At 70.9% G+C, this 230,686-nt stretch carries 180 protein-coding genes, 1 tRNA gene, 3 rRNA genes, 1 pseudogene and 1 riboswitch (2 of these 186 running past the window's edge); of the genes and pseudogenes, 55 read left to right on the forward strand and 130 right to left on the reverse strand.

Annotated features, from left to right (window positions below):
- Positions 1-595, reverse strand: the 5' portion of a protein-coding gene (locus LIV37_RS14735; RefSeq protein ID WP_121826036.1) for an AAA family ATPase. 563 nt of this gene lie to the left of the window's left edge; only the first 595 of its 1,158 coding nucleotides appear in the window; it begins with the start codon at positions 593-595; the stop codon falls past the left edge of the window.
- 146 nt (positions 596-741) lie between these two features.
- On the opposite strand from LIV37_RS14735, the gene LIV37_RS14740 reads away from it, so the two are divergent.
- The 3 genes from LIV37_RS14740 (at position 742) to LIV37_RS14750 (ending at position 4,904) form a co-directional block, all read left to right on the forward strand.
- Complete coding sequence (locus LIV37_RS14740; protein ID WP_020867926.1) at positions 742-1,266, forward strand: hypothetical protein; 525 nt, start codon at positions 742-744, stop codon at positions 1,264-1,266.
- A 367-nt stretch (positions 1,267-1,633) separates the two neighbouring features.
- Positions 1,634-3,799 carry an MMPL family transporter gene (locus tag LIV37_RS14745; RefSeq protein WP_020867927.1) on the forward strand — a complete coding sequence of 722 codons (2,166 nt, stop codon included), beginning with the start codon at positions 1,634-1,636 and terminating at the stop codon, positions 3,797-3,799.
- Between the two features lie 157 nt (positions 3,800-3,956).
- Positions 3,957-4,904: a hypothetical protein gene (locus tag LIV37_RS14750; RefSeq protein WP_020867928.1), complete on the forward strand. Its 948-nt coding sequence runs from the start codon at positions 3,957-3,959 to the stop codon at positions 4,902-4,904.
- 41 nt (positions 4,905-4,945) lie between these two features.
- Here the strand turns inward: LIV37_RS14750 and LIV37_RS14755 are convergent, their stop codons facing one another.
- From LIV37_RS14755 to LIV37_RS14790, 8 genes are all read right to left on the reverse strand, one after another.
- Positions 4,946-6,289: a class I SAM-dependent RNA methyltransferase gene (locus LIV37_RS14755; protein WP_020867929.1), complete on the reverse strand. Its 1,344-nt coding sequence runs from the start codon at positions 6,287-6,289 to the stop codon at positions 4,946-4,948.
- 137 nt (positions 6,290-6,426) lie between these two features.
- Positions 6,427-8,523, reverse strand: coding sequence for an APC family permease (locus tag LIV37_RS14760; RefSeq protein WP_020867930.1), 2,097 nt, complete (start codon positions 8,521-8,523; stop codon positions 6,427-6,429).
- 88 nt (positions 8,524-8,611) lie between these two features.
- A complete protein-coding gene (locus tag LIV37_RS14765) occupies positions 8,612-9,730 on the reverse strand; it encodes a cytochrome P450 family protein (RefSeq protein ID WP_020867931.1) in 1,119 nt (372 codons plus the stop codon).
- The gene (locus LIV37_RS14770) at positions 9,712-11,184 is read right to left on the reverse strand and encodes a cytochrome P450 (RefSeq protein WP_020867932.1); all 1,473 of its coding nucleotides are present in this window, start codon (positions 11,182-11,184) and stop codon (positions 9,712-9,714) included. The genes LIV37_RS14765 and LIV37_RS14770 overlap by 19 nt, the downstream gene beginning before the upstream one ends.
- A complete protein-coding gene (locus LIV37_RS14775; protein ID WP_020867933.1) occupies positions 11,181-11,792 on the reverse strand; it encodes a GTP-binding protein in 612 nt (203 codons plus the stop codon). The genes LIV37_RS14770 and LIV37_RS14775 overlap by 4 nt, the downstream gene beginning before the upstream one ends.
- Positions 11,770-12,126, reverse strand: a complete 357-nt coding sequence (locus LIV37_RS14780) for a DUF742 domain-containing protein (protein WP_037962352.1) — start codon at positions 12,124-12,126, stop codon at positions 11,770-11,772. The genes LIV37_RS14775 and LIV37_RS14780 overlap by 23 nt, the downstream gene beginning before the upstream one ends.
- Positions 12,123-12,551: a roadblock/LC7 domain-containing protein gene (locus tag LIV37_RS14785; RefSeq protein WP_020867935.1), complete on the reverse strand. Its 429-nt coding sequence runs from the start codon at positions 12,549-12,551 to the stop codon at positions 12,123-12,125. The genes LIV37_RS14780 and LIV37_RS14785 overlap by 4 nt, the downstream gene beginning before the upstream one ends.
- Positions 12,548-14,074: an ATP-binding protein gene (locus tag LIV37_RS14790; protein WP_020867936.1), complete on the reverse strand. Its 1,527-nt coding sequence runs from the start codon at positions 14,072-14,074 to the stop codon at positions 12,548-12,550. The genes LIV37_RS14785 and LIV37_RS14790 overlap by 4 nt, the downstream gene beginning before the upstream one ends.
- A gap of 612 nt (positions 14,075-14,686) precedes the next feature.
- On the opposite strand from LIV37_RS14790, the gene LIV37_RS14795 reads away from it, so the two are divergent.
- Positions 14,687-15,355, forward strand: a complete 669-nt coding sequence (locus LIV37_RS14795; protein ID WP_020867937.1) for a potassium channel family protein — start codon at positions 14,687-14,689, stop codon at positions 15,353-15,355.
- Positions 15,352-16,029 carry a potassium channel family protein gene (locus LIV37_RS14800; RefSeq protein WP_030834322.1) on the forward strand — a complete coding sequence of 226 codons (678 nt, stop codon included), beginning with the start codon at positions 15,352-15,354 and terminating at the stop codon, positions 16,027-16,029. Before LIV37_RS14795 ends, LIV37_RS14800 begins: the two co-directional genes overlap by 4 nt.
- Positions 16,030-16,099: 70 nt before the next feature.
- Here the strand turns inward: LIV37_RS14800 and LIV37_RS14805 are convergent, their stop codons facing one another.
- The 8 genes from LIV37_RS14805 to LIV37_RS14840 form a co-directional block, all read right to left on the reverse strand.
- On the reverse strand, positions 16,100-16,921 hold the full coding sequence (locus LIV37_RS14805; RefSeq protein ID WP_020867939.1) for a DUF3159 domain-containing protein: 822 nt from the start codon (positions 16,919-16,921) through the stop codon (positions 16,100-16,102).
- A 3-nt stretch (positions 16,922-16,924) separates the two neighbouring features.
- Positions 16,925-17,275 carry an OB-fold nucleic acid binding domain-containing protein gene (locus LIV37_RS14810; protein ID WP_037962343.1) on the reverse strand — a complete coding sequence of 117 codons (351 nt, stop codon included), beginning with the start codon at positions 17,273-17,275 and terminating at the stop codon, positions 16,925-16,927.
- A 124-nt stretch (positions 17,276-17,399) separates the two neighbouring features.
- A complete protein-coding gene (locus LIV37_RS14815) occupies positions 17,400-18,083 on the reverse strand; it encodes a response regulator (RefSeq protein ID WP_044569286.1) in 684 nt (227 codons plus the stop codon).
- The gene (locus LIV37_RS14820) at positions 18,080-20,692 is read right to left on the reverse strand and encodes a sensor histidine kinase (RefSeq protein WP_020867942.1); all 2,613 of its coding nucleotides are present in this window, start codon (positions 20,690-20,692) and stop codon (positions 18,080-18,082) included. Before LIV37_RS14820 ends, LIV37_RS14815 begins: the two co-directional genes overlap by 4 nt.
- 286 nt (positions 20,693-20,978) lie before the next feature.
- Complete coding sequence (locus tag LIV37_RS14825) at positions 20,979-21,857, reverse strand: hypothetical protein (protein WP_020867943.1); 879 nt, start codon at positions 21,855-21,857, stop codon at positions 20,979-20,981.
- A 294-nt stretch (positions 21,858-22,151) separates the two neighbouring features.
- Positions 22,152-22,937 carry a DUF3710 domain-containing protein gene (locus LIV37_RS14830; RefSeq protein ID WP_020867944.1) on the reverse strand — a complete coding sequence of 262 codons (786 nt, stop codon included), beginning with the start codon at positions 22,935-22,937 and terminating at the stop codon, positions 22,152-22,154.
- Between the two features lies 1 nt (position 22,938).
- The gene (gene dut / locus LIV37_RS14835; RefSeq protein ID WP_020867945.1) at positions 22,939-23,454 is read right to left on the reverse strand and encodes a dUTP diphosphatase; all 516 of its coding nucleotides are present in this window, start codon (positions 23,452-23,454) and stop codon (positions 22,939-22,941) included.
- Positions 23,451-24,032, reverse strand: coding sequence for a PaaI family thioesterase (locus tag LIV37_RS14840; protein ID WP_121825464.1), 582 nt, complete (start codon positions 24,030-24,032; stop codon positions 23,451-23,453). The genes dut and LIV37_RS14840 overlap by 4 nt, the downstream gene beginning before the upstream one ends.
- Positions 24,033-24,091: 59 nt before the next feature.
- Here LIV37_RS14840 and LIV37_RS14845 point away from each other — a divergent pair, with 59 nt between their 5' ends.
- Complete coding sequence (locus LIV37_RS14845; protein WP_020867947.1) at positions 24,092-24,538, forward strand: DUF3093 domain-containing protein; 447 nt, start codon at positions 24,092-24,094, stop codon at positions 24,536-24,538.
- Between the two features lie 18 nt (positions 24,539-24,556).
- Here LIV37_RS14845 and LIV37_RS14850 read toward each other — a convergent pair whose 3' ends face one another.
- From LIV37_RS14850 to LIV37_RS14865, 4 genes are all read right to left on the reverse strand, one after another.
- Positions 24,557-25,354, reverse strand: a complete 798-nt coding sequence (locus LIV37_RS14850; RefSeq protein WP_243146446.1) for a hypothetical protein — start codon at positions 25,352-25,354, stop codon at positions 24,557-24,559.
- Positions 25,273-25,575 (reverse strand): DUF4193 domain-containing protein, encoded by a 303-nt coding sequence (locus tag LIV37_RS14855; RefSeq protein ID WP_009714537.1) that lies wholly within the window; start codon positions 25,573-25,575, stop codon positions 25,273-25,275. The genes LIV37_RS14850 and LIV37_RS14855 overlap by 82 nt, the downstream gene beginning before the upstream one ends.
- Positions 25,576-25,981: 406 nt before the next feature.
- Positions 25,982-27,229 carry a sensor histidine kinase gene (locus tag LIV37_RS14860; RefSeq protein WP_020867949.1) on the reverse strand — a complete coding sequence of 416 codons (1,248 nt, stop codon included), beginning with the start codon at positions 27,227-27,229 and terminating at the stop codon, positions 25,982-25,984.
- A gap of 6 nt (positions 27,230-27,235) precedes the next feature.
- The gene (locus LIV37_RS14865) at positions 27,236-27,889 is read right to left on the reverse strand and encodes a response regulator transcription factor (RefSeq protein WP_020867950.1); all 654 of its coding nucleotides are present in this window, start codon (positions 27,887-27,889) and stop codon (positions 27,236-27,238) included.
- Between the two features lie 362 nt (positions 27,890-28,251).
- Between LIV37_RS14865 and LIV37_RS14870 the strand changes: the two genes are divergently transcribed.
- A complete protein-coding gene (locus LIV37_RS14870; RefSeq protein ID WP_020867951.1) occupies positions 28,252-28,425 on the forward strand; it encodes a hypothetical protein in 174 nt (57 codons plus the stop codon).
- A 173-nt stretch (positions 28,426-28,598) separates the two neighbouring features.
- Here the strand turns inward: LIV37_RS14870 and LIV37_RS14875 are convergent, their stop codons facing one another.
- Positions 28,599-29,399, reverse strand: a complete 801-nt coding sequence (locus LIV37_RS14875; protein WP_121825463.1) for an inositol monophosphatase family protein — start codon at positions 29,397-29,399, stop codon at positions 28,599-28,601.
- Between the two features lie 98 nt (positions 29,400-29,497).
- The gene (locus tag LIV37_RS14880) at positions 29,498-30,649 is read right to left on the reverse strand and encodes a ferrochelatase (RefSeq protein WP_121825462.1); all 1,152 of its coding nucleotides are present in this window, start codon (positions 30,647-30,649) and stop codon (positions 29,498-29,500) included.
- 119 nt (positions 30,650-30,768) lie between these two features.
- Between LIV37_RS14880 and LIV37_RS14885 the strand changes: the two genes are divergently transcribed.
- Together LIV37_RS14885 and LIV37_RS14890 are read left to right on the forward strand one after the other, a co-directional pair.
- Entirely contained in the window at positions 30,769-32,025 is a 1,257-nt protein-coding gene (locus tag LIV37_RS14885; RefSeq protein WP_020867953.1) for an MFS transporter, read from the forward strand.
- Positions 31,979-33,304 carry a D-arabinono-1,4-lactone oxidase gene (locus LIV37_RS14890; protein WP_121825461.1) on the forward strand — a complete coding sequence of 442 codons (1,326 nt, stop codon included), beginning with the start codon at positions 31,979-31,981 and terminating at the stop codon, positions 33,302-33,304. Before LIV37_RS14885 ends, LIV37_RS14890 begins: the two co-directional genes overlap by 47 nt.
- Positions 33,305-33,360: 56 nt before the next feature.
- On the opposite strand, the gene LIV37_RS14895 is transcribed toward LIV37_RS14890, so the two are convergent.
- Positions 33,361-34,239: a hypothetical protein gene (locus LIV37_RS14895; protein WP_121825460.1), complete on the reverse strand. Its 879-nt coding sequence runs from the start codon at positions 34,237-34,239 to the stop codon at positions 33,361-33,363.
- Between the two features lie 389 nt (positions 34,240-34,628).
- Between LIV37_RS14895 and sepH the strand changes: the two genes are divergently transcribed.
- Positions 34,629-35,690, forward strand: coding sequence for a septation protein SepH (gene sepH / locus LIV37_RS14900; protein ID WP_020867956.1), 1,062 nt, complete (start codon positions 34,629-34,631; stop codon positions 35,688-35,690).
- A gap of 63 nt (positions 35,691-35,753) precedes the next feature.
- Here the strand turns inward: sepH and LIV37_RS14905 are convergent, their stop codons facing one another.
- On the reverse strand, positions 35,754-36,590 hold the full coding sequence (locus LIV37_RS14905) for a sulfurtransferase (protein WP_020867957.1): 837 nt from the start codon (positions 36,588-36,590) through the stop codon (positions 35,754-35,756).
- 288 nt (positions 36,591-36,878) lie between these two features.
- On the opposite strand from LIV37_RS14905, the gene LIV37_RS14910 reads away from it, so the two are divergent.
- Positions 36,879-37,652, forward strand: a complete 774-nt coding sequence (locus LIV37_RS14910) for a VOC family protein (RefSeq protein WP_121825459.1) — start codon at positions 36,879-36,881, stop codon at positions 37,650-37,652.
- A gap of 67 nt (positions 37,653-37,719) precedes the next feature.
- On the opposite strand, the gene LIV37_RS14915 is transcribed toward LIV37_RS14910, so the two are convergent.
- The 4 genes from LIV37_RS14915 to LIV37_RS14930 all read right to left on the reverse strand — a co-directional run bounded on the left by LIV37_RS14915 (position 37,720) and on the right by LIV37_RS14930 (position 43,258).
- The gene (locus LIV37_RS14915; RefSeq protein WP_020867959.1) at positions 37,720-38,364 is read right to left on the reverse strand and encodes a thymidine kinase; all 645 of its coding nucleotides are present in this window, start codon (positions 38,362-38,364) and stop codon (positions 37,720-37,722) included.
- A 72-nt stretch (positions 38,365-38,436) separates the two neighbouring features.
- Positions 38,437-39,678 carry an alkaline phosphatase family protein gene (locus LIV37_RS14920; protein ID WP_020867960.1) on the reverse strand — a complete coding sequence of 414 codons (1,242 nt, stop codon included), beginning with the start codon at positions 39,676-39,678 and terminating at the stop codon, positions 38,437-38,439.
- The gene (locus LIV37_RS14925; RefSeq protein WP_020867961.1) at positions 39,678-40,274 is read right to left on the reverse strand and encodes a DUF5998 family protein; all 597 of its coding nucleotides are present in this window, start codon (positions 40,272-40,274) and stop codon (positions 39,678-39,680) included. Before LIV37_RS14925 ends, LIV37_RS14920 begins: the two co-directional genes overlap by 1 nt.
- A gap of 116 nt (positions 40,275-40,390) precedes the next feature.
- Positions 40,391-43,258 (reverse strand): bifunctional acetate--CoA ligase family protein/GNAT family N-acetyltransferase, encoded by a 2,868-nt coding sequence (locus LIV37_RS14930; RefSeq protein WP_121826034.1) that lies wholly within the window; start codon positions 43,256-43,258, stop codon positions 40,391-40,393.
- 189 nt (positions 43,259-43,447) lie between these two features.
- Here LIV37_RS14930 and LIV37_RS14935 point away from each other — a divergent pair, with 189 nt between their 5' ends.
- On the forward strand, positions 43,448-43,729 hold the full coding sequence (locus tag LIV37_RS14935) for an HPr family phosphocarrier protein (protein ID WP_020867963.1): 282 nt from the start codon (positions 43,448-43,450) through the stop codon (positions 43,727-43,729).
- A 165-nt stretch (positions 43,730-43,894) separates the two neighbouring features.
- Here the strand turns inward: LIV37_RS14935 and LIV37_RS14940 are convergent, their stop codons facing one another.
- From LIV37_RS14940 to LIV37_RS14955, 4 genes are all read right to left on the reverse strand, one after another.
- On the reverse strand, positions 43,895-44,650 hold the full coding sequence (locus tag LIV37_RS14940; protein ID WP_121825458.1) for a GntR family transcriptional regulator: 756 nt from the start codon (positions 44,648-44,650) through the stop codon (positions 43,895-43,897).
- 255 nt (positions 44,651-44,905) lie between these two features.
- On the reverse strand, positions 44,906-45,700 hold the full coding sequence (locus LIV37_RS14945; protein WP_020867965.1) for a M23 family metallopeptidase: 795 nt from the start codon (positions 45,698-45,700) through the stop codon (positions 44,906-44,908).
- A gap of 14 nt (positions 45,701-45,714) precedes the next feature.
- Positions 45,715-45,879: riboswitch (cyclic di-AMP (ydaO/yuaA leader) on the reverse strand.
- A 290-nt stretch (positions 45,880-46,169) separates the two neighbouring features.
- Entirely contained in the window at positions 46,170-47,552 is a 1,383-nt protein-coding gene (locus tag LIV37_RS14950) for a M16 family metallopeptidase (protein WP_121826033.1), read from the reverse strand.
- A gap of 20 nt (positions 47,553-47,572) precedes the next feature.
- A complete protein-coding gene (locus LIV37_RS14955; protein WP_121825457.1) occupies positions 47,573-48,943 on the reverse strand; it encodes a M16 family metallopeptidase in 1,371 nt (456 codons plus the stop codon).
- A 315-nt stretch (positions 48,944-49,258) separates the two neighbouring features.
- Here LIV37_RS14955 and LIV37_RS14960 point away from each other — a divergent pair, with 315 nt between their 5' ends.
- Positions 49,259-51,709 carry a DNA gyrase/topoisomerase IV subunit A gene (locus tag LIV37_RS14960; protein ID WP_020867968.1) on the forward strand — a complete coding sequence of 817 codons (2,451 nt, stop codon included), beginning with the start codon at positions 49,259-49,261 and terminating at the stop codon, positions 51,707-51,709.
- Between the two features lie 626 nt (positions 51,710-52,335).
- Here LIV37_RS14960 and LIV37_RS14965 read toward each other — a convergent pair.
- Positions 52,336-52,662: a tetratricopeptide repeat protein gene (locus tag LIV37_RS14965; protein ID WP_020867969.1), complete on the reverse strand. Its 327-nt coding sequence runs from the start codon at positions 52,660-52,662 to the stop codon at positions 52,336-52,338.
- 287 nt (positions 52,663-52,949) lie between these two features.
- Between LIV37_RS14965 and LIV37_RS14970 the strand changes: the two genes are divergently transcribed.
- From LIV37_RS14970 to LIV37_RS14980, 3 genes are all read left to right on the forward strand, one after another.
- Positions 52,950-53,942 (forward strand): sucrase ferredoxin, encoded by a 993-nt coding sequence (locus LIV37_RS14970; protein ID WP_020867970.1) that lies wholly within the window; start codon positions 52,950-52,952, stop codon positions 53,940-53,942.
- A gap of 131 nt (positions 53,943-54,073) precedes the next feature.
- Positions 54,074-55,744: an ATP-binding protein gene (locus tag LIV37_RS14975; RefSeq protein WP_121825455.1), complete on the forward strand. Its 1,671-nt coding sequence runs from the start codon at positions 54,074-54,076 to the stop codon at positions 55,742-55,744.
- On the forward strand, positions 55,741-56,460 hold the full coding sequence (locus LIV37_RS14980; RefSeq protein WP_020867972.1) for a response regulator: 720 nt from the start codon (positions 55,741-55,743) through the stop codon (positions 56,458-56,460). Before LIV37_RS14975 ends, LIV37_RS14980 begins: the two co-directional genes overlap by 4 nt.
- A 12-nt stretch (positions 56,461-56,472) precedes the next feature.
- Here LIV37_RS14980 and LIV37_RS14985 read toward each other — a convergent pair whose 3' ends face one another.
- From LIV37_RS14985 to LIV37_RS14995, 3 genes are all read right to left on the reverse strand, one after another.
- A complete protein-coding gene (locus LIV37_RS14985; RefSeq protein WP_020867973.1) occupies positions 56,473-58,080 on the reverse strand; it encodes a solute symporter family protein in 1,608 nt (535 codons plus the stop codon).
- Positions 58,077-58,523 carry a DUF485 domain-containing protein gene (locus LIV37_RS14990; protein WP_121826032.1) on the reverse strand — a complete coding sequence of 149 codons (447 nt, stop codon included), beginning with the start codon at positions 58,521-58,523 and terminating at the stop codon, positions 58,077-58,079. The genes LIV37_RS14985 and LIV37_RS14990 overlap by 4 nt, the downstream gene beginning before the upstream one ends.
- 226 nt (positions 58,524-58,749) lie before the next feature.
- A complete protein-coding gene (locus LIV37_RS14995) occupies positions 58,750-60,873 on the reverse strand; it encodes a DNA gyrase/topoisomerase IV subunit B (protein ID WP_020867975.1) in 2,124 nt (707 codons plus the stop codon).
- A gap of 441 nt (positions 60,874-61,314) precedes the next feature.
- Between LIV37_RS14995 and LIV37_RS15000 the strand changes: the two genes are divergently transcribed.
- Positions 61,315-61,545, forward strand: coding sequence for a DUF7455 domain-containing protein (locus LIV37_RS15000; RefSeq protein ID WP_121825454.1), 231 nt, complete (start codon positions 61,315-61,317; stop codon positions 61,543-61,545).
- 237 nt (positions 61,546-61,782) lie between these two features.
- On the opposite strand, the gene LIV37_RS15005 is transcribed toward LIV37_RS15000, so the two are convergent.
- The 6 genes from LIV37_RS15005 to LIV37_RS15030 form a co-directional block, all read right to left on the reverse strand.
- Positions 61,783-62,613, reverse strand: a complete 831-nt coding sequence (locus LIV37_RS15005) for a S1 family peptidase (RefSeq protein ID WP_020867977.1) — start codon at positions 62,611-62,613, stop codon at positions 61,783-61,785.
- A 221-nt stretch (positions 62,614-62,834) separates the two neighbouring features.
- Complete coding sequence (locus tag LIV37_RS15010) at positions 62,835-64,400, reverse strand: RNA polymerase sigma factor (RefSeq protein WP_274596682.1); 1,566 nt, start codon at positions 64,398-64,400, stop codon at positions 62,835-62,837.
- Positions 64,401-64,868: 468 nt separating this feature from the next.
- Positions 64,869-65,822 carry a FadR/GntR family transcriptional regulator gene (locus LIV37_RS15015; protein ID WP_121825453.1) on the reverse strand — a complete coding sequence of 318 codons (954 nt, stop codon included), beginning with the start codon at positions 65,820-65,822 and terminating at the stop codon, positions 64,869-64,871.
- Between the two features lie 316 nt (positions 65,823-66,138).
- Complete coding sequence (locus LIV37_RS15020) at positions 66,139-68,406, reverse strand: ATP-binding cassette domain-containing protein (protein WP_020867980.1); 2,268 nt, start codon at positions 68,404-68,406, stop codon at positions 66,139-66,141.
- A 130-nt stretch (positions 68,407-68,536) separates the two neighbouring features.
- Entirely contained in the window at positions 68,537-69,298 is a 762-nt protein-coding gene (locus LIV37_RS15025; RefSeq protein WP_020867981.1) for an NUDIX hydrolase, read from the reverse strand.
- Positions 69,299-69,799: 501 nt separating this feature from the next.
- Complete coding sequence (locus LIV37_RS15030; RefSeq protein ID WP_020867982.1) at positions 69,800-71,320, reverse strand: DUF4192 domain-containing protein; 1,521 nt, start codon at positions 71,318-71,320, stop codon at positions 69,800-69,802.
- 110 nt (positions 71,321-71,430) lie between these two features.
- Between LIV37_RS15030 and LIV37_RS15035 the strand changes: the two genes are divergently transcribed.
- Both LIV37_RS15035 and LIV37_RS15040 read left to right on the forward strand, forming a co-directional pair.
- The gene (locus tag LIV37_RS15035) at positions 71,431-73,596 is read left to right on the forward strand and encodes a RecQ family ATP-dependent DNA helicase (RefSeq protein WP_020867983.1); all 2,166 of its coding nucleotides are present in this window, start codon (positions 71,431-71,433) and stop codon (positions 73,594-73,596) included.
- A gap of 229 nt (positions 73,597-73,825) precedes the next feature.
- A complete protein-coding gene (locus LIV37_RS15040) occupies positions 73,826-74,449 on the forward strand; it encodes a hypothetical protein (RefSeq protein ID WP_121825452.1) in 624 nt (207 codons plus the stop codon).
- Between the two features lie 99 nt (positions 74,450-74,548).
- Here the strand turns inward: LIV37_RS15040 and LIV37_RS15045 are convergent, their stop codons facing one another.
- The 5 genes from LIV37_RS15045 to abc-f all read right to left on the reverse strand — a co-directional run bounded on the left by LIV37_RS15045 (position 74,549) and on the right by abc-f (position 79,390).
- Positions 74,549-75,208 carry a hypothetical protein gene (locus LIV37_RS15045; protein WP_121825451.1) on the reverse strand — a complete coding sequence of 220 codons (660 nt, stop codon included), beginning with the start codon at positions 75,206-75,208 and terminating at the stop codon, positions 74,549-74,551.
- Positions 75,209-75,276: 68 nt separating this feature from the next.
- A complete protein-coding gene (locus tag LIV37_RS15050) occupies positions 75,277-75,978 on the reverse strand; it encodes a ribonuclease HII (protein ID WP_020867986.1) in 702 nt (233 codons plus the stop codon).
- Positions 75,979-76,169: 191 nt separating this feature from the next.
- A complete protein-coding gene (locus tag LIV37_RS15055) occupies positions 76,170-77,063 on the reverse strand; it encodes an ADP-ribosylglycohydrolase family protein (RefSeq protein ID WP_020867987.1) in 894 nt (297 codons plus the stop codon).
- An 11-nt stretch (positions 77,064-77,074) separates the two neighbouring features.
- The gene (locus tag LIV37_RS15060) at positions 77,075-77,734 is read right to left on the reverse strand and encodes a histidine phosphatase family protein (protein ID WP_121825450.1); all 660 of its coding nucleotides are present in this window, start codon (positions 77,732-77,734) and stop codon (positions 77,075-77,077) included.
- 9 nt (positions 77,735-77,743) lie between these two features.
- Complete coding sequence (abc-f, locus tag LIV37_RS15065) at positions 77,744-79,390, reverse strand: ribosomal protection-like ABC-F family protein (protein ID WP_020867989.1); 1,647 nt, start codon at positions 79,388-79,390, stop codon at positions 77,744-77,746.
- Positions 79,391-79,504: 114 nt separating this feature from the next.
- On the opposite strand from abc-f, the gene LIV37_RS15070 reads away from it, so the two are divergent.
- Positions 79,505-80,131 (forward strand): TetR/AcrR family transcriptional regulator, encoded by a 627-nt coding sequence (locus tag LIV37_RS15070; RefSeq protein ID WP_020867990.1) that lies wholly within the window; start codon positions 79,505-79,507, stop codon positions 80,129-80,131.
- Positions 80,132-80,167: 36 nt separating this feature from the next.
- Here the strand turns inward: LIV37_RS15070 and LIV37_RS15075 are convergent, their stop codons facing one another.
- The 3 genes from LIV37_RS15075 to nrdR all read right to left on the reverse strand — a co-directional run bounded on the left by LIV37_RS15075 (position 80,168) and on the right by nrdR (position 84,450).
- Entirely contained in the window at positions 80,168-80,773 is a 606-nt protein-coding gene (locus tag LIV37_RS15075; protein ID WP_121825449.1) for a YdbC family protein, read from the reverse strand.
- A gap of 171 nt (positions 80,774-80,944) precedes the next feature.
- Positions 80,945-83,812, reverse strand: coding sequence for a vitamin B12-dependent ribonucleotide reductase (locus LIV37_RS15080; RefSeq protein ID WP_020867992.1), 2,868 nt, complete (start codon positions 83,810-83,812; stop codon positions 80,945-80,947).
- Between the two features lie 116 nt (positions 83,813-83,928).
- Positions 83,929-84,450, reverse strand: a complete 522-nt coding sequence (gene nrdR, locus LIV37_RS15085) for a transcriptional regulator NrdR (RefSeq protein WP_020867993.1) — start codon at positions 84,448-84,450, stop codon at positions 83,929-83,931.
- Positions 84,451-84,901: 451 nt separating this feature from the next.
- Here nrdR and lexA point away from each other — a divergent pair, with 451 nt between their 5' ends.
- Positions 84,902-85,705: a transcriptional repressor LexA gene (gene lexA / locus LIV37_RS15090; RefSeq protein ID WP_037958216.1), complete on the forward strand. Its 804-nt coding sequence runs from the start codon at positions 84,902-84,904 to the stop codon at positions 85,703-85,705.
- Between the two features lie 146 nt (positions 85,706-85,851).
- On the opposite strand, the gene LIV37_RS15095 is transcribed toward lexA, so the two are convergent.
- The 4 genes from LIV37_RS15095 to LIV37_RS15110 all read right to left on the reverse strand — a co-directional run bounded on the left by LIV37_RS15095 (position 85,852) and on the right by LIV37_RS15110 (position 93,006).
- Positions 85,852-87,852 carry an ATP-dependent DNA helicase gene (locus LIV37_RS15095; RefSeq protein WP_020867995.1) on the reverse strand — a complete coding sequence of 667 codons (2,001 nt, stop codon included), beginning with the start codon at positions 87,850-87,852 and terminating at the stop codon, positions 85,852-85,854.
- A gap of 216 nt (positions 87,853-88,068) precedes the next feature.
- Positions 88,069-88,767: a GNAT family N-acetyltransferase gene (locus LIV37_RS15100; protein WP_020867996.1), complete on the reverse strand. Its 699-nt coding sequence runs from the start codon at positions 88,765-88,767 to the stop codon at positions 88,069-88,071.
- A gap of 78 nt (positions 88,768-88,845) precedes the next feature.
- Positions 88,846-90,822 (reverse strand): IucA/IucC family protein, encoded by a 1,977-nt coding sequence (locus LIV37_RS15105; RefSeq protein ID WP_185058062.1) that lies wholly within the window; start codon positions 90,820-90,822, stop codon positions 88,846-88,848.
- 483 nt (positions 90,823-91,305) lie between these two features.
- Complete coding sequence (locus LIV37_RS15110) at positions 91,306-93,006, reverse strand: diaminobutyrate--2-oxoglutarate transaminase family protein (protein ID WP_121826029.1); 1,701 nt, start codon at positions 93,004-93,006, stop codon at positions 91,306-91,308.
- Positions 93,007-93,266: 260 nt separating this feature from the next.
- Here LIV37_RS15110 and LIV37_RS15115 point away from each other — a divergent pair, with 260 nt between their 5' ends.
- Complete coding sequence (locus LIV37_RS15115; protein ID WP_020867999.1) at positions 93,267-94,442, forward strand: trypsin-like serine peptidase; 1,176 nt, start codon at positions 93,267-93,269, stop codon at positions 94,440-94,442.
- Positions 94,443-94,570: 128 nt separating this feature from the next.
- Here the strand turns inward: LIV37_RS15115 and hflX are convergent, their stop codons facing one another.
- From hflX to miaA, 6 genes are all read right to left on the reverse strand, one after another.
- Positions 94,571-96,073 (reverse strand): GTPase HflX, encoded by a 1,503-nt coding sequence (hflX, locus tag LIV37_RS15120; protein ID WP_020868000.1) that lies wholly within the window; start codon positions 96,071-96,073, stop codon positions 94,571-94,573.
- Between the two features lie 123 nt (positions 96,074-96,196).
- Positions 96,197-97,777, reverse strand: coding sequence for a M1 family metallopeptidase (locus tag LIV37_RS15125; RefSeq protein ID WP_373920621.1), 1,581 nt, complete (start codon positions 97,775-97,777; stop codon positions 96,197-96,199).
- A gap of 118 nt (positions 97,778-97,895) precedes the next feature.
- Positions 97,896-100,169: a RelA/SpoT family protein gene (locus LIV37_RS15130; RefSeq protein ID WP_020868002.1), complete on the reverse strand. Its 2,274-nt coding sequence runs from the start codon at positions 100,167-100,169 to the stop codon at positions 97,896-97,898.
- Positions 100,170-100,305: 136 nt separating this feature from the next.
- A complete protein-coding gene (gene dapF / locus LIV37_RS15135; RefSeq protein WP_020868003.1) occupies positions 100,306-101,238 on the reverse strand; it encodes a diaminopimelate epimerase in 933 nt (310 codons plus the stop codon).
- 75 nt (positions 101,239-101,313) lie between these two features.
- Positions 101,314-101,811: a hypothetical protein gene (locus LIV37_RS15140; protein WP_020868004.1), complete on the reverse strand. Its 498-nt coding sequence runs from the start codon at positions 101,809-101,811 to the stop codon at positions 101,314-101,316.
- 108 nt (positions 101,812-101,919) lie between these two features.
- On the reverse strand, positions 101,920-102,858 hold the full coding sequence (gene miaA, locus LIV37_RS15145) for a tRNA (adenosine(37)-N6)-dimethylallyltransferase MiaA (RefSeq protein WP_020868005.1): 939 nt from the start codon (positions 102,856-102,858) through the stop codon (positions 101,920-101,922).
- A gap of 283 nt (positions 102,859-103,141) precedes the next feature.
- On the opposite strand from miaA, the gene LIV37_RS15150 reads away from it, so the two are divergent.
- Both LIV37_RS15150 and LIV37_RS15155 read left to right on the forward strand, forming a co-directional pair.
- Complete coding sequence (locus LIV37_RS15150; protein ID WP_243146336.1) at positions 103,142-103,324, forward strand: gliding motility protein; 183 nt, start codon at positions 103,142-103,144, stop codon at positions 103,322-103,324.
- 24 nt (positions 103,325-103,348) lie between these two features.
- Positions 103,349-103,591 carry an antitoxin gene (locus tag LIV37_RS15155; RefSeq protein WP_020868007.1) on the forward strand — a complete coding sequence of 81 codons (243 nt, stop codon included), beginning with the start codon at positions 103,349-103,351 and terminating at the stop codon, positions 103,589-103,591.
- A 112-nt stretch (positions 103,592-103,703) separates the two neighbouring features.
- Here LIV37_RS15155 and LIV37_RS15160 read toward each other — a convergent pair whose 3' ends face one another.
- Together LIV37_RS15160 and miaB are read right to left on the reverse strand one after the other, a co-directional pair.
- On the reverse strand, positions 103,704-104,480 hold the full coding sequence (locus LIV37_RS15160) for a class III extradiol dioxygenase subunit B-like domain-containing protein (RefSeq protein ID WP_020868008.1): 777 nt from the start codon (positions 104,478-104,480) through the stop codon (positions 103,704-103,706).
- A gap of 22 nt (positions 104,481-104,502) precedes the next feature.
- Positions 104,503-106,035 carry a tRNA (N6-isopentenyl adenosine(37)-C2)-methylthiotransferase MiaB gene (miaB, locus tag LIV37_RS15165; RefSeq protein WP_121825447.1) on the reverse strand — a complete coding sequence of 511 codons (1,533 nt, stop codon included), beginning with the start codon at positions 106,033-106,035 and terminating at the stop codon, positions 104,503-104,505.
- Between the two features lie 135 nt (positions 106,036-106,170).
- On the opposite strand from miaB, the gene LIV37_RS15170 reads away from it, so the two are divergent.
- The 3 genes from LIV37_RS15170 (at position 106,171) to LIV37_RS15180 (ending at position 108,663) form a co-directional block, all read left to right on the forward strand.
- Complete coding sequence (locus tag LIV37_RS15170) at positions 106,171-106,893, forward strand: IclR family transcriptional regulator (protein WP_121825446.1); 723 nt, start codon at positions 106,171-106,173, stop codon at positions 106,891-106,893.
- 115 nt (positions 106,894-107,008) lie between these two features.
- Positions 107,009-107,998, forward strand: coding sequence for a TAXI family TRAP transporter solute-binding subunit (locus LIV37_RS15175; RefSeq protein ID WP_020868011.1), 990 nt, complete (start codon positions 107,009-107,011; stop codon positions 107,996-107,998).
- Positions 107,999-108,060: 62 nt separating this feature from the next.
- Positions 108,061-108,663, forward strand: coding sequence for a class I SAM-dependent methyltransferase (locus tag LIV37_RS15180; protein ID WP_020868012.1), 603 nt, complete (start codon positions 108,061-108,063; stop codon positions 108,661-108,663).
- Between the two features lie 67 nt (positions 108,664-108,730).
- Here the strand turns inward: LIV37_RS15180 and LIV37_RS15185 are convergent, their stop codons facing one another.
- Entirely contained in the window at positions 108,731-110,167 is a 1,437-nt protein-coding gene (locus tag LIV37_RS15185; protein WP_020868013.1) for a sensor histidine kinase, read from the reverse strand.
- Between the two features lie 18 nt (positions 110,168-110,185).
- Positions 110,186-110,896 (reverse strand): response regulator transcription factor, encoded by a 711-nt coding sequence (locus LIV37_RS15190; protein WP_121826027.1) that lies wholly within the window; start codon positions 110,894-110,896, stop codon positions 110,186-110,188.
- Positions 110,897-111,202: 306 nt separating this feature from the next.
- Here LIV37_RS15190 and LIV37_RS15195 point away from each other — a divergent pair, with 306 nt between their 5' ends.
- From LIV37_RS15195 to LIV37_RS15225, 8 genes are all read left to right on the forward strand, one after another.
- Positions 111,203-111,979, forward strand: a complete 777-nt coding sequence (locus tag LIV37_RS15195; protein ID WP_020868015.1) for an amino acid ABC transporter ATP-binding protein — start codon at positions 111,203-111,205, stop codon at positions 111,977-111,979.
- A gap of 99 nt (positions 111,980-112,078) precedes the next feature.
- Positions 112,079-112,990 (forward strand): glutamate ABC transporter substrate-binding protein, encoded by a 912-nt coding sequence (locus LIV37_RS15200; protein WP_121826026.1) that lies wholly within the window; start codon positions 112,079-112,081, stop codon positions 112,988-112,990.
- Between the two features lie 97 nt (positions 112,991-113,087).
- On the forward strand, positions 113,088-113,735 hold the full coding sequence (locus LIV37_RS15205) for an amino acid ABC transporter permease (protein WP_020868017.1): 648 nt from the start codon (positions 113,088-113,090) through the stop codon (positions 113,733-113,735).
- The gene (locus LIV37_RS15210) at positions 113,732-114,676 is read left to right on the forward strand and encodes an amino acid ABC transporter permease (protein WP_020868018.1); all 945 of its coding nucleotides are present in this window, start codon (positions 113,732-113,734) and stop codon (positions 114,674-114,676) included. Before LIV37_RS15205 ends, LIV37_RS15210 begins: the two co-directional genes overlap by 4 nt.
- A 233-nt stretch (positions 114,677-114,909) precedes the next feature.
- On the forward strand, positions 114,910-116,649 hold the full coding sequence (locus tag LIV37_RS15215) for an FAD-dependent monooxygenase (protein ID WP_121825445.1): 1,740 nt from the start codon (positions 114,910-114,912) through the stop codon (positions 116,647-116,649).
- Between the two features lie 206 nt (positions 116,650-116,855).
- Positions 116,856-116,945, forward strand: coding sequence for a putative leader peptide (locus LIV37_RS52060; protein WP_309471148.1), 90 nt, complete (start codon positions 116,856-116,858; stop codon positions 116,943-116,945).
- Positions 116,946-117,006: 61 nt separating this feature from the next.
- Complete coding sequence (locus LIV37_RS15220; RefSeq protein WP_373920622.1) at positions 117,007-117,582, forward strand: cupin domain-containing protein; 576 nt, start codon at positions 117,007-117,009, stop codon at positions 117,580-117,582.
- A 5-nt stretch (positions 117,583-117,587) separates the two neighbouring features.
- The gene (locus LIV37_RS15225; RefSeq protein ID WP_121826025.1) at positions 117,588-117,983 is read left to right on the forward strand and encodes a rhodanese-like domain-containing protein; all 396 of its coding nucleotides are present in this window, start codon (positions 117,588-117,590) and stop codon (positions 117,981-117,983) included.
- 58 nt (positions 117,984-118,041) lie between these two features.
- On the opposite strand, the gene recX is transcribed toward LIV37_RS15225, so the two are convergent.
- The 4 genes from recX to LIV37_RS15245 form a co-directional block, all read right to left on the reverse strand.
- On the reverse strand, positions 118,042-118,653 hold the full coding sequence (gene recX, locus LIV37_RS15230) for a recombination regulator RecX (protein WP_121825444.1): 612 nt from the start codon (positions 118,651-118,653) through the stop codon (positions 118,042-118,044).
- Positions 118,654-118,656: 3 nt separating this feature from the next.
- Complete coding sequence (gene recA / locus LIV37_RS15235) at positions 118,657-119,796, reverse strand: recombinase RecA (protein WP_020868023.1); 1,140 nt, start codon at positions 119,794-119,796, stop codon at positions 118,657-118,659.
- Positions 119,797-119,932: 136 nt separating this feature from the next.
- Positions 119,933-121,138 carry an AI-2E family transporter gene (locus LIV37_RS15240; protein ID WP_020868024.1) on the reverse strand — a complete coding sequence of 402 codons (1,206 nt, stop codon included), beginning with the start codon at positions 121,136-121,138 and terminating at the stop codon, positions 119,933-119,935.
- Between the two features lie 78 nt (positions 121,139-121,216).
- Complete coding sequence (locus LIV37_RS15245) at positions 121,217-121,411, reverse strand: DUF3046 domain-containing protein (RefSeq protein ID WP_020868025.1); 195 nt, start codon at positions 121,409-121,411, stop codon at positions 121,217-121,219.
- A gap of 78 nt (positions 121,412-121,489) precedes the next feature.
- Here LIV37_RS15245 and LIV37_RS15250 point away from each other — a divergent pair, with 78 nt between their 5' ends.
- Positions 121,490-122,485 carry a hypothetical protein gene (locus tag LIV37_RS15250; protein ID WP_121825443.1) on the forward strand — a complete coding sequence of 332 codons (996 nt, stop codon included), beginning with the start codon at positions 121,490-121,492 and terminating at the stop codon, positions 122,483-122,485.
- Between the two features lie 19 nt (positions 122,486-122,504).
- Here LIV37_RS15250 and LIV37_RS15255 read toward each other — a convergent pair whose 3' ends face one another.
- The 3 genes from LIV37_RS15255 to LIV37_RS15265 are packed head-to-tail and all read right to left on the reverse strand — an operon-like array spanning position 122,505 to position 124,397.
- Complete coding sequence (locus tag LIV37_RS15255) at positions 122,505-122,807, reverse strand: AzlD domain-containing protein (RefSeq protein WP_020868027.1); 303 nt, start codon at positions 122,805-122,807, stop codon at positions 122,505-122,507.
- Positions 122,804-123,544, reverse strand: coding sequence for an AzlC family ABC transporter permease (locus LIV37_RS15260; RefSeq protein WP_121825442.1), 741 nt, complete (start codon positions 123,542-123,544; stop codon positions 122,804-122,806). Before LIV37_RS15260 ends, LIV37_RS15255 begins: the two co-directional genes overlap by 4 nt.
- Before the next feature lies 1 nt (position 123,545).
- Complete coding sequence (locus LIV37_RS15265) at positions 123,546-124,397, reverse strand: AraC family transcriptional regulator (protein WP_020868029.1); 852 nt, start codon at positions 124,395-124,397, stop codon at positions 123,546-123,548.
- 81 nt (positions 124,398-124,478) lie between these two features.
- On the opposite strand from LIV37_RS15265, the gene LIV37_RS15270 reads away from it, so the two are divergent.
- A complete protein-coding gene (locus tag LIV37_RS15270) occupies positions 124,479-129,143 on the forward strand; it encodes an ATP-dependent helicase (protein WP_020868030.1) in 4,665 nt (1,554 codons plus the stop codon).
- Between the two features lie 145 nt (positions 129,144-129,288).
- Positions 129,289-130,095 carry an Fpg/Nei family DNA glycosylase gene (locus LIV37_RS15275; protein ID WP_121826024.1) on the forward strand — a complete coding sequence of 269 codons (807 nt, stop codon included), beginning with the start codon at positions 129,289-129,291 and terminating at the stop codon, positions 130,093-130,095.
- Here LIV37_RS15275 and LIV37_RS15280 read toward each other — a convergent pair.
- The 10 genes from LIV37_RS15280 to LIV37_RS15325 all read right to left on the reverse strand — a co-directional run bounded on the left by LIV37_RS15280 (position 130,029) and on the right by LIV37_RS15325 (position 145,104).
- The gene (locus LIV37_RS15280) at positions 130,029-130,331 is read right to left on the reverse strand and encodes a hypothetical protein (RefSeq protein ID WP_121825441.1); all 303 of its coding nucleotides are present in this window, start codon (positions 130,329-130,331) and stop codon (positions 130,029-130,031) included. The two genes, LIV37_RS15275 and LIV37_RS15280, sit on opposite strands and share 67 nt — an antisense overlap.
- A 400-nt stretch (positions 130,332-130,731) precedes the next feature.
- Positions 130,732-131,214, reverse strand: coding sequence for a Dps family protein (locus tag LIV37_RS15285; RefSeq protein WP_020868032.1), 483 nt, complete (start codon positions 131,212-131,214; stop codon positions 130,732-130,734).
- A gap of 144 nt (positions 131,215-131,358) precedes the next feature.
- A complete protein-coding gene (locus tag LIV37_RS15290; protein WP_020868033.1) occupies positions 131,359-131,745 on the reverse strand; it encodes a helix-turn-helix domain-containing protein in 387 nt (128 codons plus the stop codon).
- Positions 131,746-131,854: 109 nt separating this feature from the next.
- On the reverse strand, positions 131,855-132,373 hold the full coding sequence (locus tag LIV37_RS15295) for a CinA family protein (protein WP_020868034.1): 519 nt from the start codon (positions 132,371-132,373) through the stop codon (positions 131,855-131,857).
- A complete protein-coding gene (pgsA, locus tag LIV37_RS15300; RefSeq protein ID WP_020868035.1) occupies positions 132,370-133,005 on the reverse strand; it encodes a CDP-diacylglycerol--glycerol-3-phosphate 3-phosphatidyltransferase in 636 nt (211 codons plus the stop codon). Before pgsA ends, LIV37_RS15295 begins: the two co-directional genes overlap by 4 nt.
- Complete coding sequence (rimO, locus tag LIV37_RS15305; RefSeq protein WP_121825440.1) at positions 133,002-134,498, reverse strand: 30S ribosomal protein S12 methylthiotransferase RimO; 1,497 nt, start codon at positions 134,496-134,498, stop codon at positions 133,002-133,004. The genes pgsA and rimO overlap by 4 nt, the downstream gene beginning before the upstream one ends.
- A 63-nt stretch (positions 134,499-134,561) precedes the next feature.
- The gene (locus LIV37_RS15310) at positions 134,562-135,392 is read right to left on the reverse strand and encodes a helix-turn-helix domain-containing protein (protein ID WP_020868037.1); all 831 of its coding nucleotides are present in this window, start codon (positions 135,390-135,392) and stop codon (positions 134,562-134,564) included.
- Positions 135,393-135,581: 189 nt separating this feature from the next.
- Positions 135,582-138,416: a DNA translocase FtsK gene (locus LIV37_RS15315; RefSeq protein WP_121826023.1), complete on the reverse strand. Its 2,835-nt coding sequence runs from the start codon at positions 138,414-138,416 to the stop codon at positions 135,582-135,584.
- A gap of 177 nt (positions 138,417-138,593) precedes the next feature.
- On the reverse strand, positions 138,594-139,271 hold the full coding sequence (locus LIV37_RS15320; RefSeq protein WP_020868040.1) for a response regulator: 678 nt from the start codon (positions 139,269-139,271) through the stop codon (positions 138,594-138,596).
- Positions 139,272-139,545: 274 nt separating this feature from the next.
- Positions 139,546-145,104 carry a HAMP domain-containing protein gene (locus LIV37_RS15325; protein ID WP_254807104.1) on the reverse strand — a complete coding sequence of 1,853 codons (5,559 nt, stop codon included), beginning with the start codon at positions 145,102-145,104 and terminating at the stop codon, positions 139,546-139,548.
- A 250-nt stretch (positions 145,105-145,354) separates the two neighbouring features.
- On the opposite strand from LIV37_RS15325, the gene LIV37_RS15330 reads away from it, so the two are divergent.
- Positions 145,355-147,988, forward strand: coding sequence for a SpoIIE family protein phosphatase (locus tag LIV37_RS15330; protein WP_020868042.1), 2,634 nt, complete (start codon positions 145,355-145,357; stop codon positions 147,986-147,988).
- 80 nt (positions 147,989-148,068) lie between these two features.
- Here the strand turns inward: LIV37_RS15330 and LIV37_RS15335 are convergent.
- The 8 genes from LIV37_RS15335 to thyX form a co-directional block, all read right to left on the reverse strand.
- Positions 148,069-148,141 (reverse strand) — tRNA-Thr (locus LIV37_RS15335).
- 60 nt (positions 148,142-148,201) lie between these two features.
- Positions 148,202-148,900, reverse strand: a complete 699-nt coding sequence (locus LIV37_RS15340) for a DegT/DnrJ/EryC1/StrS family aminotransferase (RefSeq protein ID WP_121825438.1) — start codon at positions 148,898-148,900, stop codon at positions 148,202-148,204.
- Positions 148,901-149,007: 107 nt separating this feature from the next.
- A 5S ribosomal RNA gene (rrf, locus tag LIV37_RS15345) occupies positions 149,008-149,124 on the reverse strand.
- A gap of 104 nt (positions 149,125-149,228) precedes the next feature.
- A 23S ribosomal RNA gene (locus LIV37_RS15350) occupies positions 149,229-152,349 on the reverse strand.
- Positions 152,350-152,638: 289 nt separating this feature from the next.
- Positions 152,639-154,165 (reverse strand): 16S ribosomal RNA (locus tag LIV37_RS15355).
- The 16S, 23S and 5S rRNA genes sit together here, the layout of an rRNA operon.
- 507 nt (positions 154,166-154,672) lie before the next feature.
- Positions 154,673-156,358: a ribonuclease J gene (locus tag LIV37_RS15360; RefSeq protein ID WP_020868044.1), complete on the reverse strand. Its 1,686-nt coding sequence runs from the start codon at positions 156,356-156,358 to the stop codon at positions 154,673-154,675.
- Between the two features lie 124 nt (positions 156,359-156,482).
- Positions 156,483-157,382, reverse strand: coding sequence for a 4-hydroxy-tetrahydrodipicolinate synthase (gene dapA / locus LIV37_RS15365; protein ID WP_020868045.1), 900 nt, complete (start codon positions 157,380-157,382; stop codon positions 156,483-156,485).
- A 207-nt stretch (positions 157,383-157,589) separates the two neighbouring features.
- Positions 157,590-158,330: an FAD-dependent thymidylate synthase gene (gene thyX / locus LIV37_RS15370; protein ID WP_020868046.1), complete on the reverse strand. Its 741-nt coding sequence runs from the start codon at positions 158,328-158,330 to the stop codon at positions 157,590-157,592.
- Between the two features lie 178 nt (positions 158,331-158,508).
- Between thyX and LIV37_RS15375 the strand changes: the two genes are divergently transcribed.
- Entirely contained in the window at positions 158,509-158,751 is a 243-nt protein-coding gene (locus tag LIV37_RS15375) for a hypothetical protein (RefSeq protein WP_020868047.1), read from the forward strand.
- A gap of 65 nt (positions 158,752-158,816) precedes the next feature.
- Positions 158,817-159,368, forward strand: coding sequence for a hypothetical protein (locus LIV37_RS15380; protein WP_020868048.1), 552 nt, complete (start codon positions 158,817-158,819; stop codon positions 159,366-159,368).
- An 80-nt stretch (positions 159,369-159,448) separates the two neighbouring features.
- Here the strand turns inward: LIV37_RS15380 and LIV37_RS15385 are convergent, their stop codons facing one another.
- From LIV37_RS15385 to LIV37_RS15425, 9 genes are all read right to left on the reverse strand, one after another.
- Positions 159,449-159,910, reverse strand: a complete 462-nt coding sequence (locus LIV37_RS15385; RefSeq protein WP_020868049.1) for a tetratricopeptide repeat protein — start codon at positions 159,908-159,910, stop codon at positions 159,449-159,451.
- 10 nt (positions 159,911-159,920) lie between these two features.
- Positions 159,921-160,673 (reverse strand): 4-hydroxy-tetrahydrodipicolinate reductase, encoded by a 753-nt coding sequence (gene dapB, locus LIV37_RS15390; RefSeq protein ID WP_020868050.1) that lies wholly within the window; start codon positions 160,671-160,673, stop codon positions 159,921-159,923.
- Between the two features lie 90 nt (positions 160,674-160,763).
- Entirely contained in the window at positions 160,764-162,143 is a 1,380-nt protein-coding gene (locus LIV37_RS15395; RefSeq protein ID WP_020868051.1) for a M16 family metallopeptidase, read from the reverse strand.
- Positions 162,140-164,389, reverse strand: coding sequence for a polyribonucleotide nucleotidyltransferase (locus LIV37_RS15400; RefSeq protein WP_020868052.1), 2,250 nt, complete (start codon positions 164,387-164,389; stop codon positions 162,140-162,142). Before LIV37_RS15400 ends, LIV37_RS15395 begins: the two co-directional genes overlap by 4 nt.
- 404 nt (positions 164,390-164,793) lie before the next feature.
- Entirely contained in the window at positions 164,794-165,081 is a 288-nt protein-coding gene (rpsO, locus tag LIV37_RS15405) for a 30S ribosomal protein S15 (protein ID WP_020868053.1), read from the reverse strand.
- A 231-nt stretch (positions 165,082-165,312) separates the two neighbouring features.
- Positions 165,313-167,370 (reverse strand): serine/threonine-protein kinase, encoded by a 2,058-nt coding sequence (locus LIV37_RS15410; RefSeq protein ID WP_020868054.1) that lies wholly within the window; start codon positions 167,368-167,370, stop codon positions 165,313-165,315.
- 53 nt (positions 167,371-167,423) lie between these two features.
- Positions 167,424-169,604, reverse strand: coding sequence for a protein kinase domain-containing protein (locus tag LIV37_RS15415; protein WP_020868055.1), 2,181 nt, complete (start codon positions 169,602-169,604; stop codon positions 167,424-167,426).
- Between the two features lie 5 nt (positions 169,605-169,609).
- Complete coding sequence (locus LIV37_RS15420; protein WP_020868056.1) at positions 169,610-171,802, reverse strand: outer membrane protein assembly factor BamB family protein; 2,193 nt, start codon at positions 171,800-171,802, stop codon at positions 169,610-169,612.
- 9 nt (positions 171,803-171,811) lie between these two features.
- On the reverse strand, positions 171,812-174,292 hold the full coding sequence (locus LIV37_RS15425) for an outer membrane protein assembly factor BamB family protein (protein WP_020868057.1): 2,481 nt from the start codon (positions 174,290-174,292) through the stop codon (positions 171,812-171,814).
- 335 nt (positions 174,293-174,627) lie between these two features.
- Between LIV37_RS15425 and LIV37_RS15430 the strand changes: the two genes are divergently transcribed.
- Positions 174,628-174,858, forward strand: coding sequence for a DUF397 domain-containing protein (locus tag LIV37_RS15430; RefSeq protein ID WP_020868058.1), 231 nt, complete (start codon positions 174,628-174,630; stop codon positions 174,856-174,858).
- A gap of 143 nt (positions 174,859-175,001) precedes the next feature.
- Here LIV37_RS15430 and LIV37_RS15435 read toward each other — a convergent pair whose 3' ends face one another.
- Positions 175,002-176,579 (reverse strand): hypothetical protein, encoded by a 1,578-nt coding sequence (locus LIV37_RS15435; RefSeq protein ID WP_243146229.1) that lies wholly within the window; start codon positions 176,577-176,579, stop codon positions 175,002-175,004.
- 582 nt (positions 176,580-177,161) lie between these two features.
- Here LIV37_RS15435 and eccCa (LIV37_RS15445) point away from each other — a divergent pair.
- From eccCa (LIV37_RS15445) to LIV37_RS15460, 4 genes are all read left to right on the forward strand, one after another.
- Complete coding sequence (eccCa, locus tag LIV37_RS15445) at positions 177,162-181,331, forward strand: type VII secretion protein EccCa (protein WP_020868060.1); 4,170 nt, start codon at positions 177,162-177,164, stop codon at positions 181,329-181,331.
- Between the two features lie 94 nt (positions 181,332-181,425).
- A complete protein-coding gene (locus LIV37_RS15450; RefSeq protein WP_020868061.1) occupies positions 181,426-181,854 on the forward strand; it encodes a hypothetical protein in 429 nt (142 codons plus the stop codon).
- Between the two features lie 59 nt (positions 181,855-181,913).
- On the forward strand, positions 181,914-184,226 hold the full coding sequence (locus LIV37_RS15455) for a hypothetical protein (RefSeq protein WP_020868062.1): 2,313 nt from the start codon (positions 181,914-181,916) through the stop codon (positions 184,224-184,226).
- Positions 184,227-184,247: 21 nt separating this feature from the next.
- Positions 184,248-184,943 carry a hypothetical protein gene (locus LIV37_RS15460; protein WP_148717841.1) on the forward strand — a complete coding sequence of 232 codons (696 nt, stop codon included), beginning with the start codon at positions 184,248-184,250 and terminating at the stop codon, positions 184,941-184,943.
- 85 nt (positions 184,944-185,028) lie between these two features.
- Here the strand turns inward: LIV37_RS15460 and LIV37_RS15465 are convergent, their stop codons facing one another.
- The 3 genes from LIV37_RS15465 to eccD all read right to left on the reverse strand — a co-directional run bounded on the left by LIV37_RS15465 (position 185,029) and on the right by eccD (position 190,119).
- A complete protein-coding gene (locus tag LIV37_RS15465; RefSeq protein ID WP_243146228.1) occupies positions 185,029-186,123 on the reverse strand; it encodes a S8 family serine peptidase in 1,095 nt (364 codons plus the stop codon).
- A gap of 1,721 nt (positions 186,124-187,844) precedes the next feature.
- Entirely contained in the window at positions 187,845-188,342 is a 498-nt protein-coding gene (locus LIV37_RS15470; protein WP_020868065.1) for a hypothetical protein, read from the reverse strand.
- Positions 188,343-188,628: 286 nt separating this feature from the next.
- Positions 188,629-190,119 carry a type VII secretion integral membrane protein EccD gene (gene eccD / locus LIV37_RS15475; RefSeq protein ID WP_121824913.1) on the reverse strand — a complete coding sequence of 497 codons (1,491 nt, stop codon included), beginning with the start codon at positions 190,117-190,119 and terminating at the stop codon, positions 188,629-188,631.
- A 219-nt stretch (positions 190,120-190,338) separates the two neighbouring features.
- Here eccD and eccCa (LIV37_RS15480) point away from each other — a divergent pair, with 219 nt between their 5' ends.
- Entirely contained in the window at positions 190,339-194,304 is a 3,966-nt protein-coding gene (gene eccCa / locus LIV37_RS15480) for a type VII secretion protein EccCa (RefSeq protein ID WP_121824912.1), read from the forward strand.
- Positions 194,305-194,430: 126 nt separating this feature from the next.
- Here the strand turns inward: eccCa (LIV37_RS15480) and LIV37_RS15485 are convergent, their stop codons facing one another.
- The 11 genes from LIV37_RS15485 to eccB form a co-directional block, all read right to left on the reverse strand.
- The gene (locus LIV37_RS15485) at positions 194,431-194,796 is read right to left on the reverse strand and encodes a hypothetical protein (protein WP_020868068.1); all 366 of its coding nucleotides are present in this window, start codon (positions 194,794-194,796) and stop codon (positions 194,431-194,433) included.
- 31 nt (positions 194,797-194,827) lie between these two features.
- Positions 194,828-195,565, reverse strand: coding sequence for a hypothetical protein (locus LIV37_RS15490; protein ID WP_020868069.1), 738 nt, complete (start codon positions 195,563-195,565; stop codon positions 194,828-194,830).
- Positions 195,566-195,602: 37 nt separating this feature from the next.
- Positions 195,603-195,902 (reverse strand): hypothetical protein, encoded by a 300-nt coding sequence (locus LIV37_RS15495; protein WP_020868070.1) that lies wholly within the window; start codon positions 195,900-195,902, stop codon positions 195,603-195,605.
- Positions 195,903-195,923: 21 nt separating this feature from the next.
- A complete protein-coding gene (locus tag LIV37_RS15500) occupies positions 195,924-196,679 on the reverse strand; it encodes a hypothetical protein (RefSeq protein WP_020868071.1) in 756 nt (251 codons plus the stop codon).
- Positions 196,680-196,905: 226 nt separating this feature from the next.
- Positions 196,906-198,102 (reverse strand): type VII secretion-associated serine protease mycosin, encoded by a 1,197-nt coding sequence (gene mycP / locus LIV37_RS15505; protein WP_020868072.1) that lies wholly within the window; start codon positions 198,100-198,102, stop codon positions 196,906-196,908.
- Positions 198,103-198,193: 91 nt separating this feature from the next.
- The gene (locus tag LIV37_RS15510; protein WP_020868073.1) at positions 198,194-199,729 is read right to left on the reverse strand and encodes a WXG100 family type VII secretion target; all 1,536 of its coding nucleotides are present in this window, start codon (positions 199,727-199,729) and stop codon (positions 198,194-198,196) included.
- A 22-nt stretch (positions 199,730-199,751) separates the two neighbouring features.
- The gene (locus LIV37_RS15515; protein WP_020868074.1) at positions 199,752-200,234 is read right to left on the reverse strand and encodes a hypothetical protein; all 483 of its coding nucleotides are present in this window, start codon (positions 200,232-200,234) and stop codon (positions 199,752-199,754) included.
- Positions 200,235-200,350: 116 nt separating this feature from the next.
- Positions 200,351-200,632: a WXG100 family type VII secretion target gene (locus tag LIV37_RS15520; RefSeq protein ID WP_020868075.1), complete on the reverse strand. Its 282-nt coding sequence runs from the start codon at positions 200,630-200,632 to the stop codon at positions 200,351-200,353.
- 41 nt (positions 200,633-200,673) lie between these two features.
- Positions 200,674-201,012 carry a WXG100 family type VII secretion target gene (locus LIV37_RS15525; protein WP_020868076.1) on the reverse strand — a complete coding sequence of 113 codons (339 nt, stop codon included), beginning with the start codon at positions 201,010-201,012 and terminating at the stop codon, positions 200,674-200,676.
- A gap of 199 nt (positions 201,013-201,211) precedes the next feature.
- Entirely contained in the window at positions 201,212-202,459 is a 1,248-nt protein-coding gene (gene mycP / locus LIV37_RS15530) for a type VII secretion-associated serine protease mycosin (protein ID WP_121824911.1), read from the reverse strand.
- 17 nt (positions 202,460-202,476) lie between these two features.
- Positions 202,477-204,048 carry a type VII secretion protein EccB gene (gene eccB / locus LIV37_RS15535; RefSeq protein WP_020868078.1) on the reverse strand — a complete coding sequence of 524 codons (1,572 nt, stop codon included), beginning with the start codon at positions 204,046-204,048 and terminating at the stop codon, positions 202,477-202,479.
- A 172-nt stretch (positions 204,049-204,220) separates the two neighbouring features.
- Between eccB and eccE the strand changes: the two genes are divergently transcribed.
- From eccE to LIV37_RS52065, 3 genes and pseudogenes are all read left to right on the forward strand, one after another.
- Positions 204,221-205,468: a type VII secretion protein EccE gene (gene eccE / locus LIV37_RS15540; RefSeq protein ID WP_121824910.1), complete on the forward strand. Its 1,248-nt coding sequence runs from the start codon at positions 204,221-204,223 to the stop codon at positions 205,466-205,468.
- A complete protein-coding gene (locus LIV37_RS15545) occupies positions 205,468-206,316 on the forward strand; it encodes a hypothetical protein (RefSeq protein WP_121824909.1) in 849 nt (282 codons plus the stop codon). The genes eccE and LIV37_RS15545 overlap by 1 nt, the downstream gene beginning before the upstream one ends.
- A gap of 268 nt (positions 206,317-206,584) precedes the next feature.
- A pseudogene (locus LIV37_RS52065) lies at positions 206,585-206,662 on the forward strand (SCO5717 family growth-regulating ATPase); the annotation flags it as partial.
- Between the two features lie 20 nt (positions 206,663-206,682).
- Here LIV37_RS52065 and LIV37_RS52070 read toward each other — a convergent pair.
- The gene (locus LIV37_RS52070) at positions 206,683-207,027 is read right to left on the reverse strand and encodes a hypothetical protein (protein ID WP_309471212.1); all 345 of its coding nucleotides are present in this window, start codon (positions 207,025-207,027) and stop codon (positions 206,683-206,685) included.
- 526 nt (positions 207,028-207,553) lie between these two features.
- On the opposite strand from LIV37_RS52070, the gene LIV37_RS15550 reads away from it, so the two are divergent.
- On the forward strand, positions 207,554-209,926 hold the full coding sequence (locus LIV37_RS15550) for a MinD/ParA family ATP-binding protein (RefSeq protein WP_020868081.1): 2,373 nt from the start codon (positions 207,554-207,556) through the stop codon (positions 209,924-209,926).
- A 175-nt stretch (positions 209,927-210,101) separates the two neighbouring features.
- Here the strand turns inward: LIV37_RS15550 and LIV37_RS15555 are convergent, their stop codons facing one another.
- From LIV37_RS15555 to rimP, 8 genes are all read right to left on the reverse strand, one after another.
- Positions 210,102-211,055: a bifunctional riboflavin kinase/FAD synthetase gene (locus tag LIV37_RS15555; protein ID WP_020868082.1), complete on the reverse strand. Its 954-nt coding sequence runs from the start codon at positions 211,053-211,055 to the stop codon at positions 210,102-210,104.
- Positions 211,056-211,317: 262 nt separating this feature from the next.
- Complete coding sequence (gene truB / locus LIV37_RS15560) at positions 211,318-212,241, reverse strand: tRNA pseudouridine(55) synthase TruB (protein WP_020868083.1); 924 nt, start codon at positions 212,239-212,241, stop codon at positions 211,318-211,320.
- Complete coding sequence (rbfA, locus tag LIV37_RS15565; RefSeq protein ID WP_020868084.1) at positions 212,238-212,708, reverse strand: 30S ribosome-binding factor RbfA; 471 nt, start codon at positions 212,706-212,708, stop codon at positions 212,238-212,240. Before rbfA ends, truB begins: the two co-directional genes overlap by 4 nt.
- Before the next feature lie 72 nt (positions 212,709-212,780).
- Positions 212,781-213,077 carry a DUF503 domain-containing protein gene (locus LIV37_RS15570; RefSeq protein WP_044569488.1) on the reverse strand — a complete coding sequence of 99 codons (297 nt, stop codon included), beginning with the start codon at positions 213,075-213,077 and terminating at the stop codon, positions 212,781-212,783.
- Between the two features lie 122 nt (positions 213,078-213,199).
- Positions 213,200-216,307, reverse strand: a complete 3,108-nt coding sequence (infB, locus tag LIV37_RS15575; protein ID WP_121824907.1) for a translation initiation factor IF-2 — start codon at positions 216,305-216,307, stop codon at positions 213,200-213,202.
- A 152-nt stretch (positions 216,308-216,459) separates the two neighbouring features.
- The gene (locus tag LIV37_RS15580; protein WP_121824906.1) at positions 216,460-216,747 is read right to left on the reverse strand and encodes a YlxR family protein; all 288 of its coding nucleotides are present in this window, start codon (positions 216,745-216,747) and stop codon (positions 216,460-216,462) included.
- A gap of 96 nt (positions 216,748-216,843) precedes the next feature.
- A complete protein-coding gene (nusA, locus tag LIV37_RS15585; RefSeq protein WP_020868087.1) occupies positions 216,844-217,836 on the reverse strand; it encodes a transcription termination factor NusA in 993 nt (330 codons plus the stop codon).
- Positions 217,837-217,838: 2 nt separating this feature from the next.
- Positions 217,839-218,363: a ribosome maturation factor RimP gene (gene rimP, locus LIV37_RS15590; RefSeq protein ID WP_020868088.1), complete on the reverse strand. Its 525-nt coding sequence runs from the start codon at positions 218,361-218,363 to the stop codon at positions 217,839-217,841.
- A gap of 137 nt (positions 218,364-218,500) precedes the next feature.
- On the opposite strand from rimP, the gene LIV37_RS15595 reads away from it, so the two are divergent.
- The 3 genes from LIV37_RS15595 to LIV37_RS15605 are packed head-to-tail and all read left to right on the forward strand — an operon-like array spanning position 218,501 to position 220,736.
- Entirely contained in the window at positions 218,501-219,223 is a 723-nt protein-coding gene (locus LIV37_RS15595) for a hypothetical protein (protein ID WP_309471149.1), read from the forward strand.
- A gap of 33 nt (positions 219,224-219,256) precedes the next feature.
- Positions 219,257-219,760, forward strand: a complete 504-nt coding sequence (locus tag LIV37_RS15600) for a ferritin-like domain-containing protein (protein ID WP_020868090.1) — start codon at positions 219,257-219,259, stop codon at positions 219,758-219,760.
- A 31-nt stretch (positions 219,761-219,791) separates the two neighbouring features.
- Complete coding sequence (locus LIV37_RS15605; protein WP_121824905.1) at positions 219,792-220,736, forward strand: aminoglycoside phosphotransferase family protein; 945 nt, start codon at positions 219,792-219,794, stop codon at positions 220,734-220,736.
- Positions 220,737-220,855: 119 nt separating this feature from the next.
- Here the strand turns inward: LIV37_RS15605 and LIV37_RS15610 are convergent, their stop codons facing one another.
- The 7 genes from LIV37_RS15610 to LIV37_RS15640 form a co-directional block, all read right to left on the reverse strand.
- A complete protein-coding gene (locus LIV37_RS15610) occupies positions 220,856-222,571 on the reverse strand; it encodes a proline--tRNA ligase (protein ID WP_020868092.1) in 1,716 nt (571 codons plus the stop codon).
- Between the two features lie 186 nt (positions 222,572-222,757).
- Positions 222,758-223,327, reverse strand: a complete 570-nt coding sequence (locus tag LIV37_RS15615) for a GNAT family N-acetyltransferase (protein ID WP_020868093.1) — start codon at positions 223,325-223,327, stop codon at positions 222,758-222,760.
- Positions 223,328-223,352: 25 nt separating this feature from the next.
- On the reverse strand, positions 223,353-224,198 hold the full coding sequence (locus tag LIV37_RS15620) for a GNAT family N-acetyltransferase (RefSeq protein ID WP_020868094.1): 846 nt from the start codon (positions 224,196-224,198) through the stop codon (positions 223,353-223,355).
- Positions 224,199-224,326: 128 nt separating this feature from the next.
- The gene (gene ispG / locus LIV37_RS15625; RefSeq protein ID WP_121824904.1) at positions 224,327-225,484 is read right to left on the reverse strand and encodes a flavodoxin-dependent (E)-4-hydroxy-3-methylbut-2-enyl-diphosphate synthase; all 1,158 of its coding nucleotides are present in this window, start codon (positions 225,482-225,484) and stop codon (positions 224,327-224,329) included.
- 138 nt (positions 225,485-225,622) lie between these two features.
- Positions 225,623-226,924: a M50 family metallopeptidase gene (locus tag LIV37_RS15630; protein WP_020868095.1), complete on the reverse strand. Its 1,302-nt coding sequence runs from the start codon at positions 226,922-226,924 to the stop codon at positions 225,623-225,625.
- Complete coding sequence (dxr, locus tag LIV37_RS15635; RefSeq protein WP_020868096.1) at positions 226,921-228,183, reverse strand: 1-deoxy-D-xylulose-5-phosphate reductoisomerase; 1,263 nt, start codon at positions 228,181-228,183, stop codon at positions 226,921-226,923. The genes LIV37_RS15630 and dxr overlap by 4 nt, the downstream gene beginning before the upstream one ends.
- 110 nt (positions 228,184-228,293) lie before the next feature.
- Positions 228,294-230,228, reverse strand: coding sequence for an acyl-CoA dehydrogenase family protein (locus tag LIV37_RS15640; protein WP_020868097.1), 1,935 nt, complete (start codon positions 230,226-230,228; stop codon positions 228,294-228,296).
- A gap of 301 nt (positions 230,229-230,529) precedes the next feature.
- Here LIV37_RS15640 and LIV37_RS15645 point away from each other — a divergent pair, with 301 nt between their 5' ends.
- On the forward strand, positions 230,530-230,686 hold the 5' portion of the coding sequence (locus tag LIV37_RS15645) for a LacI family DNA-binding transcriptional regulator (RefSeq protein WP_020868098.1). Its footprint extends 860 nt past the window's final position; the window shows 157 of its 1,017 coding nt (coding positions 1-157); the start codon lies at positions 230,530-230,532; its stop codon lies off the right edge, out of view.

The raw sequence follows: 230,686 nt of genomic DNA on the forward strand, positions 1-230,686 counted from the left end.
AGCGCAGCGCGATGACCACCTGCTCGGCGGCGGCGAGCGCGAGCCGCTGCCCCTCCGTCGTGCCCGCGACCCGCAGCGGCAGCAGCGAGGTCGCCAGCCGGTCGTCGGGCAGCGGGGCGCGGGTCACCGCGACCGCGCCCGCCGTGTGCCAGGCGGCCTGGACACAGCGCCGTCCCGGGTCGCGCAGCGCCGTCTCCAGCAGGGTCTCCCCCGCCCCCGTCATCCGCTCGCCCACGATGCGCAGTTCGGGCTCGGCCTGTACGGCGACATCGACCCGTACGGGCCCGACCGGACCGTCCACGGTGCAGCCGATCCGGAAGCCGCGCCGCCCCTGCCGGTCCGGCCGCGCCCGGCGCGGGATGTACGCGGCCGGATCGCGGAACACCTCCGCGAGCCGGGCGCCGCCCGCGAGGCGTGCGAGCGCCGCGTACGCCTCCAGCACCCCGGACTTGCCGCTGCCGCTCGGGCCGGAGATCAAGGTCAGTGGTCCCAGCCGAAACGCGGCACGGCGGTGGCTCTTGAAGGCCGACAGCCTCAACTCGGAGACGATGGGCCGCAGTTCGGTCCTTGCGGGCAGCAGCCCGGATGCGCTCATGCTCCGGAACATATCTGTGGCACATACCGCCGAACCGTTACTCCTTCCGTATCTTCCTACCATCGGGGGATAGCCGCCGTGGCCGATGATGACCAAGGGACAGCGGATGTTCGGCGCTCGAGGGATTGAGGACGGTACGGGGGCCCATGGCTGACAACACGTTCTGGATCGCGGCCCTCACCGGCGGCACCGCCGTCCTGGCCAGCTGGGTCACCAGCCGCGGCAACACCCGGGCCGCCCGGATCCAGGCGGACACCGCGGCCCTCGCCCAGCGCGCGGAACGGCTGCGCGACAGCAGGCGCACCGCGTATCTCGATCTGATCGAACAGAGCCACAGCATCGGCGAGTTGTACTGGGCGGTCGCCGCCGTCGAGCGCACCGGCACGGCGGAACGCCGCCCCGCCCTCCTGGACGAACTGGCCGAGCGCGAACGCGACGAGTACGGCAAGATGCGCCGCTGTGTGCGCGTGGTCGAGCTGGAGGGCCCGGCCGCCGCGGCCACCGCCGCGAACGCGCTGCAGAAGGCCACCGGCCCGTTCCACCGCGCGCTGGGCGCGATGCGCTCCGGCGAGCCGGAGGCGGGGCAGCGCTTTCACGCCGCGTTCAGCCCGTTCTGGCAGGCCCTCACGGACTTCGTGGACGCGGCGAAGACGGCCCTCCAGGAGGTCTAGCGGGGAGTCCGACGAGGCACGGCGGGGCGTCCTGACGAGGCGTACGGGTGTGCTGTCAGGAAGCGGACGGGCGGGACGGGGACGTGCCCGCGAGAAGCCGCCGGGCGCGGCAATTTTGTCAACTACATGTCAGTCCGGCCCACTTCACGGCCCGCCCGCACCACGGCCCCCGAAACTCGGACGGTGGCCGTCGGCCCGGGCCCGAGTGGCACCATCAGCACGGATGCTGAGACACGGACCGCCTCCCTAAACCCTTTGGCGGAGCCGCCCTCACCCCCCAGGCCGATTTCCACGAGGACACGTGGTGCGGCCCGAACAGCTGCCCTAGCGTGCCCCTTACTGGAACCTTAACTCCCTAAGGAGCGTCATGTTCGGGCGAATAGGACGGTTCGCCGTCAACCGTCCATGGCTGATCGTCGCGATGTGGGTCATCGCGGCGATCGGCCTGGCCATCCTTGCCCCACCGCTGAAGTCCAGCGCCGACCAAGCTGACTTCCTGCCCTCGCACTACGAATCGGTGCGGGTGACCAAGCTCCAGGACCACGCGTTCCCGCAGCAGGAGAGCGCGGCCGCCATCCTGGTCTACCAGCGGCCGGACGGCGGAAAGCTCTCCGAGGCCGACAAGGCCGCCGTCATCAAGGCGACCAAGGGGTTCCAGGACAAGAAGTACAAGACCTTCAAGTCCGTGCTGACCACGCCCGAGGCCGTCTCCAAGGACGGCAAGATGGCGCTGGCCAACATCTACTCGACCAAGAAGAACGTCTACGACGAGGACACCCAGCAGTCGATCAAGGATCTGCGCGCGGACCGCGACAAGCTGCTGAAGGGCACCTCGCTGAAGGTCGATGTGGCCGGTCCCGCGGCCTCGGGGCTCGACTCCGCCGAGTCCGAGGGTGACACCGACGCCATGATCATGATGGCCACCCTGGTCCTGATCATCGTGCTGCTCGGCGCCATCTTCCGCAGTCCGCTCATCGCGCTGATGCCCGTGCTGATGATCCTGGTGATGTTCATCATGGCCCAGGGCCTGATCGGCACCGCCAGCGACCTGTTCGGACTCGAGGCCGACAGCAGCGTCTCCGCGATCCTGATCGTGGTGCTGTTCGGCGTCGGCACGGACTACATGCTGTTCCTGCTGTTCCGCTACCGCGAAAACCTCCGCCAGGGCCAGGAGCCCAAGGAGGCCTTGATCCAGGCGGTCACCCGGGTCGGCGAGACCATCGCCTCGGCGGCCGGCGCGGTCATCGTGGCGTTCCTCGCCCTGACGCTGTCGACGATGGGCAGCATGCGCGCCATGGGGCCCTCGCTGGCGATCTCCGTCGCGGTGACCCTGGTGGCGGCCCTCACCCTGGTGCCCGCGGTGTTCTCGCTGCTGGGAACGAAGGCGTTCTGGCCGTCCAAGGCGTGGAAGCAGGCGCCCCGCAACCGGCTCGCCAACGGCACCGGTTCCCTGGTCTCGCGCCGTCCCGGCCTGATCGCCACGGTGTCCGCCTGTGTGCTGGCGGCCCTCGCGGTGGGCGCGTTCGGCTTCAAGGCCGAGTTCGACACCGACAGCTCGCTGCCGAAGGACCTGGAGTCCGTCCAGGCCATGGCGCAGTTGCAGAAGAGCTTCTCGGCCGGTGAGTCCGACCCGAGCCTGGTGTACGTCCAGTCCAAGGACGGCGCCAAGCTGGACGCCGCGGCGCTCAGCGGGTTCCGCAAGAAGCTGGAGGGGGTCGAGGGTGTCGGCGAGGTCTCCGCCGCCGTGCCCAACCCCAAGGGCGACGTGGCCCAGTTCAGCGTCGTGCTGAAGTACCGGCCCGCCTCCGAGAAGGCCATCGAGCTGGTGGCCGGGGACCTGCGGGACACCGCGCACGCCTCCGCGCCCCAGGGCAGCGAGGCCCTGGTGGGCGGGACGACCGCGGTGCTGGGCGACATCGAGGACGCCGTCAACCACGACTACCGGCTGGTGTTCCCGGTCGCGGGCGTGGCCATCATGCTGATCCTCGGCCTGCTGCTGCGCAGCGTGGTGGCGCCGCTGTACCTGATGCTCGCCGTGGGCCTCGGCTTCGCCGCGACCCTGGGCTCGACGGTCTGGCTGTTCCAGGACATCAAGGGCGAGAACGGCCTGCTCTTCATGCTGCCGATCGTGGTCTATCTGTTCGTGGTGGCGATCGGCACGGACTACAACATCCTGATGGTGGCCCGATTGCGGGAGGAGGTCGGGAAGGGCAAGTCCCCGGCCGAGGCGGCCCGGCTCGCGGTGGCCCAGTCGGCGCCGACGATCGGTTCGGCCGCCATCATCCTGGCGGGCACCTTCGGTGTGCTGATGCTGGCCAGCAACACCATGCTCCAGCAGATGGGCTTCGCCGTAGCCTTCGGCATCCTGCTCACCGCGTTCATCATGGCGCTGCTGCTGGTGCCGACGGTGACCGCGATGCTCGGCTCCAAGGCGTGGTGGCCCAACCACCGCTTCGACTCCCCCCAGGCGTCCGGTACTTCCGGCCCGGGGCGGGCCGAGGAGCCCGACACCGCGGAGACCGTACGGGTGTGATCCGCGGCCCGCGCGGCCGCCGAAACGCCGCGGTGGCCCTTCGCGACATCGTCGCGGAGGGCCACCGGTGGTGGTGGGACGGTGGAGTGCCGTGAGCGGTAACACTCCATCGCCTCGTACTCGGCGGACCAGGATGCCTCCCCGGAAGGCGAGCTCGATGGACCGCTGGGACCGGATGGGGCGGCTCGCCTCGTACGGGGGCGCCGCCGCCATGGCCCCCTATGCCGTGATCAAAGTGTCGTGGGTGGTGGGCTCACTTCTCGGACTGGCGCCCGTCGGGGCCGGGTTCGGGCTCGCCGAATGGGTGGTGCTCAACACCGTCACGGTCGCCATGGCGGTCATCGGGATCGCTCTCGTACTGGCGCCGGCCCGGCCGTGGGGGATGCGGCTGCCCGGGGTGCCGCTGGTCTTCTGCGCCTGGGTCGGCGCGGGGTTCCTGGTGTCGATGCTGCCGTACGCGGTGGCCGACTCGCTGCTGTCGGAGCCGGACACCTCCGGGTCCGGGAGCGACAGCGACCCGCGAATGCCCGGCTGGGAGGCCGCCCTGATCCAGTTCGGCTTCATCGGCATGGGCCTGGGCCTCATCCTCGCGCTCCCCGCCTATCTGCGCAGGCGCTGGCCGGAAGCGTTCACCGGCCGGACCGGCGGCCCCTCACCGCTCGGCCGGGCGGCCGTGGCGCTCGGCGCCGCCGTCGGCCTGATGTGGCTGTACTGGGCGGCGGGCGGCACCGCGGGCCTCGCCCACCCCGACGAGGGCCGCACCACCTGGCGCCTGCTGTGCGGGATCTGCGGCACCTGGGCGCTGGTCGCCGCGTTCGGCGTGGCCCGCCCGGGCCGCGAGGGCCCCGGCCGGCTCCCCCGCTGGCTGCCGTCGGTCCTCGGCTGGCTCGGCTCGGGCTCGCTCTTCGCGTGGAGCGGCTGGAAGCTGCCCTTCACCCTGTACGTCGCGATCGCCTCGCCCTCCGACACCGTCCTCCCGGAGCGGCTGGGCCTGGCGATCACCCTCCACGTGTGCGCCGTTGTGGCGGGCGGCGCCATGATGTGGACCCTCACCCGCGCCCCGGCCCGAACCGGCCCGGGCGTGGCCACGGCCCGGCCTGTCTGACGCCGCCCGACGCCAACGGCCGCTCGGGGCCGGAACTCGCCTCAGCGCTCCTCGCGCACCGGCTCCAGCACCGCCACGCACTCCACGTGGTGGGTGACCGGGAAGAGGTCGAACGCACGGGTGCGGCGCGGGGCGTAGCCCGCCTCGCGGAAGTACTTGAGGTCGCGGGCGAGGGCCGCCGGGTCGCAGGCGACGTAGGCGATGCGGCGGGCGCCCAGGGCCGCGACGTGGGCGACCGTCTCCTTGCCCGCGCCCGCGCGGGGCGGGTCCAGGACGATCAGGTCGGCCTCGGTGATCCCGGTGCGGGGCAGCACCTGCTCGACCTTGCCGTGCTCGATGCGGACGCGCTCCAGGTCCTGGAGGTTGTGCCGGGCGTCCTCGACCGCGCGCTTGCTCGACTCGATGCCCAGCACCGCGCCGCGCTCCCCCACCCGCTCCCCGATCGCGCCCGCGAAGAGGCCGACGCCGCAGTACAGATCGAGGGCCATCTCGCCCTTACGGGGCATCAGGCCCTGCATCACGGCCTCGACGAGGACGTCCGCCGCCTTCGAGTGGACCTGCCAGAAGCCGCCCTCACCGACCCGCCAGGTGCGGCCCGCCGCGCGCTCGCGGACGAAGGGGCGGCCATGGACGCGGTGCACCAGACGGGCCCGCTCCCGGCCGCGGGACTCGCTGACCCGCAGCACCGAGACCGGCCGGTCCAGCTCCACGATCGGCAGCCGGCCGCCGGGGCGCGGGGTGAGGACCACCTGCCGGTCGGAGGAGCCGGTGGCGGCGATGGCCTCCACGGTGGCGATCTGGGGCCATTCGCGCTTCTCGACGCCGAGTTCGGTGACGCCGGGGGCGGCGATCAGACAGTGGTCGATCGGCTCGACCTCGTGCGAGCGGTGGCGGCGCAGCCCGGGACGGCCCTGCTCGTCCACCGCGTACTGCACCCGGGTGCGCCAGGCCGGGACCTCGCCGCGGGCCACCTTGTCGCCGGGGGCGGGCTCGACCGTGCCGTCCCAGCCCGCCTCTTCGGGGGTGAGCCCGGCCAGCCGGGCCAGCTGCTCGGTGATCACGTCGGCCTTGAGCCTGCGCTGGGCGCCGGGGGCGGCGTGCTGCCAGTCGCAGCCGCCGCACCTGCCGGGGCCCGCGAACGGGCAGGGCGCCTCGACCCGGTCCTTGGAGGCGTCCAGCACCCGCACCGCGTCGGCGCGCAGGAAGCGCGCGCCCTCCTCGCCCTCGGTCACCCGGGCGACGACCCGCTCGCCGGGCAGCGCGTGCCGGACGAACAGCACCTGGCCCTCGGCGGTCCGGGCGATGCAGTGGCCGCCGTGCGCCACCGGGCCGACCTCGACCTCGTACTCCTCGCCGACCAGCGATGCCTTGGGTTCACTTTGCATGGCGGGCTCAGGCTCCAGAAGGGGTGAGGGGGCGCGGTGGGACAACAGCCCACCAGTCTACGTCCCGCCGGACCGCACCCCGTCAACGCCCGGACGTCCCGTAGACCCGCGGCCTACGGGGTGTCCGGCGGACACCCTTAGCCTCCCGGCACCTGCGAGGTGACGCCCGGCTTCTCGCCCTTCGCCCCCTTCTCGCCCTTCTCCCGCTTGGGCGGGATCACCGGGCCGCGCCGCACCGCACCCGGCGCGCTCCACTCGGCCCGCTTGCGGGCCCGCTTCCGGGCCAGCTCGGAGGAGTCCAGCTGCCACGGCACGGAGGTCACCATGACGCCCGGGGTGAACAGCAGCCGCCCCTTGAGCCGCAGCGCGCTCTGGTTGTGCAGCAGGTGCTCGTACCAGCGGCCGACCACGTACTCGGGGATGAAGACGGAGACCACATCGCGCGGGCTCTCCCGGCGCAGGCTCTTGACGTAGTCGATGACCGGCCGGGTGATCTCGCGGTAGGGCGAGTCGAGGATCTTGAGCGGCACGTCTATGCCGCGCTCGTGCCACACCGTCTGGAGCGCCTTGGTCTCGGCGGGGTCCACGTTGATGCTCAGCGCCTCCAGCCGGTGGGAGCGCATCAGCTTGGCGTAGGCCAGGGCTCGCAGCGTCGGCTTGTGGACCTTGGAGACCAGGACGATGGAGTGCACCCGGGAGGGGCGCACCTCCTCCTCGTCGAGCTGTTCGGTGGCCGCCGCCAGCTCCTCGGAGACGCCGTCGTAGTGGCGCCTGATGGCCGTCATGGTGACGTAGAAGATGACCATGCCGAGCAGGGCGACCCAGGCGCCGTGGGTGAACTTCGTCAGCAGCACCACGACCAGTACCAGGCCGGTGAAGAAGGCCCCGAAGGTGTTGATCGCGCGGGCGCGGATCATGCGGCGGCGGGTGTTGGGGTCCCGCTCGGTGGCCAGGTGGCGGTTCCAGTGCCGCACCATGCCGGTCTGGCTGAGGGTGAACGAGACGAAGACACCGACGATGTAGAGCTGGATCAGCCGGGTGGAGTCGGCCCCGTAGAGGTAGACCAGGACCGCGGCGGCCGAGGCGAGCAGCACGATGCCGTTGGAGAAGGCGAGCCGGTCGCCGCGGGTGTGCAGCTGGCGGGGCAGATAGCGGTCCTGGGCCAGGATCGAGCCGAGCAGCGGGAAGCCGTTGTACGCGGTGTTGGCGGCGAGGAACAGCACCAGCGCGGTGGCCCCGGCCAGCACCACGAAGAAGAACGAGCCGTCGCCGAAGACCGCGGCCGCCACCTGCGAGATCACCGGGTTCTGGGTGTAGTCGGCGCCGAGCGGTGCCCCGTTCTTCAGCAGGTCGTGCGCGGGGTTCTCGGCCATCTTGACGTTGGTGGCCAGGGCGAGGGTGATGATGCCGACGAACATGGCCACGGCGAGGCCGCCCATCAGCGCCAGCGTCGTGGCCGCGTTACGGCTCTTGGGCTTGCGGAAGGCGGGCACGCCGTTGCTGATCGCCTCGACGCCGGTCAGGGCGGCGCAGCCGTCGGAGAACGCGCGCAGCAGCAGGAAGATCAGCGCGAAGCCGGCCAGCCCGGTCTGCTCGGCGTGCACCTCGAAGCCCGCGGTGGGGGCCTTCATGTCGTCGCCCAGGACCAGCCCGCGGTAGGCGCCCCAGAGGATCATCGCGAAGACGCCGCCGACGAAGACATAGGTGGGGATCGCGAAGAGCTTGCCCGACTCCCGAACGCCCCGCAGGTTCATCAGCGTCAGCAGCAGGATGATGCCGACCGCGCAGAGCGTCTTGTTCTCGACGAAGAAGGGGACGGCCGAGCCGAGGTTCTCCACACCCGAGGAGATCGACACCGCCACCGTGAGGACGTAGTCGACCAGCAGGGCGCTGGCGACGGTGAGTCCGGCCTTCGGGCCGAGGTTGGTGGTGGCGACCTCGTAGTCACCGCCTCCGCTGGGGTACGCGTGGACGTTCTGGCGGTACGAGGCGACCACCGTGAACATCAGCACGACGATGGCGATCGTGATCCACGGGCTGTAGTGGTAGGCCGACGCACCCGCCACGGACAGAACGATCATCACCTGCCCCGGCGCGTACGCGACGGAGGACAGGGGGTCGGAGGCGAAGACGGGGAGCGCGATGCGCTTCGGGAGGAGGGTCTCCCCGAGCTTGTCGCTGCGCAGCGCCCGCCCGATCAGGATCCGTTTCGGGAGGTCGGTCAGTTTGGACACGCTGAGGATCGTAAGGGGTAGCCCGGGCCCCCGCCCACCCGCCCACCCCTGGGAAAAGGGGCGGGCGGGGGCGCGGGCCCCCGGGCGGTCAGGCCAGCCGCGCGGGCAGGGTGCGGTGGCCGTTGGAAATGAAGGACTCCACCGGTTCCAGCGGGTCCCGCCCGGACGCGAGCGTGAGCCCGGGGAAGCGGTCGAAGAGCGCCGGGAGCGCGATCGCGGCCTCCAGCCGCCCCAGCGGGGCGCCGACGCACAGGTGGACGCCGTGGCCGAACGCCAGATGGCTCTTGAGCTGCCGGGTCACGTCGAAGGCGGCCGCGTCCTCGCCGTGCACCTCCGGGTCGCGTCCGGCGGCCGCGTAGGCGGCCAGGATCGCGTCGCCCTTGCGCAGCACCACGCCGCCGTCCAGCTCGATGTCCTCCACCGCGTAGCGCAGCGGCAGGTTGGCGACCGGGGCGGAGTGCCGCAGTGTCTCCTCGATCACATCGTCCCAGGTGGCCCGGCCCGCCCGGACGTGCTCGAGCTGCTCGGGCCGGGTGAGCAGCGCGTGGATGGCGTTGTCCAGGAGGTTGACCGTGGTCTCGTGACCGGCCGAGAGGAACAGGGCGAGGGTGTCGGTGAGCTCCTTCTCGCTGAGCCTGGAGTCGCTCTCCTCCTCCCGCACCGCGATCAGCCCGCTGGTCAGGTCGTCGCCGGGCTTCTCGCGCTTGGTGGCCACCAGCTCGCCGAGGACTGCGTACATCTCGCCGTAGGTGGCGGTGACCTCCTCCGCGGAGGCGGAGGTGTGGAAGATGCTGTCCACCACCCGGCGCATCCGCTCGCGCAGGTTCTCGTCCTCGAGCCCGAACAGCTCGGAGATCACCTGGATGGGCAGCGGGTACGCGTACGCCTCGCGCAGGTCGACCACCTCGCCCGGCCCGGCGGCGGCCAGGTCGTCCAGGAGCCTGGCACAGATCTCCTCGATGCGCGGCCGCAGGGCGGCGGTGCGCCGGGCGGTGAACGCCTTGGAGACCAGGGTACGCAGCCGACGGTGCTCACCGCCGTAGGCCGTGAACATGTTCTCCACGGCGACCCAGGTGATCAGCGGCCACTCGGGCGAGATCTCACCGTTGTTCCACGCGGGCCAGTGCTGCCGGGGGTCCTTGGAGACCCGGGGGTCGGTCAGCAGCTGTTTGAGCGTGCGCTGGCGGGTTATTGCCCACGCCACCACGCCGTCAGGAAGCTCAACAAGCGTCGCCTCGCCGCCTGCTGCGACTCGGGCTGCCTCTCCGACGATGTCGCGGCCGGCGGGGTCGAGGACGATGGGACGGGGTTCCACTGGCTGCCTCCAGGGCTCTCGTCGAATGGTGCCGACTTGGACACGGACGCCGCGAACGGCTGGGCCTGAGCCGCCGCCTGGGCGGGGAAGCGCACCGGCAGGGCGGCCAGGGCGCGGTGGAAGGGTCCGGTCCGCCAGGTCAGCCGCTCGGCGGGGACCGCCAGTTCCATGTCCGGGAGACGGTCCAGGAGCCGCTCGATGGCCACGGAGGCGATCACCCGGGCGGGCCGCTCGGCGGGGCAGCGGTGGGCGCCCGCGCTCCAGGCCAGATGGGCCCGGTTGCCGGAGCGGCGGTCGGAGGCCAGGGCGGCCTCGTGGTTGGCCGCCGCGTAGCTGATGAGCACCGGGTCGCCCTTGCGCAGCCGTACGCCCGCCACCTCGCAGTCGTACCGGGGGAAGCGGGTGCCGTAGTTGGCCATCGGCGGATCGTTCCAGAGGACCTCGTCCAGGGCGTCCTGGACGGGCATGCTGCCGCCGGACAGCTCACCGGCGAAGCGGTCGTCCGACAGCAGCAGCCGCAGCGCGTTGGCGATCAGGTTCTGCTCGGGGTCGGTACCGGCCGCCATCAGCAGGATGATCTGCTGCATCAGCTCGTCGTCGGAGAGCTGGGAGGGGTGCGCGATCAGCCAGGAGGTGACGTCGGCGGCGAGCTGCTCGCGCTTCTCCGCCACCAGGCCGGAGATCCACCGCAGCAGCTCGTCGTTGGCCGCCGCCGCGTCCTCGCCGCTGTCGAAGAGCTTCATCATCGTCTCGACCAGCTTCGGCCCGTCCGCCGGGCGGGCGCCGAAGAGCTGGTTGAAGACCAGCAGCGGGAGCACCGACGCGTACTCGGTGATCAGATCGGCCCGGCCCCGGGAGGCGAAGGCGTCGATCAGCGTCTCCGCGCTGCGCTCGACGTACTCGCTGAGGGCGTGCGGATCCACCCGGTCCAGGCTGTCGGTGATCGCCCCGCGCAGCCGGGCGTGTGCCTCCCCGTCGCTGAACAGCGCGTTCGGCCGGTACATCATCATCGGCGCGACCGGGTTGTCCAGCCCCACGGTGCCGTCCCGCATCGCCCGCCAGCTGCGCGGGTCCTTGGCGAACCGCTCGGTGTCGCGCAGGATCTCCAGGCCGAGCTGATAGCTGGTGACCAGCGAGGCGTACACCCCCGGTGACAGCTCGACCGGTGCGATCGGCCCGAAGGTGGCGCGCATCCGCGCATAGGTGCCGTGCGGGTCGTCGGCGAATTCCTGACCGTACATCGGTACGGCCGCGCGGGACCCGGTGGCGCCCCCGGCCTCGGCGGGGGCGGCGTGCGCGGGGCAGCCGGGCGGCGGAACGGGTCCGGCGGCTGGACTGTTGGTCACACGATCTCCTGAGAACTACGGGTCTGGCGGGCCTGTAGGTACTGGACGAGGGCGATCAGCGCGTGGGTGGAGGAGACCCGGTCCCGGGCGTCGCAGGTCACCAGGGGCGTCTCCGGAAGCAGATCGAGGGCCTCCCGCACCTCCGGCTCGGCGAAGCGGGGAGCGCCCTCGAAGTGGTTGACGGCGACGGCGTACGGCAGTCCGTGCTCCTCCAGAACGGCCATCACCGGGAAGGACTGCTCCAGCCGCCGGGTGTCGGCCAGCACCAGCGCGCCCAGCGCCCCGAGCGTCATGTCCCGCCACAGCCGGGTGAAGCGCTGCTGCCCCGGCGTGCCGAACAGATAGAGCACCAGGGACTCGCTGAGGGTGAGCCGGCCGAAGTCCATGGCGACCGTGGTGGTCGTCTTGTCCTCGGTGCCCCGCAGATCGTCGGTGAGCGCACCGGCCTCGGTCATCGTCTCCTCGGTGCGCAGCGGCCGGATCTCCGACAGCGAGCTCACATACGTCGTCTTGCCGACGGCGAAGTGCCCGACGACCAGGATCTTCGCCGCCACCCGCACCGTGGCCGGGAGATAGGCCGCCTGGTCAGAGACGAGCGCGGAGTCCATCGAGCACCTCCTGGAGCAGCTGGACCTCGGGGAGTTCGGCGGGCGGGATGGGGGCCCGCGCACTGATGTGGCCGCTGTCCACGAGGTCGCCGAGCAGGACCTTGGTGACGCTGACGGGCAGCTCCAGATACCCGGCGACCTCGGCCACCGAGAGCGCCCCGCCCAGACACAGCTCCATGACCCGCCGCTTCTCCGGGCTGAGCCCGGTGAGCGGCCGGTCGGGGTGGGCCATGACCAGGGTCACCAGGTCGAAGGTGTTACGAGTCGGGTAGGCACGGCCGTCGGTCACGACATACGGCCGTACCAATCCTCGTTCGCGCCTCCCTGGGCTCATGTGTGGCTGCCGATCCCCTGCCGCGGGAGGCCCTGCCTCGGCGGGCTGGTGAGCTCCTTGCCGAGCCGGTCGACGAGCTTCTGCATCCGGTAGCTGACCGCCTCCATGTCCACGGACTCGGTGGCCGAGACCGCCAGATACGCACCGGGCCCGGCGGCGATCAGGAAGACGTACCCGCCGACGAACTCGACGAGCGTCTGCTGCCAGGGCGTCTCGTGCGGATCACAGAACTCGGAGGTGGAGCGGCTGATCGACTGCAACCCGGAGAGTGCGGCGGCCTGGCGCTCGGCCTCGTCGCGCGCGATGCCCTGGGAGTGAGCCCGGAGCATCCCGTCCGCGGAGAGCAGGATCGCGTGCCGCGCCTCCGGCATCTTGACGACCTCGTCGAGCATCCAGCCGAGCTCGTTGTTGAGATGGTCGTTCATGCCTGGCGATTCCCTTCGTCATGGTGAGGGGCGGAGTCCTGGGTGGCGGAACGGCCGGAGCGGGTGCCGCGGGCGAACGCGCCCATCCGCGAAGCGGTTTCCTTCGCCGACCGCACACGGAACGCGCCCGTGTCGGGGTCGGCGGCGCCGGTCTGCCCGGCGCCCGTGGTCCAGTCGCCGGGCGGCGGGGTGGCGGCGGCCTCCCGGCGGCGGCGCTTGGGCAGACCGCCCGCCGTGGTGCCGTACACGCGGGTGCCCTCGCTGTCGGGGGACGGCTGGGGCGCCGGGGCGGGGGCCGGTTCCGGGGCGGATGCCGCCGGGGCCGGGGCCGGGGCCGGAGGCTGGGCCTGGTGCGGTATCGGTGCCGGGGCCTGGTGCGGGATCGGGGACGGCTCCTGCGCCTGGGCCGGGACGGTCGGTGCCTGCGGCGCTCTCCTGGGGGGACGGGTCCGGCGGGAGGGCAGGGTGTGCAGCGGCTCGGCGCCCTCGGGGTCCTGCCCGGCGGTGCCCGGCCGCCCGTCGGGGTCGATATGGGTGAGCAGCTCGGTCGGCAGGAACAGCACGGCGCGCACACCGCCGTACGGGGACCGGGTGTCCACCGAGACGCTGAAGCCGTACCGCGCGGCCAGCAGGCCCACCACGGCGAAGCCGAACTGCGGCGGGTCGCCCAGCCGGGAGACGTCCACGGCACGCTGGCCGGAGAGCAGGTTGGCGGCCCGCTGGACCTCCAGGCCGTCCATGCCCACACCGGCGTCGTCGATCACGATGCAGGCCCCGTTGTGCACCGGCTGGAGGCTGACCTCCACCGAGGTGTTGGGCTGCGAGTGGCGGGCGGCGTTGTCGAGCAGTTCGGCGACCGCGAGCACGGCGGGCTCCACGGCCCGGCTCACCACGGCGACGTCGATCAGGGCGTGCACCTGAACCCGCTGGTAGTCGCGGATGCGCGACTTGGCGCCGCGGACCACATCGGTCAGCGAGGAGGCCAGCCGCTGGCGGCCGGGCCAGGAGCCGCAGAGCACCGCGATGGCCTGGGCGCGCCGGCCGAACTGGGCGTTGGCGTGGTCGATCTCCAGCAGGTCCCGCAGCACATCGGGGTTGTCGTGCCGCTCCTGCATCTCGGAGATGGAGACCTGCTGTTCGTTGGCGAGTCCCTGGACGGCGCGCATGGACGCCTTGAGCGCCGCCTTGGCGGAGGCGTCGGCGCGCGACTGCGCCTTGTCCACCGCCCGGGTGAACTGCTCCATGACGGAGTGCAGGCTCTGTGCGAAGGCCGTACCGGCCAGCTTCTCGTCGCGCAGGCCCGGCAGCGGGCCGGGCTGGCTCAGCGCGTCGGCGATCGAGGGGAGGCGTACGTCGACGAGGTGGCGCACCTCCTCGTCACGGGTGCGCAGGCTGTCCTCGAGCGTGGCGTTGCGCCTGCGGACTCCGGCGGTGATCTGCCGCTGGCGGATCAGAAGCACCAGGACGACGAGCAGCGCGGCGGCCAGACACCAGCTCACCGCCTCCGATATGTGATCAGTCATCAGGAACCTCGTGCAGGGGAAGCGCGGGCGCGGAAGGAACGTTCAGAGCCCTGATGTCCCGTCCAGAAACGGAATACGACGATCATCTTAGCCATGTCGTGACCTAGCGTCCGACACCCGTGACAAAGTTCGAACCAGCGGGAATCGCCGGGCATTTGTCATGTGGTTTCGGTGAAGATCCGGGATTTCAGACGAAGATGAAGGGTCGCGACCACCCGAGGAGCGCCGTAACCCGGGCCCACCGTAGTGGTCACGACTGATCACCGACAGCCTTTTCACCCTCCATCCGCAACCGGAAATGATCGTTACCTCTTTACTCCTGACGTGTCCGCGATCACCTCCGGCCACCTCGCCTCATCACCGATCACCGTGGGAACTTTCGCGCTATGTCGTACGTCACCACCTTCATCTCCGGACCGTCGCGCGCGGACGGGGGAGCGGGCCTCCGGTGCGGATACGGTGGGGACAGGTGCTGCGGCGGCCGACTCCCGTCGTCCCCGGGCACCGGCATCGGGGTCCCGCCCCGCTGTCGCCCCGTAAGTCCTGGAAGGAAGATGTGAGCAGGGTGTTTGCGCAGGTCGGCACGGTCATCAGGAGTGCGGGGTAGGACGCATGCATATCGTGATCATGGGCTGTGGCCGGGTGGGCGCGGCCCTCGCCCAGACCCTGGAGCAACAGGGGCACACGGTCGCGGTCGTCGACCAGGACCCCACCGCCTTCCGCCGCCTCGGCGCGGGCTTCGGCGGGCGCCGGGTGACCGGCGTCGGCTTCGACCAGGACACCCTGCGCGAGGCGGGCATCGAGGAGGCCGGGGCCTTCGCCGCGGTCAGCAGCGGTGACAACTCCAACATCATCGCGGCCCGGGTGGCCCGCGAGATGTTCGGCGTGGAGAACGTGGCGGCCCGGATCTACGACCCCCGCCGCGCCGAGGTCTACCAGCGCCTCGGCATCCCGACCGTGGCCACGGTGCGCTGGACCGCCGACCAGATGCTGCGGCGGCTGCTGCCGTCCGGCGCCGAGCCGCTGTGGCGGGACCCCAGTGGCGGGGTCCAGCTGGCCGAGGTGCACATCTCCCCCTCCTGGGTGGGCCACAAGGTCAGCACCCTCCAGGAGGAGACCGGTGTGCGGGTCGCGTTCCTCACCAGGCTCGGCGAGGCGATGCTGCCGACCTCCGGGACGGTGCTCCAGGAGGGCGACCTGGTGCATGTGATGATGCGCACCGACGAGGTCGAGAAGGTCGAGGCGGCCTTCGAAAAGGGTCCCGAGGAGGCAGGCCGATGAGGGTTGCCATTGCCGGTGCGGGCGCCGTGGGGCGTTCCATCGCGAGTGAGCTGCTGGAGAACGGGCACGAGGTGCTCCTCATCGACAAGGCGCCGACCGCCATCTCGGTGGAGCGGGTGCCGCAGGCCGAGTGGCTGCTGGCCGACGCGTGCGAGATCACCTCGCTGGACGAGGCCGCGCTGCAGCGCTGCAACGTGGTCATCGCGGCCACCGGTGACGACAAGGTCAACCTCGTCGTCTCGCTGCTCGCCAAGACCGAGTACGGGGTGCCCCGGGTGGTCGCCCGGGTCAACAACCCCAAGAACGAGTGGCTGTTCAACGAGGCGTGGGGCGTCGATGTGGCCGTCTCCACCCCGCGTCTGATGTCGGCGCTGGTCGAGGAGGCGGTGAGCGTCGGCGATCTGGTGCGGCTGCTCCGCTTCAGCCACGGCGACGCCAACCTGGTGGAGCTGACGCTGCCGCCGGAGGCGGCGCTGGTGGGCACCCGGGTCGGCGATGTGGAGTGGCCCGAGGACACCACGCTGGTCACCATCATCCGCGGCACCCGCGTGCTGACCCCGAACAAGGACGATGTGCTGGAGGCCGGGGACGAGCTGCTGTTCGTCGCGGCGCAGGCGCGCGAGGAGCAGCTGGAGCAGCTGCTGTCCGTCCAGCGCCAGGACGCCGCGGGCTGACGAGCCCGACCCAGGGCTGTGCCCGCCGCCCGGGAGACCGGGCGGCGGGCACAGCGCCTCAGTGAACGCCTCAGTGCCGGGGCGGCTGCCGGTCGGCGGATTCGGTACGGGCCTCGGACACGATCTGGCCGGTCCACTCCGAGAGCAGCGGATCGGCGATCTTGTCGGCCTCGGCCTTCGCCCGCTCCCGGTCCCGCTCGGCCTTCTCCTCCGCCTCCATCTCCGCGATGACGTCGATCGGCGGCGGAGCCTTGGCCAGGAAGATCCAGGTCAGATAGACGCAGAGCAGGAACGGCGGAATGCCGAGCGCGACCTTGACCCAGCCGAGCTGGGTGGCGTCCCCCCACCAGTAGAGCGGGAACAGCACGGCCGACTTGGCCAGCAGGATCAGCCCCCACGCCCAGGTGGAGCGGGTGTAGGCGCGGAACCGGCCCGGGTTGCGCGTGCGCCAGGAGAGGTTCTCCTTCAGCATCGGCCCGAGCAGCACCCCGATCAGCGGGAAGCGGAAGATCGCCGAGAGGATGTAGGCGATCGCCAGGCCCAGGGTGTAGAGCATGCCCGGCAGGTAGAAGTTCTTCGCGTCGCCGGACATCATCGCGAAGATCGCGCCGAACGCGACCCCGAAGACCCCGCTGAAGGCGTGCTTCAGCGTCTCCTTGCGCACCAGCCGGGCGAGCCCGAGCAGCACGCTGAGGCCGAGCGCGGCGATCGCGGCGAGGTGGATGTCCCGCTTGATCGTGTACATCAGGACGAAGACCAGACCGGGGACGGTGGTGTCCACCATGCCCCGCACCCCGCCGAACGCCTCCAGGAGCGCGGTGTCCGCCGCCGCCCTGCTGTCGGCGGCGGTGCGTCGGTGCCCGGTCGGGGGCGTCTTGTCGTCTGGCGTCACCGGCTACTCCTGTCCGAGCGGTCGGAGTTCGTACTTCGGATTGAACAGCACCCGGCGCCCATGGCTCATGGAGATCCGGCCGGAGGCGATCAGCTTGCGCCCCGGTTCTATCCCGATGATGGAGCGACGGCCCAGCCACACCACGTCCAGCGCGGCGGTGCCGTCGAAGAGCTCCGCCTCCAGCGCGGGAACTCCGGCCCGCGGTCTGAGGGTCACCGTGCGCAGCGTGCCCGTCACCTTGACGATCTGACGGTCACCGCAGTCGCCGATCTTGGTGCAGCCCGCGGCCTCCGCGTCCTGCTGCAACTCGGCGGAGTGCAGTTCCTCCTGGGAGCTCGACAGCCGGTCCAGCATCCGCCGGAACCGGCCGGCCGGTTTGTCGGACCTGTCTCCCCTGTCGGCCCCGTCGGAGGGGTGGCGTACGGAACTCATACGGCCAGCGTACCGGTGCGCCATCGCCGAAACGGCGTCCCCGCGCTCATCGCTCGAACCGGTAGCCCATGCCCGGCTCGGTGACGAAGTGGCGCGGATGGGAGGGGTCGGCCTCCAGCTTGCGGCGCAGCTGCGCCATGTACACCCGCAGGTAGTTGCTCTCGGTGCCGTACGAGGGGCCCCAGACCTCCTGGAGCAGCTGCTTCTGGCTGACCAGGCGGCCGGCGTTGCGCACCAGGACCTCCAGCAGATGCCATTCGGTGGGGGTCAGCCGCACATCGCGGCCGTCGCGATGGGCCTTCTTGGCGGCCAGGTCGACGGTGAACACGTCGGTCTCCACCACCACCGAGTCCTCCGGCCGCCCGACCGGCTCGGCGCGGCGGACGGCCGCGCGCAGCCGGGCGAGCAGCTCGTCCATGCCGAACGGCTTGGTGACGTAGTCGTCCGCCCCGGCGTCGAGCGCCTCGACCTTCTCGTCCGAGGTCTGACGGGCGGAGAGCACCAGGATCGGCACCCGGGTCCAGCCCCGGAGCCCCCTGATCACCTCCACCCCGTCCATATCGGGCAGGCCGAGGTCGAGCACGATCACATCGGGATGGCGGGCGGCGGCGAGCCGGAGTGCGGTGGCGCCGTCCGAGGCCGCGTCCACCTCGTACTTGCGGGCCTTCAGGTTGATCACGAGGGCGCGCACGATCTGCGGCTCGTCGTCCACCACGAGCACCCGGTTCATCTGGCGGGCCTGCCTTTCTGTGCTGTTGTGCCTGACGTGGAGCCGACCTGGACCGGGAGGCCGGGGTCGGCCGGCGGACGGTCGCGGGCGACGCGCAGCGTGAGCACCATGGTCATCCCGCCGCCGGGGGTGTCCTCGGCGGTCAGCCGCCCGCCCACGGCCTCGGCGAAGCCGCGGGCGACGGCGAGCCCGAGGCCGACCCCGGCGCCGCGCGGGGCGTCCCCGTACCGCTGGAAGGGCTCGAAGATACGGTCCTTCTCGCTGTCCGGCACGCCCGGCCCGCCGTCGGCCACCCGCAGCTCGACCCGGTCGCCGAGGGCGCTCGCGGAGACCAGCACGGGGCGGTCCGGCGGGCTGTACTTCACCGCGTTCTCCACGATGTTGGCCACGGCGCGCTCCAGCAGCCCGGGGTCGACCGCGACCATCGGCAGCTCCTCGGGGATGTCGAGGGCCACATCGGCCTCGGGGACGCCGACGAGCGCCATCGGCACCACCTCGTCCAGGTCGATCTCCCGGATGAGCGGGGTGACGGTGCCGGTCTGCAGCCGGGATATGTCCAGGAGGTTGCCCACCAGGTGGTCCAGCCGGTCGGCGCCGCTCTCGATGCCCTCCAGCAGCTCGGCCTCGTCCTCCGCCGACCAGGCCACGTCATCGGAGCGCAGGGAGCTCACGGCCGCCTTGATGGCCGCGAGCGGGGTGCGCAGATCGTGGCTGACGGCGGCGAGCAGCGCGGTGCGGATGCGGTTCCCCTCTGCCAGCTCACGCGCCTGCCCGGCCTCCTGGGCCAGCCGCTGCCGGTCGAGGACGACGGCGGCCTGGGCGGCGAAGGCGGCGAGCACCCGGCGGTCCTCGGCGGGCAGGACCCGGCCGGAGAGCGCGAGCGCCATATGGTCGCCGACCGGCATGTCCACCTCCGCGTCCTCGGGCCGCTCGGGCGGCGGGGTGCCGCCGTGGCCGCCGACGCTGCCCGCGCAGGTCCAGGGGGCGACGTCGCTCTCCCGCTCCAGCAGCGCGACGGAGTCCATGGCGAAGGTCTCGCGGACCCGCTCCAGCAGCGCCTCCAGGCTGGTCTCGCCGCGCAGCACGCTGCCCGCGAGGAAGGACAGTATCTCGGACTCGGCGCGCAGCCGGGCGGCCTGATGGGTGCGGCGGGCGGCGAGATCCACCACGGAGGCCACACAGACCGCCACCGCCACGAAGATCGCTATGGCGACGATGTTCTCGGGGTCGGCGATGGTCAGGGTGTGGGTGGGCGGGGTGAAGTAGTAGTTGAGCAGCAGCGATCCGACGGCCGCCGAGGCGAGCGCGGGCACCATGCCGCCCAGCAGGGCGGCCAGCACATTGAGGAACAGGAAGAGCAGCACCTCGTTGGCGAAACCGGGCCCGGCCTCCGAGGCGAGGGTGGCGCCGGTGGCGGTGAGCAGCAGCGTGAGCAGGGCCGGTCCGGCCACCCCGACCACCCAGCCCGCGATCAGCCGGGAGCGGCCGAGCCGGGCGCCGCGCGCGACCGGCAGCCCGCGGCCCTTGGCGACCTCGTCATGGGTGACGATGTGGACGTCCAGGTCGGGCCCGGACTCCCGGGCGACGGTGGCGCCCACCCCGGGTCCGAACATGTACTGCCAGGTCTTGCGGCGGCTGGAGCCGAGCACGATCTGGGTGGCGTTGACCCCCCGGGCGAACTCCAGCAGCGCCCCGGGGATGTCCTCCCCTATGACGTGGTGGAAGGTGCCCCCGAGGTCTTCGACGAGGGTGCGCTGGACCGCCAGCTCCTTCGGGGAGGCCGAGGTCAGACCATCGCTGCGGGCGATGTAGACGGCGAGGATCTCGCTGCCGGAGCCCTTGGCCGCCATCCGGGCCGCCCGGCGGATCAGCGTCCGGCCCTCCGGGCCGCCCGTCAGCCCGACGACGATGCGCTCACGCGCCTGCCAGGTGGAGCGGATGGAGTGCTCGTCGCGGTACTGCTGGAGGTATTCGTCCACCCGGTCGGCGGTCCACAGCAGGGCCAGCTCGCGCAGCGCGGTCAGGTTCCCGGGCCGGAAGTAGTTCGAGAGCGCGGCGTCGACCTTGTCGGGCGCGTAGATGTTGCCGTGCGCCATGCGGCGGCGCAGCGCCTGGGGCGACATGTCGACCAGCTCGATCTGGTCGGCCCGGCGCACCACCTCGTCCGGGACGGTCTCCCGCTGGCGCACCCCCGTGATCGACTCCACCACGTCCCCCAGCGACTCCAGGTGCTGGATGTTGACGGTGGAGACGACGTCGACGCCCGCCCGCAGCAGCTCCTCGACGTCCTGCCAGCGCTTCTCGTTCCGGCAGCCGGGGACGTTGGTATGGGCGAGCTCGTCGACCAGCGCGACGGCGGGGCGGCGCGCCAGCACCGCGTCCACGTCCATCTCGCTGAAGGTGGACCCCCGGTACTCCACCTCCCGGCGGGGCACCTCCTCGAGCCCGTGCATCATCACCTGGGTGCGCCGACGGCCGTGGTGCTCCACGAAGCCGACCACGAGGTCCGTGCCCCGCTCGACCCGGCGGTGCCCCTCGGAGAGCATCGCGTAGGTCTTGCCGACGCCCGGTGCCGCACCGAGGTAGATCCGCAACTTTCCGCGTCCCATGCCCCTATTTTCCCTGTTGGACGGCGCCTGAGCGCTCGGCGAGCTTCCGGCGGGCGATACCCGTCGAGCAAACCCCGCTCCGGACCGGACCGGCCGTCCCTTGACGCCTCCCTTACGGCCATCGGCGCCCTCTTGACGCGTCTCTGACGCGCGGCGCCCGAACACCCCGGGACAACGCCCGGACACCCGGGGCGAATCCCGGGAAAAGCCGGTGGGCCGTACTCCGCAGAGAAGAGTACGGCCCACCGGTAGACGCTCACATCGGGCCGGGCCTTACGCCGTGGGCTCAGCCGGACGCGAGCGAGCAGCCCGCCAAGGCGTCAAGACCGGAGGGGGCGGTCGAGCCCTGGCGGGAGATCGAGAGTTCGATGCGGTCGATCGTCGAGGCGCGCTTGTCCTTCAGCGGGCCGAGGATCGCGTTCTGCACGAAGTTGGGGCCACCCTCGCCCGCGGAGGAGGCCAGCCGCTTGTTGGCCTCGTCGAGCTGGGTCTGGAGCAGCGCGACATTGCGGTCCACCTCGGCCTGGGCGGCGGCCGGTACGTCGCCGATCCCGGAGGCGACATCGGGGCAGCTGATCGTCTGGCCGGAGCCCGCGCCGGCCCCGCCGCCCTGCTCTTGCCCGCCCTGGCCGGCTCCCCCGCCCTGCTCGTCGGCGGGCTGGGACGCGGCGGCGGTCGGGCGCGCGGCGCCGCCCGCCTCGCCCGCTCCGGAGCCCGCTTCCGCCCCGCCGTCCGACAGCGTGCACTCGGCGAGCGCGTCCAGCCCCGCCGGCTTCTCGGCGTGCCGTCCTATGGAGATCGCGATGCGGTCCAGGGTGGACTTCCGCTTGTCCGCCAGCGGCCCGAGGATGGCGTTCTGCACGAAGTTGGGGCCGCCCTCGCCCTGGCTGGTGCCGAGCCGCTCGTTGGCCTCCGCCAGCTGGGTGTCCAGCAGGGCGAGGTTGCGGTCCACCTCGGCCTGAGCCTCCGCCGGGATCTCCGGGAGGGAACCGGCGACGGCGGGGCAGCTGATGGCCGAGGCCGCCTTGGTCGACGCACTGGCGTCGCCGCTGCCGTCCTGACCGGCCATGGCGGCTCCCACCGCGACGGCCGCACAGGTGATACCGCCGATCGCCCCGGAGAGGAGGATTCTCCGGCGGTGGAGTAACGGAAGGCCACGCGACATCTGATCACTCACCTCGTTGAGGTCGGACAGGGGGTGTCTCTCGCGACGCGCCTTCTCCCCCTCGGAGCGTCACAAGGTCTCGCGCCCATGAGTACGGCCGGTGCGGCGGGTGTGTTCAACGGGGTTCCGGGAAATCCCGAAAACCCGAAGGGAGGGCTCCGGAACATGCCGAAGGGGCCCGGGGGCCCTGCCCCGGGCCCCTTCCGGGCCTTGGCGCTCTGCGTACGCGACCTGCCGTACGCGAACTCTCGTGCGCGAGCCCGCCGTACGCGAGCTCTCGTGCGCGAGGGCGGCTCAGCGCACCTCGGAGATCTCCGGGCCCCGCTGCAGCCGGTCGGCGCCGCCCGCGAACCGCGAGCCCTGCGCCTCGTCCTGCTGCACCCCGTCGGGCACCATCTGCGCGTCGTCCGGCAGCTTGAGGACGATGGGGTCGCGCGGGGCCATCGGGCCCTCGCCGCGCACCACGACCGTGTCCCGGAAGATCGCTTCCAGGAGGCTGCCGGTCTCGGGCTGCACCGCGCCCTGCCCGGAGATCACACCGCGCAGGAACCAGCGGGGCCCGTCCACGCCGACGAAGCGGACCACCTGCACACCGTTCTTGCCGTCGGGGAGCTGCACCGGCACCTGGGCGCGCAGCTCCCAGCCGAGCGGGCCCTCGACCTCGTCCACGATCCCGCCCTGCTGGGTGATGCCGGTGGCGATCTCGTCGCGCACCTCGCCCCAGATGCCTTCCTTCTTGGGCGCGGCGAACCCCTGGAGCTGCACGGCGCTGTCCCGCAGCACCACGGTCGCGGCGACGATCGCGTCCCCCGCGACCTCCACCCGCAGCTCCATGCCCTCCACGCCGGGCACGAACAGACCACCGAGGTCCACCCGGCCCTCGCCGGGCTCGCGCACCTCGGACACGTCCCAGGGGCCCTCGGGGCGCGGGGCCGGCGGCAGGCTCACCCGCCCGCCCTCCACGGGTGCGGCGGTGTCCTCAGCGCCGTCCGCGTCCTCCGCGTCCTCGGCCAACTCGTCGGAGGTCACGTCGAGCGACTCGACGTCCTCCTTGCTGCGCTTGCGGCGACGTCCGAACACGTCATCGTCCTTCCCGGTCGGAACCGACCGAAGCGTATCCATTCCCACCCGTTGTGCCGTCCACGGCGGCATGACCGCCGGTGGACCCGAAGCCCCCTTCGGCCCGCGCCGACCCGGGAAGCTCCGCCACCTCCTGGAAGCGCACCTTCTCGACCTGCTGGACGACCAATTGGGCGATCCGGTCGAAGCGCTCGAACCGCACGCTCTCGCGCGGGTCCAGATTGACCACGATCACCTTGATCTCTCCACGGTACCCGGCATCGATGGTCCCCGGGGCATTCACCATGGCGACGCCGCAGCGCGCGGCGAGTCCGGACCGTGGATGCACGAAGGCGGCATACCCCTCCGGGAGCGCGATAGACACTCCGGTGGGCAGAACCGCGCGCTCCCCGGGGGCCAGCTCGGCGGGCTCGGTGGTGACCAGGTCGGCCCCGGCGTCGCCGGGGTGGGCGTAGCCGGGGACCGGCACCTCGGGGTCCACCCTGCGGATCAGCACGTCGACGGGGTGCGGGCTCATGGGTTCACCTCGAAAGCGCGCGCGACCTTCACCTGATCCGGATCGGCGAGCGCCGCGTCGATCTCCTCCGCCCGGCCGTTCTCGATGAAGTGGTCGACCCGCACCTCTATGAAGAGGGCCTGCGCCCGCACCGCGACGGGGCCGTCGGGGGCGTCGATCCGGCCCGTGGCCGAACAGTAGATCTTGCGTCCGTGCACGGCGGCCACCCGCGCCTCCAGGTGGAGCTCGGCGCCGACCGGCACGGGCCGCAGGAAGTCCGTCTCCAGCCGCCCGGTCACCGCGATCACCCGCTGGAGCCAGTTGAGCGACCCGAGCGTCTCGTCCAGCGCCGCGGCCAGCACCCCGCCGTGGGCCAGGCCAGGCGCGCCCTGATGGCCGCTGCGCACGGTGAACTCGGCGGTGACGCTCACGCCCTCGCCCGCCCGTGTGGTCAGCCCCAGGCCGCGCGCCTGGTCGCCGCAGCCGAAGCACTGGTCGTAGTGCGCGCCGAGGGTCTCCCCGGGCGCGGGCGCGTCGGGGTGGCGCACGGGGGGCTTGGAGGCCTCCGGCGGCGTCAGCCCTGTCGTTCGTCCACTCACAACGGCTGACCTTACCCGCGAGAACTGTCCGGGTCGGCGGCCATGCCAAGCTGATACGCATGCAGCCTTACGACGAACGCCTCAGCGCGCCCCGTTCCTGGTGGTTCATCGCCGTCCTGATGGGCGTCTCAGTGGGGTTGATCATGCTGCCGTTCGGCACCCTGCCGATGCTCGGCGGGCTGATCGGCGGGGCGGCACTGGCCTGCGTGGCGGTGAGTTCGTACGGCTCGGCGCGGGTGCGCGTGGTGGCGGACTCGCTGGTGGCCGGCGAGGCGAAGATCCCGGTGTCGGCACTGGGGACGCCGCAGGTGCTGGACGCCGCCGAGGCGGCCGCCTGGCGGACCTACAAGGCCGATCCGCGGGCGTTCATGCTGCTGCGCAGCTACATCCCGACCGCGCTGCGGGTGGAGGTCACCGATCCGGAGGACCCAACACCGTATGTGTATGTGTCCACACGGAATCCGGAGGCGCTCGCCGCCGCGCTCACGGCCGTTCGCTCGGCGTGACGGGGGCGCGCGAGGAGCTCACTTCTCCAGGGCTACGGGGAGGTCCCAGGGGATCTGCTTGGCCCGCAGATCCTTGCGGACCTTGCGCGCGAGCTTCTTGGTGTCGCGCCGGTTCATCGCGGCTCCCACGGCCGCGCCGACCATGAAGGGCGCCAGGGACGGCATGTTCCGGAAGCTGCGTCTGAGGACCTGCTGCCGCAGCTCGCGCTTCATCTGGACGCCGAGAGCCGCGTTGACGGTCGCCGGCTGGGCGACGTCGATACCGCGCTCCTCGGCCCAGGCGCCGAGGTAGGCGACGGCGCGCTGACGCGTGGAGCCGGGCGCGCGCACCCCGTAGACCTCGTGCAGCTCGGCGATCAGCTTGAACTCTATGGAGGCCACGCCGACGATCTCGGCGGCCAGCTCGGTGGGCATGGCGGGCGGGGCCGGCAGCATCGCCGCGGCACCGACGCCCGCGCCCACTGTGGCGGTGCCGCCCGCGGCACCGGCCACCAGCTTGTCCGCGAGCTCTTCGGGGCCCAGCCCGGGGAACTGCTTGCGCAGCGTCGCGAGATCGCGGACAGCGATACGTGGAGCGTTCGCGATGATCCGGTCGGCGACCGCGTAGACCCCCGCTCTCGCGCGCTCACCGCCTCGTCGCACACCACGGCCGACAGCGGTCGCGAGCGAGGCCACCCGGCCTCGCCCGGTCTCGTTCATGTCGTCGTGTTCCACCTCCACGCCGACCCCGCGGCTCAGGCCGCGCAGTCGCGGCAGATCGGCTGGCCGTTCTTGGTCTCGGCGGCCAGCTGGCTGCGGTGGTGCACGAGGAAGCAGCTCATGCAGGTGAACTCGTCGGCCTGGCGGGGCAGGACCCGGACGGACAACTCCTCGTTGGAGAGGTCCGCGCCGGGTAGCTCCAGGCCCTCGGCCTGCTCGAACTCATCCACGTCGACGGTGGACGCGGACTTGTCGTTCCGCCGGGCCTTCAGTTCCTCGATGCTGTCCTCGTTGACGTCATCGTCGGTCTTGCGTGGGGTGTCGTAATCCGTTGCCATGTTTGTCTCCCCCTCTGGGTGTCTGTGGTGTCTCCAGCGCACGTAACGCGTGAGAGGCCGGACTTGTGCCCGACCCGAGGCGGAGATTTTGCCTCACATCAAGGTCTGTTACTCAATCGACACCCAACCGCACCCCTGAAGAGGTGATCGGGTTGGATGGCCATCGGGACCGTACACGGTCCGAATGTCGCACTCACATGCGCCATGACGTGTACTTCCCGTGATCACGGCCCCTGAAAACCCGGATTTTCCCGGCTTTCCGTCAACCGTGACGATCACACAGAGTATATGGCCGGAAAATCGCCCATGTGATCGATCACACACCCTACATCGGGTGGGCGGATCACGAAAATTCCGCCCAAAGCGAACACATCCCGGCGGAACCCCGGCCGCGCGCTCTCCGACCTCACACCGGCAGCACCACCCGCATCACCAGGCCGCCTCCCTCGCGCGGCTCCGCCGCGATGCGGCCGCCGTGGGCGCGCGCCACCGAGCGCGCGATCGACAGCCCGAGGCCGACGCCCTTGTCGCTGCCGGTGCGCTCCGTACGGAGCCTGCGGAATGGCTCGAAGATGTTGTCCATCTCGTAGGCGGGGACCACCGGGCCGGTGTTCGCGACCACCAGCACGGCCTGGCCCTGCCGGCTCTCGGTGGTGACCTCCACCCAGCCGTCCTGTGCCACGTTGTACCGCACCGCGTTCTGGACCAGGTTCAGGGCGATCCGCTCCAGCAGCACCCCGTTGCCCTGGACCACCGCGGGGGCGCGCTGTCCGCGCAGCTCCACGCCCTTGTCCTCCGCCTCCGCCCGCACCTGCTCCAGCGCCTGGGAGGCCACCTCGGCGAGATCCACCGGCTTGCGGTCGACGATCTCGTTGTCGCTGCGGGCCAGCAACAGCAGGCCCTCCACCAGCTGCTCGCTGCGCTCGTTGGTGGCCAGCAGGGTCTTGCCCAGCTGGGTCAGCTCCGGGGACGCCTGCGGGTCCGAGAGCTGCACCTCCAGCAGGGTGCGGTTGATCGCCAGCGGCGTGCGCAGCTCGTGCGAGGCGTTGGCGACGAACCGCTGCTGGGCGGTGAACGCCCGGTCCAGGCGCTCCAGCATCTCGTCGAAGGTGTCGGCGAGCTCCTTGAGCTCGTCGTCCGGGCCGTCCAGCTCGATCCGGCGGGACAGGTCCGAGCCCGCCACCTGGCGCGCGGTCCGGGTGATCCGGCCGAGCGGCGAGAGCACCCGTCCGGCCATCGCGTAGCCGAAGGCGAAGGCGATCACGGACAGACCCAGGAGGGCTATCAGGGAGCGGCGCAGCAGCCCGTCGAGGGCCAGCTGGCGCTGCTCCTTCATACAGGTGTTCAGGACCGCGTTGAACTGGTCGGGGCTGCTCTGGCCGATGATCTCGGGGCAGGTGTTGTTGGTCGGCTGGACACTGCCGCCGACCAGCTTGAACGGCAGCTCGTTGCCGACGTGCAGGGCCTGGGCGGCCAGCAGGTAGATGATCGTCAGCAGCACCACCCCGGCGATCAGGAACATCCCGCCGTACAGCAGGGTGAGCCGTATCCGGATCGTGGGGCGCAGCCAGGGGTTGGGGCGCGAGCCGGCCTGCGGGTCCCAGCTGGGCTTGGGCGGCACCGTCGGCGGCAGCGGGGTCGGAGTCGTCGCCATGCCCGATCAGATCCGGTAACCCGAGCCGGGGACGGTGACGATCACCGCGGGCTCGCCCAGCTTGCGGCGCAGGGTCATCACGGTCACCCGCACCACGTTGGTGAACGGGTCGGTGTTCTCGTCCCAGGCCTTCTCCAGCAGCTGCTCCGCGGAGACCACGGCGCCCTCGCTGCGCAGGAGCACCTCCAGCACCGCGAACTCCTTGGGCGCCAGCTGGATCTCCTTGCCGTCCCGGAACACCTCACGGCGGTTGGGGTCCAGCTTGATCCCGGCGCGCTCGAGGACGGGCGGCAGGGCCACGGTCGTCCGGCGGCCGAGCGCCCGGACGCGCGCGATCAGTTCGCTGAAGGCGAAGGGCTTGGGCAGATAGTCGTCCGCGCCGATCTCCAGGCCCTCCACCCGGTCGCTGACGTCGCCGGAGGCGGTGAGCATCAGCACACGGGTGGGGATGCCGAGTTCGACGATCTTGCGGCAGACGTCGTCGCCGTGCACGAGGGGCAGGTCCCGGTCGAGGACGACGACGTCATAGTCGTTGACGGCGATCCGCTCCAGGGCGGCGGCCCCGTCATACACGACGTCGACGGCCATGGCCTCCCGGCGTAGTCCGGTGGCCACCGCATCGGCGAGCAGCTGCTCGTCCTCGACGACGAGTACGCGCACGTCGTTGGTCCTTCCTCGATTGCCGCAGTGGGCGGGATGATCTCGCCGAACTCGATGGGTGTTCGGCGCCTCCATCCTGCCTCGAAGTCTCATAAACCGGCGGTAAGAGGGTCGCCGCGGGATCCCGGGCGCGGATCATGGCCGGGGCGGAGGGGCCCGCGGCGGCCGGAACACCGAATTCAGATTTCTTTCGGGTCCGGAGGTTTCCCCCGAAGACGGGGTGGGGAGGACGACTGCACACCCGCGATCACGCCCTGTCCCCGGCATATCTGGCTGGCATTGCCGTCGGCAGGGGCCACTCACGTGATCAACCCGCCGTCGGCACACCCCCGTGCCACCGACCCACGACGAGGGGGCGCAACATGGACGCGTTCACCGCAGGCATTCTGCAGCGCATAGAGAACACCAAGTCCGATCTCATTCGCGCCCGTGAGACGGGCGACGACTTTCTTGTGGACGTGGAGCAGTCGGAGCTGGAAGACCTCCGCCGCCTCGCCGCCGAGCACGGCGTCGAAGTAAGCGCCTCGTTTGCTTGATCCCTTGTGGATTCCGGACCCGATCCAGATCCGGATTCCATGTGACCGTGTGACCGATTCCCAATCACCGCCGGATGGTGATCCAGAAAACATCCGGTAACCACGCCGAAGCGCCCCGGTGTCCTCGTGACACCGGGGCGCTTCCGGGTATGTGGACGGGCCCGGGGCGGGATTCAGTCGTGCCAGGCGCCCAGGTCGTCCAGAAGCCCCCGCAGCGGCTCGAAAAGGCCGGGTGCGGCCGCGATGGTCAGCTCGGTGGAGGCCGGGACGCCCGGCCGCCCTCCGGTCAGCGCGCCCGCCTCGCGCGCTATGAGCGCACCGGCCGCGAAGTCCCAGGGGTTGAGCCCGCGCTCGTAGTAGCCGTTGAGCCGGCCGCAGGCCACATCGCACAGATCGATGGCGGCCGATCCGCCGCGCCGGATGTCCCGCACCCGCGGCAGCACCCCGCCCAGCACCCTGGCCTGCCCGATGCGGCGCTCGCGCACGTACCCGAAGCCGGTGCCGATCAGCGACTCCTCGAGCGGGGCCGCGGGGCGGCAGTGCACCTGCTCCGCGTTCCGCCAGGCGCCCTGGCCCAGGACCGCGTGGAAGGTCTCGCCGCGCACCGGGGCGATCACCACCCCGACGACCGCCTCGCCGTCCTTCTCGGCGGCGATGCTGACCGCCCACGACGGCAGGCCGTAGAGGTAGTTCACGGTGCCGTCGAGCGGGTCGATCACCCAGCGCACCCCGCTGCTGCCCTCGCTGCTGGAGCCCTCCTCCCCCAGCACTCCGTCCCGTGGGCGGCGGCGGGCGAGGAGGTCGGTGATCAGCTTCTCGGCGGCGATGTCCATCTCGGTGACGACGTCGATCGGGCTGGTCTTGGTGGCCGCCACCCCGAGGTCGGCCGGGCGGCCGTCGCGCAGCAGGTCCGCCGCACCGCGGGCGGCCTCCAGCGCCGTCTCGAGGAGTTCGGTCATGAGCGGGTCGGTCATCGTGCTCCTTAGCGGATTGCCCGGAGGGGCGAGCGGCGGTGGCGGGCCGGGACGGCGGGCGCGATCGGTCGGAGCCCGGGGCGTGAGTGCGGGCGCGGTCAGTCGGCGCCCGCGGCGGCGGGGCGCGGCGACCGGGCCGGGCAGCAGCCCACCGGGCACACGTCATGGCTCGGGCCGAGGGCACCCAGGGCGCAGCGCTCCGGGGCGGCCGCCGCCCGGCCCTCGGCGAGGCGCTCGGTGGCCGCGCGCTCCAGCACCAGATCGCGCACGCACGCGGCGAACCGCGGATCGGCCCCGACCGTCGAGGCGCGGGAGACCGGCAGGCCCAGCTCGGCGGCCTTGGCCGTGGCCTCGGTGTCGAGGTCGTACTTGACTTCCATATGGTCCGAGACGAAGCCGATCGGGACCATGACGACGGCGGCCGCGCCCTCGCCGTGCAGCTCCTCGAGGTGATCGCAGATGTCCGGCTCCAGCCAGGGGATGTGCGGGGCGCCGCTGCGCGACTGGTAGACCAGCCGCCAGGGGCGCTCGACACCGGTCTCCTCGCGCACCGCGTCCGCGATCAGCCGGGCGACATCGAGGTGCTGGGCGACGTACGCGCCGCCCTCCCCGTCCTCGGTGTGCGCCTGCTCCGGGCCCGAGGTGTCGGCCGCGGCGGTCGGGATGGAGTGGGTGGTGAAGGCGAGGTGGGCCCCGGCCCGCCGGTCCTCGGGCAGCTCCGCGAGGGCGGCCAGCGTGGTGTCCACCATGGGCCGCACGAAGCCGGGGTGGTTGAAGTAGTGCCGCAGCTTGTCGACGCGCGGCAGCGGCAGGCCCTCGCCCTCCAGGGCGGCCAGGGCGTCCGCCAGGTTCTCGCGGTACTGCCGGCAGCCCGAGTACGAGGCGTAGGCGCTGGTGGCCAGCACCAGGATCCGGCGGTGGCCGTCGGCGGCCATCTCGCGCAGGGTGTCGGTCAGATACGGCGCCCAGTTGCGATTGCCCCAGTAGACCGGCAGGTCCAGGCCGTGCTCGGTGAAGTCCTTGCGCAGCGCGTGCAGCAGTTCGCGGTTCTGCGCGTTGATCGGGCTGACCCCGCCGAAGAGGAAGTAGTGCCGGCCGACCTCCTTCAGCCGCTCGCGGGGGATGCCCCGCCCACGCGTGACGTTCTCCAGGAACGGCACGACGTCATCGGGGCCCTCCGGACCGCCGAAGGAGAGCAACAGCAGTGCGTCATAGGGGTCGGGGGCAGGCTGTACTGACTGATCCGGCATGTTTCCGATCCTGCCACCCGCCGCTGACGGGCGGGAAACGGCCCTGCGCGAACCGGGTCCGGGCCCGTAATCTGTATCAGCGCTCGACGATCCTTACCCTGCTCACGGCGGAGACTGCCTTGCCCAGTGCCAGCCCCTACCGCGCGATCTTCGCCGCCCCCGGCGCCAAGGAGTTCTCCGCGGCCGGCTTCCTCGGGCGGATGCCGCTGTCCATGGCGGGCATCGGCGTGGTCACCATGGTCTCCGAACTCACCGGCCGGTACGGGCTCGCGGGCGCCCTGTCGGCCACCCTGGCGCTCTCCGCCGCCGTCATCGGCCCGCAGATCTCCCGGCTGGTCGACCGGCACGGCCAGCGCCGGGTGCTGCGCCCGGCGACCCTCATGGCGCTCGCCGCCGTCTGCGGGCTGCTCCTGAGCGCGCACCGGGGCTGGCCGGACTGGACGCTGTTCGTCTTCGCCGCCGCGTCCGGCTGTGTGCCCAGCGTGGGCTCCATGGTGCGGGCCTGCTGGGCGGCGGTCTACGAGGACTCCCCGCGCGAGCTGCACGCCGCGTACGCGTGGGAGTCCATCGTCGACGAGATCTGCTTCATCGTCGGGCCGGTCATCTCGATCGGGCTGTCCACCTCCTGGTTCCCGGAGGCGGGCCCGCTGCTGGCCGCCTGCTTCCTGGCGGCCGGGGTCTTCTCGCTGACCGCGCAGCGGGCCACCGAGCCCGTACCGCATCCGCGCGGGCACCACACCGGCGGTTCGGCGCTGCGCTCGCGCGGGCTCCAGGTGCTGGTGACCACCTTCATGGCGACGGGCGCGATCTTCGGGGCGATCGACGTGGTGACGGTGGCCTTCGCCGAGGACGAGGGACACAAGGGCGCGGCCAGTCTGGTCCTGGCGGTGTACGCGGCGGGCTCCTGCCTCGCGGGCGCGGTCTTCGGGGTGCTGCGGCTGAGCGGTCCGGTGTCCCGTCGCTGGTTGTGGGGTATTTGTGCGATCGCCGTGAGTATGATCCCGCTCCAACTGGTCGGGAACCTGCCGTTCCTGGCCGTGGCGCTCTTCGTCGCGGGCCTGGCCATCGCACCCACGATGGTCACCACCATGGCCCTTGTCGAACGGCACGTACCACGCGCGCATCTGACCGAGGGGATGACCTGGGTGAGCACCGGGCTCGCGGTCGGGGTGGCGCTCGGCTCGTCGGCCGCCGGATGGGTGGTGGACGCGGCCGGCGCCCGGGCGGGGTACGCGGTGCCGGCCGTGGCCGGGGCGCTCGCGGCCGCGGTGGCGTTCCTCGGGTACCGCCGGCTCCGGCCGGCGCCACAGCGGGAGGGGTCGGGGACGGATGGCCGTCAGGACCGTGAAGACCGTACGGAGCAGCGTGTGGCGTAACTGGGCGGGGAACGTGATGGCCCGCCCGGCGCGGATCGTCGCCCCGTCGTCCACGCAGGAGCTGGCCGAGATGGTGGGCCGGGCGACGGCGGAGGGGCTGAAGGTGAAGGCGGTGGGCACCGGGCACTCCTTCACCACCGCGGCCGCCACCGACGGGCTGCTGATACGCCCCCACCGGATGGCGGGGGTGCGCGGTCTTGACCGCGAGGCGGGGACCGTGACCGTCGCGGCCGGCACCTCGCTCCGGCAGCTCAACGAGACGCTGTCGGCCCATGGGCTGTCGCTGGTCAACATGGGCGACATCATGGAGCAGACGGTGGCCGGAGCGACCTCCACGGGCACCCATGGCACCGGCCGGGACAGCGCCTCGATCGCCGCCCAGATCAAGGGTCTGGAGCTGGTGACGGCGGACGGTTCGGTGCTGCGCTGCTCGGCGGAGGAGAACCCGGAGATCTTCGCGGCGGCCCGGATCGGGCTCGGCGCGCTCGGCGTGGTCAGCGAGATCACCTTCGGGGTGGAACCGGAGTTCCTGCTCTCGGCGCGCGAGGAGCCCATGCCCTTCGACCGCGTGATGGCCGATTTCGAACAGCTCGTGGCCGAGAACGAGCACTTCGAGTTCTACTGGTTTCCGCACACCGGCAACTGCAACACCAAGCGCAACAACCGCAGCACCGGCCCCGCCGCCCCGGTGGGTCGGGTCAGCGGCTGGGTGGACGACGAACTGCTGTCCAACGGCATCTTCCAGGTGGCCTGTTCGGTGGGCCGGGCGGTTCCCGCCACCATCCCCGGAATCGCCAAAATCTCCAGCCGCGCCCTGTCCGCCCGGACCTACACGGACATCCCTTACAAAGTCTTCACCTCTCCGCGCCGAGTGCGGTTCCTGGAGATGGAGTACGCCGTGCCGCGCGAGGCCGCGGTCACCGTGCTGCGCGAGCTCAAGGCGACCGTCGAGCGGTCCGGACTGCGGGTCAGCTTCCCGGTGGAGGTGCGCACCGCGCCCGCCGACGACATCCCGCTGTCCACCGCCTCCGGGCGCGACACCGCGTACATCGCCGTCCATCTGTACCGGGGCACCCCGCACCGGGCGTACTTCACGGCGGCCGAGCAGATCATGATCGCGCACGGCGGGCGTCCGCACTGGGGCAAGCTGCACAGCCGCGACGCCGCCTATCTGGCCGGGGTCTACCCCCGGTTCGGCGAGTTCGCGGCGGTGCGCGACCGGCTGGATCCAAACCGGCTGTTCACCAACGACTATCTGCGGCGGGTGCTCGGCGACTGACGTGTCACGGCCCGTCGGCCGACTGACGCGTCAGGGCGCGCCGGGCGACTGGCGTGTCACGGCGCGCCGGTGGCGCCGGGCGTGGGCGTGGCCTCGCCGGAAGCATCCGTTCCGCCCTCCGTGACACCGCCGGACGGGGTCCGGGAGGGGCCCGGGGCGGCGGGCTCGGAGGTGCCGGGCGCGGTCGCGCCGCCGGTGCCGCCGTCCTGGCTCGAGCCGTCGCCGGAGCCCTTGCCGGAGCCGGACGAACCGGATGATCCGGACGCGTCGGGCGTCGGCGCGGTCGAGGCGTCTCCCGCGCCGCCCCCGCGGGAGGCGCCCGGGGACGGCGTCTCGTCGCCGCCCCGGGAGGAGCCGGGGCCGTACGACGGGGCGGCCGGGTCCCGGCGCGAGGGGCCGGGGGTGGACTTCGGCCCCGGGGAGCCGCTCACGCTGTCGCTGACGGTGGTTCCGGTCCGGTTCTCCCCCCAGACGTTGGACACCGGGCCGCCGGAGAACATCTCGATCCCCGTGATCACGCTCATGGCGGCGATGAAGACGGCGGCCGCCCCGACGGCATGGCGCCGCCGGACGCGCGGCCGGGCGCCGTGCGTGGTCGGCTCGCCGTACTCGCCGGGGTCCGGGGCCGGCGGGGGCGCGCCCGGCTCGGCGGACTCGGCCGGTCCGGCGTACCACCGGCGCCCGGTCGGCCGCGTCTGGACCCGCACCTCCTTGATCTGCTCACCGGTGCGCCGGAACAGATGCTGGAAGACGGTGCCGCCCGCGGTCGCCACCACGCTCACCACACCGGCGCCCAGGATCGTCCCGTAGACGCCCAGTTTGGACGCGAGCACCGCGGCGGCGACGGCCGCCAGCGCGCTGCCGGCCACATGGGCCACGCTCAGCTCGATCCGCCCGCTCTTGTGTTGTCCGTCGCTGTCGGCCCTGCCGTGCATCTCCCGCCTCGCTTGGACATTCGTTCCAGCCTGCAGGGAGAAGTGACCGATAAACGAAGCAGATCGTTCCGATTCTGTCGTTTCTGTGAAACTTGCCACCCAAATTGGGCCTCACTTCGAAGGATTCACGCTGCCATCCCCCTCCCGGCCATGAACTCGGCTGGCGTGCCGCTCTACCTGAGCGGCCCGAATGGAGTACTGTGGCGAGCCCTGGCCCCGCTTTCCCGTCCGGCCGCCCGGACCCAACGGGAGGGGTCAGAAGGCGGCAACCAACCGGCCCGGGCAACTCGGCAAAGTTGTGGCAGGCTGCACCCGGGCAGGCCACACTCGTCTAGCGGGAGAGCAGCGACGCAACCGTGACGTCGGCAGGCACCACCCGGGAGGTCCCCATGCCCGAACTGCGTGTCGTGGCCGTCAGCAACGACGGCACACGGCTGGTGCTCAAGGCTGCGGACAGCACGGAGTACACACTTCCCATCGACGAGCGACTGCGCGCCGCGGTGCGCAATGACCGCGCTCGGCTCGGCCAGATCGAGATCGAGGTCGAGAGCCATCTGCGGCCCCGTGACATCCAGGCCCGTATACGTGCCGGCGCCACCGCCGAAGAGGTCGCGCAGATGGCGGGCATCCCCGTCGACCGCGTGCGGCGCTTCGAGGGCCCGGTGCTCGCGGAGCGCGCCTTCATGGCCGAGCGCGCCCGTAAGACTCCCGTGCGCCGCCCCGGCGAGAACACCGGACCGCAGCTCGGCGAGGCCGTCGCGGAGCGGCTGTTGCTGCGCGGTGCCGAGAAGGACACCACGCAGTGGGACTCCTGGCGGCGCGACGACGGCACCTGGGAGGTGCTGCTGGTCTACCGGGTCGCCGGTGAGCCGCACTCGGCGAGCTGGACCTACGACCCGCCCCGGCGGCTGGTCCAGGCGGTGGACGACGAGGCGCGGGCGCTGATCGGCGAGGCCGACGACACGCCCGAGCCGAGCTTCCCGTTCGTGCCGCGGATCGCCCGGCTGCCGCGCGACCGGGACAGGGACCGCGATCGCGACCGGGACCGGACGTCGTCCGAGCGCCTCGGTGACGACGACGCCCCGGCACCCGCGTCCGCCTCGCTGGACGACGGTCTCGGTGAGCGGGACTCGCTCACCAGCCTGCTGGAGGCCGTGCCCAACTTCCGTGGCGACATGGTCGTACCCGAGGCTCCGGTCGCGTCGGCTGCCCCGCAGCCGGACGAGCCCACCGAGGAGCCGGAGGCCGTCGAGCCGCCCGCCTCCGCGGCGAGCGCGGGTTCGGCGTACGCGGATGTGCTGATGCCGCGCTCGGTGGCGGGCCACCGCGACCGGCTGACCGGTACGACGGACCGCCAGGCGGAGGCGGACGGCGTCCGCCCGGGCCGCCGGGCCGCGGTGCCGAGTTGGGACGAGATCGTCTTCGGCACCCGCCGCAAGAAGCAGGAGTAGCGGCCGCCGCCGCGCCGACGGGCCCTGCCACCGCACGCCGGTGGCAGGGCCCGTCGGCGTCGGTCAGCCCCGCTCGGGGCCGGTGGCCACCGGACGGGCCCCGTCCGCGGACCATTCGCTCCAGGAGCCGACGTACAGGGCCGCCGGAACGCCCGCGACCGCCAGCGCCAGCACCTGGTGCGCGGCCGAGACCCCGGAGCCGCAGTACACCCCGACCTCGGCGTCACCGGTGGCGCCCAGGGCCGCGAACCGCTCGACCAGCCGCTCGGCGGGCAGGAAGTGACCGTCGTCCGTGACGTTCTCCGCCGTGGGAGCGGAGACCGCGCCCGGGATGTGGCCGCCGACGGGGTCGATGGGCTCGACCTCCCCCCGGTAGCGCTCGCCCGCACGCGCGTCCAGCAGCACTCCGCGCCGGGCGAGCGCCGCCGCGTCGTCCGCCTCCAGCAGCGGCAGGGCCCCGGGGCGCGGCACGAAGTCGCCCTCGGGCGCGTCCGGCACCTCGGTGGTCAGCGAGCCGTCGGCCGCCGTCCACGCGGGCAGCCCCCCGTCGAGCACCCGGACGGACGGATGGCCCGCCCAGCGCAGCAGCCACCACGCGCGCGCCGCGGCCCACCCCTGTCCGCCGTCGTACGCCACCACGCGCCGGTCCTGGCTCACCCCGGCTCGGCGCATCGCGGCCGCGAACGCGGAAAGATCGGGCAGGGGGTGGCGGCCGGACTTTCCGGGCGGGCCCGCGAGCTCGGTGTCGAGGTCGACGTAGACGGCACCGGGCAGATGCCCCGCCTCGTATGTGGGGCGGCCGGGAGGCCCGCCGAGCTGCCAACGCACATCGAGCAGGAGCGGAGGATGATCCTCCGCCAGCTCGCTCATGAGATCGGATGCGGTGATGATGGCATGCATAGGGATCATCCTTGCGTAGGTATCTCTGCGTCGATTGGACCACCCGGTCACCCGGTGTACGTCTGGGTGACACCAGAGCGCAATGAAGCCGAAACGGATGTGCGGCAATAATTCGGGCATTCTGCTGCGAGGCACGGCGAATTGCGGTTCCGCCAGGGCGCTATGTGCGACAGGTGGTGCAAACATCTGTCGGGCCCCCCCGCATCAGCACCTCCGCACGACCGCCCCGCGCCGCCGACCGGCCCGGGGCCGTACCTCCACCACGATGGTCCGAGGAGAGAATGACGTATGACCGAGGCAGCGACTCGGCGCACACCGGGCACGCCCTGCTGGACGAGTCTGATGGTGCACAGCCTTGCCGCGACACAGGACTTCTACCACTCCCTGTTCGGCTGGGAGTTCACGCCGGGCCCCCAGCAGCTCGGCGCGTATGTCCGCGCGGTGCGGGGCGGCCGACCGGTCGCCGGGTTGAGCGAGCTGCCTCCGGAACGCCATCTGCCCGTGGCCTGGATGACCTATCTGGCCTCCGACGACGCCGATGAGACCGCCGAGATGATCCGCGCGTGCGGCGGCACCGTGGCGGTGGGACCGCTGGACGCCGACGAGGCCGGCCGGATGCTGATCGCCGCCGACCCCGAGGGCGCGGTGTTCGGGGTGTGGCAGGAGTGCACGTACGCGGCGGCGGAGCCCGGGGCACCGGGCACTCCGGTCTGGCACGAGCTGCTGACCCGTGACGGCACCGGGGTGCTGAAGTTCTACAAGATGGTCTTCGGCTATCAGACGGAACCGGCGGCCCCCGAGGAGCCGGGCTGCCGCACCTTGCACCTGGACGGCCGGCCGGTGTGCGCGATCCAGAGCGTGGGCGACGCCCTGCCGCGCGGCCGGGGCCCGTACTGGATGACCCACTTCGCGGTGGACGATGTGGACGAGACGGTGCGCCGGGTGACCGCGCTGGGCGGTCAGGTGGTGCGGCCGCCGTCGCGGGGAGCGAGCGGCCATCGGGCCACGGTGCGGGACCCGGAGGGGGCGGCCTTCACCGTCGTACGGCGCACGGAGGGATGAGCCGGGCGGGGTGCCGTGAGCCGGGCGGCGGCCGGAGGGCCGGGGGACGGGCCACGGGAGGACCCCGTCAGTCGACGGGCAGCACATCCGGTGACAGGGTGGCGGCGCGCGCCCGGGCGGCCGTCATCCGGCGCCGGTGGTGGCGCCGGCACAGCACCTCGTAACCGACCTCGCTCCCCGGCCGGTTGACGTCGCCCACGACCACCTGGGCGCCCTCGACGACCATCTGGCCACCGACGGTGCGGGCGTTGTGCGTCGCCCGGGCGCCGCACCAGCACAGCGCCTCCACCTGCAGCACCTCCACCCGGTCGGCCAGCTCCACCAGGCGCTGGGAGCCGGGGAAGAGCTTGCTGCGGAAGTCGGTGGTGATGCCGAAGGCGAAGACGTCCACCTCCAGGTCGTCCACCACCCGGGCGAGTTGGTCGATCTGCGGTGGGGTCAGGAACTGCGCCTCGTCGGCTATCACGTAGTCGACCCGGCCCCCGGCGGTCAGCGCCTGGACCACATGGGTGTAGAAGTCGAGGTCGTCGGCGACCTCGATCGCCTTGGTGGCCAGCCCGAGCCGCGAGGAGAGCTTGCCCTCGCCCTCCCGGTCGTCCCGGGTGTAGATCATCCCCTGGAGCCCGCGCGCCGAGCGGTTGTGCTGGATCTGCAGAGCGAGGGTGCTCTTTCCGCAGTCCATCGTTCCGGAAAAGAACACCAGCTCGGGCATGAGGAGGCGGGGCCTTTCGTAGGGCGGGGTGACCGGTGCGGGCGTGAGCGGGCCGGGCGTGAACGGGGGCGTTCAGGAGCGTACTTCGAGGAGCGGCACCAGCTGCTCCAGGGGGGTCATCGAACCGTGCAGCCCGACCATGGCGGACTCCTTCGGCTCGGTGTGCGAGGCGACGATCGCGACGTCGTCGCGCGCGGCGGCCACGATGTCGCCGATCCGCCGGTACACCCGGTCGTCGACGCCCTTACCGCCGCCATCGGCGCCGCCGGGCCCGCCGAACCAGCCCGCCTCGATGGCCTCGTCACGGCCCGCCACCCACATCCGCTCCCCCAGCACCTCGCGCCAGACGGCCAGCACATCGCCCGCGGCGCCGGGGACGGCGTACACATGGCGGGCGCGGCCCTCGCCGCCGAGCAGCGAGACGCCCGCGCGCAGCTCCCAGTCCTCGTCGAAGTCGATGCGCGACTCCGGGTCGAACGGGATGTCGATCATGCCGTGGTCCGCGGTGACATAGAGCGCCGAGCGGGGCGGGAGGCTCTCGGCGAGCCGCTGGGCGAGCCCGTCGACATAGCGGAGCTGATCGCGCCACTCGGGCGAGTCCACGCCGAAGCGGTGCCCCTTGCCGTCCACCTCGCTGTAGTACGTGTAGACGAGCGAGCGGCCCGCGGCTCCGAGCTGCTCGGCCGCGAGGTCCATCCGCTCCTCACCGGTGAGCCGCCCGTGGAAGGTGCCGCCGCTGAGCGCGACCTTGGTGAGCGGGGTCTCGGCGAAGGTGGGCGCGGAGACCTGGCAGGTGTGCACGCCCGCGGCGTCCGCGAGCTGGAAGACGGTCGGATACGGCTGCCAGGCGTGCGGCTCCGTCCAGGGCTGCCAGCGCAGCTGGTTCATCAGCTGGCCGGTGTCCGGGTCCCGCACCGTGTAGCCGGGCAGGCCGTGGGCGCCGGGCGGCAGTCCGGTGCCCACCGAGGCGAGCGAGGTCGCGGTGGTGGACGGGAAGCCCGCGGTGAGCGGCTCCCCCGAACCGTTCAGCGAACTGGGCAGCAGCGAGGTCAGAAAGGGCGCCTCGCCGGGGTGGGCGCGCAGCAGCTCCCAGCCGAGGCCGTCCACCAGGAAGACACAGACGCGGTCGGCGGGGGCGAGCACCAGACCGGAGGAGATCCCCGGGACCTCCTGGCCCGCGGCCACGGCGGGCAGCAGATCGGCGAGCGAGCCGGTGCCGTACCGCGGCAGGGGCGCGGAGCCGGGGTCCAGCGGGGTGGGCTCGGGCCAGAAGGAGGCGGTGGAGGGCAGCGGGCCGGTGGCGGAGCCGGACATCAGCGGCCGGTGTCCGGGGTGGCCGCGGTGGCCTCGGAGAGCGCCTGGGCGAAGGCGAGGGTCTGACGGACGGTGTCGGGGCCGTCCCCGGCCTCGCTGACGCGCAGGCTGAGGTCGTCGGCGGTGGAGGAGCCGGTGTAGCCGTGGTCGGCCTCGCAGTTGGGGTCGCCGCAGGCGGCGGGCTCCAGGTCGAGGCGGCTGACGGCGCCCCAGCCGATGGTCAGCACGACCTCGCGGGGCAGCGTGCCCGGGGTGTACGACTCGGGGTTGGCGACGACGCGGCTGAGCACGACCGAGGAGATCCGCTGGAGCTTCACGGACTCGGTGGAGGTGGTTGCGTACGGCGACGGGGAGGTGCCGTCCGCGGCCTGCTCGTCGGTGTGGCTGACGATGAAGCGATTGTCCGTGAGGACGAGGACCGTCACATGGCGGCGGACCTCGTTGGCGTCGAAGGTGGTCTCCTGGTGGACCAGGTACGACACGATGGGCTCGCCGCCCACGGCGGCCTCCACCGCCTCGGCCACGAGTGCCGGGTAATAGCCACTGCGCTCGATCGCCGCGCGCAGCCCCTGGGTCGTCGTACCGGTCTTCGCCATGTGCACCATCCTACGGGGCGACGCCGACACGGGCGCCCGTGCCCGTCAAGGCTCGGACGACTCACGCGGAGGTTCGGACGACCGCACACCTGGGTTCGGACGACTCGGCGGGCGGCTCAATAGGCGGGCATGTGGCGGGGACCGAGGTCGGTGCGCGGGGGCGGCGGGGCGAGCCGAGCCGAGGCGCCGAGTACGGACAGGCCGTGCTGGGCGACGACGACGGGCTCGAGGTCGACGGCGACCATCTCGGGGTGGTCGTCCACCAGGCGGGACACCCTCAGCAGCAGCTCCTCGAGGGCCGCGGTGTCCACCGGCTTGGAACCGCGCCAGCCGAACAGCAGCGGCGCGGTCCGGATGGACCGGATCAGCTCGGCGGCGTCCTGGCCGGTGACGGGGACGAGACCGTGGGCGGTGTCGCCGAGCAGTTCGGACGGGGCACCGGCGAGCCCGAAGGAGAGCACGGCCCCGGCGGCGGGGTCGATGGCGGCCCGTACGACGGTGTCCACGCCGCGCGGTGCCATCCGCTGGACGACCAGCCCCAGCTCCTCGGGGCGGCCCAGGTAGCCGGTCAACTCGGCGTAGGCCCGGCGCAGTTCCGTCTCGCTGCCCAGCTCCAGCCGCACGCCGCCCAGGTCGGCGCGGTGCCGCAGATGGGAGGCGGTGGGCTTGAGCGCGACCGGGAAGCCGAGCCGCTCTGCGGCCTTCACGGCGGCGTCGGGGCCGGGCGCGGGGAGGGCGGGCAGCACGCTGACGCCGTAGCGGGCCAGCAGGCGCTGGGTGTCGGCGGCGGACAGTTCGACGCCGGGGCCCGTGCCGTCGCCGGTCCCGGCTCCTGTGCCGTCTCCGGCCCTACCGGCTCCTGTGCCGTCGCCGCCCCTGCCGGCTCCTGTGCCGTCGCCGCCAGTGCCGTCGGCCGGGGCGAGCAGCACCTGGATGTCGGCCGCCGCGCCCGCCTCGTCGATGTCGTCGTACTCCGGGACCCGCCCGGGCTCGGCGGCCTCCTCCCGCCAGCGCGCGTACCGCACGGCCTCGGCGAGCGCCCGTACGGCCCGCTCGGCGGCGGGGTAGGCGGGGATCCGGCGGGTGCCGGGGGCGGGCTCGCCGCCGGTGCCGGCCAGGGCCTGCGCGAGCTCCTGGATCTCCAGGTGGACCACCGCCACCGGTTTGGCCGGACCGGGCCCGGGGGCCTGCGCCGCCTCCCTTACGGCCGCGGCGAGGGCCTGAGCGCTGCCGTCGCCGACCCACGGGATGGCGGTGACGACGACGGCGTCGCAGGTGTCGTCGGCGAGGGCCTCGGTCAGGGCGCGCCGGAAGTCGTCCGGGGTGGCGTCCGTGGTCAGGTCGCGGGGCGGCAGCGGGCGGAGTTCCTCGGTGAGGCAGGCGTCGTAGGTGATCAGGCCGAGCGACTCGGAGTTGCCGAGGATGGCGACGCGCGGACCGGCGGGCAGCGGCTGGGAGGCGAGCAGCACCCCGGTGTCGGCGAGTTCGGTCACGGTGTCGACCCGGATGACGCCGGCCTGCCGCAGCAGATCGGAGACGGTGGCGTCCGGGATCCGGGTGGTGGGCACGGCGTGGCCGGTGGGGGCGCTGCCGGTGTGGCGGGCGCCCTTGACGACGACCACCGGTTTGACGGCCGCGGTGCGCCTGGCGAGCCGGGTGAACTTGCGGGGGTTGCCGATCGACTCCAGGTACATCAGGACGACGTCGGTCAGCGGATCGTCGTACCAGTACTGGAGCAGGTCGTTGCCCGAGACGTCGGCGCGGTTCCCGGCGGACACGAAGGTCGATATTCCGGCGATCCCGGCGAGGCTCGCCAGCCCGGCGCCGCGCCGGTTCAGCCCGGACAGCAGCGCGATGCCGATGGCCCCGGACTGGGTGAACAGGCCCAGCCGGCCGGGGTTGGGCAGCTGCGGGGACAGGGAGGCGTTCAGCCGGACGCCGTCGGCGGTGTTGATGACGCCGAAGGCGTTGGGGCCGATGACGCGCATGCCGTAGGAGCGGGCCTGGCGTACGAGGTCGCGCTGCCGGTCGCGGCCCTCGCCCCCGCTCTCGGCGTATCCGGCGGAGAGCACGACGAGCCCCTGGACGCCGTGGTCGCCGCATTCGGCCACGACGGCGGGCACCCGCTCGGCGGGGACGGCGACGACGGCCAGGTCCACGGGCTCCTCTATGGCGCGCAGCGAGCGGTGGGCTAGGACGCCCTCGGGCTCCAGCCGCGTCATGTCGTCGGGGAAGGCGTGGTTGACGGCGTGGACGCGCCCCGTGAAGCCGGCGTCCAGGAGGTTGCGCAGCACGGTTCGGCCGACGCCGCCGGGTGTGCGGCTGGTGCCGATGACGGCCACGGAGCCGGGCGCGAGCAGCCGCTGGACGGACCGGGCCTCGGCGCGCTGCTCACGGGCGCGCATCACGGCCAGGGAGCGGTCGGTGGGTTCGAGGTCGAACTCGAGGCGGACGACCCCGTCCTCGAAGCTGCGCTTCTGGGTGTAGCCCGCGTCCGTGAACACCTTGATCATCTTGTTGTTGGCGGGCAGCACCTCGGCGGCGAACCGCCGGATTCCGCGCTCGCGCGCCACGGCGGCGATGTGTTCGAGGAGCGCGGAGGCCACCCCGCGGCCCTGATGGGCGTCCTGGACGAGGAAGGCGACCTCGGCCTCGTCGGCGGGGGCCGCGGCGGGCATCCCCCGGCCGTCGATGCGGTCGTACCGAACGGTGGCGATGAACTCATCCCCCACGATGGCCGCCAGACCCACCCGGTCGACGTAGTCGTGGTGGGTGAAGCGGTGGACGTCGCGGTCGGAGAGACGGGGGTAGGGCGCGAAGAAGCGGTAGTACTTCGACTCGTCCGAGACCCGCTCGTAGAAGCTGACCAGCCGCTGCGCGTCATCGGTGGTGATGGGACGGATCTGTGCCGTACCGCCGTCCCGGAGCACCACATCGGCTTCCCAGTGGGTCGGGTAGGCGTGATGGTCCGACGGGCTCCGCATGGGAGCCAGGGTACGGGCCCGCCCGGTCCGGATGGTGGACACCCTTGCGTGGGGGCCAAGTGTCGGGGGAAGGTCCGTATCGGACCGGTCCGGGCATGGCCGGGCCCACTCGGACATCGTTCGGGTGTATCCGGACACCGTATGATTTTGGTCTAGACAACAGCACCGTCACACCTGAAGGGCAACACCATGGCTGAGCGCCGCGTCACCATCGGCTGGGCCGAGGGCCTGCACGCCCGCCCTGCGTCGATCTTCGTCCGGGCGGCCACCGCCGCCGGCGTCCCCATCACGATCGCCAAGGGCGACGGCACCCCGGTCAACGCCGCCTCCATGCTGGCCGTGCTCGGCCTGGGCGCCCAGGGCGGCGAGGAGGTCGTCCTCGCTTCCGACGCGGACGACGCCGAGGTCGCGCTCGACCGTCTGGCGAAGCTGGTGGCGGAGGGGCTCGAGGAGCTTCCCGAGACCGTCTGACCCCGGGCGAGCCCTGCCTGGAATTCCCGGGTGATTCCCGGGGCGATTTCAGGAATTCGGCACGGCGGGGCCGCGGTGGCCGTACCGGCCACCGCGGCCCCGCCATTTTCTGTTTCGGCGCACGGAATTTCCAAGGAGTCCAAGGAGTTGTATACGGGAGTTCTGTTAATTCCGGCCGCTCGCCGTGTTGACGGAATGTTTCGAAGTCCTCACCGGAATCGGGCGGCGCAGCCGGTATTCCGACAGCGCGCGCTCGGTGTGCGCCGTGGCGAGCGCCCGCGCGCGGTCGGCGTCGCCGCGCGCCACCGCGTCCACCAGCGCGCCGTGCTCCGCCCAGGACTCCACGGCCCGTGCGGCCGGGTCGGGGCGCGCGGCGCCCTCGGGCGGCACGGGCCGCGACCCGGGAGCGGCGGCGTACACCCACGCGGTCTTACGGCGCAGCTGGACGAGCAGCGCGGCCAGGCTCGGGCTGCCGGACGCCTGGGCGAGCGTCTCGTGGAACCAGTCTCCCAGCGGCCGCAGTTCGCCGAGCTGACCGCCCTGGGCGCGCTCCCGGCCGAGCCGGACCAGTCCGCGCAGCACCTTCAGATGGGCCTCGGTGCGGCGCTGTGCGGCCCGCGCGGCGCCCAGCGGCTCCAGCAGCGCGCGGATGTCCAGCAGGTCGGCGGCCTCGCGCTCTGAGGGCTGGGCGACACAGGCCCCCGCGTGCCGCCGGGTCGTCACGAAGCCCTCGGACTCCAGGGTGCGCAGGGCCTCGCGGACCGGCACCCGGGAGACGCCGTAGCGCCGCGCGAGCAGTTCCTCGGTGAGGCGACTGCCGGGCTGATACGCGCCGGAGACGATGTCGTCGCGAATCGCCGCGCAGACCGCGTGTGCCGAAATCCGGCGACCGCCCTGGACCGCGTTCGTATCCCCGCTCACTTACGGTCCCGCATTGTCGAACCTCCGCCTTAACGCCCGCGAAACGCGGCCATGGAATGCGCGTTGACCGACTCTATTCCACATGGCCGCCATTTCCGATGGCGGGAAGCATTTCATGGCTGTTTTTTGGTCAGCCGGGCGGCGGCACGCCGAAGGCCCCGTCCTGCGGACGGGGCCTTCTCGGAAGTCTCACGGGGTCTCGGGATCTCGGGATCGTGAGACCGCGCGCGGCGTTCGCGTCGGACGCGCGACGGGTCAGACGTTGACGCCGTGCGTGCGCAGGTACGACAGGGGGTCCATGTCCGAGCCGTAGTCCGGGCTGGTGCGGGCTTCGAAGTGCAGATGCGGTCCGGTGACGTTGCCGGTGGCGCCCGACAGGCCGATCTGCTGGCCGGGGGTGACCTTCTGGCCGACCGAGACGCTGATGGACGACAGGTGGCCGTACTGGGTGTACGTGCCGTCGTTCATCTTGATGACGACGTTGTTGCCGTAGGAGCCGCCCCAGCCCGCCTCCACGATCTCGCCCATGCCCACGGAGTGCACCGTGGTGCCGGTGGAGGCGTGGAAGTCGATGCCGGTGTGGCTGCCGGAGGACCACAGACCGCTGGACGCCTGGTAGCCGGTGGAGACGTAGGAGCCGCTGATCGGCGACACGAAGGTGTTGATGCGCTTGCGCTCGGCCTCGCGCGCCGCGCGCTCCTTGGCCTCGCGCTCGGCCTTGGCCTTCTTCGCCGCGGCCTCCGCCTTTCTGGCGGCCTCCTGGCGGGCGATCGCCTCTGCCTTGGCCTTGGCGGCGGCCTGCTCGGCGGCGGTCTCCTGGGACTGCGCCTGGGCCTCGATGTGGTCCGCGATCCCGTCGCCGATCACGATCGCCTGGGTCAGACCGGTCTGCTGGGGATTGGGGCCCCCGTCGGCCGCGAACGCCTGTCCGGTGATCCCGGCGACCACACCCGAGGCGACGGTCGTGATGCCCACGACGTTCGCACTCGTGCGGATGTTGACCTTGTTGGTGCGGCGGTGCTTACCGGTGGCAGTGCGGGTGGACGCCATACTGAGGCGCACTCCTTTCCTTCCTTCTCGCCTACCGGGTTAGCTGACGGGTTCGGAGCAGGAAGGTCTCCTACGGACCCCTCCCCCGGCCGGGGAAGGCGCCCGATTCACCCCTGGGGACGTGTTGGGTCCCCGGCTCCCCTGGCTTGCGCCGTACGGGGACTCGGCGATGACTGTCCGGTGCCGCGGGTGCGGCGGGTCGCTGGCGAACAGCCGGACTGACGCTAAACGGGCCCGCTTTCGATCACAAACGGTTCCGGTTTTTTGTTGCTCTCCCCACAAACCAAACAAGCAGTCAATCCCATAAATCGGGCATGTCGGAAGGGCCCCGGCGCCCTTTCGGGGCCGGGGTCCTTCCGCTGTCGGCTCATGGACCGGACGTCCGCCGGACCGCCTGCCGGGCCGTCAGCGAGCCGGCCGGACCGGCGGTTCCGCGCACGGATCCGGCCAACTCTCGTCGGCCGTCGGCTCAGTTGGAGATGACGCGCACTTCGCCGATGCCCAGCGCCCGGACCGGCTCCTCGATCGCCGAGGCGTCCCCGACCAGCACCGTGACCAGCCGGTCCGCCGGGAAGGCGCTCACCACCGCGGCGGTGGCCTCCACCGTGCCGGTCTCCGCCAGACGGGCGTACAACTGCGCCTGGAAGTCGTCCGGAAGATGCTGCTCGACCTGGTCGGCGAGGGTGTTCGCGACGGACGCCGCCGTCTCGTACTTCAGCGGGGCGACGCCCACCAGGTTCTGCACCGCGACATCGCGCTCGTCGTCGGTCAGCCCCTCCTCCTTCAGCGTGCGCAGCACCTTCCAGAGGTCGTCCAGCGCGGGGCCGGTGACCTCGGTGGCCACCGAACCGCTGATCGCCAGCATCGAGGCGCCCGTGGAGCCGCCCGCGGGCGACGGGGGCCCGGAGCGCAGCACCTGGCCGAAGGCGCGCACCCCGTAGGTGTAGCCCTTCTCCTCGCGCAGCACGCGGTCCAGGCGGGAGGTGAGGGTGCCGCCCATGCAGTACGTGCCGAGCACCTGCGCGGGCCAGACCCGGTCGTGGCGGTCGGCGCCCACGCGCCCGATGAGCAGCTGGGTCTGCACCGCGCCCGGCCGGTCGACGATCACGACACGGCCGGTGTCGTCCGCGACGATCGGGGGGGCCGTGCGCGGCGCGCCCGCCCCGCCCGTCCAGGCGCCGAGGGTGTCGGCGAGTGCCCGGTCAAGGTCGACACCGCCGAGGTCGCCCACGATGACGGCCGTGGCGGTGGAGGGGCGGAGATGCGCCTCGTAGAAGGCCCGCACGGCCGCGGCGTCGATACCCTCGATGGTCTCCTGGGTGCCCTGGCGCGGCCGGGACATCCGCGACTCGGCCGGGAAGAGCTCCGCGGAGAGGGCCATGGAGGCGCGGCGGGCCGGGTTGGCCAGCTCATGGGGGATCTCGTCCAGCCGGTTGCGCACCAGCCGCTCGACCTCGCCGTCCGGGAAGGCGGGGGCGCGCAGCGCGTCGGCCAGCAGACCGAGCGCCTTGGTCAGCCGGGAGACCGGGACCTCCAGGGAGACGCGGACGCCGGCGTGGTCGGCGTGGGCGTCCAGCGTGGCGCCGCAGCGCTCGAGCTCGGCGGCGAACTCCTCGGCGTCATGCTTGTCGGTGCCCTCCGAGAGGGCGCGCGCCATGATCGTGGCGACGCCTTCGAGCCCGGCCGGCTCGGCGTCCAGCGGCGCCTCCAGGTTGATCTCGACGGCGACGACCTGCTGACCGGGGCGGTGGCAGCGCAGCACGGCGAGGCCGTTGGGCAGCTCACCGCGCTCGGGGGCCGGGAACGCCCACGGCCTGGGGGCGCCGCCCTTGGGCTGCGGGTGGAAGGTCATGGTCGCGGTGACGGCGTCGCTCACTGGGCCGCCTCCCCTTCTGCGTCGGTCTCGGCGGCTTCGGCGGTGTCGGCTGCGTCCTCGGCGCCCTGGACGGGCTCGTAGACCAGCACGGCGCGGTTGTCGGGGCGCAGCCGCGCCGCGGCCACGGCCCGCACCTCCTCGGGGCTGATGTCGAGCACCCGCTCCACGGCGGTCAGCGCCAGCTGCGGGTCGTCGAACAGCACCGCGTAACGGCAGAGCTCGTCGGCCCGGCCGCCGACCGTGGCCAGCCGGTCCAGCCACTCGCGCTCGATCTGCGCCTGGGCGCGCTCCATCTCCTGCGGGGTCGGCCCCTCCTCGGCGAAGCGGGCCAGCTCCTCGTCGACGGCGGCCTCGATGGCGGGCACCTCGACCCCGCCGGAGGTCTTCACGTCCAGCCAGCCCAGCGAGGGGGCGCCCGACAGCCGCAGCAGGCCGAACCCGGCGGCCACGGCGGTGCGGTCGCGGCGCACCAGCCGGTTGTGGAGCCGGGAGGACTCACCGCCGCCGAGGACGGTCAGCGCCAGGTCGGCGGCGTCGGACTCACGGGTGCCGTCGTGCGGCAGCCGGTACGCGGCCATCAGGGCGCGGGCCGGGACCTCCTCCTCCACGACCTCGCGCAGCTGGCCGCCGATCACCTCCGGGAGCGTGCCGTCGCGGGGCGGCCGCTTGCCCTCGTGGGAGGGGATGGAGCCGAAGTACTTCTCGATCCAGGCGAGCGTCTGCTCGGGGTCGATGTCGCCGACGATCGACAGCACGGCGTTGTTGGGGGCGTAGTAGGTGCGGAAGAACTCCCGCGCGTCCTCCAGGGAGGCCGCGTCCAGGTCGGCCATGGAGCCGATCGGGGTGTGGTGGTACGGGTGGCCCTCGGGGTACGCCATGGCGACGAGCTTCTCGAAGGCGGTGCCGTACGGGACGTTGTCGTACCGCTGGCGGCGCTCGTTCTTGACGACGTCGCGCTGGTTCTCCAGGCTCTCCTCGTCCAGCGCGGTCAGGAGGGACCCCATCCGGTCGGCCTCCAGCCACAGGGCGAGCTCGACCTGGTGGGCGGGCATGGTCTCGAAGTAGTTGGTGCGCTCGAAGCTGGTCGTGCCGTTGAGCGAGCCGCCGGCCCCCTGCACCAGCTCGAAGTGGCCGTTGCCGGTGACCTGCGCCGAGCCCTGGAACATCAGGTGCTCGAAGAGGTGCGCCAGGCCGGTGCGCCCCTTGACCTCATGGCGCGAGCCGACGTCGTACCACAGACAGACCGCGGCGACCGGGGTCAGATGGTCCTCGGAGAGCACCACGCGCAGGCCATTGGCCAGGCGGTGCTCAGTCGCTTTCAAGCCGCCGGAGCCGGCCTGCTGCGTGGCCGTGTGACCCATGGGCATGTACGTCCCTTCGATCGCGTGATGGAGCGCGTGCCAGCCGCTTGCGCAGCGCTTCTGTCACTGTATGCAAGGGGACGGACATCTGGCGAAGTTCCGGTCCACTCCCGTGCCGCCGAGCTGTCCCGAACCGTTTCGGCGACCCTTCCGGCGCCGGATCCGGACCCCTTCGAGGGGGCTTCGCGCGGTGGTGCCGGGCGGCGTTCCGGGGCCCGCTCCGAGCGCGAGCGCCCCGGGCCGTTCCACACTTGTCGGTGGACCGGGCCACAATGGTCCGCGTCAGATCCCGCATCGGCAGTTGAAGGAGCCCCAAGCGCGATGGCCCGCCGCCGCACGAAGACCCCGCCGCCGGACGACTTCGAGGAGCGCATCCTCGACATCGACGTCGTCGACGAGATGCAGGGCTCCTACCTCGAGTACGCCTACTCGGTCATCTACTCGCGCGCGCTGCCCGACGCCCGAGACGGGCTCAAGCCCGTGCACCGCCGCATCCTCTACCAGATGAACGACATGGGCCTGCGCCCCGAGCGCTCCTATGTGAAGTGCGCCCGCGTCGTCGGCGAGGTGATGGGAAAGCTCCACCCGCACGGCGACGCGTCGATCTACGACGCGCTGGTGCGCATGGCGCAGCCGTTCTCCATGCGCCTGCCGATGGTCGACGGCCACGGGAACTTCGGCTCGCTGGGCAACGACGACCCGCCGGCCGCGATGCGGTACACCGAGTGCCGGATGGCGTCGGCGACCTCGCTGATGACCGAGTCGATCGAAGAGGACACGGTCGACTTCTCCCCGAACTACGACGGCAGTGAGCAGGAGCCGGTCACCCTCCCCGCCGCCTATCCGAACCTGCTGGTCAACGGCACGTCCGGGATCGCGGTCGGCATGGCCACCAATATGCCGCCGCACAACCTGGGCGAGGTCATCGCCGCCGCCCGCCATCTGATCAGGCACCCGGGCGCGGACCTCGACACGCTGATGCGGCATGTGCCGGGGCCCGACCTGCCCACCGGTGGCCGGATCGTGGGCATGAGCGGCGTCCGGGACGCGTACGAGACGGGCCGCGGCACCTTCAAGATCCGCGCCACGGTGGCCGTGGAGGACGTGACGGCCCGTCGTAAGGGCCTCGTCGTCACCGAGCTGCCCTTCGCGGTGGGGCCCGAAAAGGTCATCTCCAAGATCAAGGACCTGGTCGGCGCGAAGAAGCTCCAGGGCATCGCGGACGTCAAGGACCTCACCGACCGTGAGCACGGGCTGCGGCTGGTCATCGAGATCAAGAACGGCTTCAACCCCGAGGCCGTGCTGGAGCAGCTCTACAAGCTCACACCGATGGAGGAGTCCTTCGGCATCAACAACGTGGCGCTGGTTGACGGCCAGCCGCTCACGCTGGGCCTGAAGGAGCTGCTGGAGGTCTACCTCGACCACCGCTTCGACGTGGTCCGGCGGCGCAGCGAGTTCCGGCGTACCAAGCGGCGGAACCGGCTGCACCTGGTCGAGGGTCTGCTGGTGGCCCTGCTCGACATCGACGAGGTCATCCGCCTCATCCGGCAGAGCGAGAACGCGGCGGAGGCCAAGCGCTCCCTCATCGAGCGCTTCGGCCTCTCCGACGTCCAGACGCAGTACATCCTGGACACCCCGCTGCGCCGGCTGACCAAGTTCGACCGGCTGGAGCTGGAGTCGGAGCGCGACCGGCTCAACGCCGAGATCGAGGAGCTGACCCGGATCCTCGACTCCGACGCCGAGCTGCGCAAGCTGGTCTCCGCCGAACTGGCCGCGGTGGCCAAGAAGTTCGGCACCCCGCGCCGCACGGTGCTGCTGGAGTCGTCGAACGCGCCGGTGACCGCGGTGCCGCTGGAGGTCGCGGACGACCCCTGCCGGGTGCTGCTGTCCTCCACCGGGCTGCTGGCCCGTACCGCCAACGGCGAGCCGTTCCCGGTCGAGGGGAAGGCCAAGCGCGCCAAGCACGATGTGATCGTCTCCGCGGTCCCGGCCACGGCCCGCGGCTCCGTGGGGGCGGTGACCTCCACCGGGCGGCTGCTGCGGCTCTCGGTGATCGACCTCCCGATCCTCCCGGAGTCGGCCGCACCCCCGAATCTGTCGGGCGGGGCGCCCATCGCCGAGTTCCTCTCGCTGGAGGACGACGAGGAGCTGATCTGCCTCACCACCCTGGACGAGTCCTCACCGGGGCTCGCGATCGGCACGGAGCAGGGCGTCGTCAAGCGCGTGGTCCCCGACTACCCCGCCAACAAGGACGAGTTGGAGGTCATCGGCCTCAAGGAGGGTGACCGGATCGTCGGCGCGGTGGAACTGTCCACCGGCGAGGAGGACCTGGTCTTCATCGCCGACGACGCCCAGCTGCTGCGCTACGCGGCGAGCCAGGTGCGGCCGCAGGGCCGCGCCGCGGGCGGTATGGCGGGCATCAAGCTCACCTCAGGCGCCAAGGTGATCTCGTTCACTGCCGTCGACCCGGCGAGCGACGCGGTGGTCTTCACGGTCGCGGGCGCGAGCGGCACCCTCGACGACTCGGTCCAGTCGGCCAAGCTCACCCCCTTCGACCAGTACCCGCGCAAGGGCCGGGCCACGGGCGGGGTGCGCTGCCAGCGGTTCCTGAAGGGCGAGGACCGCCTGGTCATGGCCTGGGCGGGCACGGTCCCGGCCCGCGCGGCGGGGGCGAACGGCTCCCCGGCGGCCCTGCCGGAGATCGACCCGCGCCGCGACGGCTCGGGCGAACCGCTCGCCAAGCCGGTGACGGTGGTGGCCGGGCCGGTGTAGCCCGGAGGGGCGGGCCTGGCAGGACGGGCGGGTCCGGCAGGACGGGCAGGCCTGGCAGGCCTGGCAGGACGAGCAGGTCCGGCAGGACAGGCGGGTCCGGCAGGACGAGCCCTGACGAGCAGGGTCCGGCGCGCGCGAGCCCGGTCCGGCACGGACGAGCCCGGTCCGGCCCAGGCGAGCCCGGTCCGGCACGGACGAGCAGGGTCCGGCACGGACGAGCAGGGTCCGGCACGGACGAGCAGGGTCCGGCACGGACGAGCAGGACGAGCGCGCAGGGGCGCGGCATCGCGAGGGTGCCGCGCCCTCGCCGTTTGCGGGCACCCGCGCCGTTCACGGTCGTCGGGCCCGTCCGCATACGGGTAGCCCCGCTCACCCGGCACGCGGCACGACCCGCCTGGGCCCGGCAGGCCCGATGTGAGGGCCGCCCGCTCCCGGGCCCGGCACGGCCCCTCGCCGCGTTGCCGGAGCGACCCGAGTACGCCCCCGGACGGGGGCGGTCCTCCGCCGTGCGGACGACCGCACAAGCTCCCCCTGGCCGCCACCCTGAGAAGCCCCCTGTTCGCGGCCGAGCGCCCCGGTGAAGGCTGCCCCGGACAGCCGACAGCCGACAGCCGACAGCAAACGATTCAGTGGCCGCTGCCATTGCGCCGGGCGCGCATCTGGCGGAGGGCGAGGCGCGCGCCGTCGTGGCCGCGGTCGGCCGCCCGCTGGAAGTGCCGCTCCGCCTCGCCCAGCTCGCCGCGGTCCAGGTGGACGGTGCCCAGCACCACCATGGCCGAGAGATCCCCCGTCCCGGCGGCCTTGCCGAGCCAGTGGACCGCCTCGGCGTACGCGCCCCGCTGCCCCAGCCCGATGCCGTAGACGGTCATCCCCCGCGGATCACCGGCCTCGGCCGCCTTACGGGCGAGCGATTCGGGAATCGGCCGCCCCTCGTCGTAGGCCGCCCTCACCATGGCCCTCAGCCCGGGATCCAGCGAGCGCGCCCCGCGTCTCCCCCGTCGGCCGCGCCACCGCGCCCATAAGCGACCCATATCCACCCCCTCCGCCCCTGGGCGCCATTTTCCCGTCTGCTCCCACCCCATGGAACGGCGAGTACGCGGCGGAATACGGACTGCCACGCTCCGCTCCTGGGGCCGATGAGACACCGCTCGACTCCGGCCGTCCGTCCCTCCACCACGGCTCCGGCGCGTACGCACGGCCCCGCGAGCACTCTCGATCAAGAGAGGTTAGGCTTACCTTCGTGAGCACGTGCGCGACCGCCTCCCGCGACCTGTCCGAGCCGCTCGCCGGGACGGCGGCCACCGCCTCCACCTGGCTGCTGGTGGAACAGCCCGGGCCCTGGGGCACCGAGGCCCTCACCGCCAGCCGCCTCGACCCGGCCGTAGGGCGCGCCCTGGAGCGCGCCGCCGAGGGCACGGGCGTACGGGTCGCGCTGATCCGCCGCCCCGGCCGCCACGCCGATCTGCACACCGGCGCCCGGCACCGGGTGTTCGTGGCCCACACCCGGCCCGGCCACTCCTGGATCCGCACCACCGCCCTGGACGACCCGGCCCGGCTGCTCGGCCTGGACTTCGCCGCGCTGGGCGCGGGCGACCCCGGCGGGCTCACCCTGCGGCCCCATGCGCCCCACGAGCCCCATGACCCCGCGCCCTGGGAGGAGTACACCGGCGATCCGCTGGTGCTGGTGTGCACCAACGGCAAGCGCGACCGCTGCTGCGCCCTCCTCGGCCGCCCACTGGCCGGCGAGCTGGCCGCCTCCGGGGTCCACAGCACCTGGGAGATCACCCATATCGGCGGCCATCGCTTCTCCCCCACCCTCGTCGTGCTGCCGCACGGATACGCCTACGGCAGGGCCACCGCGCAGGGCGTCAAGGACGTCATCGAGGCGCTGCGCAACGGCCGGGTGGTCACCGAAGGCTGCCGCGGCCGCTCCGCCTGGGAGCGTTCCGGCCAGGCCGCGGAGCTGGCCATCCGCGAGCTGACCCGCGAGGACGGGGCCGACGCGCTGACCGTCGTACGGACCGAGGGCGAGGCCCCGGTCTGGTCCGTGACCGTCGCGCACCGCGACGGCCGGGCCTGGCGGGTGAGTGTCGCGCAGATCGCCGCGGCGCCGCCGCGGCCGGAGAGCTGCGGCTCCCGCCTGGGCTCCCCGGCCCGGATGGAGGTCATCGGGATTCGGACCGCCCGGCGGCCCGCGCACGGCGTACGGGCGATGGCCGCCGGGCGCCTCTGACACCCAAGCCCCACCCCCGTCACACCCACCCCCGCAGCGCCCTGCGACCGCCCCTCCCGGCCCCCTCCGCGGGCACCTCACCGGGTCCTGCCCCGGCCCCTCCCACCCGCCCTTGGTTACCCTTCGTTGCCATGAGCGCCGCGATACCGCCGGGGCCGGCAGCCACGGCCACAAGGTGGCGCATCGGCTGGCCCCGACGCGTCTTCTCCCAGGTCCTGCTGATGCAGCTGGCCATCGCCACGGGTGTCACCGTGCTCGCGACCGGCCTCTTCCTCGCGCCGCTCAGCGATCACCTCGACGACCAGGCCATGCGCCGTGCCCTCGCCATCGCCCAGACCACGGCCGCCGAGCCCCGGATGGCCGACGCGCTCCAGCACACCCGGCCCACCCCCGGCGGGCCGGTGCAGACCGAGGCGGAGCGCATCCGCCGGGCGACCGGCGCCGAGTACGTCGTGATCATGGACCGGCGCGGGGTGCGCTGGTCCCACACCTCCCCGGACGAGATCGGCAAGCATGTCTCCACCGACCCCACCGAGGCCATCGAGGGCCGGGAGGTCATGGAGATCGACGACGGCACCCTCGGCCGGTCGGCCCGCGGCAAGGTGCCCCTGCGCGCCGGGGACGGCCGTATCGTGGGCGCCGTCTCCGTGGGCATCTCCTACGAGAGCGTGCGCGCCCGGCTCGTCGCCGCGGTCCCGGAGATGCTCGCCTACGCGGGCGGCGCGCTCGCGGTCGGCGCCCTGGCCGCGTACATGGTCTCCCGCCGACTCCAGCGGCGCACCCATGACCTGGCCTTCTCCGATATCTCGGCGTTGCTGGCCGAGCGCGAGGCGATGCTGCACGGCATCCGGGAGGGCGTTGTCGCCCTCGACGCCCACGGCCGCATCCGCCTGATCAACGACGAGGCGCAGCGGCTGCTGGATCTGCGCCCCGAGGACACCGGGCAGCCTCTGGAGGCGGTGCTGTCCCCGGGCCGTACGACCGATGTGCTGTCCGGTCGGGTCACCGGCGCCGATCTGCTGGCCGTCAGCGGCGGCCGGGTCCTGGTCGCCAACCGGATGCCGACGGACGACGGCGGCGCGGTGGTCACCCTGCGTGACCGCACCGAGCTGGAACGGCTGGGCCGCGAGCTGGACGGCACCCGGGGCCTGATCGACGCCCTGCGGGCCCAGGACCATGAGCACGCCAACCGGATGCACACCCTCCTCGGCCTGATCGAACTCGAACTGCACGACGAGGCGATGGAGTTCATCACCGAGGCGATCGGGGTGCACCGGGCCACCGCCGAGCAGGTCACCGAGCGGGTGCACGATCCGCTGCTGGCCTCCCTGCTGGTCGGCAAGGCCACAGTCGCCACCGAACGCGGCGTCTCGCTGTCCGTCGCCGGGGACAGCCTGCTGCCCAACCGGCTGGTGGACCCACCGGGGGTGGTGACGATCGTCGGCAACCTCATCGACAACGCCCTGGACGCGGCGGTCGGTTCGGCGGAGCCGCGGGTCGAGGTGGAGCTGTGCGCCGACGACCGTACGGTGCTGCTGCGGGTCTCCGACACCGGCCCCGGGATCCCCGCCGACCGGCGCGACGTGGTCTTCATCGAGGGCTGGTCGACCAAGGAGCCGCCCGCGCACGGCAAGCGCGGCATAGGGCTCGCGCTGGTCCGCCGCCTCGCCGAACGCCAGGGCGGCAGCGTCCGCGTGTCCGACCGCGAGGGCGGGGGCGCGGAGTTCACCGTCGTCCTCCCCGAGGCGCTGGCCGAACAGCCGGCCGGGGCGCCGCTGACCGCGACAGGAGACCCACGATGACCCTTGGAACCGGACCGGGCGGGTCCCTGGAGGTGCTGGTGGTGGACGACGACGTCCGGGTGGCCCGGGTCAACGCCGCGTACGTCGGCAAGGTGGCCGGATTCCGCGTCGCCGGGCAGGCGCACACCGCCGCCGAGGCGCTGGCCTTCCTGGAGGACGCCCAGGACGCCCAGGACGCCCACGTCGACCTGGTGCTGCTCGACCACTACCTGCCGGATGAGACAGGGCTGTCGCTGGTGCGGCGGCTGCGGCAACTCGGCCATCACACCGACATCATCATGGTGACCGCGGCCCGCGACATCGCGACCGTCCAGGCGGCGATGCGCCATGGCGCGCTGCAGTACCTGGTCAAGCCGTTCACCTTCGCGGGGCTGCGGGCCAAGTTGGAGGGGTACGCGGCGCTGCGCCGCGCCCTGGAGGGCGACGGCGAGGCCGGGCAGGACCAGGTGGACCGGATCTTCGGCGCCCTGGGCGGCGCCTCGGCCGGCCCGGCGGAGCTGCCCAAGGGCCATTCGGCGCTCACCGCCGATCTCGTGCGGGAGGTGCTGCGGGGCGCCGAGGGCCCGCTGTCGGCCCAGGAGGTGGCCGAGCGCTCCTCGCTCAGCAGACAGACCGCGCAGCGCTATCTGAAGCTGCTGGAGCGCACGGGTCGGGTGCGGCTCAGCCTCAAATACGGCGAGACCGGCCGCCCCGAGCACCGCTACGACTGGGTGTGAGCCCTTCCCGCCTCAGGCCGCGCCCGCCCCGGTGAGTGCCCGCACCTCCGTCTCGGCGTGCTTGGCGACATGGGCGGGGACATCCGCGGGGGCGGGTGAGGTGACCGTCCCGAGCCAGCCCGCGAGGAACCCGAGGGGCACCGAGACCAGCCCCGGGTTCTGGAGCGGGAAGAGGTGGAAGTCCACCCCGGAGAAGATCGCGTCCGGGCCGCCGGAGACCACCGGGGACAGCACCACCAGCGCCACCGCCGGAAGCAGCCCCCCGTAGACCGACCAGACCGCGCCGCGCGCCGTGAACCGCCGCCAGAACAGCGAGTACAGCAGCACCGGAAGGTTCGCCGACGCGGCGGCGGCGAACGCCAGCCCCACCAGGAACGCCACATTGAGGTCCTCGGCGAGCAGCCCCAGCCCGATCGCGGCCGCCCCGATCCCCACCGCCGCGATCCGCGCCACCACCACCTCGCCGCGCGGGGTGCGGCCCGCCCGCCTGCTCAGCGAGGTGTAGAGGTCATGGGCTACGGAGGCCGAGGAGGCGAGGGTGATCCCGGCGACGACGGCGAGGATGGTGGCGAAGGCGATCGCGGCGACGACCGCGAACAGCACCGTGCCCCCGGTCGATCCGGCGCCGCCGCCGAGGTCGAGCGCGAGCAGCGGAACGGCCGTGTTCCCGGCCGCGTTGGAGGTCCGTACGGCATCGGTGCCCAGCACGGCGGCCGCCCCGAAGCCGAGCACGATCGTCATCAGGTAGAAGCCGCCGATCAGCCCGATGGACCAGATCACCGAGCGGCGGGCGGCACGGGCGGTGGGCACGGTGTAGAAGCGCGAGAGGATGTGCGGCAGCCCGGCGGTGCCCAGCACCAGGGCGAGGCCGAGGCTCACGAAGTCCAGCCGGGCGGTCCAGTCGCCGCCGTACTTGAGCCCGGGGGCGAGGAAGTCCACGCCATGGCCGCTGTTGCGCGCGGCGGTGCTGAGCAGGGTGTCGAGATCGCCGTGGAAGCGGACGAGGACCAGGGCGGTCAGCGCGATCGCCCCGCCCATCAGCAGCACGGCCTTCACGATCTGGATCCAGGTCGTGGCGCGCATCCCGCCGAGCGCCACGAAGACCACCATCAGGGTGCCCACGCCGATGACCGTCCAGGCGCGGGCGCGGCCGCCGGTCTCCCCGAGCAGCAGCGCGACCAGGCTGCCCGCGCCGACCATCTGGGCCACGAGGTACAGCACACAGACCGTGATCGAGGAGATGCCCGCGGCGACCCGGACCCGACGCTCCCGCATCCGCGCGGCCAGCACATCGGCCAGGGTGAACCGGCCGCAGTTGCGGACCAGTTCGGCCACCAGCAGCAGGACCACCAGCCAGGCCACGAAGAAGCCCACGCAGTACAGCACCCCGTCGTAGCCGAACAGCGCGATCAGGCCGGAGATCCCGAGGAAGGACGCGGCCGACATGTAGTCACCGGCGATGGCGAAGCCGTTCTCCATCGGGGAGAACAGCCGCCCGCCCGCGTAGAACTCCTCAGGCGAGCCGTGCCGCCGGCGCCCCGCCCAGGTGGTGATGGCCAAGGTGGCCGTCACGAAGACGCCGAAGAGCAGCAGCGCCAGGCTCCGCTGATCGCCGGTCACCGCCCGTGCCCCCGCATCATCTCCTGCGTCACCCAGCGGAGTTCGAGCGCGACCCGGTCCCGGCGCAGCCGTGCGTGCCGGGCGTACGCCCAGGTCAGCAGGAAGGTGGTGGCGAACTGCGCGAGCCCCGCGACCATCGCCACATTGAGCGTGCCCACGACCGGGCGGGCCATCAGTCGGGGTGCGGTGGTGGCCGCGACGACATACGCGAGGTACCAGATGAGGAACGCGGCGGTCACCGGGAGCACGAACCGGCGATAGCGGCGGCGCACCTCCTGGAAGGCGGCGCTGCCGTGCACCTCCGTGTAGACCGCCTGGGCGGAGGGCGGACGCGCGCGCCTGGGTTCGCCGTCCGTGTCGTCCGCCTCACCCCAGCCGGACGCGAGCGCGTCGTACCACGGGTCCTCCAGCCGCGCCTCTCCCGTGTCGCGCGCGTTGAGCATGTCCACCCCGAACACTCCTTGTTCACTGCGGCATTCGCCGCGTGACCAAGGATGGGCAGATCAGAAAGATCCAGGACCCTTCAATACCGGACCTTCACCCCATCAGGTGACTCAGGTGATGAACAGCCCGGAAGCGGCACTACAGGAGCGGGCGGTGCGGGGGAACGCCGACGGGGTCCCCCGGGTGGGAGACCCCGCCGGACCGGCCCTGCCGAGGGGCCGGGCGTCAGACGTCGATGCGCGACCGGTCCAGGGTCGCCGCCGAGTTGGTGATGAACTCCTTACGGGGCGCGACCTCATTGCCCATGAGCAGGTCGAAGGCGCGCTCGGCGGCCTCCAGATCGCTGATGTTGATGCGCCGCAGGGTGCGGTGGCGCGGGTCCATCGTGGTCTCCGCGAGCTGGTCGGCGTCCATCTCACCGAGACCCTTGTAGCGCTGGATGCCGTCCTTGTAGCGGACCTCCCGGCGCTGGAGGTCCAGCAGGGTCTCCTGGAGCTCCTGGTCGGAATAGGTGTAGAGGTACTTGCTCTGCCCCCGCTTGGGGTTCACCAGCTCCACCCGGTGCAGCGGCGGCACCGCCGAGAAGACCCGCCCCTGCTCGACCATCGGCCGCATATAGCGCTGGAAGAGGGTCAGCAGCAGACAGCGGATGTGGGCGCCGTCGACATCGGCGTCGGCGAGGAAGATCACCTTGCCGTAGCGCGCCTGGTCGATGTCGAAGGTCCGGCCCGACCCGGCCCCTATCACCTGGATGATCGCGCCGCACTCGGCGTTCTTGAGCATGTCGGAGACCGACGACTTCTGCACGTTGAGGATCTTGCCCCGGATCGGCAGCAGCGCCTGGAACTCGGAGTTCCGGGCCAGCTTGGCCGTACCCAGCGCCGAGTCCCCCTCGACGATGAACAGCTCGCTGCGGCCGACGTCGTCGCTGCGGCAGTCGGCCAGCTTCGCGGGCAGCGAGGAGGACTCCAGCGCGGTCTTACGGCGCTGCGCCTCCTTGTGCTGGCGGGCCGCGATACGCGTACGGGCCGCGGCCACGACCTTCTCCAGGACGGCGCGGGCCTGCTGCTTGGCATCCCGCTTCGAGGAGGTCAGGAACGCCTTGAGCTCCTTGGCGACCACATTGGCCACGATGCGGGAGGCCGCCGAGGTGCCAAGCACCTCCTTGGTCTGGCCCTCGAACTGCGGTTCCGCCAGCCTTACGGTCACCACCGCCGTCAGGCCCTCCATGGCGTCGTCCTTGACGACGTCGTCCTCGGCGACCCGCAGCAGCTTGGTGGCGCGCAGCGCCTCGTTCACCGTCCTGGCGATCGAGCGCTCGAAGCCCGAGACATGGGTGCCGCCCTTGGGGGTGGCGATGATGTTGACGAAGGACTTGACCGTCGCGTCGTAGCCGGTGCCCCAGCGCAGCGCGATGTCGACGCCCAGGTCGCGGGTGACCTCGGTCGGGGTCATGTGGCCGCGCTCGTCGAGGACCGGCACGGTCTCCTTGAAGGTGCCCTGCCCGGACAGCCGCAGCACATCGCAGACGGCCTTGTCCTGCGCGAGGTACTCACAGAACTCACTGATCCCCCCGTCGTAGCGGAAGGTCTCCTCGACCGGCCCCTCCTGCCCGTCCAGGCCCCGCTCGTCCCGCACCACCAGGGTGAGCCCCGGCACCAGGAACGCGGTCTGCCGGGCGCGGGCGTACAGCGTCTCCACGGAGAGCTTGGCGTCCTTGAGGAAGATCTGGCGGTCCGCCCAGTAGCGGATGCGGGTGCCGGTGCGGGTCTTGGGCACCCTCTTGCCCTTGAGGACACCGCTGGACGGGTCGAACGGGGCGTCCGGCCCGGATTCGGTGAAGATCCCGGGGACACCGCGGCGGAAGCTGATCGCGTGGGTCTTGCCGTGGAGGTCCACCTCCACGTCGAGACGGGCGGACAGCGCGTTCACCACGGAGGCGCCGACGCCGTGCAGACCGCCGGAGGCCGCGTACGCGCCGCCGCCGAACTTTCCGCCGGCGTGCAGCTTGGTCATCACGACCTCGACGCCGGACAGCCCCGTCTTGGGCTCGACGTCCACCGGGATCCCCCGGCCGTTGTCCCGCACCTCCACGGATCCGTCGTCGTGGAGGATCACCTCGATGTGATCGCAGAAGCCGCCCAGGGCCTCGTCCACCGAGTTGTCGATGATCTCCCAGAGGCAGTGCATGAGGCCACGGCTGTCGGTGGAGCCGATGTACATGCCGGGGCGCTTGCGCACCGCCTCGAGCCCCTCGAGGACGAGAAGGTGCCGCGCGGTGTAGTTACCGCCGCCCCGGTCTGCTCCGGTCAGCAGCGCAGTGGACGGCACGGACGTGTCGGCGGTCACGCGGTTCGCTCCTCGCTGAATTTCTGGTTGGCCCAACTGTGGGCACGATGGTGGCATGGTCGCCCGTCAGAGCGTACCGAGGCTTGATAGAGCCTTTGTGCCGCCACCCGTTGAAACGTCCATGCTAGTCGCACCGGCCACCGTTTCGCTCGTACGTTCGATACTTCACGGCGGTGCCGCACACATCACGTTCCCTTTCAGGCATGAACCATTTAGGCTCCGGGCACGTCCTCATTCACAACCGGCAACCCGGCCGGGAGGGCAAACCAGACAATCGACGCGAAGCATCAAAGCTAGGCAATACGGCTCATTCGCCGCCAAACGTCACCATCCGGCCTACTCAGAAGCAACTTTTGGGAAAAAGCCACGAGCGGGAACGATTTCAGGCTGGTTGGATGTTGACCCTGGTACGACAGCTCGTCGAGCTAGAGAAGAGGCGACGTGACTACTGTTCTGACCCCCGCGAGCCCGTTGACGGCCGCTGACCGCTGCGATCGCTGCGGCGCCCAGGCGTACCTGCGCGTCGTGTTGATCAGCGGTGGTGAACTGCTCTTCTGTGCCCACCACGGGCGCAAGTTCGAGCCGGAACTCAAGAAGATCGCCGCGGAAATACAGGACGAGACCGAGCGACTCACGGCCGCTCCGGCGTCCGCGTCCGAAGACGAACGCTGACGCCTCATACCCACGACGACGAGCGACGCCGGCCCAGGGCCGGATTCCGGGCGGTCTGCCCCCTGAGCGGGGCGGCCGCCCACGCTCGTAACGTGGGTCCTTCCGCGCTTCCGGCATGCCCCAAGGGCAGTCCTCCGACATGACCCAGGGGCAGTCCTCCCGCATGACCCCAGGGCCCTGCGGGGCTCGCTCCGGGGCCCCTTCCAGGCCCCTCCACAGGCGCCCGCGGGCTCCGCGTCAGCCATGGGCGGCCACCAGATCGGCCACCGAGGAGATCCTCGTGTAGACGCCGGGCCGCCCCGCCACGGCGCATCCACTCCCCCAGGACACCAGGCCCACCAGCCGCCCCCGGACCACCAAAGGCCCGCCGCTGTCCCCCTGACAGGCGTCCCGGCCCCCGTCCGGCAGCCCCGCGCAGACCATGGAGCGCGGGTCGTAGTCCCCCTCGGCATTGCCCGGGTAGGCGCTCTCACAGACGCTGTCGGCCAGCACCCGGACCGTCGCGGTGCGCAGCGACGAGGCATAGGTGCCATCGCCCTCCGTATCGCCCCAGCCGTACACCGCGGCCCGTTCACCCGGCCGGTACGCCTGGTCACCGGTGCCCGCCATGCGGATCGTGTAGGCCGCGGGCACCGCGACCCCCAGGGTGAGCACCGCGATGTCCCCGGCCCGGTTGTCGCCCTCGTACGCCGGATTGACCCACACCCGCGCGGGCGGGTACTCCACCCCGTCCTTCTTCCGCAGGTCGTTGCGGCCGATGATCACCTTCAGGTCCCGCACCTCCCGCCAGTCCTTGCCGAGCACCCCACGGCTCAGACAGTGGGCCGCCGTGACGACCGCTGTGGGGCCCACCACCGCCCCGCCGCAGAACTGGCCCGACCTCTTCTCCCCGAAGAGCGCACGGCTGGCCAGGGCCACCGTCCAGGGCGCCTCGACCGTACGGGCCGGATGCCCGCCGATCACCACCCGGTCGGCCGTCGCCGGGGCGGGTGCGGTGAGCACTATCGCGAGCGCGGCGGCCAGCGGCACCGCCAGGGCGATGAGGAGCGAGCGGGGCGACCTGGGCATGCGGCCTCCTGACCATACGGAGCAAGACGCATACTCAGCGTTACCCCCTCTGTCGCGAAGCGCATCCCGAGTGGGCCAAGCGGGGAACATGGCGCCGGAGGCTTGGCACCGCACCTGGCGGCGGCAGCGCGAATGCCGGGCCCCCTCGGAGGGAGCCCGGCCTTCGCGCTGTACCGCTGTACCGCTTCCGCCATGAGGCGGCCATGAAGCGGCGGTCCGGATCAGTCCAGGTAGTCGCGGAGAACCTGGGAGCGGGACGGGTGGCGCAGCTTCGACATCGTCTTGGACTCGATCTGGCGGATGCGCTCACGCGTCACGCCGTAGACCTTGCCGATCTCGTCGAGAGTCTTCGGCTGACCGTCGGTGAGGCCGAAGCGCATCGAGACCACGCCCGCCTCGCGCTCGCTGAGCGTGTCGAGCACGGAGTGCAGCTGCTCCTGCAGCAGGGTGAAGCTGACCGCGTCGGCCGGGACGACCGCCTCGGAGTCCTCGATGAGGTCACCGAACTCGCTGTCGCCGTCCTCGCCCAGCGGGGTGTGCAGCGAGATCGGCTCACGGCCGTACTTCTGGACCTCGATGACCTTCTCGGGGGTCATGTCGAGCTCCTTGGCCAGCTCCTCCGGGGTGGGCTCACGGCCCAGGTCCTGGAGCATCTGGCGCTGGACGCGCGCCAGCTTGTTGATGACCTCGACCATGTGCACCGGGATACGGATGGTGCGGGCCTGGTCGGCCATGGCGCGAGTGATCGCCTGCCGGATCCACCAGGTGGCGTACGTGGAGAACTTGTAGCCCTTGGTGTAGTCGAACTTCTCGACCGCGCGGATCAGACCGAGGTTGCCCTCCTGGATGAGGTCCAGGAAGAGCATGCCGCGGCCCGTGTAGCGCTTGGCCAGCGAGACCACCAGACGGAGGTTGGCCTCCAGGAGGTGGTTCTTGGCGCGGCGGCCGTCCTCGGCGATGATCTCCAGCTCGCGCTTGAGCTTGGGGGCCAGCTTGTCGGAGTTGGCGAGCTTGTCCTCGGCGAACAGACCGGCCTCGATGCGCTTGGCGAGCTCGACCTCCTGCTCGGCGTTGAGCAGCGGGACCTTGCCGATCTGCTTGAGGTAGTCCTTGACCGGGTCGGCGGTGGCACCGGCCGCGGCGACCTGCTGCGCCGGGGCGTCGTCCTCGTCATCGTCGGAGAGCACGAAGCCCGCGTTCTCCGGCTCGGCCTCAGCGCCCTCGGGGCCGGGCTTGCCCGGTGTCTCCTCGATGACCTCCTCGCCCTCGAGGAGCTCGTCGGTGACGTCCTTCTTGGCCGTGGTCTTCTTCGCGACCGTCTTCTTCGCGGCGGCGGTGGTCTTCTTGGCGACCGTCTTCTTGGCCGCGGCCTTCTTCGCGGCGGCCTTCTTCGCGGGTGCGGCCATGGCCTCACCGGCCGGGGCAGCGCCCGGGTCCGCGGTGGGGGCGACCGGGGCGGCGGGGGCCTTCTTGGCAGTGACCGTCTTGGCCGCGACAGTCTTGGTGGCGGTGCGCTTCGCCGGGCTCTTCGCTGCGACGCTCTTACGGGTGCGCTTGGGCGCTTCTGCGGCACTGACCATCAGCGTCACACCCTCCTCGTCGAGGATCTGGTTGAGGCTGCGCAGTACGTTCTTCCACTGGGTTGGCGGAATCTGGTCAGCCTCGAAGGCCCGGCGCACATCGTCGCCGGCGATCTGCCCCTCAGCCTTTCCCCGCTCGATGAGCGCCATGACAGACTCCGACTCGGCGATCTCCGGCGGGAGCGTACGGGATGTGCTGGCCGACACGAACAACCTCTCGGAACGTTGGAAACGGCTTCCGGCTCAGTCCGCTGGGGACCGGAGCCGACGACCGCCGGCAGGGATGAACCGACGGCGCGGGCGGAGTGCGGAGGAGTACAGCGTTTTGAGCGACATCCGTATTCCCTCCGCGGCTGCCACCTCTTTAATCATCGCGCTGCCCCAAAGAGCGTTACGCCCAATACTCGTGGCCCGAGTCACACCCCATAACGGTCTTAATGCCCTTCCAACGGGACAAAAAACTCCCAGTCGCGCACCGATGGGAGTCACACGGCGCCGATCGATCAGATCGCGCCGCGCCGCCGAACCCGCGACGCGGGATCCGGCGACGCCCTCTCGTACGCCGTACGGCATTCATCGGGCCGGAACTCGCCGCCTACTGACACCGCCTTGCCGTACGTCGTACGCCGCACGCTCCGGACGCCCGGCGATCCGGGCGACCGGCCGCGCCGCGGCTCAGTGCTCGCGCGGCGCGGGCACCCCGACCTCGGCATGATCGAGATCCGGGTGGACGGTCAGCAGCTGGCGCATCGCCGCCTCGGCCGCCGCGGGGTCGCCCTCACCGACCGCCTCGACGATCCTGCGGTGATGGGCGACCCCCGCCTCGGTGAGGCGGTCGCAGCCGGAGACCGGGGCCCCGGAGACATGGAGCGCGGCGGCGACGATGCCCGCCAGGTGCTCCAGCATCCGATTGCCGCCGACCTGGAGCAGCAGCGCGTGGAACTCGGCGTCGGCGCGGGAGAAGGTGAGGGCGTCACCCTGTGCCAGCGCATGGCCCATGATCTCGACCATGTCGCCGAGCCGCTGCTGCACCTCCTCGCGGCCGTGCCCGGCGGCGAGACGGGCGGCCAGCGGCTCGATGGTCCAGCGCAGCTCGCACAGCTCACGGCGCTGGCCGTCGCGCTGCGGCCCGAAGGCGCGCCACTCGATGATGTCCGGATCGAGCAGGTTCCAGTCGCTGACCGGGCGGACCCGGGTGCCCACATTGGGGCGGGCGCTGACCAGGCCCTTGGCCTCGAGGACGCGCAGCGATTCCCGTACGACGGTGCGGGAGACCTCGAAGCGCTGCCCGATCTCCTCGGGGACGAGCGGACGGTCCGCGCCCAGGTCACCGGAGACGATCATCTGGCCCAGCTGCTGAACGAGTTGGCCGTGCAGCCCGCGGCCCCGGTTGCCGGCCGCGCGCCGGCCCACCCGGCCGATCTCCGCCTCGGTTCCGTCCCAGGAGGAGGGGGCGCTGCCGCGGTGGGCGCCGGGGCCTTCGGCGTAGGAGTAGCGGTCAAGCTCGCCCGAACCGGCCAGGCCGGAGTCGGCGGGGCGAGCCGCGGTCATCGTGGTGTGCGCAAGGGTACTCACGCATCCTTTGTCGGCGACGCCTCGGAAGCCCTTGAGGTCTTTGGTGAAAAGCACACGAAAGGGTGATCGCCCATTACCTCATAATTGACGCTCAATCGGACAGAAAGAAGCACCCTTCGGGGAGTTGCGAGCAGTTCGCGCGACGGCTGTGCGAATCCGCTTCGGGCCTGATCCACTGGCCTGGGGATGAGGCCGGGCGGCCTCCGGACCGAGCGGGCTACGGGGTTGGGGGTGCGTCGGAGCGGGCGGGCGTCGGAGCGGGCGGGCGTCGGAGCGGGCGGGCGTCGGAGCGGGCGGGCAGGTGGTCGACGGGGCGGACGTGGGCGCCCGGCGCGGGGATGGTGCCACTGGCGGCTGCTGCTGGCAGGTGCTACTGGCGGGTGCTCTTGCCGCGCAGACCGGTGAGGGCGTAGGCGCACAACAGGACGGCCACCGACAACATCAGCGCCTGTCCGACCGGTTGGGACGCGAGCCGCAGCGCGACCGCCAGCCCTCGGTCGATCATGGAGGGCGACCGGTCCAGCGTCGCCGCGCGCAGCCGGTGCGGCAGCATGACCAGCGAACGCAGCGACGGGTCCTGCGCCGCGCGCTGGACGACGGGCACCGCGAGGATCGGCACGGCGAGCAGGGTAGCCAGCCCGAGCGCGGTGGAACGGAAGACTCCGGCGGCGAGCAGCCCGGCCCACGACGAGCCGATGGTCAGGCCGAAGACGCCGACCACCAGAGCGGGCCAGTCGCCCGGCAGCGGCACCGCGTTGCCGCCCACGAGCAGCAGGAGCGCCGCGCTGTCGAGCACGATGACGCCGAGCGACAGCAGGACGGCACCGGCCGCGCAGACCGCGAATTTGGCGGCCAGCAGCCCGAGTCGGCGGGGCACGGCGTCCCGGGTCGCGGCCAGTGCCGGAAAGCGGAACTCGTCGCCGAAGGCGAGGGCGCCCAGGAGACCGGCCGCGATGGCGACGGGAGGCAGCGGGAGGTCGGCGGGCCAGCCGGTGAGCCGGTGCAGTTCCCCGGTGCCACCGGCACGGGCGAGCAGCACGGAGGCGAGGAGCGAGGCCACGACGGAGGCGACACCGATCAGCCAGCCGGTCCGCACGCCGGTGGCGCGGCGCACCTCGTAGCGCATCGGCCAGGCGGGGCCGGGGAAGCGGAGCTTGGGGAGCAGCCGCAGCGGGGGTGCCTCGGGGGCGCGTGCGCGGGCGGCCGCGGGAGTCCCCGGGCCCAGATCGGCGGTCTCCTCGACCAGCCGGTGGACCACGATGCCGTGGCGGTAGGCGGTCTCCCCGACCGATGCGGGGGACAGGCCGTAGACGGAGATGTGGGTGTCGTCGTCACGCACCACGGAGAACGGGTCGGCGGGCGCGGCGACCGGCTCCTCCTCGGGCTCGGCCCCCACTCCCATCCCGGCCCCGACGGCGACCCGGGTCCCGGCCCCGGCCCGCGCGTGGACCGCTTCGGCGCCGACCGCTTGGGTGTCGGCAGCGGGGGCGGGGATGGGGGCAGAGGCGGGAGCGGGAGCGGGGGCGGGAGCGGGAGCGGGAGCGGGAGCGGGAGCGGGGGCGGCCTTGTCCGCCGGGTTTGCCGCGTCGGCCTTGTTCGCCTCGTCGCTGGCCGTCTTGCCGCTGGCCGCCTTGTCGCCGCCCGTCCTGCCGCTGACCGCGGCTTCCACGGTGGCCTTCTTCGCCTCGGCCGCGGCGGAGCCCCGGTAGGCGGACTGGGCCATCCTGACCTTGCGCCAGATCGCCCTCTTCCTGGTCTTGGGCCCGGGGCTCTCGGCCTTGACGACGTCGCCCCCGTCGGCCACGTCGGGCTGGGCCGTGTCGGCCGGGGCAACCCCGGACTTGGCCGCGAGCCCGGCCGCCGCCCGGGCCTCCTCCGCCGCCTGGGCCTCGGCCAACTGCCGGGCGGCCTCTACCTCCTCCTCCAGGACGGCGGCGAGGCGGCCGACGAGCGGCGAATGGACGACGACACGGGGGCGCAGCCGGGTGCGGGCGAACTCGTCCACCGGCTGATCGGCCACCAGCCGCCCCGATTCCAGCGTGAGCACCTGATCCGCGAGGCGGATCACGCCCTCGGCGTCCTCGGTGGCGACGAGGACGGCGCCGCCCTGGGCGGCGAATTGGCGCAGCAGCCCGTAGAGCCAGGCGGTCTCCCGGGTGGACAGGCCCCGGGCGGGCTCGTCGAGGACCAGGGTGTGCGGGTCCCCGAGCAGCGCGGTGGCGATCCCGAGGCGACGCTCCGCCCCGGTGGACAGATCACCGAGACGCTCGTCCGCCAGATCGGTCAGGCCGACCACATCGAGCACGACATCGGCGCGTGCGGCAGCCACCCCGGCCGCGGCACCGAGCATCCTCAGATGCCCCCGCACGGTGCGGCCCGGGTGGCCCGGGACGTCCTCGAGGAGAACGCCGACCTCATGAGCCGGGCGCCGGATGCGGTGCAGGGGGCGGCCCCGGAAGAAGGCGGAGCCATGGCCCCGGTCGAGCTGCAGCAGAAGCCGCAGGGCGGTGGTCTTGCCCGCGCCGGGGCCGCCGAGCAGTGCGGTGACCCGGCCCGCCGGGGCCTCGAAGGTGAGGTCGTCGACAACGGGCGGTTGGTTGCGGCGGGGGGTGCTGGTCAGTCCGGTGGCCTGGATCATGGCTTCTCCCGCGGGGCATGGAACCGCTCGATGGCACGTGGGGACTGGTGGCGTACCGGAGAACGTTAACCCGCTATGTCCTATTTCGTCAGGACGTAGCACTCCCGGGGAGTCGTCGTGTCATGGCCCGTCACACCTCGGGGCGAAGCATGGGCGGATTGAGCAGCGTCGCCCCTCCGGCCCGGAACAGCTGGGCGGGACGGCCGCCCTGACGGGTCGTCGTACCACCGGTGGGCACCAGGAAACCCGGAGTGCCGGTGACCTTGCGGTGGAAGTTACGCGGATCCAGGGCCACACCCCATACCGCCTCGTACACCCGGCGCAGCTCGCCGACCGTGAACTCCTGCGGGCAGAAGGCGGTGGCCAGCGAGGAGTACTCGATCTTGGAGCGGGCGCGCTCGACCCCGTCCGCGAGGATGCGGGCATGATCGAAGGCGAGCGGGGCGGCCAGATCGCTGTCCCGCCCGAAGGCCCCCTCCTGGTCGAGCAGCGACTCGACCGGCGCCCAGCGCACGCTGTGCGCGTCGCCCCCAGCCCGGGGAGCGGGCAGATCGGGCGCCAGCGCGAGATGCGCCACGCTGACCACGCGCATCCGGGGGTCCCGCTTCGGATCGCCGTAGGTGGCGAGCTGCTCGAGGTGGGCCGCGTTCGGCGGAACCGGAAGCGTGGGGTCATGGGCGAGCAGCCCGGTCTCCTCGGCCAACTCCCTGGCAGCGGCGACGGCGAGATCCTCATCGGGCCGCACGAAACCGCCGGGCAGCGCCCACCGCCCCTTGAAGGGCGACTCCCCGCGGCGAACGGCCAGCGCACACAGCGAATGCCGCCGCACGGTGAGCACGACCAGATCAACGGTGACGGCGAATGCCGGGAAAGCCGACGGGTCGTAGGGCATGACGCGATCATAGTCGTCTGCCTGACGATAATCAGGCCCTTGAGCATGATCACCGATGTTCGTGAAATCGCTCTCTCAAGCGCTCGCCTGCACGATTCCCGCACCCCCTTCCGAATCCCCCGAGCCGCCCCACGCGGGCGGACCGCCACACCCCAACCCACCGGCCGCCCCGGACCGTCACGCCTCAGCAGACCCCCTCGCCGCCCACTGTCCGCCCCCAGCCGCCGGACCTCAGCACACCCCCTGCCGTCCACCGACCGCCCCCAGGCCACCGTGTCTCAGTCGCCGAGCCTCCAGCCGATCGGGATCCCCGGCCTGGAGGACCCGCCCCGCTAGCCGTTCGCTATCTGCCCCCGGCCACGGGGCCTCGGCCCACCTGCGCCGCCCCCGGGCCGCGTGTCTTGGGCCCGAGCCGTCCAGCGGATCGGGATCCCCGAGGGTAGTCCGCAGGCCGCCCCTGGCCCCCGCCCCAGGGCTCTCCCGGCCTGGCCGCTGGCCGGGTCAGCGGCGGCTGCGCGTGCCCCGGCCTCCGGTGCGGCGGCGGGTGCGCGGCCGCCCTTCCGGGCGGCGCTTGCCACCCGGGGCGCTCGTCCCTGCCGAGCCGCTCCTGCCGCCCGGCCCCGCCGCCCCGCTCGGCCGCTCCCGCGCCGGCTCCCGCTCACCCTGGCCTTCCGCCTCCCCCGATTCCTCCACTTCCTCCAACTCCTCCGCTTCCGCGCGGGCGGCCGATTCGGCGGGCTCAGCCGACTCGACCGGTCCGGCCGTTTCCATGCTCGTTTCGGCCGGAGTTCCGGCCACCCCCCGCGGCTCGGCGGCAGCCAAGTCGCCGAGCCGCTCCAGTTCCGCGTGCACCGCGGCGTGCACGGCACGATCGGCGCGGTCGGCCGGGTCGGAGCGCTCGGAGTCCTCCCGGCGCAGGCATTGACGCAGCAGCTTCGGATGGACCCCCTCATTGCACGCCTGGTGCAACAACCTCGCGAAGAGGTAGTCGGGATCAACACGCAGGGCACGCCCGAGCGCCACCCGTGCCGTGAGCTCATCACCCGCCGACCAGGCGACCCACCCCGCCAGGGCGAGCGGCGCCGCCGCATGCTCCCCGTAGGAGCCGACACAGCGTCGGGCCAGCGCCCGCCACAGCCGCAGCGCCGCGTCGGCGTCCGCTTCCTCCATCCAGCCGGCCACCCGGTCCCGGGTCCGCCGGTCCTGCAGCCCGATGATCATCGCCGCCGCCTCCTGGTCGTCGAGCAGACCGTCATCGCGGAAATCGGCCGCACAGGCGTCGGCGACCGACGGCGCGGCCTGGAACGTGTCCAGCATCCGGCCCACCAGACCGAGGGTTTGCGCACGCACCGCCACGGAGCCACCGGCGTCCAGAATCCTCGGCACAAGATCGGCCCCCGCTGTGTCCAGCGCCCGCTCCTGCCCATCGGCCCGAGGCGCCCCGAGCGGGGCGAGCCTGGCCTCCATCTCGCGCAGCGAGCCGCGCACCTGGACTCCCGCGAACGTCGCCGCCGCGGCCATGACCGACGTGCCGGGCAGGGCGAGCGGAACGCCTTCCGGCGGACAGCAGCGCCGGTCGGGGCAGACATACGACCAGAACCGGCCGCCGGAGATGCACAGCGCCTCGAACACCGGCACCTCCAACCCGCCGCACGCGATGCGCAGCCGCTGAGAGAGGGGCCGCAGCCGCTCCATCGCCTCCTGCGCGGACTCGCCCTCGGCCGGCTCCTGGCACAGGAACAGAACGACTCCGTCCGGCCGCACGCCCCGCCGCTCGCTGCCGCTGATCAGGCATTCGGCGAGCTGATCGCAGACCTCGGGCCACTCCTCCGGGACCCGGGGAATGCCGAGCCTCAGCCTGCCGCCGAACCGGCCGCGGGCGCCGTGCAGCGCGATCATCACGATGCTGTCGTCCGGCTGAAAGCCCAGGACATAGGGCAGGGCATCGGCGAGCTCGGCCGGGCTGCGGAGGGTGACCTGCTCTTCGCCGGGCAGACCGGCCGCTTCGTTGTGTCGAGTCATGGCCCGACGGTCCCTCAGCCCAGCCGACCCCGCCACCCCTGTGGATAACGTTATCCACAGGCTGCCCGGGGCGTTGGCGCGATGTCGGCGGTATCAGGTTGCATGGGGGCATGAGCGACGAAGACCTGCGCCTCTCGGCCGACCGCGTCCTGGCCCGCCTCGTCGGGGACACCACCGGCTCCGCCCGGCTCCGGGAGGATCAATGGCGGGCGATCGAGGCGCTCGTCGCCGAGCGCCGCCGGGCGCTGGTCGTGCAGCGCACCGGCTGGGGCAAGTCGGCGGTGTATTTCGTCGCCACCGCGCTGCTGCGCGAGCGGGGCAGCGGTCCGACCGTAATCGTCTCCCCCCTGCTCGCGCTGATGCGCAACCAGGTCGAGGCCGCCGCGCGCGCCGGTATCCAGGCCCGGACGATCAATTCCGCGAACACCGAGGAGTGGGACACCATCCAGGCGGAGGTGGCCGCCGGCGAGGTGGACGTGCTGCTGGTGAGCCCGGAGCGGCTCAACAACCCCGACTTCCGCGACCAGGTGCTGCCCCAGCTCGCCGCCGCCACCGGCCTGCTGGTCGTCGACGAGGCACACTGCATCTCCGATTGGGGCCATGACTTCCGGCCCGACTACCGCAGGCTGCGCACCATGCTCGCCGATCTTCCCCAGGGTGTGCCCGTGCTCGCCACCACCGCGACCGCGAACGCGCGGGTCACCGCCGATGTGGCCGAGCAGCTGGGCACGGGCGAGGGAACCGGGCGGGCGCTGGTGCTGCGCGGCCCACTGGACCGGGAGAGCCTGCGGCTGGGCGTGCTGCCGCTGCCGGACGCCGCGCATCGGCTCGCCTGGCTCGCCGACCACCTCGACGAGCTGCCGGGTTCCGGGATCATCTACACCCTCACCGTGGCCGCGGCCGCGGAGGTGACCGCGTTCCTGCGGCAGCGCGGCCACGCCGTCGCCTCCTACACCGGCAAGACGGAGAACGCGGATCGCCAGCAGGCCGAGGAGGACCTGCTGGCCAACCGGGTCAAGGCGCTGGTCGCCACCTCAGCGCTGGGCATGGGCTTCGACAAGCCGGACCTCGGTTTCGTGGTGCATCTCGGTTCGCCGTCCTCCCCCATCGCCTACTACCAGCAGGTCGGGCGCGCCGGGCGCGGTGTGGAGCACGCCGAGGTGCTGCTCCTGCCCGGTCGCGAGGACGAGGCGATCTGGCGGTATTTCGCCTCGCTCGCCTTCCCGCCCGAGGAGCAGGTGCGCCGCACGCTCGACGTGCTCGCGTCGTCGGACCGGCCGGTCTCGCTGCCCGCGCTCGAGCCCCAGGTCGAGCTGCGGCGGTCGCGTCTGGAAATCATGCTCAAGGTGCTCGACGTGGACGGCGCGGTGCGGCGGGTGCGCGGCGGCTGGACCGCCACCGGGCAGCCCTGGGCGTATGACGCGGAGCGGTATGCGTGGGTGGCGCGCCAGCGGGAGACCGAGCAGCAGGCCATGCGGGAGTACGCCACGACGGCCGACTGCCGGATGGAGTTCCTGCGGCGGCAGCTGGACGACGAGAAGGCGGCGCCCTGTGGCCGCTGTGACAACTGCGCGGGGGCCCGGTTCACCACCGAGGTGTCCGCCGCCGCGCTGGACGCGGCGCGCGGTGAGCTGGGGCGGCCCGGTGTCGAGGTGGAGCCGCGCCGTATGTGGCCGACCGGGCTGCCCGCGGTGGGCGTCGACCTCAAGGGCCGCATTCCGGCCGGGGAGCAGGCCGCTCCGGGCCGGGCCCTGGGCCGTCTGTCCGACATCGGCTGGGGAAACCGGCTGCGGCCGCTGCTGGCCCCGCAGAACCCGGACGCCCCGGTGCCCGACGATGTGGCCGGTGCGGTGGTGACCGTGCTCGCCGACTGGGCCAAGGGCCCCGGCGGCTGGGCCTCGGACGCGCCGGACGCCCCGGACCGCCCGGTGGGCGTGGTCACGATCGCCTCGCGCACCCGCCCACAGCTGATCCGGTCACTCGGCGAACGGATCGCCACCGTCGGCCGGTTGCCCCTGCTCGGGAGCGTCGCGTACCACGACGGCGAGATCGACACCCGGGTCCCGCGCACCAACAGCGCCCAGCGGCTGCGGGCGCTGCACGGCGCGCTGACCGTGCCGCCCCCGCTGGCGGCGGCCCTTGCCGAGGCGGGTGGGCCGGTGCTGCTGGTGGACGACCTGGCGGACACCGGCTGGACCTTGGCGGTCGCCTCCCGGCTGCTCCGCCGGGCCGGGGCGGCCGGGGTGTTTCCGCTGGTCCTGGCCGTGCAGGGATAGGGACGGCCGCGGTTGCGGCGGGGTGCGAACCGGCCAGGAATATAGAACGCACATCCAGGTAAAACGGTCAGTGGTGCCGACTGTGCATTGCCGCACGCGGGCGCTACCGCGAGAATTGTCAGCAGCTCCCCCGCCCCCGGTCCGGCCGTGGTACCGACGGGGCTGTGTCGTGGCCCGCGCCCGTGCCCGACCCTTCGCACGGACCGTGGGCGCAGACGAAGGGAGGACCGTGACCTTCGGCTTCGTTCCGCCACCGTCCGCCGATTCCACTTCCCGAGCCGGCCGGATGCTCCAGCCCGCCGAGTGGGCGGCAGCGGGAATCCCATTGCTGCGCAATCCGCGCGAGGTGGTCACCGGACTGCACATTCGCCATCTGCCGACGCCCTCGACCGCCGTCGTCGCGGTCCTCGATCCGGAGGAACGGCTCGCGGCGAGCGCCTCGTTCGTCCGCCGCGGCGCTGCCGCCGTCGACGGCTGGGACTTCCGGAACGCGCTGCTGGCGCAGTTGCGCCGGGTGATCCCGCACGATCTGCGGCGCCGCACACCGATCCGCACCGCCGTGCTGCTCTACTGCCGCGAGGGCGAGAGCCGGTGGACGGAGGAGGACGGCGCCTGGATGTGGGGTCTGCGCGACGCCTGCACCCTGCACGGCCTGCGCTGCGGTGCGTACATCACGCTGACCCACGACGGATGGCGGGTCCTCGGTGAGGGGCGGGGCGGCCGTCGGCCGCACTCCGCTTCGCTGCCGACCGAACCGGGCGTGGCCGTCGAGGGCGATGGCGACGCCAAGGCGCTGCCGCGGCCCCACCTCGGAGGGCGGCGCAAGGCGCTGAGCCACCCCGCCGCCGTCTGACCGGTCGCGGGCCGCACGGCCACCGGCCGTCCGGACGCCGGACAGCTCCGCCACGGGGGAAGAGACTGCCGGGCACCGGGCGTTCGGGGACGTGCGGCCTCAGGCGCCCGGACCGATGAGGGTGTTGATGCGCTCCGGATCGCCGCAGACGATCAGCAGCGTCCCGGCACGGCCCATCGCCTCGGGCAGCGCGCGGGCCACGGCGTCGTTCACACCACCGTTGACGGCGACGACCACGACCGGACGGCCCTTGAGGCGGTCGGCATCCGCGCCGGCGTAGAAGACATCGTCTCCGGCGTCGTGCTGCGCCCAGTAGGACGCCTCGCCGAAGGACAACTCATGTGCCGCCCACGGATGCTGTTCCCCGGTGGTCAGTACCAGGATCTCACCAGGGGGCCGACCGGAATCCAGCAGCAGGTCGACCGCCTCGTCAGCCGCGTCCAGGGCGCCGTCCACCGTGGCGGGGATCAGCTGGATCTGGGGCGTGGCCTTCGTGGCGGTGGGTGCGGCCTTGGCAGCCGAAGCCGCCTGGGCGGTCGGCACGGGCTTCGTCGCATCGCTCGTGGTGCGCTGCGACTGAGCCGACGAGGTTCCGGCGGAGCCACGGTTGGGACCGGGGCTTCCGGGGCGCCGCGGTGCGGGCCGGGGGCCGGGACCAGGGACAGGACGAGGGGTCGGCGCGGTACGGCCTGCGGCCGGTGTCGCGCGGGGACCCGGGACACTCTCGTGAATCTGAGGCTCCTCGGGGATGAGAGGCATGGGCTGATGTCTATCAAACGTCGGTGCGAGTCGCATCGGCGGGTGGCGGTTTTGACCGCTTGGTCTGCTCAGAAGTCGAAGCCGAGTTGGCCTTCGCCCTCCAGCCCGACCGGTTCGGATGTGCTGCGGAACCGCTTCAGGTGCCGCCAGCGGGGCAGCCCGTCCATATAGGCCCAGGACAGCCGGTGGTGGGGCGTGGGCCCCAGTTCCCGCAGGGCGGCGCGGTGTGTGGGGGACGGATATCCGGCGTTGTCCCCGAAGCAGAAGTCCGTGTGCTCGACTCCCAGTTCGGCCATCATCGCATCCCGGCGGACCTTGGCGATCACCGAGGCGGCGGCGACGGACACACAGGACTGATCGCCCTTGATGACCGTACGAACCGTCCAGGGACCACCGAGGTAGTCGTACTTCCCGTCCAGGATCACCGCGTCCGGCCGGACCGGCAGCGCGTCCAGCGCACGCGTGGCGGCGAGCCGGAGGGCGGCCGTCATCCCCAAGTCGTCGATCTCCTCGGGAGAGGAGTGACCCAGGGCGTGTGCGGTGACCCAGGAGTCCAGCTCCAGAGCCAGGGCCGTGCGCTTCTTGGGACTCAGCAGCTTGGAGTCGGTGAGCCCGGTCGGCGGACGGCGCAGACCGGTGACCGCCGCGCAGACCGTCACCGGACCGGCCCATGCCCCGCGCCCGACTTCGTCGATACCGACGACGATCTTGGCTCCCGTCGTGGCTCGGAGCGAGCGCTCGACACTGTGGGTGGGTGGTTCATAGGCCATGGCGAGGACAACCTTACGCCGCTCTTACCTGCGTTCGGAACCCGGATCCCCAGCAGTGATCACCGGCCGCCGCCGGCGGTCGCCGCCCTGCTGGATCCCATGGCCGTTCCCGCCCAACACGACGCGACGCAAGGCTGGTTCGACAGGTGGGGCAAACCGGACGGCGCACCGCATCACGCCCACGCGAAAGGTCAGCCGGCGCCCGCCGGGACCCACTCCGGCAGAGCCTCGGTGCGCTCCAGCCAGTCGGCCGGTGGCGCACCGGCGGCCTCGGACGCGACCACTCCCCCGACGATGGCGCAGGTGGTGTCCACGTCTCCGCCGGCCGAGGCCGTCCTCCAGAACGCCTCCTCGAAGGAACCCAGGTGGCGAGCGGCCGCCCACAGGGCGAACGGCACGGTGTCATGAGCGCTGGTGCGGCGGCCGCAGCCGAGCACCGCGGCGACGGTCCCGGCGTCCGCGTAGTCGAGCATGTCGCGGGCGCGGCGCAGCCCCGCCTGGACGGCGCTGCGCGGCACCACCTCGACCACCCGGTCCAGCAGTTCCCCGGGCCCGCCGTGGCCCGCCGGATCGGCCACCAGCGCCGCGGCCGCGGCCACCGCCATGGCTCCCGCAACCGCCTCGCGGTGCTGATGCGTGGTGTACGCCGAGATTTCCGCCTGATGTGTGGCCTGCTCCACATCGCCCGCGTACCAGGCGCCCAGGGGGGCGATCCGCATGGCGGCGCCGTTGCCCCACGAACCCTGCCCCTGGAACAGCCCGGCGGCCAGGTCACGCCAGTCGCCGCCCTCCCTGATCAGGCGGAGCATCCGGTTCACGGCGGGGCCGTAGCCCCGGTCGAAGTCATGGTGGTCGGCGAAGGACCGGGCGAGATCGTCCTGGTCGATCCGGCCATGGGTCGCCAGGGCGGCCAGGATCGAACAGGCCATCTCGGTGTCGTCGGTCCACTGCCAGGGGGTGGGCGGCAGTTCACGGCGCTTGAGGTAGGGATAGTTGGCGGGTACGAAGAACTGGGAGCCGAGGGCGTCGCCCACGGTCAGCCCGCGCAGGCTCCGCAGAGCCCGGTGGAAACGGTCAGCGGTCATCGCTGCGCACTCTAACCGGTGTGGCCGTAGGGCTTGGGGGTGCACCAGCGCTCGAAGGGCTGGTCGAGGTGGTAACGCCCGTCGGAGCCGAGCAGCAGAGTCCGCATCTCGCCGTTTCCGGGGTTCGACAGCGACTCGAATTCGGCGACGTTCCAGTGCAGCCACCGCATGCAGAACAGCCGCATGGTCAGCCCATGGGTCACCAGCAGGACGTTCGGCGGGTGGGCCGGGTCCTCGAAGCTGCGCCACAGGCTTTCCAGGAAGGCGTCCACCCGGTCATAGACGTCGGCGCCCGACTCACCCTGCGCGAACCGGTAGAAGAAGTGGCCGTAGGCGTCGCGGTACGCCATCTGTTTCCGCACGTCCTCGCGGTCCTGCCAGTTCCCCCAGTCCTGCTCCCGCAGCCGCGGCTCCTCCCTGACCCGGGTGCGGGAGGGGTCGAGATCGAGCAGCTTCAGGGTCTGGTGGGTGCGGCGGTACGGCGACACATAGATCGACACGCGCTCGTCGCCGAAGGTGGCGCGCAGCCGCTCGCCCGCCTCCTCCGCCTGCCGGCGCCCGGCCTCGGTCAGCCTCAGGGCGTGGTCGGGCACCCTTTCGTACACCGAGTCATCGACATTCCCCTCCGATTCTCCGTGCCGTAGGAGGACGATGCGCCGGGGTCGTGCCATGGCGCCACCCTAGATCGAGGCCGTGGCCGGCGCCTCGCCCCCCTCCTCGGCCATGGGCCGGCCTCCTCGTATCTCGCGGCGCCGCCCGGTGAAGCGGCTGCGCAGCAGCCGGTCGTGTGAGACCACCACCAGCGCCCCGGTCCACTGGGCCAGCGCCTCCTCCAGCTCCTCCACCAGGCCGAGGGCGAGATGGTTGGTCGGCTCGTCGAGCAGCAGCAGATCGGCGGGGCGGGCCATCAACCGGGCCAGCGCCAGCCTGCGGCGCTGGCCCGCGGAGAGCGACCCCACCGGGACGTGGAGGGCATCCGGGCGGAACAGCCCGTACGACAGCAGCAGGTCGGTGTGCTCCTCCGGTGTCCCCGGCAGCCCCCGGCCGAAGGCCGACAGCAGTCGCTCCCGGGGCCGGGCAACCGGTATCTCCTGGGCGAGGTAGCCGATCCTGCCCCGGCGGGCCACCCGGCCCGACTCCGGTTTCTCCACCCCGGCCATGACCCGCAGCAGCGTCGATTTGCCCGCGCCGTTGGCACCGTGGACGAGCAATCGCTCTCCGACCGCCACCGTGAGCCGGTCGACCGCCAGCTGCTCCCCCACGCGGACATCGTGAAGGTCGACAAGCAGACCGTCCGCCGCGCCCGCGGCGGGGAGCGCCGAGAACCGCAGCGGCTCCGGCGGGCGCGGCACCGGATCCTCCTGGAGTCTGCGCAGCCTCTCCCGCGCGTTCCGCACCCTGCTGGACACCGAGGACTGCACACGTCCCCGGTCCCGGTCGTAGGCCATCTTGTTGCCGTCCTTCATGCCGCGGCCCGGGGCGACCCGCCGGGCGACGGTGGTGGCGGCCTCGGCGAGCGCGGCCGTCTCCGCGCACCACTCCTCGTACGCCTGCTCCCAGCGGCGGCGCGCGGCGGTCTGCTCGGCGACGAATCCGCCGTACCCCCCGCCGTATCGCACCAGGGTGCGCCGGTCGGCGTCCACCTCGACGATCGCGGTCGCCACCCGCTCCAGGAAGACCCGGTCGTGAGAGACCGCGAGGACGGTGCCCGGATGCGCCCGGAGCGCCTCCTCCAGCCAGCCGAGCACCGCGCCGTCGAGGTGGTTCGTCGGCTCGTCCAGCAGCATCACCTCGGGGGCGGCCGCGATCAGACAGGCGAGCCCGAGCCGGGCCTGCTCACCACCCGACAGGGTGCCGAGCCGCCGCTCGTACCCGATGCCACCGAGCCCCAGGCCGTGCAGGGCCTTCTCCACCCGGGCATCCGCCTCATAGCCGCCGCGGGCCTCGAACGCCGTGAGCAGGTCGCCGTACGCGGCGAGCACGTCGGGGGCGCCGCCGCCGAGATCCGCCTCCAGCTCGCGCAGCCCGCGCTCCATGGCGCGCACCTCGGCGAGGGCGGTGTCCACCGCGTCGCGCACCGTGTGGTCCGGCGGCAGCTCGGGTGTCTGGCCGAGGTGGCCGACGCCGCCGTCGGTCACCGTCACCACGGCGCCGTCGTCCGGTGACTCGCGCCCGGCCAGCAGCCGCAGCAGGGTGGACTTACCGGCCCCGTTCTCCCCCACGACGCCGATCCGCTCCCCGGGCCGCACCGCGAAGGACACGTCGTCGAGCAGCAGCCGGTCCCCCCGGGACAGCGTGACGCCTCGCAGCGAGATCTGAGTGGGCAAGGGCGCACCTCCGAGCACGCGAGCGGCCACCCGGACCGCACACTCCAAACACAACTGAAGTTGCGTTACCCTCAGCATGACACAGCGCACCCACTAACACAACTGGAGTTGCAATTGTCCACAGAGGGCGCCGCCCCGACGCCGGGCACCGTCCGCCCCGGCGGGCGCACCGCGCGCACCCGTTCTGCGGTGCGCGACGCGGTGCTCACCGGCCTCGCAGAGCACGGCTACCCCGGTCTGACCGTGGAGTACGTCGCCGAGCGCTCCGGCATCCACAAGACGACCGTCTACCGGCGCTGGGGCGGCGTCGAGGGGCTCGTGGCGGACGCGCTGGACCTGGCGGGAGAGGACGCCTGGACGCCGCCCGACACCGGGAATCTGGAGGGCGATCTGGGCGCCCTCGCCCGCGAGGTGACCGAGACCTTCGGCAGCGCGTCGGCCGCCGCCGCGCCGACCGCCTTCATCGCGGCCGCGTTCCAGTCCGAGCGCGCGGCGCAGGCGCTGCGCGACTTCTACACCGAGCGCTTCGCGCGCTGCGAATCCGTGGTGCGGCGGGCCGTCGACCGAGGTGAGGCACCCTCCGGCACAGACGCCGCGGCGGTCGTACGCGCCGTCTCCGCGCCCTTGTTCTTCCGGGCGCTCATCACCCGCGAGCCCATCGACAGCCCGCTCGCCGACCAGACGGCGGCCGCGGTCGCCGCCGCGGTCCGGGCCGGGGCCTACCTCCCCGCCCGCCGCTGATCAGGTACCGCCCCTGAACGGGCAGAGGGCTCCGCCTCACACCGTCCAGGCGGACTCGACCCGTACGACATCGCCGGCGATCGCCGCCACATCCGCTTCCGTCTGCGCGCGCAGGCCGAGCCGCTCGACCCGCTCCACGCGGTACTTCCCGTGCTCGGCCGCCGAGTCCCACATCGACAACACCAGGAACTCGTTCCCCGGCGCCTCCCCGAACACCCCACGCAGCATCCCGGGGGATCCGGCCATGGCCGGATTCCACACCTTCTCCTGCACCAGCGTGAAGTGATCCACCCGGTCGGGGCGCACCCGGCAGTGTGCGACGCGCACCACGTCCGCGTCGGAGAACCGCGGCTCGAAGCCGACCTTCACATCGAATCGGTGCTCGAACAGCCGGACTTGCATATCCCGGTACGTGCCCGACTGCGAGGCCGCCAGCCGGTCGTGCGAGCGCGCCATGAAGGAGTCGTAGAACGCCCGGCTCTCCCAGAACGAGAAGACATGCGCCATACTCGGCCGCCCCCGGCTCCAGCCACCGCCCTGCCCCCGGAATCCCGGTTCGCCGGGCAACCCCGCCCACTTCCGCTGCCCCCGCTCGAAACCCGGACGGTCCACCACGGTGCAGCGAATCCACTTGACCAGCACCGCGCCATCCTACGGCCGTACGGTGGCCCTCATCACATACCGGAGAGTCCGCCCCCGGTTCGCCATCGCGTCGTACGACAGCGAGGGAAGAACGGCGGCGGGGCGCGGACCCGAAGGTCCGCGCCCCGCCTCGGATGTCATCCCTCGGATGTCATCCGTAAGGGCTCGCGATCAGCTGCAGCCGCTCGTCGAACCGCAGCCCTCGCACAGGTAGCAGCTGCCCGCACGGCGCATCTTGGTGCCGCAGGAGAAGCAGAGCGGCGCGTCCGCGTTCAACCCCAGCTGGATCTCGACCAGTTCGGTCGAGCTGTGGGCCTCCTTCGCCGACTCGGACCCGCTCCGCGACTGCGACGACGAGCCACTGTTCTTCTGGGCGGCCACATGGCGCGGCGCCGACTGGGCCAGGCCCTCGACGTCCACCTCGTCGTCGGCGGCCTCGTAGGACCCGGTCTCCAGGTGGCGCTGGCGCTCCTCGGCGGAGTGGATGCCGAGCGCCGAGCGGGTCTCGAAGGGCAGGAAGTCCAGCGCCAGCCGGCGGAAGATGTAGTCGACGATCGACTGCGCCATCCGCACGTCCGGGTCGTCCGTCATCCCGGCCGGCTCGAAGCGCATGTTGGTGAACTTCGAGACGTAGGTCTCCAGCGGCACGCCGTACTGCAGGCCGACCGACACGGCGATCGAGAAGGCGTCCATCATGCCCGCCAGGGTCGAGCCCTGCTTGGACATCTTCAGGAAGACCTCACCGAGACCGTCGTCCGGGTAGGAGTTGGCGGTCATGTAGCCCTCGGCGCCACCCACGGTGAAGGAGGTGGTGATGCCGGGACGGCCCTTGGGGAGGCGCCTGCGGACCGGGCGGTACTCGACGACCTTCTCGACCTCGGGCTCGGCCTGCTCCTTCTCCTCCTTCTTCTTGGCGGAGAGCGGCTGGCCGACCTTGCAGTTGTCGCGGTAGATCGCCAGCGCCTTGATACCGAGCTTCCAGCCCTCGAAGTAGATCTCCTCGATCTCCTCGACGGTGGCAGACTCCGGCATGTTGACCGTCTTGGAGATCGCGCCGGACAGGAACGGCTGGGCCGCCGCCATCATCCGCACATGGCCCATCGGCGAGATGGAGCGCTCGCCCATCGCGCAGTCGAAGACCTCGTAGTGCGCGGGCTTCAGCCCCGGCGCGTCGATCACATTGCCGTGCTCGGCGATGTGGGCGACGATCGCCTCGACCTGCTCCTCCTGGTAGCCGAGCCGCTTGAGCGCCTTGGGGACCGTGTTGTTCACGATCTGCATGGAGCCGCCGCCGACCAGCTTCTTGAACTTGACCAGGGCCAGGTCCGGCTCGACGCCCGTGGTGTCGCAGTCCATCATCAGGCCGATGGTGCCGGTCGGCGCGAGCACCGACGCCTGGGCGTTGCGGTAGCCGCTCTTCTCGCCGAGGCGCAGCACGTCCTGCCAGGCCTCGGTGGCCGCGGCCCAGACCGGGGTGTCCAGGTCGTCCATGCGCTTGGCGGCGGCGTTGGCGTCCGAGTGCTGCTTCATGACGCGCTTGTGGGCGTCCGCGTTCCGGGCGTAGCCGTCGTACGTGCCGACCACGGCGGCGAGCTCCGCGGAGCGCTTGTACGAGGTGCCGGTCATCAGTGAGGTGATGGCTCCGGCCAGGGCCCGGCCGCCGTCGCTGTCGTAGGCGTGGCCGGTGGCCATCAGCAGGGCGCCCAGGTTGGCGTAGCCGATGCCCAGCTGGCGGAAGGCGCGGGTGGTCTCGCCGATCTTCTCGGTCGGGAAGTCCGCGAAGCAGATGGAGATGTCCATCGCGGTGATGACCAGCTCGACGACCTTGGCGAAGCGCTCGGCGTCGAAGCGCTGGTTGCCCGCGTCGTCGTCCTGGAGGAACTTCATCAGGTTGAGCGAGGCGAGGTTGCACGAGGAGTTGTCCAGGTGCATGTACTCGCTGCACGGGTTGGAGGCGGTGATCCGGCCCGACTCCGGCGATGTGTGCCAGTGGTTGATGGTGTCGTCGTACTGGATGCCCGGGTCGGCGCAGGCCCAGGCGGCCTCGGCCATCTTGCGGAAGAGCGCCTTGGCGTCGATCTCCTCGATGGGCTCACCGGTCAGCCGGCTGCGCAGCCCGAACGAGGAGCCGGACTCCACCGCCTTCATGAACGTGTCGTTCACGCGGACGGAGTTGTTGGCGTTCTGGTACTGGACGGACGTGATGTCGTCGCCGCCCAGGTCCATGTCGAAGCCCGCGTCGCGCAGGGCGCGGATCTTCTCCTCCTCCTTGACCTTGGTCTCGATGAACGCCTCGACGTCCGGGTGATCGACGTCGAGCACGACCATCTTGGCGGCCCGGCGGGTGGCGCCGCCCGACTTGATCGTTCCGGCGGAGGCGTCGGCGCCGCGCATGAAGGAGACGGGGCCGGAGGCATTGCCGCCCGAGGAGAGGAGCTCCTTGGAGGAGCGGATGCGGGAGAGGTTCAGGCCGGCGCCGGAACCGCCCTTGAAGATCATCCCCTCTTCCTTGTACCAGTCCAGGATCGACTCCATGGAGTCGTCCACGGAGAGGATGAAGCAGGCGCTGACCTGCTGCGGCTGCTTGGTGCCGACGTTGAACCAGACAGGCGAGTTGAAGCTGAAGACCTGGTGCAGCAGCGCGTAGGTGAGCTCGTGGTCGAAGATCTCGGCGTCCGCGGGCGAGGCGAAGTAGCCATTGTCCTCACCGGCCTTGCGGTAGGTGCGCACCACGCGGTCGATGAGCTGCTTCAGGCTCGCCTCGCGCTCCGGGGAGCCCACCGCCCCACGGAAGTACTTGCTTGTGACGATGTTGACCGCGTTCACCGACCAGAAGTCGGGGAACTCCACGCCGCGCTGCTCGAAGTTGACCGAACCGTCGCGCCAGTTGGTCATGACGACGTCACGGCGCTCCCAGACCACCTCGTCGTACGGATGCACGCCGGGGGTGGTGTGGATGCGCTCGATGCGCAGACCCTTGTTCGCCTTGCTGCCCTTGGAGCGGGAGCCTCGTGCCGGGCCGCTCGTCGTCTCTGTCATTCCGCCTCCCTGTACGGGCGAAAACGCCCTGATGTGCCCATTTCTTCCCCGGGCACGGTGTGTCTGTCTTTCACCCGGACGCGACAAGCGCCCCGGGCGGGTATGTGGACCGCCGGTCAGTCGGCGGCGATGGCCGGCGCGGGGGCCTCCGCGGCCCCTTCGGCGCCGGGCCCGCGGTCGTGCGCGGGAGGCCGTTGCTGGTCACGCAGCTCCGCCACGGCGGCCTCGAAGTCCTCGAGGGAGTCGAAGGCGCGGTAGACGGAGGCGAAGCGGAGGTAGGCGACGAGGTCGAGCTTCTGGAGCGGGCCGAGTATGGCGAGCCCGACGTCATGGGTGGACAGCTCGGCGCTGCCGGTGGCCCGGACCGCCTCCTCCACCTGCTGGCCGAGCTTGGCGAGGGCGTCCTCGGTGACCGGACGGCCCTGGCACGCCTTGCGGACCCCCGAGATGACCTTGTCGCGGCTGAAGGGCTCGGTGACCCCGCTCCGCTTGATCACCATGAGTGACGCCGTCTCCACGGTCGTGAAGCGGCGCGAGCAGTCGGGGCACTGGCGGCGCCTGCGGATCGAGCAGCCGTCATCCGTGGTTCGGCTGTCGACGACGCGGCTGTCGGGGTGCCTGCAGAAGGGGCAGTGCATGACTCCGATCCCTCCCTCACCCTGAAAAACGGCGCATGACTGAACATGCCTGAACATGCCTGATGAGCCCCGTCCGGGCCGTAAGGCCCTCCGAGGCGGCCACAAGCATAGGCCAAAACTCCGTCGGCGGATCCACCAGGGACCACAACCTGTGGGTGGCTTGCATCCATCAAACCACTAGATCTGGTGTCCGGCACTCAACCGAGCCGGATGGCGTGTCACGGGTCGGGAGCAGGCACGAGACTACGCGAACCCCGGGCGTCCCTGATTCACAGGGGTGGGGATGCAAGACTGGGGCCGCCGCACGGCGACCGGACCAAACGGCCTATACACCCAAGCCTGTGATCACGTCAGTCCATCTGCGATATTTCACTCGAACGTGTGTTTGGCGCAACCTTTCGAAAGCAACTACCGTTGTCCAACTAGGGAGAACATCTCGAGAGGGGCCGTCGTGACCACCACCGCAGAGAGCGCCACTGTTACCGCCCAGGAGCGCTCCCAGAGCCGACTCGAACAGACACACGCGATGAACCAGACCCACCCGATGAACGACGACGCCACGACTCCGGAGGGGCAGAAGCCCGCGCGCTCGCTACCAGGGCGACCTCCAGGCATCCGGGCGGACAGCTCGGGGCTGACCGACCGGCAGCGGCGCGTCATCGAGGTCATTCGCGACTCTGTGCAGCGGCGTGGCTACCCACCGTCCATGCGGGAGATCGGCCAGGCGGTGGGGCTCTCCAGCACCTCGTCCGTCGCCCATCAGCTGATGGCCCTGGAGCGGAAGGGCTTTCTGCGGCGCGACCCCCATCGGCCCCGGGCCTACGAGGTCCGCGGCTCCGACCAGCCCAGCACCCAGCCCCCGGACACCACCGGCAAGCCCGCCGCCTCCTATGTGCCGCTGGTCGGCCGGATCGCCGCCGGTGGCCCGATCCTCGCCGAGGAGTCGGTCGAGGATGTCTTCCCGCTCCCCCGGCAGCTGGTCGGCGACGGTGAGCTCTTCGTGCTGAAGGTGGTCGGCGACTCCATGATCGAGGCCGCCATCTGCGACGGCGACTGGGTGACGGTGCGCCGCCAGCCCGTCGCGGAGAACGGCGACATCGTCGCCGCGATGCTCGACGGTGAGGCCACGGTGAAGCGTTTCAAGCGTGAGGACGGCCATGTGTGGCTCCTCCCGCACAACGCCGCCTACCAGCCCATCCCCGGTGACGAGGCGACCATTCTCGGCAAGGTGGTCGCGGTGCTGCGGCGCGTCTGAGCGCGCCGGATCGAGGTGCGCCCCTCAGCGTGCCCCACGACCGGGCCCCGGGACCACTGCGCCGGTTCCGGGGCCCTGCTGTGTCTCGCGACCATCGAGGCCCTGTCGTATGAGGCGACCGCGCCCCTGAGACGACCGCGCCCCCGCTAGGCCTCCTGTGCCTTGGCCGCCGCGTCGATGGCGGCCAGCGAGCGGCGCACCTGGTTGCGGTCGGTGGTGTACCAGAACTCCGGCATGGACTTGCGGAGAAACGAGCCGTAGCGGGCCCGCTCGACCCGCGGATCCAGGACGGCGACAATGCCCCGGTCGCCGGAAGCCCGCACCAGCCGGCCCGCGCCCTGGGCCATCAGCAGCGCGGCATGGGTCGCGGCGACGGCCATGAAGCCATTGCCCCCGGCCTCCTCCACCGCCTTCTGGCGGGCACTCATCAGAGGGTCGTCGGGACGGGGGAAGGGCACCCGGTCCATCACCACCAACTGACAGCTGGGCCCCGGCACATCGACGCCCTGCCAGAGGGACAGCGTGCCGAACAGGCAGGTCCTGGCATCGGCGGAGAAGGAACGGATCAGCTCGCCCAGCGTCTCCTCGCCCTGGAGCAGGATGGGCGTGTCCAGACGCCCACGCAGCTCCTCCGCGGCCGCCTGGGCGGCGCGCATGGAAGAGAACAGCCCGAGCGTGCGACCACCCGCTGCCTCGACCAACTCGGCGAGCTCATCGAGCATATCGGCGCGGCTGCCCTCGCGGCCGGGCTGGGCGAGATGCTTGGCGACGTAGAGAATCCCCTGCTTGGAGTAGTCGAAGGGCGAGCCGACGTCGAGACCCTGCCAGCGCGGCGCGGCCTCCTCACCGCCCTCCGGATCCTGCGAACTCTCGGGGGCGAGACCGAGGGAGGCCGCCACCCCGTTGAAGTCCCCGCCCAGCTTGAGCGTGGCGGAAGTGAGGACGACGGACCGGTCCTCGAACAACTTCTCGCGCAGCAGACCCGACACGGAGAGCGGGGCGACACGCAGCGAGGCGCCGAAGCGGTCGTGCCGCTCGTACCAGACCACGTCGTACTCGGAGGCTTCGACGATCCGCTCGGCCACCTGGTGGATGTTCTCCACGGCGCCCAGCGCCTGCTTGCGGACCGCGTCCTCATCCTTGACCGAGGCGTCCCGTGTGGAGCCGAGCGCCGAGATCACCGTGCGGGCCGCGTCGCGCAGCGCCATCAGCACATAGCCGAGGTCCTCGGGGATCTTCTCGAGGCGGCCGGGCAGGGCGAGCTCCATCAGCCGCTCGAAGCCCTCGGAGGCGGTCTGCAGGGCGTCCGCCGCCTGTTCGTTGACCAGCTTCGCGGCACGCCGCACGGCGCGGTTGACCTGGCCCGGGGTGAGCTCTCCGCTGGCGACGCCGGTGACCCGGGAGACCAGCTCATGGGCCTCGTCGACGATCAGCACCTCATGGCTGGGCAGCACGGGGGCGCCCTCGATCGCATCGATGGCGAGCAGCGCGTGATTGGTGACGACGACGTCGGCGAGCTTGGCCCGCTCACGGGCGGCCTCGGCGAAACACTCCGCGCCATAGGCGCATTTGGACGCGCCGAGGCACTCCCGGGAGGTGACCGACACCTGGGACCAGGCGCGGTCCGAGACACCGGGGGTCAGATCGTCCCGGTCGCCCGTCTCGGTATCGTCCGACCAGTCGCGCAACCGCAGCAGGTCCTTGCCGAGCTTGCTGGTGGGCGCGGCGGCCTCGAACGGGTCGAAGAGCCCGGCCTCATCCGCGTCCTCCTGCGGGACGCCCTCGTGGAGCCGGTGCAGGCACAGATAGTTGGAGCGGCCCTTGAGCATGGCGAACTCGGGGCTACGGCGCAGCAGCGGATGCAGCGCCTCCACGGTGCGGGGAAGGTCGCGCTCGACGAGCTGCCGCTGCAGGGCGAGGGTCGCCGTGGCGACGACGACGCGCTCGCCGTGGGCGAGGGCGGGCACCAGGTAGCCCAGGGACTTTCCGGTGCCGGTGCCGGCTTGGACCAGCAGGTGGGAACTGTCGTCGATCGCCTCCGCCACCGCTTGGGCCATGGCGGTCTGGCCAGGGCGCTCCGTGCCGCCGACGGCGGTTACGGCGGCGTGCAGCAGATCTTCGAGTGGAGGCGAGGACGATTCAGTCATAGGGCTGCCAGCCTAAGGGGCGGCACCGACATCACTCCTGTCGGTGTGGTCGGTGACGGACGGTTTCGGCCGGGGCGGGGTTCGGGCGGATCTTCGCTCCGTGGCACGGGCGGATCCGCGCCGCGTGGGAACCGGGACCGGGCGAGCGGTGTATCAACAGTGGAATCTCGCATCGAGACAGATGGATCACCGGGGGGCACGGATGGTTGCGGAGGCTCACAGGACGTGTCGCAGGGCACGGTCGCGCAGCATCAGGGCGGCGCGTTTGCCGGGAAGTTCGACTTCCGCGGAGAAGCGGAAACCGGCACCGAGAAAGGCGGCCACGGAGGGGGTGTTGCGGAGATCCGGCTCGGCCACGACCCGGGTGCAGGACGGACGGTGCTCGAGGACGAGGTCGGCGGCCGCGCGGAGCAGCGTGGTGCCCAGGCCACGGCCGCGATCGCTGACCCGGCCGATGAGCAGGTGGATACCCGTGTCGTGCGGCCGGGCCGGGTAGTACCGCGCGAGCGTGTCCAGATCGGCGCGGTACACCTCCCAATAGCTCATCGGGACGCCGTCCAGGACGCCCAGACAGGGCACGCTGCGCCCATCGCCGTCGAGCTGGTCCCCGAGGTGGCTCGCGGTCGCCTCCTGGGGGCCGTCGAGCTCCCAGAAGGCGGCCACGGACGGGTCGTTCATCCATTGGGCGATGAGCCGCAGATCGCGCCCGATGCGGACCGGGACGAGCTGGAAGGTGCCCAACGGGGTGTTGGTGGGCCCCCATTCGACGATGTGGTCGAGCAGATCCGGCCGGTCGTCGGCCTCCGGCCGGGCGGAGCCCAGGTCGATGAGTCGTGCGATGTCCTCTTCCTGGCGCAGCCGCATGTCGATGGTGTCGTCGGTGCTGGAGCTCGTACTGGAGTCGGTGTGCGGCACGGCGATGCTCTCCTCTCAGGGGTCTGGGCACGTCGGGAGGGACGTGGGGGGTGAGGGGCGTGATCGCGGGTCGCGGAGTCAAGCCATGGGGGTGACAGCGGTGGAGCCGGAGGGCGAGACGGACAGGGAAAGGGGGTTGGGGATGGTCACATAGACGGACTGGGTGTCCACCGGTCCCACGAGCTCGTCCAGGCCGCGCAGCCGCGTGAGCAGATTGGCCTTGCAGCGCAGGGTGGGTGTCTCCAGGAGCCGAGCGGGAAGCGGTGAGCGGGTTCTGCCGGGGCCGGACGCGGCCTCGGCGAGGAAGCGGCGGAACGCGGCCAGCAGCACGCGCTCGTCGACGAGTCGCTGGGACCCGAAGGCGCCGATCAGTCCGAGGACGTTGTTGACACCCAGGTAGTAGGCAAACCGTTCGTCGGTGACGTCGTCGGAGACGAAGGTGTCGCTGCGGCCGCCGATACCGGGCAGCCGGCGCTGGAGTTCGGCGTGCCGGGACGCGCGGAAGTAGTAGCCCTGGTTGTCCCGGTAACGGCCACCGACCGGCCAGCCGTCGGGGCCAAGCAGCACCAGAGTGTTCTGCTGGTGCGCCTCGAGCGCGATGCCGGCCTCTCCGTCCAGCCAGAGCAGGGGGCGTACGACCGTGTGCAGATAACGCAGGAACCACTCCGTGCCGACGGCCGCGGTGGAACGGCCGGTTCGAGCGGCGAGCCGGGCGACGAGGCGGGCGAGCCGGGAGCGCATCACCGGCTGTCCGGGCCAGGGGCGCGGCGCGAGGAGTCCGGCGACGCAGACGGCGTCGTCGCCGGGGCCGAACGGGTTGTGCCGGATGACGACGTCAAGGCCGGTCAGGGGCTCGCCATCCGGTCCGTCGACGGCCAGCCAGGCCGGGTCCCGGACGATGTCGAAGCCCGGGAAACCGGGGAAGGCCGCCCGCCACTGCTCGGCCAGTCCGCTGCGGAGCAGCCGGTGCACCTCCACACCGCGGCGGAGTTCCTTACGGAGGTTCTCACGACGGGAGTTGGTGATCCGCAGACCGAGGGAGAGTTTCAGCATGGCGGGAGCGCCGGGCCGGTAGACGGTACGGACCGAGGAGGTGGGGTGCCAGGCCCCGCCGGACGGCCCGAGGTCGTGCAGCAGGCCGGCGTCGAAGAGCGCGGCGACCTCCGGGCGGTGCCGGATCTCGCGAGCCTGCCAGGGATGCAGGGGCAAGGGCACTGTGCCGGTGGGCAGTTGGAGGCCGCTGCCCGCCAGGGAGAGGGCGAGCCGTTCGGCGGGCACGGTCCGGCCGCGCTCCGTCCAGGCCGACTCACAGGCCAGTGCCGACCGGCCGACCGCGATCCAGTGAAGGGGGAAGGAGCCACGCGTTTCCGGTGAGCAGACGGTGGATTCGGAGTCGGAGAGGCCCTCGCGGCTCTTCGGCGTGGGATGCAAGGGGTGACCGAACAGGAGGGACTGTTCCGCTCTGAGAAACGGGGTGCTCGTGCTCGGATCGGCGGGTGTGGCCCGGCGGAGGGTGAGGAAGAGGGCGGTGCGCCGTACGGAGTCAGCGACACGGCCGACGAGTTCGGTGGCGTCCGCGTCGGGGTCGTCCCGCCGCGCGCTGTACGTCGCCTCGCGGCTGAGCAGGGCCGCGAGGGTGACGGCGCCGACAGCGGGCGCGTCATGGGGGCCGTGTTCCAGCAGCGGCGGGCCGAAACGGTGCCAGCCGGTGGGCGACCAATAGCGCACCGGGACGAGGAGGACGGTTCCGCTGGCGGCGAGGGGAATGCGCAGGGTGTCCCCGTCGGTGCGCACGAGGCCGCTCTCACGCACCCAGCAGCGCAGCAGGTTCTCGACGGCTGCGGCGTCGGCGGCGATCTGCGGGTCGGGGTCGTCGAGCGGATCGGCGCAGAGCGCGCGGGTCCCGGCCTCGCGGGTGCGATTGCCCGACGACGCTTCGTGGCTGTCGTGGTTCTGCCGGGGCACGGCCGTCGCGGCGGGGGGCGGCCCCTGGGAGGGCAGCCGCAGCGCAGGCGGCTCCTCCGCCGAGGGCTCCGGGGCGGGTGGCGGCTCCAGAGCGGGTGGCTGGGGTGCTCCCGCTCCCGCTCCCGTTCCCGCCGCGCTGGCGGTCGGCGCCGTGGCGGGTGGTGCCACCGGGGGCAGCGGCACGGGTGCCGGGGACGGTGGCGCCGTCGTTGAGGGCGATGGGGGTGCTGGGGATGCTGGGGGCACCGTCTGGTCGCCGGTGGCCGTCGTGGCGGTGGACGGTGCCCTGACCGTCGAGACCACCGCAGGTGGAACGGGCGGTCTTGTCGCCTCGGCCGGAGGAGGCGCTGTGTGGGGCGGGTGTGGGAGGGGCGGCGGGGGGCCGGGGCGGGTGGAGTCGTCGGGGGCGGTCAGGGCGCCGGGCACGGGCTGCGGTTGGGGAGGCAAAGGGGCTCCCCCGGGGGTGTGCGGCATGGTGGGTGCGGCGCGGGCGTCACGGCGTTCATGTCCTGGGCCCGGCGCCTGCCTCCTTCGGTGGTGCGATGGCGGTGCGGTCATACGGTGCGGGACGCGTCACCGGTGGTCTCCGGCGAGCGGCGGGGCGAATGGGGCAGCGGCGGGAGGGAGCTCGCGGGAGTGGGATCCGGTGGTGTGGATCGCCGCGTCCAGGGCGTCGGTGAGCCGGTCCAGGACCGCCTCTGTCTGCTCATCGGTGATGGTGAGCGGAGGGAGAAGGCGGATCACCGCGCCGTGGCGTCCGCCGAGTTCGACGATGAGCCCGCGCCGCAGGCACTCCTGCTGAACGGCCGCCGCGAGCGCGGGATCGGCGGGCGGAGCCCCCGTACGCGTGGCACCGGCGTATGGCCCTCTCTCATCCAACGCCCCGCCCGCACCCTCGCCTTGAGCGCCCACTCGTCGGCCTCCCTCGCGCGGGGCTCCCTCGCGCGGAGTCATCTCGCAGGGAGCTGCCTCGCAGGGGACGGCCTCGCTCGGGGATGCCTGGTACGGGGATGCGGAGCCCGGGGTTCCCTCGCGGTGTGCGTTCGTTGCGGCCCCGGCCCCTGCGGCACGCCCCACCCTTGCGGCACGCCCGGCCCCTGCGGCGTGCCCGACCTGTGCTGCGTTCCCGGCCTCCCCGACAGGCCCGGCATCCTGGTCCACCAGCTCCAAGCCGATCATGAGGCCGCGGCCGCGTACGTCTCCGATCCACGCACGCCCGGTGGCGAATCGGCGTAGCCGGTCCAGCATCCGGGCGCCGACGGTTGCCGCGCGTTCGGCGAGGTTGTTCTCGCGGACGTAGGCGAGGGTCGCGGCGCCCGCGGCCATGGCCAGTTGGTTGCCGCGGAAGGTGCCCGCATGGGCTCCGGGGGGCCAGACATCGAGGTCCTCGCGGTAGACCACGACGGCCAGCGGCAGGCCACCGCCGATGGCCTTGGACAGCACCATCACATCGGGCACCACCCCGCTGTGGTCGACCGCCCAGAAGGCCCCGGTACGCCCGACGCCGGTCTGGACCTCGTCCGCGATGAGCGGGATGGAGCGGGCCGCGGTGATGTCGCGCATCCGGCGCAGCCAGCCGTCCGGGGCCGGGATCACCCCGCCCTCGCCCTGCACCGGTTCGAGGATCATCCCGGCCGGGTCGGCCGCCCCGCCCTTCGGGTCGTCGAGCAGCTCCTCGGTCCAGCGCGCGGAGAGTTCGGCGCCGTGCTGCCCGCCGGCCCCGAATGGGCAGCGGTAGTCGTACGGAAAGGGCAGCCGGGTCACACCGGCGGCCGGGGCGCCGCCGGAGGCGGCCAGGGCTCCGGCCGTCATGCCGTGGTAAGCCCCGGAGAAGGCGAGCAGGCCGTCGCGCCCGGTGGCGGTCCGCACCAGTTTGAGCGCGGCCTCGACCGCGTCCGTGCCCGCCGGTCCGCAGAACTGCACCCGCGCCCGGGCAGCGAGTCCGGGCGGCAGGGTGGCGAACAGCTCGTCCGTGAAGGCGTCCTTGACCGGTGTGGCCAGATCCAGGACCTGCAGCGGCGCTTCCGCGTCCAGGACGGCCCGGATCGCGTCCAGCACCACCGGGTGGTTGTGCCCCAGGGCCAGCGCCCCGGCCCCGGAGAGACAGTCGAGATAGCGGCGGCCGTCGGCCCCTTCGACCGTCATCCCCCGGGCGCGCACCGGAACGATGGGCAGCGCCCGGGCGTAGGTGCGGGCGGCGGACTCACGCAGCGTCTGGCGCCGCAGAATGCCCTGGGCGGCGCCGCCGTCGTCGGAGACGGCGGCCAGGGCCATCGGCGGGAGTTGGGTCACGGCCACGCGTCTCGGTCCTCCTGCTGCTGAACACCCTCCGGCTGTCCCCCGTACGTACCAACGACGCGTGGCGCTCTGGATCACGGGCTGGGCGAAGATCCTTGTGGCCGGGAACCAAGGACCCGCCCGCAGCCGTCGTAGGCGGCACCGGCATAGTGGGATACCACCCCATTGCCGGGGCGGTGCATGACAATTCCATACAGGCCGTAGAGCAGCTCAGAACCTCAGGGGGAGTCCCACCCATGCCATCCAAACGCCGACCCGCACTGGCCGTGGCCGCGATAGCCTCGGTTCTGGCGCTCACCGCCACCGCGTGCGACTCCTCGGACGACAACGCCGATGCCAAGCCGACCGCGTCGTCGGAGCAGCGGGGCGTGGACGACATCAAGCTGCCCGACAACCTCAACGACAAGTTGAAGAACCTCGGCATCGATCTGGACCAGTGGAAGAACGGTGCCTGGAACAAGTGGGACAAGGACGACTGGCTGCGCGAGGCCGGTGACTTCATCAACCCGATCATCAAGGGCCTGTGGAAGCCGGACCGGATGCGCGAGGCGCAGGAGCCCGACAAGCCGGTGGACGACGGCGACATCGCGGACGACCAGGGTGTGACCGACCCCGATCCGCAGCCCGTCCCGGCCAAGGAGGTCACCAGCCCGTACAGCTCCAAGGTCCCCTACGCGGGCAAGGTCTTCTTCGACGGCCCCGAGGGCTCGATGGTCTGTTCCGCGACGGTGGTCGAGGACCCGGCGCATCCCGGCAAGTCCAACCTGGTGTGGACGGCGGGCCACTGCGTCCACGCGGGCAAGGGCGGCGGCTGGTACAAGAACCTGATGTTCGTGCCCTCCTACAACGACGCGGGCAAGTCGCAGGCGGAGCTGGAGAACGCCACCAAGGAAGAACTGGCCCCCAAGGGCGTCTGGTGGGCCGACTGGGCGCAGACCTCCTCGCAGTGGATCGACAACGGCGCGGCCGTGGGCGGTAAGGGAGCTCCGTACGACTTCGCGGTGATGCATGTGAAGCCGGAGGCCAGCGGCGGCAAGTCGCTCGAGGAGACCGTGGGCGGCGCGCTGCCGGTCGACTTCAACGCCCCGGCGGTGAAGTCCATCGACGAGATCACGGCCACCGGCTACCCGGCCGCCCCGCCGTTCGACGGCCAGAAGATGAACCAGTGCGCGGACAAGCCGGGCCGGCTCTCCCTGGACGCCAAGCAGCCGACGATGTACCGCATCGGCTGCACCATGACCGCGGGTTCGTCCGGCGGCGGCTGGGTCGCCAACGGCGCGAACGGCAAGCCGGCGCTGGTGTCCAACACCTCGATCGGCCCGTCCAACGCGACCTGGCTGGCGGGCCCGCATCTGGGCCCCGAGGCGAAGGGCGTCTACAGCGCGGTCAGCAAGAAGTTCGCGAACCAGTGACCGCTTGAGCCGGTAGCCGTCAGGCAGCCGGTCATCCCATGGCGAGGGCCCGCCCCCGGATTTCCGGGGGCGGGCCCTCGTCGTGCAGGTGTCGTGGCCGACGCGGTGCGGCTGGTGTGACCAGCTGACTAGCGCTGTCCGGCGGCCGTGGCCGGGATGAAGCGCCGCAGCTCCGCCGCGAGCTCCTCGTGCACCCGCGCCTTGAGCAGCGTGCCCTCGGGGGTGTGCTCCTCGGAGAGCACCTCGCCCTCGACGTGGGTGCGCGCGACGAGCTTGCCGTGGGTGTACGGCAGCAGCACCTCGATCTCGACCTGGGGCCGGGGCAGCTCCTCGTCGATCACCGCGAGCAGCTCGTCGATGCCCAGCCCGCTGCGGGCCGACACCGCCATGGCGCGCCGCTCCATGCGCAGCAGCCGCTGCACGACGAGCGGATCGGCCATGTCCGCCTTGTTGATCACGACGATCTCGGGCACGTCGACCGCGCCCACATCGCGGATCACCTCGCGCACGGCGGCCAGCTGCTCCTCCGGCGTCGGATGTGAGCCGTCCACCACATGGAGGATCAGATCGGCGTCGCCGACCTCCTCCATCGTGGAGCGGAACGCCTCCACCAGGTGGTGCGGCAGATGCCGGACGAATCCGACGGTGTCCGCCAGCGTGTAGAGCCGCCCGCTGGGGGTCTCGGCCCGGCGCACGGTCGGGTCGAGGGTGGCGAACAGCGCGTTCTCCACCAGGACACCGGCGCCGGTGAGCCGGTTGAGCAGCGAGGACTTGCCCGCGTTGGTGTATCCGGCGATGGCGACCGAGGGGACCTTGTGGCGCCGGCGCTCCTGCCGCTTGATGTCGCGGCCGGTCTTCATCTCGGCGATCTCGCGGCGCATCTTCGCCATCTTCTCGCGGATGCGGCGTCGGTCGGTCTCGATCTTGGTCTCACCGGGACCACGGGTGGCCATACCTCCGCCCGAGGAGCCGGAGCCACCGCCACCCATCTGGCGGGAGAGCGACTGACCCCAGCCTCGCAGCCGCGGCAGCATGTACTGCATCTGGGCGAGCGAGACCTGCGCCTTGCCCTCTCGGGACTTGGCGTGCTGGGCGAAGATGTCGAGGATCAGGGCGGTCCGGTCGACCACCTTGACCTTGACGACGTCCTCGAGGTGGATCAGCTGCCCGGGGCTCAGCTCACCGTCACAGACCACGGTGTCGGCACCGGACTCGACCACGATGTCGCGCAGTTCCTCGGCCTTGCCGGAGCCGATGTAGGTGGCGGAATCCGGCTTGTTGCGCCGCTGGATCACGCCGTCGAGCACCAGGGCGCCGGCGGTCTCGGCGAGGGCGGCGAGCTCCGCCAGGGAGTTCTCCGCGTCCCGCGCCGTGCCGGAGGTCCATACGCCGACGAGCACCACGCGCTCCAGGCGCAGCTGCCGGTACTCGACCTCGGTGACGTCCTCGAGCTCGGTGGACAGCCCCACCACGCGCCGCAGCGCGGCACGGTCGGAGCGGTCGTACTGGTCGCCGTCACGCTCCTCGTCGATCTCGTGACTCCAGGCGACGTCCTCTTCCATCAGGGCGTCGGCCCGAAGGCTCTCGGCGGGGCGCTGCCGGTCCTGCGGAAGGGAAGAGGAGTGGGTCAAAGGAATCCTTACGTCGTGGAATACCGTCACTGTCGACAACGCGTGGCGGGCCCGCGGGATTCCCCCCGCCGGGGCCGGTCACGAACGCCGACCCCTTGATGGTCCCACGCGGCGGGCGGGCCGTCACCCGGGTTTCACGGCCCATGGCACCGCGTAACGTACCGCGTGCCGCCCCGCCCGCGCGCCGGGCAGCGCGGCGCCCTTGGTGGTCACCTTCTCCGTCTGCTTCCAGTCGGGGTGTCCCGGCATCGGCGGCGTCTTCCTGCCGTACAGCCACGGATGGAGGAATCCGCTCAGGTCGCGCCCCGCCACCGTGGAGGCCAGCCGGACGAAGTCGGCGGTCGAGGCCACGCCGTCGCGGTGGCGGAGCACCCATCGCCGCTCCAGCCGTTCGAAGGCGGCTCGGCCGATCCGCTGCCGCAGCGCGTACAGCACCAGCGCGCTGCCGTCGTAGACCACCGGGCGGAAGATGCCGATCGGTTGGCCGGGGTCGGCGGCCTCGGGGGCCGCGGGCGGCCCTCCCTCGGCCCGCCAGGCGTCGGACTGCCCGTACGCCTTGCGCATCCGCCGCTCCAGGCTCGCCTTACCGCGCTCATCGGCGTACAGCGCCTCGTACCACGTGGCGTGGCCCTCGTTGAGCCACAGATCGGACCAGCGGCGCGGGCTGACGCTGTCGCCGAACCACTGGTGCGCCAGCTCATGCACCATGATCGACTCGATGTACCACCGGGGCAGCTGACCGCTGGTGAACAGATCGCGCTCGAATAGGGAGAGCGTCTGGGTCTCCAGCTCGAAGCCGGTGGTGGCGTGGGCGATCAGAACGCCGTAGGTCTCGAAGGGGTAGCGCCCGGCCTTCTTCTCCATCCAGGCCAGCTGCCCGGGGGTGCGCGCGAGCCACTTCTCCAGCCGTGCGCGGTCCGCCGCGGGGACGACGTCGCGCACCGGCAGCCCATGGGGCCCGGTGCGGCGCGGCACGGCGGAGCGGCCGATGGAGATCTGCGCCAGCTCGGTGGCCATGGGGTGGGCGAGGCGATACGTCCAGGTGGTGCGCGATCCCTTGCGGACGCGCTGTCCGGGCAGGCCGCCCGCGACGACCGTAAGGCTCTTCGGAGCGGTGATCCGGAAGGTGAAGCGGGCCTTGTCGGCGGGGTGGTCGTTGCACGGGAAGACCCGGTGGGCGGCGTTGGCCTGGTTGGCCATGGCCAGCCCGTCGCCGGTGCGGACCCAGCCGCCGTTCGTGCCGCTCCGCGGATCGCTGGTGTGGCGGACGGTGACCCGGAAGGCGGCGCCCTTACGGATGGGGGCGGACGGGGTGATCACCAGGTCCTCACCGGCCGTGGCGAACCGGGCCCGCGCTCCGTCGACCCGCACCGAGTCCACGACACCCTGGGCGAAGTCGAGGTTGACGGTGCGCAGCGGGGCGGTCGCGCGGGCCTCGATGGTGGTGACGGCGTCGAGCGGCCGGTCCTGGCGGTGGTAGGCGAACGCGATGTCGTACGCCGTGACGTCGTACCCGGGGTTGCCGAGCTGCGGGAAGAGGGGGTCTCCGATGCCCAGGGGAGCCGGGTGCGCGGGGGACACCGGCCCCGCCGCGGAGGAGGGGCCGACCGCGAGGAAGACGGCGGCCATGGCGGCGGCCACCGACGCGGTCCTGCGGCGCCCGGTGCGCGGCGGCCAGGGGCGGCGCCCCGAAGAAAGCGTCATGCCCTACGGCTACCAGCGCCCCGGCGCCCGCGCAGTCGCTCCCGGCCTTGATCCACCCGAAGGAGTTCAGACGCCCGAAAATGATCACGAGCGTGCCGCTCAGGAGCGCGCCCGCACGTCAGTGCGCCGCGGCCATGCTGCGGCCCTCGCGCGTCACGTCGTAGACCCCGGGGACGTTCCGCATGGCCCGCATCAGCGCCGGCAGCCTGCCCGCGTCGGGCAGCTGCAGCGTGTAGGTGTGCCGGACCCGCTGCTCACGCGGGGGTTCGACGGCGGCCGCCACCACCTCCGCGCCCTCGGCGGCGATGGCCTCGGTGAGATCCGCGAGCAGGTGCGGCCTGCTGAACGCCTCCGCGAAGAGGGTCACGCGATAGTCGCCGCCCCCGTCCCCGTCGTCCTCGTCCGCCCAGCGCACCCCGACGGCCGTGCGCCCCGCCGAAATCATCCGCCCCACTCCGGGGCACCGCTCGCGGTGCACGGTGACGGCGCCGCCGCGGACCGCGAAGCCGGTGATCGCGTCGGGCGGCACGGGGGTGCAGCAGCGGGCGAGCCGTACGGTCGCGCCGGGCAGGTCGACGACGATGCCCGCCTCGGGGCGGCCCGCACCGGGCGACGCGGGGGCGACGGTCTGGCCGCCCTGCGAAGTCCGCGGGCCCCGCGTGGCCTGCGCGTCCTGGCCGTCCTGCGGGTCGGCGGCGTCCTGCCCGTCCTGTCCGTCTTGACCGTCCCGGCCGTCCTGCCCGTCCCGGCCGGTGAGCTCGGAGGCGGACTCCGGCTCCTCGGCGGCCTCCCGGGGCTCGTGCTGCGACGCCGGATGGGCGGCCAGCCAGCGGTTGATGGCGATGCGGGCGGCCGGGGTGCGGGCGTGGTCGAGCCACTCCGGCGAGGGGCCGTGGGAGGCGGTGTCCCGGGTGTCGCTCGCCATCAGCAGTTGCAGGGTGTCGCCGTCGAGCAGCACCGTGCTCAGCGTCGCGAGCCTGCCGTTGACCCGGGCGCCGATACAGGAGTGCGCGTCGTCGCCGTACAGGGCGTACGCGGCGTCCACGCAGCTCGCGCCCGCGGGCAGGCCGAGCGTCCCGCCGTCGGAACGGAAGACGGTGATCTCCCGGTCCTGGGCGAGGTCGTCACGGAGCGAGGTCCAGAAGATATCGGGGTCGGGGGTGGCGCTCTGCCAGTCGAGCAGCCGGGAGAGCCAGCCGGGCCGGGTGGGGTCGGCCCGCTCGCCCTCGGGGGCGTCGGTGCCGTCGGTCGGGGCGTACGGATTGCCGAGGGCGATCACTCCGGCCTCCGCGACCCGGTGCATCTGGTGGGTGCGGATGAGGACTTCGGTGACCTCGCCGTCACGCCCGGCCACGGCCGTGTGCAGCGACTGGTAGAGGTTGAACTTGGGGACCGCGATGAAGTCCTTGAACTCCGAGATCACCGGGGTGAAGCAGGTGTGCAGTTCGCCGAGGACCGCGTAACAGTCCGCGTCGTCGGAGACGAGGACGAGAAGGCGGCCGAGGTCGGCACCGGTCAGCTCGCCGCGCTTGAGCCCGACCCGGTGGACGGAGACGAAGTGCCGCGGCCGGACCAGGACTTCGGCGGTGATGCCCGCCTCGTGCAGCACGCCCCGTACGTCCTCGGCAGCCTGGGCCAGCGGGTCGGGGTTGCCGGCGTGGGCCTGGAGGAGCTCGCGGGTCCGCGCGTACTCCTCGGGGTGGAGGATGGCGAAGACCAGGTCCTCCAGCTCGGTCTTGAGCGCCTGCACCCCGAGCCGCTCCGCGAGCGGGATCAGCACATCGCGGGTGACCTTGGCGATGCGCGCCTGTTTCTCGGGGCGCATCACGCCGAGGGTGCGCATGTTGTGCAGCCGGTCGGCGAGCTTGATCGACATCACCCGGACGTCGTTGCCGGTGGCGACGAGCATCTTGCGGAAGGTCTCGGGCTCGGCCGCCGCGCCGTAGTCGACCTTCTCCAACTTGGTGACGCCGTCGACGAGGAAGCGGACCTCCTCGCCGAACTGCTCCCCCACCTGATCGAGGGTCACATCGGTGTCCTCGACCGTGTCGTGGAGCAGCGAGGCGGTCAACGTCGTGGTCTCGGCACCCAGTTCGGCGAGGATCAGGGTGACGGCCAGCGGATGGGTGATGTACGGCTCACCGCTCTTGCGCATCTGACCGCGGTGGGAGGACTCGGCCAGGACATACGCCTTGCGGAGCACATCCAGATCGGCTCCGGGGTGATACGCGCGGTGGACCTTGGCCACATGCTCGATCGCGTCGGGCAGCCTGCCACGGGAGGCGGGCCCCAGCAGGGCGGCCCGACTGAACCTGCGGAGATTGCGCAGGTCGATGCGGGGGAGGCCGCGCCTGCGGCCGAACGGGGCCTGGTCGGTGGCCTCTGCGCTCATGGGCACCTCCGGCGGCGTCGAGCGTCAACCGGCGTGGGTACTCCCCGGGGGCCGGTGCTTGATGCTATCGAGCCCATCACGCACGGCCGACCGGCTCTCGCCCAGAGTGAAACGGATCACCCATTCGAGGGAAGTGTCAGCCGAGGTCCGTGCCCAGCCAAGAGGGATCGATCTCCCCCTCGGCCACGATCACGGCAGGGCCGGTCATCTCCACCGTACCGTCCGGCCGTTCGCTGATGACAAGCCGCCCTCCGGGAACGTCCACGGTGTATGTGACGGGGTGCCCGGTGACGGCCGGATCGGCCCCGTCACGGCGTGCGGCGGCGACCATCACGGCGCAGGCGCCGGTGCCGCAGGAGCGGGTCTCTCCGGAGCCGCGCTCATGCACGCGCATCGCGACATGGCGCGGGCCGCGATCGACGACGAATTCGACGTTGGTGCCCTGCGGGTACGCGGCGGCGGGGCGCACGGCGGGGGCCGTGAACAGATCACCGGCCTGGGCGAGGTCGTCGACGAAGGCGACCGCGTGCGGATTGCCCATGTTCACGTTGCGCGCGGGCCAGCTGCGGTCACCGACCGTGACCGTGATCTCCCCTTCGGGGCCGGGCCCGGGCAACACGGCCTCGCCCATCACCACGGTGATCGGGCCGTCGGACCCGGCCGTGGCCTCGCCCCGCCGGGCGGCGTCACCGGCGTCCTTGGCGATGTGGGCCCGGCGCACCCCGGCCCGGGTGGCGATCGCGAGATCACCCTCCTCGACCAGCCCGGCGCGCTGAAGGTACCGGGCGAAGACGCGGACTCCGTTGCCGCACATCTCGGCGATGCTGCCGTCGCCGTTGCGGTAGTCCATGAACCATTCGGCCTGGTCGGCCATGGCCCGCGCCTCGGGGTGTGCCGAGGACCGCACGACGCGGATCAGGCCGTCACCGCCGATACCGGCGCGTCGGTCGCAGATCCGGGCGACGGTGGCCGCGGACAGCTCCAGGCGGCCGTCCAGGTCGGGGACGATGACGAAGTCGTTCTCGGTGCCGTGCCCCTTCAGGAAGGCCAGCCGTGGTGCGGTGCTCATCCCTCGATCCTACGGGGCTCCGCCCGCACCGGCCCCCGGCGCCCGGTGGCCCGGGGAACCCACTGGTCGGAGGGCCTAGCGGAGGCGGGCCACCCGCCAGAAGGTGAGGGCGGCCAGCAGCGCCACGATCACCACATAGAGCACGACGAAGCGCCAGTCCGGGCGGCGCCCGGAGCCTCTGGGGGGCAGGCCCGGCCAGGTGTAGCCCACCCGGCGGGCGGCCATCAGGCCCCACCCCGCCGCGCAGCAGCTCAGCAGCAGGCCGAGCATGGCCACGACCGCCCCTCCGTCGCCGAACTCGAAGGCGAGCGGGAAGGCGAACATCAGCGAGCCGAGGATGGCCAGGGCGACGATCGGCGCGATCTGCCAGATCCGCAGCCGGCGCGGCGGGCGCAGCTCCCGGAAGGACTCCTCGGAGACCGAGCCCGCCCCGACCTCGCCCTCGGAGCCGTCCTCGAGGACCGGCGCGCCGGGTTCGTGCAGCCCTCCGGCCTCATCGGGGCCGTCCGGGGTCAGCGGCCGCGGGTCTCCGTGCGGCGATTGCTGCGATGCGTCGCGAGGGCCGGCCTCCATCGCCACACGCCCTCCCAACTCCAGACACCACGGCACGATCGGAGCTTGATGATGGCACGCCCGCCGGGGCCCGAATGACGAGCTGAGCTTCCCGATGCCATGACGTGATCAGGCTGTGACCGCCCGTTCAACCAACGCGAGCGCGCTCGCCAGGAGTTCCCCTCTGTGGTCGGCTGCTCCGCTGAGCCAGTGGACCCTGGGGTCGCGGCGGAACCAGGAGTCCTGACGGCGTGCGAACCGCTTGGTGGCACGCACGGTTTCGGCCCTCGCCTCCTCCTCGGCGCACTCCCCCGCGAGCGCGGCGAGCACTTGCTGATAGCCCAGCGCGCGGGAGGCGGTACGGCCGGAGCGCAGCCCGGCGTCCTCCAGCCGGCGGACCTCCGCGACCAGCCCGGCGTCCCACATCCGGTCCACTCGCAGGGCGATCCGCTCATCCAGCTCGGGCCGCTCGACGTCGACGCCGATCTGGAGCGTGTCGTAGACCGCCTCGTGCCCGGGCAGATTGGCGGTGAACGGGCGGCCGGTGATCTCGATGACCTCCAGCGCCCGGACCACCCTGCGGCCGTTGCTGGGCAGGATCGCGCGCGCCGCCTCGGGGTCGGCGTCGGCGAGCCGGGCGTGCAGGACCCCGGAGCCCCGCTTCTCCAGTTCTGCCTCGAGCCGGGCCCGGACGGCGGGGTCGGTGCCCGGGAACTCCAGGGCGTCGATGGCCCCGCGGATGTACAGGCCGGAACCGCCGACCAGGACGGGGGTACGGCCCTCGGCGAGCAGGCGGTCCATCTCGGCGCGGGCCAGCCGCTGGTACTCGGCGACGCTCGCGGTCTGGGTGACGTCCCAGATGTCCAGCAGCCGGTGCGGCACCCCCTGCCGCTCGTCCTCCGTCAGCTTGGCGGTGCCGATGTCCATGCCCCGGTACAGCTGCATGGAGTCGGCGTTGACGACCTCGCCGTCGAGGTGTCTGGCGAGGGCGACGCCCAGATCGGACTTTCCGGCCGCTGTGGGGCCGACGACGGCGATGACTCGCGGCGGATGGCCTGCAGTATTCACCGGGCCAGTCTCGCAAATGCCGCGGGGCTCCTCGAATGAGCGACGTGACGGGGCGCCGCCGGGTTCGTTGCCTGTTGCGAGGTTCCGAGGCCGGACCGGGGAATCGGCCGCCGCGCGCCGCGCAGTCGCCGCGCACCGCACAAGGGGGCACTCCGGGCGGCACTGGATTTCGCCCACGCGAGTTTCGCCCACACGAGTAAGGTATGGAGTAGATATGGGCGTGTTTTCCAGGTTTCGTCGTGTGTCGAAGGAGGCGAGCCGTTCGTCCGAGGAGGCGCCGTCCGTGCGGGATTCCCAGGCCACGGCCGACGCCATGACGGCGGAGACCGAGTCCGGGACCGCCGATGGGGCTGAGGCCGCGCGGAGCGGGAAGGAGAACCCGACGGGTGAAGGCGCCGGGATCCCCAAACAGCAGTCCGCGGCCGAGGCGGCCGACAGCGAGACCGGTGAGAACGCCCGCGCATAGGCAACCGACGAGGGTAGGTGGCACATGGGCCTGATGGACAATCTCAAGGCCAAGGCCGGTCAGATGAAGGGCAAGGCCGGCAGCTTCGCGCAGCAGCACGAGGCCAGGATCGGGCGGGGCCTGGAGAAGGCGGCCAAGTCGGTCGACACCAGGACCAAGGGCAAGTACAGCGCCAAGATCGAGACTGGCACGGGCAAGGCGAAGGACGCTCTCAACCGCCTCTCGCAGATGGACGAGCGCAAGCCCAAGCACAAGGGCGACGCATAAGACCGGCCGAGCAAACAAGGCGCAGAAGACGGGGGCGGGCGATGCCGGGCCCGGACCGGCCAACCCCGCCGGTACGCGGCCGTGGAGCGCAGGCTCCACGGCCGCGAGCGGACTAGGACGACCAACTCGCCACGAAATACCCCACGCCGTACGGCGCTTCGTCATACCGCAACTCCCCCTTCAGGCGCGCCCCCTCGCCCGCCCCCGCGAGCACCTGCAGCGGCGCGCGACCTGCCGCCTTGAGCTCGTACGCCAACTCCTCGTCGAGCGCGGCCAGCGCCCCGGTGTCGGCGGCCGCCAGCGCCCGCGCCACCTCGGCGTCGAACGCTGCCGCCCGCTCGTCGAGATAGCCCGGCGCCTTCAGCGTGCGGCATGCGGTGCCGTCGCCCGTCACCAGCAGCGCGACCCGCTCCGCCCGTCCGGCGAGCTCCCTTCCAACTTCAATACACCGCTCGGCCGCGAGAGGTTCCCCCACACCCAGCCCCTCGACGGGCACCGCCGGATCCCACCCCGCGTGCTCCAGCAGCCAGGCGCCGACCGCCAGCGACGTCGGCAGCGAGCGCGAGGACCCGCCGTCCGCGGCGTCGCCGCCGGACTCCCCGTCCGCCGTCGCGGGTGCGGTTCGCCGCTCCCCCGTCGGCGCGGCGAGCCGCACATCCACCTCCACGCCGAAGCCGCGGAACGTCCCGGCCGCACCCTGCGCATGCGGCCCGCGCCCGGCGCGATCGGCGGGCCCCACCACGATCAGGCGCTCCGGACGCGCAGCCGCGAGGGCGCGGATGACCTCGAAGCACTCCGCGCGCAGCCCGTCCAGCTCGCGGGCGGCTCCGGCGGCGACCTCGGGCACCAGCAGCGGCGGACACGGGCAGACGGCGGCGGCGATCAGCATGATCGTCAGCCTAGCCGTGCGCTCAGTCGCAGCCGCAGCCCGCGGTGGGCGCGGCCGGCTGCGGCGGCGGCGCCCCCACCGTCGGCAGGCCCAGCATCACACCCGCGGGCTTCTTCTCCTCGGGCGCGTTCCGCCGCTCCCAGGCGTCCCCTGCGCGGGTACGCCGCACGCCCCGGGCCGGGCCCTCGGCCAGCAAATGGTGGGGGGCCGCGTAGGTGATGTCGACGGTGACGACGTCGCCGGGGCGCACCGGCTCCTCGGGCCGCGCGAAGTGCACCAGGCGGTTGTCGGGGGCACGGCCGGACAGCCGCCGGGTGGCGTCGTCCTTACGGCCCTCGCCCTCGGCGACCAGCACCTCCAGCGTGCGCCCGACCTGCTTCTTGTTCTCCTCCCAGGAGATCTCCTCCTGGAGGGCGACCAACCGCTCGTAGCGCTCCTGGACGACCGCCTTGGGCACCTGGCCGTCCATCTCGGCGGCGGGCGTCCCGGGCCGCTTGGAGTACTGGAAGGTGAACGCCTGGGCGAAGCGGGCCTCGCGCACCACGTGCAGCGTCTGCTCGAAGTCCTCCTCCGTCTCACCGGGGAAGCCGACGATGATGTCGGTCGAGATGGCGGCGTCCGGCATCGCGGCACGCACCTTCTCGATGATGCCCAGGTAGCGCTCCTGCCGGTACGACCGGCGCATCGCCTTGAGCACGGTGTCCGAGCCGGACTGCAGCGGCATGTGCAGCTGCGGCATCACGTTCTCCGTCTCCGCCATGGCGGCGATGACGTCGTCGGTGAAGTCGCGCGGATGCGGCGAGGTGAACCGGACCCGCTCCAGGCCCTCGACCTTTCCGCAGGCGCGCAGCAGCTTGCTGAACGCCTCGCGGTCGCCGATGTCGGAGCCGTACGCGTTCACGTTCTGGCCGAGCAGGGTGACCTCGGTGACGCCCTCGGCGACCAGGGTCTCCACCTCGGCCAGGATGTCGCCCGGGCGGCGGTCCTTCTCCTTGCCGCGCAGCGCCGGGACGATACAGAAGGTGCAGGTGTTGTTGCAGCCCACGGAGATGGAGACCCACGCGGCGTACGCGGACTCGCGCCGCGTCGGCAGGGTGGAGGGGAAGGCCTCCAGCGACTCGGCGATCTCGACCTGGGCCTCCTCCTGGACGCGGGCGCGCTCCAGCAGCACCGGCAGGCTGCCGATGTTGTGGGTGCCGAAGACCACGTCGACCCAGGGGGCCTTGTTGACGATGGTGTCGCGGTCCTTCTGGGCCAGACAGCCGCCGACGGCGATCTGCATGCCCGGCCGCCGCGCCTTGATCGGCGCCAGTCGGCCGAGGTTGCCGTACAGCCGGTTGTCGGCGTTCTCCCGCACCGCGCAGGTGTTGAAGACGACGATGTCGGCCTCGCCCTCGCCGGTGCCCTCGGGCGCGCGGACATAGCCCGCCTCTTCCAGGAGGCCCGAGAGCCGCTCGGAGTCATGGACATTCATCTGGCACCCGTAGGTGCGGATCTCGTAGCTCTTGGGTGCTTGAACGTCCACTGCCGGGCTCCGGTCGCTGCTGATGGTCACCCAACAAGGGTAGGCGCTCACAGAAGCCCCTCTGCCGGGCGGTGGACCGGGCCACCGGCCCGTCCCCCGGGTATGGGCCGACGGCCGGGCACCGGCACACTGTGTTCCATGACACGGAACAGCGCACAGGGGAACATGCTCGACAAAGCAATGGCCGTCCTCGACTGTTTCCGTCCCGATGGCGGCACGTTCCGTCTCACAGAACTGTCCGCGCGTACCGGGCTGGCCAAGACCACCGTGTTCCGGCTCTGCGCCGATCTGGTCCGGCTCGGCCTGCTCGAACGCGACGCCGAGAGCTACCGGCTCGGGGGCGCCCTCTTCGAACTGGGCTCACTTGTCCCGCGCCGACGCGATCTGCGGGAGGCGGCGCTGCCGTTCCTGCAAGACCTCTTCGAGGCCACGCACGAGACCGTGCACCTCGGGGTGCGCGAGGGCCACGAGGTGGTCTACGTCGAGCGCATACACGGCCACGGCGCCCTTCGGCTGCCGTCCCGCATCGGCGGCCGACTGCCACTGACCTGCACCGGCGTCGGTAAGGCGCTTCTGGCGTTCTCGGGCTCCGAGCTGGTCGAGGAGATCCTGGCCGCGCCTCTGCCGGCCCTCACCCCCCACTCGATCACCGACCCGGGCCGGCTGCGCACGGCCGTCGAGCAGGCCCAGGTCGCGGGTCTGGCCTACGAGGAGGAAGAGGCGGCTCCGGGGGTCAGCTGCATCGCGGCTCCCGTCTTCGACGGGCCGACCTCGGTGGCGGCGCTGTCGGTGGCCGTACCCCGCGGCCGCTTCCGGCCGGCGCAGCTGGCACCGGCGGTCCGGACCGCGGCCCTGGGCCTGTCGAGGGCCCTGCGCTCCGGCAGGTGAGCGGGCGCCGCCCGCACGACGGGATCCGCGGGCGGCTCGCCCCTCCGCTCCTGCAGCGGCTCCTGTAGCGGCTCGCCCCTCCCCTCCCGCCGGCGGGCCTGGCAGGATCCTCGCCATGGCCCTCACCCTTCCGCGCCTGGACCGGCGCCGTGCCCTGCAGTCCGCCGCCGCGGGCCTCGTCGCCCTCGGGCTGCTGCTGTGGTGGCTGCTGGCGTCGGGCGGTGGCCCCTCGCCCAGCGGCCGGGTGACGTTCGCGACGGGGGTCTCCACCGGGGTCTACGACACCTACGGCCGGATGCTCGAGCAGGACCTCGCCCGGGACCTCCCCGATGTCGATGTGCGGCTGGAGCAGTCCAGGGGGTCCCCGGACAACGTCGAGCGGCTGGCCCGGGGCAGGGCCACCTTCGCCATCGCCGCCACCGACGCCGTCGCCGCCTACCGGGGCGAGGGAGCGGGGCGGCTGCGGGCCTGTGCCCGGCTGTACGACGACTACATGCAGTTGGTCGTGCCGAGGGGCTCGTCCGTACGGTCGGCCCGCGATCTGAAGCATCTGCGCGTGGGCGTGGGCGGCGACGGCTCGGGGGTGCAGCTGATCACCCGGGCGCTGATCAAGGCCGCCGGGCTCGACTTCCACCGGGACATCCGGGCGGAGCGGGTCGGCATCGACACCATGCCGAGGCTGCTGCGGCAGGGCAAGCTCGACGCCTTCTTCTGGTCGGGCGGGCTGCCGACCACCGCGGTGCGCACCCTGGCCCACGCCTACCCGATCCGGCTCGTCCAGCTCGGCGACCTCACCGGCCCGCTGCACCGGCAGGGCGGGGTGACGCGCTACTACCGGGCGGCCACCGTGCCCGCCGACGCGTACGAGGAGATACGCAGGCCGGAGCCGGTCAAGACGATCGCCGTACCGAATCTCCTGGTCACCACGGACCGGGTGGCCCCCGGTCTGGCCGAGGGCGTCACCCGTACGGTGATAGAGAACCGGGACCGCATCGGGGCGAAGGTGCACGCCGCCCAGAAGGTGGACCTGCGAACCGCCGTCTTCACCGATCCCCTCGCCCTTCACAAGGGCGCGGCGCGCTATTACCGCTCGGTCAAGCCGTAGCCCGGCACCGCCGCCGCCTCAAAACGGCCGACGACCGGGACCCGGTCCGGCAGGATCTTCACATGACAGTGAAGAACGGCAGGCGGTGGAACCACAACATCCACTACCACCCCCGCATCCTCCAGGCGGTCCCCGATGGCGCCCAGCACGCCCTCGACGTCGGCTGCGGCGAGGGCATGCTCGCCCGCGCGCTCCGGCGGACCGTGCCGCACGTCACCGGGATCGACCTCGACGCGGCCGGCATCGATCAGGGACGTGCGTACGGGGACGACGTCGACTACGTCCTCGGCGACTTCCTGAGCCATCCCTTCGAGCCCGCCTCGTTCGACGTCATCGCGTCCGTGGCCACCCTGCACCACATGGACGCCGCCACCGGACTGGCCCGTATGCGCGACCTACTGCGGCCCGGCGGGGCCCTGGCCGTCGTCGGTCTCGCCCGGAACTCCATGCCCAGGGATCTGCCGCACGTCCTCGCCGCCGTGGCCGTCGGTAAGGTCCACAGCGCCAGGAAGGGGTACTGGCAGCACCCGTCCCCCGTCGTATGGCCGCCGCAGGTGACCTATCCGGAGATGCGGGCCCTGGCCGCCGAGCTCCTGCCCGGCTCGCGGTACCGCCGTCACGTCCTGTGGCGCTACAGCATCGTCTGGCGCAAGCCGCGGGACTGAGCGGCCAGCGGGCCTTACGGCTCGCGTCACGTCCTTACGGTCCGCGTCACGGTCCTCACAGCCCGCCTCACGTCCTTACGGTCGTCACGGTCTCACCGGGCCCCGACCGCGGCACCGTGATGGTCACGCACAGACCACAGGGCTCGTTGGGCGCGTAATCGATCGTGCCCCCGCCAGCCGAGAGCAGCGCGCGGGTGATGGACAGGCCCAGACCCGAGCCCGAGACGTTCTGGTGGCGGCCGCTGCGCCAGAAGCGGTCGCCGATGCGGGCGAGTTCGTCCTCCGTGAGGCCCGGGCCGCCGTCGGCGACGACGATCGCCACGGTGTCGCCCTCCGTCCGCGCCGAGACCTCCACATGCGCCCCCTCGGGCGTGAACTTCAGGGCGTTGTCGACGACGGCGTCCAGCGCGCTGGACAGGGCCACCGGGTCGGCCCAGCCCGTGATGGCCGCGGGGCCGGTGTAGGCGAGCCCGACCTCCTCCCGCTCGGCCACCGGAAGCCAGGCGTCCACCCGGTCGGTGGCCAGCTCCGCGATATCGGTGAGCCGCAGATCCGCGGCGGAGTGCTCGGCCAGGGCGAGGTCGAGCAGATCGTCCAGGACGCTGGCCAGGCGCTTGCCCTCCGCACGCACCGAGGCGATCTCCTCATGGCCGTCCGGCAGCTCCAGCGCCAGCAGCTCGATGCGCAGCAACAGCGCGGAGAGCGGATTGCGCAGCTGGTGGGAGGCGTCGGCGACGAACGCCCGCTGCTGCTCCAGGACTTGCTCGACGTTGTCGGCCATCTCGTTGAACGAGCGGGCCAGCCGCCGCAGCTCCGGGGGCCCGGAGGCGGCCGCGACGCGTGACTGCATCCGCCCGGTCGCGATGTCGTGGGTCGCGGTGTCCAGGACGCGTACGGGCCGCAGCACCCATCCGGTGAGCCGGAAGGCGGCGCCGACGGCCAGCAGCATCGCGGCGCATTCGCCCCCGCCGATCACCAGCCAGCCGTGCAGGATCCGCGACCGCATCTGGCCGGTGGGCGAGTCGGTGACGACCACGGCCACCACGTCCCCGTCGCGGACCACAGGGGACGCCACGGTGAGCCTGCCCCGCTGCCAGGGCCACACCTGGGGCGGATCGTGGCTCCGGCGCCCGGCGAGCGCCTCGTCGAACGCCTGGGCGCTCTCGCCCGTGTCCGGCAGCTGCCAGCCGCCGGGCGCCTCGGCCATGGGCGGTGCGTCCCGGTCCCGGTAGAAGACCCCGGCCCGGATGCCGTACAGGTCGTGGTAGCGCCTGAGCTCGGCGCGCAGGGTGTTCAGCCGCTCGTTCCCCTCGGCGCCCACCGCTCCCGTGGGCCCGGCGGTGACGAACTGGGCGAGCGCGGCGAACCGCGCGGTGTCGTCGATCCGGTCGACGACCACGCGCTGCTGCTCCCTGGCGGCCAGGCTCCCGGCGAGCGGGAAGCCGAGCGCGAGAAGCACGCCCGCCATGAGGACGATGAGGAGGGGGAGGAGCCGAGTGCGCACCGAGGGAGCCCCGGCCGCTCAGCCGGCCGGGGCGACGAGGCGATAGCCCACGCCGCGCACCGTCTCGATCAGGGCGGGCATCCGCAGCTTGGAGCGCAGGGAGGCGATGTGGACCTCCAGGGTGCGCCCCGTCCCTTCCCAACTGGTGCGCCAGACCTCGCTGATGATCTGCTCCCGGCGGAAGACCACACCGGGGCGCTGGGCGAGCAGGGCGAGCAGATCGAACTCCTTACGGGTGAGCGAAATGGTCGTCCCGTTGACGGAGACCTGGCGGGTGGGCAGCTCGATGGTCACCGGGCCGAGCCGCAGCGGCGGATGGAAGCCGTCCGGGCTCTCCTCGGTGCCATGGCCCGGGTCGTGGGCGGCGGTGCGGCGGCTGACGGCGTGGATCCGGGCGAGCAGCTCCATGGTGTCGTACGGCTTGACCACGTAGTCGTCGGCGCCGAGGTTGAGTCCGTGTATGCGGGAGCGCACATCGGCGCGCGCCGTCACCATGATCACGGGAGTGGCGGTGCGCTTGCGGATCTTGCCGCACACCTCGAAACCGTCCTGGTCGGGCAGGCCGAGGTCGAGGAGGACGACGCCGAAGGGGGCGCCGGAGTCCGGCAGCAGCGCCTGCAGCGCCTCCTCGCCGCTGCGGGCGTGGGCGACCTCGAAACCGTGCTTGGAGAGCATGGCGGACAGAGCCGCGGCGACATGGTTGTCGTCCTCGACGAGCAGCAGTCTCACCGGCCCCTCCACCACCTTTCCGTATCAGGGGAGACGCGCCCCGTACGCGTCCCCGTCACCATGTCTTCGAATGCGGCCACGAACATGGCCACAGGGCATCCACCCCGATCGACGGGCAGCCGTCAAGACGCATTGGGTCACACACTGGTTTCCGTTACGCAGCCGGTACGGCGCGCGTCGTCCCGTTCACGCAGAGTGTCGCATCGCGGCCATATCGTTATCCTCAATTTCAGCTCAGATGTAATGACGCTGGTCGCGGGCGCTCATTAGTGTCCTCCCAACCGAGGAGGACGGAGCGAGACGCCGATGAGCGAAGTATCGGTGACCAAGGACGCCGCACCGGTGGCGAACGCGTTGGTTGCGCTGTCAGGAGTCAACAAGCACTTCGGCGCGCTGCATGTGCTCCAGGACATCGACCTGACCATCAGCCGCGGCGAAGTGGTCGTCGTCATCGGGCCGTCCGGGTCCGGGAAGTCGACGCTGTGCCGCACGGTCAACCGGCTGGAGACGATCGACTCCGGCTCCATCACGATCGACGGCAAGCCGCTGCCCCAGGAGGGCAGGGAGCTCGCCAGGCTGCGTGCCGACGTCGGCATGGTCTTCCAGTCCTTCAACCTCTTCGCGCACAAGACGGTGCTCGAGAACGTGATGCTGGGCCAGATCAAGGTCCGTAAGTCGGACAAGAAGGCCGCCGAGGAGAAGGCCCGCACGCTACTCGACCGGGTCGGCGTCGGCGCCCAGGCGGACAAGTACCCCGCCCAGCTGTCCGGTGGCCAGCAGCAGCGCGTGGCGATCGCGCGCGCCCTGGCCATGGACCCGAAGGTGATGCTCTTCGACGAGCCGACCTCGGCGCTGGACCCGGAGATGATCAACGAGGTGCTGGAGGTCATGCAGCAGCTCGCCCGGGACGGCATGACGATGGTCGTCGTCACCCATGAGATGGGCTTCGCCCGCTCCGCGGCGAACCGGGTGGTCTTCATGGCCGACGGCCGGATCGTCGAAGAGGCCGAGCCGGAGCAGTTCTTCAACAACCCCCGCAGCGACCGGGCCAAGGACTTCCTGTCGAAGATCCTTCACCACTGACCCAGCTGAGCCCGCCGGGCCCGCACTCGGCCCGGCAGACCGCTCCACGTTCGCCACTGCGTATGTGAACCACGTACTGAACACAGAGGGATGGGCACCATGAGAATTCGTAAGACGGCCGCGGCGGCCACGGTGGTTCTCGCGCTGGCCGCGACGGCGACCGCCTGTGGCGGCGAGAAGGGCAACGCTGGGGACAAGCCGAAGGGTGGCGAGGTCTTCAGCGGCGACTACACGGTCGCGAAGGATGTGAAGATCGACTCGCCGACGCTGAAGGCGGCGCAGAAGCGCGGCAAGATCGTCATCGGCGCCAAGGCCGACCAGCCCTTCCTCGGGTTCCAGGACACCGAGGGCAAGCGCTCCGGCTTCGACATCGAGATCGCCAAGATGGTCGCCGCCGACCTCGGCTTCTCCGCGGACAAGATCAGCTTCAAGACGGTGGACTCCAACGTCCGCGAGACCTCGATCTCCAAGGGCCAGGTCGACTACTACGTCGGCACCTACACCATCAACGACGAGCGCAAGAAGCAGGTCGGCTTCGCGGGCCCGTACCTCACGGCCGGCGCCGACCTGCTGGTGCGCGAGGAGGACAAGGGCAAGATCACCGGCCCGGACAGCATCAAGGGCAAGAAGGTCTGCTCGATCGTCGGCTCCACCCCGCTCCAGGAGATCAAGAAGCCGAAGTACGGCGCCAAGACCACCGAGCTGAGCAAGTACTCGCTCTGCGTCAAGCAGCTGCTCGACGGCCAGGTCGACGCGGTCACCACCGACGACGCCATCCTCAAGGGCTACGCCGCCCAGCGCCCGAGCAAGCTGCACGTGGTCGGCAAGCCGTTCACCGAGGAGCCGTACGGCGTCGGCATGGACAAGAACGACAAGGCGCTCCGCGACGCGATCAGCGACTCGCTCGAGAAGCACATCAAGAACGGCGACTACAAGAAGGCGTACGAGGGCACGCTCGGCAAGTCCGGCTCCTCCTACGTCGCGCCGAAGACGCCGCTGCCGCGCTACTGAGCAGGGCTCTCCGTCCGCTCGTTCACCCGTTCGCCTGTTCGCCTCGAAGCCGGTGCGCTCCGCACGCCGCTGACCTGACCGCTACCGCGGAGAATCGATGAACGTACTTCTCGATCATTTGCCCCAGTTCCGGGAGGGGTTCCTGGGAACCCTCTCCATCACGGCGGCCAGTGCGGCGCTGGCCCTCGTGCTGGGCGTCGTCATAGCCGGCTTCCGGGTGTCGCCCATACCGCCGCTGCGGGCGTTCGGGACGGCCTGGGTCACCCTGCTGCGCAACACCCCGCTGACCCTGCTGTTCCTGATCTCGTTCTTCGTGATCCCGCAGATCTTCTTCCCGGGAACGAGCCCCTTCGTCCTCGCCATGATGGCGCTGGGCTGCTACACGTCGTCCTTCGTCTGCGAGGCCGTGCGGTCCGGTATCAACACGGTGCCGCTCGGCCAGGCGGAGGCCGCCCGCAGCCTGGGGATGACCTTCTTCCAGACCCTCCGGCTGATCGTCCTCCCCCAGGCCACCCGGTCCGTGATTCCCCCCATGAGCAGCATCTTCATCGCGCTCACCAAGAACTCGGCCATCGCCGGGGCATTCAGCAACACCGAACTGTTCAATGTCTCGAAGCTGCTGAGTGACAAGGGCTTCGCGATCGGCTGGATCTTCCTGTGGATCGCGCTGTGCTACCTGGTCATCACGTTCGCCATCAGCGGTCTCTTCCGGCTGCTGGAGAACCGCCTGGAGGTGGCCCGATGAGCTCGAGCGTCCTGTACGACGCCCCAGGGCCCAAGGCCCGCGTCCGGAACCGCGTCTTCTCCGTCGTCGGCGGCCTGGCCGTCCTCGGGCTGATCGTCTTCGCGGTGGTGCGGCTCAACGCCAAGGGCCAGTTCGCGCCCGAGATGTGGGACATCTTCAACTACGCGGGGGTGCGGACCAGCATCCGCGACGGCGTGGTCACCACCCTGAAGGTGTTCGCGGTCGCGGCGGTCCTCTCCCTCGCCCTCGGTGTGCTGCTGGCCGTGGGCCGGCTCTCGGACCACAAGCCCGTCCGCTGGTTCGCTACCGGCTTCATCGAGCTGTTCCGGGCCGTCCCGCTGCTGATCACCATCTACGTGCTGTGGGTGCTCTTCCTGACCTACCGCTCGGACCTGGGGCTCAGCGGTGACAACACCGGCTTCTGGGCCCTGGTCATCGGCCTGACCGTCTACAACGGCTCGGTCCAGGCCGAGGTCCTGCGGGCGGGCATCAACTCGGTGCCCAGGGGCCAGCGCGAGGCCGCGTACGCCCTGGGCATGCGCAAGACCCAGGTCATGATGACGGTCCTGGTGCCGCAGGCCGTACGGGCGATGCTGCCGACCATCATCAGCCAGCTGGTGGTGACGCTGAAGGACACCTCCCTCGGCTATGTCATCACCTACCAGGAGCTGCTGTTCCAGCTTCAGCAGCTGGCCGGCAACATCGTGGTCAACGACGAGAACCCCTACGTCCCGGTGATCATCGTCGGCGGTGTCATCTACATCGCGATGTGCCTGGCCCTCTCCGCCCTCGCCACCTGGATCGAGCGGCGCGGCCGGCGCGCCAAGACCGGCATCCGGGTCGCGGACGCCGGACAGCCGCTCGCGGCCGCCGACGCGCTCGACGTCGTCGACCAGTCCGCGACCTCCGCTCCGAACGCGTCCGCGGGCAAGACGAACTGAGGGGACGCCCCCGGCTCTCCGGGCGGACGCCGTCCGGAGAGCCGGGCGGGCGCCGCCCGGGGCCGGGCGGATGAGCGTGACCCTTACCAGGGCGGTGGCGCACGCGCCACCGCCCTTCGTCGCTTGACGCGGGCAGCGGCAGTGGGTTGCATGCTTTCTGTGATCGCTCACCGGGTTTCAACTGCCAATTTCCGTACGTCACGTACGACCCGCAGGGCCAAAGGAACCGCACCATGGACCCGGTGATCGTCGCCGGGGCGGGCCCGGTCGGCCTGACCCTGGCCCTCGCCCTCGCGCGCCTCGAGGTGCCCGTCATCCTGCTGGACGAGTCCACGGAAACCGAGGAGAGCCGTCTGGCCCGCACCGTCGTGCTGCGCCCGGACGCCGCCGCCCTGCTGGAGCGACTGGGCTGCCGGGTCACCGCCCGCACCCGGCCGTGGACCGGATGGCGCACGATGCGGCGGCGACAGCTGGTGCGGCAGGTGCCCCTCACTCCCGGCAGCCTCTTCGGCGGTCCGCCGTCGCCCGAGCGCGGCACCGGCGGCTGGAACGGCGGCCTTACGGAGGCCATGGAGGCTCCCGACGGTGACGCGCCCTCCTCCGAGGACGAGTCGGCACCGGTATCGGCGCCCTCACCGCTGCATCTGCCCCAGCACGAGCTCACCCGGGCGCTACGGGGCTCGCTGGCCGCCATGGGCGACGAAGACCTCGTCCGGATCGTCTCCGGAACCCGGATCGACGACCTGGAGCAGGACGACCACGGAGTCGGGGTGCGCACCCGGGGCGCCCAGGCCACCTGGTGGCGGGGCAGCTATCTGGTGGGCTGCGACGGGCCGCGATCCACCGTCCGCAAGCTCCTGGGCGTGCGCTTCCCAGGCCGTACGGCGGTGGAGCGGCACGCCGTCGCGGCGCTGCGCGCCGAACTCCCCTGGCCCGGCGAGGCCCTGCTGCACCGCTCCCCGCCCTGGCGCAGCATCGACGCCGAGGTCACCGCCCGGCCGCTGCCGCACGGCCTGTGGCGGGTCGACTGGCTGCTGCCGCCCGGCCGCGACCTTGTCACCCCTGACGCCCTGATGGTGCGGGTGCGCGACACCCTCGCGGGGTGGTGCGGCGAATCCGAGCCCCCCTATGAGCTGCTGGACACCGGCGTGCACACCGTGCACCACCGGCTCGCGCTGCGCTGGCGCGCCGGGCGCGCCTTCCTGGCCGGGGACGCCGCCCATCTGCTGGGCGCGCTCGGCACCCAGGGGCTCGAGGAGGGGCTGCGGGACGTCGACAACCTCGCCTGGAAGCTCTCCCTCGCCTGGCACCACGGGGCCTCGGACGCCCTGCTCGACAGCTATCAGGCGGAGCGGCGCGGAGCCGTCGGGGCCCGGCTGCGCGCGGCGGACCAGGCGCTGCCGCTGGTGCGGGCGGCCGGCGGCTGGCACGCGGTTCGGCGCACCGTGCGGCCCGGCGGGGCGCGCGGGCACGACGCGCTGCTCACCGAGGGTCACCTCGGGCGGGGTCCGCTGGGCGCGCCACCCGTCTACGACCGTTCGCCGCTGGCCCCGGCCGCGCCGCCGGACGGCTCGGTCACGGTGGGCACGGCGCTGGGGGCGCCGGTCGCCGATGTGCCGGTGACCGCGCCGGACGGTTCGGTCGTACGGCTGCGGGAGCGGCTCGGCCGGGAGCTACTGGTGGTGCTGGTCGCCCCCGGCACCGGGGTGTGGGACCGCCGCCACTGGATGCGCGCCGGGCTGATGCCGCGGCTGGCGGCGGCCGTCGCGGCGCTGCCCCTGCGCACCGAGTTGCTGGTCACCGAGGCGTACCCGGGCGCCCCGGCGCACACCGTGCTGCTGGTGCGGCCGGACGGCCATCTCGCCGCGGCGCTCTCCGGGGTGCGGCCGAGCGCGCTGTACGCGTGCGCGGACGCGGTCCGGGGCGGGAACGCGGCCAGGGGCGCCCCGGCGGAGGCCAGCGCACGGCGGTAGTGCGGGAAGTGCGGGCTCAGCGGGGCGCGCTGGGGATGGCGCTCCTGCGCCCGGTCGCGTGTCCGGGCGCAGGAGTGCGTGTCCGGGCGCGGATGGTCGTCCGCGGGTGTGCGTGGTTGTCTCCGGGCGTGCGCTATCTGGGCGCGCATCCGGGCCCAAGCCGGTGAGGTTGACCTTCCTTTCCGGCACATGATTCACTTCGCAGCGTGACTGACACCTGCTTGCCTCGCTTCTGGCGGAGGGTCCATCTGGACCTGGTCCGCTACGCGGGCTGTGTCTGTCGTCCGTCCTGTTGATCCGCCTCTTTCCCGCGCGGCGCGGCCGTGCCCCTTTCGCGATCATTCAGGACGGTTCTCTGTGCCCGATGTACGCACTTCCCCCTCCAGTCCCGTGCGCCCCTCCGCGGGCCTCGTCACGGACCCCGCATCCGACCCCGTCGCCCCGCCCAGCGCCGCGGAACTGCTCGACTTCGCCCGCCGGACCGCCGCCGACGCCGAGCTCGTCGCCTCGCTTCCGCTCGATCCGGAGGGCCGCACCTGGCTGCGCCTCGACGGGCCGGGCGGCAGCGAAGCCTGGCTGATCGGCTGGCCTCCGGGCACCGGTACGGGCTGGCACGACCACGGCGGCTCCCATGGTGCCTTCGTCTCGGCGGCGGGTGAGCTCAACGAGCAGTCGCTCACCGCGCGTCTGCCCACCGAGGGCTGGAAGACCCTGGAGCTGGCCGACGGTGTGGACCGCGAGCGGCGGCTGCCCGCCGGGCAGGGCCGGGCCTTCGGACCACATCATGTGCATGAGGTGATCAACCCGTCCGACACCGAGCATGCGGTGTCGGTGCACGCCTACTATCCGCCGCTGCCGCTCATGCGGCGCTACAGCCGCACCGGTCAGACGCTGCGGCTGGAGCAGGTCGAGCGGCCCGAGGAGTGGGGATGAACGCGATGGGCACGACCAACACGACCAAGCGGAGCGTGGACGAGCTGCTGGCCGAGGCCCGCGAGGAGCTCGACCGGCTGGAGCCCCTCGACGCCGCCGCGGCGCAGGTCGAGGGCGCACTGCTGGTGGACATCCGGTACGCGGCGCTGCGGGAGCGCGACGGCACCATCCCGGGGGCGCTGATCGTCGAGCGGAACGAGCTGGAGTGGCGGCTCGACCCGCAGTGCGACCATCGGCTGCCCGAGGCCACCCACCACGATCTGCGGGTCGTGGTGGTGTGCAACGAGGGCTACGCGTCCAGCTTCGCCGCGGTCTCGCTGCGCCGGCTGGGGCTGGCGCGGGCGACCGATCTGACCGGCGGCTTCCAGGCGTGGCGCGCGGCGGGCCTTCCGGTCGGCTAACACCCCGCGTCTCGGGTGCCGGACGGGCCTTGAGCTCTCGGAGGTCGGCCGCCGAGGCTCAGAGATCCGGGAGGTGATACTCCAGCAGCTCCGGGTCCTCCCCCTCCTCCTCCAGCGCGCGCCGCACCACCCGCAGCGCCAGCCCCTCGGAGTAGCCCTTGCGGGCCAGCATCCCGGCGAGACGGCGTATCCGCTTCTCCCGGTCCAGGCCACGGGTGGCCCTCAGCTTGCGCTCGACCAGCTCGCGCGCGGTCTGCTCCTCCTGGTCGGCGTCGAGCTGTCCCACCGCGTCGTCGATCAGGGTGGAGTCCACGCCCTTGGTGCGCAGCTCCCGGGCGAGCGCCCGCCGGGCGAGCCCTCGGCCGTGGTGCCGGGACTCCACCCACGCCTCCGCGAACGCCGCGTCGTCGATCAGACCGACGTCCTCGAACCGGGACAGCACCTCCTGCGCCGCGTCATCGGGGATGCCCCGGGTGCGCAGCGCGTCCGCGAGCTGCTTACGAGTGCGCGGGGTCCCGGTGAGCAAGCGCAGGCAGATTGCCCGCGCCTGCTCCTCCGGGCCCGGCGGCGGCCCCTGCTCGGCCCTCGACAAGGAGGGGACGCCGCTGTCCGGACGGTCCGGGCGCTCCGGACGGCCTGGGCCGTCCGGCCATTCGGTCCGCCGTGTCATGGATCAGCTCTTGGCCGCGGCGGTCTTGGCCGCCTTCGCCCCGGACTTGGCCGCCGGTGCGGCCACGGCCTTCGTCGGTGCGGCGGCGGCCACACCCGCGGCACCCGCCGCGTCCGCGGTGGGCTCCGCGGCGGCCGGGTCCTGGGGCTTCACTCCGATGCCGAGCTTTTCCTTGATCTTCTTCTCGATCTCATTGGCGAGATCGGGGTTGTCCTTCAGGAAGTTGCGGGCGTTCTCCTTGCCCTGGCCGAGCTGGTCGCCCTCGTAGGTGTACCAGGCACCGGACTTGCGGACGAAGCCGTGCTCGACGCCCATGTCGATCAGACCGCCCTCGCGGCTGATGCCCTGGCCGTAGAGGATGTCGAACTCGGCCTGCTTGAAGGGCGGCGCGACCTTGTTCTTGACGACCTTGCAGCGGGTGCGGTTACCGACCGCGTCGGTGCCGTCCTTGAGGGTCTCGATGCGACGGATGTCGATGCGGACCGAGGCATAGAACTTCAACGCCCGGCCGCCGGTCGTCGTCTCCGGAGAGCCGAACATGACGCCGATCTTCTCGCGCAGCTGGTTGATGAAGATCGCGGTGGTCTTGGACTGGTTCAGCGCGCTGGTGATCTTGCGGAGCGCCTGGCTCATCAGCCGGGCCTGGAGACCGACGTGGGAGTCGCCCATCTCACCCTCGATCTCCGCGCGCGGCACCAGGGCGGCGACGGAGTCGATGACGATGAGGTCGAGAGCGCCGGAGCGGACCAGCATGTCCACGATCTCGAGCGCCTGCTCGCCGTTGTCCGGCTGGGACAGGATCAGCGAGTCGGTGTCCACGCCGAGCTTCTGCGCGTAGTCCGGGTCGAGGGCGTGCTCCGCGTCCACGAAGGCGACCGTGCCACCCGCCCGCTGGGCGTTGGCCACCGCGTGCAGGGTCAGGGTCGTCTTGCCCGAGGACTCCGGGCCGTAGACCTCCACCACGCGGCCGCGTGGCAGGCCGCCCACGCCGAGGGCGACGTCGAGAGCGGTCGACCCGGTGGGGATGACCTCAATCGGGTCGTTCGGCCGGTCGCCCATGCGCATCACGGCGCCCTTGCCGAATTGCCGTTCAATCTGTGCGAGCGCGGCGTCGAGCGCCTTCTCGCGGTCGGTTCCTGCCATGGGTCCCACCCGGTTTGCTTGAGTCGATCGCTTCACGTCCATGACGCTAGCGCCTGCCACTGACAAGCGGCCCTGACGTCCTCGGCCTGTGGATAACTGCCGGGGCCTCCATGAGAATGGATGTTCGATTTTTGTGTCAACCACGCCGCGCCAGCGCGGCGCGCATCCGCGCGAGGGCCGAGACTCCGCGCCGCCGCGTGCGCCCGTGCACCCGCGGATCGTCGGTCACGTCGTAGCGCTTGATGTACGCGCCGAGGAACGCCTGCAGCGTCGCGGTCGCCGGAATCGCGATCAGCGCGCCCACCGCGCCCAGCAGCGCGGTGCCCGCTATCACCGATCCGAAGGACACGGCCGGGTGGATGTCCACCGTCCTGGCGGTGATCCTCGGCTGGAGCAGATAGTTCTCGAACTGCTGGTAGATCACGACGAAGATCAGGACCCACAGCGCGTACCAGGGCTCGATGGTGAACGCGATCAGCATCGGCAGGGCCCCGGCCAGGTAGGTGCCGATGGTCGGGATGAACTGCGAGATCAGCCCCACCCAGACGGCGAGCGCCGGGGCGTAGGGCACGCCCAGGGCCTCCAGCAGGATGTAGTGGGCGACACCGGAGATCAGGGCCATCAGCCCGCGGGAGTAGATGTAGCCGCCGGTCTTGGCGACCGCGATCTCCCAGGCGCGCAACACCTCGACCTGCCGGGTCGGCGGCAGCACCGAGCACAGGGCGCGGCGCAGCCGGGGGCCGTCGGCGGCGAAGTAGAAGGCGAACAGCGTGACCGTCAGCGTCTTGAACAACCCGCCGAGCACCTGTGCGGAGACGTCCAGCACATTGTCGGCGCTGTTCTTGACGTAGCTCTGGAGCCAGTCGGAGTGCAGCAGGCTGTCCTGGATCTCCAGACGCGACAGATGCGTATGGAACGTGTCGTTGATCCAGCTGACCACGTCATCGAGGTACTTCGGGAAGTCCTGGACCATGGTGATGATCTGGTCGGCGAGCATCGAGCCGAGCAGGGTGAAGAACCCCGCGGCGCCGACGAGGATGGCGAGAAAGACCAGCCCGGTGGCCAGCCCCCGGCGCATGCCCCGGGCGGCCATCCGGTCCACGGCCGGTTCGATCGCGAGCGCCAGGAAGAACGCGATCAGGATGTTCAGCAGCAGTCCGGTCAGCTGGTCGAAGGCCCAGGTCGCAAGGCGGTAACAGGCCACCAGCGCGAGTGCGAGGACCATGGCGCGCGGCAGCCAGCGCGGCATGCGCGCGGCGGGTTGCGGGGATTCCGAGGAGGCCCGAGCGGCGCTCGGGTTGTCGTCGGCGTCGGAGGAGAGGGTCTCTTCGGTCGGGGCCACGGAGCAAGTGTGGCGTACACCGGTCGAAGAAATCCGGCCACCCCGGGAAGCGATACGCCCGGAGCGCCCGGGGACCGCTCAGCGCCTGCTCTCGGGGATCTCCATCGCGGCGCAGACCCCGCGCCAGACGTCCTTGGCCTCCCAGCCGTCCCTCAGCGCCTCGTGCACCGTCCGGCCGCCGAGTTGCGACATCACATGATCGCGCGCAAAGGAGTCGGCGTACGCCTCGCCGAAGTGATTCGCCATTCGCTGCCAGAAGTCCGTCAACCGCATGCGCCCAGTATCGCGCTCCCGGGGTGCACCGGTGCGTGAGCCCCCTACCGACGGTGCCTTCCGGCCTACGGTCTGTCCATGGATCGATCCGCAAGTCTCCCCTCCTCGCCGTCGTCGTCCCCCTTGCCCACGCCCGGGCCCGCCGAGCCGGCCCGGCCGGCCGGATCCTCGGCGCTCGCCCGCGCCGAGCGGTTCGTCTGGCTGTCCGCCCGGGTGCTGGAGCAGCGCAGATTCGCGTACCACTTCCTGGGCGACGGCGCCGAGGCGGTCGAGACCGCGCTGACCGCGTACCTGGGGACCGACGGGGGCTACGGCCATGCGCTGGATCCGGATCTGCGCGGCCCGGTGAGCCAGCCGCCGCACGCCGTGCACGCCTTACGGGTGCTCGACGGGATCGGGCGGTGCGGCGGGCAGCGGGTGGAGCGCCTGTGCCGCTATCTGACGTCCGTGTCCACCCCGGACGGCGCGCTGCCCGTCTGCCACCCTTCGCCGCACGGCTATCCGGCGGCCCCCTGGGTCCCGTCGGCGGACGATCCGCGCGGTGATCTGCTGACCACCGGGCCGGTGGTGGGGCTGCTGCACCGCAACGAGGTGTGGCATGCGTGGCTCTTCCGGGCCACGGACTTCTGCTGGGCGGCGGTCACCGCCCTGGGGGAGGGCGGCGCGGCGGTGCGTCCGTACGAGGTCGCCGCCGCCGTCGCCTTCCTCGACGGGGTGCCGGACCGGGCCCGCGCCGAGGCGGTGGCCGAGCGGCTCGGCCGCCGGGTGCGGGAGGAGCGGCTGATCGTGCCGCCCCCGGCCGCCGAGCCCGCCGAGGACCGCCCCCTGGCGCCGGGGTCCTGTGAGCCCCTCCAGGTGCACGACATCGCCCGTACGCCCGGCTCGCCGGCGCGCCGGTGGTTCACCGACGCCGAGGTGGAGCGGTCCCTGGACGCTCTCGTGGCCGCACAGCAGGAGGACGGGGGCTGGCCGCCGCACCGGCGTGCCTGGACGCCGGGGGCCACGCTGGAGTGGCGGTCGGTGGCGACCATCGAGGCGCTGCTGACGCTGCGGGCCTACGGGCGGCGGATCTGAGCGCGGGCGTCCGGAGCGGTCACAGGGCCCGGACGCCGGCCGTGACGGCGACGGCCACGGCGACCACCACCAGGAAGGGGGCGCGGAGCACCAGCGCGAGCGCCGCCGCTCCCAGCCCGGCCGCCCGCGCGTCCAGGAGGAGGTGCCGGCCGTCGCTGAAGGTCTGCTGGGCGGTGAGCGCGGCCAGCAGGGCCACGGGCAGCAGTGCGGCCAGACGCCTGACGAGCGGGCGCTCCAGGACTCCGGCGGGCACCGAGAGACCCAGCAGCTTGACCAGGTAGCAGCCCGCCGCGGTGACGCCGATGGCGATCCAGGTGGTCATCGGCGCTCACCCGGCTCCGCGCCGCGTGCCATGCGCCCGTGCACCGTAAGGACGACGGGAGCGGCGAGCGCCGCCACCAGGACCGGGACCCCGGCGGGCAGGACCGGCTGGCACAGCAGCACCAGCAGGACGCCGAGACCGGCCACGGCCCGTTCGACGGTGCCGCTGAGCATGGGGGCCAGCAGGGCGAGGAAGACGGCGGGCCCGGCGGCGTCCAGGCCCCAGGCGTCGGTGTCGCCGAGCGCGGACGCCCCCAGGGCGCCGATCAGCGTGGTGAGGTTCCACAGGACGTACAGGGTCAGCCCGGTGACGGTGAAGCCGATGCGCGCGGTGCGCCGGTCGGGCTGGGCGAGGGCGACGGCCGAGGTCTCGTCGATGACCCATTGGGCCGCCAGGGGGCGCACCGCGCGCGGCAGTCCGAGGAGTCCGGACAGCCGCAGCCCGTAGAAGGCGTTGCGCACTCCTAGGAAGAACGCCCCGGCGGCGGCGGTGAACGGATTGCCGCCCGCCGCCAGCGCGCCCACGAGGGCGAACTGTGACGCCCCGGTGAAGACCAGCAGGCTGAGCGCGCAGGTCTGCAGCAGGCCGAGCCCGGCGCCCGCCGACGTCACCCCGAAGGCGAAGCCGGAGAGCCCGACCGCGACACCGACGCCCAGGGCGTCGCGGACGACGGCCGAGTCCGCCGGGGGCTCGGCGGGGTCGGTTCGTATCTCTATCTGTTCTGACACAGCGCGCACGTTAGAAGGGCACTTCGGCTCCGGTCTTGTACGTTCTTGCGCGCTCGCGCCGGTAGGCGCCCGGTGGCACCCCCACGATCCGGGTGAAGTGACGGTTCAGGTGGGACTGGTCGGTGAAACCGACGGCGACGGCCGCCTCGGCGGGCGCGCTCCCGGCGTCCAGCAGCCGCCGGGCCCGGCGGACCCGCGCGTCGGTGAGCCAGGTGTGCGGCGGCATCCCGTAGACCGCGCGGAAGGCACGCAGGAGGGCGAAGGGACCGGTGCCCAGCTCGGCCGCCAGCCGCTCCAGGGACGGCGGGTCCGCAATCCGCTCCTGGAGGATCGCGCGGGCGCGCGCCGCCGTCCGGGCTCCCGCGGTGCGCGCCGTGCGCTCGGGGAGCGGGCCGCCGTGGTCGCGCAGCAGCCGGGCCAGCGCGACGCGCAGCAGGCTGTCGGCGGCGAGCGCGTTGCCCTCCTCGGCGGCCCGGTGCACCGCGGTGACCAGCCGCGCCCCCTGGGGATCGTCGACGGTGGGGATCCGGAACCCGGCCGTGCCCCGGAGCGTGGTCGTCTCGGCGGCGATGCCGGCGACCAGGTCCGCGGCCGGGTACAGCACGCTGTACGCCCACCCCTCGGGCGCCCCCGCCCGTCCGGTGTGCGGCACCTCCGGGTTGATGAGCGCGAGCCCGCCGGGCCCGGTGCGCTCGATGGCGCCGCGGTGGTGGAACTCCTCGACGCCCTCGGTGATCGCGGCGATCACGAAGGTCTCGTGGGTGTGCCAGACGAAGGTCTTGTGGATGTAGCGGGCACGCAGCAGATCGACGCCCGGAAGCTGGGGGTACCGCCAGTGCCGCGCGCTCTCCCGGTTGGCCATGGCACCATTGTGCGCCCCGCCCGGGCCCCCTCTGACCTGCGGCTCCGTCCATTGTCAGTGGTGCGGTGCACGATGGAGGGCATGGCAGGCTCGGCGCTCGACGGATTCTCCCCGGCCACCCGCGGATGGTTCACGGGTGCCTTCACCGCGCCCACGCCCGCGCAGGAGGGCGCGTGGCGGGCGATCGGCGCGGGCTCGGACGTCCTGGTCGTCGCCCCCACCGGCTCGGGCAAGACCCTGGCCGCCTTTCTGGCGGCCCTGGACAGGCTGGCCGGTGAGCCGCCGCCCGCCGAGACGAAGAAGCGCTGCCGGGTGCTCTATGTCTCCCCGCTGAAGGCCCTGGCGGTGGACGTCGAGCGCAATCTGCGCAGCCCGCTGACCGGTATCCGCCAGGAGGCGGTGCGGCTGGGCATGCCCGAGCCGGAGATCCGGGTGGGCACCCGCTCGGGCGACACCCCGGCCGCCGAGCGCCGCGCTCTGGCCACCCGCCCGCCGGACATCCTCATCACCACCCCCGAATCGCTGTTCCTGATGCTCACCTCCGCCACCAGGGAGGCGCTGCGCGGGGTGGAGACCGTGATCCTGGACGAGGTCCACGCCGTCGCGGGCACGAAGCGGGGCGCCCATCTCGCGCTGTCCCTGGAGCGCCTGGACGAGCTGCTCGAGCGCCCCGCCCGGCGCATCGGCCTGTCCGCGACCGTACGGCCGGTGGACGAGGTGGCGCGGTTCCTGTCGCCGCGGCGCAAGGTGGAGATCGTCCAGCCCCCGTCGGGCAAGGAGTTCGACCTGTCGGTGGTCGTGCCCGTGGAGGACCTGGGCGAGCTGGGCGGCGCCCCCGCCCAGGAGGGCGAGGCGGGCGAGCGGCCGTCGATCTGGCCCCATGTCGAGGAGCGGATCACCGATCTGGTCCAGGCCCACCGCTCCACCATCGTCTTCGCCAACTCCCGCCGGCTGGCCGAGCGGCTGTGCAACCGGCTGAACGAGATCGCCTACGAGCGGGCCACCGGTGAGGCCCTGCCCGAGGACCACTCCCCCGCCGAGGTGATGGCCGAGGCCGGTGCGGCCCGTGGCGCGCCCGCGCTGCTGGCCCGCGCGCACCACGGCTCGGTGTCCAAGGAGCAGCGGGCACTGGTCGAGGAGGACCTCAAGGCGGGCCGGCTGCCCGCCGTCGTCGCCACCTCCAGCCTCGAGCTCGGCATCGACATGGGCGCCGTCGACCTGGTCGTCCAGGTCGAGTCGCCGCCCTCGGTGGCCTCCGGGCTGCAGCGGGTGGGCCGGGCCGGCCACCAGGTGGGCGCGGTCTCCACCGGCGTCGTCTTCCCCAAGTACCGCGGCGACCTGGTGCAGGCCGCGGTGGTCACCGAGCGGATGCGCGAGGGCGCCATCGAGTCGCTGCGGGTGCCCGCCAACCCGCTGGACGTGCTCGCCCAGCAGCTGATCGCCATGACCGCCATGGACACCTGGGACGTGGACGAGCTGCTGGCCCTGATCCGCCGCGCCGCGCCGTTCGCCTCGCTCCCGGAGTCGGCGTACACCTCGGTCCTCGACATGCTCGCCGGCCGCTACCCCTCCGACGCCTTCGCGGAGCTGCGGCCGCGCCTGGTGTGGGACCGCGTCGCCCATACGGTCACCGGCCGCCCGGGGGCGCAGCGGCTCGCGGTGACCTCCGGCGGCACCATCCCCGACCGCGGGCTCTTCGGCGTCTTCCTGGCGGGCGCCGACCCCAAGAAGGGCGGCGGCAGGGTCGGGGAGCTCGACGAGGAGATGGTCTACGAGTCGCGAGTGGGCGATGTGTTCACCCTGGGCACCACCTCATGGCGGATCGAGGACATCACCCGCGACCGGGTCCTGGTCTCTCCCGCCCCCGGCGTCCCCGGTCGGCTGCCCTTCTGGAAGGGCGACCAGCTCGGCCGCCCCCTGGAGCTGGGCCGCGCCCTGGGCGCGTTCCTGCGCGAGGTGGGCGCGCTGCGGCCGGAGGACGCCCGTCTGCGGCTGCTGGCCGCCGGTCTGGACGCCTGGGCCGCCGAGAACGTCATCGGGTATCTGGACGAGCAGCGCCGCGCCTGCGGGCATGTGCCGGACGACCGCACGATCGTGGTGGAGCGGTTCCGCGACGAGCTGGGCGACTGGCGCGTGGTGGTCCACTCCCCCTTCGGCGCGCAGGTCCACGCCCCCTGGGCGCTCGCCCTGGGCTCCCGCCTCTCCGAGCGGTACGGCATCGACGCCCAGGTCATGCACGCCGACGACGGCATCGTGCTGCGGCTGCCCGACGCCGATCTCATGGGCCTCGACCTCCTCGACGCGGACCCGATGCGCCAGGGCGTGGAGTACGACACCGAGCAGTCCCCGGTGGGCGCCGCCGATGTCGCGTTCGACAAGGGCGAGATCAACCAGATCGTCACCGACCAGGTCGGCGGTTCCGCGCTGTTCGCCTCGCGGTTCCGCGAATGCGCCGCCCGCGCCCTGCTGCTGCCCCGCCGCGACCCCGGCAAGCGCACCCCGCTGTGGCAGCAGCGCCAGCGCGCCGCGCAGCTCCTCCAGGTGGCGAGCGAGTTCGGTTCCTTCCCGATCGTCCTCGAAGCGGTCCGCGAATGTCTCCAGGACGTCTTCGACGTCCCCGGCCTCACCGAGCTGATGGGCGACATCGAGGCCCGCCGGGTCCGGCTGGTGGAGGTGACCACCCCCGAGCCGTCCCCCTTCGCCCGCTCGCTGCTCTTCGGCTATGTGGCGCAGTTCCTCTACGAGGGCGACTCCCCGCTCGCCGAGCGCCGCGCCGCCGCGCTCTCCCTGGACTCGCGGCTGCTGGCCGAGCTCCTGGGCCAGGCCGAGCTGCGCGAGCTGCTCGACGCCGACGTCCTGGCCGAGCTGGAGCAGGAGCTCCAATGGCTCACCGAGGACCGCCGGATCAAGGACGCCGAGGGCGTCGCCGACGCCCTGCGGGTGCTCGGCCCGCTCACCGCCGCCGAGCTGGCCGGGCGCGGTGCCGAGCCCGGGTGGGCCGAGGACCTGGCCGGGGCCCGGCGTGCCATCCGCGTCCGGATCGCGGGCGAGGATTACTGGGCCGCGGTGGAGGACGCCGGGCGGCTGCGGGACGCGCTCGGCACGGCTCTGCCGGTGGGCGTCCCCGAGGCGTTCACCGAGCCGGTCAAGGACCCCCTCGGCGATCTCCTGGCCCGCTACGCCCGCACCCACGGCCCGTTCACCTCCGCCCAGGCCGCCGCCCGCTTCGGCCTCGGCGCGGCCGTCACCGAGGGCGCCCTGCACCGGCTCGCCGCGAGCGGCCGCGTCGTCCAGGGTGAATTTCACCCGTCGGGGCTCGGCCAGGAGTGGTGCGACGCGGCGGTGCTGCGCCGGCTGCGGCGCCGTTCGCTGGCCTCGCTGCGACATGAGCTGGAACCCGTGCCGCCCTCTGCGCTCGCCGCCTTCCTCCCGCAGTGGCAGCATCTGGGCACCCACAGCCTGCGCGGTATCGACGGGCTGGTGCGCGCGGTCGAGCAGCTCCAGGGCGCGCCCGTCCCCGCCTCCGCCCTGGAGAAGCTGGTCCTGCCGTCCCGGGTGAGCGACTACACCCCCACGATGCTCGACGAGCTCAGCACCTCCGGGGAGGTCGTCTGGGCCGGTGCGGGAGCGCTGCCGGGCAAGGACGGCTGGGTCACCCTGCACCTGGCCGACACCGCCCCGCTGCTGCTGCACACCCCGCACCCGCTCGAAGCGGGCCCGCTCCACCAGGCCGTCCTCGACTCCCTGGCAGGGGGGTACGGGCTGTTCTTCCGCCAGATCGCCGAGCAGGCCCGCGCCGCCGGCCACGAGTTCCTGGATCCCGAGCTCGCCGAGGCCCTGTGGGACCTGGTCTGGGCGGGCCGGGTCACCGGTGACACCCTCGCCCCGCTGCGTTCCCTGCTGGGCTCGGGCCGTACGGCGGGCTCCACCGCCCACCGCGCCAAGCGCACGGTCCCCCGGGGGCGCTATGGCGGCCTTACCGGCCGCACCGGCCGGCCCACGGCGTCGCGCAACGGGCCGCCCACGGTCGCCGGACGATGGTCCCTGCTGCCGGAGCGCGAACCCGAGCCCACCCACCGCGCCCATGCCCTGGCGCGCACCCTGCTCGACCGGCACGGCGTGGTCACCCGCGGGGCGGTCGCCGCCGAGGGGGTCGAGGGCGGCTTCTCCGCCGCCTACCGCGTGCTGTCCGCGTTCGAGGAGTCCGGCCAGGCGCGCCGCGGCTATGTGATCGAGGGGCTCGGCGCCGCCCAGTTCGCGATGGACGGCGCGGTGGACCGGCTGCGCGCGGTCAGCACGGCCCGCGACCGCGCGGCGGCCCCCGCCTTCGACGGACAGCGCGGGCAGTCCCGGCGTGCCTTCGTGCTCGCCTCGGCCGACCCCGCCAACGCCTACGGCGCCGCTCTCCCCTGGCCCGACCCGCCCGCGGACGCGGGCCACCGGCCGGGCCGTAAGGCGGGAGCGATGGTGGTGCTCGTCGACGGGGAGCTGACGCTCTACATGGAGCGGGGCGGCAAGACCCTGCTCGCCTGGCCCTCGGGCGAGGCCGAGGCCGCCTCCCCGGAGGACGACGCCAGGCTGTGGACGGCGGTGGAGGCACTGGCCGGGTCCGCCCGCGCGGGTGCGCTCGGCTCGGTCACCGTCGAGCGCGTCAACGGCGCCCAGGCGCTCTCGTCCCCGATCGGCAAGCTCCTGGAATCGGCGGGCTTCCATCCGACCCCACGGGGTCTCCGCCTGCGCCCTTGATCAACACCCGCCGTCCGCACCTCTGATCGACAGCCGCCATCCGCGCCCCTGAACAACGGCCTCCACCCGCTGAACAATGACCTCCGCCCGCGCCCCTGATCACCTGGTGCTCCGCCTGCCCTCGCCCACCGGCATCATGGATGGCATGCCCGAAGGAGACACCGTCTGGCAGACCGCGCAGCGCCTGCACCAGGCCCTCGCGGGGTCCCCGCTCATCCGCGGCGACCTGCGCGTCCCCCGTCTGGCGACCGCCGACCTCACCGGCCGCCAAGTCTTCGAGGTCGTCCCGCGCGGCAAGCATCTGCTGACCCGTCTCGAGGGCGGGCTGACCCTCCACTCCCATCTGCGGATGGACGGCTCCTGGCAGGTGTACGGGCCGGACGAACGCTGGCGCGGCGGCCCGCACCACCAGATCCGGGCCATCCTCGCCAACGCCGCCCACACCGCCGTCGGCTACCGCCTGCCCGTCCTGGAACTGCTCCGCACCGGCGACGAGAACCGTGTCGTCGGCCATCTGGGCCCCGATCTCCTCGGCCCCGACTGGGACCCGGACGAGGCGCTGCGCCGACTGCTCGCCGCTCCCTCCCGGCCCCTGGGCGAAGCGCTGCTCGACCAGCGGAACCTTGCCGGGATCGGCAATGTCTACAAATCCGAGCTGTGCTTCCTGCTGCGCGTGTCACCCTGGCTGCCGATCGGCGAGATGCCCTCCCCCGAGCGCCTGGTGGCCCACGCCAAGAAGCTCCTGGAGGCCAACAGGAACCGGCGTGCCCGGGTCACCACGGCCGAGTCGCGCCGCGACCGCCGGCTGTGGGTGTACGGGCGCCCGGGGCGGCCCTGTCTGCGCTGCGGTACGCCGGTGCGCGCGGCCGACCAGGGGGACGCGGGTCAGGAGCGTTCGACCTTCTGGTGCCCGAGCTGCCAGGCGGGGCCGCAGGGGCCTGTGCCGTCCTGACGCGGAGGGCCTCCCCGGCGGCGGGTGCCGCCCCTTCTGGGCGAGGGACCGCAGTGCACCGGCAACAGGCTCAGCCCCCAGCCGCCGACCGCTAACGCCCCCTCCACCGGCCCGGCCTCCCCCGGCTGCACCGCCAGCCGTAGCACGGACCACCACCAGACGCCGCCCAGAGCGAGCGCGAGCACCCATCGGACCGGCCTGAGGCCCTGGGTGTCGGCCCCTCCGACGGCTGCCATGACTGCCTCCTTCGGCGACGCTGAGCGCTCCGCGGGAAGTGGCGCGAGGTGCGGTCGTTCATCCGCGGCTGCGTCGTGGCTGGTCGCGCGGTTCCCCGCGCCCCTTCGGAGCGCAACCGAACCGCACCGGACTTCAGTGAGGCCGCTTAGACGCCTGTTCGCACACGGCGGGAGGGCGCACAGGAGGCACGTCGGCGCGTGTCGGACACTCGTGCTCCCTCCAGTTTGCCCAGCCGGTCGATACGGCGCACCCAGAGCGGGCCACCGGGCCGGAACGAGACGCCGTCGGCCTCGCCCGGGCCCGGCCCGACCCGGCGCCTGGCCGTCTCAGCGTCGCCCGGCCTGGCCCGGCGTCCGCCTCAGCCGCACCGGCCACCGTTCCAGCCGTACCGGCCGGGTTCTAGCCCCGCTGGCCGCCGTTCTCGGCCTGGAACATCCAGTGGTGCTTCTCCAGGTCACGAGTGAGCTCGATGAGAATGTCCTGGGTCACCGGGTCCGGCTCGTCGGTCGCCCTGATGCGCTCCCGCATCCGCCCGATCACCGCTCCGAGGGCGTCCACGAGCGTCCGGACGGCCTGCGCGTCATCGGTCCAGCCGTCCTTGACCGTGTCGACACCGCTGGTCGCGGCGACCGTCTGGGCCCGTCCGTCCGGTGGCACGCCGAGCGCGGAGGCCCGCTCCGCCACAGTGTCGGCATACTCCCTGGTCGACGCCACGACCTCGTCGAGCTGCAGATGAACCGTGCGGAATCGCGGGCCCACGACGGTCCAGTGGATCTGCTTGCCCACCAGGTGGAGGTCGACGAGATCGACGAGGGCGCCTTGCAGCGCGTCGGCGACGATCTTGAGGTGCTCCTCCGGCAGCGGGCTCTTCACCACAGACATCCACTTCCTCCTTTTCGACCGTTTGGCCCCTCTTGATTGCCTCTCTTCCTCTGGGGTGACCCGAATCCGGCCGGACAAACATCGAGGCCCCGACCGGTATGGCTACCGGTCGGGGCCTCGGAGAGCTGGCTTCTGGGGGCCTTCTCAGGCCGCCACCACGTCCACGGCTTCCTTGGGCGTCTTGATGGTCACCCGCTCCTCCGGAACGCCCGTCACGGACGTCACAGACACGGGGTTGAGCACGGGCCGCATGGGCGCGGGCACCTTCTCGGTGGTGGACGCGGCCGACTCGGCCAGTTCGGCGAGCGACAGCTCGTCGCTGACCTCGCGCATGACCTGCGACATCCGTACCTCCAGGGCGTCGCAGATGGCTGACAGCAGTTCGGATGAGGCTTCCTTCTGGCCGCGCTCGACCTCTGACAGATAGCCGAGCGACACCCGGGCGGAGGAGGAAACCTCGCGCAGAGTACGGCCCTGGCGCTGGCGCTGCCGGCGCAGCACGTCACCCAGCAGGCGACGGAGCAGAATCATCGCTGGCTCCCTCCTCGGACCTCGGATCCGGATCCTTCACGCCCCACCGTACCGCCTCGGGCTGCGCCCGTGCGGGGAGCGATGTCGTGTTCACTCAGGGCTGCAAACATCAAATCTCGTCGTGTTGTTCCGTATCCTTTGCCCCCGCCGTCGCGATCAATTCGCTGAACAGCAGCTTGACGGCGGCATGGACGGTCTGGCCGCGGATTCCGGCGCGGTCTCCTTCGAGCCTCAGCGCCGCCGCGGCCACCGTGTCCGAGGGCCCCGCGACGGCCACATGAACGGTGCCCACGGGCTGGCCGTCCTGCGGTGTGGGACCCGCCACACCGGTGGTGGCCACGCCCCAGTCCGCGCCGAGCGCACGCCGTACGCCCCGGGCCATCTGCCGGGCCACCTCGGCGTCGACCGCGCCGCGCTCGGCCAGCAGGGCCCGGTCCACGCCCAGCACCTCGTGCTTGAGGTCGGTGGCGTACGCCGTCACCGAGCCCCGGAAGGAGCGGGAGGCGCCGTCCACCGAGGTCAGCTCGGCGGCCACCAGACCGCCGGTGAGCGATTCGGCGGCGGCCAGGGTCTGCCCGCGCCGCTCCAGCAGCGCCAGCACATCGGCCGCCGTCCCGCCGTCGCTCACTGCGTGGCCTCCTCCGTCGTCCGGCCCGCCCGGCGCAGCACGATCGCCTGCCGGACGTAGTCGAGGCCGGTGACCACGGTCAGGACGACGGCCACGGCCATCATCCAGAACCGCAGCGAGGCCAGCGGTCCGGTCAGCGCCAGGATGTACATCCCGACGGCGGTGCCCTGCGCGAGCGTCTTCATCTTTCCGCCCCGGCTGGCCGGGATGACCCCGATCCGGATCACCCAGAACCGCATCAGTGTGATTCCGATCTCACGGAAGAGGATCACTCCCGTCACCCACCAGGGGAGGTCGGACAGGGCCGACAGACAGATCAGCGCCGCGCCCATGATCGCCTTGTCAGCGATCGGATCGGCGATCTTCCCGAAGTCGGTGACCAGGTTGTACCGGCGGGCCAGATGACCGTCGAAGAGATCGGTGATCATGGCGATGGCGAACGCCGCCCACGCGAAGGAACGCCACGCCGGGTCGTACCCGCCATTGTGCAGCATCAACAACACAAACCCGGGCACCAGCAGCAGCCGCACCATGGTGAGGATGTTGGCGATGTTCCACAAACCGGCGGGCCTGACCGTGGCGGCGGCCGGCCGGCGGTGACCTCCCGCGGCGGAGGCCGGGACACCCGTCATCTGCCCGCCTCTCCGGTGGACGCGCCGCCGTCCTGCCGCTCCAGCGGCTCAAGCGGCTCCGCGACGAGGTCCACTCCCTCCGTCGCGATCACCTTCGCTTCGACCATACGGCCCACCTCCGGCTCCCCGTCGGTGCGCAGCAGCGTCTGGCCGTCGGTTTCCGGCGCCTGGTGGGCGCCACGGCCCAGGACCGCCCCGGTGTCGTCGATCTCCTCCACCAGGACCTCCACGACCTCGCCGAGCCGCTCCTCCGCCCGCTGGGCGGTCAGCTCCTCCGCGAGCCGCGAGACGCGCTCCAGGCGCTCCGCGACCACCTCCGGGTCGACCTTGTCCTCGTAACCGGCGGCCTCGGTGCCGTCCTCGTCCGAGTACCCGAAGACGCCGATCGCGTCCAGCCGCGCCGCACTGAGGAAACGCTCCAGCTCGGCCAGGTCCTCCTCGGTCTCGCCGGGGAAGCCGACGATGAAGTTGGACCGGGCGCCGGCCTGCGGCGCCTTGCCTCTGATCGTCTCCAGCAGCTCCAGGAACCGGTCGGTGTCGCCGAAGCGGCGCATGGCGCGCAGCACCCCGGGCGCCGAGTGCTGGAAGGACAGATCGAAGTACGGCGCGACCTTCTCGGTCGAGGTGAGCACGTCGATCAGCCCGGGACGCATCTCGGCGGGCTGGAGGTAGCTGACCCGGATCCGCTCGATGCCGTCCACCGCGGCCAGCTCCGGCAGCAGCGTCTCCAGCAGCCGGATGTCCCCGAGGTCCTTGCCGTACGAGGTGTTGTTCTCCGAGACCAGCATGATCTCCTTCACCCCCTGCTCGGCCAGCCAGCGGGTCTCGCCCAGCACATCGGAGGGGCGGCGGGAGATGAAGGAGCCCCGGAAGGACGGGATGGCGCAGAACGAGCACCGCCGGTCGCAGCCGGAGGCCAGCTTCACCGAGGCGACCGGGCTGCTGTCCAGTCTGCGCCGCAGCGGGGCCCGCGGCCCGGAGGCCGGGGCCACCCCCTCGGGCAGATCCTCGGGCGCGGTGTCCTGGGCGTGGCCGGGGAGCGCCACCGAGGTGGCGTCCTGCCGCTCGGCGGGGCTGATCGGCAGCAGCTTGCGGCGGTCGCGCGGAGTGTGGGAGGCGTGGATGCCGCCGGAGAGGATGGTCTGGAGGCGGTCGGAGATATCGCCGTAGTCGTCGAAGCCGAGCACCCCGTCGGCCTCGGGCAGCGCCTCGGCGAGCTCCTTGCCGTACCGCTCGGCCATGCAGCCGACGGCCACCACGGCCTGGGTGCGGCCGTGGTCCTTCAGATCGTTCGCCTCCAGCAGGGCGTCGACCGAGTCCTTCTTGGCGGCTTCGACGAAGCCGCAGGTGTTGACGACGGCGACGTCCGCGTCGGCGGCTTCCTCGACGAGCTCCCAGCCGTCCGCCGCCAAGCGGCCTGCGAGCTCCTCCGAGTCCACCTCGTTACGGGCGCAGCCAAGAGTGACAAGGGCGACGGTGCGGCGTTCGGGCATGCGCTCAGACTACGTTGTCCCCACGACAGCCCCCGCTGCCAGGGCTGCCGATCTTCGCGCGGGTCAGCCCGCCTCGGGGTCTCCCTTGGTGTAGCTGAGCCGCTGGACGGCCCCGCTGGTGCCCACGTTCTTCACTTCCTTGCCGTTCACGAACAGCTTGATCGCCCCGGCGTTGCCCAGCACCAGGTCGATGCGCCTGCTGTCGCTGAAGGTCTTGGAGTCGCCCTCGCGCAGCACACCCTCCTGGATCAGCCGGCCGTTGTGGTCCTGGGCGGAGATCCAGCTCTGGCCGCCCTCGGCGGTCAGCTTGACGGTGACCTTGTCCGCCGGGACGCCCGCGATGGCGCTGTCGGACGGGTCGGGCTTGTGCGGCGTGGCGGGCTTGGAGGGGGCGGCGGTGTTGGTGGGCGCGGAGGCGCTGGGCTTGGGCGCGGCGGTGTCCTCGGCGACGCTCGAGCCGTCGCCGTTGCCGCCCCGGAACAGGGTGAAGCCCACGAATCCGACGACGGCGACGATCGCCGCGACCATCGCGGCCGTCCAGTTGGGGCGCCGGGGCTCGGGGCGGATCCGCTCGGCCTCGAACAGCGGCGCCGGCGCGGTCGGCGCGGGCCGGCCGCCGTGCTCGGCGTCGAACTGCGCGATCAAGGACTCCGGATCGAGGCCCACGGCGCGGGCGAGCACCCGGATGTGCCCCCGTGCGTAGACATCGCCGCCGCAGCGCGAGAAATCGTCCTGCTCGATGCCCCGCACGATGGGGGTGCGCACCCGGGTAGAGGAACTGACCTCGTCGACGGTCAGCCCAGCGGAGATACGGGCCTGCTGGAGGGCGCGACCGATGGAAGGCCGGTCGTCTTCGGGGGAGTTGCCGTCTTCGGGAAGGTTGCCGATGGACACGGGGGCGCCTTTCGAGCGTGAGCCACCTGCTGGAGGTTCAGTCTAGGGGTGGGGCGAAAGGGTCGGGCAAGCGGGAGGACGGAGTTTGTCCGCCATCGGGATTGCCGTTCGATCACGATTCTGGGGTCTCACTCCGCCACCTCCCTCAACTTGACGTTTCGGTAGGGGAAACGGTTGCCCGCCAAACCCTTATGAGTGAGCCTTACCGCGGATCACGTCGAGCACGCCATCCAATTCATCCGGCTTGACGAGCACATCGCGCGCCTTGGATCCCTCGCTCGGGCCGACGATGTTCCGGGACTCCATGAGATCCATCAGCCGCCCCGCCTTGGCGAAACCCACCCGCAACTTGCGCTGAAGCATCGACGTGGAGCCGAACTGAGTGGAAACCACCAGCTCAGCGGCCTGGCAGAGCAGATCGAGATCATCGCCGATCTCCTCGTCGATCTCCTTCTTCTTCGACGTCCCGACCGTCACGTCATCGCGGAAGACCGGTGCCATCTGCTCCTTGCAGTGGGCGACGACCGCCTCGACCTCGGACTCGGTGACATAGGCGCCCTGCATCCGGGTGGGCTTGTTCGCGCCCATCGGCAGGAAGAGGCCGTCGCCCTTGCCGATCAGCTTCTCGGCGCCGGGCTGGTCCAGGATGACGCGGCTGTCGGCCAGCGAGGAGGTGGCGAAGGCGAGTCGTGAGGGCACATTGGCCTTGATCAGGCCGGTGACGACGTCCACCGAGGGCCGTTGGGTGGCCAGCACCAAGTGGATCCCGGCCGCGCGCGCCAGCTGAGTGATCCGCACGATCGAGTCCTCGACGTCCCGCGGTGCGACCATCATCAAATCGGCCAGCTCGTCGACGATCACCAGCAGATACGGGTAGGGCTTGAGCTCCCGCTCGCTCCCCTCGGGCTCCTTCACCTTCCCCTTGCGGACCGCCGCGTTGAAGTCGTCGATATGGCGGAAGCCGTAGGCCGCGAGGTCGTCATAGCGAAGATCCATCTCCCGTACGACCCATTGGAGCGCCTCGGCGGCACGCTTGGGGTTGGTGATGATCGGTGTGATCAGATGCGGGATGCCCTCGTAGGCGGTCAGCTCCACCCGCTTGGGGTCGACCAGCACCATCCGCACATCGTCCGGCGTGGCCCGGGCCATGATCGATGTGATCAGGCAGTTGATGCAGGAGGACTTGCCGGAGCCGGTCGCGCCCGCCACCAGCACATGCGGCATGGTGGCCAGGTTGGCCGCCACATAGCCGCCCTCGACGTCCTTGCCCAGCCCGACGATCATCGGATGGTCGTCGCCGACGGAATTCGCCGAGCGCAGCACATCGCCCAGGTTGACCATCTCGCGGTCGCTGTTGGGGATTTCGATGCCGACGGCCGACTTGCCGGGGATCGGGCTGATGATACGAACATCGGGGCTGGCGACCGCGTAGGCGATGTTCTTGGTCAGCGCGGTGATCCGCTCGACCTTGACGGCCGGGCCCAGTTCCACCTCGTAGCGGGTGACCGTCGGGCCGCGGGTGAAGCCGGTGACGGCGGCGTCCACCTTGAACTCCGTGAACACCTTCGTCAGCGAGTCCACCACCGCGTCGTTGGCCGCGCTGCGGGTCTTGCCGGGGCCACCGCGCTCCAGCAGGTCGAGCGAGGGCAGCGAGTAGGTGATGTCGCCGGAGAGCTGCAGCTGCTCGGCGCGCGGCGGCAGCGGCGCGCCGGACTCGACCGCGGCCCGGGTGAGATCGGGGACCTGCTGCGGATCCGCCTCGTCGGCGCCGTCGGTACGGCCCTTCCCGGCCGCCGCCCTGCCCTTGGCGCCGCCCTTCCCGGACTCCTTGTCGGCATCGCGCGCGCCGGGCACCCCGCCGCCCGCGGCTCCGTCCTCGCGCTCCCCCGAAAGCCCGTTGCTGAGCCCGGCGACGAGCGGCGAGGGCTGCACACCGTGCAGCACGGCCCCGTCCAGCGAGGCGGCGGCAGCGGCCGCCACGTCCACCGCGTCCAAGGGCCGGTCGAGCGGCGGTTGGGTGGACGACGAGCGGCGCGAGCGCCGGCGCTTGCGCAGCGCATCCTCCTCGGCCCGCTCCGGGCCTCCGGCGCCGTCCGGGTCCTCTTTGGCGAGCGAGGTTCTGCGAGACCGCCTGGCGGGCGTCTCGCGCCATTCGTCGGCGTACTCCGCCGCGTCGTACCCGGCCTCCGACGCGTACGCGTCCTCGTGGTCCCGCACCAGGCCCAGCCGGACGCCCACCTGCCGCAGCCGCTGCGGAATCGCGGCGACCGGCGTCGCGGTGACCACCAGCAGCCCGAAGACGGTGAGCAGCACCAGCAGCGGTACGGCCAGCACGTCGCCCATGAGGTAGATCAGCGGCCGGGAGACGGCCCAGCCGATCAGACCGCCCGCGTCCTGCATCGCCGCGGTGCCCTCGCCGCGCCCCGGGGCGCCGCAGGCGATGTGCACCTGCCCCAGGACGCCGATGACGAGCGCCGAGAGCCCGATGACGATCCGCCCGTTGGCCTCCGGCCGCTCCGGGTGGAGGATCAGCCGGACGGCGATCGTGCCCAGCAGTATCGGCACCACCAGGTCGAGCCGGCCGAAGGCGCCGGTGATCAGCATCTCGACCAGCCTGCCGACCGGCCCGTCCAGATTGGACCAGGTGCCCGCCGCGACGATCAGGGCGAGCGCGAACAGCAGCAGGGCGCTGCCGTCCTTGCGGTGAGCCGGGTCGAGTCCTTTGGCGCCGCGTCCTATGCCGCGGAACATCGCCGCGAGGCCGCGCGCCATGCCCATCCACACGGCGCGCACGATGCGGAACACGCCGCTGGTGGGATTCGGGGCGGGCGAGGGCGCCGCCTTGGCCGCCGCCTTCTTCGACGCCGCTTTCTTCGCGGGCGCGGCGGACTTCTTGGCGGGTGCCTTCTTCGCGGGCGCCTTCTTGGCGGCCGCCTTCTTCGCCGCGCCTCCGGACTGCCCGGCGCGCTTCTTCGAGGTGCCCGCCGTGCTCTGGGAACCCTTGCCGGACGTACGAGAGGCCATGGAGGCGAGGTTACCCGCGTCCGCCGTACGGAGCACGCATGGCGGGGGTATCAGGCACCACTGACGTCACACCGGTGCCGCTGCGCCGACGAGGCGGTGAGACGCCCGTGACGGCGCGTCAAAGTGCGGGTGACCGGTCGGCGATGACCGACCGACGGTGACGGCGGGGCGGACGGATCAGTTCTGCGAGGGGACCTGACCGGCGCCGCTGCCCGCGCCCGGCTCGAGCGCGTCCAGCGCCCGCCGCAGACCGGTCAGCTTGCGCTCCAGATGGGCCGCGGTGGCCACGGCCGCGGCATCGGCCGACTCGTCCAGCTGCTTGGACAGCGCCTCGGCCTGCTCCTCGACGGCCGCGAGCCGCGCGGACAGCTCGGCGAGCAGCCCCGCCGACTCCTTGGCCTCCCCGGCGGCGGGCTGGCCACCCTCCAACTGCAGCCGCAGCAGCGACGCCTGCTCCCGCAGCTGGCAGTTCTTCATGTACAGATCCACGAAGACCGAGACCTTGGCTCTGAGCACCCACGGGTCGAAGGGTTTGGAGATGTAGTCCACCGCACCGGCCGCATAGCCCCGGAAGGTGTGGTGCGGACCGTGGTTGATCGCCGTGAGGAAAATGATCGGGATGTCGCGGGTCCGCTCCCGGCGCTTGATGTGCGCCGCGGTCTCGAATCCGTCCATGCCCGGCATCTGGACGTCCAGCAGAATCACCGCGAAGTCGTCCGTCAGCAGCGCCTTGAGCGCTTCCTCCCCTGACGATGCCCGCACCAGGGTCTGATCGAGCGCGGAGAGAATGGCCTCCAGCGCCAGCAGATTCTCCGGCCGGTCATCGACCAGGAGGATCTTGGCCTTCTGCACCATGCCCCGTCCTCCTCGTCCCGGCTTGGGGTCTCCCCAGCTCGCAGAGCTGAGGGAAGCACCGGGCGCCGCCCCAGGGGACGGCTCCCTTGCGCCGCCCGTCCTTGTGCCGGTCATGGTAGCCGCACCCCGCTGTTCGCCACACCCTGTCACCGCGATGTCACTGTGCACGTAGCAGAAACGCGGCGGGAGACCAGAAGGTTCCCCGATTACCGCGTTCCCACACGTGTTCGGCGACACTCAGTCAACACCACGGTCGTCCCGCGCGTGCCTCGGGTCACTCCACCGACATCCACTGCTCCATCACCGTAAGAAGATGATCGGTGTCGACCGGCTTGGTGACGTAGTCCGACGCGCCCGCTTCGATGCTCTTCTCCCGGTCGCCCTTCATCGCCTTCGCGGTGAGGGCGATGATCGGCAGCCCGGCGAACTGCGGCATCCTGCGGATCGCGGCCGTTGTGGCGTAGCCGTCCATCTCCGGCATCATGATGTCCATCAGGACCAGTACGACATCATCGTGCTGCTCCAGGACCTCGATGCCCTCCCGGCCGTTCTCCGCGTACAGCACCTGCAGCCCGTGCTGTTCCAGCACGCTGGTCAGCGCGAAGACATTACGGATGTCATCGTCGACGATCAACACCTTCTCGCCGTGGAAGCCGCCCGCCGGTTCCGGGGCCACCAGATCCTGGCCGCCCAGCAGCCACGGCTCGGGGGACTGCGCCTGCCGTCCCGGGCGACGGCCCGCCGACCGGGCGCCCGACTCCGTCTCCGGCTGCGGCGGGGCCTGCTCCGCGTCGGTCCGCGACGCCTCCTCCTCGGCCCGCTGACGCCTCCGGAACAGCCCGGAGCCGCCACGGCCGCGCGCCGCCGGAGAGCCGTCGGAGGCGTCCTGTGCGGCCTCCTCCCGCTCCGCCGCGGCACCGTTCCCCGCGGTCTCCTCCACGGCGCCGGGGAACGCCTCGAGCGCCAGCGGGGCCGAGCTGCTCGGGGCGAGCTGCGGATAGCCCTGGGGCGGCAGCTCGCTGGGGTGCAGCGGCAGGTAGAGCGTGAACGTCGAGCCGCGGCCCGGTTCGCTGGCCGCGTGGATCTCGCCGCCCAGCAACCGGGCGATCTCCCGGCTGATGGACAGGCCCAGTCCGGTGCCGCCGTACTTACGGCTGGTGGTGCCGTCGGCCTGCTTGAACGCCTCGAAGATCACTCGCATCTTGCTCGCCGCGATGCCGATACCGGTGTCGGTCACCGAGAAGGCGATCATCTCGGCGTCCGCGTCGCGCAGCGCGCCGTGCTCCAGCAGCTGCTCCCGGATGGCATGCGGCACATCAGCGCCCGCCGGCCGGATGACCAGCTCCACGGCGCCGCCGTCGGTGAACTTCACCGCGTTGGACAGCAGATTGCGCAGCACCTGCAGCAGCCGCTGCTCGTCGGTGTGCAGCGTCGCCGGGAGCTCCGGCGAGACCCTTACGGAGAAGTCCAGGCCCTTCTCCGCGGTCAGCGGCCGGAAGGTGGCCTCCACATAGTCGACGAGCTGGACCAGGGCGATACGAGTCGGGCTGACGTCCATCTTGCCCGCCTCGACCTTCGACAGGTCCAGGATGTCGTTGATCAGCTGCAGCAGGTCGGAGCCCGCGCCGTGGATGGTCTCGGCGAACTCCACCTGCTTCGGCGAGAGGTTGCCGTCGGCGTTGTCGGCGAGCAACTTGGCCAGGATCAGCAGCGAGTTGAGCGGCGTGCGCAGCTCGTGCGACATGTTCGCCAGGAACTCGCTCTTGTACCGCATCGAGACGGCGAGCTGCTCGGCACGCTCCTCCAGCACCTGCCGGGCTTCCTCGATCTCGGTGTTCTTGACCTCGATGTCGCGGTTCTGGCGGGCCAGCCGCTCGGACTTCTCCTCCAGCTCCGCGTTGGACGACTGGAGGGCCTTCTGCCGGTTCTCCAGCTCGGCCGACCGCTCCCGAAGCTGCTCGGTCAGCTCCTGCGACTGCTTCAGCAGCACCTCGGTCTTGGTGTTGACGCTGATGGTGTTGACGCTGGTGCCGATCATCTCGGCGATCTGGTTGAGGAAGTCCTTCTGGATCTGGGCGAACGGCTGGAACGACGCCAGCTCGATCACGCCCAGCAGCTGCCCCTCGAAGAGCACCGGCAACACGATCACATGGGCCGGAGCCGCCTCGCCGAGCCCCGAGGCGATCTTGAGATAGCCCGGCGGCACGTTCTCCACCAGGATCGGGCGCTTCTCCTCGGCGACCGTGCCGATCAGCGTCTCACCGGGCTTGAAGCGGTTGGGCATCGAGCCCTGGGTGTAGCCGTAGGAACCGACCAGCAGCAGTTCGTAGCCGTCGTCGGAGGTGCTGTCCGCGACCACGTCGGTGCCCTCGCCGGGCGGTACGGCCAGGAAGAACGCACCGTGCTGGGCGGAGACCACCGGGGTCAGCTCGCTCATGATCAGCCGGGCGACGTCCTCCAGGTCGCGACGGCCCTGCATCAGACCGGAGATCCGGGCCAGGTTGCCCTTGAGCCAGTCCTGCTCCTTGTTGGCGAGCGTGGTCTCGCGCAGGTTGGCGATCATGGTGTTGATGTGGTCCTGGAGGACCTGGATCTCGCCCGAGGCGTCCACGTCGATCTTGAGGTTGAGATCGCCGCGGGTCACCGCGGTGGCCACCTCGGCGATGGCGCGCACCTGACGGGTCAGGTTGCCGGCCATCTCGTTCACCGACTCGGTCAGGTCCTTCCAGGTGCCGGCCACGTCCCGCACCCGCGCCTGGCCGCCCAGCTGGCCCTCGGTACCCACCTCACGGGCCACCCGGGTCACCTGCTCGGCGAACGACGACAGCTGGTCCACCATCGTGTTGATGGTCGTCTTCAGCTCGAGGATCTCGCCCCGCGCCTCGATGTCGATCTTCTTGGTCAGATCACCCTGGGCGATGGCCGTGGTGACCATGGCGATGTTGCGGACCTGGCCGGTCAGGTTGGACGCCATCGAGTTCACCGACTCGGTGAGGTCCTTCCACGTCCCCGAGACGCCGGGCACCCGGGCCTGGCCGCCCAGGATGCCGTCCGTGCCCACCTCGCGGGCCACGCGGGTGACCTCGTCGGCGAACGAAGACAGCGTCGTCACCATCGTGTTGACGGTGTCGGCCAGCGCCGCGACCTCGCCGCGCGCCTCGACCGTCACCTTCTTCGTCAGATCGCCGTTGGCGACCGCGGCCGAGACCTGCGAGATGTTCCGCACCTGGATGGTCAGGTTGTTGGCCATCAGATTGACGTTGTTGCTCAGGTCCTTCCAGATACCGGTCACGCCCGGAACCCGCGCCTGACCGCCCAACTGCCCCTCGGTGCCCACCTCACGGGCCACCCGGGTCACCTGCTCGGCGAACGACGACAGCTGGTCCACCATCGTGTTCACCGTCGTGACCAGCTCGAGGATCTCGCCCTTGGCGTCGACGGTGATCTTCTTCGACAGATCGCCCTTGGCGACCGCCGTCGTCACCTCCGCGATCGAACGCACCTGGGACGTCAGGTTGTTGGCCATACCGTTGACGGACTGGGTGAGGTCCTTCCACGTCCCGGAGACGCCCTGCACCTCGGCCTGGCCGCCCAACTGGCCCTCGGTGCCCACCTCGCGGGCGACCCGGGTGACCTCCTCCGCGAAGGACGACAGCTGGTCGACCATCGTGTTCAGAGTGTTCTTCAGCTCCAGGATCTCGCCGCGCGCGTCGACGTCGATCTTCTGGGAGAGGTCACCGCGCGCGACCGCCGTGGCCACCTGCGCGATATTTCGCACCTGGGCGGTCAGGTTGCCCGCCATGCCGTTCACCGAGTCGGTCAGATCGCGCCAGACGCCCGCCACACCGGGCACCTGCGCCTGACCGCCCAGCCGCCCGTCCGTGCCCACCTCGCGGGCGACCCGGGTCACCTGCTCGGCGAAGTCGGAGAGCTGGTCGACCATCGTGTTGATGGTGTTCTTCAGCTCCAGGATCTCGCCGCGCGCGTCCACCTCGATCTTCTGCGACAGATCTCCGCGCGCGACCGCCGTCGTCACCTGGGCGATACCGCGCACCTGCGCCGTCAGGTTCCCGGCCATGGAGTTCACGGAGTCGGTCAGGTCGGCCCAGACGCCGCTGACCCCGTCCACCCGGGCCTGACCGCCCAGCCGGCCCTCGGTGCCCACGTCCCGCGCCATCCTGGTGACCTGGTCGGCGAACGAGGACAGCTGGTCCACCATGGTGTTCACGGTGTTCTTCAGCTTGAGCATCTCACCGGAGACGTCGACGGTGACCTTCTGGGACAGGTCGCCGTTCGCCACCGCCGTCGTCACCTGGGCGATGTTGCGCACCTGTCCGGTGAGGTTCCGGAACGCGGTGTTCACCGAATCGGTCAGGTCCTTCCACGTACCCGCCACGCCGGGCACCTGTGCCTGACCGCCCAGTTCACCCTCGACGCCGATCTCCCGGGCGACCCGGGTCACCTCGACACCGAAGGACTGCAGCTGGTCCACCATCGTGTTGACGGTGTTCTTCAGCTCCAGCATCTCTCCGGCCACATCGACGGTGACCTTCTGCGACAGATCGCCGTTCGCCACCGCCGTCGTCACCTGGGCGATGTCCCGCACCTGCGCGGTGAGGTTCCGGAACGCGGTGTTCACCGAATCGGTGAGATCCTTCCACGTACCCGCCGCACCCGGCACCTGCGCCTGACCGCCCAACAGCCCATCGGCGCCGACCTCGCTGGCCACCCGCGTGACCTCGTCCGCGAAGGTGCGCAGCGTCTCGGTCATGGTGTTGATCGTGTCGGCCAGCTGCGCGACCTCGCCGCGTGCGCTCACCGTGACCTTCTGCGACAGATCACCGCTGGCGACCGCCGTGGTGACCTGGGCGATCCCGCGCACCTGCGCGGTCAGGTTCCCGGCCATGAGGTTGACGGAGTCGGTGAGGTCCTTCCAGACGCCCGCGACACCCGGCACCTTCGCCTGGCCGCCCAGCTCACCCTCGGTGCCCACCTCACGGGCGACCCGGGTCACCTCGGAGGCGAAGGAGGAGAGCTGGTCCACCATCGTGTTGACGGTTTCCTTCAGCTCGAGCATCTCCCCGGACACATGAACCGTGACCTTCCGGGACAGATCACCCTTGGCCACCGCGGTCGTCACGAGAGCGATGTCACGCACCTGAGCGGTGAGCCGGGAGGCCATCGTGTTGACGGACTCCGTGAGGTCCTTCCACGAACCCGACATTCCGCGCACCCGGGCCTGACCGCCCAGCTTGCCCTCGGTGCCGACCTCGCTCGCGACCCGCGTCACCTCGTCGGTGAACGCCGAGAGCTGATCCACCAGGCCATTGACCGTGCGGCCCACCTTCAGGAACTCACCCCGCAGGGGATGCGCCGACCCGTCGGAGCCCTGGGCCCGCAGGTCCATGCGCTGCTCCAGGTCGCCCTCGGCGACCGCCGACAGCACCCGGCCCACCTCGGACACCGGCCGTACGAGATCGTCCACCAGGGCGTTGGACGCGTCAATGGCCGCGGCCCACTGCCCCTCACAGGCGCCGGTCTCCAGTCGCTCGGTGAGCTTGCCCTCGCGGCCGACCACCCGCCGCACCCGGGTCAGCTCGCCCGTGAGCTGCAGATTGCGGTCCGCGACCTCGTTGAAGACCGCGGCGATCTCGGACATCACGCCCTCGCCCGAGACCGTGAGCCGCTTGCGGAAGTTCCCGTCCCGCATGGCCGTCATCGCGGTCAGCAGCCGGTTCAGGGCCGCCGTATCCACTTCAGTCGTCCCATTGCTCCGGGACCGTCCGCCTTTCGCGCGCGTGTTCGTGCCCCGCGCCGCTGCGCCAGACTCCACCGTGTCCCTCCCGCAGGGTTGACCGTCCTCGTCGGGTTCTTCTTCCAGCTTCCCCAGTGTTTCACCATGCCCCAACCAGGCCATAACAGTTCGGCAGCATCCCACACCCCCGAGGGCACCTCTGGGTGGAATCGAAGCCGACCGGCATTCGCGAAGGCATCGGTGGTAAGTAACCTGGCAACCGGCCAGGGCATCGGAGGGGCGCTGCGACATGGGTGAGCAGTTCGCCGAGACACTTATGAGGAGACCTGTGATCACCGCGCGGGCAGCCGCCACCTTCGAGCCGGTGGGACGCTCGGTCGCCGCCGCCCGCACCTTTGTCCGGGACACCCTCCAGGGGTGGGGCCTCACCGACATCGTGGACGACGCCGTCGTCCTGACCAGCGAACTTGTCACCAACGCGGTGGTGCACGCCGGTACCACCGCCGATGTGGTCTGCATCCGCGCCGACACCGGCGTGCGCGTCGAGGTCGCCGACCGCTACCCCGAGCGCGAGGTCCCGCTGCAGAGCAACGGCGGCCACCACTTCGGGCACCCCGACCGCGAGGGCGGCCGCGGTCTGCTGCTGTGCGCCGCGCTCGCCGCCCGCTGGGGCGTCGAGTACACCGCGACCCACAAGCAGGTATGGTTCCAGCTCGACTTCCCCGACCGCCCGGCCGGCACCCGGGCCGCCGGGCCCGCCCTGCCCTCCAGCGCCCTGCCCATCGCCGACTCCCGGGTCCGGGTGGGCGTCGTCCAGGTCGACAGCGGCGGACTGATCAGCGCCTGGAACGACGACGCTCAGGAACTCTTCGGCTACCAACCGGAACAGATCATCGGCAAACCGCTGACCGACCTCGCGGCCTGGCCGCACACCCCCGGCACCGGCACCGGCGTCGCCGAGGCGCTTCTGCTCTCCCGCTGGGAGGGCTCCTACGGCATCCGCGGCGCCGACGGCCGGGTCTCCCCCGTCTACGCCTCCCACCTGCGCATCCGCGACGCCGAAGGCGAGCCGTCCACCGTCTGTCTACTGGTCCGCGACCGCGAGCGCGCCGTGCTCCAGAGCCCGATGCGCGGTGCGAACGTGGACGCCGCCGAAACCGCCGAGCGGGGTCCGGCCACCGACGCCTTCGAGGTCTTCATCGGCTCCCCGGCCCCCGACGACCTCGACGGACTGCTCCAGCGCACCGTCGAGCGGGCCCGCGACATGCTCGACGGCGACGCCGCCTATCTGCTGCTCGCCACCGACGACGAGACCGAACTGGAGGTCCGCGCCTCCACCGGGCTGCCCTCCGCCCGCCAGCGCTTCGCCCGCGTCCCCGTCGAAGCGGGCACCGGGCGCTACGGCTCGGCCCGGATGCCCGCCGTCCACGAGGATCTGTCCGCGGTGCCCGGCGCCGTTCCCCTGCTGGTGAACACGGGCATGCGCTCCGTGGTCACCGTTCCGCTGAAAGTCGAGGGCCGGCTCACCGGCTCGCTCGGCGTCGCCGCCGAGTCCCCCGCCCGCTACAGCAACGAAGAGGCCCTGCGGCTACAGTTCGCCGCCGACCGCATCGCCCTCGCCGTCGAGCGCGCCCGCCTCACCGAGCTGGAGCGGCTCCGCCGCGGCTCCCTGTCCTTCCTCGTCGAGGCGTCCGACCTCCTCGCGGGCACCCTGGACCGCGATCAGACGCTGGCGCTCATGGCCCAGATGACGGTGCCCACACTGGCCAGTTGGTGCGCCGTCTATACGGTCGCCGACCAGGCATCCGAACCCGAGCTGTCGTACGTTCTGCATGAGGACGAGGACCGCATCGACGGGCTCAAGGCCCTGCTGATGAAGATCGACCCACCGGAGCAGGTCCCCACCGGCGGCGCCCGCAGCTGGTCCGGCCCCTACGACGCGGCCCACGCCGCCGCCCTGCGCACCTCGCTGCGCAGCCTCAGCCTCGGCGACTCCGCCCGCCCCTCCTCCGGCCCCGGCGCCTCGCTCGCGACCGCCTCAGCGGTCGGCGGGGAGACGGTCGTACTGCCTCTGGTGGCCCGCAACCGCGTCATCGGCATGCTCATCCTCGGCAAGCCCACCGACGAGCACTTCCGCCAGGAGAACCTGGAACTGGCCGAGGACCTCTCCCGCCGGGCCGCGCTCGCGCTGGACAACGCGCGGCTGTACTCGGAGCGCACCGCGATCAGCCAGTCACTGCAGCGCAGCCTGCTGCCGCCCGAGCAGCCCGAGGTCCCCGGGGTCGAGGTCGAGGTCATCTACCGCGCGGCGGGCGAGGGCAACGAGGTCGGCGGCGACTTCTACGACCTCTTCCCGATCCGCGACGGGGCGTACGGCTTCGCCATCGGCGACGTCTGCGGCACCGGACCGGAGGCCGCCGCGGTCACCGGACTCGCCCGGCACGCCCTGCGGCTGCTCGCCCGCGAGGGCTTCGGCGGCCCGGCGGTCCTGGAGCGGCTCAACGCGGCGATCCTCGACGAGGGCGCCCGCAGCCGCTTCCTGACCCTCCTCTACGGCGAGTTGTGGCCACAGCACGACGGCAGCGCGGTGCTCAAGGTCGTCTGCGCCGGACACCCGCTGCCGCTCCGGCTGCGCCAGGACGGCAGCGTGGAGGCGGCGGCCGAGCCCCAGCCGCTGCTCGGCGTCATGGAGGACCTGGAGCTGTACGAGCAGACGGTGACGCTCGACCCGGGCGATGTGCTGCTGTGCGTCACCGACGGCGTGACGGAGCGGCGCGAGGGCACCAGGATGCTCGGCGACGACGGCCTTCTCGACGTCCTCACGACCTGCACCGGCCTTACGGCGGGCGCGGTGGCCGCCCGGGTGCTGCGGGCGGTCGAGCGCTTCGCCGCGGAGCCGCCGTCCGACGACATGGCGATCCTGGCGATGCGCGTCCCGGAGCCCGAGCCCGTCGACGCCTGAGGCGCCCGGGCATCGCCGGGCTCCGGCGATGCCCGAACATGACGAAGACCCCCGCCACTTGGCGGGGGTCTTCGCAGGAGAGCCCCAATACGGAATCGAACCGTAGACCTTCTCCTTACCATGGAGACGCTCTGCCGACTGAGCTATTGGGGCGCGTCGACGGAATCGATCATACCCGAACTCGGGTGCGCTCCCGAACACTCGCCCCGTGGCTCAGGCGGCTGACTGCAGCAGCCCGCCCAGCGCGTTGCAGGCCGAGACCACGCGCTGCAACTCCCGCCGCGACATGGTCGGATCGACGGGCAGCGCCAGGCACTCATCGGCCGCGCGCTCGGTCTCCGCGAGCCACAGATCGCGCCGGAAGCGCGCGGTGCGGTGCGCGGGCGTCTGTACGGGCACATGGCATACGACGCCGCGAGAACGCAGCGTACGGGCGAAGGCGTCCCGGTCCGGCCGGCCGTTGCCGGGGACCCGGACGACGTATTGCTGGTAGGTGTGTTCCACGCCGGGCGCGACCGGCGGGGGCAGGACGCCACGCAGCTTTCCGTCCAGATAAGCCGCGTTGGCCTGCCGCCGCGATATCTCCCCGGCGGGCTCGCTGACAGCCCCGTATCCGATCACCAGCACGCCGTTCCGCTGGCCGAGCTCGGTGAGGGCCGCCATGTCGGCGGGATGTCCGAAGGTGTGAATGGCCACGATGGCCGCGGTCCTGGGCGTCAGCGCCTCGGCCACCGCGGCCGGGTCTATGCAGTAGGTATGGGCGTCGATGTCCACGAACACCGGCCTGGCGCCGGCCAGGAGTACCGCTTCCGCGGCTTCGGGAGTGCCGTAGGACGGCACGATGACCTCGTCGCCCGGTCGCACACGCGCCCGGGTCAACTCATGCAGCAGCTCATCCGTAGGAGTCCCCATGAGCGGCATCGTGCCCAGAGAACATGAACACCGAGTGGCTCGCAACACAACAAGAGAAGAGCCCTGTCGGTGACTGAAGTCCCGACAGGGCTCTCTCTGCAAAATTTGTTCGGCGGCGTCCTACTCTCCCACAGGGTCCCCCCTGCAGTACCATCGGCGCTGAAAGGCTTAGCTTCCGGGTTCGGAATGTAACCGGGCGTTTCCCTAACGCAATGACCACCGAAACACTATGAAACACACCACCGGACCCACCCACACCCAAAAACATAGAAGTATGGGGGTCGGACGGTTCGTTGCTTCAGAACCAACACAGTGGACGCGAGCACCTGAGGACAAGCCCTCGGCCTATTAGTACCAGTCAACTCCACCGGTCACCCGGCTTCCATATCTGGCCTATCAACCCAGTCGTCTACTGGGAGCCTTAACCCATCAAGTGGGTGGGAGCCCTCATCTCGAAGCAGGCTTCCCGCTTAGATGCTTTCAGCGGTTATCCCTCCCGAACGTAGCCAACCAGCCATGCCCTTGGCAGAACAACTGGCACACCAGAGGTTCGTCCGTCCCGGTCCTCTCGTACTAGGGACAGCCCTTCTCAAGACTCCTACGCGCACAGCGGATAGGGACCGAACTGTCTCACGACGTTCTAAACCCAGCTCGCGTACCGCTTTAATGGGCGAACAGCCCAACCCTTGGGACCGACTCCAGCCCCAGGATGCGACGAGCCGACATCGAGGTGCCAAACCATCCCGTCGATATGGACTCTTGGGGAAGATCAGCCTGTTATCCCCGGGGTACCTTTTATCCGTTGAGCGACGGCGCTTCCACAAGCCACCGCCGGATCACTAGTCCCGACTTTCGTCCCTGCTCGACCCGTCGGTCTCACAGTCAAGCTCCCTTGTGCACTTACACTCAACACCTGATTGCCAACCAGGCTGAGGGAACCTTTGGGCGCCTCCGTTACCCTTTAGGAGGCAACCGCCCCAGTTAAACTACCCACCAGACACTGTCCCTGATCCGGATCACGGACCCAGGTTAGACATCCAGCACGACCAGAGTGGTATTTCAACAATGACTCCCCCTGAACTGGCGTCCAGAGTTCACAGTCTCCCACCTATCCTACACAAGCCGAACCGAACACCAATATCAAGCTATAGTAAAGGTCCCGGGGTCTTTCCGTCCTGCTGCGCGAAACGAGCATCTTTACTCGTAATGCAATTTCACCGGGCCTATGGTTGAGACAGTCGAGAAGTCGTTACGCCATTCGTGCAGGTCGGAACTTACCCGACAAGGAATTTCGCTACCTTAGGATGGTTATAGTTACCACCGCCGTTTACTGGCGCTTAAGTTCTCAGCCTCGCCGACCCGAAAGTCGACTAACCGGTCCCCTTAACGTTCCAGCACCGGGCAGGCGTCAGTCCGTATACATCGCCTTACGGCTTCGCACGGACCTGTGTTTTTAGTAAACAGTCGCTTCTCGCTGGTCTCTGCGGCCACCACCAGCTCAAGGAGAAAATCCCATCACCAGCAATGGCCCCCCTTCTCCCGAAGTTACGGGGGCATTTTGCCGAGTTCCTTAACCATAGTTCACCCGAACGCCTCGGTATTCTCTACCTGACCACCTGAGTCGGTTTAGGGTACGGGCCGCCATGAAACTCGCTAGAGGCTTTTCTCGACAGCATAGGATCATCCACTTCACCACAATCGGCTCGGCATCAGGTCTCACCCACATGAGAGACGGATTTACCTACCCCTCGGGCTACACCCTTACCCCGGGACAACCACCGCCCGGGCTGGACTACCTTCCTGCGTCACCCCATCACTTACCTACTACCACCTTGGATCAGCGGCTCCACCACTCCCCTCAACTCCGAAGAGATCAGGGCGGCTTCACGGCCTTAGCATCAGAGGATTCGATACTGGGCGTTTCAAAGCGGGTACCGGAATATCAACCGGTTGTCCATCGACTACGCCTGTCGGCCTCGCCTTAGGTCCCGACTTACCCTGGGCAGATCAGCTTGACCCAGGAACCCTTAGTCAATCGGCGCACACGTTTCCCACGTGTGTATCGCTACTCATGCCTGCATTCTCACTCGTGAACCATCCACAACTCGCTTACACGGCTGCTTCACCTGGCACACGACGCTCCCCTACCCATCACAGCGATCGTTGGACCACATACTGCAATGACACGACTTCGGCGGTACGCTTGAGCCCCGCTACATTGTCGGCGCGGAATCACTTGACCAGTGAGCTATTACGCACTCTTTCAAGGATGGCTGCTTCTAAGCCAACCTCCTGGTTGTCTCTGCGACTCCACATCCTTTCCCACTTAGCGTACGCTTAGGGGCCTTAGTCGATGCTCTGGGCTGTTTCCCTCTCGACCATGGAGCTTATCCCCCACAGTCTCACTGCCGCGCTCTCACTTACCGGCATTCGGAGTTTGGCTAAGGTCAGTAACCCGGTAGGGCCCATCGCCTATCCAGTGCTCTACCTCCGGCAAGAAACACACGACGCTGCACCTAAATGCATTTCGGGGAGAACCAGCTATCACGGAGTTTGATTGGCCTTTCACCCCTAACCACAGGTCATCCCCCAGGTTTTCAACCCTGGTGGGTTCGGTCCTCCACGAAGTCTTACCTCCGCTTCAACCTGCCCATGGCTAGATCACTCCGCTTCGGGTCTTGAGCGCGCTACTAAATCGCCCTATTCGGACTCGCTTTCGCTACGGCTCCCCCACACGGGTTAACCTCGCAACACACCGCAAACTCGCAGGCTCATTCTTCAAAAGGCACGCAGTCACGACCGTGCTCCGAAGAACACGGCGACGCTCCCACGGCTTGTAGGCACACGGTTTCAGGTACTATTTCACTCCGCTCCCGCGGTACTTTTCACCATTCCCTCACGGTACTATCCGCTATCGGTCACCAGGGAATATTTAGGCTTAGCGGGTGGTCCCGCCAGATTCACACGGGATTTCTCGGGCCCCGTGCTACTTGGGAAATAAGCAAGCAAGCCACTACGATTTCAGCTACGGGGGTCTTACCCTCTACGCCGGACCTTTCGCATGTCCTTCGCCTACCGCAATGGTTTCTGACTCACCCAGCCGCCGGCAGACGACTGAAGCTCACTCCCACAACCCCGTACGCGCAACCCCTGCCGGGTATCACACACATACGGTTTAGCCTCATCCAGTTTCGCTCGCCACTACTCCCGGAATCACGGTTGTTTTCTCTTCCTGCGGGTACTGAGATGTTTCACTTCCCCGCGTTCCCTCCACATACCCTATGTGTTCAGGTATGGGTGACAGCCCATGACGACTGCCGGGTTTCCCCATTCGGACACCCCCGGATCAAAGCTCGGTTGACAGCTCCCCGGGGCCTATCGCGGCCTCCCACGTCCTTCATCGGTTCCTGGTGCCAAGGCATCCACCGTGCGCCCTTAAAAACTTGGCCACAGATGCTCGCGTCCACTGTGCAGTTCTCAAACAACGACCCGTACCCCGTCACCCACACACCTTTGGCGTGGTACACCGGGACCGGCCCGAAGACACAAGCAGCGTTCCTGCCCGCACCTTCAGACACCCAACAGCGTGCCCGACCCGGTCTCCGATCCGATCCGCGTTCCACACCCCAAGGGGCAGTACTAGCAGCCGTCACACGAAGAACCGTGCCGAATAGTCAACGTTCCACCCACGAGCAACCGTGCAGGACATCTGCCCGCAGTCGGCTATGTGCTCCTTAGAAAGGAGGTGATCCAGCCGCACCTTCCGGTACGGCTACCTTGTTACGACTTCGTCCCAATCGCCAGTCCCACCTTCGACAGCTCCCTCCACAAGGGTTGGGCCACCGGCTTCGGGTGTTACCGACTTTCGTGACGTGACGGGCGGTGTGTACAAGGCCCGGGAACGTATTCACCGCAGCAATGCTGATCTGCGATTACTAGCGACTCCGACTTCATGGGGTCGAGTTGCAGACCCCAATCCGAACTGAGACCGGCTTTTTGAGATTCGCTCCACCTCACGGCTTCGCAGCTCATTGTACCGGCCATTGTAGCACGTGTGCAGCCCAAGACATAAGGGGCATGATGACTTGACGTCGTCCCCACCTTCCTCCGAGTTGACCCCGGCAGTCTCCTGTGAGTCCCCATCACCCCGAAAGGCATGCTGGCAACACAGAACAAGGGTTGCGCTCGTTGCGGGACTTAACCCAACATCTCACGACACGAGCTGACGACAGCCATGCACCACCTGTACACCGACCACAAGGGGGCACCCATCTCTGGATGTTTCCGATGTATGTCAAGCCTTGGTAAGGTTCTTCGCGTTGCGTCGAATTAAGCCACATGCTCCGCCGCTTGTGCGGGCCCCCGTCAATTCCTTTGAGTTTTAGCCTTGCGGCCGTACTCCCCAGGCGGGGAACTTAATGCGTTAGCTGCGGCACGGACAACGTGGAATGTCGCCCACACCTAGTTCCCAACGTTTACGGCGTGGACTACCAGGGTATCTAATCCTGTTCGCTCCCCACGCTTTCGCTCCTCAGCGTCAGTATCGGCCCAGAGATCCGCCTTCGCCACCGGTGTTCCTCCTGATATCTGCGCATTTCACCGCTACACCAGGAATTCCGATCTCCCCTACCGAACTCTAGCCTGCCCGTATCGAATGCAGACCCGGGGTTAAGCCCCGGGCTTTCACATCCGACGCGACAAGCCGCCTACGAGCTCTTTACGCCCAATAATTCCGGACAACGCTTGCGCCCTACGTATTACCGCGGCTGCTGGCACGTAGTTAGCCGGCGCTTCTTCTGCAGGTACCGTCACTTGCGCTTCTTCCCTGCTGAAAGAGGTTTACAACCCGAAGGCCGTCATCCCTCACGCGGCGTCGCTGCATCAGGCTTCCGCCCATTGTGCAATATTCCCCACTGCTGCCTCCCGTAGGAGTCTGGGCCGTGTCTCAGTCCCAGTGTGGCCGGTCGCCCTCTCAGGCCGGCTACCCGTCGTCGCCTTGGTAGGCCATCACCCCACCAACAAGCTGATAGGCCGCGGGCTCATCCTGCACCGCCGGAGCTTTCCACCACCAGACCATGCGGTCGGTAGTCATATCCGGTATTAGACCCCGTTTCCAGGGCTTGTCCCAGAGTGCAGGGCAGATTGCCCACGTGTTACTCACCCGTTCGCCACTAATCCCCGGCCGAAACCGGTTCATCGTTCGACTTGCATGTGTTAAGCACGCCGCCAGCGTTCGTCCTGAGCCAGGATCAAACTCTCCGTGAATGCTTCCGGGCTATCCCGGCAACACATCACGAGAGCGGAACCACCGGAGGAATAATCCGATGGTTCACAGCGTCCTCGCTGTGTTCTTCTTCAAAGGAACCTCGTCCAAGAATGGACGGGGTATCAACATATCTGGCGTTGACTTTTGGCACGCTGTTGAGTTCTCAAGGAACGGACGCTTCCTTCGAAACCGTTTCACCGGCTTCTCCGGGCGCTTCCCTTCGGTGTTTCCAACCTTACCAGACCCGATTCCCGGTCGTTTCCGATCCGAATTCCGTTTCCGGTGGCCGCTGGAGGGCCTTGCCTTTCGGCTTCGTCGACTTTATCAGAATTTCTCCGAGTCGATTTCCACCCCCGCCGGTGGGCTCCTCCGAAGACCGTTGAGTGCTCCGGGTTCCCCTCTGGCGGAGCCGTAAACGTACTGGAGCGGGGCTCCTCGATGCAAATCGAGGAGCCCCGCCGGGTGTTCAGCGCCGGTGTGGCGCTGAGGGGATGTCAGGCGGGACGTCAGACCTCGACCACCACAGGAAGGATCATCGGACGGCGGCGGTAGCTGTCGGAGACCCACTTGCCGACCGCGCGGCGCGCCAGCTGCTGGAGCTGGTGCGGGTCCACGACCCCATCGGAGGCCGACTTGATCAGGGCATCCTCGATCTTCGGGATGACCGCGGAGAAGGCGGAGTCCTCGATGCCGGAGCCCCTCGCCTGGATATGCGGACCGCCCACGATCTTGCCGGTCGAGCTGTCGACGACCACGAAGATCGAGATGATGCCCTCGTCCCCGAGGATGCGGCGGTCCTTGAGCGAGGTCTCCGTGACATCGCCGACCGAGAGGCCGTCCACGTACACGTATCCCGCCTGCACCTTGCCGACGATCTTGGCGATGCCGTCGACCAGGTCCACCACGACACCGTCCTCGGCGATGACGCAACGGTTCTTCGGAACCCCGGTCAACGCGCCCAACTCGGCGTTGGCGCGCAGATGGCGCCATTCGCCGTGCACCGGCATCAGGTTCTTGGGCCTGCAGATGTTGTAGAAGTACAGCAACTCACCGGCCGAGGCATGGCCGGAGACATGGACCTTGGCGTTGCCCTTGTGGACGACCGTGGCGCCCCATCGTGTCAGCCCGTTGATCACCCGGTAGACCGCGTTCTCATTGCCGGGGATCAGCGACGAGGCCAGGATCACCGTGTCGCCCTCGACGATCCGGATCTGGTGATCGCGGTTGGCCATCCGGGACAGCGCGGCCATCGGCTCGCCCTGGGAGCCCGTGCAGACGAGCACCACCTCGTCGTCCCGTAGGTCGTCGAGGGTCTTCACGTCCACCACGAGACCGGCAGGCACCCTCAGATAGCCGAGGTCACGGGCGATGCCCATGTTGCGGACCATCGAGCGGCCGACGAAGGCGACCTTGCGCCCGTACTCATGCGCCGCGTCCAGGATCTGCTGGATGCGGTGCACATGGCTGGCGAAGCTGGCGACGATGATGCGCTTCTGCGCGTTGCCGAAGACCTGGCGCAGCACAGCGGAAATATCGCGCTCGGGCGGTACGAACCCGGGGACCTCGGCGTTGGTGGAGTCCACCAGGAGCAGATCGATACCCTCCTCGCCAAGCTTGGCGAACGCGGGCAGATCCGTGAGCCGGCCGTCGAGCGGCAGCTGGTCCATCTTGAAGTCGCCGGTGTGCACGGCCATGCCGGCCGGGGTGCGGATGGCGACCGCCAGGGCGTCCGGGATGGAGTGGTTGACCGCGACGAACTCGCACTCGAAGGGGCCGATCCGCTCGCGGTGCCCCTCCTCGACCTCGAGGGTGTACGGACGGATCCGGTGCTCCTGAAGCTTCGCCTCGATCAGGGCGAGCGTCAGCTTGGAGCCGATCAGCGGGATGTCGGGCTTCTCGCGGAGCAGGAAGGGGACGCCGCCGATGTGGTCCTCATGGCCGTGGGTGAGGACGATGCCGTCGATGTCGTCTAGACGGCCCCGGATGGATGTGAAGTCCGGCAGGATCAGGTCGACTCCGGGCTGCTCCTCCTCGGGGAAGAGCACCCCGCAGTCGACGATCAGCAGCCGGCCGCCGTACTCGAAGACCGTCATGTTCCGGCCGATCTCACCGAGGCCACCGAGCGGGGTGACGCGCAGACCGCCCTCGGGGAGCTTCGGCGGAGGGCCGAGCTCAGGATGCGGATGACTCAAAAGACTCTCCTCACCACGCGCGCCACATGCCCTCTGGGCACATGGCGCGCGTGACATTCGTGCACTTGCTGATGTGTCTGTATGCAGTTGTGAAGTATGAAGGTGCGAGAAATCGCCTCTTTGCCTAGAGCTGTACCCCGCCGGCGGCGAGATCGCGCTTGAGCTGTTCGGTTTCCTCGGCGGTCAGCTCGACCAAGGGCAGGCGCAGCGGCCCCGCGGGCTGGCCCTGGAGGGTGAGCGCGGCCTTGGTCGTGATCACACCCTGGGTGCGGAACATGCCGGTGAAGACCGGCAGCAGCTTCTGGTGGATCTCCGTTGCCTTCGCGACGTCGCCCGCGAGATGGGCCTCGAGCATGGCCCGCAGCTCGGGGCTGACCAGATGGCCGACCACGGAGACGAAGCCGACCGCGCCGACCGACAGCAGCGGCAGGTTCAGCATGTCGTCGCCGGAGTACCAGGCGAGGCGGGAGCGGGCGATGGCCCAGCTGGCGCGTCCGAGGTCGCCCTTGGCGTCCTTGTTGGCGACGATGCGCGGGTGCTCGGCGAGCCGGACCATGGTCTCGGTACCGATCGGGACACCGCTGCGGCCCGGGATGTCGTAGAGCATGACCGGCAGGCCGGTGGCGTCGGCGATGGCGGTGAAGTGCCGGAGGAGGCCTTCCTGCGGCGGCTTGCTGTAGTACGGCGTGACGGCCAGCAGCCCGTGGGCACCGGCCTGCTCGGCAGCGCGGGCGAGCTCCACGCTGTGCCGGGTGTCATTGGTGCCCGCTCCGGCCACGACATGGGCGCGGTCGCCGACCGCCTCCACCACGGCGCGTACGAGCTGGGCTTTCTCCGCATCGCTGGTGGTGGGGGACTCGCCGGTGGTGCCGTTGACGATCAGTCCGTCATTGCCGGCGTCCACCAGATGAGCAGCGAGTCGCTGGGCGCCGTCGAGGTCGAGCGCGCCGTCAGTGGTGAATGGCGTGACCATGGCGGTCAGCACCCGCCCGAAAGGGGTCTGCGATGTGGATGTCGGTGCCATGGGCTCCACGCTACTCGTAGCGCGCCCCACGGCGCTCGCTCGGGGCTGCGGACGGAGCGAAGAGATGGGACCCGGCACTGCCTGCTCGGGGGTTCAAGCAGTGCCGGGCCCGTTTGTTCAGCCTAGATGAACTTCTCGAAACGCCGCAATACGGACACTTCGCCCGGTGATCCATCCGGGGCGCGGGCCCCGGGCTACGGGGGCCGGCTACGGAGCCACTCGGCCGCCTGCGTTGAAGGCGGCGTGGGTGAGCGGCATCAACCCCGCCCAGTGCGCCTCCATCTTCTCCCCCACCATCTCGATCTCCCGCTGCGGGAACGAGGGCACCGCGGCCTGCTCGTGCTGGGTGCGCAGCCCCAGAAAGTGCATCAGCGAGCGGGCGTTGCAGGTGGCGTACATCGAGGAGAACAGGCCGACCGGGAGGACGGCCCTGGCCACCTCGCGGGCCACCCCGGCGGCCAGCATCTCCTGGTACGCCTCATAGGCGTGGCGGTAGGCGTCCTCCATGACCCGGCCGGTCAGCTCGTGCTGCGCCGGGGTGCCCTCGACGAACTCGTACTTCCCCGGGCGGCCCTGCTGGATCAGCTTGCGGGCCTCCCCCGGGACGTAGAACACCGGCTCCAGACGGCGGTAGCGACCGGACTCCTCGTTGTACGACCAGCCCACGCGGTGCCGCATGAACTCGCGGAAGACGAAGATCGGGGCGCTGATGAAGAAGGTCATCGAGTTGTGCTCGAACGGGCTGCCGTGGCGGTCCCGCATCAGGAAGTTGATCAGCCCCTTGGAGCGCTCCGGGTCCTTGGTGACCTCCTCGAGGGACTGCTCGCCCGCGGTGGACACCCGTGCGGCCCACAACACATCGGAGTCGGCGGCGCTGTGCTTGACCAGCTCGACGGTCACATCGCTGCGGAAACTGGCCTTCTCGATCTCGGCGGGGATCTCGGTCACCGGGCGGGTCCTTCCATGGTGCGTCGCTCAGGGCGGCGCCCAGCTTACGGGGCACCACCGACAGTCCCGCGCAGCCGAAATTTTTGACTGAAGTCGTCGGATCCGGGCACCCAATCGGTCATTCACACGTCCTACACATTGAAGTACTCACGTTCGAGGTTCCAAGGAGAGCCCGCAGATGTTCCGCCGGCGAGAGCCCGTGCCGTTCGCCTTCGTCGCCGAAGCCGACCGTTTCCGCAGCAATGTCACCCCACCACCCCGCCCCCGCGCGACACCGTCCCAGATCGCCGGACGGACCCTGATCGGGCTCACGATCGTCGCGGGGTTCATCGGCTCGTTGATGTTCGGGATACCCGCCCTCGACAGCCAGTCGCACCCCACCCACCAGATCCAGCAGTCAGAGGCGTCCGACGGACGCTGACCGGCGCTGGGATAGCCTCACCCAGCACAGGCCCATCCGGACATGTGTGTGAGTGAGGAACTCCCGTGCCCCTGCCCTTCCTGACCGCCGACCGCGCCCGTGACGACGACGCGGCGGCCGGAGCGGACCCGCTCGGCTACGAGGACCCGGACCGCTGGCGCCGTCCCTACCGGCCGGGGCCCTGGAGGGTCGGGGGCGCCGCTCTTCTGCTGCTGCTCGCCTCGTACGTCCTGTTCTCGGCCATGATCATCGCGATGGCGGGATCGCTGTCCGCGGCGGGGGTCTGCGTCGGCGTCGCGGCGCTGGTGATCGTGACAGCCGTAAGGCTGGTGCGCAGCGGTGTCGTGGTGAGTGCCCAGGGGCTGCGGCGGATCGGCCTCCTGCGCAGCACCACCGTGCGCTGGCAGGACGTCGCCGCGATACGCACGGCCCAGCAGCCGGTCCGGTGGCTGGGCCTGCCACGCACCGTCCAGGGACAGGCGCTGCTGCTCCAGCCGGTGCGCGGCGGAGTGCCGGACACCCTGTTCACCAGCCATGACGCCGACTTCCTGGGCCAGGCGGAGAGCTTCGAGAGGGCCGCCGACGCGCTCGAGGGCTGGGCTGCCGCCCACCGCTGAGCCGCCGCCACCGCTGAGCCCTACGCCGCGGAGCGGCACCGCCGAGCCCCCTCAGCCGTACCGCCGCGGGCGACCCGGGGTCAGCCCCCGGCCGCCCGCACCGGCTTGCCGTCGTGCAGGGCGATGGCGCGCTGCATCGCCTTACGGGCGCGCGCGGTGTCCCGGGCGTCGTGGTACGCCACGGCGAGCCGGAACCAGGACCGCCAGTCGTCCGGCGACTGCTCGGTCTCAGCCCGGCGCTTGGCGAAGACGGCGTCCGCCGAGTCCCGGTCGATCCGCCCGCCGGGCGTCCGCACCAGCTCGTCGACCGGGAGGCCGCCCTCCGCCTCCAGCTCCCGGGCCAGCCGGTCCGCGCTCCGCGCGAACTGCGTGGTCTGCCACAGGAACCAGGCACCGATGAGGGGCATCACCAGCACCGCGACGCCGAAGACGACGGTGACCGGGGTGCCCTCCCGGATCAGCAGCACCCCGCGGTCGCCGACCAGCACGAAGTAGACGACCAGGACGGCCGCGAGAACGAAATATGTGATCTTTGCGCGCACCGCTGTGCCCTCAGTCCAGATCGAGGAAGTGTTCCAGGCCGAAGGTCAGGCCGGGGGTGGCCACCACGCGGCGGACGCCGAGCAGGATGCCGGGCATGAAGCTGCTGTGGTGGAGGGAGTCATGGCGGATGGTGAGCGTCTCACCCTCGGCGCCCAGCAGGACCTCCTGATGGGCCAGGAGCCCGCGCAGCCGTACCGAGTGCACCGGCACCCCGTCCACGTCCGCGCCCCGCGCCCCGTCGAGCGCCGTGGCGGTGGCGTCCGGCTGCGGGGCGCAGCCGGCCTCCCGCCGGGCCTCGGCGATCAGCTGTGCGGTGCGCGCGGCCGTGCCGGAGGGGGCGTCCACCTTGTTGGGGTGGTGCAGCTCGATGACCTCGACCGACTCGAAGAACCGGGCGGCCTGGCGGGCGAACCGCATGGTCAGCACGGCGCCGATGGAGAAGTTCGGCGCGATGAGCACACCGGTGGCCGGTGCGGCGTCGAGCCAGCCGCGCAGCCGTGCCAGGCGCTCGTCCGTCCAGCCGGTGGTGCCGACGACGCCGTGGATGCCGTGGCGGACGCAGAACTCGAGGTTGTCCATCACCGAGGCCGGTTCGGTCAGCTCGACCGCCACCTCGGCGCCCGCCTCGACCAGGGCCTCGAGCTGGTCGCCCCGACCCAGCGCGGCGACCAGTTCCAGGTCCTCGGCGGCCTCCACGGCCCGTACGGCCTCGGAGCCGATCCGGCCCTTGGCGCCGAGGACGGCCACACGCAGCTTGCTCATCGATCCTGTTTCCTTCGATCCGGGAGGCTCTGGCACGGGCTGAACCGACGTACGGACTACGCCGGCTGACGGGCTACGCCGACTGACGGGCTAGGCGACGGCCTCGTCGAGACGCGCCGCCTGCTTGTCCTTCAGCGGGCCGATGACGGACAGCGAAGGACGCCGTCCCAGTACATCGCGCGCCACCTCGCGCACCTCGTCCGGGGTGACCTCCGCGATCCGCTCGAGCATGTCGTCCACCGACATCTGCTCGCCCCAGCACAGCTCGCTCTTGCCGATCCGGTTCATCAGCGCGCCGGTGTCCTCCAGGCCCAGCACGGTGGAGCCGGAGAGCTGGCCGACGGCGCGCCGCAGCTCCTCGTCGCTCAGGCCGTTCTCCGCGACCTGGACGAGCTCGTCGCGGCAGATCTTGAGGACGTCGTGCACCTGGTTCGGGCGGCAGCCGGCGTAGACGCCGAAGAGTCCGCAGTCGGCGAAGCTGGAGGTGTAGGAGTAGACGCTGTAGGCGAGGCCGCGCTTCTCCCGGACCTCCTGGAAGAGCCGGGAGCTCATCCCGCCGCCGAGCGCGGTGTTGAGCACCCCGAGCGCCCAGCGGCGGTCGTCGGTGCGCGGGATGCCGGGCATGCCGAGGACGACATGGGCCTGCTCGGTCTTGCGGTTCAGCAGCCCGACCTTGCCCGCCGTACGGATCGCACGGGTGCCGGCGCGCGGGGCGACCGGGGCCGCGTCGGCGCGGGACAGGGCCCCCGCCCTGTCGAACGCGGCGTGCACCTGGCGTACGACGTCGTCGTGGTCCACGTTGCCCGCGGCGGCGACGACCAGGTGAGTGGGGTCGTAGTGCTTCCGGTAGAAGCGGGCGATCTGGTCACGGCCCAGGGCGTTGACGGTGTCGACGGTGCCCAGGACCGGGCGGCCGAGCGGGGTGTCGCCGAGCATGGTGTGGGCGAACAGGTCGTGCACACAGTCGCCCGGGTCGTCCTCGGTCATCGCGATCTCTTCGAGGACGACACCGCGCTCCGCGTCGACGTCCGCGGCGTTGATCACCGAGCCGGTCAGCATGTCGCAGACGACGTCGATGGCCAGCGGCAGATCGGTGTCGAGCACCCGCGCGTAGTAGCAGGTGTACTCCTTGGCGGTGAAGGCGTTCATCTCGCCGCCGACCGCGTCGATGGCGGCGGAGATGTCCAGCGCGGTGCGCCGCCGGGTGCCCTTGAAGAGCAGGTGCTCCAGATAGTGGGTGGCTCCGCCGAGCGTACGGGTCTCGTCGCGCGAGCCGACGTGCGCCCAGATGCCGAAGGTGGCCGAGCGCACGGAGGGGAGGGTCTCGGTGACGACGCGCAGGCCCCCGGGGAGGGTCGTCCTGCGGACCGTGCCGATGCCGTTCTCGCCCTCGAGAAGCGTTTGGGTACGGGCGACGGCCCGCGCCTCCGAGGAGGTGCGGGCCGTCGTGCCGTCGTCACGGGACGTCACTTGGCAGCTTCGTCCTTCGTCTGGGGCTTGGCCTCGGCCTGGGACTCGTCCGCGTCCGCGCCCTCCTCGTCCTCGAGGACCGGGATGAGGGAGAGCTTGCCGCGCTGGTCGATCTCGGCGATCTCGACCTGGACCTTGGCGCCGACCTTCAGCACGTCCTCGACGTTCTCCACACGCTTGCCGCCGGCGAGCTTGCGGATCTGCGAGATGTGCAGCAGGCCGTCCTTGCCCGGGAGCAGGGAGACGAACGCGCCGAAGGTGGTGGTCTTCACGACCGTGCCCAGGTAGCGCTCGCCGACCTCCGGCATGGTCGGGTTGGCGATGCCGTTGATGGTCGCGCGGGCGGCCTCGGCGGCCGGGCCGTCGGCGGCACCGATGTAGATCGTGCCGTCGTCCTCGATGGTGATGTCGGCGCCGGTGTCCTCCTGGATCTGGTTGATCATCTTGCCCTTGGGGCCGATGACCTCACCGATCTTGTCGACCGGGATCTTCACGGTGATGATCCGCGGCGCGTTGGGGGACATCTCGTCCGGGACGTCGATGGCCTCGTTCATCACATCGAGGATGTGCAGCCGGGCGTCGCGGGCCTGCTTGAGGGCCGCGGCCAGCACGGACGCCGGAATGCCGTCCAGCTTGGTGTCCAGCTGCAGCGCGGTGACGAACTGCTTGGTGCCGGCGACCTTGAAGTCCATGTCGCCGAAAGCGTCCTCCGCACCGAGGATGTCGGTGAGGGTGACGTAGTGGGTCTCGCCGTCGATCTCCTGGGAGATCAGGCCCATGGCGATGCCCGCGACCGGGGCCTTCAGCGGCACGCCGGCGTTGAGCAGCGACATCGTCGAGGCACAGACTGACCCCATGGAGGTCGAGCCGTTGGAGCCGAGCGCCTCGGAGACCTGGCGGATGGCGTACGGGAACTCCTCGCGCGTCGGCAGCACCGGCAGCAGCGCCCGCTCGGCCAGGGCGCCGTGGCCGATCTCGCGGCGCTTGGGGGAGCCGACGCGGCCGGTCTCACCGGTGGAGTACGGCGGGAAGTTGTAGTTGTGCATGTAGCGCTTGCGGGTCTCGGGCGCGAGCGTGTCCAGCTGCTGCTCCATGCGGAGCATGTTCAGCGTGGTGACGCCCAGGATCTGGGTCTCGCCGCGCTCGAACAGCGCCGAGCCGTGGACCCGCGGAATCGCCTCGACCTCGGCGGCGAGCGTACGGATGTCCGTGACGCCGCGGCCGTCGATGCGCTTCTTCTCCTTGATGACGCGCTCGCGCACCACGGCCTTGGTCAGCGCGCGGTACGCCGCCGAGATCTCCTTCTCGCGCCCCTCGAACTGCGGCAGCAGCTTCTCGGCGGCCACGCCCTTGACGCGGTCCAGCTCGGTCTCGCGCTCCTGCTTGCCCGCGATGGTCAGCGCCTGGGCCAGCTCGTCGCGGACGGCGGCGGTGAGCGCCTCCAGGACGTCGTCCTGGTAGTCGAGGAAGATCGGGAACTCGGCGGTCGGCTTGGCGGCCTTGGCGGCGAGGTCGGCCTGCGCCTTGCACAGGACCTTGATGAAGGGCTTCGACGCCTCCAGGCCGGCGGCGACGATCTCCTCGGTGGGAGCCTCGGCGCCGTCCTTGACCAGCTGGATGGTCTTGTCGGTGGCCTCGGCCTCGACCATCATGATCGCGACATCGCCGTCCTCGAGCACCCGGCCGGCGACGACCATGTCGAAGACGGCCTCCTCCAGCTCGGAGTGGGTCGGGAAGGCCACCCACTGGCCCCTGATCAGGGCGACGCGGGTGCCGCCGATGGGGCCCGAGAAGGGCAGCCCGGCGAGCTGTGTGGAGCAGGAGGCGGCGTTGATCGCGACCACGTCGTAGAGGTGGTCGGGGTTGAGCGCCATGATCGTCTCGACGACCTGGATCTCGTTGCGCAGGCCCTTCTTGAAGGACGGGCGCAGCGGGCGGTCGATCAGACGGCAGGTGAGGATCGCGTCCTCGGAGGGGCGGCCCTCACGGCGGAAGAACGAGCCGGGGATGCGCCCCGCCGCGTACATCCGCTCCTCGACATCGACCGTGAGCGGGAAGAAGTCGAGTTGATCCTTGGGGTTCTTGGAAACGGTGGTGGCCGACAGCACCATGGTGTCGTCGTCCAGGTAGGCCACGGCCGAACCGGCGGCCTGACGGGCCAGGCGGCCCGTCTCGAAACGGATGGTGCGGGTGCCGAAGGTGCCGTTGTCGATGACCGCTTCGGCGTAGTGGGTCTCGTTCTCCACCAGGGAAATCTCCTCTTCTGCGTCCCTCGTCCGTGTGACGGTGGACGGTGGTGGAGCAGCGCCCCGGGCCTTACTGGCCGGCGGCCGGGCCGGTCTTCGATCGAAGCCACCGGGATTGCCAGTTCCGGGAGCCACTACCGAGGACCGGCTCCTGTGGCGCCGGTGCGGCGGGAATGAGGCGCTCCTCCTCGTTCGTTATGGCGTTGTTGGGACCAGACTACAAAGCTTCGGCCGTCATCACGACGGCTGTGTCGTCCGACCCCTACGGTACGTAGCGACAACGCTACGCACCGGCGCGAAGACCGTACGGGTCACCATGGGTTCACCTTTGGCTGAAACCGTACGGCGCCGCGTATGGCAAAGGGAGCGGCCCCCGTCGCGGGAACCGCTCCCTGCTTGGCGTCTTACTTGGCGCCCGCCGCACCGCGGCGGATGCCCAGGCGCTCGACCAGCGCACGGAAGCGCGTGATGTCCTTCTTCGCCAGGTACTGCAGCAGGCGGCGGCGCTGGCCGACCAGGAGCAGCAGACCCCGGCGGGAGTGGTGGTCGTGCTTGTGGGTCTTGAGGTGCTCGGTGAGGTCGGAGATGCGGCGCGTGAGCAGCGCGACCTGGACCTCGGGGGAGCCGGTGTCGCCCTCCTTGGTGGCGAACTCGGTCATGATCTGCTTCTTGGTAGCGGCGTCGAGCGACACTCGGTACTCCTTGCTTTCGTCATCAGCCGCCGAGTGCCCCTGGTCGTTGTCTCAGGGGATCTTCCGTGACTCGGGAGGCGGGGTCCGCTGGGCGCTGTCTCCCGAGACTCGAGGCCTCCGGGGACGCGTACGCAAACGGCCAGGACACAGGGTACCAGCGTCTTGGTGGAAGGCGTGTGGGGGTGGGCCGGCGGGGTGTCCGGGGCCTACGGATCCTAGAAGATACGGCTCCTAGAAGACCGGCATGGCGGTGAGCGTGCCGTTGTGCAGCATGAAGACGCGGTTGCCGGCCGCGGCCAGCGCCCAACGGCCCTCGGTGCCCTGAGTGTAGGGCCAGGCGAGGCTTCCGCCGCGGACGTCCACCGCCGCGACGCCTCGTGAACCGGCCTCCCCCGCGCCCGCCCAGACGCTGTTCCCCGCGATCACCGGGGCGTCCCGGGAGCTGTCCTCGGAGGCGAAGGTGAGCGTCCAGGCGTCCGTACCGTCGTCCGTACGGCGGGCCGAGAGATCGGTGGCGTCCACGGCGTAGACGACGTCCTTCGCGACGACGGGTGCGCTCCAGCCGCGCCCGCCACCGCTGGGCTGGGCCCATTTCTTCCCGCCCGTGGACAGCGTGAGCGCGGTAAGGGAGCGGCCGCCCAGGTAGACGGTGCCGTCGGCGACGGCGGGGGCCAGGGCCGTGGTTCCGTGCCGTGCGGGTCCCCAGACGGTTTTCCCACGGGCGGCGTCGACCGCCACGACCTGGCCGTCCCCACCGCAGACCACCAGACGGCCGGTGGCGGCCGCGGCCGCCGCCGGGCTCTTCTCGGAGGTCTTCACCGGCGAGGGCACCGTCCACAGGGTCGTATGAGACGTCAGCGCGACGGCGCGCAGTTCACCGCCACGGGTGGCGACGTAGACGGCCTTGTCGTCCACCGCGAGCAGCGTCGCCGCGTTCGCGGCCGGCGCCTGCCACCGCTCCTCGCCGTTCCGGGCGTCCAACGCGTGCAGCGCGCCCTTGCCGTCGACCGTAAGGACGGTGTCATCGGATACGGCGAGGAGGCGCCCGGTCAGTCCGGCCACCCGGGAGGTCCAGCGGGCCCGGCCGGTGCGGACGGCGTAGGCCCGTAGACGGCCGCCCGCGGCCGGGGCCACGACGACGTCATGAACCGGAAGCGGGGCGGGCGTCCGCGCATCGGCGGCGCCGATGGATCCGAGGCTCACGGGGCCCCACAGAGGCGACGGGGTCGTCCCCTCGTTGTAGTGGGCCAGCGGCTCGGCCTCCCATGGCCGCCCCCCGGCCTCCGCCTCGTCGCCGCGCAGCAGCCACCACGCGACCCCTCCCCCACCCGCCGCGAGCACGGCGCCGCCCGCGGCGAGCGTGCCGATGAGCCGCCGCCTGGAGGGACCCGACCGGTCACCGGGCAGGGCCGCCATGCGCCGGGCGTCCGCCTCGCGCCGCGCGATGTCCTTCGCGAGCGGTCCGCTCCTCCAGACCCGGTCCGCGCCCCGGGGCGGCGCCAGCACCCCGCCGATCCGGTCGAGACCGGGCCGGGCCCCGGGGTCCTTGGCCAGACAGGGCTCGACCAGGGACCGCAGCGCCCCGGGCACCGCGCCCAACTCCGGCTCGCCGTGCACCACCTGGTACTGCACGGCGGCCACATGGCCGCCCTCGTAGACCGGCCGTCCGCCCGCCGCGTAGGCGAGGACCACTCCGAGGGAGAACACATCGCCCGCGGGGCCGGTCCGCTGCCCCAGGACCTGCTCGGGCGGGGCGTAACCGGGGGTGGCGACGGTCTGCCCGGTGGTGGTCAGCGTCAGCCCGTGCTCGGGCCGGGCGATCCCGAAGTCGATGATCCTGGGGCCGCGGGAGGTGAGCACGATGTTGGACGGTTTGAGGTCCCGGTGGACCAGCCCGGCACCGTGGATGTCGTGGAGCGTGCGGACGAGCGCGGCTCCCAACGCCCTTACGGCGGACTCCTCCAGTGCTCCGTACCGCTCCACGGCCTGGTCGAGGGTGGGTCCGGCGAGGAACTCCGTGGCGATCCACGGCCGCCCGCCCTCGGTTCGCGCCGCGAGCACCCGCGCCACCCCGTCGCCCCGCACGGCCTGGGCCGCGTGTGCCTCGCGCACGAAGCGCTGGGCCATATGGGGGTCGTGGGCCACTTCGGGCCGCAGCACCTTGATCGCCGCGATCCCGCCCTCGGAATCCCGCCCCAGGTAGACCTGGCCCATGCCGCCCGCGCCGAGCACACCGGTGAGGCGGTACGGGCCGAGGCGCAGCGGATCGCCGGTGCCGAGAGGGTTCATGGACGGAGGCTCCTAGGGGTGGGACGGCGCGGTGGGACGAGTCCGGGGCCCGGTCATTCGAGGGGGATGGCGCATACGGTGGAGCCGCCCGCGACGATCAGCCGGCCGGCACCCCGATGGATGGTCATGGTGGGGTTGAGCGAGGCCATGGCGGTGCCGGGGCCCTGGAACGTCCAGGCCGCCTTGTGGCCGCGGAGGTCGATCGCCGACGCCCATTGGTCGGTGCCGACGTCGGGGAAGGCGTAGAGGTACCTCTTGCCGAGGGCGGGCGGAGGCTGGAAGTTGAGCGCGGGGCCCGTGCCCTTCTTCTGCTCCCACAGCAGCTTTCCGCTCTTGGCGTCCACGGCGACCAGGCCGGTGCCCGTCTCCAGGCTGTAGACCACGCCGTCCCTGAGCAGGGGCGGTCCGTATCGCGCGGAGTCGGGCTCGTCCTTGTCGCCGGCCTTACGGCCCTCACCGAACCGCCAGGCGACCTCGCCGTCGGAGAGCCGCACGGCGAAGAGGTCTTTCCCACCGGTGTAGAGGAGCCCGTCCGAGAAGGTGTGGCGCTGCGTCCCCGGAAGGATGCGGTAGCTCTCCTTGGCCAGCATCCTCGACCAGCGGCGCCTGCCGTCGGCGGCGCCGACCACGGTGACCCGCTCGCGGAAGGAGAGCACGAGCGAGGAGCCCGCGGGGGTCGCGAGGGGGTCCTGGAACTCGGGGGTGTCGCCGGCCCGGCGCCACCGCTCCTCCCCCGTGCGCGCGTCGACGGCCACACGCACGAGGCCCTTACGGCCCGTCCCTTCCAGGAAGACCGCGTCCGAGGTGGCGGCGAGCAGCCGTACGTCGTCCACCTCCAGGTCCTTGACCGTGGCGAGCGGCGTCCGGAAGTTGCCCGTCCCAGGATCCACCGGGGCGATGCGGACATGATCGGCGCTGGAGTCACAGGCGAGCAGCCGCCGGCCGTCGGAGACGGCGTGCTGTGCCTTCGTCACCAGGTCGTTGGCGCCGCGCCTGGCTCCGGTGCCGGGGTCGATCCAGTACAGCCCGGTGTCGGCGATGACCGCGGTGTGGTCCCCGGCGAGGAGGACGGCGCATTCGGCCATGGACGTGGTGGAGGGCGGGGTGAACTTCCAGGACATGCGCGGCGGGGTGCCGGGCGGACGGGTGGGGGACGCGGGCGCCGGGGCGGCGGTACCGCTCGCGCCGTCGCCGGGGCGGAGCCAGACCCAAGTGGCGGCAGCGGCGACGGCCGCGACGGCTCCGCCCCCTCCGATCGTGACGGCCTTACGGCGGGAGATCCCGGACGGCCCACGCGGACGGTCCACGCCGGCCGTGGTCTCCTCGTCCACGGGCGCGGGCGTCCTGGACGGCTGGATCTCCCATACGGCAGTCCCCAGCCGGGCTATCTCCGCCAGGACGGGGTCCGGCAGATGATCGGCGAAGTGGCCTCCCCCGGCGTGCAGCAGCGGCCCGAGCTCGGCCGTACCGGGCCGCTGCCGGGGGTCCTTGGCGAAGCACGGCTCCAGTACGGTGCGCAGTCCCCCCGGCAGCCCGGACAGGTCGGGGTCGGTGTACCGCACCCGGTAGAGCAGATCGGCGGGCTGTCCGCCGCCGAAGGGCGGGCGGCCGGTGGCCGCGAAGACGAGCACTCCGGCGAGGGCGAACACATCGCCCGCGGCGGTGTGTTCACCACCGGAGACCTGTTCGGGCGACATATAGGCGGGCGTTCCGGCCGCCGCGCCCGTACGGGTGAGCCGGTCGTCGCCCACCGCGCGGGCGATGCCGAAGTCGATGACCTTGGGGCCGAGTGCGGTCAGCAGGATGTTGGAGGGCTTGAGGTCGCGGTGGACCACATCGGACCGGTGCAGCTGCGCGAGCGCCTCGCACAGGGCGGCTCCCAGCGCCCGCACGGCTCGTTCGGGCAGGGCGCCACAGAGCGCGACCGCGTCGTCCAGTGGCGGGCCGAGGACGTATTCGGTGGCGAGCCAGGGGGTCGGGGCGAGCGTGTCCGCGTCGATGACCTGCGCTCCGTGCCGTCCGCCGATGACCCGCGCGGCGTCGGTCTCCAGCCGGAAGCGGGTGCGGAACTCCGCCTCCGCCGCGAACCGCGCGTGCATGGTCTTCAGCGCGACCGTACGGCCGCCGGATGAGCGCCCCAGGTACACCGTGCCCATGCCGCCGCTGCCGAGCCGGGCGACAAGGGTGTACGGACCGAGGCGCTGGGGGTCGTCATGGGTGAGGGGATGGGCCATCGGTATCAGTCCACCGGCAGTGCGTAGAAGGCTTGGTCGTTCCTGACGAGGGCCACACCGGGCGCGATGAGGACGGAACCGCTGAGGGCCCCGGCCGACGCCCCCTCGGTCGCGGGGGCGAAGCGCCAGCGCAGTGAGCCGTCCGCCGCGTCCAGCGCCTCCACCTCCGAGGCGTTGACCTGGAAGACGGTCCGGCCGGAATGGCTCAGCGCTGTTTCGCTCTCCGACATGGGTGAGGCCGCGTCGACGGCCGCCCGGCGGCGCCAGAGAAGCCTGCCGCGGGTCACGTCGATGGCGTAGGTGACGGCGCTGCCGTCGGTCACGTAGAGCGTCCGGCCGTGCAGCGCGCCATCGGTGTACAAGAAGTCCTCGCAACTGAAGCGCCATCGCCTGCTGCCCGTGGATATCTCGTGGGCGGAGACGACGTCCGAGGCGAAGGTGATCAGGAGGTCCCCGGAGACGATCTCCGTCGGATCGTCCGCGACGGTGAGGAGCCCCTTGTAGGTCCGCGTCCACAGCTTGGCACCGTCGCGCCGGCCGAGGGCCAGATAGGTCCATGGGGTGTTGGGCGCGGACGCGCTGCGGTTCGACAGCAGGAGGGAGTCCTCGCGGAGCACCGCGAAGTGTTCCTCGGAGCCACCGAATCCGCCGGGGACCGGGGTGCGCCACCGCTCCTTGCGGGTCTTGAGGTCATAGGCGACGACGGTGGCGGTCTTCTCCTCGTCCTGGGCCAGGAACCAGAGGGTCCTTCCGTCGGCCGCCAGCGGATAGCGGAAGCGCTGGCGCTTCTCGCCGTCGTAGGCCCGCTCCACCCATTTGACCTGCCCGGTGCGCGCCGACAGGGCGATGAGTTCCCTGATTCCCGGCTTCAGCACAAGGTCACCGCCGAGCGGGCTGAGGTCGCCGACACCCCACACGTTGTCGCGGGTCCACATCTTCTTCCCGTCGCGGACCCTCACCGCCGTCACCTCGCCCGCACCCGGCAGAAGCAGGTGGCTGTTCCTCCAGAGCAGTGGCGGGCCGTCGATCTCGGTCTCGACGCGGCGGCGCCACAGCGGAGCGGGGGCGACCCCGCGCAGGGCGAGGGGCTCGGGCGGGGCGGGCGGATCGTCCGCCACGGCCCGCCACAGGGCCGTTCCGCCGACCCCCAGGGCCAGTCCCGCGGCGCCGGTGAGGGCGGTGACGGCCACGGAGCGCCGGGACGGCCGCCGCCCCGCGGCAGGCGGGCGGCCGGCGGCCTCCGTGACGTCCGGTGGCGGAATCTCGGCGGGGTGATGCGCGGCCTGCTCGGCGAGGGCCGCCTCGACGGCGTCGGGCACGCGTCCCGGGGTGGCGGGCGCCGGAGTCGAGCGGAACTCCCGGGCGAGCGTGTCGGGTTGGGGGCGATGTGCCGGGTCCGGGGAGAGACAGGCGGCGATGGGCTCGCGCAGCCCCGGCGGCAGGGCGGCGGGCCCGGTGTCCTTACGGCCGGTCGCGGCGTAGGCCAGCACGGCACCCAGGGCGTAGACGTCACCGTAAGGGCGCGGCGGTTCGCCGGCCCGCTGCTCGGGCGGCAGCGCGGGCTGGTCGCGGTGGGCCGTGGCCGGGTGGCTGAGGTGCGAGGTCGCGGGGCGGCCTCCATGAGGTGTGGCGGGGCGGATGCCGGTGGCGGCCCGGACGAGCCCGTAGCCGGTCAGCCGGGGGCCCTCCCGCGTGAGAAGCACCGCCTGGGGCGATATCCCGGCGTGGACGAGGCCGTTGGCGTGCGCGACCGCGAGGGTTTCCGCGAGAGCCGCGCCCAGCGCGCGCACGGTGTCCTCGGGGAGCGGCCCGCCGTGCGCGGCCAGCGCCGCGGGCAGCGTCAGGGCGGGGAAGCAGTCGTGGGCGACCCAGGGAAGCTCCGCCTCGGGCGGGGCGACGTCGACGACCGGAGCCGCCCAAGGGCCAGGCAGCCGACGGGAGTTCTCGGCCTCGGCCCGGAACCGCACCCGGTATCCGGCGTCGTCGGCCGACGCCGCGGGCGGCAGCGCCAGGACGACGGTACGGCCCGTTCGCGTGTCGCGGGCGAGGCAGCGGCGCGCGTCATCGGCGTGCCCGGGCACATCCAGGGTGGCGAGGATGCGATACGGGCCGACCCCCTGTCCTCCGTCGTGGTCGGCGCGCCGTGGAGTGTCGTGATCGGTCCGTCCCGTACGACGGTCCAGAATCGGCGGTTCCATGCGTCCTTCCTAATCGAGCGGCAGCGCGTAGACGCTTCCGCTCCCGGCGACGACGACCCTGTTATCCGTCAACGCGACCTTACGGCGGGCCGATTGGGAGCGCGGGCCCGGATCGGCACCGGCGTCGGTGAAGCGCCACAGCAAGGAGCCGTCCTCGGCGTCGAACGCGTCCACCTCGGCGTCACCGGCCATCAGCACCCTGCGTCCAGCCGGGCTGACCAGGGTGTCGGGTGTGCGCGGCGCGGCGAGCGCCTTCATCACAAAGCCATAGACGCGCTGCCACCGGATCTCGCCGGTGGCCGCCTCGACCGCGTGGAGGGCGAAACCGCCGTCGGCGACATACGCGGTCTTCCCATGGACGAGCGGAACCCCGAAGTCGGCGGGACGGCCCTTGGGTCCCTTCCCCTTGGAGCCGACGGACCACAGGGAGGCCGTGTCCCGGGCCGCGTCGAAGCCCCGGAGGGTGTTTCCGAGGGCCGCGATGATCGTACGACGGGCGTCGGTGGTGACGAGCCCCTGCGTGGTCATGCCCGGATAGGCCCGCTGCCACAGCTCCTTTCCGCGGTCGCGGCTGAGCGCGACGGCCTTATTGGTGCCCGCATTGGTGCCCGCCCCCTCCCGGTCGCCGCCGGCCATCACCACCAGCGCGTCCTTCAGCAAATGGCCCTCGTTCAAACCCGAGGCGAGGGGCTCGCGCCACAACTCCGCGCGCTCATGGACGTCATAGGCGACCACGACGCGGTCTCCGTCTCCGCGCTCGCCCCTTACGGTCGCCGTGAACCAGACCGTGCTCCCGGCCACCGCGAGCAGCCCCGTGAAGGAGCTCCGTGCGCCCTGCCGGAAGTCGCTCGAGCGCCAGCGGACCCGACCGGTCCGCGGCTCCAGCGCCACCAGCCCGTCCCCGGGGACGACCAGCGCGTCCCCATCGGCCACCCAGGGCTGCCCCGCCGGGCGCAGCCCGTCCCGCGTCCACAGCCGCTTGCCCGTACGGAGATCGATCCCGACGACCGCCCCCTTCCCCGTGAGGACGGCGACCGCGTCGCGCCAGATGAGCGGGGCGTACGCCGACGCCACCCCTTTGACGTCGTAGCGCCACAGGGGCGTGGGCGGCGCGCCCGGAAGCCGGCGGCTGGGGCGGTGGGCGGCGAGGCGCTGGGCCGGCGTGAGCGGTGCGGGCGCGTCCGGGGCCGTCGCCAGCCACGTGGCGCCGCCGCCGACGGCGACTCCGGCCGTACCGCCGGCGACGCCCAGCAGGAGGCGGCGCCGGGAAGGGCTGAGGGACGGGGCGAAGGTCTTCCCGGACGAGGCACCCCCGGTCCCGGCAGCGGTCCCGGCCTCACGCACCGGCCCGGGGACGGGGACGGCCGAAGGCGCGGCGCCGCGCTCCGGCCACGCCCGGTGCGCGGCGGTACCCGGTCCCACCGGCACGTCCGCCGTCGCCGGGGACGGCGCCTCCACCGACTCGATCTCCGCCGCCAGCACCGCCGAGGACAGCTCGGACAGCGCGGCGATCACCCGCCCCGGCAGCCATCCCGGCCCCAGCGCGCCCACGGCCCGGCTGATGCCACCCGAGCCGTCCAGGGCGGTCATCCCCGGGCCCGCTCCCCACCCCGCGCCACCGTCCGGACCCGCGGATCCCGCGTCGACAACCGTCTGCGGAGCACCCGTGGGCGCCCTCACCGCGCTTGGGGGGAGAGGGACGCTTACGCCGCGCATCAGCTCGTCCAGCAGCGCCCGCGCCGTCGGCCGGTCGGCCGGATCCTGGGCCAGACACCGGACCACGGCGCCCCGCAACTCCTCCGGCAGATCCTCGGCGTCCGGCCGCCGACGCCCGGTCGCCGCGTACGCCAGCACCGCGCCCAGCGCGAAGACGTCACCCAGTGGCCGCGGCCGCCCGCCCGCGGCCTGTTCCGGCGGCAGGGCGTCGTCCTCCAGCCCCGGGAGCCCCACCCGCGCCTCGCCGTCCGGCGCGGCGGCCCGCACCGCGCCGTAGCCCACCAACCGCGGGCCGTCCCCCGCGAGGAAGACCGTGCCCGGTGCGACACCCGCGTGCGCGAAGCCCGCCGTGTGCACCTCCGCCAGCGTCTCGGCCAGCGCCGCTCCCAACGCCCTTACGGTGCGCACGGGAAGCGGCCCCCCGTTCGCCTCCAGCACCGCGGGCAGCGACAGCATCGGCAGGAACGGCGTGGCGCTCCAGGGCTGCCCGGTATCCCCGCCCGAGACCTCGGCGACGGGAGCGAGCCACAGCGGAGGCCGCCCGCCGCCCAGCAGCCGCGCGTTCTCCGCCTCCGCCCGGAAGCGCTCCCGGTACGCGACGTCGTCCGCGAACTCTTGCGACGGCGCGGTGACGACGACCGTACGGTCCCCCGCCGCACCGCGCGCGATGAAGCGGCTCTCCGCAGCGGGAACTTCATCCGCGTCCGGCCCCAGTCGCGCGATGACGTGATACGGGCCGAGCCGCCGCGGATCGCCCTGACTCAGCGGCTCCACAGACGCCCCCTGTGTCCGCGGGGACGATTGTGTCCGCGGGGACGATCCAGGCGGCCGGGGCGGCGTACCGCCTCGGCCATGGCTCCGCTTCTCCGCGTGCTGTAGTCCGCACTCATGCGGAAGGCCCCCCGCCTTCGATCCATCCCGTCGCCCGCCCGCGTTACGCCCGTGGCGCCACCCTACCGGGGCCCTTGTCACCGTGTTCGATTGCCGCGTCACGCGTTGTCGACAACACTGTGAGACGTGGCGGGAGCCGGGCACAGTGGCCCGCCCTCGCCTTCCGCCCAAAGGCCGGGCGGGATGTTATCCGCGGTATCCGAAGGGGTTCTCCACCAGTGGCCGACGCCAAAGAGAAGGAAGAGCTGTACGCCCTCGACATTTCCGGTGTCGAGTGGCTCAGCGCACCTGGCAGCACCTCCGAAGACCGGGTGGAGATCGCCTATCTGCCGAAGGGGGCAGTGGCCATGCGGAATTCCGCTGACCCCGAGACCGTGCTGCGCTACACGGAGGCCGAGTGGCGTGCCTTTGTGCTGGGCGCACGGGACGGCGAATTCGACTTGAGCTGAGGAGCATGAGGGGCCGACGAGCGTGAACGAGAGGGTGGCCGCCGGCCGGTGGTCACCCTCTCCGGCAGTGGTCGGCCTCCGGCTGTGGTCGGCGCTCGGCAGTGGTCGGCGCTCGGCTCACCTTCAGGAGCCGAAGGCCATGTTCAGGAGCCGAAGGCCATGATGAGCTTCTCGCTGGTGCCCTCAGTCCCCGTTATGCGGTTCGAGGCGATGTAGAAAATGCCGTTCCGGTAGTCATGAGTGGCGGAGTAGAAACCGTTCTCCGCCTCGCGGGTGGCCTGGGGCAGCCTCAGCACCGTTTTCGGCTTGCCGCCGTCCGGGCCGATGCTGACGACCAGACCGGCCTTGTCGTATGAGGGCTCCTCATAGGCGATCAGATTCTTGCCGTCCATGCTCAACGGAAGCAGCATCCGACCGGCCACCTTGGCCGCCCGCTTCCTCTTCCCGCTGGCCAGGTCGAAGGCGTGGATCTCACTCGTCGAGCCCCCGGCGCTGTCCTGGGTCATCTCGGTCGGCAGATAGAAAGTGTCCCTGGAGGCGGCGACGCCCTGGCAGCTGCCCAAATTGGTGCCGAAGAGGTCCGTTCCGCACAGCGGCTGGTAGGACTGCTTCCCCACGGCCAGAGCCGACCGCTCCTTACCGCTGTCCGAGATGGCCAGAATGCCACCGGCCTTGCGGTCCTGGTCGCTCAGAGCGATCACAACGGGGCTGGTGGAGAAGATCTTGTCGACCTTGTAACCCTTACGGACGACATAGGTCCATGTGATCGTGCCGTTCGACGCCACCTTTTGCAGCTTGGCGGTGCCATTGGTGCAGGAGTAGGCGCGCAGCAGCGCTTTCCCTCCCGCGTAACCGTCGACCGAGCAACCCGGGCTCGGCTTTTCGAGGGCGACCTCCTTACCGTCGCGGACTTTGATGACGGCCGAACCGCCGAACCAGGACATGCCGACGAGATCGCCGCTCTGGGCCATGCCCATGTTGGTGTGGCCGCCGCCGAAGGAGCCCGCCTCGGGAGCGTCGTGGTCCCAGACCTTGACCCCCTTGTCCAGGTCGATCAGGGCGAGTTGGCTGCACGAGTCCTTTCCGTGCCCCTGGTAGGCGACCACGACCTCGCCCTGAGTGGTGGAGTCGGGCGCGGCGCAGACGGCCTTGGGCAGGGAAAGCGTCCACTTCTTCGTGCCGTCGTCCTTGTACGCGACGATCTTGTCTTCGACCGCCTTGACCACATATCCCTTCATCACCCAGAAGCCGGGCACATCGAGGCTCTTCTTGGAGACCTCGGGCGCGGGCGTTTGGTAGAGGACCTTCGCCTCGCCGGCCCGGCGCACATCGTTGGGGTCGCTCTCGCTTTCGCCACCGTCACGAGCGCCGGTGCTCGCACCGTTTCCGGTCGGCTCGGGGGTGGGGTCCTGCCGGTCCTGACCGGCGGGGGTGGTCGTCGAGGCGGCGGTGGGCTTCTTGTCGTCGTCACCACCGCTCACCGCCGCGTACACCCCGCCGCCCGCCGCGAGCAGCACCGCCACGGCCGCGCCGATGACAACGGCCTTGCGTCTCGTGTTCCGGCCGCTGCCTCCGCCCCCGGAGGGAAGCGTGCCGTAGGGCTGACCGGGCGGCGGGGTGTACATACCGCCGTACCCGGGCCCTCCCTGCGCGGCGGTGTACGGGTTCTGTGCGTACGGGTTGGCGGGGTCGGCCCGGTGAGGGGCCGGGACTCCGGGCACCGCGGGAGGGCTCGGCGGCAACGCACCCGTATCCCATATCTGAGGCGGAGTATGACCCGTCGGGGGACCCGCCGGAGGCGCCGGGGGGACGGCCGGCGGCGCGGGCGGGCGGGGCGGGACCGGACGCCGCGGTGATGTGCCGTAGCCGTCCTTGGACGGCTCGCCGCCCCGACGGGGATCCTGTGGCGCGCCGAAACCGCCGGACGGTGGCTGGTCGGGTGGCTGGGGCGGCTGCGGCATCAGCGCTTACCTCTTCGGCGAGTCCACTGGAAGATCCCGCTCTGCGATGACATTTCGGGAGCGGGAAATCTTTGTATCACCGGACGCTCGGTTCTCGGCCCCCAGTTTCATGGATGAACGGCGCGGGAGCCACCCTGCACGGCGCGCGATGATCTCCGCCCTCTCGAAGCCGTGGAGATTTCCTGTTCATACGCACGACACGCCGGGGTGCCACCACATGGTGACACCCCGTGTCGATAGGCTCGCCGGGTTCGGGGGATCGCGTCGCCGGAGTGCCGGTGCGACGCCACCACGGATCTCGCTCCTTGCACGGGAGACCACAGAAGGGGGATTGACCACCCGGTGAGCCAGATTCTCGTCAAGCGTCCGACCCGGGCGCTGCCGCCGACCGTGCCCACGGACGAAGTCGAGCTCAGCTCTCCCCCCGAACTGCCGCGCGGCGAGCAGCAAGGACTGCTGACGCAGTTGCTGCCCCTGCTCGGCATGGGCGGATCGATGGTCTACTTCTTCAACTCGGGCGCGGGTCCGTTCATGCGCGTCATGGGCTGGCTGATGCTGGCATCCGCCCTCGCGACCGTCGCCGCCCAGATCGTACGTTTCCGGCGCGGGACGGAGGGCCGGGCGGCGGGCGTACGCCGCGACTACCTGAGGTACCTCGCGCAGATGCGCCGCGGTGTCCGCCGTACGGCCCGCGCACAACTCGAGGTGCTGCTCTATCTGCACCCCGCGCCCGACCAGCTCTGGGCGGTGGCCGCGGAGGGCAGCCGGGTGTGGGAACGCCGGGTCGGCGACGAGGACTTCGGGCAGGCCCGTATCGGTGTCGGTCCGCAGCAGCTGTCGACCCCTCTGGTGGCCCCGACCACGGCGCTGATCGAGGAGCTGGAGCCGCTCACAGCGGGCGCGATGCAGCGATTTCTGATGCTGTACGGCGCGGTGGACGGACTACCGGTCGCGGTGGCGTTGCGCCGCTTCTACCACTTCACGGTGTCCGGGGACCCGGCCACGGCCCAGGGCACCGCACGTGCGCTGGTGTGCCAGCTGGTCACCCTTCACTCGCCGGAGGACCTGGCTGTGGCGGTCCTGGCCGACGGGCGGGAAGCGGTCGCACGCTGGGAATGGACCAAGTGGCTGCCGCACTCCCAGATCCCCGGGACGCTGGACGGGGCGGGTACCCGGCGGCTGTTCTGCCGGGACGCGCTCGAGCTGGAGGAGCTTCTGGCGGCGTACGGTTCGGGCGGCCAGGGCAGCCCGCTCTCCGAGCGCCCCCGGTTCGCCCCGGACGGACCGCCCGTCCTGGACGCGCCCCACCTCCTCATCGTGCTGGACGGCGGCACCGTCCCGCCGGACTCCCTGCTGGCGGGTGCGGATGGCATCCAGGGCGTCACCGTCGCCGAAGTGGTGTCGGGAGAACTGGACGAGCCGCGCGGCAGCCTGTCGCTCGACGTACGCCCCGGAAAGCTGTTCCTGGAGTCCGCCGCGGGGCTGGTCTACGAAGGCGAGCCGGACGTACTCCCCCTGGAGGCGGCCGAGGCCCTGGCCCGCCAGCTCGCGCCACTGCGCGTCGGCGCCGGGGGCAACGACGAGCCGCTCCTGGACGAGCTCGACTTCACCGATCTGCTGGACCTCGGCGACGCGTCCTCCGTGGACGTGGATCGGACCTGGCGGCCCCGGACGACGAGCGAACGCCTGCGGGTCCCCATCGGGGTAGGCGAGGACGGTGAACCGGTGATGCTGGACCTGAAGGAGGCGGCGCAGGGCGGTATGGGCCCGCACGGTCTGTGCGTGGGCGCGACCGGCTCCGGAAAGTCCGAGCTGCTGCGCACGCTGGTCCTGGCGCTCGCCATCACCCACTCCTCCGCACATCTCAACTTCGTCCTGGCGGACTTCAAGGGCGGTGCGACTTTCACCGGCATGGCCGACCTGCCGCATGTCTCGGCCGTCATCACCAACCTCGCGGACGACCTGACTCTCGTGGACCGCATGGAGGCCTCGATCCGGGGCGAATTGCAGCGCCGTCAGGAGCTGCTGCGTGCCTCGGGCAACTACGCCAATGTCCACGACTACGAACGGGCGCGGGTCGCGGGGGCGCCGCTGGAGCCTGTCCCGTCGCTCGTCCTGATCATCGATGAGTTCAGTGAACTGCTCAGCGCCAAACCGGACTTCATCGAGATGTTCATCCAGATCGGCCGCATCGGCCGGTCGCTCGGCGTCCATCTGCTGCTGGCCACCCAGCGGCTGGAGGAGGGGCGGCTGCGCGGTCTGGACACCTACCTGTCGTACCGACTCGGCCTGCGTACCTTCTCCGCCACCGAGTCCCGGTCCGTTCTGGGCGTGCCGGACGCCCACCATTTGCCGTCGCTGCCCGGGTCCGGCTATCTGAAGTTCGGTACGGACGAGATGGTGCGCTTCAAGGCCGCGTACGTCTCGGGCCCGTACCGCACCGCCGAGGTGCCGGCGGACGACGGGGCGGGCGGCTCACGGCGAATGGACCGCCGCCCGACGCTCTTCACGGCCGCCCCGGTACCCGTCTCCTATGCCGCGCCAGCACCCGCCGCCACCACGGCTCACCCGAGCGACGCGCTGCCGGACACGGTCCTGGACGTCATCGTCCGGCGTCTGGAGGATCAGGGACCGGCCGCCCATGAGGTGTGGCCCCCGCCCCTGGACACCTCCCCCGCACTCGACGAACTGCTGCCCCCGCTGGCCGTCTCACCCGCACGTGGTCTGCACTCACCGGACTATGCGGGGTCGGGCGGGCTGGTGGTCCCGGTCGGACTGGTCGACAAGCCCTTCGAGCAGCGGCGCGAAATCCTCTACCGCGACTTCTCGGACGCCGCGGGCCACCTGCTGGTGGTGGGCGGCCCGCAATCCGGTAAATCCACTGTGCTGCGTACGCTCATCGCGTCCTTCGCCCTGACCCACACCCCGTACGAGGTGCAGTTCTACTGCCTGGACTTCGGCGGCGGTGGCCTGAGCGGGATCTCGGGGCTGCCGCATGTCGGCGGGGTGGCGTCACGTCTCGATCCGGACCGGGTGCGCCGTACGGTGGCCGAGGCCACCGGAGTGCTGAGCCGTCGCGAAGAGTTCTTCCGCACACACGGCATCGACTCCATCGCCGGCTACCGCAAGCGGCGCGCGACTGGTGAACTCCCTGACGAGGCCTGGGGGGACGTCTTCTTGGTCATCGACGGCTGGGGCACCTTCAAGCAGGAGTACGAGCAGTTCGAGGGCGTCGTCATGGACCTCGCGACGCGGGGACTGGGTTACGGCGTCCATGTGGTCTTGTCGGCCACCCGGTACATGGAGGTACGGGCCGCGCTGAAGGACCAGTTCATGAACCGTCTGGAGCTGCGTCTCGGCGATCCGCTGGACTCGGACTTCGACCGTAAGGTGGCGGCCAACGTCCCGGTCGGCGCACCGGGCCGCGGCCAGATCCCCGAACGACTGCACTTCTTGGCCGCGCGACCGCGGATCGAAGCCGCCCTGCGGCCGGAGGCGGACGGACGGACGGCCGACCCGTCAGCGACAGAGCCGACGACGACCGGCACGACGGCGTCGCCGACGTCGGTACCGACACCGACGGGACCGGCGCCGACCAGCCCGGCGCCGACCGGACCGGCGCCGACCAGCCCGGCGCCGACCGGACCGGCATCGACCGGGTCGGCATCGACCGGCCCCGCTGAATCGACAGCGGCCCTGGTTCGCGCCGTCAACACCCACTGGACCGGCCCCCAAGCCCCCGAGGTCCGCGTCCTCCCCCGCGTACTCCCCTCCGACCGCCTCCCCAAGAGCTTTGAGAACCCGCACCTCGGTCTGCCGATCGGCATCGACGAGGACCGAATGGAGCCGGTCTTCATCGACTTCGATTCCGATCCGTTCTTCGTCGTCTTCGGCGAAAGCGAATCGGGCAAAACCTCTCTGCTACGCCTGCTTGCCCAACAGATCAGCCAGCGCTACGCCCCCGACGAGGCACGGATCATCGTCGGCGACTACCGCCGTACGCTTCTGGAGGCCGTACCGGACTCCCACCTCCTGGAGTACGCCCCTGCCGCCCCAGCGCTCGAAATGCACATGGACGCCCTGAGCACCCTCATGGAACACCGAGCCCCCGGCCCGGAGGTCACCCCGAGGCAACTCCGCGAACGCAGTTGGTGGAGCGGTCCGCAGTTCTTCGTCATCATCGACGACTACGAGCTGGTCGCCACGAGCGCAGGCAACCCTCTCGACTTCCTGACGAGAGGGCTGCCCTACGCCCGCGACGTCGGTGTCCGCCTGATCATCGCTCGCAACACGGCCGGCGCCTCACGCTCCTCGTACGAGCCCTTCATGCAGCGCATCAAGGAACTCGGCGCCCAGGGCGTCATTCTCTCGGGCGACCCAGCCGAAGGCGACCTCCTTGGCAACACCCGCCCCCGCCGTCTCCCTCAGGGGCGCGGCACCCTGATCACCCGCAAGGGAGGCACCCGGCTGGTTCAGCTGGGCTGGCTGCCAGGTGAGTTAGGCAGCGAATAACCCGTCACAGCCGTGCGCCCCGCTCCACGACGCGATATGTTTAACAAGTATTGGCCTTTCCATAAACGAAGTTGACGTGACGTCAGGGGGGATCATGTCGTTCGACGAGCAATGGGCAAGTTTCCGCACACAAGCGGCGAAGCGCCAGGCGACCCGCATGCAGATCAACGCATTTCATGACGGCGGCGCCGCGGCGCCGAAGGAGAAGCTCAAGGTCACGCCGAAGGTTCTCCGCGAAATGGCCGACAAGACCGACGACACGCGCCGGAACTTCGCGGAAGCTGACAACCAGGCCATGAAAGAGACCGGCCAGGTCAAGGACAGCCTCAAAGGGTTCGACTGCGCCGTTGGTTTCGACACGTTCGAGGAGCGGTGGCGGGACCAGATGCGCTACGTACATGGGCTACTCGAACACGGTGTCGCGGGCGCCCTGCGGAACGCCGCTGCGGAATTCCAGATCGGCAACAAGGGCACCGCCGATAAGTTCAGGGACGTCGATGGGAACAAACGCGTGGCCAGGTAGCAGGAATCTGAGGCGACACATCCCATCCACCAGAATAGCCATGGAGTGCGATAAGGACGATGGTCTCCTACCACGATCTCCTCAAGGTGAACCTGCAACCGCTCTCCGACGCCGTCGACAAGTGGCGCAACCTTCCAGACCACTTCACACAGGTCAGCACAAACTTCACCAAGCAGATCACGTCCCCCATCACCAACTCGGACTGGGAGGGCAAGGCAGCTGAGGCGGCCGCCGACAAGATCAAGGCAGTCGCGAAGCAGATGGAGCAGGCTGCCCTTGAGGCCAAGGACATGCACGGCCTTCTCAGCGACGCCCACACCAAATTCAAGGATGCCAAGAAGAAGCTCAAGGGCTACAAGGACGATATCGAAGCGGACAAGAACCTGGCCATCGACGAGCAGGGCCGTGTGTCGTACAAGCCAACGAACCTTGACGACATTTCAGAGCAGGCCGAAACCCTGCAAGCCAAGCGATACTCCGAAACGGTGTCCAGCTACAACGACCGAATCCTGCAAGTGCTCTCGGACGCCACCACGGCAGACGAGATCCTGCATTGGGCCCTCGCTCAAGACTTCAACGGCCGAGGCAAAGGGTTCACGGGCGACGGCTTTAACAGCATCAAGGGTGCAGAAAAAGGACGCGAACAGGCTTATAAAGACCTCAAGACGGTGACCGAACTGGCAAAGTTGAAGGGTGAACTCTCCACGGCCGACCTCCAGAAGGTCAACTCGATCCTCTCGAAACACGAGGGAGACCCGCTCTTCTCGGAGAAGTTCGCCGTCCAACTCGGCGCGAAGGGCACACTGCAGTTCTGGGAACACGCCGCCGACACGACCCAGACGGGCGGCGAGCGGACGAAGACACTCGAAAAGCTGCAGAAGTCCCTGGGGTTCACCCTGGCCACAGCTTCCCACTCTGACAGCAAGGCCATCGAGCAATGGAAGCGGGACGTCATCAATCTCGGCCCCCAACGGTTGGACGACACCCATTCCGGCGGCCCGATCGCTAAAGGCCCTTACGGCTTCCAGGCCATGAGCAGCCTGCTGCGGTACGGGGAGTATGACAAGGATTTCCTGTACGACTACGGCAAGGGCTATAAGGACCCTAATAGCCACGACAAGGACGGCCGCACCGGAGGCCTGATCGAGTTCGACCGCAAACACAAGGACGACCTCAAGGGCCTGTGGAGCCCCAACGGATATACGCCATACCTCAGCTTCGGCAAGGGAAGCGACCACGGCATGGACCCCATGGCGGGGTACATGGAGGCACTCGGACGCAATCCGGAGGCGGCACAGGCGCTCTTCTATAGGGAAGGCTTCGACAGCCATCTTGAAATTGGGCCTGATCCAGATCTCAAGTATCTCCTGCAGGATCGGAATTGGCCTAATGGAAACCCTCTAGTCGCCAACAACCGGGGTTACGGCTACGACGAACTAGGTCATGCTCTGGAGGCGGCTGCCCTGGGCCACCCGTACGACCAGCCTGAGCTAGGTCTGCACAGAACCCAGGAAAGCGCCAACGTGATGGCCCAGGCAGTCGCCATGGTCGCCGAAAATTCGGGGCTGGCCGAAGACAAACCGGGACTCAGCGACAGTCTGGCCAGAATGGGCGCGGGCTATATCGACAACCTGGACTGGGCAACCGCGAACTACGGTGACAAGAGTTCCGGTAACGGGATTCGGGACGCCGCCTTCGGCACAATCGGTGAAGGCGATATCTTCGTTACACATCAGCGAGCCAACGATTTCCTTTCAGCAGTTGGCCGAGACGATGACAGCTATAAGATCCTCTCAGTCGCGCAACAAGAGTTCACAACCAGCGCCGTTAAGGCCCATCCTCAGGCAGATGATTCCCTTATCGCCATCTTTGGAACCGGCGCCGAGACTCAGGGAATCCTCGACGAAGCGCGAGCCGACGCCATCACGTCAAACGCCGAAGACACCAAGGCCGAGCAGGCCAGAAAGCTGTCCGAAGCGGCCGAATGGAAGAAGTACGGCGTAAGCCAGGGAATCGGCAGCGCCACAAGTCTCATCACCATGCCCCTTGAGACTGCAAGGTACGCACCATTCGTCACACCATTCATCGATGGCGCGGCCGGAGCGATGGAAACGCACACGGGCATCCAAATCGATAGAGAAATGGAGCGCCGCCAAGAAGTAATTGACACCAAGATCGACAGAGATGCGAGCGACCTCAAGAAGGAGTTCATCGAGAAGAGTAAACGCCGATCAGCGGTGGCGTTTGATTCATATGTCGCAATCAATCCGGAAACTGACAACTCGCCATGGTACGCCAGAGCTGACGAGGCCATAAAGAACGGTTACGACCGCGGCGTGGGCAACAGTCAGCTCACCGATAGCGGACGTTAGTAGAATACCAAAGGGGCATTTATGCAACGATCACATCTGGCCGTGAAATCCTCTCGCCCTCTCACATCGCTCACTTGCCTACTCGCCTTCGCAATCACTGCTTGCAGTGGAACTGATGGCGATTCCAAAAGCGAACATGATGACCATACCAAGAACCCGGACCTAACCCTTCTCAGCGAGAAGAGCTGCCTGGGTATCTTCGACAAACAAGCTGTGGCCGAGGCCGAACGCGATCACGCCGTGCGTAGTGTTACCGAGCCCCGCGCTGGGGACGATGTGACGTACATGGTCAGCTTGAACATGAACAAGCGGATGGCCACATCCAAGCCGTCCGCTGGCGGTCCCTGCGCGATCCGTGATGAATCAGCTAAGAGAACCTTGTTCCGTGTCACCGTGAACTGGGGCCCCAGCACCTTCCCCGCAGCCGAGAGAAAGGACGGCAGGGCAACCTCCTATAGTGTGAGCAAAACCGGCGATAAAAAGCGTGCCGAACTGTTGGTGGACTGCCAACGTCCCGACCTGGCCGAGAAGTCCAAGGACAAGAAAATGCTCGCATTCCAGGTCACGCTCTTCGATAATGTGGGCCTCTCTGATCGCGCCGACATCAGTATCCTGACTAAATCCGCGCAGAGGTTCACTGACCTGGAAGACCGCCTGTCATGCAAGAACAAGGTCACCTACCCGGCTCCGGATAAGGTCACTCTCGATACTCACTAAGATCGCACATGGCATGCGTCGTCCCCGCTTTCGGGGCTGTTCCAGGTTTCGAATCCCACCCCACAGACTCCAGCCGGCGCCGCAGCTATACCCGCCTGCGATTGCGGGCGAGTGCATAGCCCCCACCGCCGAGGACCAGAGCTACGGCCACACCGACTCCAACGTAGACGAGCGTGTTGCCACTACCGCCATCGCCACCTGTTGTGGAGGCGGCAGGGGCCTTGTCCTTGGCGTGTGCAGCGCCCGAGGGGGCGTCGGTCTTCGATGAGGGAGCCGGAGATGTGGAGGAGCTCTGCCCTGGGTGGTAGTTCGGGAAGAGCGGATTGACGTCCGCTGCACCCGGGTCTCCCTTGCCGTCGAGCAGGACCTGGCCGGGGCGGACGATGCCGTAGCCGATGTACTCGCTGGGGACCCCGCCCTTGGGCTTGCTCGTCGTTTGCATCATCACGCGCAGCACCTGGTTGGCCGTCCATTTCGGATGGGCGGACCAGATGAGGGCGGCCGAGGCCGAAGTAATGGCTGTGGCATGACTGGTGCCTCCCTGTTCACACCAACCGCCGCCGCTCTTACAGTGCCCTGGGATCCCCTCACCAGGAGCCGCAAGTGATACCTGCGAACCATGGGTCGAGAATTTGGAGACAGTACCGCTCTGGTCGACGGATGCTACTCCGATGGCTCCAGGAAGACTCGACGGATAACCCACAGGGTTTGATGAATTGCCGTCATTGCCCGTGCCAGCAAATATCAGCGCGCCTCGCGAATTGACCTCGTCAACACCCTGCTGTAGCCGCTTTCGTGCGCTCTCCGATAGATAACCCGTGTAGTTCGAAGAGAGATTAATGATTCGGGCCCCGCGGTCCAGCGCATAGCGAATCGCCTTGAGGAAAGTGGGCGTTGAGTCTCCAAATCCCCTCCCTTCACCGATTTTCACTGGAAGTACCTTGACACCGGGCGCAAGGCCTTGGACACCCCCGGATCGCCCTGTGCCCGCGATCACCGCAGCCATATCGGTGCCGTGGCCGTCCGCATCGGCATTCGCGCCCTTCGGCTTGGAGGAGAAGTCCCTCCCGTCCAAGACTTGATCGCGCAGTTCAGGGAGTGATTCATCTACCCCGGTATCCAGCACGGCAACGGTGACACCCTTGCCTGTGCTGGTCCGCCACATCTCGTCGGCACCCATTGCATCGAGGTACCACTGACGCGAACGTATGTCTTGAGCAATCGCTGGGGACGTGAAACTTCCCATGCATGTGATGAGGGCCGCAAGCAGCGTCAAACCACGCACTGAGCGCCTCTTGTTTCCACTGGACAAGACTGACATCCCTGCGAAATCTCCTGAGACTTCAAGTGCCGACTATTCAATGACGGGAGGCAATGCGTCGTGGCGCCCTAGCTCCCAAGCTCCCTGATCAACCACCGCATGTCCTTGCCTACTCTCGTGCCCGGGACCGCGACGGCCGGTGCCAGAGGCCTCAGAGGCGGAAGGCTCTTGTCCTTCGGCCTGGCCTGGCCGAACGAGCCCGGTACCCCCGCGGGTGAAGGTGGCCCCTCTTCTGGAGGACGAACGAGGATCCGCGATCGACCCCCCTGACTCGGAGGCGACCCTGCGCCCTCTGCCTGCCTCCCTGGAAGAATCACTTGCCGCATTTGAACCGCCAGAAGACGCCGCCCCTGACACGGGCCCACGTGTATGGGATCCGTTCTCCTCGCCGATGGCGACACCACGCTGACGTGAGCCGCTGATACCGGGGTTCGACGTGCGCGGCCCACTCACCGGTCCTCCGGGCTCCGATGCCAACCGACGTCCTGAAGCCACGCCTTCGGTCCCTGGGACACCGGTCGTCCGCGCCATCGGGTGGCCGCCCCCTCCCCCGGGGCCGCGGGACATCTGACCGCTCTCCTCCCCCACCACCATTGCACGCGGAAGGCGAGGGGAAGGGCCGAGGCGCCGCTGCTGTCCTCCCACAACATCGTTCTCGACCGGCCCTCGCGGCGTGAGCAGGCGACGCGGAGGCGCACCTCCAGGTCCCGTTACGCGTTCGGTCGAGGGGAGGCGAGACATGCTCTTCCCCGTCACGGGTGTGGTGGGTCGAGGGGGCGCTGTGGACGGGCCCATCGGGGGTGATGGCATCACGACGGGACCTGGTTGCCTGGGCTGGTCCGCAGGCGGCATCGAGGCACGAGGTGGCGTCTTGACTTCTGGATCGGGGAGGGTGGCGGTTGAGTCGATATGGGTACCCGTCGCCTGATGGAGACTTGGTTCCGTCTCTGCACGATCTGTCGCCGCTGGTGCGCTGACTAGTTCCTGCGACGAACGGCTCTGCATTGCCGCTGAATCCGACGCTGAGCTTCCCGCCGATTCGGAGGTGTACCTTCGCTCCAAAGTCTCCACCGGGTCCCACAACGGGCCCGGCAGCACTTTGAACTGCGGCTCCCGCTCCGCCGCCATCGTCTCCTGCGCCGCCCGGTACGCCGAGGAGAGGCGCTCCATCTGGTGCCGGGCCTCTTCGGTCTCTCGCTGCTCTGCGTCCTGTGCTGCCGGGTCCTCGTGGGCTGCCCTGGGGCCCGGAGCCCTGGACTCGGGCATGGCTGACTTGGTCTCGGAGAGGGCCTGGCCGGCCTGGGCCACGTGTTGACCGACCGTGGAGGTGAACTGGCCGAAGCGCATGACTTCCAGGGCGAAGTCGTGGGCCCATTCGCGGAAGGCAGACCCGCCTTCGCCGGTCCAGTCCACGCGGGACACATGGCGGCGCAAGTCCGAGCCGATGTCGAGGATCTTCGGGCCCGCGTCGCCCAGGGCGGTGCCGGCGGCGGTCAGTTTGTCGGGGTCCGCGTTGGCGAGCATGGCCCGCAGGTTCTCCACCGACAGACCGTCGAACTCCCCGTTCCCCATGTCTCCCCCTACTTGAAGTTCGAATCGGCGGTGCCGGACTTGCCCGTGTCGGTCTTCCGTGCCTGGTTCGCGTTCCGCCCGTCGCCCCGGTTGTCCGCGTCATGGCCGTAGTACTTGGTCGTGCGGTCCTGGATGGCACGGAGCCGGTCGGCCTGTTCGGCGTCGATGCTCTCGTAGCCGCGGTCCGATATCTGGACGGCGATGCCCAAGGCTTCGAGCTGGTCGCCCAGCGTCCTGGAGAACTTCTCCAGGCGGTCGTGCAGCTTCTCGTAGGCGCCCGCGAGGTCGGCGGCGGCTGTGAATTCCGCGCCGAAGGCGGTGTGTGCGACGGTCTGGTCGCTGATCTTGCTCTTGGCTGCCGGGGACTCTTCGAGATCGACGAGGATCTTGTCGATCCTGCTCTTGAAGCTCGCCAGTGTCTCGGCCTCCACCTTGAGGTCCGACCCGCCTCCGCGCGTTCTGCTCGCGCCGGCGTCGTTCGCCGGGACCCGGCTCCCCTCGCTCATCGGATTCCCCCTACGGCGTACATGATGACGGTCGGCACCAGCTTAGTGGCGCAGGGTGTACGGCCCAACTTCATTGCCGCGAAGGCGAGCTTGGCGATTCCAGGGCATAGCTCAGGCATGGGGCGTATCGGAGAGGCGGTCCACCCGGCGTTCGGATCCGGGCGGCGCGATGTACTTCCGTCGGGTGAAGGCCGGAGCGAAGGCGCCCCGGTCACGGGGTACGTGACCGGGGCGCCTTCGGCCGTGGCAGGTGGCCGTCGGCCACTGCCTCACCGCTCGGGGAGTGTCATTTGCTGACCAGACCACGCGCCGTCGCGTAGACGTCCAGGACCGCGAGCACGAGCGGCGTGATCGACAACAGCATCGCGCCCTCGACCAGGTCACCGAAGCGGCCCCAGAAAGGCGTGACGCTCTTCTTCGGGACGATCAGAGCGATCGCGATGAGGATCAGCGCGCCGAAGGCGACGGAGGCGGTGAGCCAGACGGTTCGGATGTTCAGCGGGCCGCTGTCGCCGCTGAGCAGGTCGATGACGGCGCTCGTCGGCGGGTTGAGGGCGAGCCCCAGGATGAGGAGGGCGAGGGAGATGACGCCGGACGCCAGGACGCAGGCGACCTGCCAGGTGTACCGGAACAGCCGGGCGCGCAGCAGCATCGCCAGTCCGGCCGCCAGGGCGAGCAGCTGTGCCCAGGTGCCGTCGGAGAAGCCGAGCACCGCCGACGAACCCACGACGACCGCCGCACAGCCGCCGACCAGCCCGAGGAGGAGTTCGTGGCCACGCTTGACCTGGGCCGCGATCCGCTCGCCGTCGACCGGCCGGGCGGCGGCTGCGGACGAGGGATTGTCCAGGTCGATGCCGCCGGATGCGCCGTAGTCGTTGCGGGAGGCGTCGCGGGGCGCGATGTATCCGATGGGCAGCCGGGCGGCGCGCGCGGAGAGGCCGGGGAGGAACGCGATGGCGGCGATGGCGACCGCCGCGCAGACGGCCGCGGTGCCCGCCGCGCTGGTGTCGGTCATGATCTGGCAGAAGGTGGCCAGGGTGCCGAAGGCCGAGAGGACGACGGCGGCGACGAACGGAGCGTCACCGGACGGCATGGCGGCGACCATGGCGACCGACACGATCAGGACGGCGACACAACCGAGCAGGAACTGCAGCCGTCCGATGCCCTCGCCCGCCTCCAGCGCCAGGACCCCGGATCCGCCGATCATCACGTGCGGCAGCGCCGCGAGGCCGAGGGCGATGGCGGAGGCCCGGTCGTCGTAGACCCGGGCCCGTACGCCGGCGAAGACCGCGAGCAGCAGACCGACGCCATCGGCGATGACGCCCGGCAGGCCGTGCATGTCGTGCTTGACCGGATCGGCGAACCACAGGACGAATCCCATGAAGATCAAGAGCAGCGCGCCGCCGAAGAGTCCGCAGGCCCGCAGGTAGCGGGCGTTCCACAGGGCGTGGTCACCGGCCACCGTCGAGGCGATCGCGTCGGAGACGTCGTCGCGCACGACGGGCGGGAGGGACTGTGCGAAGGGGCGCATGGACAGCACGTCCCCGTCCAGCACGCGCTGCGCCGCGAGGGAGCGGGCGCCGTCCAGGACGGTGCCGTCGCGACGCACGAAGTGGTAGCCGACCGGCGTCCCCGTGGGCTGGGTCTGGCCGGTCAGCCTGAGCATCTCCGGATACAGGTCCGCAAGGGCTATGTCGTCGGGGAGGGCGACGTCGATGCGGCTGTCGGGTGCGACGACCGTCACTCGGCAGAAACCGGTCGATGTGGTCGAACTCACCTGCGGGGCCCTCTCATTAGCGTCTCGCCGCGTCTTCCGTCCGGACGCGCTCATGTCTGGCAGTGTGCGAGAGGTCACCCTACCGGGCGCCAATTGCCTTCCCGACACGTAGGATCGGTTCGTTGCCGGGTAGGTGCCGCAATGACGCGCGGCAAGCGTGCGTGCGGGCCCTCAGCAGGTCCTCAATTGTTCAGTCCGCATCGGGGGATAGACAGGCCGATGAGCCAGATCATCGTGAAACGTCCACCTCGGGAGACTCCTCCCGAGATGCCCGCGGATGAACTCCGACTCGAATCCCCTCCCGAGTTGCCTCGCGGCGATCGGGAAGGCATGGCGATGCAATTGCTGCCCATGCTCGGCATGGGCTCGTCGGTGGTCTTCTTCTTCATGCCGAATTCGGCACCGTTCATGAAGATCATGGGCGTGATGATGTTGCTGTCGACCGTATCGATGGTCATCGCACAGGCGATCCGGTATCGCAAAGGCGCGCAGGGCGAGGCGGTGGAGGGCCGCCGCGACTATCTCAAGTACCTCGCGAAGACCCGGCGGAGGGTGCAGCGTACGGCGCGCACACAGCGCGATGCGCAGTTCTTTCTCCACCCCTCCCCCGAGCAGTTGTGGTCGCTGGTGGCGGAGGGCAGCCGGCTGTGGGAGCGGCGGATCACCGACGACGACTTCGTGCAGGTGCGGATCGGGCTCGGGCCGCAGGAGCTGTGGACCCCGCTGGTGGCGCCGGATACCGCCCCGGTCGAGGAGTTGGAGCCGCTGTCGGCTGGGGCCATGCAGCAGTTCCTGGCGGTCCACCGGTCGCTGGACGGCATGCCGATGGCCGTCAGTCTGAGGGCTTTCTACCACATGACGGTCTCCGGCGAGCCGGAGACGACCCTGGAGACGAGCCGGGCGCTGGTGGCGAGCCTGGCCGCGCTGCACTCGCCCGAGGACCTGGTGATCGCGGTGGTGGCCGCGGCGGGTGCCACGGAGGGGTGGGACTGGGTCAAGTGGCTGCCGCACACCCAGGTGCCGGGGTCGGTGGACGGAGCCGGAACGAAGCGGCTGTTCAGCGACAATCTGGCCGAGGTCGAGGACTTGCTGAAGAGCCGTCTGGAGGGCCGTTCGCGGTTCAACCGGGACGGGCAGCCGCTGTTGGACGCGCCGCATGTGGTGGTGATCCTGGACGGTGGTCTGGTGCCGCCCGACTCGCTGCTGGCCGCCCAGGAGGGGTTGCAGGGCGTGACGGTGCTGGAGGTCATCCGTGGCGGTCTGGACGAGCTGCGCGGCGGCCTGTCGCTGATCGTGCGGCCGGGGCTGCTGCGGGTGGAGTCGGCCTCGGCCGTGTACGAGGGCGTTCCGGACACCCTGTCGCTGGCCGGCGCCGAGGCGCTGGCGCGGCAGCTCGCCCCGCTGCGGGTCTCGGCCGGCGGCGGGGACGATGAGCCGCTGCTGACCAACCTGGAGTTCACCGATCTGCTCAACCTGGGCGACGCGGCGTCCATCGACCCCGTGGTCACCTGGCGGCCCCGCTCGACGGCGGAACGGCTGCGCGTTCCGATCGGGGTCGGGGAGAGCGGTGCCCCGGTCATGCTCGACCTGAAGGAGGCGGCCCAGGAGGGCATGGGCCCGCACGGCCTGTGCGTCGGCGCGACCGGCTCAGGAAAGTCGGAGCTGCTGCGGACGCTGGTGCTCGGCCTGGCGGTTACGCACTCGTCCGAGACGCTCAACTTCGTCCTCGCGGACTTCAAGGGCGGCGCGACCTTCTCGGGCATGGCGGAGCTGCCGCATGTCGCCGCGGTGATCACCAACCTCGCGGACGATCTGACGCTGGTCGACCGCATGCGCGACTCGATCACGGGTGAGCTTCAGCGCCGTCAGGAGCTGCTGCGCTCCGCGGGCAACTACGCCAACATGCACGACTACGAGAAGGCGCGCGCCGCGGGCACCCCGCTGGAGCCGCTGGCCTCCCTGGTCCTGGTCATCGACGAGTTCAGCGAGCTGCTGACGGCCAAGCCCGACTTCATCGAGATGTTCATCCAGATCGGCCGCATCGGCCGGTCGCTCGGGGTGCATCTGCTGCTGGCCTCTCAGCGCCTCGAAGAGGGCCGGCTGCGGGGCCTGGACACCTACCTGTCGTACCGCATCGGTCTGCGGACGTTCTCCGCCGCCGAGTCCCGTACGGCGCTCGGCGTTCCGGACGCCTATCACCTGCCGTCGGTGCCCGGATCGGGGTATCTGAAGTTCGGTACGGAGGAGATGGTCCGTTTCAAGGCGGCGTATGTGTCCGGGCCCTACCGTTCGTCCACCTCAACCGTGGTGGGCAGCGGCCCCATCCCGACCGACCGCCGTCCGGTGCTGTTCAGTGCCGTCCCCGTGCCGGTCCGCTTCGCCGAGCCCGACCCCGCTTTCACCTACACGGCGGACCGCGACCGGGTGGACGACGCGCTCGCGGACACGGTGCTGGACGTCGTCGTGCACAACCTGGAGGGACGCGGTCCGGCGGCACACCAGGTGTGGCTGCCGCCGCTCACCGAGGCGTCCTCCCTGGACCAGCTGATGCCCCAGCTCGCCGTCTCGCCGGAGCGCGGTCTGCATGCCGGCGGCTACGCCCGCAGCGGTGGTCTGTGCGTACCGATCGGCATGGTGGACAAGCCGTTCGAACAGCGGCGGGAGATCTTCTACCGGGACTTCTCCGGCGCACAGGGCCATATGCTGATCGTCGGCGGTCCGCGGTCCGGTAAGTCGACCGCCGTGCGCACCCTGCTCGGATCCTTCGCGCTCACCCACACCCCGCACGAGGTCCAGTTCTACGGCCTGGATTTCGGCGGTGGCGGCATGATCGCGGTCGAGGGGCTGCCGCACATCGGCGGAGTCGCCTCACGTCTGGACCCGGAGAAGATCCGCCGCACGATCGCCGAGGTGACCGGCGTGCTGAACCGGCGCGAGGAGTTCTTCCGGGACAACAACATCGACTCCATCGGCACCTACCGTCAGCTTCGTGCCTCCGGGCAGCTGCCGGGCGAGCCATGGGGCGACATCTTCTTGGTGATCGACGGCTGGCAGTCCTTCAAGACCGACTACGAGATGCTCGAGCCGATCGTCGCCGACATCGCCACGCGCGGTCTGGGACTCGGGGTGCATCTCATCGTCACGGTCACGCGCTATATGGAAATGCGAGCGGCGCTCAAGGATCAGTTCCTCGCCCGGCTGGAGCTGCGGCTCGGTGACCCGATGGACTCCGAACTCGACCGTAAGGTCGCCGCGAATGTGCCCATGGGCGCCCCCGGCCGCGGCCTCACCCCGGAGAAGCTGCACTTCCTGGGCGGTCTGCCGCGTATCGACGGTACGTCGGGCAACGCCGACGACCTGGCCGAAGCGACCGCCGCGTTCGTCAGGGCGTCGGTGGACAACTGGCCTGGTCCGCACGCACCGCAGGTGAGGATGTTGCCGCGGACGCTGTCGGTCCGGGAGATCCCGTCCGGTCATGAGCAGCCGGAGCGGGGCATCGCGATCGGCATCGACGAGATGAACCTCGAGCCGGTCTTCATCGACTTCGACACCGACCCCTTCTTCGCCGTCTACGGCGAGTCGGAGTCAGGGAAGACGGCTCTGCTGCGTCTGCTCATCAAGCAGATCACCGAGCGCTACGGACCCGAGGAGGGGCTGTTCGTGGTCGGCGACTACCGGCGCAGTCTGCTGGAAGTCGTGCCACAGCCGCATCTGGTCGGCTACGGCACGACACAGAACGCCTTCGAGAAGTACATCGCCGACATGAACACCCTCATCAGCCAGCGTATCCCGGGGACGGATGTCACCCCGCAGCAGCTGCGCAACCGGAGTTGGTGGTCGGGGCCGCGGGCCTTCATCGTGGTGGACGACTACGACCTGGTCGCCACCTCCTCCGGTAACCCGATGTCCGAGCTGGTGGACAACCTGCCGTACGCGCGGGACGCGGGCGTCAACATCATCGTGGCGCGGACGACGGCCGGCGCGGGGCGCTCGTCGTACGAGCCGTTCATGCAGCGGTTCAAGGAGCTGGGCGCGCAGGGCGTCGTGCTGTCGGGTACACCGGGTGAGGGCGAGCTGCTGGGCCAGGTCAAGGCGCGTCCGTTGCCGCCGGGGCGGGGCGTCTTCGTCTCACGGCGCGGCGGGGCGTCGCTGGTCCAGACGGCGTGGGTGCCGTCAGTGGACTGAGGCGGGATGACGGGCTACGGCCCGGGCTACGGCCAGGCCTGAAAGCAGTGCAGGGCTCGTACGGACCCGGGCCGCCCCGGTCGTACGAGCCCTGCACTGCCGCTCAGCGAGCGCTGCTCGAGCCGCTCACAGCTCCCTGACCAGCCGAGCGGCCACCTTGAGCGGGACTGAAGGGTACTGGCGCCTGACCTCGAGGAGAGCGCGCCCCACACCCCTCGTCTCCCGGATCCGCAGCACGGCCGCACAGTCCACGGAGCCGCGAAACTCCTCGAACGACGCGAAGTTCCCGGCGTACCAGGCCTGCTCCTGCCGCTCCTTATGCCGCCTCGCCAGCAACTCGGCGGTCGCCGGGCAGAGGACCACAAGCGCGAAGAGGAGGCAGATCACCGGGATCGGAGGGAGGCCGATGGCCCAGTCGGTGAGCAATGGCAGCATCAGCCACACAAATGACGCCACCCCGACGGCCCAGAGGGCGACGCGCGGTCCGTACACAGGCTCTCCTCAGATCGTCATGTCGGGCACGTCAGGCCGTGCCCACCGGCCAATGGCCCTTCGGAAACGCGCTGTTGTCGTTGGCATTGCTCTGCAGGTCGGCCATGGCCTTGGCCTGGTCACCCAGCACGCCCAGCAGAGTAGTCACGGCGCCCGCGATGACGAGCCAGCCGGCCACTCCTTCACCCAAGGCGGCGATCGCGGCCGGAACGGCACCGACGACGGTCGCCCCCGCGGCGATCGCGGCGGCCATGGCGGGAATGAACTGGATCAAGAAAGCAGCGATCGCTCCGTAGAATGCCACTCCCGCGATGGCAGCGGTGAGCAGGATGTCCGCGATCGAATTCGCGTTGGTCGCGACCTGGGCGGCCGCGCCCGACTGGGGGAAGACGGCGTTGGTGTACGCGTCGGCGCCCTCGCCCTTCCACTCCTTGGGGGCCTGGAGGTTGAACTTCTGGACGCTGGACGATGCGGTGGTCGCGTCGCCGTGGATGCCCTTCGCCTTCCAGCTGTTGGCATCGATGAACAAGATGACCGGGGCGACGACGCCCTCAAGGAAATGGCCGATCTTTTTGAGGATCCAGTTCACGAACTCGATGAGCTTGTTCGCCGCGGCGACAACGCCCTTCGCGACGGGGCCCGGAACGTACCAGTGATCCACCGCCCCGTTGATCTTGTTGCCGAACGTAACGAGATCCTTCGCGAGCTTTTCGAGCTTGTCCTGTATCTTCTCGATGAGCGTTTCGAACTGCGTCTGGCTGAATGCCATCGCCTTCCCCGTTTCCCCGGGCGCCGCCGGTTGCTTACTAGTAGGCGTCTTCCACGGACTTCGTGGTTTCCACTTCGTGATCGTCGTACGCCTTCGCGTTCTTGACCAGCGCGTCAGCGATTTCCGACATCCGCTTCTGCCCCTCGGAGCACCGACCCGAAAGATGGTCGATGGCATCCCCGTAGGCGCCGAAGAACATCTGGTACATGCCCAACTCAAGCCGCTCGCGTCGCAGCCCGCTTATGTTGGTCCCGACGCCGCCGATCGCCTTCGCCTGCTCATCCCACGTTCTGGCGTCGGCGCGTATCGCGTCGGTGATGACCTTGAGCTTGCTCATGGTCCTCCTTTCTCTTCGGTATCAGTCCCTGAAGTGCTGGGGGTTCTTGATGATGGCCAGAAACTCGTTCATCAGGCCGCCCACATGCAGGTTCGCGACGCCGGCCGCGCCGGGGCTCTCGGCGCTGCTTACCTTTTCCCGAGCGTTGTTCAAAGCCTCGTTCAGTGCCTGATTCAGCCGGACGACTGACTGTCCGGCAGCCCACTGAGGGTCCACCTCGCAGGAGACCAGGGCCTGCGTGGTGAGGGTGACGGCGACTCGGCGCGCGGCGGATTCGCCCTTGACCTGCGGCGGCAGGAACGAATCTGCGTCCAGTTGGTCGACGGTGTCGAATGCCGTGAGGACGTCCTCGATCGATTCGTCCACGGGCCTGCGGAGAACGTGGCGCACGTCGTGGTCGGAGATTTCGGGGAGCGGCCGGGACGGCGTCGACGACGCGGGCGAGGCGAAGTCCTCGTCGAGTTGACCGGCCCGCTCTTCCCAGCCGGACTGCTCCAGCGATCGTGACCAGCGCTCCATACGGTCGCTCATGGCGGACTCGAACGCCTCGACGACGGCGCTGCCGAGGTCCCCGGCGGGCCGTCGGCGCTGCCAGTCGGACGCGACCTTGATCACCTCGGGAAGCCCATCGGCGCCCAGGGCCACCGAGACGGCCCCCTGCGCGTCCGTTCCTTCGGAACTCCGGGGCACTTGGTCGTGCATATCCGACATCAGCTGCTGCAGATTCTCCGCGTGCTGCTGGAACTGTTGCAGTTCACGGATAATGTCCTCGCTCACGCTTCCCCCTTACTGGCCAATCGCGGAGCTATTGTGCTTTGGTGAACACCTCGCCAGAAGCGCAAGTGTGTTGCTTATTCTTGGCCCCGCACGCTAGCACGGCCGAGTAGCGGACGGACCTCCCGTAACGGCACTTCCCGATGGGTGAAACGCTGCCGCGGCGAATTCCGAACGCCATCTCCCGCGGCCCGCCATCGGACGCGCTCCGCCGGACGCTCTGAACTCATCATCGGGGCAAGGCCGTCCTGCGGCGGATCACGAACACCGCGAGAACGATCACGACGAGGACGCCGGCCCCGCCCAGAACCCACGGGAGGACACCGCTACCGCTCCCGGCGTTGGTATCGCTCGCCGAGGAGCCATCCTTGGCACCGCCTTCAGATGGGGACTGACTCTGCGACGAGGAGGGGGACGACGGGCCGCCGGCCTTTGCGGGCACCAGGGGGTTGACGTCGGCCGAGCCCGGCTTGCCCTTCTCCTCGAGGACGTTGTAGCGGGGGCGGATCGTGCCGTAGCCGATGTAGCGACTGGGAACCTTGCCCTCGGTGGGCTTTCCGGCCGTGTCCATCATCACGCGGAGCACCTGATTGCCGTTCCATGTGGGGTGCTTGGCCCAGATGAGCGCGGCGGCGCCGGAGGCGATGGCCGTGGCCTGGCTGGTGCCCCAACTGCGGCAATATCCCGGCTTTCCGTTGGTGCAACGGATCGGGATGTCCTGCCCGGGGGCGGCCAGCGCCACATCAGGCCCGGAAGTCGAGAACTTGGTCCGGCTCAGGCTCTGGTCCACGGCTGCCACCCCGGCCACTCCGTCGATGGCCGCCGGATAGGAGGCGTAGTTACCCGATTCCCCGTCGTTCCCCGTACTGGCCAACAGCAGCTTGCCGCGCTTGATCGCATATTCCACCGCTTGCCGAAGCTGACTGCCCGCACCGCCTTTGACCATGTATTCCTGGAAGCCGAGCGACATGTTGATGATCTGCGCATCGCTGTCGGCCGCATAGCGGATGGCCTTCGCGAGGGCCGGGACGCTGTTGGTTCCGGATTCCTTCGTGGACCCGAAGACGGTGATCGGAAGAATGCGCGCATCCGGCGAAACGCCCTTGACGCCCTGACCATCGCGGCCATTTCCCGCGATGAGCATCGCCATGGCCGTTCCATGGCCGTCCGGATCCTCACGGGCGTCCTTGCCCGGCTCCTTGAAGTTCTCGCCCTTGAGGACCTTCCCCCGCAGTTCCGGAGCGGACGCGTCAACCCCGCCGTCGAGGACCGCGATCGTGATGCCCTTACCGGTGCTGACCTTCCACATGCTTTCCGCCTGCATGCGGTCCAGGTACCACTGGCGCTCCCGCATGGTGTCCGCGGAGGCGGCAGGGGCGGTCAGCCCCATGATGGCGAGCAAGGACGCGAGCAGCGAGATGATCACTGTCGTCCGGCTCCGGACCTGATTGAGCGTTGTTTCCATATCGCCTGTTCGTCCTGTGCTCGCCATCATCCGCGGCCTCTGCGGAAGGGTTTTACCCAATCACGGGAGGCACGGTGCCGCGCCGACCCTCGTTCCGGGTCTCTTCGTCCCCGGTCAGCTGGTCGGGCGCGTCCCCGTCTTCCTCGCGCTGCCTCTTCTGACCCTCACCGCGCCCCGATGCCGCCGCCCCCGGCGCTCCGGGGGCCCGTCCTTCGGCCTGCCCCCGGACCAGTCCGCTCCCACCGGGGGTGAACTCGCCGCCGGTCCGCAGCTCGCTCGCGCGACGCGCCGTACCCCCGCCCCGGGCCGACGCCGAAGCTCCCCGGCTCGGCCCGGCGCCGATGACACCGCCGGGCCGCCCGGCCGCGGGGAGGCCAGGACCCGCGCCCGGACCTGCGCGGCCCACAGGCCCGGCCGGCTCCCTGCCGATGACCGTCCCCCGGCTCTGCCGGTTGCCCTGGTTCGTGCCCGCCTGGTGGTTTTGCATGCCGCCGACGATGCTCCTGTCGGCGCGCACCGGGTTGGTGGTGGGCCGGCCGTTGATCTGCTCGGTCGGTCCGTTCGGCAGCCTGGGAGCGGTGACGGGGCCCTTGGTGCCGCCCGTCCCCACAGTGGGGTTGACCTTGCCCACCGTGGGGCCGATCTTGCCCATACCCGTTGTGGGCCCGACCGTCGGCGGGGGTGACGCGGGCAGGCCCACGGGCCCGGGCCCGTCAGTGACCGGAGTCACCGGGGGCCCGCCGCCGGTCGGAAGCTGCGGTGCGGTGGTGGTGGGCGGCGACGGATTCACCGTGTCGATGTTGGTGTGCGTCGCGTCCGGAACGGTGACATGCCCCGGGTTCTCCGGGATCGACGGAGGGGTGACATGCCCCGGTGAGACATGAGCGGGCGAGAAATGCGCGGGCGAGCCCGGACTCACCGTGGACGGATCGACCGCCGGATGCGTCGTCCCGACAGAGGCGGGCGTTGTGTGGACGCTGCCCCCGGAAACACTGGGCGAGCCGTAGCTCTCCTGCCCGCTCCCGTCCTGAGTCCTCGGCAGAGCCGAGGCCGGCAGCGGCTTGAAGACCGGCTCATCCTGCTGGGAGCCCGCGATGGTCTCCTGCGACATCCGATAGTACGAGGCCAGCTTGTACATCTGCGGAAGCGCCTCGTCGCGGGCCTTGTCCAGACCTTCCAGGCGCTTCTTTTCCTTCTCCTGGTCCGCGTAGCACACCTGCGAACCCGCCGGGCGATCCGGCATCGACTTCTTGACCTCGCTCAGCGCCTGACCCGCGGTTTCCATCGCGGTACCGACGGATCCGGCGAAGCCCGCCAGCTTCAGTGCCTGGTTGGCGAAGTCATCGCCCCAGTTACGGAACGCGTCACCGCCCTCGCCCTTCCAGGTGACCCGGCCGACCCGCTTCTTGAGCTCGTCGCCGATCTTCTCGATCTCGGACTGCGCCTTCGTCAGGGCATTGCCGCGACGAATGATCTCCTGCTCATCCGTACCTTCGACCATGGCGAGCATGTCCTCGAATGAGGCATGTTCGAAACTGGTGATGTTGTAGCACATCTTGAGCGGCGGCAGCTTACTGGAATCGCCCATGACCCAATCCCCCGTTCACCCATCACATGCCGTCGCGGCCACTGCTCTTACCGTCGCCCGTCTTGGGGGCATCCGGCTTGTCGTGACCCTTCGGTTCGTGCTGTTTCTGATACTGCTCGTAGTAGCTCTGGGTGCGCTCCTGAATGGCCTTCAGGCGCTGCCCGTGCTCGTGGTCCACCGTCTGGTAGTCGCTGTCGGCCGCGCCCACCGTGATGCCCATCGCCTCCAGTTGCTCGCCCAGGGTCTGGGAGAGCAGCTGCAGCCGTCCGTGCACCAGCTCGTACGCGCTCGCCAGTGACAGCGCCTCGGGAAAGTTCTGCCCGTAGGCGGCGGTGGTCACCTTCTGTTGGGAGATCTTTCCGTGCGCCGCGTCCGACTTGTCGAGATCCGTCAGAAGCCTGTCAACACGCTTCTTGAATTCCTGTAGAGACTCGGTGGGAGCGTCGAGGTCCGGCGAAGAAGGGGACTTAGCGGAGCCACCCCCGTCCGGCGCCAACTCAGCCATGAAGCACCTCCTTCAATACCTGGATGGCAGCGCTTGTGGGTGCGGGGACACTCGGCCCGGGCCGAGTGTCCCCGCACCCACGAAACGACCGCAGGCTGTGCGCGCTACGTCTCTCTCTACGACGCGAACCGCTGGCCCTGACGATGGTCATTGGCCCTGTAGCCCTCCGTAGCCTCCAGCAGCTTCTTCGAGATGGTGAGAAGGGTGCTGTGCAGGTGGTCGACACGCTGGTTCCACTCGTGCTGACGCTCGTTGAACGCGCGCTGCGCCTCACCGGACCACGACTCGGACACACCCTTGACCTGCCTCATGATGGTGTCGAGGTCGGTCTTGAGCGTGTTGGCCTCGTTCCTGACCATGTTGGAGGCTTCGACAACGCCTTCGTACGTAATCTCCATTGAGCTCTAACTCCTGATGCGAGGCGGACAGGTCACGAGGATCAAGAGGCGTGGAAGGAGCCGAGGATGCCGCTCTCCCCGCCTCCGACGCTGTTGATGTTCTTGAGCTGGTCGATTTCCTCCTGGTCGAAACCGTCCCGGCTCGCCTTCACCAGTTCGCGGGTGAAGCTCAGCAGCTGGTTCACCCGGCGGACGTCGTTGTTGACCTCCGTCTGGAGGTTGTTGTACGCCCCCGCCGCGATGCCCTTCCAGTGGCCCTCAACGTGGTCGATCACGTTGTTGAGCTTCCCGATCCGCTCGGTCAGCTGACCTTCCATCCAGTCGATGGCGCTCTCGAGGGTCTTGAAATCATGACCTTCTACGCGGAGCTTTTCCGCCATGGCACACCTTCCCCCATGAATCGGATGCGGTGGGACGGCCGGTGCTCTGTGACCGTCCCGTGCGCATCGGACCAAAGCTGTCAAGGATCACTCTAGTCAGCATCCCCGTGTGCATGACCAACAAGTATCCGGTTGTTACACGGATGGGACGCCGGGGACTGCCGGGTAACGGCAGGCCTCAAGCCACCGCCGACACCCCTCATGTGTCACGCCGGCGACGCCAGTCACGCAGCACGACCGCACCGCCCGCGGTGATGCCCACGACCACCGCGCCCGCGCCCAGGGCGTACGTGGCCAGCCGCGTACGACGCTCCTGCGGGGTCTCGCCCAGGGTGAGGCGCCCGGGCTCGGGCTTCGGGACGTTCGCCGCCGAGCCGGTGTCCGCCGTGGGGTGCTCGATCTTCTTGTCGTCGTCGGTGAGGGCCTTCACCGGATCGACCACACCCCAACCGATGAACTGATCACGGCCGTTGACGCCCCGCTCCGCGGTCTGCTCGATCTGGGCGATGACCTCCTGCCGCGACCAGTCGGGGTGCTTGGCGCGGATCAGGGCGGCCACTCCGGCCACGTACGGGGCGGCGAAGCTGGTGCCGTTGTCCACGCACTGCCCGCCCTTGGGGACGGTGGAGACCATGTCGACACCGGGCGCCGCGACGCCGACGAAATCGCCGCTCTGCGAGAAGTACGCGCGCTCGTTGTTGCGGTCGGAGGCGGCGACGGCGAGGACGCCGCGGTAGGACGCGGGATAGGTGCGCTTGGACTTACCGTTCGCGCCGTCGTTGCCCGCGGCCGCGACCACGACCACGTCGTGCTGGACGGCGTAGGCGGTCGCCTGCTCCAGATCGGTCTGCGAGACGGCGCCCTTGGTGTCCTGGGAGATGTTGATCACTTGGGCGCCCTCGTGCACCGCCTTCTCGATGGCCTGTGCCATCTTCTGCGGTGTGCCCTTGCCCTCGGCGTTGTTCTGCTTGAGGGGAATGATCGTCGCCTCGGGGGCCAGACCCACGAAGCCGGTGCCCTGGCGCGGGCGGGCCGCGATGATGCCGGCGACCTTGGTGCCGTGCCCGACCTCGTCGACCGTCGGGTCCGCGGCGAGTTTCCGCTCGTCCTTGGAGGCGTCCTTGGCCGGGGGCAGGAAGTTCCCCCCGCTCGCCTTGTCGACGGCGGTCTTCAGCTGGATGTTGGTGTCATCGACACCGGTGTCGATGACGGCGACCCGCACCGGCTTGCCGTCCTTGTCCTTGCCCTTGGTCTCCTCCCAGAGGCGGTCGAACACCAACCGCTGCAGCGACCAGGGCGTTCCCTTGATCTGCTTCTTCATCGGGAACGTGCACTCGCCGTTGCCGTCCAGCGAGAGCGCGGCGGCGGACGGGCCGGCGCCGGCGCCTGTGGCGGCGGTGAGACACGCCAGTGTCACCGCCGACGACAGGGCGGCCATGCGTGTCATGCGTGGGCGCGCCATGTTCACGACCCCTGGGGCTGTCGTGCGCTGTTGGTGTCCAGCCGCGGCCCGACCGGCAGGAACTGGGACCAGTTGAGCGGCACCGGAACCGGCTTCGCGTCCCCGTACCCCAGCCGGACCTGAGCCTTGTTCGCGGTTGTCTGCCCGCCGGACTCCGCGTCCTGCTGTGCGGAGGAGCCGGAACCGTCAGCGCCGATCTTCGACTTGCCCGAACTGCCGTCGTTGTTGGCCTGCACCTGATAGCGCAGGCCGGTGTCGGTGACGAGGAAGACCTGGCCGGTGCCGGTCCCCCTCCCCTGGAACTGCCGGTAGAACAGGCCGGTCCCCGGGGTGACATACGCGCTGGTGGCGCCGTCCACGATGGTCGCGGGGTAGTCCCGGCCCGCCCAGGTCTCGAGGGTGGGCGCACCGCTGTCGGAGACGTTCGTGAGGATGTTGCACACGGTGTCCCTGGCCCCGCTCCCGCCCTCGGTGGAGTTCACCTGGCGCGGGGGCTCGGAGGGCCAGGTGGTGTCACCGGCGAACACCGTGGAGTCGGAGACGAAGTCCTGCGGATTGACCTGCATCGGCTTGCCGAGCTGGTTGAGCCCGGCCAACTGCTCACTGCTCAGCAGCAGCTCGGCGGTGAAGTCGGAGACCGGCTGCACCTTTCCCGGCACCACGACATAGTGCTGGACGCCGCCACCCGTCTGCGCCTGGAGCACCATGCCCACCTTGTTGGCCTTGTCCGGCAGGGAGTCGACCCCGGCCGTCGTGTTCGGCTGCCCCGGCACCCGCGGAAACTCCACAGGCGCGCCGTCCTTCAGGGTGTCCAGCCAGTCGTCGGTCACCTGCTGGGGCTTGGCGCCCTCCGAGAAGAGGGTCCGCAGCAACAGGTTGTACTGGCGGTCGGACATGCTCTTCTCGCCCTTGGGGCCGCCGAGCAGGTACTTGGTACCGGACGGGTCGACGAGATAGCGGCCCGTCCTCCCCCGGACGTACAGCGCCTGGCTGCCGCGCAGCCGCTGCTTGCCCTCGACCTTGGACGCCTCACGGTCGGCGAGGATGAAGACCGCCTTCTGCGCGGTCTTGTCCGCTCCGCCGCCCGGCTGCTCGCAGACCACCCAGCGCTTCTGCTCGACGGCATCGTCCGCCGAGGGCATACGGTCCGGGGCGTACGGAATTCCGATCGTGGGTCCGCGCGGAATGTCGCCGTTGTCGAGCTGCGACTCCTTCACGCGGACGATGTCCGACTTGTTCTGGTCCAGCAGGAGTTTCGCCGAGGCGAGGTTGAGGACCGGATGCAGCTGTTTCTTTCCACCGGTCTTGAGAATCACGTATCGGGTCGTCGAGTCGCTGCCGACGATGATGTGGGACGCGGTGTTGTCCCACCCCTTCGGCGCGGTCGGCCGGATCATGCCCCATGCGCCGAATCCGGCAAGGATCAGCGCCCCGACGATGACACCCGGGAGAAACGCGCGCAGCGGACGTGGCGCACCGTCGTCCATGACGGTGGGCGAGGGCTGCACGAACGAGGCAACCATCCGTTTCTTCGCAAAGGTGTAGGCATTGAGCTCGTCCCGCCGCGATGCCATGTCTCGTCCGCTTCTCCCCGTGTGATGGTGCAGTACGTACGCTCGGTCGCCGTAGGGAGATTACTCATCCGCTCGGGTCACCCGACACCCGAGCCACCCTTCACGCGCCTTTCCGATACCGTAAACACACAATCGGCCAGGACAACATCAGGACAAGCGGGGGGTCTCCGGGATGAGCTCTGCCACCCATGTGCGTGCCGCCGTGCCGCGGCAGCCCTCACGCACGGCGAGCCTGGGCCCCCTGCGGCTGTATCAGCTCGTGCTCATCGAGGTGGCCGCCGCGATCCTCGTCGTCGCCTGGACCGTGGATTCACTGCTGATGGTGCCCGCGGGAGTCATCGCCCTCGCGCTTGTGCTGCTCGCGGTGTTGCGGCGCAGGCAGCAGCCGTTCGTCGACTGGCTCGTCACCATCAGCGCGTTGCGCACCCGCCAGAAGCAGGCCAAAGGGCCGGTCCCGGCCGGAATCGACCCGTCGCTCGCACCCACCGTGGAATGCGATCCGGCGCTGCGCACCTACGCGTATGTGGCTCGGGACCGCCGCGAGATCGGAATGATCGGCGACGGTACGTTCCTCACGGCGGTGCTCCAGGTCCAGTCGACCGACGCTCCACTGCGGCCGATGCGCACCAAACGACCGCTTCCGCTCTCGCTGCTGCAGGACGCGCTGGACGTGGACGGCATTCAGCTGGAATCGGTGCAGGTGGTGCAGCACTCACAGACCGCGCCCGCACCCCATCTGCCCGAACAGGCCGCGGCGGCGCGCAGCTATGCCCCGCTGCAGGAACTGGCCGGAGCGCCCGCCGTCCGGCTGACCTGGGTGGCGCTCAAGCTGAATCCCGAGCTGTGTCCGGAGGCCATACGGGCGCGCGGCGGTGGCCTGGAGGGCGCTCAGCGGTCCCTGCTGCGCGCGGTTGACCAGCTTGCCAGCCGGCTGACCGGTGCCGGATTCTCGGCGCGACCGCTGGCCGAGGGTGAACTCACCACGGCCCTCGCCACCTCGGCGTGTGTCAATCCGCATGCGACGACCCAGGCGGGGCGTGCGAGCACGCCTACGCGCCGGACGGTGGAGACCTCGCGCGCCTGGCGCTGCGACGACCGGTGGCACACCACCTACTGGGTGGGGCGCTGGCCGCAGATGGGCCCGGAATCGGTGCCGCTGCCGCAACTCGTGGCGCTGCTGACCTCCATGCCCGCCCTCGCGTCCACCTTCAGCCTGACCCTGACGCATGACGACGGCAGCCGTAACGCCTCCTCGGTCACCGGGCACATCAGGGTCACCGGGCGCAGCGACACCGATCTGATCACCGCCCGCAAGGCCTTGGAGCGCGCCGCGCGGGGAGTGCGGGTCGGACTGGTACGTCTCGACCGTGAGCAGTTGCCCGGTGTACTCGCGACGCTCCCGCTGGGAGGTACCCGCTGATGGCCGCATCCGCCTTCTCCCCCGCCGCTTCTCCTTCCGGTCATGGGGCCGATCCGGATTCCGCCCCCGGGGCGGGTCTGGGGTCCGGTCCCATGATTTCCGGTGCCGGCGCCCCCGGAATGGCCGGTGACCCTGGCTCGGCACGCAGAACGCGCCCAGGTTTCGGGCTCATCGGGCCCCGGCGCGGACGGCAAACGCTGCCCCTGGAGGAAGTGGAGGCGCTGGCGCTGCCCATCGGCGACGACGGCGTCATCATCGGGGTGGACGAGCAGAACCAGCCCGCCGTCCTCGGCTTCAACCGCCCCGAGCCGTTCGACGTGGTCCTCGTCGGCGGACTGTGGACCGCGCAGGTGCTGGCCTTCCGGGCGGCGGCCACCGGCGCCCGTATCGCCGTCGAGACCGGCCGGCCGCATCTGTGGACCAACTTGGTGCAGGTCGCGGGCGGCGGACAGCAGTGCATGACCGTCTTCGACGTGGGCCGGGTGCCGCCGCAAGGGCCTTCGGTAGGCAGTCCGGTTCTGGTCGTCCGGGACTGCGGCATGCGCCCGCCACGGGGCCGGGTCTCCGCGCTGCCCTGGCAGTCGGTGCTGACCCTGCTGCCGTATCTGAGCCCGGTCGCGCCGCGGCTGCTCGAGCACGCCGGACTGGTCGGCATTCAGCGCGTTTCGCCGGACGAGGCCGAGGAGATAGGCCGCGTCATGGGCCTTCCACAGGCCGACGTCGCGGCGCTGTCCACGCTTCCCGACTGGGTCACCCTCTGGTGTACACGTACCGGACGGCAGTTCGTAACCGTGCAGGCAACGGATGCCGAGACGGGGCTGCTGGGATCTCCGCGTCGGGTGGACTGATCCGGGTCGAACCCGTCCGGGCTGGTCCGTCGTTGATCGACACCGCTCGAGTGCGGTCCACATCATGCCGTGGACCGCTTCGAGTGGCGGATGGGCCTGCCCCCGCGGCGGTCATGGTGATTAGTCTTGGGGTACCCGGTGGAGCGCCCGTTCAGGGGCCCCCGGCGTCACAAAAGGGGAAAGCCGAACGGTCGGACGACAGTAGCGATCGGCAACAGATCGGCCTCGCCAAGAATTTCAAGGGTGTTCGACCACACCAGGAGGCATTGTGAGCAGCGATCGGGACGAGATCCGCACGGGCGGAAACACACCCGGCGATGATCGGTCCGACGCGGAGACCGAGCACACGGGCGAGTTCACCATCGACTACACCCCACCCGCCTGGTACACGCAGAACGCTTCGTCGTCGTCCTCTCCGTCCTCCACGGCCCCCTCGTCGACCGGCGGTTCCGGGGGAACCGGAACGGGCGCCGGTGCGGGGATGCCGGGTCCGCCGCCTCCGCCGCCGCCCACGGGCAATCCGGTGCCCGTGCCGGGGATGCCGGAGCCGAGCGGTTTTCCAGGTGCCTGGCCGCCGCCGGCCTCGGCGCCCTCCTCCGATGTCGCGTCGGACGCCTCCGAGGTGGAGGAGGTCCCCGCGCAGGAGGTCCCCGCGCAGAGGGAGAACGAGGCACGGTCGGAACCGGAGAGCAGAGAGTCCGACTCGGGCATTCACCTGTCGCCTTTGTCTGACTCTGGGTCGGATTCGATTGGTTCCGCGCCCGCGAGTGACGGCGTTACGGATGGCGGCGTTTCAGATGGCGGCGTTTCGGACACCGCTGAGCCCGAGCCCTCCTACGAACCCTCCGCCCCGGCAGCCGATGTCGAGACGGAGGATTCGGCTGCGGCTTCCTCTTCCGCTTCCGCTCCCGTCGATGACGACTTCACGCTGGCGCCCGCCGCTGCTCCGCGGGACGACGACGCCTTCCGGGCGGACTCGGAGCACGCCTCCGAGGCGGGCTCCGACGAGAGCGAGAACGGCGATCTGGGCAGCCCCTCCACCGTGCGGTTCTCCACCGCCTCGCTGCGGCGCGAGATCGCCGAGAGGCGGAGTGAGGACTCCGACGCCGGGGTCGCTGATTCCGGTTCCGATTCTGGGTCTGGATCTGGGTCTGGATCTGGGGCTGGGTTTGCGTCCGGTTCCGGTTCGGACGGCGATTCCGGCTCCTCGGACTCGGACGACCGTACTGATGACAATGTGCGCAGCGAGGGCACATTGCGCTTCTCCACGGCCGCGCTGCGGCGTGAGATGGAGGAGTTGCGACAGGCGAGCGCCGAGCCTCAGGACGCGGTCCCCGAGGACGCGGTCCCGCAGGACGCGGTCCCCGACGACGCCGTGCCGCCGAGCGCGCCGTCGCCCGAGCAGCCCGCCACCACCTGGGCCCCGCCGCCCGTTCCGCAGTCGGGGCTGCCGCCCCTGCCGCCGGACTTCCAGCCCGCGGCGCCCGAGGACGCTCCACCGGCTCCGGGTCCCGCTCCGGTTCCGGAGCAGCGTACGGATGGACCCGCCACCCCGGGTGCCGGAGTGCCGCTCCCGCCCCAGGACACCTCCTGGGCGCCTCCCCCGCCCCAGACGCACGGTCAGCCCGGGCAGCCCGTCGCCGGGCCGGGGCCGCAGGGCGGATACGGCTATCCGCGTCCCGGCGAGGGCGCCCCCGGTGCGATCCCCGGCCAGCCCGGTCCGGCCCCGCTGCCGGACCAGGCCCCGGGGGCGCAGCCCCCGGCGGGCAACGTGCCCGGCCCGCAGGGCGGTTACCAGCAGCCCGGCCCGGGCGTACCGGGTCCCTGGCCGGAGGGTGCCCCGGCTCCGCAAGGGCCCCACTACGGCTATCCGCCCCCGGGGGCCCAGCCCGCGCCCGGCCCGGGTGGTCCGGGGCAGGGCCAGGGGCCGGCGCCCGTCCCGGGCGGCTACGGCTTCCCGCAGCCGCCCGCCCCGGACCAGCAGGGGCAGGGCCCGTACCAGCAGCCCCCCGCACAGCCCTACCCCACGCCCCAGCCGGGGCAGGTCGAGTACCCGGGCCGGCCCGGACAGCCCGCCCAGCCGATGTACCCGGACCAGCCCGGACAGCCTGGTCAGCCGGGCCAGCCGGGACCGTACGCGCCGAACGGCCCCGTCCAGGGCCAGCCGCCGCATGACCCCCAGGGTCAGCAGTTCCCCGGGCAGCAGGGTCCGGGCGCGCAGGGTGGGTACGGCTTCCCGCGGCCCGGCGACGGCGCTCCCGGGCCCGTGCCCGGGCAGTCGGCGCAGCCACAGCCGCACGACGGCTACGGCTATCCGCGCCCGGACGCCCAAGCCGCCCCGGCGGCCCCGGCCGACCCCCGTACCGGCGGCTGGCCGACCGTGACGCCCGACCAGCGGCGCCAGGCCGGGGGCGCGGGGGCGCCGCTCGGATACACCGCCGCGGTCGAGCTCTCCTCGGACCGGCTGATCAAGGGCAAGCAGAAGCCGAAGAAGAACACTCCGGGCCCCTCCCGCTTCAAGCTCGGCGGCAAGAAGGAGGAGGCGGAGCGGCAGCGCAAGCTGGAGCTGATCCGCACGCCGGTGCTCTCCTGCTACCGCATCGCGGTGATCAGCCTCAAGGGCGGTGTCGGCAAGACCACGACGACCACCGCCCTCGGCTCGACCCTGGCCATCGAGCGCCAGGACAAGGTCATCGCGATCGACGCCAACCCGGACGCGGGCACCCTCGGCCGAAGGGTCCGCCGGGAGACCGGTGCGACCATTCGCGACCTGGTCACGGCGATCCCGTACCTCAACAGCTACATGGACATCCGGCGGTTCACCTCACAGGCTCCGTCGGGGCTGGAGATCCTCGCCAACGACGTTGATCCGGCGGTCTCGACGACGTTCAACGACGACGACTACCGCCGCGTCATCGACGTCCTGGGCAAGCAGTACCCGATCATCCTCACCGACTCGGGCACGGGCCTGCTCTACAGCGCCATGCGCGGCGTCCTCGACCTCGCCGACCAGCTGATCATCATCTCCACGCCCTCGGTGGACGGCGCGAGCAGCGCCAGCACCACCCTGGACTGGCTGTCCGCGCACGGCTACGCGGATCTGGTCTCGCGGAGCATCACGGTGATCTCCGGGGTGCGGGAGACCGGCAAGATGATCAAGGTCGAGGACATCGTGTCCCACTTCGAGACCCGCTGCCGCGGGGTGATCGTCGTACCGTTCGACGAGCATCTGTCGGCGGGCGCCGAGGTGGACCTGGACATGATGCGGCCCAAGACCCGTGAGGCGTACTTCAACCTCTCGGCCATGGTCGCGGAGGACTTCACCCGCGCCCAGCAGGAGCAGGGTCTGTGGACGGGCGACGGAGGGGCTCAGCCGCCGCAGGTGGCCCCGCCGATGCCCGGATATGCCCAGCAGCAGCCCTATCCGGGCGCCTACGCGCCTCAGCAGGGCCAGCAGCCGCAGTACCCCGGGTACCCGCAGCAAGGCGGCCAGCAGGGCTGGCAGCAGTCCTACGAGCAGGGGCAGCAGCCGCAGCCCGGCCAGCCGTGGCAGCAGGCCCAGCCGGGGCAACCGGGGCAGCCCTGGCAGCAGCAGCCCCCGCAGCAGTAGCGAGCGCAGAAGCGAATGCGAATGCGCCCCGTGGACCGGTGATCCGGTCCACGGGGCGCATTGGCGTTCACCCGTTCACTCGTTCATTCGTTCACACGCGGCGCACGGCGCCTCAGCGCCCGCCCCCAGCCGCTCCCGTACGCCTCAGCGCCTCAGCCCGCCGCGTACGTACGCCTCAACGGCTCCCGTGCTCCTCCACGAGCTCCCGCGCCCGCTTCACATCGACCGCCATGCGCTCCAGCAGCGCCTCGATCGAGTCGAACTTCTCCTGGCCCCGCAGATAGGCGAGGAAGTCGACCTCGACATGGAGTCCGTACAGATCCAGTCCGACCCGGTCGATCGCATACGCCTCGACCGTCCGCTCGGTCCCGTCGAACTGCGGATTGGTGCCGACCGAGATCGCCGCGGGCATCGCCTCGCCCTGTGCCGTCAGCCAGCCTGCGTAGACGCCGTCGGCCGGGATCGCGGTGTGCGGCAGCGTCTCCAGGTTGGCCGTCGGGAAGCCCAGCTCACGGCCGCGCTGCGCACCGCGCACCACCACGCCCTCGACCCGGTGCGGCCGCCCCAGGACCTCCATCGCGCCCGTGACGTCGCCCTCCGCGACCAGGCGGCGCACCAGCGTGGAGGAGAACGGCTCGCCGCCGCCCGCCTCGCCGCGCTCGTACAGGTCGATGACCTCGACCTCGTAGTCGTAGGTGGCGCCGAGCTCGCGCAGGAAGGCCACGTTCCCGGCGGCCTTGTGGCCGAAGCGGAAGTTGGGGCCCTCCACCACGACCCGGGCGTGCAACTTGTCCACCAGCACCTTCACCACGAAGTCGGCGGGGGTGAGCCGCGAGAACTCCGCCGTGAACGGCAGGATCAGCACCGCGTCCACGCCCAGCCCGGCCATCAGCTCCGCGCGCCGCTGGTGCGTGGCGAGCAGCGGTGGATGGCTGCCGGGCCGCACGACCTCGCTGGGGTGCGGGTCGAAGGTGACCACGACCGCCGGTACGCCCAGCTCACGCGCCCGTGCCACGGCACGGCCGATGATCAGCTGGTGCCCTCGGTGCACCCCGTCGTAGGAACCGATGGTGACGACGCTGCGCCCCCAGTCCTCGGGGATGTCCTCCAAGCCACGCCAGCGCTGCACTTTGCCCGCTCCTCGCCCGAACCTTTGTCTGTCGACTTCGCAGGTCTAAGACTGCCATGCCCCGGGCGCCCGCCTCGCATCGGTGGCCGCCTCGAGCGCCCGGACCGGCCGGAAAGCCACGGTAGGCGGCCGGTCCTGGCGGATGCAACGCGGGCCCGGAGTCGGCAATGCCACACCGGCGCCGCGTCGCACCGGCGCCGCGCCGGCCTGGCCGGGCGCTCCGACGGCGTCAACGCGGCAACGCGGCAACGCGGCAACGCCGTCATACGAAGACGGCCAGGCTCTTCGCCTTGCCCTTCGACTCCTCCACCAGGGCCAGAAAGCGCCCCTCGGGCCCGAAGACCGCTACCGGCCCCGACCCCGGCCCCGTCTCCCCCGGCGGCATGTCGATCCGCACCCCATTGCCCAGCAGCCGGGCCTGGCGCTCGTCCACGTCCCAGCGCGGGAACGCGGCGGCCGCCGCCTCCGCGATGGGCAGGATCTCCAGCGACTCCTCCAGCCGCTCCAGCGTCCTGGCCGCCTCCAGCCCGTACGGACCGACCCGGGTCCGGCGCAGGGCCGTGAGATGGCCGCCCACGCCGAGTCCGGCGCCGAGGTCGCGCGCCAGGGCCCGGATGTAGGTGCCGGAGGAGCACACCACCGTGACGTCCAGGTCGAGAACGGTGGTGCCGTCCTCCGCCTTGGCCTCGCGGCGGTCGTGGAGGACGAAGGAGGAGACGGTCACCGGCCGCGCCGGGATCGCGAACTCCTCGCCCTCCCGCGCCCGTGCGTAGGAGCGCTTACCGTCGATCTTGATGGCGCTGACCTTCGAGGGGACCTGCTGGATGTCCCCGGTCAGCTCCTCGATCCCGGCCTGGACGGCGCCCGGGTCGACCCCGGCGGCGCCGTCGGAGGCGGTGAGCTCGCCCTCCGCGTCATCGGTGACCGTGGTCTGCCCGAGCCGGATGGTGGCCCGGTACTCCTTCTCGGTCAGCGCCAGATGGCCCAGCAGCCGGGTGGCCTTCTCCACGCCGACCACGAGCACGCCCGTGGCCATCGGGTCCAGCGTCCCGGCGTGGCCGACCCTCCGGGTGCCGGCGAAGCGGCGCATCTTGGCGACGACGTCGTGCGAGGTGAAACCGGCCGGTTTGTCGACGATCACCAGGCCGTCCGGTGCCCCGGAACCGGCCCTGCCGTTGCGTGTCATGCGTCCGCTGAACCCTTACCGTCCGTGCCGGGCTCCTCGTCGTCCTCCTCGCCGGGCTTGCGGTACGGGTCGGCGTCGCCCGCGTAGCTGGCGCCCGAGGACGCCTCGCGCACCTGGGCGTCCGCCTCCCTGGCCTTGGCGAGCAGATCGTCGATGGTGCGGGCGTTCTCCGGCAGCGCGTCCGGGACGAACGTCAGGGTCGGGGTGAAGCGCACCCCCGTCTGGCGCCCGACCTCCGACCGCAGCACGCCCTTGGCGCTCTCCAGGGCCGCGGCGGAGGCCGCCCGCTCCTCGTCGTCGCCGAAGACCGTGTAGAAGACGGTCGCCTCCCGCAGATCACCGGTGATCCGGGTGTCGGTGATGGTCACATAGCCCAGCCGCGGGTCCTTGATCCGCCGCTGCAGGGTCTCCGCGACCACGACCCGGATGCGGTCCGCCAGCTTGCGTGCCCGCGCGGTGTCGGTCATGCGTCTTCTTCTCTCTTCTTCGCGTCAGTCATCGATGGCCGGGGGCGCGGTCTGCGACCACCGGTCCGGCCCTCATTCATCATCGCCACCGTGGAACCGCCGTCGCACGGACAGCAGCTCCACCTCCGGCCGCGCCGCCACCAGCCGCTCGCAGCGGTCGAGCACCTCCGAGAGGTGGCCCGGGTCCCCGGAGACCATCGCCAGGGCGATCTGAGCCCTGCGGTACAGGTCCTGGTCGCCGACCTCCGCCGCGCTCACCGCGAATTTGCGGTGCAGCTCGGCGACGATCGGGCGGACGACGGAGCGCTTCTCCTTCAACGACCGTACGTCGCCGAGAAGCAGGTCAAAGGACAACGTCCCTACATACATGCGGTCCGGGTCAAGCCACCCGTGGGGCCTTTGTGATTGCGGGCTTCTCGCACCGTACACGCAAGGGCCGGGGCCGATCGACGGAAATTCCTCCGCCGATCGGCCCCGGCCGCCGCCGCTTGTCAGCCGCGCGGCTTCTCGCGCATCTCGTACGTCGCGATGACGTCGTCGATCTTGATGTCGTTGTAGCTGCCGAGGTTGATACCGCCCTCGAAGCCCTCGCGAATCTCGGTGACGTCGTCCTTGAAGCGGCGCAGGCCCTCGATGTTGAGGTTCTCCGCGATGACCTTGCCGTCGCGGACGAGGCGGGCCTTGGTGTTCCGCTTGACCTCGCCGGAGCGGATGAGCACACCCGCGATGTTGCCCAGCTTGGACGAGCGGAAGACCTCGCGGATCTCCGCCGTACCGAGCTCGACCTCTTCGTACTCCGGCTTGAGCATGCCCTTCAGGGCCGCCTCGATCTCCTCGATCACCTGGTAGATGACCGAGTAGTAGCGGACGTCCACACCCTCGCGGTCGGCCATCTGCGTGGCACGCCCGTCGGCGCGCACGTTGAAGCCGATGACGATGGCGTCCGAGCCCGTCGCCAGGTCGATGTCGGTCTCGGTGACCGCACCCACACCGCGGTGCAGCACCCGCAGGTCCACCTCTTCGCCGACGTCGAGCTGGAGCAGCGAGGACTCGAGAGCCTCCACCGAACCGGACGCGTCGCCCTTGATGATGAGGTTGAGCTGCTGGACCTGACCGGCCTTGAGCACCTTGTCCAGGTCCTCCAGGGAGACCCGGCGGGTGCGCTTGGCGAAGGCCGCGTTCCGCTCGCGGGCGGCGCGCTTCTCGGCGATCTGGCGGGCGGTGCGGTCCTCGTCCACGACGAGGAAGTTGTCACCCGCGCCGGGCACGTTGGTCAGACCGAGCACCAGGACCGGGGTCGAGGGACCCGCTTCCTCGAGCTGGTTGCCGTTGTCGTCGAGCATCGCCCGGACGCGGCCGTAGGCGTCGCCGACGACCATCGTCTCGCCGACCCGCAGGGTGCCGCGCTGAACCAGCACGGTGGCCACGGCGCCGCGGCCGCGGTCGAGGTGGGCCTCGATCGCGATGCCCTGCGCGTCCTGCTCCGCGTTGGCCCGCAGGTCGAGCGAGGCGTCCGCGGTGAGGACCACGGCCTCGAGCAGCTGGTCGATGTTCAGACCCTGGCGGGCGGAGATGTCGACGAACATGGTGTCGCCGCCGTACTCCTCGGCCACCAGACCATACTCGGTCAGCTGACCGCGCACCTTGGTCGGGTCCGCGCCCTCGACGTCGATCTTGTTGACCGCGACCACGATCGGCACATCGGCCGCCTTGGCGTGGTTCAGCGCCTCGATCGTCTGGGGCATCACACCGTCGTTGGCCGCCACCACGAGGATCGCGATGTCGGTCGACTTGGCACCACGGGCACGCATGGCGGTGAACGCCTCGTGCCCCGGGGTGTCGATGAAGGTGATCCTGCGCTCTTCGGTGTTGACCTCGGTCGAGACCTGGTAGGCACCGATGTGCTGGGTGATGCCGCCGGCCTCGCCCGCGACCACGTTGGTCTTGCGGATCGCGTCCAGCAGTCGCGTCTTACCGTGGTCGACGTGACCCATGACGGTCACCACCGGCGGACGCGCGACGAGCATCTCCTCGCCGCCCTCGTTCTCGCCGAACTCGATGTCGAAGGACTCGAGAAGCTCGCGGTCCTCCTCCTCCGGGCTGACGATCTCGACGACGTAGTTCATCTCGTCGGCGAGAAGCTGAAGCGTCTCGTCGGAGACGGACTGCGTCGCGGTGACCATCTCGCCGAGGTTGAGCATGACGGCGACCAGCGACGCCGGGTTGGCGTTGATCTTCTCCGCGAAGTCGGTGAGAGAGGCACCCCGCGACAGCCGGACCGTCTGGCCGTTGCCGCGCGGCAGCATCACGCCGCCGACCGACGGGGCCTGCATGGCCTCGTACTCCTGGCGCCTCTGCCGCTTCGACTTACGGCCACGACGCGCCGGACCGCCGGGACGGCCGAAGGCACCCTGCGTGCCACCACGGCCACCGGGACCGCCGGGACGGCCGCCGAAGCCGGGACGGCCACCGCCGCCGAAGCCGCCACCGCCGCCGGGACCCCCGGGACGGCCGGCGAAGCCGCCGCCACCGGGACGACCGCCGCCGCCACCACCGGGACGACCGGCGAAGCCGCCGCCACCGGGACGACCGCCGCCACCACCGGGACGACCGCCGCCGCCGGGACCGCGACCGCCACCGCCACCGGGGCCCGGACGCGGGCCCGCGGCCGGACGCTGCGGCATCATGCCGGGGTTCGGACGCGCGCCACCGGGACCCGGACGCGGGCCGCCGCCCTGGGCGCCCTGCGGACGGGGCATCTGGCCCGGAGTGGGACGGGGACCGCCGGGACCGCCCTGGCCACGGCCCGGACCGCCCTGGCCGCCGCCCTGCGGACGCGGACCGCCGCCGGGCTGACCGCCGGGACGCGGGGCGCCGCCGGGACGGGGCGCCTGCGGACGCGCCATACCGGTGGAGCCACCGGAGGTGAAGGGGTTGTTACCGGGACGGGGACCGGCCGGACGGGGACCACCCGGACGCGGACGCTCCTGACCCGGACGCGGGCCGCCACGGCCACCCTGGCCGCCCTCGCGCTGACCACCCTCGCGCTGACCGCCCTGGCCCTGGCCCGGTCCGCCCGGACGGGCGCCGGGGCGCGGACCGGGAGTGGCACCCGGCTTGGCGGGCGCGCCCGGCTTGGCCGCCGCGGGCTTGGGCGCGGGGGCCGGCGGCGCGGTGAACTCGGGCTGCGCCGGAGCCGCCGGCGCGGGACCCGGCTTGGGGCCGGGGGACGGACGGGCAGCCGGCGTGGGACGCGGGCCCGGAGCGGGCGCCGCGGCGGGGGTGCCGCGCTGGCCCTCGGGGGCACCGGCCGGCTTGGGGCCGGGCGCCGGGGGCTTGGGGGCGGCCGGACGGGCCGCCGCCGCCGGACCTGGGGTCGGCGGCTTGGGCGTCGCCTTGCGCGGCGCCGAGGGCTTACCGGCGGCGCGGCCGGAGCCGTTGCCACCCTGGAAAGCGTCAGTCAACTTGCGTACAACCGGCGCCTCGATCGTCGAGGACGCCGAACGTACAAATTCACCGAGTTCCTGGAGCTTGGCCATGACGACCTTGCTCTCAACTCCGAACTCCTTGGCGAGTTCGTATACCCGGACCTTAGCCACTTCGCTCCTTTTAGGTCCGGGTTGTCGCCGGACCGTCGCTACTTCATGGGCGTACTCATCGCGTACTCATCGAGTGCTCATCGCAATCTCGACCTACTTCCGACTCGCGAGGTACCTGACCGCACGGTGTCCCGTGCCGTTCTTTCAACTACTCAGGGTGTCGCCTGTTCACCCCGCTCGACAAACCGGCGGAGCGCCGTGGTGTCGAGCGCTCCCGGCCCCCTGAAGGCCCGGGAAAAGGCCCGGCGGCGAACCGCCAGGTCAAGGCAGACCCGTGTGGGGTGAACATAAGCACCCCGACCGGGGAGCGTACCGCGCCGGTCGGGGACACAAACACCCTCGACAGCCACGATGCGCAGCAGATCGTTCTTGGCCGCCCGATCCCGGCATCCCACACAGGTTCTCTCAGGGCAGGCACCAGCTCGCGTGCGGCCAGACACTGATTAAGTCTACCTCCCCGTACCGACCTCACTCCCTGGGGGGAGTGATCGAACCGTCACTCGATTTGGCCCGGATCCCGGGGGATCCGACCTGAATCAGCCTTGATCGCCCGACTGCTCGGTGTCCGGCCGGATGTCGATCCGCCAGCCGGTCAGCCGCGCCGCCAGCCGGGCGTTCTGCCCCTCCTTGCCGATGGCGAGCGAGAGCTGGTAGTCCGGCACGGTGACCCGGGCCGAGCGGGCCGCCAGATCGACCACCTCGACCTTGCTCACCCGCGCGGGTGACAGCGCGTTCGCCACGAGCTCAGCGGGGTCGTCCGACCAGTCGACGATGTCGATCTTCTCGCCGTGCAGCTCGGCCATCACGCTGCGCACCCGCCCGCCCATCGGGCCGATGCACGCGCCCTTGGCGTTCAGCCCCGTACGGGTGGACCGGACCGCGATCTTGGTGCGGTGGCCCGCCTCACGGGCGATCGCCGCGATCTCCACCGAGCCGTCCGCGATCTCCGGCACCTCGAGCGCGAAGAGCTTCTTGACCAGATTGGGATGCGTACGCGAAAGAGTCACCGACGGTCCGCGCACGCCCTTGACGACTCGTACGACATACGTACGCAGCCGGGTGCCATGGGCGTAGTCCTCGCCCGGGACCTGCTCCTGCACCGGCAGGATCGCCTCGAGACGGCCGATGTCCACCAGCACGTTCTTGGGGTCCTTGCCCTGCTGGACCACGCCGGCGACGACATCGCCCTCCCGCCCCGCGTACTCGCCGAAGGTGATCTCCTCCTCGGCGTCCCGCAGCCGCTGGAGGATGACCTGCTTCGCGGTCATGGCGGCGATCCGGCCGAAGCCGGAGGGGGTGTCGTCGAACTCCTGGGGCTCCTGCCCCTCCGCCAGGTCCTCGGCGTCCTCACGGGCCCATACGGTCACATGGCCGGAGTCGCGGCTGAGCTCCACGCGGGCCCGGCGGCGGCTTCCCTCGGTGCGGTGATAGGCGATGAGGAGGGCCGATTCGATCGCCTCGACCAGCAGGTCGAAGGAGATCTCCTTCTCTCGCACCAGACCCCGCAGGGCACTCATGTCGATGTCCACGGCTACGCCTCCTCCTTGCTCTCGTCGTCGTCGCCCGCGGCCTTGTCCGCGGACTTGCGGTTGAACTCGATCTCCACCCGGGCCTTGGAGATCTCCTCGAAGGCCAGCCGCCTGGCGGTGGGCTTGCGCCCCTTCACGCCGGGGACCTCCAGATCGAGGCCCTCGTCGTCCACCGAGACGATCCGGGCCACCAGCTCGTCGCCGTCGGCGAGGCGCGCCCTCATGAGGCGGCCGGCGGCGCGGCGGTAGTGGCGGGGTTCGGTCAGGGGGCGCTCGGCGCCGGGAGAGGTGACCTCGAGGACGTACGCGGTCTGGCCCATCGCGTCCGTGTCGTCGAGGGTCTTGGAGATGTCCCGGCTCAGCTCCGCACACGTGTCCAGCTGGACGCCGTCGTCGGAATCCACGACCACTCTCAGCACACGCCGCCGCCCGGCCGGTGTCACCTCGACCTCTTCCAGATCCAGGTCTCGCGCGCTGACGATCGGTTCCAGCAGTCCGCGCAGCCTCTCGCTCTGGGTGGTGCTCATCCGGGTGACTCCTCGGCCGCGTGTGCTGTTGTGGGAAGGTCGCGTGTCAGGTCAAAGCCTATCTGTTCCGGCGGCGGGCTGACGATTCGGTGGCCGCTGCCGGGCAGACGGCCTCGGCGCGGGTACGCTCGCCTGCTGTGATCACTACCGGCGGCCGGGAGCGGCCGCAGCCCGGAAAGAGGAACGTGTCGATCACCACTCCCCCGCCCCGTGCCACTCCCCCGCCTCGTGCCACTCCTCCGCCCCGTGCCACGCCCGCGCCTGACGCCGCGTCCGCGATCCCCGCCGCTTCTGCCGCGTCCGCGGTGTCCTCGGCGGCCGCCGCCGCTTCGGCCCGCACCGCGCCGGTGACCCGGCGGCGGAGTCTGCTGCTGGGCGGCGGGGCGCTGGGGGCCGTCGCGCTGCTGAGCGGCTGCTCCGACGACCCCGGGTCCCGGCGCGAGGCGGACGGCGGGGCGGACGTCGCGCTGCTGCGGGCGCGGGGCGCGCGGGACTCCACCGCGCTCCTCGCCCGCTACGACGCGACCGTGGACGCGCATCCCGCCCTCGCGGACCGGCTGGCGCCGCTGCGGGAGGAGACGGCCCGGCATGTCGCGGTCTTCACCGCCGAGGGCCGGTCCCCCTCCCCCTCCGTGACCGTGTCGCGCTCGCCCTCGGCGGGCGGGCGGCGGATGCCGAAGGTCCCCCAGGACGAGAAGCAGGCCCTCTCCGCCCTCGTCCAGGCCGAGCGCCGAACCGCCGACACCCGCACCGCCGCGCTCGCCACCGCGCCGCCCGAGCTGGCCCGGCTGCTGGCCTCCGTCGCGGCCTGCGGCGCCGCCCACGTGTATCTCCTCACGCAGCGCGACACGGACTCGTGATCACGCTCGGGACCACCGGGAAGGGGTACTGACATGGCCGCTCGAGCAGACCGCCCGGCCGTCGGCGAACGCGCCGCGGCGCTCAGGGCCGCGCAGGCGGCGCTCGCCGCCGAGCACGCCGCGGTGTACGGCTACGGCGTCGTCGGCGGGCGGATCGGCGACGACCGGCTCGCGGAGGCGCGCGAGGGCTACGCCGCGCACCGCGCGCGCCGGGACGACCTCGCCCGCACCGTACGCGACCTCGGCTCCAGCCCCACCAGCGCGGCGCCCGCCTACGCCCTGCCCTTCGCGGTACCGGACGCGCCCGCCGCGGTGCGGCTCGCGGCCGAGCTGGAGAACCGGGTCGCCGCCGTCTACGCCGACCTCGTACGGGCCTCGACCGGATCCCTGCGCCGCCAGGCGGCGGGCGCGCTGCGGGAGGCGGCGGTCCGGGCGGTGCGCTGGCGGGGCGGCGGCGTAGCCTTCCCTGGGCTCACCGAACGCGCCGCACCGGCCACTCCGTCGGCGTCGCCGAGCGGTGGGTCGGACGGGGTGTGACGTCACTGATGGTGGAGGGGACAGCGCAGGAATGGCATCGGCACCACGGCCCGGCGGCCGCGATACGGACCGCGTCCACGTGCCGAAGCGGCTTCTGGACGCGCTGAGCGACGACCCGGCGAGCGCCGTACTGAGCTGGCTGGACGCCCTGCCGGGGACGGCCGAGCGGCAGCTGACGGCATGGGAGCTGACCCTGGAGCGGGTCGCGACACCCGGCGGGCGTCACGGGCTCGTCGCGCTCGTACGGCAGGCGGACGGCACCCCGGCGGCGCTGAAGTTCCCGGTCCCCGGCCCGGACGCGGACCGTGAGCGGGCCGCCCTCGCGCACTGGCACGGCTGGGGCGCGGCCCGGCTGCTGCGCGCCGATCCGGACACCGGTGCGCTGCTGCTGGAGCGGCTGCACGGCGCGGTGTCGCTGCGCTCGCTGCCCGAGCCGAAGGCGCTGCTGGAGGCGGCGGGCACGGTGCGGCGGCTGTGGGTGCCGCCGCCCGAGGGGCATCCGTTCCCGTCGGTCACCGGGCGTACCGAGGAGGAGCGGGAGATCCTGCGGGTGCTCGGCACCGGGGGCTGGGCGGCGGATGTCCGTCCGCTCACCGACGAGGCGCTGGAGCTGCGGGCGGCGCTGCCCGCCGAACCGCCCGAGGAGGTGCTGCTGCACGGCGCCTTCCGGCAGGGGAAGGTGCTGGCCGGGGAGCGCGCACCCTGGCTCGCGGTCGGTCCGGCGCCGCTCGTGGGCGAGCGCGCTTACGACCTGGCGCGGCTGGTGCTCGACCGCTGCGAGGACCTGGCCGCGGGGCCCGGCCCCGCCGCGGCCGCGCGCCGCCGGGTCGCCAAGCTGGCGGATTCCCTGGACGTCGACCGCGACCGGCTGCGCGGCTGGTCCCTCTGCCGCGCCGTCGAGACAGGCCTGCGCCACGCCGCCGCCGGCGACCACCGCCGCGCGGAGCTGCTGCTGGAGTTCGCGGGCTGGCTCTGACGGGGCCGCTCGGCACGGCCGGGTGCGGCTTTCGTCTCGCGCCTCGCGCGCGATCGGGCGGCGGGGGCTGGGCGCGGGCTTCGCCGCCCGGTGCCGCGCCCCCGGCGCCGCCGCGGTCGTCAGCCGGTGGTGGTGAGGCGGGCGATGGCCTCGTCGATGGGGAGATCCTCGCGCTCGCCCGTGCGGCGGTCCTTCAGCTCGACGACGCCGTCCTTCGCGCCGCGGCCCACGACCAGGATGGCCGGGACGCCGATCAGCTCGGAGTCGGTGAACTTCACGCCCGGGGAGACACCGGCGCGGTCGTCCACCATGACCCGCAGGCCCGCCGTGCCCAGCTTCTCCGCGAGGTCGAGGGCCATCTCGGTCTGGAGGGCCTTGCCCGCCGCGACGATGTGGACGTCGGCCGGGGCGACCTCGCGGGGCCAGCAGAGCCCGGACTCGTCGTGGGTCTGCTCGGCGAGGGCGGCGACGGCGCGGGAGACGCCGACGCCGTACGAGCCCATCGTGACCCGCGCCGGCTTGCCGTTCTGCCCGAGCACATCGAGCTGGAAGGCGTCGGCGTACTTGCGGCCGAGCTGGAAGATGTGGCCGATCTCGATCGCCCGGTCCAGCTCGATGCCCGCACCGCAGCGGGGGCAGGGGTCGCCCGGCTCGACCACGACGACGTCCAGGTACTGGTCGACCTCGAAGTCACGGCCGCAGACCACGTCGCGGGCGTGGGTGTCGGGCTTGTTGGCGCCGGTCACCCAGGCGGTACCGGGGGCGATACGCGGGTCGGCGATGTAGCGGAAGGCCTTGCCCGCCAGTCCCTGCGGGCCGACGTAGCCGCGCACCAGCTCGGGGCGGCCCTCGAAGTCCTCGGCCGTGACGAGCTCGACGACGGCCGGGGCGAGGTGCTCGCCCAGCTTGCCCAGGTCCACCTCGCGGTCGCCGGGGACGCCCACCGCGGTGATCTCGCCGTCGACCTTGACCAGGAGGTTCTTCAGGGTGGCGGAGGCCGGGACGCCGAGGTACTCGGCGAGGGTCTCGATGGTCGGGGTGTCGGGGGTGTCCAGCTCCTCGAGGGGGCCGTGCGCGGCGCCCTCGACCGGCGCCACGGTCACCGTGACCGCCTCGGTGTTCGCGGCGTAGTCGCAGTTCGGGCAGTCGACGAAGGTGTCCTCGCCGGCCGCCGCCGGGGCCAGGAACTCCTCGGACGCCGAGCCGCCCATCGCGCCGGAGACCGCGGAGACGATGCGGTAGTCCAGGCCGAGCCGCTGGAAGATCCGCTGGTACGCCTCGCGGTGCAGCCGGTAGGACTCGGCGAGGCCCTCGTCGGTGGTGTCGAAGGAGTACGAGTCCTTCATCAGGAACTCGCGCCCGCGCAGCACACCGGAGCGGGGGCGGGCCTCGTCCCGGTACTTGGTCTGGATCTGGTAGAGCATGACCGGCAGGTCCTTGTAGGACGTGCACTGGTCCTTGACCGTCAGGGTGAAGATCTCCTCGTGGGTCGGGCCCAGGAGGTAATCGGCACCCTTACGGTCCTTGATCCGGAAGAGCAGATCGCCGTACTCGTCCCAGCGGCCGCTCGTCTCGTACGGCTCACGGGGCAGCAGTGCGGGCAGGAGGACCTCCTGGGCGCCGATGGCGTCCATCTCCTCGCGGACGATCCGCGAGACGTTCTCCAGGACCTTCTTGCCGATCGGCAGCCAGGTCCAGATGCCCGCGGCGGCGCGGCGGACGTACCCGGCGCGGACGAGCAGCTTGTGGCTGGCGGTCTCGGCGTCCGCCGGGTCTTCGCGCAGCGTCTTCAGCATCATCGTGGACATGCGCTGGACGTTGACGGCGTGGGCCATGGGGTCTCTCCTGCGTGCGATGGGATGTTCAGGAGGTTAGCCGCACGGGCTGGTTTCCCGGAAATGCACAGGGCTCCGCGACGGCGCCGGGCCTGTCCGGTGGATCTTCGCGCCTGTGACATCAGCGGCTGACGCCACGGGCCAGTGAAGATCCGCCGACGCATCGCGGCACGTCCAGCGGAGCGCCTAGCGGCGGCGCAGCGGCAGGGGGGCTCCCATCACGGCGTACGGGCTCGGGGCGCTCGGGAAGAGCACGGGGCGGGCGAGGTCGCGGTAGCCCAGTGAGCGGTAGAGCGCGCGGGCCGGGCTCTCGGTGTCGATCGCGGACAGGATCGAGCGCGGCTCCTCGGCGCCGTCCGTGATGGTCGTGATCAGCTGCCGGCCGATGCCGCGGCTCTGGTATTCGGGGTGGACGTGCAGTTCGGTGATGACGAACGAGTCGTCCAGCCAGTCCTCGTGCCCGGCCGCGCGCAGATACGGCTGGACGACCGTGGACCACCAGTGGGTGCGGTTGTTGGGCATGCCGTAGACGAAGCCGACGAGCCGGCCGGAGGGCGTCGTCGCGCCGAGCGCGCGGGCGCCGGGGCTCTTGAGGTGGCGCAGCACGATGTGGCGTCGTACGCCGACCTCCTCGGCCGTCAGCCCGAAGGCGACGGCCTGGACGTCGAGCGCTTCGTCCACGCGTGCGGCGAGGTCGAGCGACCCGACGACGACGTCTTCGGGTTCCGGGGTCCGCCCCCCGGGGAGATGCAGCATGGGCGGCACCCTACTGGCCCGTCGATCAGAACAGCACACTCATGAACGCGCCGACTTCCCGGAAGCCGACCCGGCGGTACGCGGCGCGGGCCGCGGTGTTGAAGTCGTTGACGTACAGGCTCACCACCGGGGCCACCTCGCTCAGCGCATAGCGCAGCACGGCCGCCATTCCGGTCTCGGACAGGCCGCGGCCGCGGTACTCGGGGGCCACCCATACGCCCTGGATCTGGCAGGCCTGCGGGGTGGCCGCGCCGATCTCGGCCTTGAACACCACCCGGCCGTTCTCGATCCGGGCGAAGGAGCGCCCGGCGGTGACGAGCTCGGCGACCCGCGCCTGGTAGAGCAGCCCGCCGTCGCCCGCGAGCGGCGAGACGCCGACCTCCTCGGTGAACATCGCCACGCACGCGGGCATGATCACGTCCATCTCGTCCCTGCGGACGCGGCGCACCAGCGGATCGGGCGGGACGTCGGCGGGCATCGAGCTGGTGACCATCAGCGGCTGACGGGCCCGGACCTCACGGGCCGGGCCCCAGCTGGGCTCCAGCAGGGACCACAGCCCGGCGGTGGTCTCGGCGGGGCCGACGATCGAGGAGCAGCGGCGGCCCGCCCGGCGGGCGCGCTCGGCGAAGCCGCGCACGGCCTCGGGGGTGGCGCAGATGGGGACGAGGTTCGCCCCGGCGTAGCAGAGCGACTCCAGCCGTCCGCCGGAGTACCAGCCCCACATCTCGCCGCCGAGCCGCCACGGGTCCAGGCCGGCGACCTGGACGCGGGCGGCCACGAAGGCGTTCGAGACGGGGTCGCGGTCGAGCACCGCAAGGGCCGCGTCGAGCTCATGGGGCTCGAGGACCCTGGTGGTGGACGTGGTCAGCACGTGTCGGTCTGCCTCACGTGGTGCGGGCCCGCGGGCCGGGGACGTCGATTCTCCAGACTCTACCGCGCAGGCCAAGAGGGCCCCTCACCGCCTTTTCCAGGGGCCCTGCGCGCCTCCCCGGGGGCGCTTCAGCCGCTGACGGAGACCTCGGGCTCGCCGGAGGCGATGCCGTCCTTCTCCATCTGCTCGGCGATCTTCATGGCCTCGTCGATCAGGGTCTCCACGATCTTCGACTCCGGCACGGTCTTGATGACCTCGCCCTTGACGAAGATCTGCCCCTTGCCGTTGCCGGAGGCGACGCCCAGGTCCGCCTCGCGGGCCTCGCCGGGGCCGTTGACGACACACCCCATGACCGCCACCCGCAGCGGGACCTCCATGCCCTCCAGACCGGCCGTGACCTCGTCCGCGAGCTTGTACACATCCACCTGCGCCCGGCCGCACGACGGACACGAGACGATCTCCAGCCGCCGCTGCCGCAGATTCAGCGACTCCAGGATCTGGATCCCGACCTTGACCTCCTCCGCCGGAGGCGCCGACAACGACACCCGGATCGTGTCCCCGATCCCCTCACTCAGCAGCGCGCCGAACGCCACCGCCGACTTGATCGTCCCCTGGAACGCCGGACCCGCCTCCGTCACCCCCAGATGCAACGGATAGTCACACTGAGCCGCCAACTGCCGGTAGGCGTTGACCATCACCACCGGATCGTTGTGCTTCACCGAGATCTTGATGTCCCGGAACCCGTGCTCCTCGAACAGCGAACACTCCCACAACGCCGACTCCACCAACGCCTCCGGCGTGGCCTTCCCGTACTTCTCCAGCAACCGCTTGTCCAGCGACCCCGCGTTCACCCCGATACGAATCGGCACACCCGCGTCCGACGCCGCCTTCGCGATCTCCTTGACCTTGTCGTCGAACTGCCGGATGTTCCCCGGATTCACCCGCACCGCCGCACACCCGGCATCAATCGCCGCGAACACGTACTTCGGCTGGAAATGAATGTCGGCGATCACCGGGATCTGCGACTTCTTCGCGATCACCGGCAACGCGTCCGCGTCATCCTGCGACGGACACGCCACCCGCACGATCTGGCAACCCGACGCCGTCAGCTCCGCGATCTGCTGCAGCGTCGCACCGATGTCCGCCGTCACCGCCGTCGTCATCGACTGCACCGAGACCGGCGCGTCGCCACCCACGGCCACCGATCCGACCTGGATCTTCCGGCTGACCCTGCGCTCGGCGAGCTTGGCCGGTACGGACGGCATTCCTAGCGAAATCGCAGTCATCTGGTTCGTAACCCCAAGGTGTGTGCGTGGCTGGAGATCAGCGGACTCCGATCTCCGAGATTACGGCACCGGTCATGGCCTCAGCACACCGCGCTCCTGAAGTCCACCCAAAGGTGAACTTCAGGACATCTCGCGTCATCAGGAGATTTTCACGGGGTTCACGACGTCCGCCACCAGGACGAGCAGCGTGAAGCAGATGAAAACTCCGGCGATCACATAGGCGACCGGCATCATCTTCGCCACATCGAACGGCCCGGGGTCGGGCCGCCTCACCAGCCGGGCGGTGTGGCGCCGGATGGCCTCCCACACCGCGCCCGCGATGTGGCCGCCGTCCAGCGGCAGCAGCGGCAGCATGTTGAACAGGAACAGCGAGAGGTTGAACCCGGCGACCAGGAAGAGCATGGTCGCGATCCGCTGGGAGGGCGGGATGTCGAGGTTGGCGACCTCGCCGCCGACCCGGGCCGCGCCCACGACGCCCATCGGGGAGTCCGCCTTGCGCTCGCCGTCCCCGAAGGCCGCGTTCCACAGGTCCGGGATCTTGGAGGGCAGGGCGATCATCGAGTCGATGCCGTCCTCGACCATGTTGCCCATGCGGTCCACGGACTGGCCGAAGGACTGCTGGACCACTCCGTTGGCCGGGGTGAAGCCGAGGAAGCCGGCGGTGACGAACTCGCCCTCGACATAGCCGCCGTTCCCGTCGGACTTGGCGACCTGGTTCTCTATGAGGTCGGCGTGCAGGGTCTTGCGGACGCCGTCCCGCTCGACGGTGATCGTGGCGGGGCCGGTGGTCTCGCGGATGTCCTGCTGGAGGGCGCCCCAGTCCGGGGTGGGGCGGCCGTTGAAGGCGACGATCTTGTCCCGGGGCTGCAGACCTGCGGCCTTGGCCGGGGAGTCCTTGGCGCCCTTGGGGCACTTGTCGGTGGAGGACGAGGCCGCGACCACGCACTGGGAGACCGTGCCCACACTGGTGGTCTGGGTGTTGACGCCGAAGCTCATCATCACCCCGAGGAAGATCACCACCGCGAGGACCAGGTTCATGAAGGGCCCGGCGAACATGACGATCACGCGCTTCCACGGCGTGCGCGTGTAGAACAGGCGCTTGTCGTCGCCGGGCTGCAGCTCCTCGAAGGCGGCCGACCGGGCGTCCTCGATCATGCCGCGCCACGGTGAGGTGGAGCGCGCGGCGATCTTTCCGTCGTCGCCCGGCGGGAACATCCCGATCATGCGGATGTAGCCACCCAGCGGAACCGCCTTGATGCCGTACTCGGTATCGCCCTTCTTCCGGGAGAAGATGGTCGGCCCGAAGCCGACCATGTACTGGGGCACCCGGATGCCGAAGAGCTTGGCCGTGGAGAGGTGGCCGAGCTCATGCCAGGCGATCGAGATCAGCAGGCCGACGGCGAACACCACTATGCCGAGGACCGTCATCAGTGTCGTCATGCGCGAGCCTCCGGGGTCGCCTTCGCCGCTCTGGCGGCCAGTTCCGTTGCGCGGGCGCGGGCCCATGTCTCGGCCTCGAGGACGTCCGCGACGGTGAGCCGGGTTCCCGCGGCCGGGGTGCCGTGCTCGGCCACCACCTCGGCGACCGTATCGACGATTCCGTTGAACGGCAGCTTTCCGTCAAGGAAGGCGTCCACGCACTCCTCGTTCGCCGCGTTGAAGACGGCCGGAGCGGTGCCGCCGAGGTCGCCGACGTGGCGGGCGAGCCCGATCGAGGGGAACGCCTCGGTGTCCAGGGGGAAGAACTCCCAGGTGTGGGCCTTGGTCCAGTCGCAGCCGGGCGCGGCGCCCGGCACCCGCTCGGGCCAGCCGAGGCCGAGCGCGATGGGCATCCGCATATCGGGCGGGCTCGCCTGGGCGAGCGTCGAGCCATCGGTGAATTCAACCATCGAGTGGATATACGACTGAGGGTGGACCACCACCTCAATCCGTTCGAAGGGAATGTCGTAGAGCAGGTGAGCCTCGATGACCTCCAGGCCCTTGTTCACGAGGGTCGCGGAGTTGATCGTGATCACCGGGCCCATGTCCCAGGTGGGGTGGGCCAGCGCCTGCTCCGGGGTGACCGAGGCCAGCTCCCGCTTGGTCCGGCCGCGGAACGGGCCGCCGGAGGCGGTGACGACCAGCTTGCGGACCTCCTCGCGGGCGCCGCCGAGCAGCGCCTGGAAGAGCGCGGAGTGCTCGGAGTCGACGGGGACGATCTGCCCGGGCTTGGCCACGGCCTTGACCAGGGGGCCGCCGACGATGAGCGATTCCTTGTTGGCCAGCGCCAGCACCCGGCCCGCCTCCAGGGCGGCCAGGGTGGGTGCCAGGCCGATGGAGCCGGTGATGCCGTTGAGCACGGTGTGGCACTGGGAGCGGGCGAGCTCGGTGGCCGCGTCGGGCCCCGCCAGGATCTCGGGGAGCGGCTCACCGGCGCCGTAGCGCGCGCTCAGCGCCTGGCGCACCTCGGCCACCGCCTCGGGCCGGGCGACCGCGACCCTGTCCACCCGCAGCCGGTGGGCCTGCTCGGCGAGGAGCCCGGCCCGCCCCCCGGCGGCGGACAGGCCGGTCACGCGGAAGCGGTCGGGATTGCGCAGCACCACGTCGATGGCCTGGGTGCCGATCGAACCGGTGGAGCCCAGGATCACGATGTCGCGCACGCTCGCCGCGGCGGTGGCCGCCGGAACGCGCAGATGCGGGTCAGCCAGGGAATCCGTCATCCCCCCATTGTGGGGGCAAGGGGTGACGGCTCGGTGACAAGCCCCGGGATCCGGTGATCGCGGATCCCGGGGCCCGTCAGCACGTGCCCCGGCGGCTTCCCGGCGGCTCCTCAGTGGATGGGCCGGTGGACGTTCTGCTCGACGGTCGGGCCGGGAGTGGCGTCGGCGATCCAGGGGCCGTCGCCGCTGGGATCGATCACGCCGTGCTCGAGCCACTCGTACGTTCCGGAGAGCACCCCGGATACCACCTTGCGGTCGAGTTCGTCGGTGTTGGTCCACAGCCGCCCGAAGAGCTCCTCGGCGCGGATCCTGGCCTGCCGGCAGAACGCGTCGGCCAACTGGTAGGCCGCGACGCCGTGGTCGCCGCGGGAGCGCAGCATCTCGGCCCGTACGCAGGCCGCGCTCATCGCGAACAGCTCCGCGCCGATGTCGACGATCCGGCTGAGGAAGCCCTGTTTGGTCTCCATCCGGCCCTTCCAGCGCGACATGGCGTAGAACGTGGAGCGGGCCAGCTTGCGCGCCGAGCGCTCCACATAGCGCAGATGCGGGGAGAGGTCCGGGTGCCCGGCCGGGTTGAACTCCGGGTAGGAGCGGGGCAGCTGGCCGGGGCCGGTGAGCAGGCCGGGCAGCCAGCGGGCGTAGAAGCCACCGGCCTTGGCGGCAGCCTTGCCCTTGTCCTGGAGGGACTTGTCGGGGTCGATGAGATCGCCCGCCACGGACAGATGGGCGTCCACGGCCTCGCGGGCGATGAGGAGGTGCATGATCTCGGTCGAGCCCTCGAAGATCCGGTTGATGCGCAGATCGCGCAGCATCTGCTCGGCGGGGACGGCCCGCTCCCCGCGGGCGGCCAGCGAGGCCGCGGTCTCATAGCCACGGCCGCCGCGGATCTGGACCAGTTCGTCGGCCATCAGCCAGGCCATCTCGCTGCCGTAGAGCTTGGCGAGCGCCGCCTCGATGCGGATGTCGTTGCGGTCCTCGTCGGCCATCTGGGAGGCGAGGTCGATGACGGCCTCCAGGGCGAAGGTGGTCGCCGCGATGAAGGAGATCTTGGCGCCGACGGCCTCGTGCTCGGCGATGGGCTTGCCCCACTGCTCACGGGCGGCGGACCATTCGCGGGCGATCTTCAGACACCACTTCCCGGCGCCCGCGCACATCGCGGGCAGCGACAGCCGCCCGGTGTTGAGCGTGGTCAGCGCGATCTTGAGGCCGGCGCCCTCGGGGCCGATCCGGTTGGCGGCCGGGACCCGGACCCGGTGCAGGCGGGTGACGCCGTTCTCCAGACCGCGCAGCCCCATGAAGGCGTTGCGGTTCTCGACGGTGACGCCCTCGGAGGCGGTCTCGACGACGAAGGCGGTGATGCCGCCCCTGCGGCCCTCGGAGCGCGGCACCCGGGCCATCACCACGAGCAGGTCGGCGACCACGCCGTTGGTGGTCCACAGCTTGACGCCGTCCAGCAGGTAGTCGTCGCCGTCGGGCACGGCGGTGGTGGCGAGGCGGGCCGGGTCGGAGCCCACGTCCGGCTCGGTGAGCAGGAAGGCCGAGATGTCGGTGCGGGCGCAGCGCGGCAGGAAGCGGTCCTTCTGCTCCTGGGTGCCGAAGAGCTTCAGCGGCTGGGGTACGCCGATGGACTGGTGGGCGGAGAGCAGGGCGCCGATCGCCGGGCTGACGGAACCGGCCAGGGCCAGGGCCTTGTTGTAGTAGACCTGGGTGAGACCGAGGCCCCCGTACTTGGTGTCGATCTTCATGCCGAGCGCGCCGAGTTCCTTGAGCCCCTTGATGGTCTCGTCGGGGATCTGCGCCTCGCGCTCGATACGGGCGGCGTCGACCCGCGTCTCGCAGAACTCCTGGAGCTTGGCGAGGAAGGTCTCGCCGCGGCGGACGTCGTCCGGGGCGGGGGCGGGGTGGGGATGGATCAGATCGAGTCGGAAGCGGCCGAGGAAGAGCTCCTTGGCGAAGCTGGGCTTGTGCCATACCTGTTCGCGTGCGGCCTCGGCGACCTGGCGCGCTTCACGCTCGGACACCGGCCTGACGGAGGATGCGGTCATCGGTGCTCCCTTTGCCGCGACGATCTCGTGACATTACCGGCACGTACCGCTGCCAGTGTGCATCCGGTCCGACGGGACGGCAAAGCGGGAGGACGCCGGGATCTGCGGGTTCGGGAGGGATTGCCGCGGCGGCGGACCCGGCCGAGATACTGCGGGGCATGGACATGGCGTTGAAGCGCTTCGACACCCTCTGGACAGCCCTTGCGCTGCGGGTTTAGGGTCAATCCGCATGGCCGGGCAGAGTAATACCGGCCATGTGTCGAAGCGCTTCGCTGACAATCCCCCGGATGGAGGCCCCCGCATGGTCACCCTCGCCGAGGTCGCCCGCCACGCCGGAGTCTCCGCCAGCACGGTGAGCTACGTCCTCAGCGGCAAGCGGTCGATCTCCGCTCCCACGCGTGAGCGCGTCGAGCACAGCATCAAGGAGCTCGGCTACCACCCCAACGCCGGAGCCCGCG

It is taken from the genome of Streptomyces rapamycinicus NRRL 5491 (genome assembly GCF_024298965.1).
In the GTDB taxonomy this organism is placed as follows: domain Bacteria; phylum Actinomycetota; class Actinomycetes; order Streptomycetales; family Streptomycetaceae; genus Streptomyces; species Streptomyces rapamycinicus.

Excerpts from the sequence above, each read along its gene's own strand:
- LIV37_RS15180 (WP_020868012.1), top strand. The coding sequence starts at position 108,061 with ATGACAGTGAAGAACGGCAGGCGGTGGAACCACAACATCCACTACCAC.
- LIV37_RS15110 (WP_121826029.1), bottom strand. The coding sequence starts at position 93,006 with ATGGCCCTGGCCGCCGTCTCCGACGACGGCGGCGCCGCCCAGGGCATT.
- eccCa (WP_121824912.1), top strand. The coding sequence starts at position 190,339 with ATGAGCCAGATCATCGTGAAACGTCCACCTCGGGAGACTCCTCCCGAG.
- LIV37_RS15420 (WP_020868056.1), bottom strand. The coding sequence starts at position 171,802 with ATGGAACCGCCGATTCTGGACCGTCGTACGGGACGGACCGATCACGAC.
- LIV37_RS14930 (WP_121826034.1), bottom strand. The coding sequence starts at position 43,258 with ATGCGGAGCCCGTCGGACCATCACGCCTACCCGACCCACTGGGAAGCC.
- LIV37_RS15285 (WP_020868032.1), bottom strand. The coding sequence starts at position 131,214 with ATGTCTGTGGTGAAGAGCCCGCTGCCGGAGGAGCACCTCAAGATCGTC.
- LIV37_RS15060 (WP_121825450.1), bottom strand. The coding sequence starts at position 77,734 with ATGGCACGACCCCGGCGCATCGTCCTCCTACGGCACGGAGAATCGGAG.
- LIV37_RS15275 (WP_121826024.1), top strand. The coding sequence starts at position 129,289 with ATGCCCGAAGGAGACACCGTCTGGCAGACCGCGCAGCGCCTGCACCAG.
- LIV37_RS15080 (WP_020867992.1), bottom strand. The coding sequence starts at position 83,812 with ATGACAGAGACGACGAGCGGCCCGGCACGAGGCTCCCGCTCCAAGGGC.
- LIV37_RS15265 (WP_020868029.1), bottom strand. The coding sequence starts at position 124,397 with ATGGCCAACCGGGAGAGCGCGCGGCACTGGCGGTACCCCCAGCTTCCG.
- dapA (WP_020868045.1), bottom strand. The coding sequence starts at position 157,382 with ATGGCACCGACATCCACATCGCAGACCCCTTTCGGGCGGGTGCTGACC.
- LIV37_RS14855 (WP_009714537.1), bottom strand. The coding sequence starts at position 25,575 with ATGGCAACGGATTACGACACCCCACGCAAGACCGACGATGACGTCAAC.
- LIV37_RS14945 (WP_020867965.1), bottom strand. The coding sequence starts at position 45,700 with ATGGCGTCCACCCGCACTGCCACCGGTAAGCACCGCCGCACCAACAAG.
- LIV37_RS14750 (WP_020867928.1), top strand. The coding sequence starts at position 3,957 with ATGGACCGCTGGGACCGGATGGGGCGGCTCGCCTCGTACGGGGGCGCC.
- dut (WP_020867945.1), bottom strand. The coding sequence starts at position 23,454 with ATGAGCCCGCACCCCGTCGACGTGCTGATCCGCAGGGTGGACCCCGAG.
- LIV37_RS14955 (WP_121825457.1), bottom strand. The coding sequence starts at position 48,943 with ATGCCCATGGGTCACACGGCCACGCAGCAGGCCGGCTCCGGCGGCTTG.
- LIV37_RS15250 (WP_121825443.1), top strand. The coding sequence starts at position 121,490 with ATGGATCGATCCGCAAGTCTCCCCTCCTCGCCGTCGTCGTCCCCCTTG.
- LIV37_RS14860 (WP_020867949.1), bottom strand. The coding sequence starts at position 27,229 with ATGGCGACGACTCCGACCCCGCTGCCGCCGACGGTGCCGCCCAAGCCC.
- LIV37_RS15210 (WP_020868018.1), top strand. The coding sequence starts at position 113,732 with ATGAGCTCGAGCGTCCTGTACGACGCCCCAGGGCCCAAGGCCCGCGTC.
- LIV37_RS14740 (WP_020867926.1), top strand. The coding sequence starts at position 742 with ATGGCTGACAACACGTTCTGGATCGCGGCCCTCACCGGCGGCACCGCC.
- ispG (WP_121824904.1), bottom strand. The coding sequence starts at position 225,484 with ATGACTGCGATTTCGCTAGGAATGCCGTCCGTACCGGCCAAGCTCGCC.
- LIV37_RS14815 (WP_044569286.1), bottom strand. The coding sequence starts at position 18,083 with ATGAACCGGGTGCTCGTGGTGGACGACGAGCCGCAGATCGTGCGCGCC.
- LIV37_RS14875 (WP_121825463.1), bottom strand. The coding sequence starts at position 29,399 with ATGACCGACCCGCTCATGACCGAACTCCTCGAGACGGCGCTGGAGGCC.
- LIV37_RS15255 (WP_020868027.1), bottom strand. The coding sequence starts at position 122,807 with ATGACCACCTGGATCGCCATCGGCGTCACCGCGGCGGGCTGCTACCTG.
- LIV37_RS15095 (WP_020867995.1), bottom strand. The coding sequence starts at position 87,852 with ATGACTGAATCGTCCTCGCCTCCACTCGAAGATCTGCTGCACGCCGCC.
- LIV37_RS14825 (WP_020867943.1), bottom strand. The coding sequence starts at position 21,857 with ATGTCGCGTGGCCTTCCGTTACTCCACCGCCGGAGAATCCTCCTCTCC.
- LIV37_RS15410 (WP_020868054.1), bottom strand. The coding sequence starts at position 167,370 with ATGAACCCTCTCGGCACCGGCGATCCGCTGCGCCTCGGCCCGTACCGC.
- LIV37_RS15465 (WP_243146228.1), bottom strand. The coding sequence starts at position 186,123 with ATGGGTGCCGACGAGATGTGGCGGACCAGCACAGGCAAGGGTGTCACC.
- LIV37_RS15115 (WP_020867999.1), top strand. The coding sequence starts at position 93,267 with ATGCCATCCAAACGCCGACCCGCACTGGCCGTGGCCGCGATAGCCTCG.
- LIV37_RS14890 (WP_121825461.1), top strand. The coding sequence starts at position 31,979 with ATGGCCGTCAGGACCGTGAAGACCGTACGGAGCAGCGTGTGGCGTAAC.
- LIV37_RS15615 (WP_020868093.1), bottom strand. The coding sequence starts at position 223,327 with ATGCTGCATCTCCCCGGGGGGCGGACCCCGGAACCCGAAGACGTCGTC.
- LIV37_RS15290 (WP_020868033.1), bottom strand. The coding sequence starts at position 131,745 with ATGATTCTGCTCCGTCGCCTGCTGGGTGACGTGCTGCGCCGGCAGCGC.
- rbfA (WP_020868084.1), bottom strand. The coding sequence starts at position 212,708 with ATGACCGACACCGCGCGGGCACGCAAGCTGGCGGACCGCATCCGGGTC.
- LIV37_RS15045 (WP_121825451.1), bottom strand. The coding sequence starts at position 75,208 with ATGCCTCTCATCCCCGAGGAGCCTCAGATTCACGAGAGTGTCCCGGGT.
- LIV37_RS15640 (WP_020868097.1), bottom strand. The coding sequence starts at position 230,228 with ATGACCGCATCCTCCGTCAGGCCGGTGTCCGAGCGTGAAGCGCGCCAG.
- LIV37_RS14790 (WP_020867936.1), bottom strand. The coding sequence starts at position 14,074 with ATGACTGATCACATATCGGAGGCGGTGAGCTGGTGTCTGGCCGCCGCG.
- LIV37_RS15490 (WP_020868069.1), bottom strand. The coding sequence starts at position 195,565 with ATGGCATTCAGCCAGACGCAGTTCGAAACGCTCATCGAGAAGATACAG.
- LIV37_RS15125 (WP_373920621.1), bottom strand. The coding sequence starts at position 97,777 with ATGACGCTTTCTTCGGGGCGCCGCCCCTGGCCGCCGCGCACCGGGCGC.
- LIV37_RS14960 (WP_020867968.1), top strand. The coding sequence starts at position 49,259 with ATGGCCCGCCGCCGCACGAAGACCCCGCCGCCGGACGACTTCGAGGAG.
- LIV37_RS15375 (WP_020868047.1), top strand. The coding sequence starts at position 158,509 with ATGTTCCGCCGGCGAGAGCCCGTGCCGTTCGCCTTCGTCGCCGAAGCC.
- LIV37_RS15470 (WP_020868065.1), bottom strand. The coding sequence starts at position 188,342 with ATGAGCGAGGGGAGCCGGGTCCCGGCGAACGACGCCGGCGCGAGCAGA.
- mycP (WP_121824911.1), bottom strand. The coding sequence starts at position 202,459 with ATGACACGCATGGCCGCCCTGTCGTCGGCGGTGACACTGGCGTGTCTC.
- LIV37_RS15525 (WP_020868076.1), bottom strand. The coding sequence starts at position 201,012 with ATGGCGGAAAAGCTCCGCGTAGAAGGTCATGATTTCAAGACCCTCGAG.
- recX (WP_121825444.1), bottom strand. The coding sequence starts at position 118,653 with ATGACACGGCGGACCGAATGGCCGGACGGCCCAGGCCGTCCGGAGCGC.
- LIV37_RS14775 (WP_020867933.1), bottom strand. The coding sequence starts at position 11,792 with ATGGACTCCGCGCTCGTCTCTGACCAGGCGGCCTATCTCCCGGCCACG.
- eccE (WP_121824910.1), top strand. The coding sequence starts at position 204,221 with ATGAGCTCTGCCACCCATGTGCGTGCCGCCGTGCCGCGGCAGCCCTCA.
- LIV37_RS15035 (WP_020867983.1), top strand. The coding sequence starts at position 71,431 with ATGAGCGACGAAGACCTGCGCCTCTCGGCCGACCGCGTCCTGGCCCGC.
- LIV37_RS15195 (WP_020868015.1), top strand. The coding sequence starts at position 111,203 with ATGAGCGAAGTATCGGTGACCAAGGACGCCGCACCGGTGGCGAACGCG.
- LIV37_RS15225 (WP_121826025.1), top strand. The coding sequence starts at position 117,588 with ATGGGCACGACCAACACGACCAAGCGGAGCGTGGACGAGCTGCTGGCC.
- rimO (WP_121825440.1), bottom strand. The coding sequence starts at position 134,498 with ATGCCCGAACGCCGCACCGTCGCCCTTGTCACTCTTGGCTGCGCCCGT.
- LIV37_RS15630 (WP_020868095.1), bottom strand. The coding sequence starts at position 226,924 with ATGACGACACTGATGACGGTCCTCGGCATAGTGGTGTTCGCCGTCGGC.
- dxr (WP_020868096.1), bottom strand. The coding sequence starts at position 228,183 with ATGACGGATTCCCTGGCTGACCCGCATCTGCGCGTTCCGGCGGCCACC.
- LIV37_RS15170 (WP_121825446.1), top strand. The coding sequence starts at position 106,171 with ATGCTCGACAAAGCAATGGCCGTCCTCGACTGTTTCCGTCCCGATGGC.
- LIV37_RS14920 (WP_020867960.1), bottom strand. The coding sequence starts at position 39,678 with ATGTCCGGCTCCGCCACCGGCCCGCTGCCCTCCACCGCCTCCTTCTGG.
- LIV37_RS15600 (WP_020868090.1), top strand. The coding sequence starts at position 219,257 with ATGGCCGCTCGAGCAGACCGCCCGGCCGTCGGCGAACGCGCCGCGGCG.
- LIV37_RS15605 (WP_121824905.1), top strand. The coding sequence starts at position 219,792 with ATGGCATCGGCACCACGGCCCGGCGGCCGCGATACGGACCGCGTCCAC.
- LIV37_RS14980 (WP_020867972.1), top strand. The coding sequence starts at position 55,741 with ATGACCCTTGGAACCGGACCGGGCGGGTCCCTGGAGGTGCTGGTGGTG.
- LIV37_RS15215 (WP_121825445.1), top strand. The coding sequence starts at position 114,910 with ATGGACCCGGTGATCGTCGCCGGGGCGGGCCCGGTCGGCCTGACCCTG.
- dapF (WP_020868003.1), bottom strand. The coding sequence starts at position 101,238 with ATGAGCACCGCACCACGGCTGGCCTTCCTGAAGGGGCACGGCACCGAG.
- LIV37_RS15055 (WP_020867987.1), bottom strand. The coding sequence starts at position 77,063 with ATGACCGCTGACCGTTTCCACCGGGCTCTGCGGAGCCTGCGCGGGCTG.
- sepH (WP_020867956.1), top strand. The coding sequence starts at position 34,629 with ATGCCCGAACTGCGTGTCGTGGCCGTCAGCAACGACGGCACACGGCTG.
- LIV37_RS15280 (WP_121825441.1), bottom strand. The coding sequence starts at position 130,331 with ATGGCAGCCGTCGGAGGGGCCGACACCCAGGGCCTCAGGCCGGTCCGA.
- LIV37_RS15455 (WP_020868062.1), top strand. The coding sequence starts at position 181,914 with ATGGTCTCCTACCACGATCTCCTCAAGGTGAACCTGCAACCGCTCTCC.
- LIV37_RS14880 (WP_121825462.1), bottom strand. The coding sequence starts at position 30,649 with ATGCCGGATCAGTCAGTACAGCCTGCCCCCGACCCCTATGACGCACTG.
- LIV37_RS15205 (WP_020868017.1), top strand. The coding sequence starts at position 113,088 with ATGAACGTACTTCTCGATCATTTGCCCCAGTTCCGGGAGGGGTTCCTG.
- LIV37_RS14800 (WP_030834322.1), top strand. The coding sequence starts at position 15,352 with ATGAGGGTTGCCATTGCCGGTGCGGGCGCCGTGGGGCGTTCCATCGCG.
- LIV37_RS14975 (WP_121825455.1), top strand. The coding sequence starts at position 54,074 with ATGAGCGCCGCGATACCGCCGGGGCCGGCAGCCACGGCCACAAGGTGG.
- LIV37_RS15520 (WP_020868075.1), bottom strand. The coding sequence starts at position 200,632 with ATGGAGATTACGTACGAAGGCGTTGTCGAAGCCTCCAACATGGTCAGG.
- LIV37_RS14925 (WP_020867961.1), bottom strand. The coding sequence starts at position 40,274 with ATGGCGAAGACCGGTACGACGACCCAGGGGCTGCGCGCGGCGATCGAG.
- LIV37_RS15175 (WP_020868011.1), top strand. The coding sequence starts at position 107,009 with ATGGCCCTCACCCTTCCGCGCCTGGACCGGCGCCGTGCCCTGCAGTCC.
- LIV37_RS52070 (WP_309471212.1), bottom strand. The coding sequence starts at position 207,027 with ATGCCCGAGTCGGACTCTCTGCTCTCCGGTTCCGACCGTGCCTCGTTC.
- LIV37_RS14905 (WP_020867957.1), bottom strand. The coding sequence starts at position 36,590 with ATGCATGCCATCATCACCGCATCCGATCTCATGAGCGAGCTGGCGGAG.
- LIV37_RS15515 (WP_020868074.1), bottom strand. The coding sequence starts at position 200,234 with ATGGCTGAGTTGGCGCCGGACGGGGGTGGCTCCGCTAAGTCCCCTTCT.
- LIV37_RS15030 (WP_020867982.1), bottom strand. The coding sequence starts at position 71,320 with ATGACTCGACACAACGAAGCGGCCGGTCTGCCCGGCGAAGAGCAGGTC.
- dapB (WP_020868050.1), bottom strand. The coding sequence starts at position 160,673 with ATGAGCAAGCTGCGTGTGGCCGTCCTCGGCGCCAAGGGCCGGATCGGC.
- LIV37_RS15320 (WP_020868040.1), bottom strand. The coding sequence starts at position 139,271 with ATGGTGCAGAAGGCCAAGATCCTCCTGGTCGATGACCGGCCGGAGAAT.
- LIV37_RS15025 (WP_020867981.1), bottom strand. The coding sequence starts at position 69,298 with ATGCCCTACGACCCGTCGGCTTTCCCGGCATTCGCCGTCACCGTTGAT.
- LIV37_RS15610 (WP_020868092.1), bottom strand. The coding sequence starts at position 222,571 with ATGGCCCACGCCGTCAACGTCCAGCGCATGTCCACGATGATGCTGAAG.
- LIV37_RS14820 (WP_020867942.1), bottom strand. The coding sequence starts at position 20,692 with ATGGGACGCGGAAAGTTGCGGATCTACCTCGGTGCGGCACCGGGCGTC.
- LIV37_RS14935 (WP_020867963.1), top strand. The coding sequence starts at position 43,448 with ATGGCTGAGCGCCGCGTCACCATCGGCTGGGCCGAGGGCCTGCACGCC.
- LIV37_RS15340 (WP_121825438.1), bottom strand. The coding sequence starts at position 148,900 with ATGGGGACTCCTACGGATGAGCTGCTGCATGAGTTGACCCGGGCGCGT.
- LIV37_RS14965 (WP_020867969.1), bottom strand. The coding sequence starts at position 52,662 with ATGGTGAGGGCGGCCTACGACGAGGGGCGGCCGATTCCCGAATCGCTC.
- LIV37_RS14915 (WP_020867959.1), bottom strand. The coding sequence starts at position 38,364 with ATGCCCGAGCTGGTGTTCTTTTCCGGAACGATGGACTGCGGAAAGAGC.
- LIV37_RS14810 (WP_037962343.1), bottom strand. The coding sequence starts at position 17,275 with ATGCTGGACCGGCTGTCGAGCTCCCAGGAGGAACTGCACTCCGCCGAG.
- LIV37_RS14795 (WP_020867937.1), top strand. The coding sequence starts at position 14,687 with ATGCATATCGTGATCATGGGCTGTGGCCGGGTGGGCGCGGCCCTCGCC.
- recA (WP_020868023.1), bottom strand. The coding sequence starts at position 119,796 with ATGGCAGGAACCGACCGCGAGAAGGCGCTCGACGCCGCGCTCGCACAG.
- LIV37_RS15140 (WP_020868004.1), bottom strand. The coding sequence starts at position 101,811 with ATGGAGGCCGGCCCTCGCGACGCATCGCAGCAATCGCCGCACGGAGAC.
- eccB (WP_020868078.1), bottom strand. The coding sequence starts at position 204,048 with ATGGCATCGCGGCGGGACGAGCTCAATGCCTACACCTTTGCGAAGAAA.
- LIV37_RS15460 (WP_148717841.1), top strand. The coding sequence starts at position 184,248 with ATGCAACGATCACATCTGGCCGTGAAATCCTCTCGCCCTCTCACATCG.
- LIV37_RS14895 (WP_121825460.1), bottom strand. The coding sequence starts at position 34,239 with ATGCACGGCAGGGCCGACAGCGACGGACAACACAAGAGCGGGCGGATC.
- LIV37_RS15415 (WP_020868055.1), bottom strand. The coding sequence starts at position 169,604 with ATGGCCCATCCCCTCACCCATGACGACCCCCAGCGCCTCGGTCCGTAC.
- LIV37_RS15510 (WP_020868073.1), bottom strand. The coding sequence starts at position 199,729 with ATGGGCGATTCCAGTAAGCTGCCGCCGCTCAAGATGTGCTACAACATC.
- LIV37_RS15495 (WP_020868070.1), bottom strand. The coding sequence starts at position 195,902 with ATGAGCAAGCTCAAGGTCATCACCGACGCGATACGCGCCGACGCCAGA.
- LIV37_RS15270 (WP_020868030.1), top strand. The coding sequence starts at position 124,479 with ATGGCAGGCTCGGCGCTCGACGGATTCTCCCCGGCCACCCGCGGATGG.
- LIV37_RS14870 (WP_020867951.1), top strand. The coding sequence starts at position 28,252 with ATGGACGCGTTCACCGCAGGCATTCTGCAGCGCATAGAGAACACCAAG.
- LIV37_RS14755 (WP_020867929.1), bottom strand. The coding sequence starts at position 6,289 with ATGCAAAGTGAACCCAAGGCATCGCTGGTCGGCGAGGAGTACGAGGTC.
- truB (WP_020868083.1), bottom strand. The coding sequence starts at position 212,241 with ATGACACGCAACGGCAGGGCCGGTTCCGGGGCACCGGACGGCCTGGTG.
- nrdR (WP_020867993.1), bottom strand. The coding sequence starts at position 84,450 with ATGCACTGCCCCTTCTGCAGGCACCCCGACAGCCGCGTCGTCGACAGC.
- LIV37_RS15020 (WP_020867980.1), bottom strand. The coding sequence starts at position 68,406 with ATGATCCAGGCCACCGGACTGACCAGCACCCCCCGCCGCAACCAACCG.
- LIV37_RS15545 (WP_121824909.1), top strand. The coding sequence starts at position 205,468 with ATGGCCGCATCCGCCTTCTCCCCCGCCGCTTCTCCTTCCGGTCATGGG.
- LIV37_RS14780 (WP_037962352.1), bottom strand. The coding sequence starts at position 12,126 with ATGAGCCCAGGGAGGCGCGAACGAGGATTGGTACGGCCGTATGTCGTG.
- LIV37_RS14845 (WP_020867947.1), top strand. The coding sequence starts at position 24,092 with ATGCAGCCTTACGACGAACGCCTCAGCGCGCCCCGTTCCTGGTGGTTC.
- LIV37_RS15050 (WP_020867986.1), bottom strand. The coding sequence starts at position 75,978 with ATGGCCTATGAACCACCCACCCACAGTGTCGAGCGCTCGCTCCGAGCC.
- LIV37_RS15005 (WP_020867977.1), bottom strand. The coding sequence starts at position 62,613 with ATGCCCAGGTCGCCCCGCTCGCTCCTCATCGCCCTGGCGGTGCCGCTG.
- LIV37_RS14990 (WP_121826032.1), bottom strand. The coding sequence starts at position 58,523 with ATGCTCAACGCGCGCGACACGGGAGAGGCGCGGCTGGAGGACCCGTGG.
- LIV37_RS14785 (WP_020867935.1), bottom strand. The coding sequence starts at position 12,551 with ATGAACGACCATCTCAACAACGAGCTCGGCTGGATGCTCGACGAGGTC.
- LIV37_RS15200 (WP_121826026.1), top strand. The coding sequence starts at position 112,079 with ATGAGAATTCGTAAGACGGCCGCGGCGGCCACGGTGGTTCTCGCGCTG.
- LIV37_RS15245 (WP_020868025.1), bottom strand. The coding sequence starts at position 121,411 with ATGCGGTTGACGGACTTCTGGCAGCGAATGGCGAATCACTTCGGCGAG.
- LIV37_RS15315 (WP_121826023.1), bottom strand. The coding sequence starts at position 138,416 with ATGGCCTCTCGTACGTCCGGCAAGGGTTCCCAGAGCACGGCGGGCACC.
- LIV37_RS15155 (WP_020868007.1), top strand. The coding sequence starts at position 103,349 with ATGGGCCTGATGGACAATCTCAAGGCCAAGGCCGGTCAGATGAAGGGC.
- rimP (WP_020868088.1), bottom strand. The coding sequence starts at position 218,363 with ATGAGCACCACCCAGAGCGAGAGGCTGCGCGGACTGCTGGAACCGATC.
- LIV37_RS15570 (WP_044569488.1), bottom strand. The coding sequence starts at position 213,077 with ATGTATGTAGGGACGTTGTCCTTTGACCTGCTTCTCGGCGACGTACGG.
- pgsA (WP_020868035.1), bottom strand. The coding sequence starts at position 133,005 with ATGACGGGTGTCCCGGCCTCCGCCGCGGGAGGTCACCGCCGGCCGGCC.
- LIV37_RS15450 (WP_020868061.1), top strand. The coding sequence starts at position 181,426 with ATGTCGTTCGACGAGCAATGGGCAAGTTTCCGCACACAAGCGGCGAAG.
- LIV37_RS14745 (WP_020867927.1), top strand. The coding sequence starts at position 1,634 with ATGTTCGGGCGAATAGGACGGTTCGCCGTCAACCGTCCATGGCTGATC.
- LIV37_RS15160 (WP_020868008.1), bottom strand. The coding sequence starts at position 104,480 with ATGCTGATCGCCGCCGCCGTCTGCCCGTGTCCGCCGCTGCTGGTGCCC.
- LIV37_RS15130 (WP_020868002.1), bottom strand. The coding sequence starts at position 100,169 with ATGAGCGCAGAGGCCACCGACCAGGCCCCGTTCGGCCGCAGGCGCGGC.
- LIV37_RS14910 (WP_121825459.1), top strand. The coding sequence starts at position 36,879 with ATGACCGAGGCAGCGACTCGGCGCACACCGGGCACGCCCTGCTGGACG.
- LIV37_RS14950 (WP_121826033.1), bottom strand. The coding sequence starts at position 47,552 with ATGACCTTCCACCCGCAGCCCAAGGGCGGCGCCCCCAGGCCGTGGGCG.